The 230686-nt window shown below is 69.5% G+C and carries 190 protein-coding genes, 1 other RNA gene and 4 pseudogenes (1 of these 195 only partly in view); 108 read left to right on the forward strand and 87 right to left on the reverse strand.

The window, feature by feature from the left end:
• Positions 1 to 4 precede the first annotated feature (4 nt).
• Entirely contained in the window at positions 5 to 1921 is a 1917-nt protein-coding gene (locus AB0C30_RS07200) for a Xaa-Pro dipeptidyl-peptidase (protein WP_357940554.1), read from the forward strand.
• Between the two features lie 43 nt (positions 1922 to 1964).
• Here the strand turns inward: AB0C30_RS07200 and AB0C30_RS07205 are convergent, their stop codons facing one another.
• Genes AB0C30_RS07205 through AB0C30_RS07250 form a run of 10 tightly spaced genes read right to left on the reverse strand, consistent with a single transcriptional unit; the run spans position 1965 to position 11861 of the window.
• Complete coding sequence (locus tag AB0C30_RS07205; RefSeq protein ID WP_357940556.1) at positions 1965 to 4913, reverse strand: hypothetical protein; 2949 nt, start codon at positions 4911 to 4913, stop codon at positions 1965 to 1967.
• A gap of 56 nt (positions 4914 to 4969) precedes the next feature.
• Positions 4970 to 5947, reverse strand: coding sequence for a porphobilinogen synthase (gene hemB, locus AB0C30_RS07210; RefSeq protein WP_357940558.1), 978 nt, complete (start codon positions 5945 to 5947; stop codon positions 4970 to 4972).
• A 5-nt stretch (positions 5948 to 5952) separates the two neighbouring features.
• Complete coding sequence (locus tag AB0C30_RS07215; protein ID WP_357940561.1) at positions 5953 to 6753, reverse strand: aspartate/glutamate racemase family protein; 801 nt, start codon at positions 6751 to 6753, stop codon at positions 5953 to 5955.
• Position 6754: 1 nt separating this feature from the next.
• Positions 6755 to 7945, reverse strand: coding sequence for an FAD-dependent oxidoreductase (locus AB0C30_RS07220; protein WP_357940563.1), 1191 nt, complete (start codon positions 7943 to 7945; stop codon positions 6755 to 6757).
• Entirely contained in the window at positions 7942 to 8670 is a 729-nt protein-coding gene (locus AB0C30_RS07225; RefSeq protein WP_357940565.1) for a hypothetical protein, read from the reverse strand. The genes AB0C30_RS07220 and AB0C30_RS07225 overlap by 4 nt, the downstream gene beginning before the upstream one ends.
• Complete coding sequence (locus AB0C30_RS07230; RefSeq protein WP_357940568.1) at positions 8667 to 9056, reverse strand: hypothetical protein; 390 nt, start codon at positions 9054 to 9056, stop codon at positions 8667 to 8669. The genes AB0C30_RS07225 and AB0C30_RS07230 overlap by 4 nt, the downstream gene beginning before the upstream one ends.
• Positions 9056 to 9253 (reverse strand): hypothetical protein, encoded by a 198-nt coding sequence (locus AB0C30_RS07235; RefSeq protein WP_357940570.1) that lies wholly within the window; start codon positions 9251 to 9253, stop codon positions 9056 to 9058. Before AB0C30_RS07235 ends, AB0C30_RS07230 begins: the two co-directional genes overlap by 1 nt.
• A 30-nt stretch (positions 9254 to 9283) precedes the next feature.
• Positions 9284 to 9598, reverse strand: a complete 315-nt coding sequence (locus tag AB0C30_RS07240) for a hypothetical protein (protein WP_357940573.1) — start codon at positions 9596 to 9598, stop codon at positions 9284 to 9286.
• An 11-nt stretch (positions 9599 to 9609) separates the two neighbouring features.
• Positions 9610 to 11205 carry an MFS transporter gene (locus tag AB0C30_RS07245; RefSeq protein ID WP_357940575.1) on the reverse strand — a complete coding sequence of 532 codons (1596 nt, stop codon included), beginning with the start codon at positions 11203 to 11205 and terminating at the stop codon, positions 9610 to 9612.
• Complete coding sequence (locus AB0C30_RS07250) at positions 11202 to 11861, reverse strand: hypothetical protein (protein ID WP_357940577.1); 660 nt, start codon at positions 11859 to 11861, stop codon at positions 11202 to 11204. Before AB0C30_RS07250 ends, AB0C30_RS07245 begins: the two co-directional genes overlap by 4 nt.
• A 335-nt stretch (positions 11862 to 12196) precedes the next feature.
• Between AB0C30_RS07250 and AB0C30_RS07255 the strand changes: the two genes are divergently transcribed.
• A complete protein-coding gene (locus tag AB0C30_RS07255) occupies positions 12197 to 13444 on the forward strand; it encodes a Scr1 family TA system antitoxin-like transcriptional regulator (protein WP_357940579.1) in 1248 nt (415 codons plus the stop codon).
• Positions 13445 to 13618: 174 nt separating this feature from the next.
• Entirely contained in the window at positions 13619 to 14449 is an 831-nt protein-coding gene (locus AB0C30_RS07260; RefSeq protein WP_357940581.1) for an SAM-dependent methyltransferase, read from the forward strand.
• A gap of 237 nt (positions 14450 to 14686) precedes the next feature.
• On the opposite strand, the gene AB0C30_RS07265 is transcribed toward AB0C30_RS07260, so the two are convergent.
• On the reverse strand, positions 14687 to 15505 hold the full coding sequence (locus AB0C30_RS07265; RefSeq protein WP_357940583.1) for a DUF4253 domain-containing protein: 819 nt from the start codon (positions 15503 to 15505) through the stop codon (positions 14687 to 14689).
• 129 nt (positions 15506 to 15634) lie between these two features.
• Between AB0C30_RS07265 and AB0C30_RS07270 the strand changes: the two genes are divergently transcribed.
• The 3 genes from AB0C30_RS07270 to AB0C30_RS07280 are packed head-to-tail and all read left to right on the forward strand — an operon-like array spanning position 15635 to position 18405.
• A complete protein-coding gene (locus tag AB0C30_RS07270; RefSeq protein WP_357940585.1) occupies positions 15635 to 17158 on the forward strand; it encodes a carboxylesterase family protein in 1524 nt (507 codons plus the stop codon).
• Positions 17159 to 17212: 54 nt separating this feature from the next.
• Positions 17213 to 17818 (forward strand): response regulator transcription factor, encoded by a 606-nt coding sequence (locus tag AB0C30_RS07275; protein WP_357940587.1) that lies wholly within the window; start codon positions 17213 to 17215, stop codon positions 17816 to 17818.
• Entirely contained in the window at positions 17815 to 18405 is a 591-nt protein-coding gene (locus AB0C30_RS07280; RefSeq protein ID WP_357940589.1) for an HAD-IA family hydrolase, read from the forward strand. The genes AB0C30_RS07275 and AB0C30_RS07280 overlap by 4 nt, the downstream gene beginning before the upstream one ends.
• Before the next feature lie 359 nt (positions 18406 to 18764).
• Here AB0C30_RS07280 and AB0C30_RS07285 read toward each other — a convergent pair whose 3' ends face one another.
• Positions 18765 to 19793, reverse strand: a complete 1029-nt coding sequence (locus AB0C30_RS07285) for a TIGR03118 family protein (protein ID WP_357940590.1) — start codon at positions 19791 to 19793, stop codon at positions 18765 to 18767.
• Between the two features lie 220 nt (positions 19794 to 20013).
• Between AB0C30_RS07285 and ppgK the strand changes: the two genes are divergently transcribed.
• Positions 20014 to 20727 carry a polyphosphate--glucose phosphotransferase gene (ppgK, locus tag AB0C30_RS07290; RefSeq protein WP_357940592.1) on the forward strand — a complete coding sequence of 238 codons (714 nt, stop codon included), beginning with the start codon at positions 20014 to 20016 and terminating at the stop codon, positions 20725 to 20727.
• A gap of 359 nt (positions 20728 to 21086) precedes the next feature.
• Positions 21087 to 24956, forward strand: coding sequence for an ATP-dependent RNA helicase HrpA (gene hrpA / locus AB0C30_RS07295; protein WP_357940594.1), 3870 nt, complete (start codon positions 21087 to 21089; stop codon positions 24954 to 24956).
• Between the two features lie 32 nt (positions 24957 to 24988).
• Here hrpA and AB0C30_RS07300 read toward each other — a convergent pair whose 3' ends face one another.
• Both AB0C30_RS07300 and AB0C30_RS07305 read right to left on the reverse strand, forming a co-directional pair.
• Complete coding sequence (locus AB0C30_RS07300) at positions 24989 to 25537, reverse strand: Uma2 family endonuclease (RefSeq protein WP_357940596.1); 549 nt, start codon at positions 25535 to 25537, stop codon at positions 24989 to 24991.
• Positions 25538 to 25621: 84 nt separating this feature from the next.
• Positions 25622 to 26254 carry a Uma2 family endonuclease gene (locus AB0C30_RS07305; RefSeq protein WP_357940598.1) on the reverse strand — a complete coding sequence of 211 codons (633 nt, stop codon included), beginning with the start codon at positions 26252 to 26254 and terminating at the stop codon, positions 25622 to 25624.
• A 248-nt stretch (positions 26255 to 26502) separates the two neighbouring features.
• On the opposite strand from AB0C30_RS07305, the gene AB0C30_RS07310 reads away from it, so the two are divergent.
• Entirely contained in the window at positions 26503 to 27156 is a 654-nt protein-coding gene (locus AB0C30_RS07310) for an HAD family hydrolase (protein ID WP_357940600.1), read from the forward strand.
• A 37-nt stretch (positions 27157 to 27193) separates the two neighbouring features.
• On the opposite strand, the gene AB0C30_RS07315 is transcribed toward AB0C30_RS07310, so the two are convergent.
• The 4 genes from AB0C30_RS07315 to AB0C30_RS07330 all read right to left on the reverse strand — a co-directional run bounded on the left by AB0C30_RS07315 (position 27194) and on the right by AB0C30_RS07330 (position 32309).
• Positions 27194 to 27517, reverse strand: a complete 324-nt coding sequence (locus tag AB0C30_RS07315) for a DUF5709 domain-containing protein (protein WP_357940602.1) — start codon at positions 27515 to 27517, stop codon at positions 27194 to 27196.
• A 46-nt stretch (positions 27518 to 27563) separates the two neighbouring features.
• The gene (locus AB0C30_RS07320; protein ID WP_357940604.1) at positions 27564 to 29198 is read right to left on the reverse strand and encodes a gamma-glutamyltransferase; all 1635 of its coding nucleotides are present in this window, start codon (positions 29196 to 29198) and stop codon (positions 27564 to 27566) included.
• 23 nt (positions 29199 to 29221) lie between these two features.
• Complete coding sequence (locus AB0C30_RS07325) at positions 29222 to 30478, reverse strand: MFS transporter (RefSeq protein ID WP_357940606.1); 1257 nt, start codon at positions 30476 to 30478, stop codon at positions 29222 to 29224.
• 97 nt (positions 30479 to 30575) lie between these two features.
• Positions 30576 to 32309, reverse strand: a complete 1734-nt coding sequence (locus tag AB0C30_RS07330) for an ABC transporter ATP-binding protein (protein WP_357940608.1) — start codon at positions 32307 to 32309, stop codon at positions 30576 to 30578.
• Between the two features lie 70 nt (positions 32310 to 32379).
• On the opposite strand from AB0C30_RS07330, the gene AB0C30_RS07335 reads away from it, so the two are divergent.
• The gene (locus tag AB0C30_RS07335; protein WP_357940610.1) at positions 32380 to 32799 is read left to right on the forward strand and encodes a MarR family transcriptional regulator; all 420 of its coding nucleotides are present in this window, start codon (positions 32380 to 32382) and stop codon (positions 32797 to 32799) included.
• A 7-nt stretch (positions 32800 to 32806) separates the two neighbouring features.
• On the opposite strand, the gene AB0C30_RS07340 is transcribed toward AB0C30_RS07335, so the two are convergent.
• Together AB0C30_RS07340 and AB0C30_RS07345 are read right to left on the reverse strand one after the other, a co-directional pair.
• Complete coding sequence (locus tag AB0C30_RS07340; protein WP_357940611.1) at positions 32807 to 33868, reverse strand: amidohydrolase family protein; 1062 nt, start codon at positions 33866 to 33868, stop codon at positions 32807 to 32809.
• A 114-nt stretch (positions 33869 to 33982) separates the two neighbouring features.
• Positions 33983 to 35164, reverse strand: a complete 1182-nt coding sequence (locus tag AB0C30_RS07345; RefSeq protein ID WP_357940613.1) for a helix-turn-helix domain-containing protein — start codon at positions 35162 to 35164, stop codon at positions 33983 to 33985.
• Positions 35165 to 35240: 76 nt separating this feature from the next.
• Here AB0C30_RS07345 and AB0C30_RS07350 point away from each other — a divergent pair, with 76 nt between their 5' ends.
• Both AB0C30_RS07350 and AB0C30_RS07355 read left to right on the forward strand, forming a co-directional pair.
• A complete protein-coding gene (locus AB0C30_RS07350) occupies positions 35241 to 37349 on the forward strand; it encodes a M6 family metalloprotease domain-containing protein (RefSeq protein ID WP_357940615.1) in 2109 nt (702 codons plus the stop codon).
• Positions 37350 to 37416: 67 nt separating this feature from the next.
• Entirely contained in the window at positions 37417 to 39945 is a 2529-nt protein-coding gene (locus tag AB0C30_RS07355; RefSeq protein WP_357940617.1) for a tetratricopeptide repeat protein, read from the forward strand.
• Here AB0C30_RS07355 and AB0C30_RS07360 read toward each other — a convergent pair whose 3' ends face one another.
• A complete protein-coding gene (locus AB0C30_RS07360; protein WP_357940619.1) occupies positions 39946 to 40818 on the reverse strand; it encodes a hypothetical protein in 873 nt (290 codons plus the stop codon). It abuts the gene before it with no gap.
• A 65-nt stretch (positions 40819 to 40883) separates the two neighbouring features.
• On the opposite strand from AB0C30_RS07360, the gene AB0C30_RS07365 reads away from it, so the two are divergent.
• A complete protein-coding gene (locus AB0C30_RS07365) occupies positions 40884 to 41675 on the forward strand; it encodes a tyrosine-protein phosphatase (RefSeq protein ID WP_357940621.1) in 792 nt (263 codons plus the stop codon).
• A gap of 255 nt (positions 41676 to 41930) precedes the next feature.
• Here the strand turns inward: AB0C30_RS07365 and AB0C30_RS07370 are convergent, their stop codons facing one another.
• On the reverse strand, positions 41931 to 42992 hold the full coding sequence (locus tag AB0C30_RS07370; protein WP_357940623.1) for a Gfo/Idh/MocA family oxidoreductase: 1062 nt from the start codon (positions 42990 to 42992) through the stop codon (positions 41931 to 41933).
• 281 nt (positions 42993 to 43273) lie between these two features.
• The gene (locus tag AB0C30_RS07375) at positions 43274 to 44173 is read right to left on the reverse strand and encodes a PAC2 family protein (protein WP_357940625.1); all 900 of its coding nucleotides are present in this window, start codon (positions 44171 to 44173) and stop codon (positions 43274 to 43276) included.
• Between the two features lie 85 nt (positions 44174 to 44258).
• On the opposite strand from AB0C30_RS07375, the gene AB0C30_RS07380 reads away from it, so the two are divergent.
• A complete protein-coding gene (locus AB0C30_RS07380; RefSeq protein WP_357940627.1) occupies positions 44259 to 44660 on the forward strand; it encodes an ankyrin repeat domain-containing protein in 402 nt (133 codons plus the stop codon).
• Positions 44661 to 44814: 154 nt separating this feature from the next.
• Positions 44815 to 45735, forward strand: a complete 921-nt coding sequence (locus tag AB0C30_RS07385; protein WP_357940629.1) for a hypothetical protein — start codon at positions 44815 to 44817, stop codon at positions 45733 to 45735.
• On the opposite strand, the gene AB0C30_RS07390 is transcribed toward AB0C30_RS07385, so the two are convergent.
• Positions 45732 to 47768, reverse strand: a complete 2037-nt coding sequence (locus AB0C30_RS07390) for an ATPase (protein ID WP_357940631.1) — start codon at positions 47766 to 47768, stop codon at positions 45732 to 45734. The two genes, AB0C30_RS07385 and AB0C30_RS07390, sit on opposite strands and share 4 nt — an antisense overlap.
• A gap of 197 nt (positions 47769 to 47965) precedes the next feature.
• On the opposite strand from AB0C30_RS07390, the gene AB0C30_RS07395 reads away from it, so the two are divergent.
• Positions 47966 to 48091 carry a hypothetical protein gene (locus AB0C30_RS07395; RefSeq protein ID WP_284734980.1) on the forward strand — a complete coding sequence of 42 codons (126 nt, stop codon included), beginning with the start codon at positions 47966 to 47968 and terminating at the stop codon, positions 48089 to 48091.
• A 203-nt stretch (positions 48092 to 48294) separates the two neighbouring features.
• Here the strand turns inward: AB0C30_RS07395 and AB0C30_RS07400 are convergent, their stop codons facing one another.
• Genes AB0C30_RS07400 through AB0C30_RS07410 form a run of 3 tightly spaced genes read right to left on the reverse strand, consistent with a single transcriptional unit; the run spans position 48295 to position 52450 of the window.
• A complete protein-coding gene (locus AB0C30_RS07400) occupies positions 48295 to 49200 on the reverse strand; it encodes an ABC transporter permease subunit (RefSeq protein ID WP_357940633.1) in 906 nt (301 codons plus the stop codon).
• 41 nt (positions 49201 to 49241) lie between these two features.
• Positions 49242 to 51995 carry a CocE/NonD family hydrolase gene (locus tag AB0C30_RS07405; RefSeq protein ID WP_357940635.1) on the reverse strand — a complete coding sequence of 918 codons (2754 nt, stop codon included), beginning with the start codon at positions 51993 to 51995 and terminating at the stop codon, positions 49242 to 49244.
• A gap of 47 nt (positions 51996 to 52042) precedes the next feature.
• Positions 52043 to 52450 carry a PaaI family thioesterase gene (locus AB0C30_RS07410; RefSeq protein ID WP_225289115.1) on the reverse strand — a complete coding sequence of 136 codons (408 nt, stop codon included), beginning with the start codon at positions 52448 to 52450 and terminating at the stop codon, positions 52043 to 52045.
• 97 nt (positions 52451 to 52547) lie between these two features.
• Here AB0C30_RS07410 and AB0C30_RS07415 point away from each other — a divergent pair, with 97 nt between their 5' ends.
• Positions 52548 to 53816: a cytochrome P450 gene (locus tag AB0C30_RS07415; protein WP_357940638.1), complete on the forward strand. Its 1269-nt coding sequence runs from the start codon at positions 52548 to 52550 to the stop codon at positions 53814 to 53816.
• A 95-nt stretch (positions 53817 to 53911) separates the two neighbouring features.
• Positions 53912 to 55099, forward strand: coding sequence for a hypothetical protein (locus AB0C30_RS07420; RefSeq protein ID WP_357940640.1), 1188 nt, complete (start codon positions 53912 to 53914; stop codon positions 55097 to 55099).
• Here AB0C30_RS07420 and AB0C30_RS07425 read toward each other — a convergent pair.
• Complete coding sequence (locus AB0C30_RS07425; protein WP_357940642.1) at positions 55057 to 56082, reverse strand: CopD family protein; 1026 nt, start codon at positions 56080 to 56082, stop codon at positions 55057 to 55059. The genes AB0C30_RS07420 and AB0C30_RS07425 overlap by 43 nt on opposite strands.
• Positions 56079 to 56684, reverse strand: coding sequence for a copper resistance CopC family protein (locus AB0C30_RS07430; protein ID WP_357940644.1), 606 nt, complete (start codon positions 56682 to 56684; stop codon positions 56079 to 56081). The genes AB0C30_RS07425 and AB0C30_RS07430 overlap by 4 nt, the downstream gene beginning before the upstream one ends.
• Positions 56685 to 56803: 119 nt before the next feature.
• Here AB0C30_RS07430 and AB0C30_RS07435 point away from each other — a divergent pair, with 119 nt between their 5' ends.
• On the forward strand, positions 56804 to 57562 hold the full coding sequence (locus AB0C30_RS07435; protein ID WP_357940646.1) for a class I SAM-dependent methyltransferase: 759 nt from the start codon (positions 56804 to 56806) through the stop codon (positions 57560 to 57562).
• A gap of 6 nt (positions 57563 to 57568) precedes the next feature.
• On the opposite strand, the gene AB0C30_RS07440 is transcribed toward AB0C30_RS07435, so the two are convergent.
• The 4 genes from AB0C30_RS07440 to AB0C30_RS07455 form a co-directional block, all read right to left on the reverse strand.
• Complete coding sequence (locus tag AB0C30_RS07440) at positions 57569 to 58534, reverse strand: diiron oxygenase (RefSeq protein ID WP_357940648.1); 966 nt, start codon at positions 58532 to 58534, stop codon at positions 57569 to 57571.
• Positions 58535 to 58600: 66 nt separating this feature from the next.
• Positions 58601 to 59200: a TetR/AcrR family transcriptional regulator gene (locus AB0C30_RS07445; protein ID WP_357940650.1), complete on the reverse strand. Its 600-nt coding sequence runs from the start codon at positions 59198 to 59200 to the stop codon at positions 58601 to 58603.
• Positions 59201 to 59211: 11 nt separating this feature from the next.
• Positions 59212 to 60561, reverse strand: a complete 1350-nt coding sequence (locus AB0C30_RS07450) for a HAMP domain-containing sensor histidine kinase (RefSeq protein ID WP_357940652.1) — start codon at positions 60559 to 60561, stop codon at positions 59212 to 59214.
• A 3-nt stretch (positions 60562 to 60564) separates the two neighbouring features.
• A complete protein-coding gene (locus tag AB0C30_RS07455; protein WP_357940654.1) occupies positions 60565 to 61797 on the reverse strand; it encodes a HAMP domain-containing sensor histidine kinase in 1233 nt (410 codons plus the stop codon).
• A 159-nt stretch (positions 61798 to 61956) separates the two neighbouring features.
• Between AB0C30_RS07455 and AB0C30_RS07460 the strand changes: the two genes are divergently transcribed.
• Genes AB0C30_RS07460 through AB0C30_RS07470 form a run of 3 tightly spaced genes read left to right on the forward strand, consistent with a single transcriptional unit; the run spans position 61957 to position 65578 of the window.
• Positions 61957 to 63123 (forward strand): acyl-CoA dehydrogenase family protein, encoded by a 1167-nt coding sequence (locus tag AB0C30_RS07460; RefSeq protein WP_357940656.1) that lies wholly within the window; start codon positions 61957 to 61959, stop codon positions 63121 to 63123.
• Positions 63120 to 64094 carry an acyl-CoA dehydrogenase family protein gene (locus tag AB0C30_RS07465; protein WP_357940658.1) on the forward strand — a complete coding sequence of 325 codons (975 nt, stop codon included), beginning with the start codon at positions 63120 to 63122 and terminating at the stop codon, positions 64092 to 64094. Before AB0C30_RS07460 ends, AB0C30_RS07465 begins: the two co-directional genes overlap by 4 nt.
• On the forward strand, positions 64094 to 65578 hold the full coding sequence (locus tag AB0C30_RS07470) for an AMP-binding protein (protein ID WP_357940660.1): 1485 nt from the start codon (positions 64094 to 64096) through the stop codon (positions 65576 to 65578). The genes AB0C30_RS07465 and AB0C30_RS07470 overlap by 1 nt, the downstream gene beginning before the upstream one ends.
• Here AB0C30_RS07470 and AB0C30_RS07475 read toward each other — a convergent pair.
• The 5 genes from AB0C30_RS07475 to AB0C30_RS07495 form a co-directional block, all read right to left on the reverse strand.
• Positions 65550 to 66674: a C45 family peptidase gene (locus tag AB0C30_RS07475; RefSeq protein ID WP_357940662.1), complete on the reverse strand. Its 1125-nt coding sequence runs from the start codon at positions 66672 to 66674 to the stop codon at positions 65550 to 65552. The two genes, AB0C30_RS07470 and AB0C30_RS07475, sit on opposite strands and share 29 nt — an antisense overlap.
• Positions 66675 to 66732: 58 nt before the next feature.
• Positions 66733 to 67689, reverse strand: a complete 957-nt coding sequence (locus AB0C30_RS07480) for a WYL domain-containing protein (protein ID WP_357941473.1) — start codon at positions 67687 to 67689, stop codon at positions 66733 to 66735.
• A gap of 51 nt (positions 67690 to 67740) precedes the next feature.
• A complete protein-coding gene (locus tag AB0C30_RS07485; protein WP_357940664.1) occupies positions 67741 to 69171 on the reverse strand; it encodes an Nramp family divalent metal transporter in 1431 nt (476 codons plus the stop codon).
• Between the two features lie 69 nt (positions 69172 to 69240).
• The gene (locus AB0C30_RS07490) at positions 69241 to 70023 is read right to left on the reverse strand and encodes a GNAT family N-acetyltransferase (protein ID WP_357940666.1); all 783 of its coding nucleotides are present in this window, start codon (positions 70021 to 70023) and stop codon (positions 69241 to 69243) included.
• Positions 70024 to 70102: 79 nt separating this feature from the next.
• Positions 70103 to 71542: an NAD(P)/FAD-dependent oxidoreductase gene (locus AB0C30_RS07495; RefSeq protein ID WP_357940668.1), complete on the reverse strand. Its 1440-nt coding sequence runs from the start codon at positions 71540 to 71542 to the stop codon at positions 70103 to 70105.
• A 114-nt stretch (positions 71543 to 71656) separates the two neighbouring features.
• Here AB0C30_RS07495 and AB0C30_RS07500 point away from each other — a divergent pair, with 114 nt between their 5' ends.
• The 4 genes from AB0C30_RS07500 (at position 71657) to rnpB (ending at position 74978) form a co-directional block, all read left to right on the forward strand.
• Positions 71657 to 72457 (forward strand): Nif3-like dinuclear metal center hexameric protein, encoded by an 801-nt coding sequence (locus AB0C30_RS07500; protein WP_357941475.1) that lies wholly within the window; start codon positions 71657 to 71659, stop codon positions 72455 to 72457.
• 2 nt (positions 72458 to 72459) lie between these two features.
• Positions 72460 to 73200, forward strand: a complete 741-nt coding sequence (locus AB0C30_RS07505; RefSeq protein WP_357940670.1) for a C4-type zinc ribbon domain-containing protein — start codon at positions 72460 to 72462, stop codon at positions 73198 to 73200.
• A 34-nt stretch (positions 73201 to 73234) separates the two neighbouring features.
• Positions 73235 to 74515 carry a bifunctional RNase H/acid phosphatase gene (locus AB0C30_RS07510; protein ID WP_357940672.1) on the forward strand — a complete coding sequence of 427 codons (1281 nt, stop codon included), beginning with the start codon at positions 73235 to 73237 and terminating at the stop codon, positions 74513 to 74515.
• A gap of 67 nt (positions 74516 to 74582) precedes the next feature.
• Positions 74583 to 74978: RNase P RNA component class A (gene rnpB, locus AB0C30_RS07515), an RNA gene on the forward strand.
• 1727 nt (positions 74979 to 76705) lie between these two features.
• On the opposite strand, the gene AB0C30_RS07520 is transcribed toward rnpB, so the two are convergent.
• The 3 genes and pseudogenes from AB0C30_RS07520 to AB0C30_RS07530 form a co-directional block, all read right to left on the reverse strand.
• Complete coding sequence (locus tag AB0C30_RS07520) at positions 76706 to 76906, reverse strand: hypothetical protein (RefSeq protein WP_357940674.1); 201 nt, start codon at positions 76904 to 76906, stop codon at positions 76706 to 76708.
• A 296-nt stretch (positions 76907 to 77202) separates the two neighbouring features.
• Positions 77203 to 77682 (reverse strand): annotated as a pseudogene (locus AB0C30_RS07525) (VOC family protein).
• Positions 77679 to 78542, reverse strand: coding sequence for a sigma-70 family RNA polymerase sigma factor (locus AB0C30_RS07530; RefSeq protein ID WP_357940676.1), 864 nt, complete (start codon positions 78540 to 78542; stop codon positions 77679 to 77681). Before AB0C30_RS07530 ends, AB0C30_RS07525 begins: the two are co-directional and overlap by 4 nt.
• Before the next feature lie 126 nt (positions 78543 to 78668).
• Here AB0C30_RS07530 and AB0C30_RS07535 point away from each other — a divergent pair, with 126 nt between their 5' ends.
• The 9 genes and pseudogenes from AB0C30_RS07535 to AB0C30_RS07575 all read left to right on the forward strand — a co-directional run bounded on the left by AB0C30_RS07535 (position 78669) and on the right by AB0C30_RS07575 (position 84777).
• Positions 78669 to 79082 (forward strand): VOC family protein, encoded by a 414-nt coding sequence (locus AB0C30_RS07535; RefSeq protein ID WP_357940678.1) that lies wholly within the window; start codon positions 78669 to 78671, stop codon positions 79080 to 79082.
• Between the two features lie 228 nt (positions 79083 to 79310).
• Positions 79311 to 79586, forward strand: a complete 276-nt coding sequence (locus AB0C30_RS07540; RefSeq protein WP_357940680.1) for a hypothetical protein — start codon at positions 79311 to 79313, stop codon at positions 79584 to 79586.
• Positions 79587 to 79679: 93 nt separating this feature from the next.
• A pseudogene (locus tag AB0C30_RS07545) lies at positions 79680 to 79754 on the forward strand (hypothetical protein); the annotation flags it as partial.
• Between the two features lie 127 nt (positions 79755 to 79881).
• The gene (locus tag AB0C30_RS07550) at positions 79882 to 80190 is read left to right on the forward strand and encodes a hypothetical protein (protein ID WP_357941502.1); all 309 of its coding nucleotides are present in this window, start codon (positions 79882 to 79884) and stop codon (positions 80188 to 80190) included.
• Between the two features lie 777 nt (positions 80191 to 80967).
• A complete protein-coding gene (locus AB0C30_RS07555) occupies positions 80968 to 81192 on the forward strand; it encodes a hypothetical protein (protein WP_357940682.1) in 225 nt (74 codons plus the stop codon).
• A gap of 9 nt (positions 81193 to 81201) precedes the next feature.
• Positions 81202 to 81750, forward strand: a complete 549-nt coding sequence (locus AB0C30_RS07560) for a DUF6879 family protein (RefSeq protein WP_357940684.1) — start codon at positions 81202 to 81204, stop codon at positions 81748 to 81750.
• A gap of 20 nt (positions 81751 to 81770) precedes the next feature.
• Positions 81771 to 83882 carry a tetratricopeptide repeat protein gene (locus tag AB0C30_RS07565; protein WP_357941477.1) on the forward strand — a complete coding sequence of 704 codons (2112 nt, stop codon included), beginning with the start codon at positions 81771 to 81773 and terminating at the stop codon, positions 83880 to 83882.
• On the forward strand, positions 83869 to 84444 hold the full coding sequence (locus AB0C30_RS07570) for a GNAT family N-acetyltransferase (RefSeq protein ID WP_357940686.1): 576 nt from the start codon (positions 83869 to 83871) through the stop codon (positions 84442 to 84444). Before AB0C30_RS07565 ends, AB0C30_RS07570 begins: the two co-directional genes overlap by 14 nt.
• A 15-nt stretch (positions 84445 to 84459) precedes the next feature.
• Positions 84460 to 84777 carry a hypothetical protein gene (locus AB0C30_RS07575; protein WP_357940688.1) on the forward strand — a complete coding sequence of 106 codons (318 nt, stop codon included), beginning with the start codon at positions 84460 to 84462 and terminating at the stop codon, positions 84775 to 84777.
• A gap of 190 nt (positions 84778 to 84967) precedes the next feature.
• Here the strand turns inward: AB0C30_RS07575 and AB0C30_RS07580 are convergent, their stop codons facing one another.
• From AB0C30_RS07580 to AB0C30_RS07590, 3 genes are all read right to left on the reverse strand, one after another.
• The gene (locus AB0C30_RS07580) at positions 84968 to 85237 is read right to left on the reverse strand and encodes a hypothetical protein (RefSeq protein ID WP_357940690.1); all 270 of its coding nucleotides are present in this window, start codon (positions 85235 to 85237) and stop codon (positions 84968 to 84970) included.
• A gap of 85 nt (positions 85238 to 85322) precedes the next feature.
• Positions 85323 to 86057: a FadR/GntR family transcriptional regulator gene (locus AB0C30_RS07585; RefSeq protein WP_357940692.1), complete on the reverse strand. Its 735-nt coding sequence runs from the start codon at positions 86055 to 86057 to the stop codon at positions 85323 to 85325.
• Between the two features lie 221 nt (positions 86058 to 86278).
• Positions 86279 to 88189 carry a sialidase family protein gene (locus AB0C30_RS07590; RefSeq protein WP_357940694.1) on the reverse strand — a complete coding sequence of 637 codons (1911 nt, stop codon included), beginning with the start codon at positions 88187 to 88189 and terminating at the stop codon, positions 86279 to 86281.
• A gap of 515 nt (positions 88190 to 88704) precedes the next feature.
• Between AB0C30_RS07590 and AB0C30_RS07595 the strand changes: the two genes are divergently transcribed.
• Positions 88705 to 89106: an NUDIX domain-containing protein gene (locus tag AB0C30_RS07595; RefSeq protein ID WP_225289157.1), complete on the forward strand. Its 402-nt coding sequence runs from the start codon at positions 88705 to 88707 to the stop codon at positions 89104 to 89106.
• Between the two features lie 40 nt (positions 89107 to 89146).
• Here the strand turns inward: AB0C30_RS07595 and AB0C30_RS07600 are convergent, their stop codons facing one another.
• Together AB0C30_RS07600 and AB0C30_RS07605 are read right to left on the reverse strand one after the other, a co-directional pair.
• On the reverse strand, positions 89147 to 89611 hold the full coding sequence (locus AB0C30_RS07600) for a hypothetical protein (protein ID WP_357940696.1): 465 nt from the start codon (positions 89609 to 89611) through the stop codon (positions 89147 to 89149).
• A gap of 73 nt (positions 89612 to 89684) precedes the next feature.
• Complete coding sequence (locus AB0C30_RS07605) at positions 89685 to 90290, reverse strand: dihydrofolate reductase family protein (RefSeq protein ID WP_357940698.1); 606 nt, start codon at positions 90288 to 90290, stop codon at positions 89685 to 89687.
• A gap of 303 nt (positions 90291 to 90593) precedes the next feature.
• Between AB0C30_RS07605 and AB0C30_RS07610 the strand changes: the two genes are divergently transcribed.
• Positions 90594 to 93269: a LuxR C-terminal-related transcriptional regulator gene (locus tag AB0C30_RS07610; protein WP_357940700.1), complete on the forward strand. Its 2676-nt coding sequence runs from the start codon at positions 90594 to 90596 to the stop codon at positions 93267 to 93269.
• Positions 93270 to 93276: 7 nt separating this feature from the next.
• Here AB0C30_RS07610 and AB0C30_RS07615 read toward each other — a convergent pair whose 3' ends face one another.
• The 3 genes from AB0C30_RS07615 to AB0C30_RS07625 form a co-directional block, all read right to left on the reverse strand.
• Entirely contained in the window at positions 93277 to 93729 is a 453-nt protein-coding gene (locus tag AB0C30_RS07615) for a nitroreductase family deazaflavin-dependent oxidoreductase (RefSeq protein ID WP_357940702.1), read from the reverse strand.
• Between the two features lie 20 nt (positions 93730 to 93749).
• Positions 93750 to 94769: an alpha/beta fold hydrolase gene (locus tag AB0C30_RS07620; protein ID WP_357940704.1), complete on the reverse strand. Its 1020-nt coding sequence runs from the start codon at positions 94767 to 94769 to the stop codon at positions 93750 to 93752.
• Positions 94770 to 94865: 96 nt separating this feature from the next.
• A complete protein-coding gene (locus AB0C30_RS07625) occupies positions 94866 to 95396 on the reverse strand; it encodes a PadR family transcriptional regulator (RefSeq protein WP_357940706.1) in 531 nt (176 codons plus the stop codon).
• A gap of 469 nt (positions 95397 to 95865) precedes the next feature.
• Here AB0C30_RS07625 and AB0C30_RS07630 point away from each other — a divergent pair, with 469 nt between their 5' ends.
• The 6 genes and pseudogenes from AB0C30_RS07630 to AB0C30_RS07655 all read left to right on the forward strand — a co-directional run.
• Positions 95866 to 96543 (forward strand): hypothetical protein, encoded by a 678-nt coding sequence (locus AB0C30_RS07630; protein ID WP_357940708.1) that lies wholly within the window; start codon positions 95866 to 95868, stop codon positions 96541 to 96543.
• A gap of 103 nt (positions 96544 to 96646) precedes the next feature.
• Positions 96647 to 97921 carry a sensor histidine kinase gene (locus tag AB0C30_RS07635; protein WP_357940710.1) on the forward strand — a complete coding sequence of 425 codons (1275 nt, stop codon included), beginning with the start codon at positions 96647 to 96649 and terminating at the stop codon, positions 97919 to 97921.
• A gap of 101 nt (positions 97922 to 98022) precedes the next feature.
• A complete protein-coding gene (locus AB0C30_RS07640; protein ID WP_357941479.1) occupies positions 98023 to 98709 on the forward strand; it encodes a response regulator transcription factor in 687 nt (228 codons plus the stop codon).
• A 716-nt stretch (positions 98710 to 99425) separates the two neighbouring features.
• On the forward strand, positions 99426 to 99977 hold the full coding sequence (locus AB0C30_RS07645) for a helix-turn-helix domain-containing protein (protein WP_357940713.1): 552 nt from the start codon (positions 99426 to 99428) through the stop codon (positions 99975 to 99977).
• Between the two features lie 107 nt (positions 99978 to 100084).
• Positions 100085 to 100509: pseudogene (locus AB0C30_RS07650) on the forward strand (DUF4158 domain-containing protein); the annotation flags it as partial.
• A gap of 46 nt (positions 100510 to 100555) precedes the next feature.
• A pseudogene (locus AB0C30_RS07655) lies at positions 100556 to 101014 on the forward strand (Tn3 family transposase); the annotation flags it as partial.
• 188 nt (positions 101015 to 101202) lie between these two features.
• Here the strand turns inward: AB0C30_RS07655 and AB0C30_RS07660 are convergent.
• Entirely contained in the window at positions 101203 to 101322 is a 120-nt protein-coding gene (locus tag AB0C30_RS07660; RefSeq protein ID WP_357940715.1) for an NAD(P)-binding protein, read from the reverse strand.
• Between the two features lie 507 nt (positions 101323 to 101829).
• Between AB0C30_RS07660 and AB0C30_RS07665 the strand changes: the two genes are divergently transcribed.
• The 3 genes from AB0C30_RS07665 to AB0C30_RS07675 all read left to right on the forward strand — a co-directional run bounded on the left by AB0C30_RS07665 (position 101830) and on the right by AB0C30_RS07675 (position 106240).
• The gene (locus AB0C30_RS07665; protein WP_357940717.1) at positions 101830 to 102834 is read left to right on the forward strand and encodes an alpha/beta hydrolase; all 1005 of its coding nucleotides are present in this window, start codon (positions 101830 to 101832) and stop codon (positions 102832 to 102834) included.
• 41 nt (positions 102835 to 102875) lie between these two features.
• Positions 102876 to 105578, forward strand: coding sequence for a family 78 glycoside hydrolase catalytic domain (locus AB0C30_RS07670; protein ID WP_357940719.1), 2703 nt, complete (start codon positions 102876 to 102878; stop codon positions 105576 to 105578).
• Positions 105579 to 105667: 89 nt separating this feature from the next.
• A complete protein-coding gene (locus AB0C30_RS07675) occupies positions 105668 to 106240 on the forward strand; it encodes a MarR family transcriptional regulator (protein ID WP_357940721.1) in 573 nt (190 codons plus the stop codon).
• 153 nt (positions 106241 to 106393) lie between these two features.
• Here AB0C30_RS07675 and AB0C30_RS07680 read toward each other — a convergent pair whose 3' ends face one another.
• On the reverse strand, positions 106394 to 107347 hold the full coding sequence (locus tag AB0C30_RS07680; protein WP_357940723.1) for a LacI family DNA-binding transcriptional regulator: 954 nt from the start codon (positions 107345 to 107347) through the stop codon (positions 106394 to 106396).
• A gap of 135 nt (positions 107348 to 107482) precedes the next feature.
• Here AB0C30_RS07680 and AB0C30_RS07685 point away from each other — a divergent pair, with 135 nt between their 5' ends.
• The 5 genes from AB0C30_RS07685 to AB0C30_RS07705 all read left to right on the forward strand — a co-directional run bounded on the left by AB0C30_RS07685 (position 107483) and on the right by AB0C30_RS07705 (position 114591).
• Complete coding sequence (locus AB0C30_RS07685) at positions 107483 to 108793, forward strand: MFS transporter (protein WP_357940725.1); 1311 nt, start codon at positions 107483 to 107485, stop codon at positions 108791 to 108793.
• Positions 108794 to 108848: 55 nt separating this feature from the next.
• Entirely contained in the window at positions 108849 to 111317 is a 2469-nt protein-coding gene (locus tag AB0C30_RS07690) for a glycoside hydrolase family 2 TIM barrel-domain containing protein (RefSeq protein ID WP_357940727.1), read from the forward strand.
• Positions 111318 to 111446: 129 nt separating this feature from the next.
• Complete coding sequence (locus tag AB0C30_RS07695; RefSeq protein WP_357940729.1) at positions 111447 to 112271, forward strand: SDR family oxidoreductase; 825 nt, start codon at positions 111447 to 111449, stop codon at positions 112269 to 112271.
• Positions 112272 to 112406: 135 nt separating this feature from the next.
• Complete coding sequence (locus tag AB0C30_RS07700; RefSeq protein ID WP_357940731.1) at positions 112407 to 113303, forward strand: recombinase family protein; 897 nt, start codon at positions 112407 to 112409, stop codon at positions 113301 to 113303.
• Positions 113304 to 113382: 79 nt separating this feature from the next.
• Positions 113383 to 114591: a cytochrome P450 gene (locus tag AB0C30_RS07705; protein ID WP_357940733.1), complete on the forward strand. Its 1209-nt coding sequence runs from the start codon at positions 113383 to 113385 to the stop codon at positions 114589 to 114591.
• Positions 114592 to 114743: 152 nt separating this feature from the next.
• Here the strand turns inward: AB0C30_RS07705 and AB0C30_RS07710 are convergent, their stop codons facing one another.
• Positions 114744 to 115364 carry a TetR/AcrR family transcriptional regulator gene (locus tag AB0C30_RS07710; RefSeq protein ID WP_357940735.1) on the reverse strand — a complete coding sequence of 207 codons (621 nt, stop codon included), beginning with the start codon at positions 115362 to 115364 and terminating at the stop codon, positions 114744 to 114746.
• Positions 115365 to 115443: 79 nt separating this feature from the next.
• On the opposite strand from AB0C30_RS07710, the gene AB0C30_RS07715 reads away from it, so the two are divergent.
• Positions 115444 to 116862: a DHA2 family efflux MFS transporter permease subunit gene (locus AB0C30_RS07715; protein ID WP_357940737.1), complete on the forward strand. Its 1419-nt coding sequence runs from the start codon at positions 115444 to 115446 to the stop codon at positions 116860 to 116862.
• A gap of 138 nt (positions 116863 to 117000) precedes the next feature.
• On the opposite strand, the gene AB0C30_RS07720 is transcribed toward AB0C30_RS07715, so the two are convergent.
• On the reverse strand, positions 117001 to 118008 hold the full coding sequence (locus tag AB0C30_RS07720; protein ID WP_357940739.1) for a hypothetical protein: 1008 nt from the start codon (positions 118006 to 118008) through the stop codon (positions 117001 to 117003).
• Positions 118009 to 118177: 169 nt separating this feature from the next.
• Between AB0C30_RS07720 and AB0C30_RS07725 the strand changes: the two genes are divergently transcribed.
• The 3 genes from AB0C30_RS07725 to AB0C30_RS07735 all read left to right on the forward strand — a co-directional run bounded on the left by AB0C30_RS07725 (position 118178) and on the right by AB0C30_RS07735 (position 120747).
• A complete protein-coding gene (locus tag AB0C30_RS07725; RefSeq protein ID WP_357940741.1) occupies positions 118178 to 119470 on the forward strand; it encodes a helix-turn-helix transcriptional regulator in 1293 nt (430 codons plus the stop codon).
• A 40-nt stretch (positions 119471 to 119510) separates the two neighbouring features.
• Positions 119511 to 119960, forward strand: coding sequence for an NUDIX domain-containing protein (locus AB0C30_RS07730; RefSeq protein WP_357940743.1), 450 nt, complete (start codon positions 119511 to 119513; stop codon positions 119958 to 119960).
• Positions 119961 to 120153: 193 nt separating this feature from the next.
• Positions 120154 to 120747 carry a hypothetical protein gene (locus AB0C30_RS07735; RefSeq protein ID WP_357940745.1) on the forward strand — a complete coding sequence of 198 codons (594 nt, stop codon included), beginning with the start codon at positions 120154 to 120156 and terminating at the stop codon, positions 120745 to 120747.
• Here the strand turns inward: AB0C30_RS07735 and AB0C30_RS07740 are convergent.
• Positions 120740 to 121390 (reverse strand): response regulator transcription factor, encoded by a 651-nt coding sequence (locus AB0C30_RS07740; protein WP_357940747.1) that lies wholly within the window; start codon positions 121388 to 121390, stop codon positions 120740 to 120742. The two genes, AB0C30_RS07735 and AB0C30_RS07740, sit on opposite strands and share 8 nt — an antisense overlap.
• Entirely contained in the window at positions 121387 to 122457 is a 1071-nt protein-coding gene (locus AB0C30_RS07745; protein WP_357940748.1) for a histidine kinase, read from the reverse strand. The genes AB0C30_RS07740 and AB0C30_RS07745 overlap by 4 nt, the downstream gene beginning before the upstream one ends.
• 111 nt (positions 122458 to 122568) lie before the next feature.
• Between AB0C30_RS07745 and AB0C30_RS07750 the strand changes: the two genes are divergently transcribed.
• From AB0C30_RS07750 to AB0C30_RS07785, 8 genes are all read left to right on the forward strand, one after another.
• On the forward strand, positions 122569 to 123153 hold the full coding sequence (locus tag AB0C30_RS07750) for a hypothetical protein (RefSeq protein ID WP_357940750.1): 585 nt from the start codon (positions 122569 to 122571) through the stop codon (positions 123151 to 123153).
• Positions 123154 to 123198: 45 nt separating this feature from the next.
• Positions 123199 to 123957, forward strand: a complete 759-nt coding sequence (locus AB0C30_RS07755; protein ID WP_357940752.1) for a hypothetical protein — start codon at positions 123199 to 123201, stop codon at positions 123955 to 123957.
• A 4-nt stretch (positions 123958 to 123961) separates the two neighbouring features.
• Entirely contained in the window at positions 123962 to 124297 is a 336-nt protein-coding gene (locus AB0C30_RS07760; RefSeq protein WP_357940754.1) for an ATP-binding protein, read from the forward strand.
• 83 nt (positions 124298 to 124380) lie between these two features.
• The gene (locus tag AB0C30_RS07765) at positions 124381 to 124824 is read left to right on the forward strand and encodes a MarR family transcriptional regulator (RefSeq protein WP_357940756.1); all 444 of its coding nucleotides are present in this window, start codon (positions 124381 to 124383) and stop codon (positions 124822 to 124824) included.
• Positions 124821 to 126236, forward strand: a complete 1416-nt coding sequence (locus AB0C30_RS07770) for an MFS transporter (RefSeq protein WP_357940758.1) — start codon at positions 124821 to 124823, stop codon at positions 126234 to 126236. Before AB0C30_RS07765 ends, AB0C30_RS07770 begins: the two co-directional genes overlap by 4 nt.
• 110 nt (positions 126237 to 126346) lie before the next feature.
• Entirely contained in the window at positions 126347 to 127171 is an 825-nt protein-coding gene (locus AB0C30_RS07775) for an NAD(P)H-binding protein (protein ID WP_357940760.1), read from the forward strand.
• Between the two features lie 178 nt (positions 127172 to 127349).
• Positions 127350 to 135059, forward strand: coding sequence for an RHS repeat-associated core domain-containing protein (locus AB0C30_RS07780; RefSeq protein ID WP_357940762.1), 7710 nt, complete (start codon positions 127350 to 127352; stop codon positions 135057 to 135059).
• A gap of 3 nt (positions 135060 to 135062) precedes the next feature.
• Positions 135063 to 135707 (forward strand): hypothetical protein, encoded by a 645-nt coding sequence (locus AB0C30_RS07785; RefSeq protein WP_357940764.1) that lies wholly within the window; start codon positions 135063 to 135065, stop codon positions 135705 to 135707.
• 43 nt (positions 135708 to 135750) lie between these two features.
• Here the strand turns inward: AB0C30_RS07785 and efeB are convergent, their stop codons facing one another.
• The gene (efeB, locus tag AB0C30_RS07790) at positions 135751 to 136956 is read right to left on the reverse strand and encodes an iron uptake transporter deferrochelatase/peroxidase subunit (protein WP_357940766.1); all 1206 of its coding nucleotides are present in this window, start codon (positions 136954 to 136956) and stop codon (positions 135751 to 135753) included.
• A gap of 369 nt (positions 136957 to 137325) precedes the next feature.
• On the opposite strand from efeB, the gene AB0C30_RS07795 reads away from it, so the two are divergent.
• Together AB0C30_RS07795 and AB0C30_RS07800 are read left to right on the forward strand one after the other, a co-directional pair.
• A complete protein-coding gene (locus tag AB0C30_RS07795; protein ID WP_357940768.1) occupies positions 137326 to 138405 on the forward strand; it encodes a TOMM precursor leader peptide-binding protein in 1080 nt (359 codons plus the stop codon).
• Between the two features lie 69 nt (positions 138406 to 138474).
• On the forward strand, positions 138475 to 139773 hold the full coding sequence (locus AB0C30_RS07800) for a M14 family zinc carboxypeptidase (protein ID WP_357940770.1): 1299 nt from the start codon (positions 138475 to 138477) through the stop codon (positions 139771 to 139773).
• Between the two features lie 275 nt (positions 139774 to 140048).
• Here AB0C30_RS07800 and lanL read toward each other — a convergent pair whose 3' ends face one another.
• Both lanL and AB0C30_RS07810 read right to left on the reverse strand, forming a co-directional pair.
• Positions 140049 to 142646: a class IV lanthionine synthetase LanL gene (lanL, locus tag AB0C30_RS07805; RefSeq protein ID WP_357940772.1), complete on the reverse strand. Its 2598-nt coding sequence runs from the start codon at positions 142644 to 142646 to the stop codon at positions 140049 to 140051.
• A gap of 143 nt (positions 142647 to 142789) precedes the next feature.
• Positions 142790 to 142960 carry an SflA family class IV lanthipeptide gene (locus tag AB0C30_RS07810; RefSeq protein WP_225289182.1) on the reverse strand — a complete coding sequence of 57 codons (171 nt, stop codon included), beginning with the start codon at positions 142958 to 142960 and terminating at the stop codon, positions 142790 to 142792.
• Between the two features lie 274 nt (positions 142961 to 143234).
• Between AB0C30_RS07810 and AB0C30_RS07815 the strand changes: the two genes are divergently transcribed.
• Positions 143235 to 145124 carry an ABC transporter ATP-binding protein gene (locus AB0C30_RS07815; protein WP_357940774.1) on the forward strand — a complete coding sequence of 630 codons (1890 nt, stop codon included), beginning with the start codon at positions 143235 to 143237 and terminating at the stop codon, positions 145122 to 145124.
• Positions 145125 to 145257: 133 nt separating this feature from the next.
• On the forward strand, positions 145258 to 146211 hold the full coding sequence (locus tag AB0C30_RS07820) for a MauE/DoxX family redox-associated membrane protein (RefSeq protein ID WP_357940776.1): 954 nt from the start codon (positions 145258 to 145260) through the stop codon (positions 146209 to 146211).
• A 254-nt stretch (positions 146212 to 146465) separates the two neighbouring features.
• Here AB0C30_RS07820 and AB0C30_RS07825 read toward each other — a convergent pair whose 3' ends face one another.
• The 6 genes from AB0C30_RS07825 to AB0C30_RS07850 all read right to left on the reverse strand — a co-directional run bounded on the left by AB0C30_RS07825 (position 146466) and on the right by AB0C30_RS07850 (position 154835).
• Positions 146466 to 147479 (reverse strand): NAD-dependent epimerase/dehydratase family protein, encoded by a 1014-nt coding sequence (locus AB0C30_RS07825; RefSeq protein ID WP_357940778.1) that lies wholly within the window; start codon positions 147477 to 147479, stop codon positions 146466 to 146468.
• Positions 147480 to 147512: 33 nt separating this feature from the next.
• Entirely contained in the window at positions 147513 to 149729 is a 2217-nt protein-coding gene (locus tag AB0C30_RS07830; protein WP_357940780.1) for a bifunctional SulP family inorganic anion transporter/carbonic anhydrase, read from the reverse strand.
• 118 nt (positions 149730 to 149847) lie between these two features.
• A complete protein-coding gene (locus tag AB0C30_RS07835) occupies positions 149848 to 151578 on the reverse strand; it encodes a hypothetical protein (RefSeq protein ID WP_357940782.1) in 1731 nt (576 codons plus the stop codon).
• A gap of 183 nt (positions 151579 to 151761) precedes the next feature.
• Positions 151762 to 152274 carry a YbhB/YbcL family Raf kinase inhibitor-like protein gene (locus AB0C30_RS07840; protein ID WP_357940784.1) on the reverse strand — a complete coding sequence of 171 codons (513 nt, stop codon included), beginning with the start codon at positions 152272 to 152274 and terminating at the stop codon, positions 151762 to 151764.
• An 807-nt stretch (positions 152275 to 153081) separates the two neighbouring features.
• Positions 153082 to 153879, reverse strand: a complete 798-nt coding sequence (locus tag AB0C30_RS07845; protein ID WP_357940786.1) for an ABC transporter permease — start codon at positions 153877 to 153879, stop codon at positions 153082 to 153084.
• Positions 153876 to 154835 (reverse strand): ATP-binding cassette domain-containing protein, encoded by a 960-nt coding sequence (locus AB0C30_RS07850; protein WP_357940788.1) that lies wholly within the window; start codon positions 154833 to 154835, stop codon positions 153876 to 153878. The genes AB0C30_RS07845 and AB0C30_RS07850 overlap by 4 nt, the downstream gene beginning before the upstream one ends.
• A 138-nt stretch (positions 154836 to 154973) precedes the next feature.
• Between AB0C30_RS07850 and AB0C30_RS07855 the strand changes: the two genes are divergently transcribed.
• Both AB0C30_RS07855 and AB0C30_RS07860 read left to right on the forward strand, forming a co-directional pair.
• The gene (locus AB0C30_RS07855) at positions 154974 to 155495 is read left to right on the forward strand and encodes a PH domain-containing protein (protein WP_357940790.1); all 522 of its coding nucleotides are present in this window, start codon (positions 154974 to 154976) and stop codon (positions 155493 to 155495) included.
• A gap of 161 nt (positions 155496 to 155656) precedes the next feature.
• Positions 155657 to 157177, forward strand: coding sequence for a PH domain-containing protein (locus tag AB0C30_RS07860; RefSeq protein ID WP_357941482.1), 1521 nt, complete (start codon positions 155657 to 155659; stop codon positions 157175 to 157177).
• A 315-nt stretch (positions 157178 to 157492) separates the two neighbouring features.
• On the opposite strand, the gene sepH is transcribed toward AB0C30_RS07860, so the two are convergent.
• Complete coding sequence (gene sepH / locus AB0C30_RS07865; RefSeq protein ID WP_357940792.1) at positions 157493 to 160321, reverse strand: septation protein SepH; 2829 nt, start codon at positions 160319 to 160321, stop codon at positions 157493 to 157495.
• Between the two features lie 164 nt (positions 160322 to 160485).
• A complete protein-coding gene (locus AB0C30_RS07870) occupies positions 160486 to 161532 on the reverse strand; it encodes a S8 family serine peptidase (RefSeq protein ID WP_357940794.1) in 1047 nt (348 codons plus the stop codon).
• A 112-nt stretch (positions 161533 to 161644) separates the two neighbouring features.
• Between AB0C30_RS07870 and AB0C30_RS07875 the strand changes: the two genes are divergently transcribed.
• Positions 161645 to 162511 (forward strand): hypothetical protein, encoded by an 867-nt coding sequence (locus AB0C30_RS07875; protein WP_357940796.1) that lies wholly within the window; start codon positions 161645 to 161647, stop codon positions 162509 to 162511.
• 9 nt (positions 162512 to 162520) lie between these two features.
• Here the strand turns inward: AB0C30_RS07875 and AB0C30_RS07880 are convergent, their stop codons facing one another.
• The 3 genes from AB0C30_RS07880 to AB0C30_RS07890 all read right to left on the reverse strand — a co-directional run bounded on the left by AB0C30_RS07880 (position 162521) and on the right by AB0C30_RS07890 (position 165872).
• Positions 162521 to 163798: a D-arabinono-1,4-lactone oxidase gene (locus tag AB0C30_RS07880; protein WP_357940798.1), complete on the reverse strand. Its 1278-nt coding sequence runs from the start codon at positions 163796 to 163798 to the stop codon at positions 162521 to 162523.
• Between the two features lie 47 nt (positions 163799 to 163845).
• Entirely contained in the window at positions 163846 to 164592 is a 747-nt protein-coding gene (locus AB0C30_RS07885; protein WP_357940799.1) for a polysaccharide deacetylase family protein, read from the reverse strand.
• 77 nt (positions 164593 to 164669) lie between these two features.
• Complete coding sequence (locus tag AB0C30_RS07890) at positions 164670 to 165872, reverse strand: MFS transporter (protein WP_357940802.1); 1203 nt, start codon at positions 165870 to 165872, stop codon at positions 164670 to 164672.
• A gap of 93 nt (positions 165873 to 165965) precedes the next feature.
• Between AB0C30_RS07890 and AB0C30_RS07895 the strand changes: the two genes are divergently transcribed.
• The gene (locus tag AB0C30_RS07895) at positions 165966 to 167162 is read left to right on the forward strand and encodes a lytic transglycosylase domain-containing protein (RefSeq protein WP_357940804.1); all 1197 of its coding nucleotides are present in this window, start codon (positions 165966 to 165968) and stop codon (positions 167160 to 167162) included.
• Positions 167163 to 167175: 13 nt separating this feature from the next.
• Here the strand turns inward: AB0C30_RS07895 and AB0C30_RS07900 are convergent, their stop codons facing one another.
• The gene (locus AB0C30_RS07900; RefSeq protein WP_357940806.1) at positions 167176 to 168123 is read right to left on the reverse strand and encodes a ferrochelatase; all 948 of its coding nucleotides are present in this window, start codon (positions 168121 to 168123) and stop codon (positions 167176 to 167178) included.
• An 87-nt stretch (positions 168124 to 168210) separates the two neighbouring features.
• On the opposite strand from AB0C30_RS07900, the gene AB0C30_RS07905 reads away from it, so the two are divergent.
• Together AB0C30_RS07905 and AB0C30_RS07910 are read left to right on the forward strand one after the other, a co-directional pair.
• Positions 168211 to 170187, forward strand: a complete 1977-nt coding sequence (locus AB0C30_RS07905) for a S9 family peptidase (protein ID WP_357940808.1) — start codon at positions 168211 to 168213, stop codon at positions 170185 to 170187.
• Entirely contained in the window at positions 170187 to 170984 is a 798-nt protein-coding gene (locus AB0C30_RS07910; RefSeq protein WP_357940810.1) for an inositol monophosphatase family protein, read from the forward strand. Before AB0C30_RS07905 ends, AB0C30_RS07910 begins: the two co-directional genes overlap by 1 nt.
• A 98-nt stretch (positions 170985 to 171082) precedes the next feature.
• On the opposite strand, the gene AB0C30_RS07915 is transcribed toward AB0C30_RS07910, so the two are convergent.
• Positions 171083 to 171247, reverse strand: coding sequence for a hypothetical protein (locus tag AB0C30_RS07915; protein ID WP_214635883.1), 165 nt, complete (start codon positions 171245 to 171247; stop codon positions 171083 to 171085).
• A gap of 227 nt (positions 171248 to 171474) precedes the next feature.
• Between AB0C30_RS07915 and AB0C30_RS07920 the strand changes: the two genes are divergently transcribed.
• A complete protein-coding gene (locus AB0C30_RS07920) occupies positions 171475 to 172128 on the forward strand; it encodes a response regulator transcription factor (protein ID WP_357940812.1) in 654 nt (217 codons plus the stop codon).
• Position 172129: 1 nt separating this feature from the next.
• Here the strand turns inward: AB0C30_RS07920 and AB0C30_RS07925 are convergent, their stop codons facing one another.
• A complete protein-coding gene (locus AB0C30_RS07925) occupies positions 172130 to 172315 on the reverse strand; it encodes a hypothetical protein (RefSeq protein WP_357941504.1) in 186 nt (61 codons plus the stop codon).
• Between AB0C30_RS07925 and AB0C30_RS07930 the strand changes: the two genes are divergently transcribed.
• From AB0C30_RS07930 to AB0C30_RS07940, 3 genes are all read left to right on the forward strand, one after another.
• Positions 172302 to 173450 (forward strand): HAMP domain-containing sensor histidine kinase, encoded by a 1149-nt coding sequence (locus AB0C30_RS07930; RefSeq protein WP_357941483.1) that lies wholly within the window; start codon positions 172302 to 172304, stop codon positions 173448 to 173450. The two genes, AB0C30_RS07925 and AB0C30_RS07930, sit on opposite strands and share 14 nt — an antisense overlap.
• Positions 173451 to 173736: 286 nt before the next feature.
• Positions 173737 to 174036, forward strand: coding sequence for a DUF4193 domain-containing protein (locus AB0C30_RS07935; RefSeq protein ID WP_020542847.1), 300 nt, complete (start codon positions 173737 to 173739; stop codon positions 174034 to 174036).
• Positions 174037 to 174054: 18 nt separating this feature from the next.
• Positions 174055 to 174852, forward strand: coding sequence for a hypothetical protein (locus AB0C30_RS07940; RefSeq protein ID WP_357940814.1), 798 nt, complete (start codon positions 174055 to 174057; stop codon positions 174850 to 174852).
• Positions 174853 to 174896: 44 nt separating this feature from the next.
• Here the strand turns inward: AB0C30_RS07940 and paaK are convergent, their stop codons facing one another.
• Positions 174897 to 176204: a phenylacetate--CoA ligase PaaK gene (gene paaK, locus AB0C30_RS07945; protein WP_357940816.1), complete on the reverse strand. Its 1308-nt coding sequence runs from the start codon at positions 176202 to 176204 to the stop codon at positions 174897 to 174899.
• Positions 176201 to 176569, reverse strand: coding sequence for a hydroxyphenylacetyl-CoA thioesterase PaaI (paaI, locus tag AB0C30_RS07950; RefSeq protein WP_225289841.1), 369 nt, complete (start codon positions 176567 to 176569; stop codon positions 176201 to 176203). The genes paaK and paaI overlap by 4 nt, the downstream gene beginning before the upstream one ends.
• 730 nt (positions 176570 to 177299) lie before the next feature.
• Here paaI and AB0C30_RS07955 point away from each other — a divergent pair.
• Positions 177300 to 178733: a trehalose-6-phosphate synthase gene (locus AB0C30_RS07955; RefSeq protein WP_357940818.1), complete on the forward strand. Its 1434-nt coding sequence runs from the start codon at positions 177300 to 177302 to the stop codon at positions 178731 to 178733.
• Here the strand turns inward: AB0C30_RS07955 and AB0C30_RS07960 are convergent.
• Positions 178666 to 178950, reverse strand: coding sequence for a DUF4235 domain-containing protein (locus AB0C30_RS07960; protein WP_357940820.1), 285 nt, complete (start codon positions 178948 to 178950; stop codon positions 178666 to 178668). The two genes, AB0C30_RS07955 and AB0C30_RS07960, sit on opposite strands and share 68 nt — an antisense overlap.
• A 79-nt stretch (positions 178951 to 179029) precedes the next feature.
• Between AB0C30_RS07960 and valS the strand changes: the two genes are divergently transcribed.
• Positions 179030 to 181546: a valine--tRNA ligase gene (valS, locus tag AB0C30_RS07965; protein WP_357940822.1), complete on the forward strand. Its 2517-nt coding sequence runs from the start codon at positions 179030 to 179032 to the stop codon at positions 181544 to 181546.
• A 3-nt stretch (positions 181547 to 181549) separates the two neighbouring features.
• Here the strand turns inward: valS and AB0C30_RS07970 are convergent, their stop codons facing one another.
• A complete protein-coding gene (locus AB0C30_RS07970) occupies positions 181550 to 183727 on the reverse strand; it encodes a DUF6351 family protein (RefSeq protein WP_357940824.1) in 2178 nt (725 codons plus the stop codon).
• A gap of 91 nt (positions 183728 to 183818) precedes the next feature.
• On the opposite strand from AB0C30_RS07970, the gene AB0C30_RS07975 reads away from it, so the two are divergent.
• From AB0C30_RS07975 to AB0C30_RS07995, 5 genes are all read left to right on the forward strand, one after another.
• Positions 183819 to 184970, forward strand: a complete 1152-nt coding sequence (locus AB0C30_RS07975; RefSeq protein WP_357940826.1) for an AI-2E family transporter — start codon at positions 183819 to 183821, stop codon at positions 184968 to 184970.
• Between the two features lie 189 nt (positions 184971 to 185159).
• Positions 185160 to 185600, forward strand: coding sequence for a dUTP diphosphatase (dut, locus tag AB0C30_RS07980; protein ID WP_357940828.1), 441 nt, complete (start codon positions 185160 to 185162; stop codon positions 185598 to 185600).
• Positions 185601 to 185609: 9 nt separating this feature from the next.
• Positions 185610 to 186260 carry a DUF3710 domain-containing protein gene (locus AB0C30_RS07985; protein WP_357940830.1) on the forward strand — a complete coding sequence of 217 codons (651 nt, stop codon included), beginning with the start codon at positions 185610 to 185612 and terminating at the stop codon, positions 186258 to 186260.
• Between the two features lie 28 nt (positions 186261 to 186288).
• Entirely contained in the window at positions 186289 to 186675 is a 387-nt protein-coding gene (locus tag AB0C30_RS07990) for an OB-fold nucleic acid binding domain-containing protein (protein WP_214635894.1), read from the forward strand.
• A gap of 4 nt (positions 186676 to 186679) precedes the next feature.
• Positions 186680 to 187351, forward strand: a complete 672-nt coding sequence (locus AB0C30_RS07995) for a DUF3159 domain-containing protein (RefSeq protein WP_357940832.1) — start codon at positions 186680 to 186682, stop codon at positions 187349 to 187351.
• A 6-nt stretch (positions 187352 to 187357) separates the two neighbouring features.
• Here the strand turns inward: AB0C30_RS07995 and AB0C30_RS08000 are convergent, their stop codons facing one another.
• Both AB0C30_RS08000 and AB0C30_RS08005 read right to left on the reverse strand, forming a co-directional pair.
• Complete coding sequence (locus AB0C30_RS08000; RefSeq protein ID WP_357642476.1) at positions 187358 to 188017, reverse strand: TrkA family potassium uptake protein; 660 nt, start codon at positions 188015 to 188017, stop codon at positions 187358 to 187360.
• Positions 188017 to 188682 (reverse strand): TrkA family potassium uptake protein, encoded by a 666-nt coding sequence (locus tag AB0C30_RS08005; protein WP_357940834.1) that lies wholly within the window; start codon positions 188680 to 188682, stop codon positions 188017 to 188019. Before AB0C30_RS08005 ends, AB0C30_RS08000 begins: the two co-directional genes overlap by 1 nt.
• 103 nt (positions 188683 to 188785) lie before the next feature.
• Between AB0C30_RS08005 and AB0C30_RS08010 the strand changes: the two genes are divergently transcribed.
• Genes AB0C30_RS08010 through AB0C30_RS08020 form a run of 3 tightly spaced genes read left to right on the forward strand, consistent with a single transcriptional unit; the run spans position 188786 to position 193133 of the window.
• Positions 188786 to 190837, forward strand: coding sequence for an APC family permease (locus AB0C30_RS08010; protein WP_357940836.1), 2052 nt, complete (start codon positions 188786 to 188788; stop codon positions 190835 to 190837).
• A gap of 50 nt (positions 190838 to 190887) precedes the next feature.
• Positions 190888 to 192138 (forward strand): class I SAM-dependent RNA methyltransferase, encoded by a 1251-nt coding sequence (locus AB0C30_RS08015; protein ID WP_357940838.1) that lies wholly within the window; start codon positions 190888 to 190890, stop codon positions 192136 to 192138.
• Positions 192139 to 192179: 41 nt separating this feature from the next.
• Positions 192180 to 193133, forward strand: coding sequence for an aminoglycoside phosphotransferase family protein (locus AB0C30_RS08020; protein WP_357940840.1), 954 nt, complete (start codon positions 192180 to 192182; stop codon positions 193131 to 193133).
• 121 nt (positions 193134 to 193254) lie between these two features.
• On the opposite strand, the gene AB0C30_RS08025 is transcribed toward AB0C30_RS08020, so the two are convergent.
• Positions 193255 to 193776: a hypothetical protein gene (locus AB0C30_RS08025; RefSeq protein WP_357940842.1), complete on the reverse strand. Its 522-nt coding sequence runs from the start codon at positions 193774 to 193776 to the stop codon at positions 193255 to 193257.
• A 41-nt stretch (positions 193777 to 193817) separates the two neighbouring features.
• Between AB0C30_RS08025 and AB0C30_RS08030 the strand changes: the two genes are divergently transcribed.
• Positions 193818 to 194312: a hemerythrin domain-containing protein gene (locus AB0C30_RS08030; protein ID WP_357940844.1), complete on the forward strand. Its 495-nt coding sequence runs from the start codon at positions 193818 to 193820 to the stop codon at positions 194310 to 194312.
• Between the two features lie 38 nt (positions 194313 to 194350).
• Here the strand turns inward: AB0C30_RS08030 and AB0C30_RS08035 are convergent, their stop codons facing one another.
• The 3 genes from AB0C30_RS08035 to AB0C30_RS08045 form a co-directional block, all read right to left on the reverse strand.
• Positions 194351 to 195064, reverse strand: coding sequence for a hypothetical protein (locus AB0C30_RS08035; RefSeq protein WP_357940846.1), 714 nt, complete (start codon positions 195062 to 195064; stop codon positions 194351 to 194353).
• 187 nt (positions 195065 to 195251) lie between these two features.
• Complete coding sequence (locus AB0C30_RS08040; protein WP_357940848.1) at positions 195252 to 195437, reverse strand: DUF397 domain-containing protein; 186 nt, start codon at positions 195435 to 195437, stop codon at positions 195252 to 195254.
• Positions 195437 to 196315, reverse strand: a complete 879-nt coding sequence (locus AB0C30_RS08045; protein WP_357940850.1) for a helix-turn-helix transcriptional regulator — start codon at positions 196313 to 196315, stop codon at positions 195437 to 195439. The genes AB0C30_RS08040 and AB0C30_RS08045 overlap by 1 nt, the downstream gene beginning before the upstream one ends.
• Positions 196316 to 196660: 345 nt before the next feature.
• Here AB0C30_RS08045 and AB0C30_RS08050 point away from each other — a divergent pair, with 345 nt between their 5' ends.
• Positions 196661 to 196930, forward strand: a complete 270-nt coding sequence (locus AB0C30_RS08050; protein WP_357940852.1) for a hypothetical protein — start codon at positions 196661 to 196663, stop codon at positions 196928 to 196930.
• 20 nt (positions 196931 to 196950) lie between these two features.
• Here the strand turns inward: AB0C30_RS08050 and AB0C30_RS08055 are convergent, their stop codons facing one another.
• The 3 genes from AB0C30_RS08055 to AB0C30_RS08065 are packed head-to-tail and all read right to left on the reverse strand — an operon-like array spanning position 196951 to position 199771.
• Positions 196951 to 197550, reverse strand: a complete 600-nt coding sequence (locus AB0C30_RS08055; RefSeq protein ID WP_357940854.1) for a response regulator transcription factor — start codon at positions 197548 to 197550, stop codon at positions 196951 to 196953.
• Entirely contained in the window at positions 197547 to 198656 is a 1110-nt protein-coding gene (locus AB0C30_RS08060; protein WP_357940856.1) for a histidine kinase, read from the reverse strand. The genes AB0C30_RS08055 and AB0C30_RS08060 overlap by 4 nt, the downstream gene beginning before the upstream one ends.
• Positions 198653 to 199771, reverse strand: a complete 1119-nt coding sequence (locus AB0C30_RS08065) for a histidine kinase (RefSeq protein WP_357940858.1) — start codon at positions 199769 to 199771, stop codon at positions 198653 to 198655. The genes AB0C30_RS08060 and AB0C30_RS08065 overlap by 4 nt, the downstream gene beginning before the upstream one ends.
• A 133-nt stretch (positions 199772 to 199904) precedes the next feature.
• Between AB0C30_RS08065 and AB0C30_RS08070 the strand changes: the two genes are divergently transcribed.
• From AB0C30_RS08070 to AB0C30_RS08135, 14 genes are all read left to right on the forward strand, one after another.
• Complete coding sequence (locus tag AB0C30_RS08070; RefSeq protein ID WP_357940860.1) at positions 199905 to 200819, forward strand: LLM class F420-dependent oxidoreductase; 915 nt, start codon at positions 199905 to 199907, stop codon at positions 200817 to 200819.
• A gap of 45 nt (positions 200820 to 200864) precedes the next feature.
• Positions 200865 to 202316 (forward strand): 3' terminal RNA ribose 2'-O-methyltransferase Hen1, encoded by a 1452-nt coding sequence (locus AB0C30_RS08075; RefSeq protein ID WP_357940862.1) that lies wholly within the window; start codon positions 200865 to 200867, stop codon positions 202314 to 202316.
• Positions 202313 to 204808, forward strand: a complete 2496-nt coding sequence (locus AB0C30_RS08080; protein ID WP_357940864.1) for a polynucleotide kinase-phosphatase — start codon at positions 202313 to 202315, stop codon at positions 204806 to 204808. Before AB0C30_RS08075 ends, AB0C30_RS08080 begins: the two co-directional genes overlap by 4 nt.
• A 68-nt stretch (positions 204809 to 204876) precedes the next feature.
• A complete protein-coding gene (locus tag AB0C30_RS08085) occupies positions 204877 to 206265 on the forward strand; it encodes a sugar porter family MFS transporter (RefSeq protein WP_357940866.1) in 1389 nt (462 codons plus the stop codon).
• 10 nt (positions 206266 to 206275) lie between these two features.
• A complete protein-coding gene (mug, locus tag AB0C30_RS08090) occupies positions 206276 to 206791 on the forward strand; it encodes a G/U mismatch-specific DNA glycosylase (protein ID WP_357940868.1) in 516 nt (171 codons plus the stop codon).
• A gap of 126 nt (positions 206792 to 206917) precedes the next feature.
• Positions 206918 to 208168 (forward strand): NAD(P)/FAD-dependent oxidoreductase, encoded by a 1251-nt coding sequence (locus AB0C30_RS08095; RefSeq protein WP_357940870.1) that lies wholly within the window; start codon positions 206918 to 206920, stop codon positions 208166 to 208168.
• A gap of 8 nt (positions 208169 to 208176) precedes the next feature.
• Positions 208177 to 213990 (forward strand): type I polyketide synthase, encoded by a 5814-nt coding sequence (locus AB0C30_RS08100; RefSeq protein ID WP_357940872.1) that lies wholly within the window; start codon positions 208177 to 208179, stop codon positions 213988 to 213990.
• Positions 213987 to 214430, forward strand: a complete 444-nt coding sequence (locus AB0C30_RS08105) for an acyl-CoA thioesterase (RefSeq protein WP_357940874.1) — start codon at positions 213987 to 213989, stop codon at positions 214428 to 214430. The genes AB0C30_RS08100 and AB0C30_RS08105 overlap by 4 nt, the downstream gene beginning before the upstream one ends.
• A gap of 19 nt (positions 214431 to 214449) precedes the next feature.
• On the forward strand, positions 214450 to 215259 hold the full coding sequence (locus AB0C30_RS08110; protein ID WP_357940876.1) for an SAM-dependent methyltransferase: 810 nt from the start codon (positions 214450 to 214452) through the stop codon (positions 215257 to 215259).
• Between the two features lie 225 nt (positions 215260 to 215484).
• Positions 215485 to 216327, forward strand: a complete 843-nt coding sequence (locus tag AB0C30_RS08115) for a serine protease (protein WP_357940878.1) — start codon at positions 215485 to 215487, stop codon at positions 216325 to 216327.
• Positions 216328 to 216418: 91 nt separating this feature from the next.
• Positions 216419 to 216571 (forward strand): hypothetical protein, encoded by a 153-nt coding sequence (locus AB0C30_RS08120; RefSeq protein ID WP_357940880.1) that lies wholly within the window; start codon positions 216419 to 216421, stop codon positions 216569 to 216571.
• Between the two features lie 21 nt (positions 216572 to 216592).
• Positions 216593 to 216841 (forward strand): hypothetical protein, encoded by a 249-nt coding sequence (locus AB0C30_RS08125; RefSeq protein ID WP_357940882.1) that lies wholly within the window; start codon positions 216593 to 216595, stop codon positions 216839 to 216841.
• A gap of 368 nt (positions 216842 to 217209) precedes the next feature.
• Positions 217210 to 222855 (forward strand): LamG-like jellyroll fold domain-containing protein, encoded by a 5646-nt coding sequence (locus AB0C30_RS08130; RefSeq protein ID WP_357940884.1) that lies wholly within the window; start codon positions 217210 to 217212, stop codon positions 222853 to 222855.
• 72 nt (positions 222856 to 222927) lie between these two features.
• Complete coding sequence (locus tag AB0C30_RS08135) at positions 222928 to 223794, forward strand: hypothetical protein (protein WP_357940886.1); 867 nt, start codon at positions 222928 to 222930, stop codon at positions 223792 to 223794.
• Between the two features lie 732 nt (positions 223795 to 224526).
• On the opposite strand, the gene AB0C30_RS08140 is transcribed toward AB0C30_RS08135, so the two are convergent.
• Positions 224527 to 225870 carry a helix-turn-helix transcriptional regulator gene (locus AB0C30_RS08140; protein WP_357940888.1) on the reverse strand — a complete coding sequence of 448 codons (1344 nt, stop codon included), beginning with the start codon at positions 225868 to 225870 and terminating at the stop codon, positions 224527 to 224529.
• A gap of 222 nt (positions 225871 to 226092) precedes the next feature.
• Between AB0C30_RS08140 and AB0C30_RS08145 the strand changes: the two genes are divergently transcribed.
• From AB0C30_RS08145 to AB0C30_RS08165, 5 genes are all read left to right on the forward strand, one after another.
• On the forward strand, positions 226093 to 226527 hold the full coding sequence (locus tag AB0C30_RS08145) for an ATP-binding protein (protein ID WP_357940890.1): 435 nt from the start codon (positions 226093 to 226095) through the stop codon (positions 226525 to 226527).
• 144 nt (positions 226528 to 226671) lie between these two features.
• Positions 226672 to 226860: a hypothetical protein gene (locus tag AB0C30_RS08150; protein WP_357940892.1), complete on the forward strand. Its 189-nt coding sequence runs from the start codon at positions 226672 to 226674 to the stop codon at positions 226858 to 226860.
• A 401-nt stretch (positions 226861 to 227261) separates the two neighbouring features.
• A complete protein-coding gene (locus AB0C30_RS08155; RefSeq protein ID WP_357940894.1) occupies positions 227262 to 227729 on the forward strand; it encodes a hypothetical protein in 468 nt (155 codons plus the stop codon).
• A 308-nt stretch (positions 227730 to 228037) separates the two neighbouring features.
• Positions 228038 to 228202, forward strand: coding sequence for a hypothetical protein (locus tag AB0C30_RS08160; RefSeq protein WP_357940897.1), 165 nt, complete (start codon positions 228038 to 228040; stop codon positions 228200 to 228202).
• Between the two features lie 109 nt (positions 228203 to 228311).
• The gene (locus AB0C30_RS08165; RefSeq protein WP_357940899.1) at positions 228312 to 229379 is read left to right on the forward strand and encodes a LacI family DNA-binding transcriptional regulator; all 1068 of its coding nucleotides are present in this window, start codon (positions 228312 to 228314) and stop codon (positions 229377 to 229379) included.
• Positions 229380 to 229424: 45 nt separating this feature from the next.
• On the opposite strand, the gene AB0C30_RS08170 is transcribed toward AB0C30_RS08165, so the two are convergent.
• Positions 229425 to 230686 carry the 3' portion of an MFS transporter gene (locus tag AB0C30_RS08170; RefSeq protein WP_357940901.1) on the reverse strand. It continues 1 nt past the right edge of the window, so only the last 1262 of its 1263 coding nucleotides appear in the window; its start codon straddles the right edge of the window (only 2 of its three bases are visible, at positions 230685 to 230686); it ends in the stop codon at positions 229425 to 229427.

Below are 230686 nucleotides of genomic sequence, written 5' to 3' on the forward strand. Positions count from 1 at the left end.
ACGCGTGCCTCAATTACGCCCGGCCCTCATCGCCGTCGCCCTGACCATGGCGATCGCGAGTCCCGCGCAAGCGGCCGCCGGACCCAGGATCACCGTTGAGAACGGCCGTACGCAGCCGGTCTTCTCCTACGCGGACGCCGTCCGCGAATACGTCTACGTCGAGTCGAGCGTCGACAGCGATTCCGACGGCCGGCTGGACAGGGTACGTGTCGACATCATCAGGCCGAAGGAGTCCGGTCCCCGGCTCAAGGTGCCGGTGATCATCGACGAGAGTCCGTACTACGACAATTCCGGACGCGGCAACGAGGCCGAGCGGAAGGTGTACGACGCCGCCGGGAATGTCACGAAATTTCCGCTCTTCTATGACAACTACTTCGTGCCGCGCGGCTACGCCGTCCTGAACGTCGACATGCTCGGCACCACCAAGTCCGAAGGCTGCCCGGACATCGGCGGCAAGGCGGACGTCCTGGGCGGCAAGGCCGTCGTGGACTGGCTGAACGGCCGGGCCAAGGCCTACCGCGCGGACGGCACCCAGGCCGTGGCCGACTGGACCACCGGCAAGGCCGGGATGATCGGCAAGTCCTACGACGGCACGCTGGCCAACGCCGTCGCCGCCACCGGTGTGCGCGGCCTGGAGACGATCGTGCCGATCTCGGCGATCAGCTCCTGGTACAGGTACCAGCGCTCGAACGGCGTGGTCTACAACTACGACTACGCCTCCTGGCTGGCCAACTACGTCGACACCGACCCCGAGGCCAAGTGCCAGGCCGTACGGGATCGCATGGACGCCGAGGACGGCGACGCCACGGGCGACTACAACGCCTTCTGGGCCGAGCGCGACTACGTCAACGGCCTCCTCGGTGACGCCTCCAAGGTCAGGGCCAGCGTCTTCGTGGTCCACACCGCCAACGACCTGAACGTCAAGCCGGACAATTTCTCCACCTGGTGGCAGGCCCTGGCGAAGCGGAACGTACCGCGCAAGATCTGGGTGGGCCAGTACCAGCACGTGGACCCGTTCGACTTCGAGGGTCGCAGGGACGTGTGGGTGGACACGCTGCACGGCTGGTTCGACTACTGGCTGCAGGGCGTACGCAATGGGATCATGAACGCCCCGCGCGCCGACGTGCAGACCGGCCCGACGCAGTGGATCACCCAGCGCGACTGGCCGGCACCGTTCGCGACGAACGTCCCGCTCCGCCCGGCCGCCGACGGCTCGCTCGGCCTCGCCGCCGCCAGGCGCGACGCCAGCGCGTCCTTCACGGACGTGCCGCTGGACGAGGAGGAGATGATCGCCGACGTCGGTACGGCCAAGCCGGGCCGGGTGGCGTTCACCAGCGGCGCGCTCCCGCTCGACCTGCGCCTGTCCGGCACGCCCACGGCCGACCTGCGGGTCAAGCTCGACAAGCCGGCCGCCAACCTGACCGCCCTGCTCGTCGACTTCGGCGAGGCGAACCGCGTCGACTGGGGGCGCGGCCAGGGCATCACCACGCTCGCCGAGGAGGACTGCCACGGCGACAGCACCGCCGCCGACGACGCCTGCTACCGCAAGGTGACCACGAACACCGTGACGCGGCCCGCCGAGATCGTCGCCCGCGGCTGGATCGACGTGCAGAACCGCGACTCGCTCAGCGCGTCGTCGCCGCTGCCGGTCGGGACGTGGGGCAGGGTCAAGTGGCAGACGCTGCCGCACGACTACACCTTCCGGAAGGGACACCGGATCGCCCTGGTGGTCGCGGGCACCGACACGACGTACACCTCTGAGGCCGGCACGGGCGCGAACGTCACGCTCGACCTGGCCAGGAGCAGTGTGATCGTGCCGTTCACGCAGGGGGCGCCGCTGGTCGACGTGCCCAAGGACACGACACAGTTCCGCGGACCGGCGCGGATCGACCTGCCGGAGCCGGAGAACTCCTTCTTCTAAGTCCTCGCTGTGGTGGCGGGCCCTCCCGCCACCACATGGAGGTTCATCCGGAGCCGGGCAGCGGCTGGTGCTGGGCTCCCTCGCCGCCGGTGGCGGGCCAGCCACAGTTCGTCCAGTAGCCGCTGCCCTTGCCGTCGGACACGTACGATCCCTTGGCGTTGGCCACGGTCCAGGACAGGCGCAGGGTGAGTGTCCCGCTGCCGCGAACGAGGCCCGTGGTGCTCTGGCCGTTACCGCTGGACGTGCCGGTCCACCGTACGGTGACCTTGCCGAACTCGGTGGCGGGCGGCCCCGGGCAGCCGGGCCGCGACGCGGGCGCCTGGACGCGGAACGCGTGCGCGGAGACCGCGATCCCCTTCGTCCCGGACACCGTGGTGATCTTGCAGCTTCCCGGACAAATCAGCCCGAATAATCCGGTACGGCGGGTGCCCAGGTTGATCGACGACGGCGACAGCCTCGCGACCGGTGGCCTGGGGCCGGGCAGACTCACCTTCTGCGGCCGGATCTCGCCGGTGGCGGTGTCGCTGATCTTGGAGTCCGGGTTGGCCGTCGGGGGCGCCGGCACGTCCGTGGGCGGTGGGACCACTGTGGGGTTGAGCATGAGGTTGGGGGTGCTCCCGCTCCCCGGCGGTACGGCCGGGGCGCTGCCGGGGCCCGACAGCTTGGTCTGCGGCTCGGGCACCTCGGGCTGGTGGCGGCTCTGGATGCCGGACCAGGCGAGGCTCGCCACCAGCATCCCGGCGCCGACGAGCAGCCCCACTGTGGCTATGGACCGGATGGAGAGCCGGCCGTCGGACTCGTACTCGCCCGGGCGGTTGCGCCAGAACTCGGTCTGCTGGTCGTCCGGACGGTTACGCCAGAACTCCGACCCCGGGCCGTCCGGGCCGTCGTCCTCTGCGTCGCCGTCGGTGCTCTGGGTCGCGACCAGCAGGTCTCGGTGCTCGCCGGTGGCCATGATCAGGGCGTCTCGGAGCGTGGCCGCGGTCGTGAACAGGGCCTCCGCGCGGGCGTCGGCCTGGGTGCCCCCGTAGCTGCCCGCGTGGGTGTCCGTCGTGGGGAACGGCGCGTCCCAGCGGGTGCCGGGAGCGGTGATCAGGGCGTCCCGTTGGGCGCCCGCGATCAGGGCGTCCGTAGTCGGGGTCGCGCTCTGGGCGCCGGGTCGGGTGCCCGTCGTGGCGAACTGTCCGTTTCGGCTGGTGTCTGCGGTGGCGAGCTGTCCGTTTCGGTGGGCTTCACCGGTGGTGGTCTGGGCGTCCCGGTGGGTGTCGGGGGCACCCCGGCGGTTGCCGGGGGCGGTCGCGTCCCGGTGCGGGCTCGTGGTCGTGGCGTCCCGGCGGCTGCCCGGGGCTGACGGGGCCGGGCGGCTCCTGGTGGCGGGGGTGTCCCGGCGGGTGCCGCTGGCCGCGACGAAGACGCCCTGCCGGTCGCGGGCGGTGGCCACCAGGACGTCCCGCTGGCGGTCCCCGAAGGGGTGACGACCACGCGGACCGGCACCGGCCGGGCCACGATCGGCCGCGTCGGGCGGTGCCTGGCCGTTCGAGGTGTCGGGCGGCGCCTGCCCGTTCGACGTGCCGTGCGGCGCTTGGCCGTTCGACGCGTCGCGCACGGGCGGGTCGCTGACGGGGGCGCTCAGCACGGGCGGCCCGCCGATGACCAGCCCGGGCAGCCGCAGGACCGGCTCCGGCGGAGACGAGACCGGCCCAGCCGATGGCGAGACGCGGTCGGCCGATGGCGAGACGCGGTCGGCCGATGGCGAGACCCTGTCGGGCGGTGGTGAGACCCGCTCAGCCAGCGCGGACCCACCCAGACGCGCATCCCCGGCTGCCGGACGGCTGGCCGGGACGTCTCGCGGGGGAGCGGCAGGCGCCTCGTAGACGGGGGCGGCCAGGAGGCCGGGCGCGGACGGGCCGGTGGCCGGAGTGCGTCGCGGGAGGACCCCGGCAGCGGGCTTCCGGGCGAGCGGAATGGTGGTCTCGTGCTCGAGAGCCGCCGCGATCGCATCCGGATCGGACCGCTGGTGCGGGATGGCGGCCGGGGCGTCGCTTCGGGATGCGGCAGCGGCGGGGGAGCCGGAACGGGACGGGGCAGATGCCGTGGTGCCGAAGCCAGGTGGGGCAGGGGCGCGGTGGCTCCTGTGGGGTTTGCGTTCCTGGCCGGCGGCAGCCGCGCCCGCCGCCGGCCAGGCGCTACCCCTGATCGCCGCCGTGGGGTCGGCGATCGGGGAGATCAACATCGGGGCGGCCTCGACCAGCCCCCGAACCTGCACGGGGAACCCGTCCACCCGCCACAGCTCGCCCGCGTCCGGAAGCGGCTGAGCCCACGTCAGGCGGTCGCGCAGCGTGGGTGGAGCGGTGGCGATGGGCAGCTCGCGCAGCAGTGTGGCCGCCACCACGGCTCGGGGCGCCGCCCGGCACGTGGGGCAGGTGGGGATGTGGCGGCTGATGCGCGCCCGGTTGCGCCGCGTGGGCGTCGTCGCCCAGGCCGACACCTTGGCCGCGAGCTGGCTACATCCGTTGGCGGACCGGGCGGCGATGACGGCGGAGAACCAGCGCTCGACCCCGCGGGCCGCCTCGCTCACGATGACATCCACGTCCGGAGGCGTCACATCGAAGATCACGGCGATCTCCTGATGCGCGAGGCCGTGCCGTACGGACAGGTCCAGCAGCTCCCGCTGCGGGCCGTCCAGCGCGCGCAGGGCCTCGGGCAGCAGGTCCGGCATCCGGCCGGAACGCGACCACGAGCCGATGCTCGCCGGGCCGGCCACGGTCGCGCGATGCGCCCGGGCCAGCCCATAGAGCCACGGCCGGACCAGGGAGGAGTCGACGACCCGATGCGTGTGGCCGTACGCCGACAGCAGCGCCCCGGCGACCGCCAGCTCGGCCTCGCTCTGGGCGAGTTCCGTGCGGCAGTAGTCATAGAGGTGGGACCCGTACTCGTCGCACAGCTCGCGGATTTCCTCGCGTACGTCGTCGGTCAGCGTCCGCCACATCACCCGTGCCACCTCCTGCGTACCGTCACCGAAAAGCGTCCAGAAAGCCTCCAGAAGCCTCAGCCGGGTAACTGCTCCGCGATCTCCGTAGCCCAGTAGGTGATCACGCTCCCGGCGCCGGCCCGGCGGATCGCCATGAGGCTCTCCCGGATGGCCCGGTCGCGCATGAGCCAGCCCTGGGCGGCGGCGGCCTCGATCGCCGCGTACTCGCCGGAGGTCTGGTAGGCGGCGACCGGCACGCGGACCGTGTCGGCCACCATGCGTACGATGTCCAGGTAGTGGCCCGCCGGTTTGACCATCACCATGTCGGCCCCCTCCTCGATGTCCAGGAGCACCTCGCGCAGCGCCTCGCGGCTGTTGGCGGGGTCCTGCTGGGCGGTCGAGCGGGTGCCGGTCAGCCGCGATTCGACGGCGTCGCGGAACGGGCCGTAGAAGGCGGAGTCGTATTTGGCGGCGTAGGCCAGGATCGCCACCTGATGGTGACCGGCCTGGTCGAGCGCCTGGCGGACGGCGGCGACCTGGCCGTCCATCATGCCGCTCGGGGCCACCACCTGGGCGCCGGCGTTGGCCTGGGCGATGGCGACCTGGGCGTAGGCGCGCAGGGTGGCGTCGTTGTCGACGTCGCCGGTCGCGTCGAGGATGCCGACCTGGCCGTGTTCGGTGTATTCGTCCAGGTTGATGTCGCTGATCACCACGGTGGCGTCGCCGACCTCGGCGGCGACGTCGGCGAGGGCCAGCTGCGCGATGCCGTAGGGGTCCCAGGCGCCGTACCCCTCGGGGTCCTTGGCGGCCGGGATGCCGAAGATCAGCAGGCCGCCGACGCCGGCGGTGGCCGCGGCCGAGGCGGCCTTGCGCAGGCTGTCGCGGCTGTGCTGGACCTGGCCCGGCATGCTGGGGATCTCTCGGGGTTCCTCCAGTCCTTCGCGGACGAACAACGGCTGGATCAGGTCGGCCGGGTGCAGCCGCGTTTCGGCGACCAGGCCGCGCAGGGCTGACGTGCGCCGCAGGCGGCGGGGACGGTCCGCGGGGAAGCTCATGGGTTCTAGCCTCCGATTACCTTGCCGAGAAAAACACGTTCCGCGTGCCTGACGGCGTCCGCGGGCGGGAGCCGGAACCAGTAGCCGGAGGTGCTGCGCGCGGTGATGTTGAGCCGGCGCAGGTGGCACAGGTGTTCGGCCGTCTTGACCGCCAGCCCGTCCGGGTCGATCACCGGCAGGCCGTGCAGTTCGTGCACGCCGAGGTGGACGAGGATCTCGTTCGGGATGCCTTCGGCGGGGACCAGCCACTGCGCCCCCGCGTCCGCCGCCCGTTTGGCGGCCTTCGTGTAGGCCGCCAGCAGCGGCCCGAAGTCCTCGGCCAGGGCCCGCTGGACGAGGGTGGTGCCGTCCTCCACCACCTGATATGAGGCCAGGTCGGCGCCCGCCGCCCGGATGTTGTCGGTGATGGGCTCGGCCAGATGCGGGATGAAGCCGATCAGGCCCAGCCGGTGGCGTTCCATGCGCGCCGCCTGCCAGACCGCGTCGCCGTAGCCGACCACGGGGATCGACACGCGCGAGCGGGCGGCGGCCAGCCCGGGGTCCTGCCCCGCGCCGCTGATCCAGGCCGCGCACCCGTCGCGTTCGGCCGCCACGGCCGTCTGCGCGAAGTAGTTGCCGAACAGCAGTCCCAGCTGCCCGTATCCGACCAGGTGCTCGGGCAGGTCGGTGCCGTACGTGTCGGCCGGCAGCGTGTGGATCTCCACCTCGGTGCCGGGTTCGGTGATCTTGGATAAGTGCTCGGCGTAGAGCTTGTCCAGCAGCGCGGAACGACCCTCGACGGTGTGTTTCTGGAACCAGATGCGCATGTCAGCCGTGCCTCACGTGATGGGGGGTCGGGCCAGATGGAACGGTGTCGAGCATCGAGGCTTGCGCCAGGTAGGCGCGGGTGGACTCCGGATCGCCGGCGATGGCGCGCAGTCCCGCCATGGCCGCCGCCAGCTTGGTGTTGTCCCGGTCCTGTACGCCGGCCACCCGCGCCTCACTGCGCGGGATCACCCGGTTGACCAGTACGGTGCGCCGCCGCCAGGCCCACGCGTCCAGCGCGGCGGGTGCGGTGAATCCGCCGAGCACGGCCGCGAGCACCTGGCCGATCTCGACGGCGTCGTGGATGCCGGCGTTCATGTTCAGGCCGCCGGCGGTGGAGGTCAGGTGGGCGGCGTCCCCGGCGAACAGCACCCGCCCGCACCGGTAGTCGCCCAGCACGCCGCGGGCCAGGCTGTAGCGGTCGGCCCCGATCACCCGGATCGGCGCCTGCTCGGTGGGCAGGGCACGGAACAGCAGTTTGGCCACGTTCTGGGGATTGAGCGGGTCGCGGGTGTCGTGCGGGATCCTGATGATGATCCGCCAGTGATCGGGCAGCGCCAGCAGGCTGCACGACTGCCGGGAGTCGCGGATGTAGGTCAGCGGCGCCAGGCCGGGCAGCAGCGCGTCGAGCGGTGAGTCGGTGAAGATCCGCAGCGCCTGCGTCGGATACTCCGAGCGGGGGAACGGCAGGCCGAGCGAGCTGCGCACGGTGCTGTGCGCGCCGTCCGCCGCGACCACGTAGCGGGCCCGCGCCCACGTACGGCCGATGCGCAGCCGGACGCCCGTGCCGCCCTCGGCCACTCCGTCGACCGGGGTGCCGAAGCGCACGTCCGCCTCCGGGTAGGCCGACAGCGCCTCCAGCAGCAGCGCGGTGAGCGTGGACTGCTCGGCGTGCAGCCGGAACGGGTGCTCGGTCAGGCCGTCGAGGCTGCCCATCAGCATCTCGGCCAGCACCCGGCCCGCCCGGTCACGCCATTGCACCCGCTCCACCACCCGGCCGCGGGAGATCAACGCGGTGGCGATCCCGAGCTCCTGCAGCAGGTCGAGCGTGGCCGGGTGGAAGGTCGAGGCGCGCGACTGGCGGCTGAGGCCCGGCTCTCGCTCCAGCACCATCACCGGCACTCCGGCGCGGGCCAGGGTGAGCGCCGCGGTCAGCCCGACCGGGCCGGCGCCGACCACGGTGACGCCGTTCATGACGGCCGGCCCTGTGCCACCGGGCGGTGCGGCACCCGGCTGAGCGTGACCGGCTGCCCGGTCGCGTGCGCCAGCGCCCACCAGGCGCTGCACAGGTTCGAGGTGAGCAGGACCCGGTCGTTTCCGGCGCCCAGGGGGCCCAGCGCGGGCAGCGTGGACATCCCGGTGCCGCTGAACAGCACCACCGCGTCGGACGGCAGTCCTGCCTGCTCCACCTGCTCGACCAGCTCGTTCGGCGTGACGTCGTACGGTGAGAAGCCGCCCTGCGCCCTGACCGGTATCACGCGGGAGACGTGCAGACCGGCCGCGGCCCAGAAGCGTTCGGCGAGTTCGGTGAGCCAGGGCTGATACGGCGAGACGAGCACGAACTCCTGCGCCCCGATGTGCTCCAGCGCCTCCCGCGTCGCCAGGGTCGCCGAGGCGAACGGGATGCCCGCCTCACCGCTCAGCTTGTCGCACCTCGCGCGATCTTCCTCGGGTGCGAACAGATATCGCGAGCCGCTGCAGGCCATGACCAGCGCATCGAGCGGCAGGTCGCCGAACGAGCAGATCATCGCGGGCAGGACCTCGTTGTAGCTCTCCAGCCGCTCCGCCAGGGTGAGGCCGGGGCGTACCGGGAAGCGGCTGACGTACATGTCGGCCCGGGACCCGAACAGGCGCGCCAGTTCGGGCTCCACCGATGGGTTCGCCGGCGGTACGAACACGCCGACCCGGCCCCGGCTCATCCCGCGCTCCCGGCCGGACCGAAGGCGGGTAATTCCAGGGAGAACAGCTCACGTAAGGCGTCCGCGTAGCTCTCTCCCAGGGGGGAGTCGGCGTAGCTGGTCACCCGGTTGATCGGCTCGTACAGGAAGGCGTCGACCACTCGCTGGACGGCGTCCCTGATCTCGGCGCGGGCGGCGGCGTCCAGGCTGGGGGCACGGGAGGCCAGCCGGCCGAGTTCGGCGTCCGCTACGGCGTTCGCCTTGCGCTTCAGTGCTTGTACGACGGGGACGGTAGGCGGCACCGGCACCGTGGGGACCCTTCTGGAACCGTAAGGGCAGCGGAACGACACCCCCAGAACGTTTCCGCCCTCGCTGGCGGTCGTCCGGCGGGTCAGGGTGGCCGTCATCAGCAACCCGACCAAGCCGCGGCCCAGAAAGCCGCCTCTCGACGCGCCCGTGCCTCGTCCCAGTCGGTGAGGACGAGCTGTATCTCGCCGCGCTCCACGCCTAGGAGATCCACCGCTGCCCCGATCACGGTATCGGCGAACTCCCGTTGTCTGTCGACTGCCAGTCCTGCTGGGGATTCGACCTGGATGGTGAGCATGAGTTCCTCCTGCGAAGGAGCCTGGGGGGTTCAGGGCACGTGGTGAAGAACCTGGTCGATCACGCTGATCGCCTGGTCCGACACCTGCCGTATGTGGCGGAGACGGTGGACGGTGCGGGCCGTCAACTCGGGCGGGGTCTGCGGCGGCACGGAGGCCGCCTGGGTGGGTATGGCCTGGGTAGGAATGGTCTGTCGAGGGATCGCCTGTGCTGGGATGCTCTGGCGTGGAATCCTCGCGGGCTGTGTGTCGTCCGTATCGGGCGTCGCACTGGACGGCAGTACCTGCCTGGGCGAACGCACTTCATAGGGGTGCGGGTACGGCCTGCGGGTCTCGTTCGCGAGCATGATCACTCCTGTCAGCGCTGGTCAAGGGCCCGGAACTCGGACGGGTCGCGGACACCGAAGCGGGCCAGCTCGTGCTCGGCCTCGCTGCGGACCTGGACGAAGCTGTCGCGGAGCTCGGCGAGCAGGCCGCGCAGCACGACCAGCTCCGCCTCCGCTTCGCGCAGCGAGGGACGGCGTGGCCGGCTGCTGGTGGCCGCGAGGGCTACGCGGATCAGCGCCGCGACGCCGAGCAGCACCGCCACCGCCAGGCAGGCCACCAGCACCGTGGAGAAGCCCGGCATCGGTCCGGCCAGCATGGGATGGTCGACCAGCACCGAGGCGCCGGCCACGCCGATGGCTCCGCCGAGCATGCGCGCGGTGTTGATCGCGCCGACCGCCGAGGCGTACTGGCTGGGGTCGGCGGCCATCGAGCCGACCATGAACGTTCCGGTGGACAGGAAGCCGAACCCGGTGCCCAGCATGACGGCGCCCAGCAGGCACCACAGGTTCGGGGACGGCTGGGCCAGCATCAGCGCGCAGCCGGTGCCGAGGACGAGGGCACCGCTGTAGATGACGGCATTGACGCCGATGCGCCGGCTGATGGGCGCGGCCATCGGGCTCGACACGATCATGGCGATGGAGATCGGGGTGAGCCAGAGGCCGATGGTGCTGGCGTCGAACTCGGCGTTGCGCAGGTAGAGCGGCCCCATGGCCAGTACGACGAAGGACGCGGCTCCGTACATGCAGGAGGTGGCACCGGCCCACAGGAAGCCGGGACGCCGCCACAGGCTCATGTCGATCGCTCCGGCGCGATGCCGCCAGGAGATCGCGATGGCCAGGGCCAGCAGCAGCCCGCCGCCTCCCGCGCACGCCAGCGTGCGTACGGAGGTCCAGCCCCACAGGCTGCCCTGGGAGATGGCCAGCACCGCTCCCGCGACCGCGCCGATCAGCAGGACCGCGCCGAACAGGTCGGGTACGCCCTGTCTGGTGCCGCGGTTGCGGGGCAGCGCCGGGGTGAGCATCAGCAGTGCCGCCGCGAGTCCCGCGCCGGGCAGGTACAGGCCCCGCCAGCCGTACTCGGTCAGCAGCCAGCCACCGCCCGCCTGCAGGGCCAGGGCCCCGATGCCGGACGACGCGCTCCACAGCGCGATGGCGCCGGCACGGCGGTTGGCGGGCAGCTCGCCGAGCAGCAGCGCCAGCGAGGCGGGGAACATCAGCGCCGCGCCCACTCCCTGCGCCACCCGTCCGGCCAGGAGCAGGGTCCAGGAGGGGGCGGCGATGACCGTCGTCGCGCCCAGCCCGTACAGGGCCAGGCCGAGCGCGAGCACGCTGCGCCTGCCCAGCAGGTCGGCGAAGCGTCCGGCGGTGGCGAGCAGTGCGGCGACGGCGGCGAAGTTGACCGTGCTCACCCAGGTGATCTCGGACAGCGGCAGGGCGGCCGCCAGCGGGTCGCGGCTGAGCACGGGGATCGCCAGCGTCGTCGCGGTGCTGTCCGCCATGATCGCGACCACCACCCCGGAGGCGACCAGCCGCAGTACGGCGAATCGCCCCCGGAACCGGCGAGCCGTCGGCATCGCGGGCACCATCGTGGGACCGGCGACGCCCTCGCGGATGGGCGTCAGGGTCATCGCGTCGACTCCGCGTAGCTGAGTTCGGGCTCGACGGGGGCCGGGGCGGGTTCGGCGGGAACAGGCGCCGGGCTGTTGTTCGGCACGCTCGCGGCGACGACCCGCTCGGACAGGCCGATGTCCCGGCTGTTCTCGCGGATCCTGGTCGGTACCTCGCCGCCGGCCAGCGTGAGGGCGACCTGCGTGGCCAGGCTCAGGTGCTCGGCACAGCGGCGGGCCACCTTGGCCTCCAGGCCGGCGATCTGCGCCAGCCGGAGCCGCAGCGACTCCACGGTCGCGGTGCGTTCCAGGCCGTCGAGATCGGCGAGCCGGTCGGGCCAGCGCAGCGACCTGCTGAGCTGCTCCTCCACCTCGAGAACGATCTCGTCGATGGACAGGTCCCGGTCCTTCAGCGGGTTGGCGATCATGACCGCCATGACCGCGGTCTGGTCGAAGTCGGCCAACCGGCCCCGCAGCGCCGAGGCCAGCATGCGGGCGCGGTGATGCAGGCAGTCGGCGCTCCAACCGAGCACCAGCAGGCGATCGGCACTCGCCTCCGTGTGCCATCCGGCGAGCCTCAGCTCGCGGGCCATCCGGTGTTGCACGCTCCAGCGGTCAGGGGTGTCCTCCACCCAGACCTGTACGCCGCCGAGTGGCAGCTCTGCTACATGGATCACGTTCCTTTCAGGGGCCGCCCGAGCGCAGACGCGTCTGATCACGCTGGCCTGCGCGGGGGGAGCCGGATTCTTCGAGAACCAGGAACGGACCTTGGAATCGACGGAATCGACGGTCACGTCCGGCCACCTCCTCGCCGGAGACTCTCCAGAACCCTCCGGCTGTCAAGTCTCACTTACCACGATCAGTACGATAGTGGGTGTACCCGGCTCGTTGTGTCAACTGACAGTTTTCGTATATGTTGACCTCCCCCTGCGGAGTTTCGCGCCCCGCAGGGCAGGGGACGGCGAGCCAGGCTTCCTTTACGCTGGAGGCTTCTGGCGGCTGGGAGGTACGAGTGGCGAACTTCGCCGAGCGACTCGGTCTCGCTATGAGCAAGCGCGGGTTCACGGGGGCGCAACTCGCCGCGGCCCTCACCGAAGCCGGCATCCCGATCACCCGCGCCTACGTCAGCCAGTTGCGCACGGGCAAGCAGACCAACCCGACCCTCCAGGTGCTGCGCGCCCTGGCCGCCTGCCTACAGGTGAGCGTGGGCTGGCTGCTGGGCGAGGACGCCACGGACTCGGGCGCGGCCGAGGAGCTCCAGTTGCGGGCCGCCGCCATCGGCGCGTCGGTCTCCGGGCTGTCCGACGGGTCGCTGACCGTACTGCGCGGCGTGATCGAGCTCGCGCGCGCGGCCGAGGGGCTGCCCGACCAGCCCCCCGCCACCACCGAGATCCCCGAGGCGGCGGCGCCGCTGACCGCGCCGCAACGTGAGGCGCTCGGCGACCGCCTGCGCAACCTGCGGCTGATCGCGCGCATGTCGCCGGAGGAGGTCGAGACCTCGCTGGGCAGAGGGGCCGCCGCCATCGGCGCGATAGAGGAGGGCCGCGTCGCGCCCGCGCCCGTCACGGTCGAGCGCCTGCTCACCCTCTACGGCGTGACCGCCCTGCCCACCCGCGAATACGTCCTGTCGCTGGCCCGCGGCGAACGCCCGCCCTCCTGGTACGACGCCGGCTCCGTGCCCGTCTGGATGGCCGCCACCTACGCCCTGGAGCAGCGGGCGTCGCTGATCCGCACGTACCAGACCCAGATCGTCCCCCCGCTGCTGCAGACCGAGGCCTACGCGCGGGCCGCCATCGAGGTGTCGGGCAGCGCCGGGCTCGGCCAGACGTCGGCCGACGCGGCGGTGCGCCTGATGCGATCCCGCCAAGCCCTGCTGAACCACGGCGACGGACCCGTGCTGTGGGCGGTGATCGACGAGAGCGTCCTGCTGCGCTCGATCGCCGACCCCGAGACGCAGGCCGCTCAGCTCGACCGGCTGATCGAGTACGCGAAGCGGCCCAACATCTCCTTGCACGTGGTGCCGATCGACGATCCGATCTTCCTGCCCCGTTGCGGTCCGTTCACGATGTGGCGCTTCCCGGAGGCCTTCGAGCCCGATGTGGCCTGCGCCCACGCCATCGAATCGGACGAAGTGATCACCGACGCGGCCGCGGTAGAGGCCTACCACCAGGCGTTTACCAAGTTGTCGGTCTCCACCACCATGGGCGACGAGACGCACGAGCTGCTGTATGCGCACCGTGACCGTCTGAGCCACCGGTGATCTGACACTCCCTAGCACGAAAAACGGGAAATGGATATTTCCCAACAAATATTGTTCTTCGTATTGTCAGATCCTGAGGTTGATGGATCATTGGTATTGTTGGGCCAAATTGAGTGGGGTCAGTGGGACCGACTTTCCCGTGAGATACGGCGAGGGGAAAGGGGCAACACTCAAATGCGTCAGCGTGCCATCCGAAATCTGACCAACCTTGACACCACCCGCGCGAGTGTCACCCGAATACTCGACGCCGCCGCGGGAGGGAAGAACCACTTCGAGGTTGACAGTGATGCGGTGCGCCGTTACGACGAGGCGGTTCCGGTCACTGGCTCCGCCGCGCGAGCAGTTCTGCTTTACCTGGCGCGGGTGGTCGCCCACCTGGCGGGTTCCGGCATCGACCAGTTCCTGATCATCGGCAGTGGCGTGCCCAGCGCGCTGCCGCCCGGACGTCAGTTACACGACGTCGCCCGTGGCGCCTCCGCCGCGTCCGATGTGCGCGTCGTCTATGTCGAGAACGACCCTTTGATACTGGCCAGTGCCCGCGTCACCATCGAGCCCCTCAACGACCTCGTACGGGTGGTGGAGGGCGACATACGGCAGATCGACGAGATGCTCGCCGACGAGGTCGTGGCCCGGTTCATCGACTGGGAGCGGCCCGTGGGGGTGCTGCTTCTGTCGACCCACAGCCTCACCGACGACGAGCTTGCCTCCTTCGTGATCAAACGCCTGTGCCACGCCGTCGTGGACGGCAGCTACCTCGCGATCCTGCAGACCACCTTCGACGGAATCCCCGCCGAACTGCTGCCCGCCATCAACGACCTGCTCGCGATGACGCTGCCGGGACACGTGATCCGCTCACGTGCGGAGGTGGCGACCTTCCTGGACGGGCTCGAGCTGCTGGAACCGGGCCTGGTGTGGGTCCCGCAATGGCGGCCCGACGGCGACTCCGTGTGCGCGGACCAGCCGAGCTCGTCGGGCAATTACGGCGCCGTGGCCCGCCTTCCCTGACCCACCGGCCACGGCGCCCGCGCGGCCGTCACACAGACGCCCGCACCCAAGGGTCCGGCCCACCAAACCGGCCGGACCCTCGGACCGCCTTCTTCCTCGCCCCTCGCTAGTGACGCCGGCCACGACGGACCGTTTCCTTTCGCTCCCCCGGAGGGGGTGTCCCTCCCAAGACCCCAGCCACCACGGACCGTCACAGAAATCGAGACGGTCGTGTCACGAACCCCCAGAGCGGTCCCCTTAATCCCACCAGAACGACCAGTAATGCCGCCCGATGATCTGCTCCGCGTAACTCTGGAGATCCCCCGGCCCCTGGACGACGTTGTCCGGGCAGAACGTCCAATGCTCAGCCGCCACATGCAGCGCGTGCTCAGGCTCGACCGGCGGCGCGGCGACGCTCAGCTCCAGCGTGTTGAAGCCGACCCCCACCACCCGGATCCCGAACCGGTCCTCCCAGCTGCGTACCACCGCCGCCATCGGCACCATCCACTCGTTGTGGTGCAAAGCCCCCTGCCAGCCCATCACGGCCAGCGCGTCGGCACCCCGATGCGCGGCGACCAGGCCGAGCGGCAGGCCCCTGGATGACAGCTCACGGGCATACCAGTCGGCGACGGCCCCCGGATCGGCTCTCAGCACCCCCGGCGGGGCAGGACCCGGACAGAGCGCGCCGAACGGCTCCAGCTCCGCCAGGGCGTCCGGCGGCATCTGGGAGACCCACTCCTGCCACACCTCGGCCATGAACCCCTCGGCCGTGAAGTGATCTATCATCAGCGCCTCGTCCGGCACGATCTGCCCGATCGACCAGGGCTGCGCGGACTCGTCCAGCAGAACAGGCCACAGACCGCTGCGCGCGTGGGCGGCCCGGAACCGAGCCCAGTCGTCGCCCGCCACGGCCTCGTCGCTCATCCAGAACGCGGGCCTGGACGCCTGGCCCTGGTGCGTGTAGCCGGGATCGGGCCACACGACGTCGCCCTCGGGCAGATCGACCGGCAGGAGCCGCCCTCTGCCGCCGTCGGCGAACAGCTGGCACACCTCACGTGGCAGCTGGTGATCGTTCATGCCCACCGTTTCAGTACCGAATCCTGTCTCGGAGATGGTAATGCCGACCGTTGCGTCAGGACTTTTGTCCTGGGCGATCCCGTACAGGCGAATCTTCTGCCGACGCCCCGCCTCCGAGACCGTGGAGGCATGAAGATTCTGCTAGCGCTGGCCGTACTCCTCACGGGGTGCGCCCAACCGTCCGCCGGCAAACCGGGGCCTGTCGCGGATCCGGCGGTCGTCGAGACCGCGTCGGGAGCCGTGCGCGGCACGGTGACCGCGACGAACCGCCTGTTCCAGGGCATCAAATACGCCACGGCGGCGCGCTGGGAGGCGCCGAAGCCCGCGCCCGCGTGGCAGGGAGTACGGGAGGCCACCAAGCCGGGCGCCATGTGCCCGCAGGTCGGCACCGTCTACGCGCCGACCAGCAGCGACAACGAGGACTGCCTGTTCCTGAACGTCACCACACCCGCCGTCCCCGGGAAGGGCCGGCCGGTCATGGTGTGGATCCACGGCGACGGCGCGGTGGGCGCGGGCCACTTCTCCGACGCGCGGAAGCTGGCCGCCAAGGGCGTGGTGGTCGTGACGATCAACTACCGGCTCGGCGTGTTCAGCGGGTTCGGCTATCCGGGGCTGCGCGACTCGGGCACGTACGGCCTGCAGGACCAGCAGGAGGCGCTGCGCTGGGTCAAGCGGAACGCGGCGGCCTTCGGCGGCGACCCGGGCAACGTGACCGCCTTCGGCGTCTCCTACGGCGCGCTGTCGATCGGCGGCCAGCTCGCCTCGCCGGGCGCCAAAGGCCTGTTCCAGCGGGCGATCATGCAGAGCGGCGAGACCCTGATGGACATGCCCGCCAACAGCATGGTGCCGGGCGTGCCCGCCCTGCCGTCCTTCGCGTGGCGGCCCGCCGCACAGGTGAGCGCCATAGGAGAGGTGTACGCCAAGCAGCTGGGCTGCTCGGACCTGGCGTGCCTGCGCGCGCTGCCGGTCAAGAAGATCCTCGAGGTCCCGCAGATCATGAACGCCTTCCAGGCGTACGCGTACGGCAACGAGGTCCTGCCCGAGTCGCCGGCCGACGCGATGCGGAAGGGGCACACCAGCCCGATGCCGGTCCTTGCCGGGACGACGAAGGACGAACACCGGATCTTTGTCGGGATGAATTACGACGTCCAGGGCACATCTCCGGATTACCGGAAATTGCTAAAAGATGCGTTCGGAGCGAAGGCTGAGAGAATTGCCCGGAAATATCCGGTAAATCGCTATAAGTCGCCGAGTATCGCTTGGGCTACCGTCTTGACCGATCGTATGTGGGCCCGGTCCACCCATGAGCAGAACGCCCTGCTGGCCAAGAAGGCGCCGGTCTACGGCTACGAGTTCGCCGACCGGAAGGCGCCGATGTTCCTGCCGCTGGAGGCGGACTTCGACTGGGGCGCCTACCACGCCGGCGACCTGCCGTACATCTTCCCGGAGACCAAGGCCAAGCTGTCGCCCGCCCAGGAGAAGCTGTCCGGGCAGATGATGAGCTACTGGACGAACTTCGCCCGCACCGGCGACCCGAACGGCCGCGGGCTGCCCGCCTGGCCGCGAGTCTCGTCCGGCACCCTGTCCCTGGCTCCGGGGGCCGTCCGGCCGGTCGACTACGCTGCCGAGCACCAGCTGGCCTTCTGGAAGTAGAGCCTTCTGCAAGTAGAGCCTTCTGTAAGTAGACGTAGCGCGAGGGGAGGCGTCGTGATCAGGGTCATGATCGCCGAGGACCAGGGGATGATGCGCGACGCCCTGGCGCTGCTGCTCGGGCTGGAGGACGACCTGGAGATCGTCGCCCAGGTGTCCTCCGGCGACGCGATCGTGCCGGCCGCCACGGAGCACCGTCCCGACGTGGCGCTGCTCGACATCGAGCTGCCCGGCCGCAGCGGGCTCGACGTGCTGCCCGTACTGCGTGCCGCGCTGCCGGAGTGCGTGGTGCTGATTCTGACGACGTTCGCCAGGCCGGGCTACCTGCGGCGGGCGATGGAGGCGGGTGCGGCGGGCTTCCTGGTCAAGGACGGGCCGGTGGAGGAGCTGGCCGGGGCGATCCGGCGGGCGGTGGCGGGGGAGCGGATCCTCGATCCGGCCCTGGCCGCCGCCGCGCTGAACGCCGGGCCCAGCCCGCTCACGGACCGCGAGCGCGACGTGCTGGCCGCGGCGCTCGACGGCTCCACGATCGCGGACGTGGCGGCGCGGCTGCACCTCTCGGAGAGCACGGTACGCAACCACCTGTCGTCCGCCATCGGCAAGACGAACACCCGCAACAGGATCGAGGCCGCCCAGCTGGCACGGCACAATGGGTGGCTGTGACCCCCTTTGACGCGGTTCTCTGTGATCTCGATGGAGTGCTCCGCCATTTCGACCACGCGGTTCAGGCCGACATCGAGGCCCGCTACGGCCTGCCCCTGAGCAAGACCGCCTTCGACCCGGACCTGATCGGCCCCGCCACGCTCGGTCACATCACCGAGGCCCAGTGGGTCGAGTCCATAGCCGTGGCGCTGGGCGGCGACGAGCGCGCCCGCCAGGCCGCCGCCGAGTTCGCGGAGGTGCCGTTCTGGGTGGACGAGGAGGTCAGGGTGCTGCTGGCGCGGGCGCAGGGGCGGGTGCCCGTGGTGCTGGTCACCAATGCCATGGACACGCTGGAGGAGCACCTGGAGCGGCTCGGGCTGGCCTACTTCGCCGACGCGGTGGTCAGCAGTGCCCGGGTGGGCGTGGCCAAGCCCGATCGGCGGATCTACGAACTCGCGGCCGAGCTGGCGGGCGTCGCGCCGGAGCGCTGCCTGTTCGTCGACGACCGGCTGGAGAACGTGGCGGGCGCCACGGCCGTGGGGATGACCGGCGTGCACTACCGGAGCATCGCCGACCTGACTCCCGCGCTCACCGGGCTCTTCGACTAGCGACCGAGGTTCCCCGCGGGTTCGTTCATGCGGCCCTCTCGACCCCTGTGCCGGTCCTTCCTTTGGGGAGAGGAACAAGAAGGCCCGTTGTGGCTGATGTCCTCAGGGAGGGACACCCTCTCCGGGGGGAGGGAGAAACGGCCCGTCGTGGCTGAGGTCCCTTGGAGAGATACTCCCTTCGGGCGAGTGGAAGGGGACGGTCCGTTGGGAAGAACGATCACAAATGCATACGGACTTGCACGGGATGCGTGTTATCCCGTCCAAGCCTCATAAAAGACGTACATAACGCGTACCAGAAACAAGAGCTTGTTTCCGGCACGGCTCGCGCCTGCCGTGCCGGAAACGTTCAGCGGGTCCGGTCAGTAACTCCCGTACGGAGACTGACTGGACGTCGTCGACGGCTTGTGCGACGAGTGGTTAGTCGGCGTGGGGCTCGACGAAGGCGTGCTCACCTGCGATCCCGTGCCGGCGGGCCGGAGCACGCCCACCAGGCCGTGCTGGGCCTTGTCGATGCCCGCGGAGAACCACAGGGCGTTCTCGCCGCCGGTGGCGGCGGTGCCCGGCTCGAGGTCCCACAGGCCCGGCAGCCAGATCGTCTTGCCGTTGCCATCGCGCAGCGCGCCCAGGTGGCGGTTGCCGCGGTAGGCGTGGATCGTCCCGTCGCCGAAGTTGCCGACCAGGACCGATCCGGCGAACGCGCCGAACTGCTTCGGCGCGGCGGTCACGGCCCAAGGGGCGTTGAGCCCGGTGCGCGCGATGCGTCCGACCAGGCGTCCGTTCACGTTGAAGCGGCTGACGAAACCCTTGCCGGCGCCCGCGATGGACTTGCCGGTCTGCGAGTCACGCAGGGCATAGGCGACCCATACGCTGCCGCCGCTGAACGTCACGTTGTACGGGTGGTAATTGGAGGGGACCGAGGGGTCCCTGAACGCCCTGCGGGACAGGTTGATCTTCTCGAACTCCGAGTTCCACGCGGCGAGGCGCCCGTTGGCGAAGTCGGCGGCCAGCAGGAAGTCGCCATCGTCGGTGTTCACCAGCGCGAGGCCCTTGTAGTCGGCGCCCCGGGTGAAGGCCGCGATGATCGCGTTCTTCGGGTCCACCTCGGCGTTCCAGCCGGTGATCGCGCCACTCGGGCTGGCGAAGATGAACGTGGCGGGCTTGCCCTTGACGGTGAAGCCCTCGCCCGAGTTGAACACCTGGCCGGTCGGAGCGCCACCGGGAATGGCCACCTCGGTCGCCTCCTTCCTGCCCGCTCCTGAGTAGACGGTCGCGGTGCCGGTGCCCGTGTCGGAGACCCACAGGGTCTTGCCCATGGCCAGTCCCCACGGGTTGACCAGTTTAGGATCGTGGACGGCTGCCTTCCCCTGGATGTCGGAAATGAGATTCACGACGTCAAACTTGGTATTCGTCGCTGCCTGTGCGGGGGCGGTGAGGGTCGTGCTCAAGACGACCGCACCAGCGCAGAGTGTGATGATGCGGAGCCGCATCCGTGCCTCCTTGTTAGCGCTTGTGGCCGGAGATACGTGGGGGACGCAAGTGCGGTTCAGTAACGGTCAGAAATATTGGCCTCGGACGTCAATCGGGCGTTTTCCTGGGGAGTTGAGGTACATGGAAGTTTTGGGCATTGACATCGGCGGATCCGGGATCAAGGGCGCCCCCGTGGACACCGCGTCGGGGCGGCTGACAGAGGAGCGCCTGCGCATCCCCACGCCGCAGCCGGCCAAGCCGCGCGAGGTGGCCGAGGTCGTGGTGGAGATCGTCAAGCACTTCGACTGGACGGGACAGGTCGGCGTCACGTTCCCCGGCGTGGTCGTGGACGGCGTGATCATGACGGCCGCGAACGTCGACCACTCCTGGATCGGCGTCGACGCGAGGAAGCTCTTCGACGGCGCGACCGTCCTCAACGACGCCGACGCGGCCGGCGTCGCGGAGATGAGGTTCGGCGAGGGCCGGGACCGGATGGGGACCGTCATCATGCTGACGTTCGGGACGGGCATCGGCAGCGCGGTGTTCGTCGACGGCGTCCTGGTACCCAACACCGAGCTGGGGCACCTGGAGCTCCACGGCAAGGACGCCGAGCGCCGCGCCTCCGATCACGCCCGCGAGGAGCACGACCTCGGGTGGGAGAAGTGGGCCGGGCGGGTGGAGGAGTACCTGCGGCACGTGGAGATGCTCTTCTCGCCGTCGCTGTTCGTCATCGGCGGCGGGGTGAGCAAGAAGGCGGACAAGTTCCTTCCGTACGTCCACGTGGACACCGCAGTCGTCCCCGCGCGCCTGCGCAACGAAGCGGGCATCATCGGCGCCGCCCTAGCCGTCAAATGATCACGTTTGCGGCTCGCTGAGTCCCACCGGCGGCGTCCGTCCGGGGGAGGCTCTCGCGATTGAGGGGGGCAAGGCGGCGGGGTCGCCTGTTTCGCGAGCCTCCGACCTGGGTGATCAAGAAAGGTTGGCCCGGAACGCAACCTGATGGGCTTCTCGGGAGTCTCATTAGTGACCGTGGTCGTCCAAGGCGACAACTCTGGGGAGAGTGGGCCCGTCTTGGGCGATCACGGTCAACCGGAGAGCGCGGGCCCTACCTGGGCGATCCCCGTCGACGGATATTCGGATGCGGACCCCGGCGCCGTGGGGCAGCATGGTGGGTTGGCTCCGGGGACGCGGAGCTCAAATATCCTGATAGCAGTATGGGAACCTCTGCGTTGTCCTCTCCACTCACCGAGCTCCAGTCCCGCCTGCCCGAGTTGATGCCGCGCGACCAGCGGCGATTGCGGCGCAGGCTCGACGGCGTGCGCCGGGTACGCTCCCGCGAGGCCCGGGACAAGATCACCGCGGAGATCCTCGCCGACGTGGAACGCGCCGAGCGCCGCCTCGCCCGGCGCCGCGAAGCCGTACCAGAAGTCAGCTATCCGGAAAATCTCCCCGTATCCCAGCGCAAGGACGACATCCTCGCGGCCATCCGCGACCACCAGGTCGTGATCATCGCCGGGGAGACCGGATCCGGCAAGACCACCCAGATCCCGAAGATCTGCCTGGAGCTGGGCCGCGGTGTCAGGGGCCTGGTCGGCCACACCCAGCCGCGCCGCATCGCCGCCCGTACGGTGGCCGAGCGCATCGCCGAAGAGCTGGGCACCGAGCTGGGCCAGGCGGTCGGCTACAAGGTGCGCTTCACCGACCAGGCCAGCGACCGCACCCTGGTCAAGCTGATGACCGACGGCATCCTGCTGGCCGAGCTGCAGAACGACCGGCTGCTGGAGCAGTACGACACGCTGATCATCGACGAGGCGCACGAGCGCAGCCTCAACATCGACTTCATCCTCGGCTACCTCAAGCAGCTGCTGCCCAAGCGTCCCGACCTCAAGCTGATCATCACCAGCGCCACGATCGACCCGGAGCGGTTCTCCCGCCACTTCGACGACGCCCCGATCGTCGAGGTCTCGGGCCGCACCTACCCCGTCGAGGTGCGCTACCGGCCGCTCGACGAGGACGACGACCAGACGCAGGGCATCGTCGACGCCTGCCGCGAGCTGGTCACCGAGGGCCCCGGCGACATCCTGGTGTTCCTGTCGGGCGAGCGGGAGATCCGCGACGCCGCCGACGCGCTGGACAAGGCCGACTTCCGCAACACCGAGGTGCTGCCGCTGTACGCCCGGCTCAGCGCCGCCGAGCAGCACCGCGTGTTCCAGCGCCACACCGGCCGCCGCATCGTCCTGGCCACCAACGTGGCCGAGACGTCGCTGACCGTCCCGGGCATCAAATACGTCGTCGACCCCGGCTATGCGCGCATCTCCCGCTACAGCCATCGCACCAAGGTGCAGCGCCTGCCGATCGAGGCCATCTCGCAGGCGAGCGCCAACCAGCGCAAGGGCCGCTCGGGCCGTACCTCCGACGGCGTCTGCATCCGGCTCTACGAGGAGGAGGACTTCCTCAAGCGGCCGGAGTTCACCGACCCCGAGATCCTGCGCACCAACCTGGCCTCGGTCATCCTGCAGATGACCTCGATCGGGCTGGGCGACATCGAGGCGTTCCCGTTCGTCGAGCCGCCGGACCGCCGCCAGGTACGCGACGGCGTGAGCCTGCTGCACGAGCTGGGCGCCTTCGACAGTCAGGGCGGCATCACGAGCATCGGGCGCAAGCTGGCCGGGCTGCCCGTCGACCCGCGCCTGGGCCGGATGGTCCTGGAGGCCGAGAAGAACGGCTGCCTGCGCGAGGTCATGGTCATCGCCGCCGCGCTGTCCATCCAGGACCCGCGCGAGCGGCCCGTCGACAAGCAGCAGCAGGCCGACGAGAAGCACCGCCGCTTCGCCGACCCGGAGTCCGACTTCCTGTCCTACCTCAACCTGTGGAACCACCTGCGGGACAAACAGCGGGAGCTGTCCTCCAGCGCCTTCCGCCGCCTGTGCAAGTCGGAGTTCCTCAACTACCTGCGCGTACGCGAGTGGCAGGACATCTACAGCCAGATCCGCCAATCCCTCGGCGCCCAGCCGGGGAGCCAGCAGGCCGACCCGCAGCAGGTGCACGCCGCGCTGCTGGTGGGCCTCCTGTCGCACATCGGCGTCAAGGACGTCATGGAGAAGCGGGCCCCCGACGGGCGCCGCCCGATCCAGGAGTACATCGGCGCCCGCAACGCCCGCTTCGCCATCTTCCCCGGCTCCGCGCTGGCCAAGAAGCAGCCCCAGTGGGTGATGTCGGCCGAGCTCGTCGAGACCTCCCGGCTGTGGGCCAGGGTCAACGCCAAGATCGAGCCCGACTGGGTCGAGCCGCTGGCCCAGCACCTGGTCAAACGCACCTACTCCGAGCCGCACTGGGAGAAGAACCAGGGCGCGGTGATCGCGCTGGAGAAGGTCACGCTGTACGGCGTACCGCTGGTGGCCGGGCGGAAGGTCAACTACGGCCGCATCGACCCCGACCTGTCACGCGAGCTGTTCATCAGGCACGCGCTCGTCGAAGGCGACTGGGACAGCCACCACCGCTTCCTCCAGGACAACCGGAAGCTGCTCGAAGAGGTCGAGGAGCTGGAGAACCGGGCCCGCCGGCGCGACATCATGGTCGACGACGAGGCGCTGTTCGACTTCTACGACCAGCGCGTCCCCGCCGACGTCGTGTCCGCGCGCCACTTCGACTCCTGGTGGAAGAAGGTCAGGACCACCGAGCCCGACCTGCTGACGTACTCGCCCGAGATGCTGGTCAACGAGGGCGCCGACGTCAGCGCCCACGACTACCCCGACGCCTGGCGGCAGCTCGGCCAGCGGATGAAGCTGACCTATCAGTTCGAGCCCGGCGCCGACGCCGACGGCGTCACGGTGCACGTGCCGCTGCAGGTGCTCAACCAGGTCAGCTCCGACGGGTTCGACTGGCAGATCCCCGGCCTGCGCGACGAGCTGATCACCGCCCTGATCAGGTCGCTGCCCAAGCACCTGCGCCGCAACTTCGTCCCCGCCCCCAACTACGCCAAGCAGGTGCTCCAAGGCGTACGCCAGGGCGGCGAACCCCTGCTGGAGGCCGTGGAGCGAGAGCTGCTGCGGCTGACCGGCGTACGCGTGCCGCACGACGCCTGGCAGCTCGACCAGGTCCCCGACCACCTGCGCATCACTTACCGGGTGATCGACGAGCGCAAGCGCACGATCGCCGAGGACAAGGACCTCGACGCCCTCAAGCGGCGCCTGGCGCCGCGCCTGCGCAAGACGCTCTCGGCCGCCGCCGACGACCTTGAGCAGTCGGGCCTGCACACCTGGAGTTTCGGCACCCTGCCCAAGGTCTTCGAGCAGGGCCGCATGAAGGGCTATCCGGCACTGGTGGACGACGGCGACTCCGTGTCGATCAAGATCTTCGAGACGGAGGCCGAACAGCGCCGCTCCCATTGGCCCGGCACCCGCCGCCTGCTCCTGCTCAACGTCACCAACCCGGCCAAGTCACTGCTGGGCGGCCTGTCCAACCAGGCCAAGCTGGCCCTGTCGCGCAGCCCGCACGGGGGCGCGGTGGCGCTCTTCGACGACGTGGTCAACGCGGCGATCGACAAGCTCATGCTCGACCTGGGCGGCCCCGCCTGGGACCCGGTCTCGTTCGACCGGCTCTATCAGCACGTACGCGCGCACGTGTACGAGACCTCGGCCGAGGTACTGGGGCGCACGGAGCAGATCTTGACCGTGTGGCACGCGATCGGCACCCGCCTCGACGCCCTGCGGCAGAGCGCCTCCACCTCGGACGTCCGCGACCAACTGGGCAAGCTCGTCTTCGCGGGCTTCATCACCGCGACGGGCTACCGCCGCCTACCCGACATACTCCGCTATATCCGAGCCATCGAACGCCGCCTGACCAAGCTCCCCGAGGAGCCGTGGCGGGACGAGGAGTGGATGGACCGGGTGCACAAGGTGGAGGACGCCTACGAGGACTTGCTGGCCCGGCTCCACCCGGCGCGACGCTCGGATCCGGACGTGCTGGAGATCCGCTGGATGATCGAGGAGCTCAGGGTCAGCTTCTTCGCCCAGACGCTGGGCACGCCCACGCCGGTGTCGGAGAAGCGCATCGCCAAGGCGATGGAGAAGCTCGCGCCTTGAGGAAGCTCACGCCTTGAGATGGATGGAGCGGCTCACGCCTTGAAAATGGAGGTGTCGAGCTCGAAGTCGATCGGGGCGGGCAGCCGGAGCGGGGTCCCGACGGGCACGGTGGCCGTGGTCCGGTAGACGCCGTCGTCGATGCCGCTGTAGACGGTGACGGACGGTGGTTTGGCGATGGTGTCGATCAGGAGGTAGATCGGTACGCCGCCGGTTGCGTAGAGCGGGGGCTTGTCTTCGCGGTCTCTTCGGGCGCTGCTGGTGGAGACGACCTCAGCGACCATGATCAGGCCTGAGGACAGCAGTTCGCGTTCGCCCCAGCGGGGGCAATCGGCTGGGGCCAGGACGAAGTCAGGCTCGACCGGGTCTCGTGAACCCTCGATGCATACATCGACGTTACCGGTCCATGCTTTCCAACGATGCTCGTCCAGGACAGGTATGAGCGCGCGGAAGAGCGCCATTGCGCAGGAGCCGTGCTCGGGATTCCCAACGGGGGTCAAGATCAGATTCCCTTCGATGACCTCGGCCCGGAAGCCGGAGAGGGGCGGCAGAGCATCGAACATCTCCCGTGCGGTTGCGGGCATGCGCTGATCACTGGTCCACTGACACTTCGCGTGTGGCTTGCGAGAGGTGGTCACCATTGAGTTGGTCCCTTCGTGTGGAGCGGCTCACGCTTTGAGGATGGAGGTGTCGAGCTCGAAGTCGATCGGCTTGGGCAGGTAGAGGGGGGTGCCCATGGCGACTTTGGTCGTCGTGCTGTAGGCGCCGTCCTTGATGGCGCTGAACACTGTGGCGGTCGGCTGCTCGGCGATCGAATCGATCAACAGGTAGACCGGCACCCCGCCCTGCGCGTAGATCTCCCGCTTCTCGTGGTGATCGCGATGGACGCTGCTCCGTGAGACCACTTCGGCCACCAGGAAGAGATGGGAGGACAGCAGCTCGTATTCGCCCCAGCGGCGGCAATCCGGTGGCGACAGTACATAGTCAGGTGTCGCTGAGTCATGTGAGCCCTCGATGCAGATGCTCACGGTGCTTACGGCGGCCCGCCAGCCGCGCTCCTTCCTGAGGGGCAGAAGGGCCTCACACAGGTCCATGGCAATCCAGCCCTGCTCAGGGCTGCCCATAGGGCTCACGATCAAGTTCCCTTCGATGACCTCTTGCCGGAGACCGGGCAGAGGGGGGAGTGCATCGAACAACTCCCGAGCGGTCCTGGGCAGACGGCTCGCGCTGGGGGTGGCGGCGTCGCACGCGCTCGCCTGCTCCAGCGCGGCGCTCTCGGGGCGAATCGTCAAGGCGACCATGTGAATCTGTCCCTTCGTATTCGAACGGGCACGCTAAGTATTCCACGTGTCCGAGTCGAACACACTCCAAAACCCAGGAAGCTCAAGCCGCCCGTCCCGAGATGTCCCTCATTGGCAGGTTGTCATTCGGCGCGCGGTGCTCCTAGGGCACGCCGGTCCTAGGCGCCGCCCGTTTAACGGATGACATGTCCCCTTGCTGGAGATCGATGAGGAATCCGTACAGTTGGGGGGACTATCCAGGAGGCTTGATGATCAAGGCAGTGGTGTTCGATGTCGGTGAGACGCTCATCGACGAGACCCGCATCTGGTCCCGCTGGGCCGACCGGCTCGGTGTGAGCAGTTTTGTGCTGATGGGCGCGCTCGGCGGAATGGCCGCGCTCGACCGCTCCCACAGCGAGGCGTTCCAGCTCGTACGGCCCGGCCTCGACATCGAGGCCGAGATCGCGGCCTGGGAGCGGGACGAGCCCCACAGCCTGCGCAACCACTTCGACGCCGACGACCTCTACCCCGACGTCCGCGAGGCCTTCAAGGCCCTGCGTGGGGCGGGATACCAGGTGATCGTCGCGGGCAACCAGCCGGCCAGGGCCTATGACGCGCTGGTCGCCATGGACCTACCCGTGGACTCGGTGCACACCTCTGAGGGCTGGGGGGTGTCCAAGCCCGCTCCCGAGTTCTTCGCCAAGGTGGCGGCCATCGCCGGGCGGGAGCCCGCCGAGATCCTCTATGTGGGCGACCGGCTGGACAACGACGTGCTCCCCGCTTCTCGGGCGGGCATGCGCACGGCGCTGTTGCGCCGCGGCCCCTGGGGATATCTGCACGCCGAGCGGCCGCAGGCGCGGGCCGCCGACATGATCGTCGACGATCTGCCCGCCCTACTGCCCGCGCTGGAACGGCTCGCCTGAGTTCGTCACGACGGTCTGCCGCCCGCGATGGAGCGGCTCACCTCAGTTCGTCATCGGGGTCGATGCGGACCGCGCGTTCCTCGGCGGAGAGGTCGCCGTCGTCCTGCCCCCAATCCTCGCCCCACTCCTCGCTCTCCGTGTCGGGCGCCAGCCCCTCGTCGGGCTGGGTGAGCCGGTGCGAGGGGCGGGGGGCGCGTTCCCGGTCGGGCGCCTCGCGCCGCAGTCGCTCGTCGAGCGTGTCCTCGTGCGCGGGGTCGTCCTCTTCTATGTCGTGGCTGAGGCCGAGGTCGTCGGTCCATTCGTCGACCTCGATCCGCTGCTCGTCGCTCAAGCCGTACCTGTCCGGAGGTTGTTCGGTCATACGCGTTCTCCTACCCAGCGCCACGCCCCGAACCCTGCCCCCACCGTTACCGGCCGAGCGCGGCGCCGATGAGTGAGCGTGGATCGGCCGCCCCGGCCAGCATCCCGTCCGGGCGTACGTCGATGACGTGCGCGTGCCCGAACAGGCTCCCGTACGGCCGGGCGGACACCTCATGTCCGAGCGCCGACAGGCCGTCCGCCCAGGTGGCGCCCTCCTCCAGGTCGATGACCGGGTCGGCCGGGGCGGCCCAGGTGTCGAAGCCGGTGTCGCCGGGGCTCAGCCGCCATCTGGGCGCGGCGACGGCCTGACCGGGCGTCTCCCCGTACCTGAGCAGCCGGGTGATCACCTGGAGCAGGATCTGCGGCTGCGCGTCGCCGCCCATCGTCCCGACGACCGAGCGGAGCGAGCCGTCCGGGCGGGTGATCAGCGCGGGCGCGAGGGTGTGGGGCGGTCGGCGGCCGGGCGCGTACTCGGCGGGGTGACCGGGCGTGAGCGAGAAGCCGATGCCCCGGTTGTGGAGGTTGATCCCGGTACGCGGCTCGAACAGCAGGCTGCCGAACCCGGCCGCGTTCGACTGGATCAAGGACACGCCCATGCCGTCGGCGTCGACCGCGCACAGATAGGTCGTGTCGCCGTCAGCGCTCGGGGCCCGCACGCTCAGCGGCGCCGCCGGGTCGATCAGTGAGCGCCGGCGGGCGATCTCGCCGGAGGTGAGCAGGTCCTTCGCGCTCTCATGGAGTACGTCGAGACGGTCGTGCCCGGCGATGCGCGCGGCCTCGGCCAGCAGATGGGCCCAGGCGGCATGGCCCGGTGAGACCGGCAGGCTCAGCCCTTCGACGATGCCGAGCGACATCAGGAGGAGGTAGCCCTGGGAGTTCGGCGGCACCGACCAGACGTCGTGGCCGAAGGCGCGCATCTTCAGCGGCTCGACCCAGTCGGCGAGCGGGCTGGACAGATCGGACTCCGCGTACTCGCCGCCGCCGACTTCGAGCAGGCCCGCGCCGAACTCGCCGCCGTAGAAGCCCTCGCGTCCCGACGCGGCGATGGCCTCGAGCGTACGGGCGACGCCGGGTCGCGACACGCGGTCGCCCGCCCTGCGTACGGTCGCGAAGTCGCCACTGCCGGGGCTCTGGGACGCCACGCGCGCGCCCGCGAGCATCAGCGGGGAGGCGGGGAAGCCGTCGCGGGCCAGGCGGATCGCCGGTTCGAGCAGGTCGGCGAGCGGCAGACGGCCGTGCCTGGCGTGCAGCGCGAGCCAGCCGTCCACGCAGCCGGGCACCGGTACGGAGCGGATGTCGTGCTGGTGCGGCATGCGCCGGTGTCCCTCGGCGCGCAGCCGGTCCGGGTCGGCGCCCGAGCCGGCCCTCCCGGACGCGTTGAGCGCACTCACCGCGCCCGCCTTCCCGGGGTCGACGGCGCCCGTCTGACCGGGGTTGACCGAGAGCGCGTTCACCGCGCCTGCCTGCCCAGGGCCGACCGATCCCGAGCCATCGTGGATCAGGGCGAACAGGTCGCCGCCGAGCCCGCACATGTGCGGCGCCGTGACGGCCAGGACGGCGTTGGCGGCGATGGCCGCGTCGGCGGCCGACCCGCCGCGCTCCAGCGCCGTTACCCCGGCGGAGGAGGCGAGATGGTCGACGCTGGACACCATGCCGTTGGGGGCGTATCTGGTGGTGTGCACCTGTCCGAGATTACGGCGTGCCGTCAGGCGTTCTCCAGGGACGGACGCCGGAGGGCCGCCTGCCTGACCGTCCGGCCCGAGAGCCGGGCCAGTCCGACGGCCGTGAGCAGCGTGACCGCCACGCACGACACGCCGCCGATCTCCAGGGCCGCCCGGGGCCCGAGCGAGTCGCTCAGCCAGCCCAGCACCGGACCGCCCAGCGCGCCCGCGCCGGCCCCGACCATGCCGAGCGCCGCGATGACCCGGCCGCGCATCTCGTCGGGGCTGTCGATCTGTACCCGGGCCGCGACCGTGGTGTCGATGATCACGGCCCCGGCCGCGATGGGCAGCATGGCCGCGGCGAACGTCGCCAGCCCCGGCATCAGCCCGCTCAGCGCCTGGAGAACGCCCGTGAGGAACGCGGTGACCAGCAGCAGCCGCAGCGTCAGCCGGGGCCGGGCGGCGGCGAGCACGCCGCCGATCACGGTGCCGATCGCGAAGACCGTGGACAGCAGGCCGTAGCCGCCGCCACCGGCGGCCAGCGGTCCAGCGCTCATGGCGGCCATCGTGACCTGGTAGTTGCGCCCGACACTGCCCAGCACGAACGAGAGCGCGAGGACGACCAGCAGCCAGGGGGTGCGCAGGACGTACCGCAGGCCCTCGGCGACGGCGCCGGGCTGCCGCTCGGCGGCGGCCAACGGGTGGAACTCCTCGCGGCGCATGGCCAGGACGGCGCCTATCACCACGAAGAAGGTGGCGGTGTTGACCAGGAACAGGCCGCCGTTCCCGGTGAACGGCAGCAGCACCCCGGCCAGGCTCATGCCCAGGATGCGGCCCGCGGAGTTGACGATCGAGCCGAGCGCCATCGCGTTCGGCAGGTCCTGCGGCGGGACCACCTCGGCGCCGAAGCGGCCGAGGGCGGGCCCGTGCAGCGCGGAGACCACCCCGCCGGCCAGCGCCACCACGTACAGCGGCCAGACGGAGGCGTTGCCGCTCAGCGCCAGCGCCGCGAGCACGGCGGCCAGCCCGGCCTGGGCGATCTGGGCGGCGATCACGACGGGACGGGTGGGCAACCGGTCGGCCAGCGCGCCGCCCCACATGCCGAGCAGCAGCGTTGGCAGCGCCTGCACGACCAGGCTGAGCCCGACGCTGGTGGCCGAGCCGGTGAGGGAGAGGATGAGCCAGTTGACGCCGAGCACCTGCATCCAGGTGCCGGTGATGGAGACCAGGTCCGCACCGGCCCACAGCCGGTAGTTGTGGTGGCGGAGGGCACGGAACATCGTGGGGGAACGCGTGGGCAAAACTTGTCTTTCTCTTTGAAGGGCGACAGGTTTCTAACACGCTGCTCCGAGAAGCGGATTCCGGCCTGACCGAAATGTGAGGCGGCTCACGGGCAGGTCAGACCGGTTCGAGTGGGCGGTCCCGGTCCACCAGGGCCGCGTAGTGGCCCTCCAGCGACATCAGCGTGTCGTGCGTGCCGCGCTCGACCACCCGGCCGCCGTCCAGGACCACGATCTGGTCCGCGTCGCGGACCGTGGAGAGGCGATGCGCGATCATGATCGTGGTACGGCCTTCGGCCAGCGTGTCCAGCGCCTCCTGTACGGCCCGCTCCGTCTGCGTGTCGAGGGCGCTGGTCGCCTCGTCGAGCACGAGCACCGGCGGATTGCGCAGCAGGGTGCGGGCGATGGCCAGCCGCTGCTTCTCACCCCCGGAGAACCGGTAGCCGCGCTCGCCCACCAGCGTCTCGTAGCCGTCGGGCAGAGAGGCGATGTGGTCGTGGATGCGCGCCGCCCTGGCCGCCTCCGCCAGCTCCTCGTCCGTGGCCGAGGGCCGGGCGAAGCGCAGGTTCTCGGCGATCGTGGCGTGGAACAGGTACGTCTCCTGGGAGACCACGCCGACCGTCTCGGCCAGCGTCTCGAAGGTGAGGTCGCGGACGTCCACCCCGTCGATGGTCACCCGGCCGCCGGTCACGTCGTAGAGCCGGGGCAGCAGATAGCTGAGCGTCGTCTTCCCGGAGCCGGTCTCGCCGACGACGGCCAGGCTGGAGCCCGGCGGCACGGTGATGTCCACGTCGCTGAGTGTGGGCTCCTCGTCGTAGGAGAAGTCGACCCGCTCGTAGCGGACCTCGCCGCGGACGTCGCTCAGCGTACGCGTGCCCGGGTGGATGTCGATGGACAGGTCCAGATACTCGAAGATGCGGCCGAACAGCGCGAGCGAGCTCTGCACCTCGACCCCGAGCCGCAGCAGCGACACCGCCGGCCTGAACAGGCTGACCTGCAACGTCGTGAACGCCACCAGCGTGCCGACGGAGACCACGCCGGTGTAGCCGACCGCCCAGTAGACCAGCGCGGGCATCGCGGCCATGACGATCTGGATCGACGACTGCCGCCAGCGCCCCGCCATGCTGGACCGCACGCCCAGCTCGGCCAATTCGTCGGAGGCGTCGGCGAAGCGCTCGGTCAGCGCGGGCGAGCGGCCCATCGTACGGCCGAGCAGGATGCCGCTGATCGACAGTGACTCCTGCACCATCGACGAGATCACGGCCAGCTTCCGCTGCCGCTCGGTGGTGATGCGGCGGCGTTCCTCGCCGACCTTGCGGCTGATCCCCACGAACACCGGCAGCAGCAGGAGCGAGATCACGGTCAGCCGCCAGTCGAGCGCCAGCATGGCCACGACCGTGGCGATCACGGTGGTCAGGTTCGAGATGAGCGAGGTGGCGGTGGAGGTGACCACCGACTGCATGCCGCCGATGTCGTTGGCGATGCGCGACTGGACCTCACCGGTCTTGGTGCGGGTGAAGAAGGCCAGCGACATGCGCTGCAGGTGGCCGTAGACGGCGGTGCGCAGGTCGTGCATGACCCGCTGGCCGACCGTGGTGGACACCAGCGTCTGCAGGACGTCGAACACGCTGGTTATCACCGCGACCAGGATCATGCCCAGGGCCAGCAGCGCGAGCAGCATGGCGTCGCGGGTGGGGATCGCCACGTCCAGCACCTCGCGCAGCAGGAACGGCGAGGCCAGCGAGACCAGTGACGACAGCAGGATGAGGGCGCCGACCACGGCCAGCCGCCCCCGGTAGGCGCGGAAGAGTTTGATGATGCGCCGCAAGGGCGCGCGTGGTTCCTCGGCCAAGTAGGCCTCCTAATCAGATGCTCCCTCAAACAGAGGTTAACTCATACTTATTCCGGCTAAGCTATCCGGCATGGAGGACGTGGAGCTGTCGGAGCTCCTGCACCGGGTCAGCCGCCGCCTGCGGCACGGTTACGCGCATCGCCTCGCGCCGCTCGGCGTGAACCCCGGGCAGGCGCGGGCGCTGCGCGCGCTCGCCGACGCCGATCGGCCGCTCAGGATGGTGCAGCTCGCCGACGAGCTGAGGATCGTGCCGCGCTCGGTCACGCCGGTCATTGACACCCTGGAGCAGGCGGGCCTGGTGCGCAGGGAGGTCGACCCGGCCAACCGGCGCTCCACGCTGGTTGTGATCACGCCGGCGGGCCGCGAGACGCACGAGCGGTCGCGAGAGGCGCGCAGGCAGGCGGGTCAGGACCTGTTCGCGGTCCTGTCCGAGGACCAGCGCGACCAGCTCAAGGAGCTGCTCGGGGTGGTCGACGGCCAGCCACGCTAGGCACCACTCAGCTCTCGACGACCGCGCCGCCTTCGACCGTGCCACCGACGACTGCGCCGCCGACGACCGTGGCGAGGCAGGGCGCCCCGCTCAGCAGGGCGGCGTACGGGTAACGGCCGCGGGCGTCGAACACCGCGAAGTCGGCCCGGCTGCCCGGCCCCAGCGCCCCGATCCGGCCCGCCCCGCTCGACATGCCGAGCGCCCGCGCCCCACCCAGCGTGGCGGCCTCGACCAGCCTGCGGTCGAGTCCCGGAGACCGCTGCCCGCGCCCCTTGGCGTACTGCCTGATGGACCTGGCCAGCGCGAGCAGATCGGCCACCGGGCCGGCCGAGGCGGGGGCGCGGGTGCCGAAGGCGACGCGGTTGCCCTCGTCCAGGAGCGCCGGCAGGTCGTCGGGCGGCGACGGGCAGAGGGCGACCACGCTCTTGCGCAGCCGCAGCAGCTTGCGCTCGCCGGGATCCAGCGGCCGGTCGCAGGCCACATGGCAGTGCGGCCCCAGGATGCCCGCCTCGTCGAGTGCCGCGGGCGAGTGGCGGTCCAGGTCTGCCAGCAGTCGCAGGCCGAAGGTCCTGGCCAGCACCGCCACGTCCTCCAGCACCTGCGGGTCGGGCGTGTACGCGGCGATGCCCACCGTACGCGGCCGATCGACCTCGCGGATCGCGGTGATGACCGCGTCGCGTCCGGTCTCCTCCCATACCTGCTCGGACTCGTACGACACCTCGACATAGGAGACGCCGGGCAGCCGGGCCGGCTCGGCCGGGTCGGCGGCGACGCCGGCCCGCGCGGTCACCCCGGGCGGCGGCACGGCCGCCGTGGCGCAGGCGTCCACCAGCCCCGCCACGATCATCCCCGGCCAGCGTTGCTCCCGGGTGACGGGGAAGTAGGCGAGCAGTTCCTCCCGGAGCCCCACCTGAAGGACGCGTTCGCCTCGGACCGCGACCGCGGCGCCGCGCAGCGGGTCGGCGCCGATCGGCAGCACCAGCGGGGCGGAGTGGAGGACGATGGGCGCGGGCGTGCGCCTGCCGAGTTTCGGCGCTCGGCCAGATGCGGCACGCTTCGCGGACGGCAAGAGGACCTCCCGTCGGATGACCTGCTGGATTTACCCGCTGGGCTTAGACCTTCTGGTCTTTACCTGCTGGACTTTCCTTCTGGGCATTAAACGTGAGCTGGGCCAGGCATGCAATCACGTGCCGGGCCGAGCTTCCCTGGGCCGGTAGCTGCCGGAGAGCCGGGCGAGCTTGAGGCTGAGATGCAGGGCCAGCCGCTCGCCGCCGTCCTTCAGGTCGGTGCGGGCCAGCTCCTCCAGCCGCTGCAGCCGGTAGTACAGGGACGTGCGGTGCAGGCGCAGCGCCCGCGACGTGGCCACCGCGCTGCCCGCCAGATCCAGGTACGTCTCCAGCGTCTCCAGCAGCGGCAGGTACTGATCGTCGGCGAGCAGCTCCGCCAGCCCCGGATGCAGCTCGTGGTGCGGAAGATGGGTGAGCATCCGGTAGACGCCGAGCCGGGCCCACTCCACCGACCGGCCGAGATCGGGCACCCGGGCGGCCACCTCGGCCGCGTGCCGCGCCTCCGTGTACGACTCGGCGGCCTCGGCGAGTGCCGGCCTGGCCCGCCCGATCCCGACCACCACCGGGATCGACATCGCCGCGTGCAGTTCGTCGGCCGCCATCGCGCCGCCCGCGGTCAGCAGCACGGCGTGGTCGTAGCGGACCAGGTGCAGCGGGTGGTGCCCGCTCAGCCGCCGCCGCAGCGCGAGCAGGCCCTGCTCCAGCGCGAGCCGCAGCGCCTCGTCCGGCTCGTCCGACAGCGGCCTGGCCACCAGTACGGTCACCGGCTGGGCCTGCGGGAAGGCGCCGGCCTCGATCAGCTGCCGGGCCGAGTCCCGCTCGCCGAGCAGCAGGCCGGTGACCGCCTCCAACTCCCGGTGCGAGGCCAGCCCCGTGGCCAGGCTCTCGTGGTAGAGCGTCAGGGCCAGGGCGGGCGCCGCCGCGGCGGCCTCGGCGATCCGCGCGCCGGACATGGCCGGGCCAGAGTCGATGAACCAGAGGAAGCCCAGCAGCCCGGCCTCGTGCCGTACCGGAACGCAGACCCGGGGGAGCAGGCCCAGGTGCGGCGCGCCCGGGATGCGTAACGGCCCGGTGGCTTCGTGGATCCCGGCGGAGCGTACCCACCGGCGTACCTCGGGCGTGGAGTGCCTGCGCAGGATCGAGTCGCGGCGGACGTCGTCCATCGCGCCGTTCTGCTCGCTGTAGGCGACGACGCGTTGCACGCGGTCCTCCAGCAACAGCGGTCTGTCAAGGCGAGCGGCCAGCTCGTCCACGGTCCGCTGGAGATCCGCCACCACGTCACCTGGATATTTCGTCATTTGTCGGAGGACACGCCACAAGTCTTCCCTACAACTGATCGGTGATCTCCGTCAACTTCGTCTATAACGTCGATCCGTGATTGCCCCCAAGAAGCTGCTGAAAGGTCTGCTGGCGGCCCTCGTGCTGATTCCGATGAGCCTTGTGGCGACCCCGGCTTCCGCAGCACCCCCCACAGACGATCCCGAGTACCCCTGGCGGCAGAACCACTGGCCGCAGACCCAGCCCTGGCAACAGGACGCGCCTTCGGACGCCCAGTCGCTGCGCAGCCGCTCGGTGGGCGGCATCGAGCCGATCGACCCGCAGAACTGGGAGAACCCCGACCACATGACGTGGGCGGACTACAAGAAGGTGCCGGGCACCCGCTGGAACGACCCGGCCGTCAAAGGCTCCAAGCGCACCTTCAAGGGCGCGCTGGTGCTCCTGGACTACCCGAACCAGCCGTTCGTGGTCACCCAGCCCAAGAACTCGACGATCTACCGCAACCCGAGCGCCGAGGCCCACGACATCCCGCGTGACCAGGTGGCGAAGTTCTACCAGGACTTCCTCAACACCCCGAACGACCTCAACAAGGGTCACACCATCCACGAGTACTGGATGGAGGACTCCGGTGGGCGTTACGGGGTCGAGCTGACCGGCTTCGGGCCGTACACCATGCCGGGCAAGGATCACGAGTACGCCATGGAGTTCCAGGGCGGCACCGCCTGCCCGGCGGGCGACTCGTGCGACAAGAACCTGCGTACCGACGGTCACGCCGCGTTCGTCGGCGCGATCGGCGAAGAGGCGGCCAAGCAGTTCGACTTCATCTTCTACGTGAGCGCCGGCCAGGACGAGTCGTCCACCTGGCAGGAGTTCGGGATGATGAAATTTCCCACCAAGGAGGACGTGACCGACGAGTGGGGTCCGCCCGACCCCGCCCTGCCGAACTGGGCCCAGACCCGCTACGTCGACTGGACCTCCTGGCAGGCCGGCTCCAACTTCTGGCCCAACGCCAACATCGGCGTCGACTCCGTCCAGGCCGAGAGCTCCGGCATGGCCGTCTACGCCCACGAGTTCAGCCACATCCTCGGCGTACTGGACAACTACAACAACCCGTACGGCGTCCCGCCCCGCCGCGCCTACACAGGCATCTGGGAGATGCTCAGCCGGGGCAGCTTCAACGGCCCCGGCGGCCCGCACTCCCGCTGGCTGATCCCGCCGACCTCCGGCGCGTCCATGGGCGCCCAGCACATGCTGCGCAACAAGATCAAGCTGGCGATGGTCGACGAGCAGAACGTGCTGCGCCTGTCCCGTGAGGCACTCGACGAGTCGGGCCTGGTCAAGGCCAGGGTCATCGCCCGCGAGGTGCAGCCGGGCCAGAACGAGCTGTCGGGCGTCAACATCTCCTTCGACACCGGTGACAAGAGCCCGGCCTGCAGCACGCAGACCAACCCGCTCTGCGACGGCGGCGGCTACGAGAACTACACGGTCGAGGTCGTCGACCGGGTCGGCACCGACTCCTTCACCCCCGACTCCGGCGTGCTCGTGGCCAAGACCAAGAACCAGGACCGCTCGCCGTTCGAGTGGGTGATCGACGCCAACCCGCAGGACATCGGGATGACCGACTACGTCATGCCCGACGGGACCAAGGTGCCGATCACGATCGGCGACTACCGCCAGCTGTCGGACGCCCTCTTCCACGCGGGCACCGGCTCCGGCAGCCAGTACGAGTACGTCGACCAGGCCAACCGCCTGCACTTCTACGTGACCGACCTGAAGCGCGACCGCAAGGGCACGCTGTCGTACACGGTCGCGATCCGCTCCCTCGACGGCGCGGGCCCGCAGAAGCGCGGCGTCAAGCTGCTGCCCGCGGCCGGGATCCCGGCCGGCAAGGGCGTGACGACCTGCAAGTTCCCGCTGTTCAACACCGGTAAGGCGGCCCCGGCGCAGGGGCAGCACCCCGAGGACGTCAGCGCCTTCCTCAACTCCGACGTCTACCGGCTCAAGGCCGAGGTGCAGGGCAAGGGCTGGACCGCCCAGCTGCCCAACGCCCTGGCCGCCGTCGACTTCGGCAAGCAGGAGGCGGTCACGGTCAACGCCGTGCGCGCCTCGGGTGGTGACCGGCTCGCCAAGGTCAAGCTCACCGCGACGTCGGAGAGCGACCCGGCCAAGACGGTGACGGCCACCTGTCCGGTGATCGGCCTCTAGCTTAAGGACGGGGTACGGCTGGCGCGGGCCGTACCCCATCCGCTTGAATCACCCCCGGAGGTGGTCCTTGACAGGGCAGCTGCCGGAGAAGCGGCGTTCGGGGCGTAGGAAGATGCCACTGGCCGCGCCGATCTCGGCGGGCCTCGCGGCCGCGGCGGCCAGCATCCTGGCCGCCTCCGTCGAGTGGGACATCCCGCCCATGGCCAAGGTGGGCGTGACGATGACAGCGGCGCTCCTCGTCGGCCTGACCACTTGGGCCACGACCGAGGCGCGGCCCAAGCGCGAGGCAGTGGCCGAGCCGTCCTCGCGTCCCCCGGACCAGTGGCCGCCCGTGCCCGAGCACTTCACCGGGCGCGTCGAGTCGCTCGCCGAGCTGCGGACGGTCTTCGGCGAGCGGCGCAAGTCCAAGGCCGGCGATGTCTCGCCGCCGCTGGTCGTCTCCGTGTACGGCCGGGGCGGCGTCGGCAAGTCGGCGCTGACGGCCAGGTTCGGGCAGGAGGTCGCCGGCGCGTTCCCCGACGGGCGCCTCTACGCCGACCTGCGGGGCGGCGTCGACGCCCCGGTACGCCCGGAGGAGGTGCTGATCGGGTTCCTGCGCGCGCTGGGCGTCCGGCTGACCACCGATCCCGGCGGCCTCGACGAGCTGCGCAAGCTCTGGCTGACCTGGACCAAGGACCGCAGGATCCTCATCGGCCTCGACAACGCGCACGGCGCCGACCAGGTCAAGCCGCTGATCCCGGCCGAGCCGGGCTGCGCCGTGCTGGTCAGCTCGCGCCAGCCGCTGTTCCTCAACGGCACCTACGACACCCAGCTGGGCGTCTTCAGCGAGGCCCACGGCGTGGAGCTGCTGGCCAGGCTGGCCGGCGGCGACCGGGTGGTCGACGACCTCGCCTCGGCCAAGGAGATCGTCCGGATCTGCGACTACCTGCCGCTGGCGATCAACATCTGCGGCGGCCGGCTGGCCACCCGCGAGCACTGGACGCTGCGCGAGATGGCCGACCGGCTGGCCGACGAGCGCCGCCGCCTCGATCAGCTCGAACTCGCGCAGACCGTCGACAAGAGCGTGCGCGCCTCCGTGCAGCTCAGCTACGACGACTGCACCGGCATGCAGCGCCGCCTGCTGCGTCTGCTGTCCGCGCTCACCTCGCCCGACGTGCCCGGCTGGGTGGCGGGCGAGCTGCTCGACATCTCCGGGCTCGACGGCGCCGACCAGCTGGAGGCGCTGATCGACGCGCAGCTCGCCGAGAGCTCGGGCGTCGACCAGACCGGCGCCATGCGCTACCGCCTGCACGACCTGGTCCGGCTGTTCGCCACCGAGCTGGCCGAGGATGACGATCAGGGCCGGCGCCGGGCCGCGATCGAGCGGGTGCTGTACGGCTACCGCCGCCGCGCGGAGGAGGCGGCCCAGGAACGCTGGCCGCAGGACTGGAGCCGCGGCGGGCGCCGCTCCGGCATCGAGGGGCAGACGCACGCGGGCGACTGGCTCAACGCCGAGCGGCTCTCGTTGCTCGCCATGATCAACCTGGCCAGGAGCTTGGAGCTGTGGGAGCTGACCTCGGGGCTGGCCAGGGCGTTCTGCTCGCTGTGCCACTCGCTGCGCGCCTACTGGACCGACTGGCACGCCGTGGCCGAGGCGGGCTGCGAGGCCGCGCGGCGCACCGGCGACCGGCGCGCCCTGGGCATCGCGCTGCTCGACCGCGCGGCCGTGCAGGGCGGTCTCGGCGGGCACGAGCAGGGCCGGGCGGGCGCCGAGCAGGCGCTGGAGATCTTCACCGACCTGGGCGAGACGTGGTGGGCGGCCCGGGCGATGCGGGCGATCGGCATGGCCCTGTTCAACGACGGCCATCTCGACCGCGCGCAGTCCTACCTGATCGGGGCCATCACCTCCTTCAAGGGCGAAGAGGACGTCTGGTGGATGGCCCGCACCCAGCGCAACCTCGCCGAGATGCGGCTGGCCGAACGACGGCCCGAGGAGGCCAGGGAACTGCTCGAAGACGCCCTTGAGGTGTTCAAGCACGCGGGCAACCGCTACTCCGAGGCCCAGACGCTCCGTGCCTACGGCGAGGTGCTCGCCGCGCAGGCCCGCGGCCGGCACCGCGAAGGCGAGCACCGGGCGGCTCTGGAGGGCTTCACCAAGGCCGGCTTCAGCCTCGACCGCGCCGCCGAGATGTTCCGCCAGCGGGGCGAGCTGTGGGAGGAGGCCCGTTGCCTGCGCGCCGCCGGCGAGGTCGGCGACCCGTCCAACGGGCTTCGCGAGCTCGACTTCGTCCGGCGGGCGGAGGAGATCCTGGTGGCCCTCGGCGACTCCTGGGGAGTGGCGCGCACGGCGCTTTCGGCCGGGCGGGCGCTGGCCAGGCTGGGCCGGATCGAGGAGTCGGAGCGTGAGCTACGCCGGGCCGTACATGCCTTCGAGGAGCTCGACGACCGGTGGTGGATGGCGCTCAGCCTGCGCTACCTCGGCGAGGCGCACCTCGACTCGGGCGGGCCGCGCGCGGCCGTCGAGCCCCTGACCCAGGCCAGGGACATCTACCGCAGCCTCGGCAACGAGGCCGGCATGCGCAGGACGCTGGAGCTGCTGAGGAAGGTGGAGTCCTGATCAGGGGAGCGGAGCTCTGATCAGCTCACCGGCGGCCTGCCGGGCCTGGAAGATGCTCTCCTCGAACAGCTTGCGCACATGCGCGGCCTGGTCGGACAGCTCCCTGATGTGCGTACGGGCCTGCTCGTCGTGGACGGTCTCGGCGATCAGCTGCTGGTAGTCCGGCGTCCGCGCGGCCAGCGCCTCCAGCCGCCGGTGCGCGTGGAAGACCTTGTCCGCCTTGACCACCTGCTTGGCGTACTTCTCCAGGTGGCGCACCCGCCGCGACAGCGACGTCCAGGCCGCGTCCAGCGCGGTGGTGTACGGCTTGAAGGCGTCCTCCATGCCGGTGGGCAGGTCGCGAGGGATGAGCCGGCCGTGCTCGGCGTGCATGGACGACAGCTTGGCCAGCCGCTGGGCGATCTGCCACACCTCCTCCGGCAACGTCACCCGATTGTCGATGGTGTCGATCAGCCCTGCCCTGTTCACCTGGGAGTTCAGGATCGCGTCCACGGCGTCCTGGGCGCGGCGAAGCAGCATCTGGCAGGGATAGTCGAGATCTTCGGGTAGGACGTAGTGGGCGGCGTACTCGGAGGCGAGCCGGAGACGTTTCTTGGCCGCCCGGTTCGTCGAGTCCACAGCCATCCACCGCAGCAGCGCGATCAGGCTCATCCCGAGCGCGGCCACGATCGCGCCGCTCGTGTCGGTCACGGCCCAGATCATCATCAGGAGCGCCGGAAGGACGAGGAGCAGGACGGGATTGAAAGAGGAGCCCATCTGCCGGCCGGTTCTGGCCATGCGGAGAAGGTGCGGGCTGGATCGCAGCTGGATGGAGATGTCCGGAGGCAGGGATGGGTCGATCACCAGCCTCGGGGGCAGAGCACGCGGATCCATACCGTTCATGCTGCGTTATGAACCTCGAATCCGCTCATTTTTAAGCGACATATAGGGTCTAATCAATGAACGAGATGACGCGATGGATCGATCTGGAAGGCGCCGTCAACGTGCGCGACCTGGGTGGACTCACCACCCATGACGGCGGCGTCACCCGCTACGGACGGATTTTTCGGGCGGACAATCTCCAAGGGCTCACCGACAAGGACGTGTCCCGGCTGGTCGGCGAGCTCAAACTGCGCCACGTCGTGGACCTCCGCTCCAACGCCGAGGTCGCGCTGGAGGGCCCGGGACCGCTGACCCGGATGCCCGAGGTGACGCATCACCATCTGACCCTGTTCGCCGAGGGAGGCAGGCACACCGACGTCGAGGCCGACACCATCGACGGCGACCGGGTGCTGCCCTGGCAGGAGCGTCAGCTGGACGAGGACCTGCGGATGACCGGTTTCTACTACGGCTACCTGCGGGACCGGCCCGACGCGGTGGTGGCCGCGCTGCGGGCGATGGCGCTGAACGACGGCGCGGCCGTGGTGCACTGCGCGGCCGGCAAGGACCGCACCGGGGTGCTGTCGGCGTTGGCCCTGGAGGTGACGGGCGTCACCCGGGAGGGGATCATCGCCGACTACGTGGCCACCGGGGAGCGGCTGGAGCAGGTGCTGCGGCGGCTGCGGGGCAGCGCCACGTACCGCGACGACCTCGACTCACGGCCCGCAGACGACCACATGCCGCGGGCGCGGTACATGGAGCAGTTCCTGTCGGTGCTGGACGAACGGTTCGGCGGGCCGGCGGCGTGGCTGGAGTCACACGGGTGGACGGAGGCCGACACGGAGATGATGCGGGCCCGCCTACGCGAGTAGGCCCTCCGGCCGTCCTTCCTTGGGACGCCTGCCGCGATGAGCCGTCTGCTCCCGCTCCCCCCGGAGGGGGTGTCCCTCCAAGGACCCCAGCCACCACGGACCGTTGTCGTCCGCCCCTCCGGAGGGGGTTCCCTTCCTGGGACCTCAGCCACTACAGGCTGGTTTCTTTCGCTCCCCCGGAGGGGGTATCCCTCCAAAAGGACCTCAGCCACCACAGACCGTCACCGGGGACCGAGACGGTCGTGTGACGACGCATCAGGTTCTTTCAGCCGCACCCTGCTGCAGCCGCACGACAACGCGCTCGGCCGCCGACCGGCGGGCCGCCTCGATGACGGTCAGCGCGTCGATCACGCTGCCGGGGCTCACCGGCGGCGGCGTGCCCGCGCGCAGGCAGGACTCGACGCCGCGGTAGAAGTCGAGATACGCCCCAGCCTCAGTGCGGACCGCAGTTTTGTCGTCTTCCGTCCCGACAAGCCCCCACATCGTCTCGCTCTCCTCGCCGAACCCCGGCGAGTCGGGCGAGATCCCGGCGCGCAGCCGTTCCTCCTGCACGTCCATCCCGTACTTGACGTACGCCCCCCGCGACCCGAGCACCCGGAACCGCGGCCCGCCCTGAGCGGCCAGCGCACCCGCCCACAGGTGTGACCGGGCGCCACTGACGTGGGACAGCGCGATGAACGTGTCGTCGTCGGCCGCCACCCCCTCGCGCCGGATGTCACTCTCCGCGTAGACGTCGCGGACCGGGCCGAGCAGTTGCAGCGCCTGGTCCACCAGGTGGCTGCCCAGGTCGTAGAGCAGGCCGCCGACCTCCTCGGGGCCGCCGGCCTCACGCCAGCCGCCCTTAGGTACCGGCCGCCAGCGCTCGAACCGGGACTCCAGGCGCAGGACCTCACCGAAGCGGCCCTCTGCGGTGAGCCGACTCAGGGTGCGGAAGTCGCCGTCCCAGCGCCGGTTCTGGAAGACGGTCAGCATCAGGTCGCGCTCGGCCGCCAGCCGTACGAGCTCGCGGGCCTCCTCGGCGGTACGGGCGAGAGGTTTGTCGACCACGACCGGCTTGCCGCGGGTGAGCGCTTCGGTGGCCACCGACACGTGGGTCTTGTTCGGTGAGGCGACGACCACGAGGTCGCAGCGGTCCCACAGCCCGGCCAATTCGGGCACGGGGACCGCGCCGTAACGGGCGGCCACCTCGTCGGCTCGCGCCGGGTTTCCGGTGACGACGGCGGACAGCCGCAGGCCGGGCGTGGCATGGATCAGGGGCGCGTGGAAGTACGCGCCCGCCGTGCCGTACCCGACCAGACCGACCTCGATCTCGCTCATCGGCCCAGCGTAACGCGAGCCCCACCGCCCTCTCCCGGCGCGGGGGGATCTCCCGCCATGCGCGGTCAGGCGTGCGGCGGGGGTCTCTCGCCATGCGCGGTCAGGCGTGCGGTGGACTCTCTCGCGTGGTGGGTCCGGCGTGCGGTGGGGACTCACACGTGGTGGGTCCGGCGTGTGGCGGAGGTTGGTCGCCGTCGTCGGTCCAGCGTGCGGTTGGGGGGTCGCTCCCGTCTTCAGCCTGGCGTGCGGCGGGAGCGCCCCGTGGGCTGCCGCCGCCGCTACTACTCGTCGTCGCGTTCGGCCAGGAAGCGTTCGAACTGGGCGGCGAGTTCGTCGCCCGTGGGCATCGGGGTGGCCTCGGCGATCAGGTTCTCGCGGTCGGTGCCGCCCGCGAACGCGTCGTACTGCTGCTCAAGACCGCTGATGGCCGTCGACAGCTCGGTCGAGGCCTGGATCTGCTCCTCGATCTCGGTCGTGGTGCGCTGGGCCGCCTCGCGCAGCGCGTCCAGCGGGAAGAGCAGGCCGGTGCCCCGGGTGACCGCCTCCAGGGCGGCGACCGCGGCGTGCGGGTATTCGGCCTGCGACAAGTAGTGCGGCACGTGGACCGCGTACCCCAGCGCGTCGTGCCCCTGGGAGCCGAGCCGGAACTCGATCAGGGCGGCCACGCTGGCCGGCACCTGTACCCGGCCGAAGGAGCTGGTCTGGGCGTTGATCAGCTCGGGACGGCTGGCGTGCATGGTGATGCCGAGTGGCCGGGTGTGCGGGACCGCCATCGGGATGCCGTGCAGCGTGACAATCTTGCTGATCTTCAGCTGGTCGATCAGGGCGCCGACCGCCCGGGTGAACAGCTCCCACTCACGGTCCGGCTCGGGTCCGCTCATCACCAGGAAGGGGGTGCCGGTGGCGTCCTTCGCGGCGTAGACGGCCAGCTCGGGGCTCTCGCACTCGACCCATCTGTCGGTGTCGAAGGTCATGATGGGCCGCCGCGAGCGATAGTCGAGGAGGCGATCCACATCGAACGTCGCCACGGTCCGGTGCTCCAGCTCAGCCAGCAGGTGGCCCAGCGCGAGGCGCCCGGCACCACCGGCGTCGACGAAGCCGTCGAAGTGGTACAAGAGCACGGGATCGGCCAGCTCGGGCGCATCTTCTGCGAGCTTGTAGAGATCCGTCGGGTCGAACACGGTTGGACAGCCTTTCCCTAGGTACTCTCTCCAGAACCTACGACGAGCCGCAACGATTCCGTGCAAGGCACCCTATCGAGGGAGAATGGTGGACATGGACGAGGATCCGGAGCTCGAAGAGTTCGCGACACGGATGTTCGACCTGGCCAGGGCGGGCGACACGGAGACGTTGCGCGCCTACGTGGACGCCGGGGTTCCGGCAAATCTCACCAATAGCAAAGGTGACACTTTGCTGATGCTTGCGGCTTATCACGGTCACGCCGCGACCGTCCGGATGCTCGCCGAGCTGGGCGCCGACCCGGGAAGAGCGAACGACCGTGGCCAGACACCTCTGGCGGGTGCCGTGTTCAAGAAGGAGTCTGCCGTGGTCAGAGCGTTGCTCGACGCGGGCGCGGATCCGGCGGCCGGAGCCCCCTCGGCGGTGGACACGGCGCGGATGTTCGCGAACGACCAGTTCCTTGAATGGTTCCGGCAAATCAGCACATAGCGTGAAATATGGCGAAATGTCCGGGAAGTTATCGAGTGTGGCCTTTCGAACAGTCCATCGTCATGCTGGGAAGGTGGTTACTTCTGCGCACTCCTTCAGTAGGCGACCGCTTCGCATCCCTCCATTGCCATGCCCGTTCCCGAACGAGATCAACGTGCACGCCACAGAGATCGACTCGGAAAGCCACGCATGGCTGGCCGCCTCGCACATGCTCGCCGGAGCCGACACGATCGAGCACTTCCGGCGCTCAAAGATCGGCCTGCTCGCCGCACGTACCAACCCCACCGTGCCGCGGGACAGTCTCAGGCTGATCAACGACTGGTACAACTGGCTCTTCGCGTTCGACGACGCGTTCTGCGAGGGCGAGCTGATGGGACACCGGGCCTCTGCGCTGGCCCGCGCCCTTCCGCCGCTCCTCGAGATCCTCGACGGCCGCAAGGAGCCGGATGCCACCGACCCGTTCGGGCTCGCCCTGAGCGAGCTGCTCCACCGAATCTCGGACACCGCCACGCCCGCTCAAGTGGACAGATGGCGCATCACGGTAAAGGAGTACCTCTTCGCCCAGATCTGGGAGGCGGCCAACCGCGAGGTCGACCTGATCCCCACACCCGAGGACTACGTGCTCATGCGCCGCATCACCGGGGCCACGTACACCTGCCTCGCGCTCATCGACGCGTGCGGCGGTTACCGGCTGGAAGCGGAGGAATGGCACCATCCGGACGTGCGCGCGCTCTCCGACCTCGCCTGCGACCTCATCGGCTGGGACAATGACCTGCTGTCGTACGCCAAGGAGCGCGGCAACGACAAGGCCCGGCACAACCTCGTCACGGTGCTGGCCACGCACAAGACCCTCACGCTGCAAGAGGCGCTGCAAGAAGTGGCGAACATGCACAACGAAGCCATCGCCGCCTTCCTCGACCGGCGCGCGGCGCTCGACCACTGGGCCTCGTTACCGGTGCACAAGTATGTACGCGGCCTCGAACACTGGGTGCGCGGGCACATCGCGTTCTCGCTCGGCAGCGCCCGCTACGTCCACGCCTGGCCGATCGGCACGTGCTGGCCGCAGGCCGTCTAGTCGAGATCTCCTGGGGCGTCCAGCTCGCCGAGCGCGAGCGCGGACGCCTCATCGAGGTCGAGCCGCGTGCCCTCATCGAAGGCGTTCTTGTAGGAGTCGTCGCCCATCACCTTCTGGCACTCCTTGACGCACTGCTCGTGGTCGCTGGTGAGGAACGGCGCACCGAGCATGGGCAGGCCGGCCGTCTTCCAGTTCTGATGGAGCGCGCCGAGCAGTCGCGCGGCGAGCGGCGCCTGGTCCATGACGGCGAAGATCCGGGCCGTGGTCTCCAGCACCAGCAGCGTGCCGAGCGTGTCGTGGAAGTGGCGCTTGATCCGCAGTCCCTCACGCGCACTCTGCAGCGCGTCCTCGGCCCGGCCCGTCGCCAGCCGGGTGATGGACAGCGACCACTGCGCGTACGAGCTCAGCCACAGCTCGCCGCGTTCGCGGCACACCTGCAGGCAGTCCTGCAGCAGGGACTCGGCCTCATACAGCTCACCTTGCGCGGACAGCACCAGCGACAGCTCCACGATGGCCGGTAGCAGGCCCGGGTTGAGCTCCTTGTTGTCGGTGTTGAACTCGATCGCCACACCCAGCAGCGCGCTGGCCTTCTGCAGGTCGCCCTGCAGCAGGGCCGCCGTCCCCTGCATCTTGGAGGCGAGGATGACCGCCTTGGAGTCGCCGACCCTGACCGCCTCGGTGCTGCACTGCTCGGCCGCCGCCAGCGCGCCGGCGCTGTCGCCCTGGCCGCTGCGTACGTAGGACAGCACCCAGAGAGCCTTGCACCGCTGCTTGCTCACTCCCGGGTTGGCCTGCAGAGCGCGTTCCAGGTAGAGCCGGCCTTCGCGTACGAATCCGCAGCAGACCCACATGAACCACAGCGACGACAGCAGGGTCAGCGCCAGAATGGATTCCCCGGGCGACCGCAGCGCGTGCTCAAGGGCCACCCGCACGTTGTCGTGCTCCTGGCGCATGCGGACGAACCAGTAGATCTGCCTCGGCCCCGACCAGGCGTCCTCGCTGCGCTGCGCCAGGCTCAGGTAGTACTCCAGATGCCGGTGCCGCATCTGCTCGGTCTGGCCGAGCTTGTCCAGCCACTCCTCGCCGTACTCCGCCAGCGTGTCGATGAGCTTGTAGCGGACCCCGGCGTGATTGCTCCTGATCAGCAGGATCGACTTCTCCACCAGCCCGGTGACCAGGTCGGTGATGTCCTCGGACGGCAGCCGGTCGTCGGAGCACACGAACCTGGCCGCGTCGAGCTCGAAATCGCCCGCGAACACCGACAGCCGCGCCCACAGCAGTCTCTCCGCCGGTTCGCACAACTCGTGGCTCCATCCGATCGCCGCGCGCAGCGTCTGATGGCGCGGTAGTGCCGTACGACTGGCTCCCGCCAGCAGGCTGAACCGGTCGGCCAGCAACCCCAGGATCTGATCGACCGACAGCGCCCGCAGGCGTACGGCCGCCAGCTCGATCGCCAGCGGAATGCCGTCGAGCCGGCGGCACAGCTCGGCCACCGCCCCGATGCTCTGCTCGTCGAGCACGAAGTCAGGCATGACCGCGCCGGCCCGAGCCCCGAACAGCTGCACCGACTCATTGGTGAACAGGCTCTCGGTCGGGTCGTCGCCCGGAACCTGCAGCGGCGGCACGGGCACCACGTGCTCGTAGGGCAGGTGCAGCGACTGGCGGCTGGTGGCCAGCACCTTCAGGTTAGGAGCGCGCTCCAGCAGCTCCTCGACCAGCTCGGCGCAGCCCTGCACCAAATGTTCACAGGTGTCGATGATGAGCAGCATGTCGCGCTCGCCGACCCACTCCGACAGCGACTCGGACTCGGTCCGCGACGACTGGTCGGCGATGCCCAGCGCCGACGCGATGGTGTGCTTGACCATCCCGGCGTCCTGCAACCGGGCCAGGTCGGCGAACCAGACGCCGTCCTCGTACTGGGAGCGGATCTGGTGCGCCAGCCGGAGCACCGTGCGGGACTTACCGACACCGCCGATGCCCGTGACCGTCACCAGCCGCGACTCGGCGAGATGTCGCTTGAGGTTGGCGAGCAAGCGCGTCCGCCCCCACGAAGCTGGTCAGCTCCGACGGCAGATTGCCTTCTCGCCGCCAGCCGGTCGGGGTGGCCATGGGCGACCTCACGGGGGATAGGCGACACCTGCTTTGGCATCGTACCCTTGGGGCCCTTCGCCGCACGGGATAAGCCGCGCGGGCCGGGAATGGGTTTGTCCCTCTGAGTAGCATGTATACCGTGAGTGAATTCCTCCCGGAGCAGACGGGCGACGATACGGACCTCGGCTGGGGCGACTGGCGCGACTCCCAGGACACCGACCCGGACTCCTTCTACCTGGACGACAAGCCACCTCACTGGGGGTGACCGTCCGTGAGGCGCGCCTTGGGCGCTGGTAAGGCAGGCAGGCCAGGTACGGAGACCGTCCCGCGGCAGGCCGCCTTGCTACTCCGCCAGAAGTACGTCACCGGCCGGCGCAGACGTCCGCCACCGTGCCGCTGAGGGGCCTGCGCCACCGAAGGCGGGCGGCCCCGGCGGCGGTGGCGGATCTTCCTGCAGCGGCGGGCGTCTTAGCTGACCACGTCCTTGCGGCGAAAGCGGCGGAAGGCCACCGCGATCAGGATGGCCGCGTACGTCACCGACACCGACGCGCCCTTGGCCATGCCGCTCCAGTCGAGCTCCGGTGCGATGGCGTCCAGCCAGGCCGTGTTCCAGAAGGTCGGTAGAAACTCCCGCAGCGACCCCAGCGCCTCCACGGCCTGCAGGATGGTGCTGATGATCCACAGGCCCACCGCCCCGCCCACCGCGCCGAGCGGTGAGTCGGTCATCGTGGAGATGAGGAACGCCAGCGCCGCCACCACCAGCTGGCTCACCAGGGCGTAGCCGATCACGATGCCGAAGCGCGGCAGCACGTCGAGCGCCGGGATCGTCTCACCCGTGCCGGGCACCTGAATGTCGTGCCAGCCGAACGCGAGTGTGCCGGCGAGCAGTGCCATCAGGGGCAGGCAGATCACCGCCGCCGCCGAGTAGCCGAGCGCCACGATGATCTTCTGCCGCAGCAGCCGGTCACGCGGCACCGGCGCGGCCAGCAGGTATCGCAGCGACGACCAGCTGGCCTCGCTCGCCACGGTGTCGCCACAGAACAGGGCGACGGCCACGACCAGCAGGAAGTTGGCCGACACCGACAGGGCGAACGCCGCGAAGTTGAGACCGCCGGCCGTCGCCAGGTCCGAGATGCGCAGCGCCGACTGCTGCTGTCCGCTGGACTGCGGGCCGAACTGGAAGGCGATCACCAGGATCCACGGCAGCGCGAGCAGCAGCCCGAACATGACGAGCGTGCGCCGCCGCTTGAACTGCCTGACGATCTCGACCCGCAACGGCAACGTCCGGCGGGGCGCGTAGCCGGTCGCCGACCGGGCGGTGGACCCGGTCGCGGAACCTGGCGCGGAGCCTGTCGCGGTCCCTGACCCGGTCAAGGTCGCGGTCCCGTTGGTTGAGCCGTTTGTGGAGCCGTGGGTCACGACTTCTCTCCGATGAGGTCGAGGAACACGTCTTCGAGGCGCGGCCCATGTCCGTTGGTGGAGGTGGCGGCACTGAGCAGCACTGACACCGGACCCGCCGACACCAGACGGCCTCTGTGCATGACCACCACATGGCTGCACGTCTGTTCGACCTCCGCCAGGAGGTGGCTGGAGACGATCACCGTACGGCCGTCGCGGGCATAGCGCTTGAGCACCTCGCGCATCTCCCTGATCTGGGGCGGGTCGAGGCCGTTGGTGGGTTCGTCGAGGACGAGCAGGTCGGGCAGCCCGAGCATGGCCTGGGCGATCGCCAGCCGTTGCCGCATGCCCTGCGAGTAGGTGCGTACGGCCCGCTCCAGCGCCTTGCCCAGATCCGCGATCTCCAGAGCTTCGTCGAACCGGGCGTCGGCGGCGGGGCGGCCGGTGGCGGCCCAGTAGAGCTCGATGTTGTCGCGGCCGGACAGGTGCGGCAGGAACCCGGGCCCCTCGACGAACGACCCGAGCCTGGACAGTACGGGCGCGCCGGGTGTCACCCGGTCGCCGAAGATGCGGACCTCACCGGCGTCGGGCTGGATGAGGCCCATCATCATGCGCATCGTGGTCGTTTTGCCCGCGCCGTTGGGGCCGAGCAGGCCCAGCACCTGACCGCGCTCGACCCGGAACGACAGGTCGTCCACGGCCAGCTCACCATTGCGGTACGCCTTGGTGAGCCCCCTGATCTCCAACGGCACCTCTTCGCCAGGCACGGGTCCCGTTCCATCGGGCACGGGTTCCGCTCCACCGGGTACACGTCCCGCGCCGGACGGATCGGCGTCCTTCACGAAGACACCGGATCGACCGTTGCCCCGGACGGCGATGGCATGGCCGTCGTCCTCGCCGTGCACGTCGGACGGGCTGCCGTCCTTCTGGACGGTGGCGGTCCGGCGGCGGTCGCGTGCAGCGAGGATCCGGCGGCGGGACGGGGTCCGGCCGGTGGCCATGATGAGCGCGGCCAGCGCGATGGCGGCGAGCGGCATCGCCCACACCCACCACGCCACCCCGGTCGTGGGTGCGGCCAGCGCGGACACCGTCGGTACGGCGAGGGCGGGCGCCGCCAGGCCGACCCGGTAGGAGGCCGGTTCGGCGGGTGTCGCGTAACCCATGTCGGTCGTCGTCACCGCCAGCCGCAGCCGGTGTCCCACCGCGAAGCGGTAGTCGACGGCGGGCAGCGTGACCGTGGCCTCCACGCTGTCGGCGCCTTCCGGAACCGTCACGCGCAGCGGCGAGACCAGCCCGGCGGGCAGGTTGGGCGGCTGTACGGTGTCGGCCACGTCATAGACCTTGGCGAACAGCGTCACCTGGCCCTTGCCGTAGACCTTCAGCTTGACCGAAGGGCTGCCGGTGAGCTGGAGCGGGGCGGTGAGCGGCGCCGACTCGAAGACGGCCACCTGGCCGGGCATGTCGAGCCCGACGCTGAGGTTGGTCGCGCCGCCGCTCCCGCCGAGCAGGCCGCCGGTGCCGGGCACTGTGGAGATGGAGGCGGGTGACCCGCCGGGCGGGTTGGCGATGTTCTGCTCGGGGCCCTTGAGCGTGACCGCGGTGGTGGCGGTGCCGCCGAGGCCGGGGTAGGCGGCGGACTCGGGGTGGAGCCTGATGCGCTGGCGGGTGCCGGGGTCGCGGCCGCCGTCACGGGTCACGGTGAACCGCTCCGGGACCGGTGAGCCGTCACCCTTGAGGTAGTGGCCGAACCAGCCGGCCGTCTGGTCGTAGAGCCAGTCGGCCTCGCCGTTGCCGCCGTCGTGGCCGCCGTCGAACCAGGCCAGGCTCACCGGCGTGCCCGCGGCGGCGATCGCCTTGGCGTTGGCGTCGGCCTGGCCGAGCGGGAACAGCGAGTCGCGCTGCCCCTGGATGAGCAGCGTCGGCGCCTTGATGCGGCCGGCCACCGTCACCGGACTGGACTTGCGCAGCAGCTCGATGGCCTCCGGCGTGGCCCGCCCGGTCTTGGCGACCTGCTGGTACATCTCGCAGACCGCGGGCAGGAACCTGCCGCACCTGGCCTGCTCGGCCGTCAGCGGCACGCTCTGCTGACTGAGCGCGCCCAGTCCCTGAGCCGCGCCGAGCCCCTGAGTCGCGCCGCCGCCCTGGACCGGGGCGCCGCGGCCGAAGAAGTAGCCCGCCCACATGCGCTTGAACACGCCGTTGGCCGGACCCTGGCCGCCGCCGTCGGGGAACAGCGAGTCGGCCAGGTCGGCCCAGGTGATCTGCGGCACGATCGCGTCCACGCGGCTGTCATAGGCGGCCGTCATCAGCGCGATGGCTCCGCCGTACGAGCCGCCCGCGATGCCCACACGCGGGTCGCCGGGTGCGTCGAGCCGGACCTCGGGCCGCTTGGCCAGCCAGTCGATGAGCTGCTTGACGTCCTTGACCTCGTAGTCGGCGGAGTTGAGCGCGATCTCGCCGGTCGAACGGCCGAAGCCGCGAGCCGACCAGCTCAGCACCGCGTAGCCGTCCTGCGCCAGTCGCTGAGCCTGCTGGCGCACGCTCTGCTTGCTGCCGCCGAACCCGTGCGCGAGCAGCACGACCGGAGCCTTCCCGCCACCCGCGGCCGGGAAGAACGTCGCGTCGAGCTCGACCCGCTGGTCATCGGCCGGCCCGTCGACGACGGAGATGCGCTGGTCGAGGCCCTTCGCCTCGGGGGCGGACGGCCACACCAGCCACGTCACCACCCCCACGAGGGCGAGTACCGCGACCAGCGCGGCCACACGTTTCATGTGGTTGAGCCTACTTTCCGCACCTGAGAAACCCCTGAGACAGCGGATCAGCCCAAGATCGCGTAGACCGTGGACGCCCGCGCGGCCGGCTCGGCCGCCCCGTCGGCCGTCAGCGTCACGTCGGAGAAGGCCAGCGTCCGGCCGAGTTTGGAGATGCGTACGTCGATGAGTACGTCCTTGCCCGTCACCGGCCGCTGGAACGTCGTCGACTGCTGCACCGTCGTCATCGGCACGAACCCGCCCCTGGCCGAGGAGATCGCGATGACCGTGGCCGTGTCGGCGGCGGCCATCATGGCCTGGCCACACAGCCCGCCGCCCTCTCTGGCCAGCGCGTCGGACCAGGGCAGGCACACCACCGCGTGGCGCTCACCCAGCTCCCGCACGCGCAGCCCGAGCTGCTGGATCCAAGGCGCGAAGTAGTCGCGCAGAATGGCCTCACCGTCTTCTGGAGTCACCCGCCCATCATGCAGGCTGGCAGGCATGAGCGAGGAGACGCGGCGAGAGCCTGTGGATAACTTCCTGCCACGGACGCCGCCTGTGGAAAAGCCGCCAGTGAGTGAGGTCTTCCTGCCCGCCACGTACGCGCACGCCGTCCCGTACGACCTCTACGACCGGTTGCGGCGGGAAGCCCCCGTCTGCCGGATTCCCGAACCGGCGGTCGGCCCGTGGCGCGAGGGGCCCGGATACTGGGGCGTGTTCCGGCACGCCGACGTCAAGCACGTGCTGCGCGCGGCCGACGACTTCTCCTCGCACCTGGGCGCCACGCAGATCCGTGACCCCGACACCCCCGCCGACCTGGCCTTCGTGCAGGCGATGATGCTGAACACGGACCCGCCGGACCACTCCCGGCTGCGCAGGATCGTGGCGGCCGCGTTCACGCCGCGCGCGGTGCGGGCGCTGGAGCGGACGATCGCCGAGCGGGCCGCGTCGCTCTTCGCCGCGGGCGGCTGCGACTTCGTGGAGGTCGCCGCCGACCTGCCCGTCTGGACGCTCGCGCACGTCATGGGCGTGCCGGACGAGGACAGGCGGCTGCTGTACGACTGGGCGTCCCGGGTGATCGGCTACCAGGACGCCGACTACGCGGGGCTGTCCACGGCCGACGCCGAGTCGCTCAGCCCGATCGGCCGCCTCGCCACCGCCTCCCGTCCGCGGCTCGGGCCAGGGGTGAACCCCCGCTCCCGGGCGGCATTGGCGGACATGTTCGCGTACGCCCACGCGCTGGCCAAGACCACCCACGGCGAGTCGGTCATGTCGGCCATGAGGGACGGCGGCCTGACCGAGGCGGAGTTCGAGAACATGTTCTTCCTGTTCGCCGTCGCCGGCAACGAGACGCTGCGCAACGGCATCCCCGGCGGCCTGCTCACCCTCCTCGACCACCCCGCCCAGCTGGCCCGGCTGCGCGCCGACCCCGCCCTGCTCGGCTCGGCGGTGGAGGAGATGCTGCGGTTCTGGCCGCCGGTCATGGACTTCCGCCGTACGGCCACCCGCGACCTCACACTCGGCGGCCGGAGCATCCGCGCGGGCGAGAAGGTCGTCGTCTACCACGCCTCCGCCAACCGCGACCCGTCCGTCTTCACCGACCCCGACCGGTTCGACATCGCCCGCACCCCGAACGACCACGTCAGCTTCGGCTTCGGCCCGCACTTCTGCCTCGGCGCCCACCTGGCGCGCGTGCAGTTCCGGGCGGTCTTCGCCGAGCTGCTCGCCTGGGACGTCGAGCTCGCGGGGGCGCCCGTCCGCCTCACGTCCAACTTCCAGAACGGACTCAAACACCTGCCCGTACGGCTGAGTCACCGAGGAAAGCCGTCGACCTCCGCCTGACCATGAGCGCCGGTCTCGATGCCTTCGACGGCAGAACAACAGCACGAGGGACATGCACGTATTGCTCCGGAAGAAGGCATCGTAAGATTTCCGCCGTGAAGCCTCCCGCAATCATCAAGACCGCCGCCGAGTGGGCCCTGCCGCACTGGACCCGCGGGCAGGCGGGGCGCGAGACGCCGCCCGACCTGTTCAGGGTTCTCTACTACGGCTGGCTGGTGGCGTTCACGTTCAAGGTGCTCGGCGCGACCTGGGACGTCTCCTGGCACTTCAAGTGGCTGCGCGACGACCTGGCGCCGCCTCACCTGCTCAACTCCGTCGGCACGGCCCTGGCCCTCGCGCTGACCGTGATCCACGGCTACACCGGCTTCGGCGTGGACAAGGCGGCGCTCCGGCTGATCCAGTGGGGCACCGGCATATTTCTCGTCGCGGTGCCGCTCGACCTGATCAACCACCGGGTCAACGGCCTGGACATCACCTCGTGGAGCCCGTCCCATCTTATGCTGTACGGGGGCTCGTTCTTCATGATCGCCGGGGTGATCCGCGGCTGGTTCATGGGTGCGCCGCCCGGCAGGGAGCGCACGGTCATGCTGGGCGCGTTCTTCGCGTTCTTCCTGGAGAACGTGCACTTCCCTGAGCAGCACCAGGAATACGGCATCCTGTCGATCGGCGCCTGGGACAACCACGCCATCTACGCCGAGCCCATCCTGCTGCGGTTCGCCGCCGACCAGATGGGCCGTCCGGTCGACCGGGTGATGATGACCAACTTCACCCTTCCCGTGCCGGACTTCCTCTATCCGGTGTACGCGGTGGTCGTCGGCGTGACCGTGCTGGTCGTGGCCCGGATGATGATCGGCAGGTTCGGGGCGGCGACGCTGGTGGCCGGCTCCTACCTGGCCTTCAGGACGGTGGCCTGGCCGTTGCTGACGTTGACCAATTTCCCGCCGTCCGCGCTGCCGTACTTCCTGGTGATCGCCGGTATCTGCGTGGATCTCGCGTTCGCCGTACGTCTGCCCATGCGGGGTCTGGCGCCGGTGCGCGCGGTGATCGGGGCGGCCGTGGCGACGGCCGCCGTCTACGGCGCGCTCACCGCGCAGAGCTCGATCATGGGAGCGGTGTACGGCGCGCTGAAGGAGCAGACCGGCCTGCTCGGCGCGCCGCCCCTGGTCCCGTCGTCGGCCGTCTGGGCCGGGGCGGGGCTGATGATCGCCTGGCTGGTCTGCGAGTGGCTCGCGACGCGGCGTCAGCCGATCGAGGCCCGGGTGATCGCGACCGCCACGCCGTAGGCCATCCCCATCAGGGCGACCTCGGCGGCCACCCAGCCGACCACGGCCGTGGGCTCGGCCCGGCGGATCAACGGCAGCAGCCGGAACCTGATGTGCCCGGCCAGCGGCACCAGCAACGCGGTGAGCGTCAGCTTCACCACCACGAGCACCCCGTAGTGGCTGGTCACGATGGCGCCCGGCAGCTCCACGCCGGGCGTCAGCGCCATCGTGCCCAGCCCGGTGATCAGCCCGGACAGGCCGACCAGCAGCAGGCAGACGGTCGCCATCCTGGAGAAGCGCGGCAGCGCGGCGGCCAGCAGCGACGGCCGCGGCGCGACGAACACCGCCACCGCCACCAGGCCGCCCGCCCACGCCGCCGCGCCCATCACGTGCGTCTCCATCGCGATCATGATGGGGTCGTGCCAGACGGAGTTGACCGCGTGACCGGTCACCGGAATCGGCAGCAGGCCGAACAGCGCCACGATGATCCGCAGCTCGGCGGGCACCTTCTCGCCGAACCGCACGGCCATTAGCCCGATGCCCGCCGCCACCAGCGCGCACGCGGCGCTGAACAGCAGGCCCTGCCCGGTGCCGACGCCGTCGACGTAGGCGGCGATCATGCCGACCGTGGGCAGGCCGCCCGGGTTCAGCTCGGCCGTCTGGAACACGATCGTCAGCAGCGCGCAGACCGCCCACGCCCACGCGGCGGTGACGGTGAGCGGCCGCGTCCTGCGCAGGACCGGCTCGGTCAGCTCCGGCGCGTCGAAGCCGAGCAGCTTGGGCACCAGGCTCAGCCCCACCACGGCCACGGCCGCCAGATCGAGCAGCACCCGTACGATCGGCAGCCCGTACGCCACGACCGGCCCCGGCATCGGGATGCCCGGCACCGCCTCCTGGGCGGTGAACGTGCTGGCCGCCACGGCGGCGACGATCGCGCACACCGCGAACGCCCCGACCACCCACCGCCCGCCGATGCGCTGCCCAGGGGGCGCGGTGATCGTCACGCGCCCGCCCCTTCGTTGTCGCGCCTCTCGCTGTCGGCTGGGGCCGGGGTGCGGGCGCGGCGCAGCGACACGGCCGTGCCGGCGGCCAGCACCAGCAGCGCCCCCACGATCCAGACCACGGCCATCCCCGCCCCGCCGTTCGCCGCCGCCTCGGCGGCCTCGGCCCCGGCGTCCCCGGTGCCGCCCTTGACGGCGTCCTGCGTCCCGGCGCCCTCCTGTACGGCCGTGGCGCCCGCCGCGAGAGTAAAACTGATCTTGCCGGTGACCGGATGCCCGTCGGCCGACAGGATCCGGTAGCCCACCACGTAGGCCCCGGCCGTCCGCAGCGGCTTGACCTTGATCGACACCTTCTCGGCGGCGACCTCGGCCGTCCCGTCGGCCCACGCCGTGCCGTCGGCCCCGGTCACGCCCACCTGCGCGTATCCCTGGCGTACCGCCTGGTCGAACACGAGCGTGATCCGCCCGGGCGCGGCGCTCAGCGTCGCGCCGTCCTTGGGGTCGCTGCCGACCAGCACGTTGTGCGCTCGCGCCGGGAGAGCGACGCCCACCCCGGCGAAGGCGAGCAGCAGGATCACGACCAGCCGCCGCACCGAACTCGTCAAGTCTCTACTCGCAAAGTCTTGTCGCCGGGTGAGCCGGTGAACCGTGCCGCTCAACGCGACCTCCTCATCACCCTCGTCATAAGAGTGGACGCCAACAGAAACCCGAATATCGTCTCACCATGACGAACCTGTTCGGCGGCGCCGCCCCCTTCTACGCCAAGTACCGGCCCGGATACGGGGAGGAGGCGATCGGCTGCCTGGCACGGGCGTTCGGCCCCGGCAGCCGGGTGCTGGACCTCGGTTGCGGCCCCGGTACGGTGGCGATCCCGCTGGCGGGGGCCGTGCGCCAGGTGATCGCCGTGGACCCGGACGCGGGCATGCTGGCCGAGGGCAGACGCGTCGCCGCCGGTACGCCGAACATCCGCTGGCTGTCCGGCGACTCCACGACATTGACCGCCTTGCCGCCCTTCGACGACGTCGTCATGGGCAGGTCGTTCCACTGGATGGACCGCAGGGCCGTACTGGCCGAGTTGGACCTGCTGCTGCCGCCGGACGGGGCGGTGGCCCTGATCGGACCCTCCCGCGACCCCGGCGAGCACGCGTGGGAGCCGGTCGTGCGGGAGGTGCGCGCCGAGTTCGCGATGAACGAGTTCACGGCGGCCAACTCCTTCCAGGCCAGCGGGGAGCACCATGACGACGTGCTCGCGGACTCGCCGTTCGACCGGCTGGAGTCGAGCCTGTTCGAAAAGCGGCTGACCTGGGACGTCGACGCCGTGATCGGGCTGCAGCTGTCGTACTCGTACACCACTCCCGACAGGCTCGGCGACAGGGTGACGGAGTTCACCGACGCGGTCCGGCGGGTGCTCCTGGCCGCCAACCCGTCGGGCGTGTGGGAAGAGCGGGCGATCACCGAAGTGCTGGTCGCCCGCCGTTCCTAAAAACCTTCAGGCCCAGATGCCCATGACCTGCCAGATCGGCCGGGTGAGAGCGTTCACCAGGCCGATCTCGGTGCACAGCTCGCGGGTCTTGCCCACCGAGTCGCGGATCTCCCGCTTGGCCGCCGGATTGCGCAGGTACACCTCGGTCACCACGTCACGCGGGATGGCGAACCGCCTGATCATCGGCCCCGGTGGCGCCAGCATGATCCTGGCCATGATCCCCAGGATGATCGGCGAGGCGATACCCAGCATGAGGCGCCGGTAGCGCGGCATCCTCGGCACCCGGTTGCGCAGGTAGTGCCGGGCGAAGGAGATGTGCCTGGCCTCCTCCGCGATATGGATGCGCATGATCGTCTCTTCGAGCGGGTGGTGGACCCGGTCGTCCTTGAGCACCTTGCGCTGGACGTGGTCGATCGGGTCCTCGCCGCCGAGCACGAACACGAAGAACAGCTCGGTCGAGATCAGCGGGATCCAGGGAGCGACCTGGGCGAGGAGGCTGAGCGGCCCCGGCATGCCGCGCACCGGGAGCTTCGTGCGGTTGACGAACTCCTGGAACATCATCCCGTGATGTCCCTCTTCGATGGTCTCGTGGTAGACGTAGCGGAATTCGGGTGACCCGTTCGGCAGCCGGTAGGCGTAGTTGAGCAGGCCGCGCTTGAGCAGGTTCTCGAACTGCAGTCCGATCTTCATCGCCGTGGCCAGCCGCCACAGCCCGATCCTGGCCCGCGTCTCGGGGGAGCGGCTTTGGTACCACGGGTGGGCGCCGAGCTTGTCCACCTGCGGTAGTTCCCAGCGAGGGTCGGTCTGGTCGACGAGGAACTCCGGATCCTCCCAGGGGATGTCCTTGTACGGTTCCCAGTGCTTGTCGACCGACGCCTTCGACAGGCGCTGGATGACCGCCTCGTAGGCGCTCCGGTCGGCGACCCGCTCGTCGGTCTCCCTGGCGGTGGTAGAGCTCGGTGCGCGTGTCATCGCCTGCTCCTCTCCTCGCCCGGTAATTGTACGAAGCATCCAATAAGAGGGGAAGAGTGACGCCAGTCACAGGTCGTCCGGGTTCAGGCCGACCTCGGCGGCGGCCGTCGCACGGAGCAGCCGGGTGGCCCAGCGGCGCGACACGACCTTGGGGTGCACGTGGATCTGGATGGCCAGCCCGTCGAGCAACGCGAAGATCCGCCAGGTGGACTCCTCGGGATCGGGGCAGACGAAGTCGCCCGACGCCACGCCGGCCTCGATGATCCCGCGCAGCAGCGTCCTGCCTCGCAGGTCGAGCCGTCGCGAGGTCTGCTCGAGCTCCTTGTTGCGCATGGACTCCGACCAGGCGTCGATCCACAGGCGCCAGCCATCGGAGGAGCCCGCGGGGGAGGAGCGGCGCAACAGCGCCCGCAGCCGCTCGGGCGGCGTGCCCGGCGAGCGCTCGATGGCGTCCAGAGTGTCGAGATGCATCCGGGCGGCATAGGCGAACGCCTGCGCGAACAGCTCGTCCTTGGTCTCGAAGTGGTAGAACAGCAGCGCCTGGCTCACGCCGGCGGCTCTGGCTATGTCGATCGTCCTGGTGTGCCCGAACCCCTGCTCGGCGATCACTTCGCAGGCTGTCTTCAGTAAATCTTCGCGCCGTAATCGGCTGAAACCCCGTGTCACAGCGGGCCACTTTAACTACTAGCCCGGGGGATTTGTAGGACAAACCGGGCACCGATGTCGGAATCTTCGACCGTGAGAGTACCACCGTGCGCCGTGGCGATCTCGCGGGCGATGGGCAGCCCGAGCCCCGTGCCCCCCGCGTCGCGGTTACGTGAGGCGTCCAGCCGGGTGAACCGGCGGAAGACGTTCTCGCGCTGGTCCGGCGCGATCCCCGCGCCGTCGTCCAGGACCTCCAGTACGCCCCAGTCGTCCCGCTCGTCGACGGTCACGGTGATCGTGGACTCGGCGTGCCGCTCGGCGTTGTCGAGCAGGTTCGCCAGCAGGCGGGTCAGGCGCAGCGGGTCACCGGTCACCACCACCTCCGGCCGCAGCTCCAGCTCCACGCGCTTGCCGGGCGGCCGGCGGGCCAGCTCCTCCTCGACCAGCTCGGCCAGGTTCACGTCGGCGCCCAGGCCGGGCGCGCCCGCGTCGAGCTTGGCCAGCGTCAGCAGGTCGGTGACGATGGCCTGCAGCCGGTCGAGGCTCGACAGCAGGGCCACGGCGGTGCGCGGCCAGTCGGCCTCGTCCGGATGGAGCATGGCCTCCTCTATCTGGGCGCGCATCGCGGTGAGCGGGGTACGCAGGTCGTGCGAGGCGTCGGCGGCGAACCTGCGCTCCTGCTGGACCGCGTGCTCCAGCCGGTCCAGGGTCTGGTTCACGGTCCGGGCGAGGTCGTCGAGCTCGTCGCGGTGCGGCAAGGGCGGCACCCGGCGGCCCAGGTCCGTGGCGGTGATCTCGGCCAGCTCGGTCTTGATGTCCGTGACGGGCTGCAGCGCCTTGACCACCGTCGTCCTGGCCACGTACGCGGAGATCGCGGAGAGCAGCAGCACGGCGAGCAGCACGCCCGCCACATAGAGCGGGCTGATGTACCAGGGGACTGCCGGGACGTAGGCGCAGACCGTCCAGAACGCCGACCCGACCGGCACCCGGTACCCCACGACGATCAGGCATTTCACGCCCGGCACCCGGTTGGTGCAGACCGTGGCGTCCAGGCGGTTGTCATCGCCCGTGGAGGCGTCCCTGATGAGCGGCGGATAACCCAGCAGTCTCGGGCTGGCCTGCCGTACCGTGCCGTGGTCGTCGATCACCTGGAGGAGATCGACGTCCTCGGTGCTCGCCACGGGCCTCATTCGCTCCGGCGCGGACCGCTGGACGCCGACCGCGACCCGGCGAGCCGCGCCGGCCGCGTGCTCGATCTGGTACCCGGTCAGCACGCTGTGCGCGAGCGGTGTGATGAGCACCGCGGTGACGAAGTAGCCGACCAGCGTCGACAGCAGGGCGGCCACCGTCATCCGGCGCCGCACCGACCACCTGGCGAACACCGCTCAGCCTTCCACACTGGGGAGCCGAGGGAGCCGCACCACGAAACGTGCGCCGCGGTCGGAGTCCTCCAGGGTCAGGGTGCCGCCGTGAGCCAGCGCGATCTCGCGGGCGATGGCCAGCCCCAGCCCGGTGCCGCAGGCGTCGCGCTCGCGCGCGGCGCTCAGCCGGGTGAAGCGCTGGAACACCACCTCCCGCTGGTCCGGCGCGATGCCCGCGCCGTCGTCCACGACCTCGATCACGGCCACTCCATCGTGCTCCCGTACGGTCACCGTGACCTGGGACTCGGCATGGCGCTCCGCGTTGTCCAGCAGGTTGGTGAGCAGGCGGGCCAGCCGGACCGGGTCGCCCATGACGGTCACGCCCGGCTCCAGCGTGGTGATCACCGGCTTGGACCGCCGCCCGGCCGTCTCGGCGCCCACCAGCTCGGCCAGGTCGACGGGCTCGCGGACGGCGGGGGCGCCCGCGTCGAGCTGGGCCAGCGTCAGCAGGTCGCCGACGATGGCCTGGAGGCGGTCCAGGCTGCCCAGCAGCGCCACCCCGGTCCGCTGCCAGTCGGCGTCGCCGGGGTACAGCATGGCCTCTTCGACCTCCGCGCGCATGGCGGTGATCGGGCTGCGCAGGTCGTGCGAGACGTCGGCGACGAACCTGCGCTGCCGCTCGGCCGCGTGCTCCAGCCGGTCGACCCGCCGGAGCGTCCTGGCCACCACCCGGGACACGCCGAACCAGGTCAGCGCCACCAGCGCGAGCGAGTCGCCGCCCAGGAACCCCAGCACGGCCGGGTGGACGTAGCGCGGCACCATGGCCGCGGCCGCGTAGACCAGCCAGTCGCCGCCCCGCTCATAGACGCGCAGGACCGTCAGGATCTCGCACCGGCCGGGGAAGCCGGGCAGGTCGCACACGACCCGGGTGCGGTTGGCGTTGTCGGCGTCGGGTGTCCACTCGCTCATGCGCGGGCGGCCGGTCAGGTTCGCCGTCGCGGACACCACCCGTCCGGCAGAGTCGACGACCTGGATCCCGTCCACCTCGCCGCTGATGACCGGAGGCAGCTCATGCCGCTTGACCAGGTGCACGACGCGCAGGGCGGCGGTGAGCACCTCGTTGGTGCGGCGCCCGACCGCCGTGGTGTGCACCGCGTGCAGCGCGAACGCGCTGACCACGACGCACAGCAGCGCCATGGCGACGCTCGCGAACAGCGTCAACCGCGCACGCACGGACCGCCCGAACCGTGTGACCACGCCTTTCCCCCCGGCGATCAGCCGATCACACCTAGTAGCCCCCATCCTAATTAACGGAGATTCGGCGACAAATCCGGATAAAACGCCAACCGAACGGCGCTCTATGCGTGCCGCATTCGGCTGGTTAGAGTAAGTGAGCACTGATGTCAGGGAGGCGATGTGAACCTTGATGAGTATCGGCATGCCGCCAGGGCCTGGCTCCTCGAAAACGCTCCGGCCGGTGACTCCCCGGAGACCGACCCGGTCGCCAGGGCCAAGGACTTCATGGCCCGGCTCTATGACGCCGGATACTCCGGCATCACCTGGCCGGCCCGCTGGGGCGGTCAGGGGCTGACGCAGGCGGAGGAGCGCGCGTTCGCCGCCGCGGCCCGGGACTTCACCTTGCCCACCTACGTCTTCTCGATCGGCCTGGGCATGACGGGCCCGACGCTGGTCGACCGGGGCACCGACGAGCAGCGCGAACGCTTCGTCCGGCCGCTGCTGCGCGGCGAGGAGATCTGGTGCCAGCTCTTCTCGGAGCCGGGCGCGGGCAGCGACGTGGCCAGCCTGCAGACCAGGGCCGTACGCGACGGCGACGACTGGATCGTCAACGGCCAGAAGGTCTGGACCTCGGTCGCCCACCACGCCGACTGGGGACTGCTGCTGGCCCGCACCGACGTCGAGGTGCCCAAGCACAAGGGCTTGACCATGTTCGTGGTCGACATGCACCATCCGGGCGTCACGATCCGGCCGCTCAAGGACATGACCGGCCGGGCCAACTTCAACGAGATCTTCTTCGACGACGTCCCCATCCCCGACGCGCACCGCGTCGGCGAGGTCAACGACGGCTGGAGCGTGGCCGTCACGACGCTCCTGCACGAGCGGCTGTCGATCTCGGCGGGCGTCGGCATGGGCCAGGGCAAGGACGACCCCACCTCGCTGGCGGCGCTGCGCCAGGTGGTCGACACCGCCGACCCGCTGGTCAGGGACGAGCTGGTCGAGCTGCACATCCGCTCGCGGGCGCTCGCCCTGTTCAACCAGCGCCTCTCCCAGGAGACCAAGGCGGGGATCTTCCCCGGTGCCCGCGGCAGCGCCGCCAAGCTGCTGCTGGCCGAGCTGTACCTGTACCAGGCCGACCTCGCGACCCGGCTCGTCGGGCCCGAGGCGGTCGTCGGCGGCCACCCGCTGGCGCAGGCGATCTCCATGGCGCCCGGCATGTCGCTGGGCGGCGGCACCAACGAGATCATGCGCAACATCATCGGCGACCGCGTGCTGAACCTGCCGCCGGAGCCCCGGGTGGACAAGACCGTGCCGTTCAAGGACCTGAAGGTGGGGACGCAGGGGTGAAGCTCGTACTCAGCCAGGAGCAGCAGGAGCTCCGCGCCGCCGTCCGCTCGTTCCTGGCCGCGGCCTCACCGCTGACCAAGGTCCGCGAGGGCTACGACCGGGAGGTGTACACGCGGCTCAACGGCGAGCTCGGCCTGTCCGGGCTGATCATCCCGGAGGAGTACGGCGGGGCGGGCGCGGGCTTCGCGGAGCTGGCCGTGGCACTGGAGGAGACGGGTGCCGCGCTGCTGCCCGGACCCTTCCTGGCCACGGCGTTCGCCACGATCGCGCTGACCCGGGTGCCGGACAAGGAGCTGCTGACCGCCATCGCCGAGGGCCGGATCACCGCCACGCTCGCCATCGGCCAGCTCGACCGGGTGCTCAACGGGATGGAGGCCGACGTCCTCCTGCTGCGCGACGGCGGGGTCCTGACGGCCGTCGACCTCACCGCGCCCGGCGTCACCAGGACCGCCCTGGAGACGCTCGACCTGACCCGCGGCCAGGCCCGCGTGGAGCTGGACGGCGTGCCCCGCCGTGAGCTCGGCCCGCTGCCGGACGGCGTCGACGACCTGCTCGCCGTGGCGCTGGCGGCCGAGCAGCTCGGCGTGCTGCGCGCCGCGCTGGCCGCCATCGTCGCCTACGCCAAGATCAGGGTCGCCTTCGGCCGCTACATCGGCTCCTACCAGGGGGTCAAGCACAAGCTCGCCGACATGCACTGCAAGCTGGAGCAGGCCGAGTCGATCGTCCGCTTCGCCGCCTGGGCCGCCGACGAGTCGCCGGAGGAGCTGCCCGCCGCCGCCGCGCTCGCCCAGGCGTACGTGGGGCGGGCCTGCTTCGAGGTGGCCCGTGACCACCTGCTGCTGTACGGCGGCATCGGCTACACCTGGGAGCACGACGCGCACCTGTTCTACAAACGGGCCAAGGCCGACGAAGTGCTGCTCGGCCCGCCACGAATCCACCGGGCCCGCCTCGCCGAGCTGCTGGAGCTGTGATGGACATCAGCGGACTGCCCGGCTTCTACGCGATCGCCGCCGCCGACCCGGACCGGCTCGCGGTCGTCGACGTGGACGGGTCCCGGACCACGTACGGCGAGCTGCTCACCCGGGTCAACCAGGTGTCGCACGGCCTGCGCGCCCGTGGGCTGACCGACCGGGACGTGGTGGCCGGCGTGCTGCCGAACGGCCTCGACGCGGTGATCATGATCATGGCGACCGGGCAGATCGGCCTCTACTACGTGCCGATCAACTGGCATCTCACCGAGGCGGAGGTGGCCTACATCCTGGAGGACTGCGACGCGAAGATCGTGGTCACCGCCGACGGCCACGTACCCGGGAGCGAGATCGGCACGGCCGGACTGGCCGAGGGGCAGCCGGGAGAGGCGCCCGGCGGGCGGGCCGGCGGGGCCGTCATGTGGTACACCTCCGGCACCACCGGCTTCCCCAAGGGCGTGCAGCGGCCGCTGTCCGGAGCCGAGCCCGAGGCGGTCGTCCCGCTCTATGTCTGGTTCCTCGGCGAGATCGTGGACCTGGTGCCCGGCGAGGCCGTGCACCTGGTCACCTCGCCGATGTACCACTCGGCGCCGTGCGCCCACACACAGTTCGCGCTGCACCTCGGCCACACCGTGGTGATCACGCCGCGCTTCGAGCCGGAGAACATCCTGGAGCTGGTCGAGCGCCACCAGGTGACGAACGCGATGATGGTCCCGACCATGTTCCACCGGATGCTGCGGCTGCCGGAGGAGGTCAAAGCGCGTTACGACGTGTCGAGCCTGCGGCAGGTCATCCACACCGGCGCGGCCTGCCCGGTCGCGGTCAAGCAGGGGATCATGGACTGGTGGGGGCCGGTGCTCTACGAGTACTACGGCTCGACCGAGTCGACGATCGCCTTCTCGGTCAAGCCGCACGACTGGCTGGCCCGGCCCGGCACCGTGGGCAAGCCGGCGCCCACGTTCGAGGTCAGGATCCTCGACGAGGCCGGCCAGGAGCTGCCGCCCGGCGAGCCCGGCATGATCTACGTCAAGTCCAGCCTGGGCACCTTCGAATACCGCAAGGACCCGGCGAAGACGGCCGCCAGCATGCGCGGTGAGTGGTACACCCCCGGCGACATCGGCTACCTCGACAAGGACGGCTTCCTGTTCCTGTGCGACCGGCGCACCGACCTGATCGTCTCCGGCGGGGTCAACATCTACCCGGCCGAGATCGAGGCCGCGCTGCTGGAGCACCCCCTCGTGGCGGACGTGGCCGTCATCGGGGTGCCCGACGAGGAGTGGGGGCACAGCGTGGTCGCCCTCGTCCAGCCGGTGGCGGGCGTCACGGGCGATCCTGAGCTCAGCGCCGAGCTGCTGCGGCACTGCGAGCCGCGCATCGCCCGGTTCAAGCACCCGAAGGTGATCCAATACCGGGACGCGCTGCCCCGCACGCCTACGGGGAAGCTGTCGCGGTCCAAGGTCAGGCAGGAGTACCTCGACTCGCGGTGAAGACCAGCTCGTCGGTGTACCCCTTCTCGTCGCCCAGGTAGAACCGGGTCGACAGGGTGCGGTCGGCCGGATCGAAGACCGTGCTCCAGACCGTGCGGAACGGCAGCGCCGGGTCCGGCCGCACCGCCAGCAGGCTCGCGCGCAGGTCCTCGGGCGACATCAGCGCGCCCTTGCTCCGCTCGTACAGCGAACGCAGCCGCCCGTACGTCTGGAAGCTGGACGCGGTGTCCTCGGGCAGGTTCATCGGGTCGGGATTGCGGTGCAGGAGGTGGTTGGTGACGCAGAGCGGCGCGTCGCCGAACTCGATGATGTGCTCCGCGCCGTCCGCGCCGCGCTCCCACACGAACGCCCGGCCCTGCGCGTCGGCGACGAGGTAGTGCAGCGGCACGCCGTGGTCGTACTGCTTGGCGCCGAGGAGCGCCTGCTTGGCCTGCTCCACGTTCTCGCAGGTGTCGGTGAGGAACCGGGGCAACTGCGTGCTGCCCACCCCGACCTGCGGCGAGACGTTCTCGGGCGGCTCGGCGGTGGAGAAGTCGGCGATGAGCAGCATGACGACCAGACCGGCCTCGTTGACGCCGTCCATGCAGCCGTCGAGCTCGGACATCGTGATGACGGTGGAGGCCAGGCCGGTGTCGGGCACCGTGGTGATGACGTACGGCCTGGACGACATCGGCAGCTCGCCGGGCCGGGCGGCCTGGCCCATGATCTCGCTGGTGGTCGTGGTGAAGAAGTCGTAGTTGCGGCCCACCCTGCCGTGGCCGTCGGTGGCGGCGGACGGCGGGCACCACAGCGCCGAGCAGCCCGAGCCCGCGGGCACGTAGCCCAGCCCGTCGAGGGCCAGCTCGTCCTGGTCGGGGTCGAGGCCGAGCGCCGCGGCGGCGCCGTCCATGCGGGCGTGGTGCTGGGGCCAGTGCCGTTCGAACCAGGTCCGGCGGGCCCGGTTGACGGCGGGGTCGGCGGGCGTCGGGGCCCAGCCGAGCCTGAGGGCCTCCTCGGTGAGCGCCCGGCCGATCTCGACCTGGCTGCCGTGGAGGGTCAGGTGGCGGACGAGCTGGAAGTCGTTCCTGCCGCCCGCGATCTGCGTCATGTTCTTCATGACCGCCAGGCTGCCGCCGGGCGCTGACCGTTCTCCTACCGCCGACTGACGGTCTCCATCAGCGACGTACGGCGCGTCGGTAGCGATCCGCCAGGAGCAGTACGTGCTCGGCCAGCTCCGGCGGGTCGAGCACCTCGAAGTCCACCCCGATGAACCCGATCCACACGGCCATCCCCGGCAGGTCGTCGCCGCTCAGCCTGACCAGGCAGGTCGCCTCGTCGACCGGCTCGATGTCCAGCTTCAGCGGCGAGCGGCGCATCTCCTCGGCCGGGCGGTGCAGCAGCACCGTCGCGTGGTAGCGCCACATCGCGGTGGTCACGCCCTTCTCCACCCACGCGGCCACGTCGCCGTCGCCGGGCAGCTCGCGGGGCGTGAACCGGGGTCCCGTGGCCGGTGTCCGCAGCAGGAGGCGGTCCACCCGGAACGTCCGCCAGTCCCGCCGCTCGACGTCGTAGCCGACCAGGTACCACCGGCCACGCCGGTGCACGAGCCGGTGCGGCTCGGCGTCGCGCATGGCCGAGGAGCCGTCGTGGCCGGTGTAGTCGAAGCGGAGCCGCTCGTGGTCGCGGGCGGCGTTGGCGATCGTGGTCAGCACCTCGGGCGCCACCGACGGGGCGTCGCCGGGAACCTGCACCGTGTAGGTGTTCAGGGCGTTGACCCGGCGCCGCAGCCGCGACGGCAGCACCTGCTCCAGCTTGGCCAGGGCGCGTACCGAGGTCTCCTCGATGCCCTGGACGCCGCCGCCCGCCGCGCGGCCGAGACCGACGGCCACCGCGACGGCCTCCTCGTCGTCGAGCAGCAGCGGCGGCAGCGCGGCCCCGGCGCCGAGCCGGTAGCCGCCGGCGACGCCCGGCGTGGCGTGCACGGGGTAGCCGAGGCTGCGCAGCCGCTCGACGTCGTTGCGGATCGTCCTGGTGGAGACCCCGAGCCGCGTGGACAGCTCGGGGCCCGACCAGTCCTTGTGCGCCTGGAGCAGGGACAGCAGCTTGAGCAGGCGGGCCGAGGTGTCGAGCATGCCTGCCAGTCTGCCCGCCATCGCGGAAAGCCTGGTTCCGCGATGGGGGATTCAGCCGAACAGTTTGTTCGCCTGCTGGATCACCGTCAGCACGGTGAGCGTGCCGAAGAAGGCGATCGACCAGACGAGCGCGCCCAGCCGGTACGACCTGACCTTGAGGGCTTCCGGCAGCGACCGGCGGTTCAGCACGATCAGCAGGATCGAGTAGACGAACATCATCACCGCCGCGAAACTGGCCGAGAACACCAGCAGGATCAGCGGCTGGTCGAACCCGAGCAGCAGGACCACGATGCCGATCAGCGCCATCGCCCACACGATGATGAAGTACACGCGGTTCTCGGAAATGGCCTTGTCCCGCAGGTAAATGGTCTTCAGCGCGTCGGAGGCCAGCCGGGAGGTGTAGTCGACGATGCCCATGGCCGAGGCGAACAGCGACAGCGCCCCGATCACCCAGAACAGCACGCCGAACCACGGCCCGACCGACGCCTTCAGCGCCTCGCCCTCGACCTTCAGGAAGCCGATGCTGTTGGCCAGCCCCGGCTCACCGAACACCGTGGAGTAGGCGAGCATCGACATCAGCGCGATCGTCAGGAACGACACCAGCGCGAACGTGGCCGCCTGCTCGATGTTGGCGAAGCGCCACCACTGCTGCCATCGGGCCAGGTTCTCCTTGGTCGGCGCGAACTGGAAGCCCGTCGAGGCGGCCGCCTCCTCCTCGCCGGTGACCGGGCTGACCAGGCGCGGCACGTACAAGCCCATACCGAAGCCCTTGTCGCGGATCCAGTTGCTCTGGCACAGGTTCTGGCCGCCGCCCGCGCCCGCGTAGGCGATCGCGCCCATCAGCACCGCGAACTCCAGCGGCGGCACCGGGAACCGCGCCCCGACGCTCAGGCCCTTGCCCAGCTCGATCCAGCTTTCGGCGTTGATGGCGAACAGGATCGCGACCACCGCGAGTATCAGCACCAGGGCGATCTTCACGAAGATCACCCGTTCCAGCAGAATGTAGATGACGGGCGCCATCGTCAGCCCGATCGCGATCACCAGCAGCATGCCGATCGCGATCCAGCGCACGCTGCCGGCGCCCGTGCCGGTCAGGTAGGTCATCATCGTGGCCGACGTGGTCACCCAGCCGGGCCACAGGTTCGAGCAGAGCGTCATCACGACGAAGACGAGGCTCCAGTGCTTCCACATCCTGCTGAAACCGGTCAGCGCGGTCTCGCCGGTGGCCAGCGTGTAGCGCTCGATCTCCATGTTGAGGAACCACTGGGTGATGATGCCGATCGCGGCGCCCCAGATGAAGACCAGGCCGACCTGGGAGGCGATGTACGGCCAGAGGATGAACTCGCCGGACGCCAGCCCGACCCCCGCGCCGACCAGGCCGGGACCGATGATGCGCCAGCTCGATCGGGGAGGGTCCGGCAGGTCTCGGACGGCGACGGGCGGCAGGACTCGCGCAGGAACAGTCGGGGTGAATTCCGCCATGCGGATCTCCTTGTTCGACGTGCGTAAGCGTCACATTACAGAGATCCGAAAGCCGAGTGGAATAGGCAGTCAGCCCATTTCCACCACATATTCCCCGTCGTCGGTGAACCCGGTGACGCGCTCACCCGACCCCATGAGCCCGCCGAGCACTTCCCGCAGCGCCAGCCGCCACGCGCGGGCCGCCTCCGGGTCCTCGCGGCGCAGCGTCTCGATGTCGTACGGTGTCGCCACCAGCACCACCGGCCCGTCGGCCAGGCCGATCACCGGCCGATTCCCGGCCACTTCCACCCCCCGCGTGTACGGCCCGGCGGACGGCTGCGGCGGAGACTCCGTCAGCCGCCAGACGGCCAGCAGCCGGTCGGAGGCGTCCCCCTCGTTGATCGCGTCGGCCATGACGCCGTAGAAGTCCTCCAAGTACCGCTCCGGCCGGGCGCCCAGCTTGGTCAGGTTGAACCGGGCGTTCCTGCGTACGAGCGGGTCGAAGGTCCAGGTGACCTTCTCCAGCCCGCGCTCCAGGCACCAGGCCCGCTGGTGCAGCTTGAGCGCGTAGCCGATGCCGCGCCCGATCACCGCCCCGGTCACGTGCGAGTGCAGCGTCCGGTCCGCCGCGAGGAAGCCCACCGAGGCCCCGACCAGCCGGTCGCCCTCGTACGCTCCGGCCACGTAGCCGCCCGTGTGGGCGAAGCCGATCATCAGCTCCACCGGCACGGGCGCGTTGCGCGGGTCGGGGTGCCAGATGTCGTCGTACAGCCGGTAGACCTCCTGGAAGTCGTGGATCTCGCGCAGCTCGCGGATCGTCACACCGGTCTTCTCGGCCGCCTCACGGGCGGCGGCCGCTTCCGCACTCGTCATTGCCGTTACCTACCCGCCGCCGGTCAGACCAGCCATTCCGGGGTGGTCGGCCGGTAGGCGGTGCGCGGCGGCCGGGCCGTCAAGCGGCAGTAGCCGGGCGATAGGCGGTGCGCGGCGATCGGGCCGTCAAGCGGCGGTAGAGCGTCGTGGGGCCGGGCCAGTTGTTGGTGACGCGGCCTTCGGCCGTCTTGTACCAGCTCTGGCAGCCGTTGCCCCACACCATCCGCGCCATCGCCGCGTCGAGCTGCCTGCTCCACGCCGCCATCGCCTCGGGCCGCACTTCGATCGGCCCTCGCTCCGAGAGGTACGGCAGGCAGGACATGATGTGGTTGACCTGGCATTCGATCATGAAGATGATCGAGTTGTGGCCCAGGTTCGTGTTCGGCCCGTACAGCAGGAACAGGTTCGGGAAGTCCGGCACCGAGATGCCCAGGTACGCCTCCGCCCCGCGCTTCCACCGCTCCCGCAGCGACCGGCCGCCCCGCCCCGAGACCTCCATCGGCGCGAGGAACTCGGTGCTCCTGAATCCGGTGGCGTACACGATCGTGTCCACCTCGTACGGCCGATCGGCGGTCTCGATGCCCTTCGGCGTGATCCGTACGATCCGCTCCGTCGCCACCTCCACGTTCGGCCTGGTCAGGGCGGGATAGAAGGAGCTGTCGATGACGACCCGCTTGCAGCCCGGCGGGTAGTCAGGGGTGAGCTTGGCGCGCAGCGCCGGGTCGGGGACCTGGTCGCGGAGGTGGTCCAGAGCCCGCTTCTTGAGCAGGCCGACGCTCCAGCCCTGCGCCAGGGCGGGGTAGAGGGTGTTCTCGGCGTACCGGTAGAGCCACTCGCGGTAGGCGCGCTGGAGGCCGGGGACGAAGCGGAACGCCAGCCTGGTCAGGGGGCCGAAGGTGGCGTCGGGCTTGGGGATCACCCAGTTCGGGGTGCGCTGGAAGACGGTCAGGTGCTCGGCCTCGGCGGCGACGCGGGGGATGAGCTGGGCGGCCGACGAGCCGTTGCCGATCACCGCGACCCGCCTGCCGGTGAGATCGTGGTCATGGTTCCAGCGGGCGGAGTGGAAGGACGTGCCCTCGAAGTCTGACATTCCGGTTATGTCGGGGAGTTGGGGGCGGTTGAGCTGGCCGACGCTCATGACGACGACGTCGAAGGTCTCGGTGGTGCCGGCCGTACTGACCTGCCAGTGGGAGCCGTCGAAGACGGCGGCTTCGACCTCGCTGCCGAAGCGGATTTTTCGCCTGACGTCGTATTTATCGGCGCAGTGCTCTAGATAGGCGAGAACTTCGGGCTGTTCTGGGTAGCGGCGGGTCCAACTCACATATTTCTCGAAAGAGTACGAGTAAAGGTGCGACGGGATGTCGCAGCCCGCACCCGGATAGCTGTTGTCGCGCCAGGTGCCGCCCAGGTCGTCCGCCTTCTCGAAGACCGTGTAGGAGCCGATCCCGGCCCGTTCGAGCTGGATCGCCATGCACAATCCACCGAACCCCGCTCCGATGATCGCGATCCTGGGCGCCATGGCATCCTCCAGATGTCAGTGTCCACTTACGTTACGCCGGGCGTCGCGCGGACGACACCCCTCGCCGATCACGTACCGGGGCCGGGCGGCCGGTAGTCTGCGCTGGTGGCTGGAGTGACGCTGGCGGATGTGATCAAGGAGCTCGAGGCGGCCTACCCGCCCGCCCGAGCCGAGTCCTGGGACGCGGTGGGCCTGGTCTGCGGAGACCCGGCGCAGGAGGTGCGGCGGGTGCTGTTCGCGGTCGACCCGGTCGCGGCCGTCGCCGCCGAGGCCGTCGAGTGGGGCGCCGACCTGATCGTCACCCACCATCCCCTCTACTTGCGCGGCACCACGAGCGTCGCCGCGACCACGCCCAAGGGCCGTCTGCTTCACAACCTGATAAAGAACGACATCGCCCTCTACACCGCCCACACCAACGCCGACGTGGCGAACCCCGGCGTCTCCGACGCGCTGGCCCGCGCCGTCGGCCTGACCGGCGATCTGGTCCCGCTGCGGCCGTTCCCCGACGATCCCTGGCGCGGGCTGGGGCGCATCGGCGAACTGCGGTCGGAGATGACGCTGGGGGAGTTCGCCGAGCGGGCGGTCGCTGGGCTGCCGGAGACCGCGCAGGGCATCCGCGTCGCCGGCGAGCTGTCCCGCCGCGTCACGCGCGTGGCCGTCAGCGGGGGAGCGGGCGATTCGCTCCTCAGTACGGTGCGCGCCGCGGGAGTGGACGTGTTCCTCACCGCGGACCTGAGACACCATCCCACCAGCGAATTCATCGAGGAGGGCGGCCCCGCGCTGATCGACGCCGGGCACTGGGCCACCGAGTGGCCATGGCTCGACAGCGCCGCGTCCATCCTGGGTTCGAGTGGCGTTACCGTTGAGACGCGTGTCTCCGCCACGGTCACCGATGCTTGGACAAGAGGATATTGATCATGAAAGCAGCCCCCGAGGCCCAGAAACGACTGCTCGACCTGGCTGACGTTGACTCCGTGGTCGACCGGCTGGCGCACCGCCGCCGTACGATGCCGGAGCTGGCGGAGATCGACGAGCAGTCGAAGCGCTACGCCAAGCTCGCCACCGACGTGATCGGCGCCGAGACCGAGGCCGGCGACCTGGCCCGCGAGCAGGCCAAGGCCGAGAACGACGTCGACGCCGTCCGCAGCCGCGCCGACCGCGACCAGAAGCGGCTCGACTCCGGCGCCGTCAGCTCGCCGAAGGACCTGGCGAGTCTCCAGTCCGAGATCGCCTCCCTGCACAAGCGCCAGGGCGACCTCGAAGAGGTCGTGCTGGAGATCATGGAACGCCGCGAGGCCGCCGACAGCAAGGTCCTCGACCTGATCGCGCAGCGCGACGAGATCGCCGCCGCGCGCGCCGCCGCCGAGGACCGCCGCGACGCCCTGCTCGTCGACCTCGACAAGGAGGCGGGCGAGGCCCAGACCAGCCGCGCCGCCGTCGCCGCCGAGATCCCCGCCGACCTGCTCACGCTCTACACCAAGCTCAAGGACCAGTACGGCGTGGGCGCCGCCATGCTCAGGGGCGGCCGGTGCCAGGGCTGCAAGGTGGCCCTGTCGATCGCCGAGATGAACCGCATCAAGGCCGCGCCGCACGACGAGGTGCTGCGTTGCGAGGAGTGCCGCCGCATCCTCGTACGCACTCCAGAGTCAGGGCTATGACCTCCTACACCGTACGTACATCAGAGTCAGGGCTATGAGCTCCTACATCATCGAAGCGGACGGCGGCTCGCGCGGTAACCCCGGGCCCGCCGGCTACGGCGCCGTGGTCATGGACGCCACCGACCGCCAGGTGCTGGCGGAGGCGGCGGAGGCGATCGGCGTCACGACCAACAACGTGGCCGAATACCGGGGGCTGATCGCCGGACTGACGTCGGTGCTGGCTGTTGGGGGCGAGGGCGCCCAGGTCGCGGTACGCATGGACTCCAAACTGGTCATCGAGCAGATGGCCGGCCGCTGGAAGATCAAGAACGAGGGCCTGCGCCCACTCGCCATGGAAGCCGGCAAACTGGCCAGACGGCTGCGGGTGACGGCGTGGACCTGGATCCCGCGCGACCAGAACCGGCACGCGGACCGCCTGGCCAACGAGGCGATGGACGCCGCGGCGAAGGGCCTGACCTGGAAGGCGGGCGGCGCGGCTCTTACGGACTCGCCGCCGCCCACATCTACTCCGGCCGCCTCCGAAACCCAGGGCGACTCCGGAACCTCGGACCGACCCCGGCCCTCATCCTCATCCACCCAACAGACGGACCTCCTGGACATAGCTGACAACCTGTCGGCGCCTACCGCCTCCCTGGCTACCACCCAGTTGGCCACCAGCCAGCAGCGCGATCGTGGCACCGGCTGGGCCCCACCGACCCGAGTGGCGACCTCCCTGCTCCTGCTCCGCCACGGCGAGACCCCGCTCTCCGTCGACCGCCGCTTCTCCGGCCTGGGCGACGCCGAACTCACCGCCAAGGGCCTGGCCCAGGCATCGGCCGCCGCGGAGCGACTGTCCCGCGAGCCGTACCACCTGGACGTGATCGTCAGCTCCCCCCTCAAGCGCGCCCGGCAGACCGCGGAGGCGGTCGCCCAGCGCACAGGGCTCGCCGTGGAAGCGGACGACGACCTCAGGGAGGTCGATTTCGGCGCTTGGGAGGGCCACACGTTCACGGAGGTCCAGCGCGGCTGGCCCGCCGAACTGGCCGCCTGGCTCGCCGACCCGACCATCGCACCCCCGGACGGCGAGAGCTTCGAGGCCGTGGCGGAGCGCGTCAGGCGAGCGGAGGAGCGCCTGGTCGAGCGGTACGAGGGTCGGACGGTCCTGATTGTGTCGCACGTGACGCCCATCAAGACGCTACTGCGGTTCGCCCTGATGGCACCCCCGGAAGCGCTGTACCGCATGCACCTGGACCTGGCCTGCCTGTCGCTGATAGAGCACTACACGGACGGCCAGTCCGTGGTGAAGTCCTTCAACGACACCTTTCACCTACGCTGACATCCCAGCGGAGCAGGCGGGACGACCGACTGAAGATCTACTGAGGTTTGATAAACTTCCAGCTAGACGAGTCGGCCGGGCGGCCGCGTCGGGCCCTTCGCGGGCCCGCCGAGGAAGGTCCGGGCTCCACAGGGCAGGGTGGTCGGTAACGCCGACCCGGGGCGATCCGCGGGACAGTGCCACAGAAAGCAAACCGCCTCCAGATTTTTCTGGAGGTAAGGGTGAAACGGTGGTGTAAGAGACCACCAGCGCCCACGGTGACGTGGGCGGCTAGGTAAACCCCACCCGGAGCAAGGTCAAGAAGGGACGCTCTCCGGAGCGTCCCGCGCGCGACGTTCGAGGGCTGCCCGCCCGAGCCGCGCGGGTAGACCGCTTGAGGCCGCCGGCAACGACGGCCCTAGATGGATGGTCGCCCCTTCGTTCCGACGAAGGACAGAACCCGGCCTACAGGCCGACTCGTCACCCAATGCCTCTCTGACCTGGGAAGGAACAGGCGTGCGCCAAGATCAGGGCACGTCACGCATCGATGCGGGGCTCTTGGGCGTACCGAGCATGGGGCGGCTCTTGACCACGATGACCTGTTGGTCCACCGTGATCATGCCCGTCTCGAAGTCGAGTCGATCTTTAGTCAGCCCGAACGCTTCCCCCTGACGGAAACCTGTGGCGCGACAGGTAGACCCGACCAGACGAAGTCCCTGGGGTCGAGGGGCATTCTTCCAGTGGGGCGGAGCTTCAGCCCTTGACCGCAGGGCCTTGGCCCGCTTGCTCTCCAGATAGACGAGGCAGATGGGAGGATCGGACGGGGAGGTCAGGACGGACCTTTGGCGGTTAACGCCACCCAACTTGCCCGCGCATATCGGACTCGAACCTCCCTGCAGTCTTCGGCGGAGAGCGCAGGTCGACAGCTTTCGTACGCAGCAGTCGCGGGAATGCAGAAGTCGTCACCAGCGCCGATGCTCCACGTGTGGCGACATGCAGTATACTCATTATTTCCTTCCACGCAGACGGCGCGTGGAAGGCGTGCGCCGTCAATCATTCGAAGGCGACAGGACTCATATGCGAGCGCACTTGTCTCACAAATATTTCCGCCGCCAAGGAGGATGCAGGCCTCATGTATCGCTGCACGTTCGCATCCCAGAATGGATTTGCGGTCTAATCGGCAATCCAGGTATATCTCTCCGCCGTCAGTGCACGCAAGGTCCTCGTCGCTGCTGTCAAAACCCAAAGTGCAGTCCTCTGTGAGGGCTATTTGCTCGTCACGTAGAGTCTTGTAGCTGGAGCAACTCTGGGCGGAGAAGTCATCTTTCTCGCAAGACTCGTATGCTCGTCGACATTCCTTGGCGCTTTTATCGTTGCATCGAACTTGATCCCTCAGGTCGACGTATGTGACGGCACCCGAATACAGATCCCTCAGGGCAGGTTTGGGAGGATGGGTTGGTTGGCTATGGCTGCCGCTCGTCGAAGGGGGCCAAATGAAAATGGAAAGTATTGCGGCAGCCATCCCAAACCCGAGAAGGGTGAGTAGAATTCCCGCTGGTCCGGGTTTGCGTTTCTTGGACGATGGGGACGAAGGATTGCCACCTTTGCGGCTCTCTTCTATGAAACCCATTATGTACAACGCCTCCCTGCAGGACGGGCCTCGGAAACTCTAAGGCAGAGGCGTTACGGAGACATAACGAGCAAGACTCGCGTGAGAGCAGGATCAGCACGCAGTCGGCAACAAGGTCGGTATCAGACGGTTGCGCCGCTACATGGACCGTACGACGGTTGCACGTCCCGACGGCCGATGGCATAGAAGCGGGTTCTCGGCGAGCCTTCATGCCGAAGTGGTCAGCGATTAAATCCTCAGGGCGGTTCGGCGGACGACTTGCGCGATCGAGCTGTCAGGATGGGTGCCATGCCTAACGGAAAGCCGGGCGATGGCGTTTCGGTGGCCGACCCGACCTCGCGGCGTTGGAAGCCGATCTACGCGCTATTCGCGATGGCCTGTCGGCGCCGTGACGGCACCCCATCGTGCCCGTCTCCGCAGGGCACATTCAGGGCACATGGCGCCGCGAGGTGATTTCAGGCGATGATCAACGACCATCATGTTTCGGCAGGTCAAGCAACACTGTGCATGCTCAACGGCAGGTCACGATCATGCTGAAATAGAACCCGGCCTACAGGCCGACTCGTCTCACATCCCTGGCGTCACTTGGCATCGGCCTTCGGGACGATGACACGCGCCCATGCGGTAAGTCTGTCCACCGGCTTGAGGACGAACTCACGGCCGCATGCGAAGAACGGCAGCACCAAGAAGGCCGGGGTCATGAGGACAATGATCACGGCCAGCGGCAGGACCAGCAGCCCACACAACGCCACGCGCTGCCAGGCGGCTTGTATCGATGTCATGGCCTGCTCCCTGCTCACCCGTTCAGCTGCTACCAGTATCCGACCGGTAGACCACTTGGGAATAACAGGGCTCTGACGTGCTAAAACACGCTCATATTGAGTAGACCACTCGCCATTTAGGAGGGGCGTGAACGCGGCTGGTCGTGGTCCAGTTCCAAAGGACAGCCGCATTCGTCGTAACGCCGATCCGGTCGCTTCCATCGCTCTCACCTCTGACGCTGTGAAGTGCCCCGAACCTTCCGGACACGAGTGGACCAGAGTGAAGGTGAGCAGGACCGCCCTTTCCGCGGCCGCGTTCAGGGCGCCTGGCGGCCTCTCGCGGCGTGTGCCTGCCGCGAGGTGAGTGCATGGACTACCTGCCGCGCCTGGGTGAATCGCAGCATGTTGCCAGACGGGTCGAGGAAGACACAGTCGCGGACGCCGTCGGGCTGGTTGATCGGTTCTTGCATCACTTCGGCGCCCGCGGCCTCGATGCGCTCGAAGATGGCGTCGCAGTTGTCGGTTTAGAAGACGAGACGGCCCAGCAGGCCCTTGGCCATCAGGTCGGCGATCGCCTGCCGGTCGGCCGGCGAGACGCCTGGGTCCGTGCCGGGGGATTCGAGGATGATCCGCGTGTCCGGCTGCGACGGCGGGCCGACGCTCACCCATCGCATCACCTCGGATCCGTCGTCGTCGCGTACCTCGAAGCCGAGCACGTCACGGTAGAAGCCGAGTGCCTCGCTGAGGTCGTGGACGGCGAGGGTGCAAGAGGAGAGCTGGAGATCCGTACGGCTCAACGCCGCTCCTTGTCGCCGGCGGTAAGAATGACGATGTCGAGGTCGCGGAGCCGGTCCAGGTCGGTGTCGATATCGATGCGGGTGATCTTCTCATCGTCGATGGTGAACGTGAAGACGGCCTTCGGCCGGCCGAGGTGCGACCAGACGGCCGCCGGTACTCCGTCGACCAGAGCGAGCCGGGCGGCCTGAGCTCGTCCGGCGAAGAAGGCCGCCACCGCGTGGTCGCCGCGGACCTCGCCGACCACGGCGTCCGGATCGAGCAACTCGAGCAGGGCGGCGAAATCCCCGCTCCGGGAGGCGGCAAGGAAGGCCTCGACGATGTCCCGCTTCGCCGAGCGCGCGGCATCGGATGCCCCGGCCGCTCCTTGTACCCGGCGCCGGGCCCGGCTGGCGAGTTGCCGGGCCGCCACCGGGGAGCGGTCGATGATGGGGCCGATCTCGCCGAACGACACGGCGAAGACGTCGTGCAGGACGAACGCGAGCCGCTCGGCGGGAGTCAGCGTGTCCAGCACCACCATCAGCGCGACCCCGACCGAATCGGCCAGCAGCGCCTCGTCCTCAGGGCCGGCGTGGTCTGAAGGGTGGATAGCCGCGTCCGGCTCGGGTGGCAGCGCCCCGGCCGAGTCTTCACGCCGGGAGCGGCGTGCCTCGAGCATGTTCAGGCAGACCCGGGCGACGACCGTGGTCAGCCACCCGGCCGGATTCTCCACCTGGCCGGTGTCGGCGCGGCTGGCCCGCAGCCACGCCTCCTGCACCGCGTCCTCGGCCTCGCTGGGCGAGCCGAGCATCCGGTACGCCATCGCTTGCAAGCGGTCCTGGTGCTCGGCGAACCGCTGGCTCACCCAGTCCTGCTCAGTCATCCGTCACGTTCCTCCGTCCGGGCCTGTCATACCAATTGACCGGCGAACCCACGCCGATGTGACATCCGGGCCCCGGCTCGGATGTTCGGGAAGCACGTACACCTGAGGCACATAAGGAGACAAGGTATGAAAGCGCACGTCAGCTCGATCCTTCTTGGCGTCCGGGACCTGGACCGGGCCAAGCAGTTCTACACCGAGGGGCTCGGCTGGAAGATCCAGAACGACTACGGCATCTCGGTGTTCTTCGAATCGGACGGCGCCTCGCCCGTCGGCTTCTACGGTCGCGACGGCTTGGCCGACCAGGTGGGCACCAGCCCGGAAGGCAGCGGCTTCAGCGGGCTGGTTCTCACCTACGTCGTCCGTAGTGAGGCGCGAGTCGATGAGATCATCGCGGAGGCCGAGAAGGCCGGCGCCACGATCCTCAAGCCCGCCGGCGCCCTGCCCTGGGGCGGGTACGGCGGCTCCTTCGCGGACCCGGACGGCTACATCTGGAGTCTCGGCTACAGCGCCCAGGGAAAGGACCAGCCGTACGCGGAGTAACTGCCGAGCGGCGATGTCTCTGGCGAGTGCGGGCGGCGCGGCCAACGGATGGTCTCGCAGCATGACCGGCGTGACCGGTACCGATGGGTAGGTTCGGCGTCGCCGCGGGATCGTGTCGACGCCGAACATGTCGTGACCGGTGACGAGGTAGCCGACTGGGATTGACCTTGACTTTAGGTCAGGGTTCACGCTGACCAGCTGACCAACTTAACCTCCACCTGGACCGGCATGGTGCCGGTCGACGACACCGCGCTGGCCGTGACCGACACCGGTGGGCCCGGCCGTACTCTGCTGTATCTCAATGGCCAGTTCGCCACTCAGCGGTACTGGCGGCGCGTCATCGCCGAACTCGGCGGCGACTACCGGCACATCACGTACGACATGCGGGCCCGCGGCCGATCGAGATGTTCGGCCGCGGCTGCCTCGTTCGAGGCGCACGTCCGTGACGTCGACGCCGTCCTTGCGGCGAGAGGCGCTCAAGATCAGCCCGAAGGTCGCCAGTAATCACGGCAACATGCTGCGCAAGGACTTCCGAGCCATCGCCGACGCCGTTCGCGAACTCGCCGGCACCCCACGATCACGAGGTCGGATGAGCAGATGACGGAAGGCGTCACGATTGGCCAGGCGGCGACCTTCGCCGGCGTCACGGTGAAGACCATTCAGCACTACCACAAGCACGACTTGATCGACGAACCCTGCCGCGACAGCTCCGGCTACCGACGTTGCGGATCGGCCGACCTGCCGCAGTTGGCCCAAGCTGGACAAGGTCGCCGCCGATCTCGGCTTCACTCCGGACGACGTGACGATGGCCCGGGAGGGCCTGGTGCTGATCAGGGCCCTGGTGCCGGAAGGCTTCGACGAATATGTGGCCAAGGTCGAGCGCGGCCTCGACGATCCTCGATACTTCTCCCTGATCAAGCGTATGTGGCGCGCCGCTGAGTGGGAGCCGGACGACCCACGGGTCGACGAACTCGCCACAGCCCTGGCCGACCACTATCTCGCCCATCCCGCGCTGCTGCCCATCCCGGCCGGACTCCGGTCCCGCACTGACGGCGCGATCCGGCACGGGCTGCTCGCCCGCCACGGAGAAGAGCAGAAGCCGGCCTGAATCCGGCTGAGGGCGTTGGTCGAGGCGAGAACGCATTCGGCCGGCATCGACGTGGTGTAGCGGACTCACCGCCTGAACCGACGCGCCAGCTGACCGCGTGGAATGCGGTTGCTGGTACGCCGGGTCCGCCCCTCGGACCGTCACCGCAAGAACCTCACCGCCTTCGAGACCCGCACCGGCTGGAAGTACTCGGTCACCGCGACCAACATCGGCTGAGGCATCGCCGGCTCCCACCACCCGCAGTGGCTCGGCGCGCTGGCCCGCGAGCGCGCGGTGGTCGAGGCGGCCAGGACCTGGACTGCCGACTGCGCCTGCTCGCCCTGCATGATCAGCCCGGCCAGGAGCCCGCCGAGCTGGACAGCATGCGCTACCGGCTCTCGCCACAACGATCAGGAAGGAGCCCAGTTCCGGACCCGTGGAACCCGGCGTCCCCGCAGCGACATGCGACGGCCCAATCCCAACCGCATCGGGGATATTACGGGCAAATCGAGCTACTCACACAACACAGCCCGCTGACGAATCGAGGCTGCTTGAGAGAATGGTGTGGAAATTGTTCAATGATTTGGCATGCGCCAGCTGCTTTGTAAATAGGATCATGTCCGGTGGGCGCAGCGCCTCTTGCGTGCGGGCTTGGCACCGGTCTCTGGCTGAGTCTGAAGGGGAGGGAGTTTGTGCACATGTATTAGGGTATTACGGCCTTCCGGACGCGCCGAGCTTGACCTGGTAGTTCTATCGCGATAAATTAAAGCAAATTTCATGATCCAACGGGAGGGTTTCATGCGGCTCGAAATGCTCTATAAGGATCAAGGCTCAGGCGGCAACGGCTGTCCGGCTATCTATTTGGCCGAGAATGGCCAGGTCGTGGTCCAGGGGCCAGCAGTCGATCAGGAAACCTTCTCCAACCTGGCCAACGTTCTGCCGGGCGAGATCGCTCTGCAGATCGCGCCCGAGGTGCTGCAGGGTGCCGTCGACAAGCTTCGTGCCAAGAACGAGGTCCGCTAAGTGGGGCGGATGTTTCGCTCTCTCGATGACGCCGAGTTCAACCGCTTCTTCACCGAATTCCGCTTCACGGCTTACCGTCTGGAGTCGCTGCAGCGTTACGAAGTCTCCTACGAGAAGACGGAGTTCGATCTCTTCCTGAACGGCCAGGAGCGCGGTGAGTTCCCTGGAATCGCGCAGTGGATCGATGAAACGGTCAAGCCGGCACGGAACTCCGGCAAGCTCCTGCACCGGGTTCACGTAGTGCAGGAGCCTCTGTCCGATTACGTGCGGTTTGAGTGCGCCTGGGCGTATGCTCACACGGTACCGGCCGGTGAAGATGTTCGACTCATCCCCGTTCCGCCCGGCGAATGGCCTGCGGGGCTCCCTCGCTATGACTACTGGCTCTTCGACTCGTCCAGCCTCGTCACCATGCATTACAAAGAGGATGGTTCCTTTGAGGCTGCGGAGATTGTGGACGACCCGGAGAAGATCGTCCAAGCCAATTTTTGGAGAGATATGGCAGTTGGTCAATCCATTCCGTTTGCTGACTTTGCGGCGAAGCGCGATGGCAAATTCTAAACTATGGCGATCCGGTGGAAATGCAAAGCGCTGGCAGCGAATTTACGGGTGACGCCAATTCCGTCGTGCAGATAGGTACCATGCACGGCGCGATCAACCTGACTTCTCTGGCGCGGGCACTTCCATTGCCGCGACAGCTTCCCCTTCCGTCGGGCGGCTTCGTTAACAGGGCCGAGAGTCTGGCCGCGCTTGACCGCCTTCTGGAGGTGGGAAGCGGCACGGGCGCAGTCTCCGCCGTGGCTGGAGCTCCGGGGGTCGGCAAGACCGCGCTCGTCGTGCACTGGGCCCATCGGGTGCGTGACCATTTTCCAGACGGAGAACTCTTTATCGACCTCGGCGGTTACGGGCCGAGCGCACCGCTTAGCGCTGACCAGGCTCTCGACAGCTTTCTGAGAGCGCTCAATGTCCCGAAAGAGGGCATTCCTGAAACCCTGGCGGAACGCTCTTCGCTGTTCCGCTCGCTCGTCAGCGGCAGGCGAATGCTCGTGGTCTTGGACAACGCCGCTGACACCGCCACGGTACGGCCGCTCCTTCCCGCCTCAAACGGGTGCTTTGCCTTGATCACAAGCAGAAGTAGCCTGTCAGGGTTGGTAACAAGAGAAGGGGCTGCTCGTGTGACCCTGGAGGTGCTCAGTTCTCCCGACGCCGTCGCGCTGCTCGGACAAGTGATCGGCGTGGCCCGTGTTGCCGCAGAACCTCAGGCCGCAGTCCGTGTGGCCGAACTATGCGGCTATCTTCCGCTAGCGCTGCGAGTCGTGGCTGAACGCGCGTTGGACAGACCGGAACTGGGGCTTACGGAATTGGTAGCCGAGCTCGAGGAGGAGCAGCACAGGCTCGACTCTCTCGCCTCGAGCGAAGACGAACTCAGCGACGTACGTGCCGCCTTCTCCTGGTCATACCGCGCGCTCTCAGTCGAAATGCAGCGGGCCTTCCGGTTGCTTGGTCTTCATCCCGGCCGAGAGTTGTGTACGCAGGCAGCCATGGCACTGCTCAATTCCACCGATCAGCGTGCCACGAAGCGGCTTCTGGACACACTATCTGCGACGCATCTTCTGGAAAAGGTGGCGGCGAGTCGCTATCGATTGCACGACCTACTGAGGGCATATGCGAAGGAACGTCTCCGGGAAGAGACCAGTGCGAAGGACCAGCTGCTGGCGGTTCGCCGGGTCCTGAGTTGGTATCTCCTGGCCGTCGACGCTGGTCGCAGAGCGATCCTCTTCTACTCGCACGAAGTGCCCCTTGTTCCACAGGAGCAACTCGTGAATCCACTATTTGCCGACGCTGAGGCGGCCATGGAATGGCTTGAGGTGGAGCGCCTGAATATTCTGGGCGCGGTGAACCAGGCCATGGACACCGGCCAGTACGACATCGCATGGAAGCTGCCCGTTGTTGCCGACGGCTTCTTTGAGCTTCACTCCTACTGGAAGGAGTGGGAGAATATCCACCGTACCGGTGCCGAAGCTGCTCGAGTTCTCGGTGACCGCCTGGGGGAGGCCTCGAACGTCTTCGCACTAGGAGATGCGGACTGGCGCGGAGGCAGACGAGAAAGTGCGATAGCCAATTACGAGAGCGCTCTCTCATATGCCAGGGACGCCGACGACGCATGGCTCACCGGTTTTTCCCTCAGAGGACTCGGACTGATTCACGCGGAGATGAGGAACCGTGAGAAGGCGCGTAACTACTTCCAAGCCGCCCTTGAGGTCTTCCGTGCAGGAGGGTTGCGGCGTGGGGAGGGCATGGCGCTGCTCAGCCTTGGGGAACATGCTGCCCATCTGGGTCACTTCGACGAGGCGGTATCGCTGGGGGCCGAAGCTGTTCGGATCTTTGTCGAGATCAATGACGAATGGAGCGAAGCCTGGGGCGTGCTTCCGCTCTCCAGAGCGCTCGTGAAACTCAGCCGAGACACTGAGGCCATCGAAGCGCTGATGCGAGCGGCCAGAACGTTCGACCGCTTCAAAGACCGGCGGAGTCTCGCGATGGCACTGGCCGCGCTCGGTGACGTACATCACCGACTGGGTGACGTCTCGAGCGCGCACAACAACTGGCTGACTGCCGCCGAGTTGTATAGCACTTTCGGAGAGAGCGCAATGGCTGAAGAACTAAGAGCAAAAGCTAACAATGGTGAGGAATGACATCGTTCTGAAGTCGAAGAATGGCGAGCTTCCCTCAGGCTGGTTCAGCGCCATTTGTGCCATTCACGATGCTGTCTTCCTGAAGTCGCCCTTCGCATGGACACCGGACACTTCGCGAGAGAATGCTGAAGACCTGCGCCACCTGGCCGAAGACCCGACCTTCGGCGTGGTTGTAGCCTGTCAGGGCAGCAGGTTCGTCGGCTACGCGTACGGGCACCGCCTGCCCGCCGACCACGGTTGGTGGCGTTTCATTCCGGGATCACTTCCGTCTGAATTAACCAGTGAATGGGACGGAAGGACGTACACGCTCACTAGCTTAGCCGTCCTCCCGCGCCAGCGAGGCCGCGGCATCGGCCGTCGAATGATCAATCGTCTGCTTGGCACGCGAACAGAGGAACGGGCCATCTTGTCCGTACAACCGACAGCAGTGCAGGCGCAAAGCATCTATCGTCACCTTGGATGGCACCATGTAGGCAGAAACGGACCCTTGCCCGGTGTCACTCCACCGCACTGGGACGTCTACGTCTTGGAGTGCCTATCCCAGCTGAGTCCCAATTCCTGAGAGGGGGAGCTCCGTATGGACCCAGTTACCCTTGCTATCGCCGGTGCCGTCGCCACTGGTATCGCGACCCGTGCAGGAGAGTCCGCCGGCACGGCACTGAGCAACCTGACCCGCCGTGTCCGCGATCGATTTCGCGACAGGCAGACTGTGCTCGAATCCGAGGAGAAGGTCGCCGCCGCCCTTGAGGCGGAGTTCAGTCGGGATCCCGCGTTTCGTCAGGACTGTCTTGGCTTGTGGAACCAAGCACAGGCCAGCTCCGTCGCTAATTCCTTCACGGGGCACGCCAACAAGGTGATTCAGGCCCGCGACATCCACGGTGACATTACCCTCTGAGCCCTGTTCAAGGACAGGTCAGAGATCCGAGTTGATCTACTTGGCTCTCGCGATAGGCCTGGTGAATACGGCGCGGCCGCGAAGCGGTCCTGGTCCCGTCACGGCAGAACCTGGAGCAGGTAATCGGCCAGCTCGCCCGGCCGGGACAGCATCGCCATGTGGCTGCCGCGCATGATGCCGAGGTGCTCCATCACGTGGCGGCGTACGAAGTCGGGAGGAAAGAGGCGGTCACTGCGGCAGTGCAGGTACTTCGTCGGAACGTCGGGCCAGCGGCCAGCGACCAGGGCTCGCGGCCCGCCCGCCCCATGCTCGTCTTCTCGGCGAGCGCGCCGTCGTGGGCCAGTACTCGTTCGGCCAGCTCGTGTGGGACGTCATGCAGGTAGAGCTCGTAGTCGTCGATGCCGGACGAGGGTCGGCCGCTGCGTGTCCACCAGTCGCCCAGCGCCTCGCCCGGAGTCATCGGCGGGCACAGCTACTGCGCGACGGCGAGCGCTTACGTTCAATCGCTGAAGGCGGCTGTCAGGCCCTCGGCCTAGGCATGGACATCAGCCGTCGGCCTGGCGTAACCGGGTATGGCCGGGCGGCCGGGTCAGGTCGGCCGCGGGTACCGGCCGGGCCTCCGCCCGCGCGATGCGCGCCTTGACGTCGCGGAAGTGCAGCCGCATGGCTTCCTGGGCGGCCTCGGCGTCCCGAGCTCGAAGCGCCGCCACGATCCGGCGGTGGTTGACGACGATCTCCGCGCTCCGCTCCTCCGGTGGGCCGAGTGTCGGCTCGACCTCGTGGTAGACGTCCCAGAACAGACCGATCAGCTGCAGCACCAACTCGTTGCCGCACAACTCGTACAGCAGCGCGTGGAACGCCCGATCGGCTTCCGGGTCCCGATCCATGCCATTGACCAGGGCGTCCAACGCGGCGAGCCGGGGGGCGCTGGTGCTCTGGGCCACCTGGGCGACCAGCCCGGTCTCGAGCAGTTCGCGGACCTCGACCAGATCCTGGAGCGCGCGGATCCCGCCGCCCGGCCCCGACCGCACCCGGAAGGCAAGCGACGGGGTCAGTACGTCGAGCGACGCGTGCCCGACGAACGTCCCATGTCCGTGCCGGATCTCGACGATGCCCAACGCCCGCAGGGCCCGTACGGCCTCGCGGACGCTGTTGCGGCTCGCCCCCAGCAGATCCATCAATTGCACTTCGGTGGGCATCGGTGAGCCGGGGGCCAGTCCGCGCTCGTGGATCATGGCGATGATGCGCTCCTGAAGCGACATGCCGTCACGCATACGCATGCTGCCCCCAGGCTCGTCGAAGACCGTATGTCCAAACATCCCACCTCTCGATCTCGGAAGGCCAGGCGGGGCAGGAGATTTTACGCCGACGACACAATCGGGCCACCGGACAGACGTTGCTCGTTCTCGCTCCTCGCCGCCTTCAGCCCAGCCGGCGCCAAGGCGCGGCGATGGCGCCCACGTGACCCCGGGAGCGCCATCGCCAAGCGGCTCGTGTCCTCTCAGCCGACGTGATCGAACGGCAGCCGCAGGCCAAGCTGACCGCCGATCGGGAGGTTGAACCGTCGGATCAGGTCCAGTTCGGTGCTCGCGAGGGCGCGCCGGTAGACGCGTACCTCGTCCAGCGTCCCGCGGAAGCGGTCCACACCGTCCAGCCGCTGTCCGACGTGGATCCCCTCGAGCCCGAACTCCTTGCCGAGGGTCACCGAACCGGCCGGCGCCGCCGCCGACGAGACCTGTACGCCGTCCACCAGGAGCCGGAGCTCGCCACGTACCCGCTGGAGCACCACGAAGTGCCACTGCCCGTCGTTGTACGCGCTCGTCGACTGCACGGTCACGTTGAACCGGTCGACGGAGAGGACCGCCCGGATGCGGTTGCCGGCCGGTTCGGCCCGCAGCCACAGCGCCGGCGGGTTGGTGCCCCTGTTCACCCGGTGGAACCAGAGGATCGTGTGCGCGCCGGTCTGCTCCGAATACCGGATCCAGGAGCTCAGCGTGAAGTCCTTCGCACCGAGGTCGATGCTGTCGTTGAACGGCACCTCCACCCGGTCGTCCACCCGGTCCAGGGCCAGCCCGCCGCCGAACCGCCCAGCGGTGGTCTGCGCACCACCGCGGACATACGCCTGGTTGCGGTACGGCGAGTTGTCCGGCGTCGTCGGGCCGGGCGCCGGGGGGCCGGGGATGCCGGGCGGGGTGCCGTTCGGCGTCTCCAGGTACGCCTCGTTGAACCGCGTGAACCGGATCTGCTCGTACGGCGTGATGTTGCCGGCCTCGTACATCAGGGCCGCCTCGTCGCCGTCCAGGCGCACCATGTCCGAGTACGCCGACGGGCCCCAGTAGAAGACCTTGCCCTCGTCCCACGTCTCGAAGCGGCGCCCCTCGTCGTAGGACGACCGGATCCCCATCGCCTCCCGGGCGCCCGGGTGCATCGGCGCGGAGAAGAGGATGCGCTTTTCGCCGAACCGCAGCAGCGACGCCTGGATGTCGGTCGTCGCCAGCGCCGGCATGGTGCGGAACGGCGCGTCCCATGTCTCGCCGCTGTCGCTGCTGGTCGCGTACGCCCGGCTGCCCTCGTCGGTGCCGCGCTCGCGGGCCGAGGCGTAGATCCGCCCGTCGGTGAGCTCGACGACGGTGACTTCCTGGGCGATGACCGTGCCGTCGTCGCGAGACGTCTCGGCGCCGATGTTCCAGGTCACCCCGCTGTCGTCGCTGTAGAGCAGGTGCGTGCCGTAGACGTGCTTGCCGACCCGGTCCCAGCTTTCGAAACTCGCTCCGACGACCAGCCGGCCGGCGTGCGGGCCGAGCTTGAGCTGGATGCCGTGCATCGGGCCGGTGGCGTACCAGAAGTTCCACTCCGGACGCTTGCCCTCGGTCATCTCCCTGGCCGCCGACCAGGTCGCCCCGTGGTCGTCACTGAACTGCACCCAGGGGTCGCGGTCACAGCCGTTCGGGCACGGCTCCCCACCGTTGTGGGTGCTCACCAGCACGACCCGCCCGGTACGCTCGTCAACGATCGGCACCGGGTTGCCGTGGGTGGTGCCGTTGCCCTCCGAGATCACCTGCAGCGGTCCCCAGGTCCGCCCGCCGTCGGCGGAACGGCGCAACACGAGGTCGATGTCCTCGTCGTCGCCGCAGTCCTTCACCCGCCCCTCGGCGAACGCCAAGACCATGCCGTTCGTGGCCCGCACCACGGCGGGGATCCGGAAGCAGCCGTACCCGAAGTCGCCCTGCTTGTAGAGCACCTGCTCGTCCACGAACGGTGCGGTGTCGCTCGCTGTGCCGGCCTGGAAGGTCTCCGCGGTCGCCGGCGCGCCTAACCCGCTGACGAGTAAGCCGGCGAGCACCACTACGGCGCCCGCCCGGCGGCGCCAGGGGCGCCCGGTACGGACCTTTGGGGGGTGACCATCGTGCATGTCCTTGCCCTTCCTGACAGGAGACAGTCATGGAGGGGACATCCTACGTCCAACGTTGGATGTTTAACAGATGATGAATGTAGGATGTTCGCGAGTGAGCGAATGTGTCCGCGAGCTGATCGTCCGGCTGGCCCGAGAGAGTCCACGGCGGGGACATCGGCGCACTCGCGGTGCTCGCTCAGAAACTCGGTTTCGGTTCTGTGAGCTGGGGTTTTGCTGCGCGATCAGGCCTGTGGGGCTCAAGAACTCGAAGCACTCCAGCGCGGAGCCCCTCGTCCGGCAGCCGCCATGCCCGCCTCGGCGGCCGACTCGCCGATTGGGCGTCGCACCTGGCCGTGGGTGGGCTCGGGACCTGGGCGGTCGGTTATGGGCTCGCGTAGTCCAGCGGCGACCTGGTACGTGCGCGGTCGCCCTGCGTACGCGCCGGAACCCCCTCCCGCCGTGGCAGACTCATCGAACGACCGGACGGACCGGCCGCTCGATCGGCCGTTCTCAACCAGCGAGGGGGACGCACGATGGCCATCATCATCGACAAGATCGCCTGGATCCACCTGCGGGACGGCAGAATCCTCAGCACTCGCTCACGCGGCAAGGACGTCTACTACCTGCCTGGCGGCAAGCGCGAACCCGGCGAAACCGATCTCGACACCCTCGTTCGCGAGATCGATGAGGAACTGTCCGTCGCCATCAACCCCGCCACAGCCACCCACGTGGGCACTTACCAGGCGCAGGCACACGGCCACGCCGACGGTGTTGCCGTGCAGATGACCTGCTACACCGCCGATCACCACGGAACACCCACTCCCAGCAGCGAGATCGAAGAAGTCATCTGGCTGACGTACGCCGCCCGCGATCGTGTGGCCCCCGTGGACCAGATCATCTTCGATCACCTGCACGAGACCGGCCAGCTTCACTGACTCAAGAACCGCTTTGAAGCGGGCGAGCAGCGCGTACGCCCTACGGGGTAGCGGCCGAGACGATCTGGGAGATGCGCTGGTGAGACAGTCGCATGGCGCTGCCCGCGTCGCGGGTGGTCCATCCCTGGGCGATGAGGAGGCGGGCGGCGTGGCGTACCGCGTCACGTTCGGCCTGCTCGGCGAGCATGCGCGCCTGGCGGGCTTCGATGACGGCCGCCAGGGCGGCGGCGGCCTCCGGGTCTCCGGGGATGACGCGGAGGCCGATCGTGCCGGGTTCGTCCTTGAGCAGGTCGACGATGAGACCGCCGATGTTTCTCCTTACTTCGACCCAGTTTGCGCCTTGGGCCTGGATGGTGTGCCCGCCGGGCAGGTCGGTGGCGGTGGCGGTCCATTGCTTTCCGGTGCGGGTAACGGTGACGCGGTAGGTGGTGGCGACCTCGAGGTCGGCGTCGGGCACGGAAAGGAGGTCGGGCTGGTCGAAGATCGCATCGTTTGCCGGGTCCATAGTCATCAACTCTGGATCTCCGGTCAGCCTGTTGTCTAGATGGCTTGCCAAAAATTGGCTAATCGAATTGCCATCAGCGGATGTCGTAACTGATATGGGTGACTCTGTCGCCGGCCACGATGCGCGGGTTCTCCATCATGGTGGTGGGGACCTTGTGTTCTCCGAAGAACCGGATCCCGTCGCCGAGCAGGACCGGAGCGACGTACATGTCGACCTGATCCACCAGCCCGGCGCAGACCGCCTGGCCGGCGAGATCGCCTGCGGAGAGGGAAATGGTGCGGTCGCCGGCCGCCTGCCTGGCGCGAGCCACGGCCTCTTCCAGGCCGCCGGTGACGAAATGGAATGGAGCCTCGGGGTAGCGTCTCGGCCAGTCACCGGGGGAACGGTGGGTGAGGACGAAGACGTGATCACCCACGGCGGGCCGACCGCCCCAGCCGTCGGTGAGGTCGAACAGACGGCGTCCGATGATGGCCGCGCCGATGGCCGGCCAGGTGTCGCGGAGCAGATCGGCGCTGGCGGGAGCCGGTCGGTATCCGCCCTTCGGCCGGTACTGGTGGGGTGCGACGGTCAACTCCTGCGGGCCGTTGAAGTACCAATCGAACAGCGGCCCAACGCTGTCGTTCCGATCGGCGATGAAGCCGTCCGCGGATACGGTCGCGCCGACGATCACTCTGCTCATGTACTTCTCCTGTCTGGTCGTGCCTGCTCAGTCGTCAACCGCCAGGACACGTCACCAGCGGCCTGGTCCGGTTACGCTGCCATCGCCGGCCCGTTCCTTCGGTCAGCGAGGGGATCTGGTTCGGTGGTCTGCGAGGGGAGGCTGGATGCTGCCTGGTGAGCGGCCGATCGGGTCAGTCGTGGATTCGGGTCATGGCTTCGTAACCGCCGTCGATCACTCTCACCTCCCGACTCGACTCCAGCATGCGCGCACGGCGGCCGGCGGACATCCGTACCGGCCACGTGGTCACCACCTGGAGGCCACGTGCCCGGCCACGTGAGCGGGCCCGAGATCTCGGCGCGGGAGGCCGAGGTGCTGACGGCGCTCGGCGCCGGACTGTCCAACGCCCAGATCGCCCGTGGCATGCACATCTCCGTCCGTACGGTCGAGGGCCACGTCTCCTCGCTGCTGCGCAAGTACGGGGTGACCGACCGGCAGGCGCTCGCCGCGCGCGCCGCGACCACCGATGAGACGATCACGCCGCCCGGGACCATCGCCGGCCTGCCGCGCCCGCGGACCAGTTTCGTCGGGCGGCGGGACGAGGTCGGCGCCGTGCTGACGGCCGTGGCGGACGGCCGGCTGGTGACGCTGGCCGGGCCGGGCGGGGTGGGCAAGACTCGCCTCGCCGGAGTGGTCGCGGAGGAGGCGGCGTCGCGATATCGCTACGGCGCGGCGTTCGTCGATCTGGTGCCCGTACGAGACGGTCTGGTCGGGCAGGCGATCGCCGCCGTGCTGGGCGTGTCCGAGCATGCCGAACAGCCGGTGGAGCAGGCCGTCGTGGCCCGGTTGCGGCGCGGCCCGTCGCTGCTGGTGCTCGACAACTGCGAGCATGTGCCCGACGCGGTGGCCGAGTTCGCCGAGCGGATCCTGGCCACCTGTCCCACCACGATCCTGGCGACCAGCCGGGAGCGGCTCGGGCTCCCCGGCGAGCGGGTACACCCCCTCGCGCCGCTCCCGCTCGGTTCGGACGCCGAAGAGCTGTTCCGGGACCGCGCCGAGCTGGCACACCCCGGCCACCAACTAGACCCGGCGACGGTGACGGATCTGTGCGCCCGGTTGGACGGTCTGCCGCTGGCGATCGAACTGGCCGCGGCGCGCAGCGCCTCGCTCGGCGCCACCGGGATGCTGAGCGGACTGGGCGACTACCTGCGGTTGCTGGCGGGAGGTCGCGGGGCGGTGGTACGGCATCGGTCGCTTCGAGCGGTGATCGGCTGGAGTTACGACCTGCTCGCCGAGGACGAGCGCGCCGTGTTCCGGCGGCTGAGCGTGTTCGTCGGCGACTTCGACCTGCCGGCCGCCATCGTCGTCGCCGGCCTGCCCGCCCCTGACGCCGCCGACCTGCTGGGCAGGCTTGTCGACAAGAGTCTGATCCGGCACCGGCAGGGCAACTGGCAGCTGCTGGAGACCATCCGCGCGTTCGCCGCCGAACAGCTCGACGGCGACCCGGAGCGCGACCTGGTGCGGCGGCGGTACCTGAGCTGGGCCATCGACACCGCGACCGGCCTCGCGGCGCGGCTCGGCGAGAACTGGCATCCCACCTTCGACAGGGTGGCGGGTGACCTGCGCGCCGCACTGGCGACGGCACCGGACACCCATGAGCTCATCCGGCTGCTGGCCCGGCTCACCTTCGCGCGTGGGTACCTGCGCGCGTCCACCGACTGGTACGAGCGCGCCGCCGGTTGCGCGCCGACGCCGGCGGAGGCGATCGACGATCTCGGCCACGCGGCCGACTGCGCGCAGGTGATCAACGACTCAAGCCGGGCGTACGACCTGTGGCTGGCCGCCGCCGACCGGGCCCGCGCCGCAGGCGACGGCAACGCTCGTGCCGTCGCGCTGGCCCGCGCCGTCGAGCTGGCCGGCCGGTTCCCGGTCACCTTCCGCAGTCCGATCCCGTACGGGCGGCGCCGCGAACTCCTGGACGAGGCGACCGCGGCAGGTGATCACGACGATCCGGTCGTCGCCGCCCGGCTGGCCTGCGCGGCCGCCTGGACCGCCGACCCCGAAGTGCTTCAGCCCGATTTCGACCTGGCCGCGGCCGCCGTCAAGGCGGCACGGGTCACCGGCGATCCGATCCTGATCAGCGCCGCCCTGGACGCGGCGCGTACCGTCGCGACCAACGACGGCCGTGGCCGCGAGGCGCATCAGATCACCAGCGAGCGCCTGGAGTTGCTGGCCGGCCCGGATCCGCACAGGCCCGCGTACGTCGCCGAGATCGACGACGCCCAGGCGCTCGCCTGCCTGGACGCCGTGGCCGCCGGCGACCTGCCGGCCGCGCGTACCATCGCCCGGCTGATCGGTACCGGCGACCTGTCCGGCGACAGCGCGTATTTGACCGCCAGCAAGACCATTCCGATGGTCGTCCTCAGCGGCGACCTCGACGAGGCCATCCGGCTCGCCGACGCCATGTGGGAGGGCTGGCAGCGCGCCGGACGGCCGCGGATGTTCTGGATGCAGGTCACCATGCCGTACGTCATCCTCGCCCACGGCCTGCGCGAAGACCGGGACAACGTAGAAAGGTGGCGGAACCGCGCCGCGCAGAGCGCCGCTCCCCACCAGAACGGCTCCTTCCAGTCTCGGCTGGCCCCGCTGACCACCTTCGTCGACGCCAGGATCGCGCTGCATCTCGGTGATCTGGACCGGGCGGCGGAACTGGCCGAGCACGCCTGGCAGTACCGGACGCGGGCCCGCTACCTGCCGTTCGCCCGCGCCGCGGCTGTCGAGCTCGCGGTGGCCGCCGAGCTTCCGCGTGCGGAAGCCGACCTGGCCGCGGCCGCTGCGGACACCGGGGACAACGACTGGGTCGCGGCCACCGTGTTACGGGCGACCGGCCGGCAGTACGCCGACCTCGACGCGCTGTCCCGTGCGGCCGAGTTGTGGGCCCGGATGGGCGCCCGCTTCGAGCACACCTGCACACTGAAGCTCTCGGCGCGCGACCCGTAGGGGCCATCTAAAGACCGCGCCCGCCTGGCATGGCCGTCTGCTCGATGACGACCACCGGGATCTCCCTGGGCGCCTTTCGCTGATAGCCCGTGTAGTGCGGCCATATCGCGGTCATCGTCTCCCACAGGTGGGGCCGCTCGTCCGCGGTCGCCGGGCGGGCCACCGCGTCGAACACCTCGGCGCCCACCTGCACCCTGACCCGCGGCTGGGCGAGCAGGTTGTGGAACCAGAGCGGATGGTCGGCCGCGCCTCCGTTGGAGGCGACCACGAGGTAGCGGTCGCCGTCGCGGCCGTAGATGAGCGCGGTGCGGCGCGGTAGTCCTGAACGGCGGCCGGTGGTGGTGATCAGTAGGGTGGGCGCGCCGTGGAAGAGGTGGCCCCGGGTGCCACCGGACTCGACGTAGCTGTTGACGTGCCTGGCAACCCACTTGGTCGGGCTGTCAGTCGGCTCCTGGCTCATTGGGCCACCCTCTTCGTGGCTCATCGGGCCGCCCCGCCCACGCGGCGATCGGCCCACTCGCGTGCCTGCGCGAACCAGCGGGGCGCGGTGCGGTGCGCGTTCAGCACGTGCCCGGTGCCGGGGACCACGATGGCCTCCAGCCTCGCGCGCGGGCCGTAGAAGGGGGCCTCCTGACTTCTGAGAGCGGCGGAGGAGGAGCGGGCTCCGGCCAGCAGCTTGTCGTGCTCGCCGTTGACGATCAGTACGGGCGCCTGGATGCTCTTGTTGATCGAGGGCGGGGTGTAGGAGTCGCCGGGCGGGAAGACGTCGGTGGTCTTGGCGGCCTCGTCGGCGGCGATGACTTCGGGGTCGGCGTTGGGCCGGTGGTAGAACCAGGTGGCCCGAAGGCCCGGCCGGGTGGTGAGATAGCCGTCGTCGAGCCCGCGGTCGGCGAAGCGCGGATCGTCGGCGGCCCGGTAGATCCCCGCGCCCATCTGCTCGAACGCGGCCTCGTTGGGCACACTCGACTCGCCGGTCAGGATGACGCCGTCCACCTCCGCCGGATGCGCGGCGGCCAGGGTACGGGCAAGGGTCGAGCCGAGCGAGTGGCCGACCAGAACGACCTTGGCGAAGCGAGGGCCGCCGAGGCGCCCCTCGCGCAGTTGCCGGATGAGCTGGCGGATGACGATCTGGTGGGTGTCCTGCTGGAAGCGGGCGCTGGGCGGGTACGAGCTCGCGCCGGTGCCGAGGCGGTCGATGGCCAGCGTGGCGTACCCGGCGGCGGTCATGGTCTCGACGAACGAGGGCCGCCGCCGGTCCCCGCGCATCTGCCAGTAGGCCTGACCATAGAAGCCGCCGGGGATGAGCAGCTGAACGCTGGCGGCACGGCCGCGTGGCAGGCAGAGGGTGCCGGCCACGCGCTGGTCGGCGGCGCCACCGGCGGTCATCGCCACCTTGGCGCTGACGGTCCTGCAGGTGGTGGCGGCGTTCGCCGCCGCCGGGATCGTGGTCGTGGGAATCGAGATCAACGCCAGTAATGCTGCTGCTGCCGCGATGCGCATGGAACTCCTTCATCGGTAACCAAATTTGGGTAACCAAATTTGGGTATCGAACTATGACTCATCGGCCTCCCCACCGTCAACTCGAATCCCGGTCGCTCAGGCCGGTTCGTCGCCCCGTTCCAACCTGCCGATCAGGCCACGGGTCCACGCCGCGTCGTTCGCCGCCTGCGCCGCGCGCAGGCCGAACAGCTCCCTCAGGTGCCTTGGCCGCTCTTGCTCGTCCATCGCGGCCACGATCCGCGCCTGCTCGACCTCCAGCGCTCGCAACCGCTCCTTGAGCAGCTCCAGCGCCTCCTTCTCAGGCAGGGCGGGCAGCAGCGCGAGGGCTGCGCCGAGCAGTTCCGGACGTCGGTCCGGCACGCTCAGGGCACTTCTCAGCAGCCCGAAGAACTCGGCCTCGCCCTTGTCATTGATGGCGTAGTCGATGCGGCCCGGCCACTCGTGCACTTCGGTGGCGTCCAGCAGGCCGTCCTTGGCCAGCTGGCGGAGAGCGTGGTAGATCGACCCCGACCTGAGCCCTGCCCACTGTGCGACCTCCCACGAATCCAGCTCGGATCCGACCAGGTAGCCGTGTGCCTGACCGTGTAGCCGTACCACGCCGAGGACCAGCAGTCGCGTCGCCGACATCGTCTCCCTCACTCGCCGTGGGCACGTCGTACCCACCGATCACGCGCCCGCCCCAGGCTAGCCCTCCGTGGAGCGGAGCCGGGACGGTGCTCCTTCAGGCCACTGATCCAGCGCCAGCGGTTCGGCGGGCGCCGGTGCGGGCCCTGCCATCCCTGCGAGGGTTGCGCCCGTTCGCCAAGCCGGGTGACGACCCTGGCCAGGGGAGGGAGGACGACGCGCTGAAGTACGGCGACCGACACCGACGGCGCGGCTCGGGGCAAGGGCGCCGCCCCGAGGTACGCGGCGGCATGGTGCCTGGTCTCAGACCGGACTGGAAGCCGACACAAGGCAGACCCGTACGACCACAGTCTGACCTGAAAGTATGGCCCGTGCTCCGACGACGCGGCGCACGCGGCTGCAGCATCGTTGGCCCATGACTTTCCCGACTCCGTCAATCGCCGTTTCGAGTCCTGTCCTACCCGGACGCTGGGTGGGCGGCGCCTCCCTCATCGTTGGCCCCCTGCTACTGCTCGCTGGGATCCTGCTTCGCCTGCGCTACGACTTCTTCTTCCCCGCGCAACTGAGCGCTTACGAGCACGATCCGGACCTCATGACGACCTCCTACAGCCTTGTCGCCGCCGGGTGGGTGCTGCTCTGGCCGGGAGTCGTGCTTCTCGCTGTCAGGATCGGCGAAGGTTTCCGGGAGCTGGCTGTATGGGGCGGCACCTTAACGGTCCTCGGCCTGTTCGCCCGGGCGTTTCATGCCGGTGTCGATCATCTGGACTTCCAGCTGGTGACCGTTCAGGGGGCCGCATCGGCGACGCGAACGGTGAGCGAGACCTACGGCGCGTTCCACGTCTTCAGCGCACTCAACGCCGCCATCATGGGCGGCTGGATTCTGCTGGCCATCGGCGCGTACCGCTCGGGGGTTTTCGGACCGCTACGGGCTTTGGCCCTCGGCTTGGCATCGGCGATGCCGCTGGGGGTGCTGAAGGGGACGACTCCTTGGTCGGTCGCCGCCGCCGCGGGACTGTGCGTCGCGCTCGTCCCTCTGGGCGTGGCCACATTGCGCACCGGTCCGGTCCCGCGAACGACCACGGTGGCCGGCAGGCTCCTCCTGGTAGGCGTCGTGGGCATCGCCATGTTCCTCTTCGGACAGGCCGGATGATGGGGCGGCTTCGGGCAGGCCCGATGAATGGGCATCTGGGGCAGGCCGTATGAGCGGGGACCTTCGGGGAGGGCGGATGAGTGGGCATCGATATCGTCGTGCGATGCACATAGCCCAGTGGCGCCTGCGGGCACGCGAGCACCTGCGGACACGCGTTCACCTGGGGACACGTGCGCACCTGCTGGCACTCGACGCCTGCGTGGCGGCCGTCGTGGTGGCCGTGCACGTGTCACTGGCCAGCCAAGACGACTCGGACGGCTTGCCGCAGTTCTCCGGTCCGTGGTGGCTGGGCTGGCTGGTGGCCGTCTGTGTGGGAGCGCCGGTGGCTGTGCGGCGCCTGTGGCCTCTGCCTGCCCTGGCCGTGGTTCTGGGCGCTTCGGCAGCGGCGACATTCCTCGATATCACCCGCGATCCCTACGTTTCCACGGCCCTGGCCGCCTACGTGGTGGCGCTCGCCGAGCCGGTACGCCGGGCTTCGGCGGCGCTGGTCCTGACCCTGGTGGTCTCGGCAGCCGCGGTCATCACAGGTGAGGCGGTCATGACACCATCCGGTCCGTGGTCGGAAGCCGCCGGCACCGCGGCGCTCGTCTGGCTGGTCATCGGCGCGGCGTGGGCCGCCGGCCGTGTCGTGCGCCAACGGAGAGCCCGAGCCGCCCGACAGGAGCGGCGCCTGGCCGAAGAGGCGCTGAGCGAGGAGCGCTTACGCATCGCCAGGGAGCTGCACGACATCGTCTCGCACAGCCTCAGCGTGATCGTGGTCAAGGCGGCGGTCGCCAACCATGTGGCCGAGGAACGTCCCCAAGAGACGCGCGACGCCGTTCAGACGATCGAGCAGACCGGCCGGGAGGCACTCGCTGAGATGCGGCGTGCCCTGGGGGTGCTGCGCGGCGAAACCGCCGGTCAACACGCGGGCGAGCCCAGCTCGGCGAAGATGGCTCCCCTTCCCGGACTGGATGACCTGCCGGCCCTCATCCAACGCGCCGAACAGGCGGGAGTCCGTACCAAACTCCGCACCCAGTTGGCCGTCCACCTCCCCGCAGGGCCGGCGCTGGCCATCTACCGGATCGTGCAGGAGGCCCTGACGAACGTGGTCAAGCACGCCGGCACCGGAACCCACTGCCTGGTGACGATCACTGTCGACTCGCGAGGAGACGCGCATATCGAGGTGGTCGACGACGGAGCCGGCAACGCGGTGGTGTCCGATGGGGCGGAGCTCAAGGGCGGGCACGGACTCGTGGGGATGCGCGAACGCGTGATGATGTACGGGGGGACGTTGGCCGTCGGCCCGCGACCCGGCGGCGGCTTCGCCGTGTCAGCTCGTCTCCCGCCCGAACCCGAGCACAACACGGCCACGAGCCGGAAAGAGGGAGCCGCGTGACCGAACCGATCCGGGTAGAACCGGTCCGGGGGGAGGGGAGTGTGTCCGAGCCGGTCCGGGTGGAGGGGGGCGTGTCCGAGCCGGTCCGGGTGGAGGGGGCCGTGTCCGAACCGGTCCGGGTACTCGTCGCTGATGACCAGTCGCTGCTCCGAGGCAGCTTCCGGGTTCTTATCGACACCGCCCCTGGGTTGACCGCAGTGGGCGAGGCGAGCAACGGTGCCGAAGCCGTAGAGAGCGCACGACGACTCTGCCCGGATGTGGTGCTGATGGATATCAGGATGCCCGGAATGGATGGCATCGAGGCGACCCGGAACATTGCCAGATCTCCCGAGACAGCCGGGACACGCGTTCTCATCCTCACCACCTTCGACCTCGACGAGTACGTATACGGTGCGCTGCGGGCCGGGGCGGCCGGGTTCCTCCTCAAAGACACCTCTCCCGATGTCCTGCTGGCAGGCATCCGCACGGTCGCCGCCGGTGAGGCCCTTCTCGCACCGTCGGTGACCCGACGCCTGATCGCCGAGTTCGCTCGTCTTCCCCATGGACACCAGGCGCCGGGCACCTCGCTGGACGATCTCACGGAGCGCGAGCGTGAGATTCTGGTGCTCGTGGCACGTGGGCTCTCCAACGCCGACATCTCCGAATACCTGCACCGCAGCACCGGCACCGTCAAGACGTACATCGGCCGGCTGCTGAGCAAGCTGGGGGCGCGGGACCGCGCGCAGTTGGTGATCAGCGCTTACGAGTCAGGGCTGGTGAGCGCCGCTCATCCATCGACCGATTCCTGAACCCGATCGCACCCGTGAAGTTCGCATCCTCGCCTGTTCGGTGTTTGGATGTTCGCCCGTACGCGCGTGATGTCCGCATCCTCGCCTGTTCGCCCGTACGCGCGTGATGTTCGCATCCTCGCCTGTTCGCGCGTTTGCCCGCGTGAGGTTCGACGTTCGCACGCGCGATGTTCTGTTGAACGTACGCCTGTTCGCACCCGTGAAGTTGGCCCGTTGCTCCGTTGCTGCGTTGGCCCATTCGCCTCTTCGCGCGTTTGTCCGTTGGCCGGTTCGCCTCTTCGCGCGCGACGTTTGCCGATCGCGACGGGTTAGCTGCGCAGCCGCCGCAGACCCGGTCTCTCGGCCTCCTCCGGAAGCTGACGTAGGCAGCCGGCGCGCCGAAGACACCCGTATGGGCAGCGCCTCTTAGGTGTAGGTCGTTGCGATGCCTCCGCCTCTGGTGTCGCCACGATCTCTGCCGCAGCACGTCAGCGGGTAGCCGCGCTCAGTAGCCCATCCAGCACCCGGGCCCCGCAGCCCGCAGCCCGCAGCCCGCAGCACCAGCCGCGGCAGCGGCAGCCGGTCCGGTGCTGCGGTTGGCCACCGTCGACCATTGGTCGGCACGCATCGTTTCGGCTTAAATCAAGCAGTTGACTTAATCTGACGACGAGAGTTTACTGACAATGCAGGGGAGCCGGTTCGGGAGGAGTCCTGGTGAGGCGCGATGACATACCGATGTGCCGGTGAGCATGGCCGGGCGGGCTGAGCGGGCCAACGCGATCCGTGCGCACATTCTGGTGGCGGCCGAGCGGCTCTTCGCCGAGCACGGTGTGTACGTGGTGGCCAACCGTCAGATCAGCGAAGCCGCCGGTCAGAGCAACAACGCCACCGTCACGTACCACTTCGGCACGAAGGCCGATCTGGTGCGCGCCATCGCGCGCAAGCACGGCAAGCAGATCGAACGTGTCCGCGAGCGGATGCTTGAGCGGCCCCCCGGCTCCGACGACGTGCGTGACTGGGTGGCCTGCCTGGTGCGTCCGGTCACCGAGCATCTGGCCGCCAAGGGCAACCCCACCTGGTTCGCCCGCTTCGGCGCCCAAGTGATGACCGACCCGGCCCTGCACGAGGTCATGATCGACGGGGCGCTCACCTCTTCCTCGCTCGTACGGATCCCGGACGGCCTCAACCGTTGCCTTCCCGACCTGCCGCTGCCGGTACGAGCCGAGCGCAAGCACATGACCAGCACCTTGAGGGGTGCCGGTATTTCCGGGGAAATTTCCAACGGATAAGGCTGACCAGCGCTTATGAGATGAGTCTCGACGGGGGTTGATCACTGCGGCTAGGGTGCGGTTCGCCTGCCGGTCTTGATCCCCTGGGGTGTGAGGTGTCGACACGGATGTTCTCGGCAGAGCAGCTAGAGCGGTTACGGTCGTTTCCCGATATCGGCCGGGACGACTTGATCAGGTTCTTCACGCTCACGTCGGCTGATCTGGCGTTGCTGGCGCCGGTGCGTGGGCGTGGGCCGACCGACCGTCTGGGGCTTGCCGTACAGCTTGCGACGTTGCCCTGGCTTGGGTTCGTGCCCGATGAGGTGGCCACGGCGCCGCCGGTGGCGGTGGCCCGACTGGCTGAGCAGCTCGCGTTGGACCCCGGCGTCCTGGAGGGGTACGGCAGGCGGGAGCAGACCCGCACCGATCATCTGCGGTGGTGGCCGAATATCTGGGCTGGAAGAGCGCGCCACCGGACAGCCCTGAGACGAAGGAGCTGGCGCAGTTTCTGCAGGATCGGGCGATGGAGCACGACTCTCCGACCCTGCTGTTCAGCCTGGCGTGTGAGTACCTGATCGCTGCCAAGACGATCCGGCCGGGTGTGCTCCGCCTGCTGGCCGGACCTGCTGCGGATGTCCGGGTCGCTGAAGTACGGGCAGGCCACCGCTTCCCTGGTGGTGGGCAAATGGTCGGCCGCCTCACGGCAGAACCTCCTGGCGACCGCGCTGAAGGAGTGGGGCACGCTGCGGCGTACCATCCACGCGGCCACTTACCTGTCCGACCCCGTCTACCGCCGGAAGATCGCCCGGCAGCTGAACAAGGGCGAGTCCCTGCACGCGCTCCGCCGTGACCTGCACTACGCCCATCAGGGCACCGTGGTCAAGCCGCACCTGGCCGACCAGACCGATCAGGCCTGGTGTCTGACCGTGCTGACCAACGCCGTGATCACTTGGACCACGGAGTACTACGCGCTCGCCGTGGACCAGCTCCGCGCGCAGGGCCGGGACGTGCCCGACGACCTGCTCGCCCACATCTCCCCGGCCCACAGCGAGAACGTCAACTTCTTCGGTGTTATCTCCGTCGATATCGAAGCCGAACTCGCCGAACTCGACCAGCATGGCTGGCGTCCCTTGCGCTCGACCACAGACGGGCTCTGGCCGACTGCCCCCGGTTGCGCTTTCGGCCGCCCCGTAGGCGGCAGACCAAGTACGAGAGAAAGGGGCGGTCAAAGCCTCTACCAGGGCGATCACATGGCTGCCCGCTCCAGCACGATCACCTGCCAGCCGATCCGATGCGGGGCCGCCGCGGCGGCCAGCCCGCCGATGCCCGCCCCCACCACGATGGCCCGTCCGGCCCGTCCGGTCATGTCGTCTCCTCCTCGGCGTTGCGCAACGGCGGCGCGTCATCAAACACCTTGGCCATCTACGCGAAGGTGGCGTGCGCCTGCCGAACCCGCTCATCTTCTGGCCCGGGCCAGGCTCAGGCCGTCACGCGTGGTGTCCAGGAACGAGGCGATCGAGGCGATCTGGCGACGCACCACGACCTCCCACGCGTCCTCGGTCATCCGGTAATAGACGGTCCGCTCACCGGGCCCAACACGCGAGCCGAACCCGCGGCCACACCATGTGCGGCAGACATGTCGTTGATGTGTGAACGAGAGCTAGTATTTCGCTTAGGAAAATACATAGGGTGTGCGAGCAGAACCCCGCTCCGGCTCGGTCGGTCTGAGCGTTCGAAGGAGAAGCGCACGTGACCAGCACATCCCCCGCCAGCCCCCGGAGCAAGCCGACCGTAGCGAAACTGGCCGAGCGCCACGAATTCGCCTAGGCCGTCCAACCGATCTGAACTTCAACACCGCAGACGAAGGAGCATTATGTCCGTCGACAACCGACCACTCCAGCGACCCCCGCTCGGGCCACCGCCCCCGTTCGACCGGGAGGTCCTGCCCGCGCTGGACGGCCTCCCGCAGATCCAGGGGTGGTTGTCGGAGCTGAACCTCGACACCATTCCCGCGATGCGGGAGGGAACTCGCGCGGCCATGCCCGCACCGACCGACGAGGAACTCTCCCTCGGCGGCGCCTACACCGTCGAAGAGCGGACCGTTCCCGGCCCCGACATCACCCTCATCATCTGCCGTCCCAGAGCGTCGGCGCAGCCCGCGCCGGTCCTGTACTGGATCCACGGCGGCGGTATGATCATGGGCTCGGCCAGGGACAACCTGACCGACATCGTCACCATCGCGCAGCAGGTGGGAGCCGCAGTGGTGGCGGTGGAATATCGGCTGGCCCCCGAGACCCCCCACCCCGGCCCGGTGGAGGACTGCTACGCCGGACTGACCTGGACCGCCCAGCACGCCGACGATCTCGGCCTCGACGCCGACCGGATCATGGTCTTCGGCCAAAGCGCCGGCGGCGGGCTCGCCGCAGCGGTGACACTGCTGGCCCGTGACCGAGGCGGCCCCGCCCTCGCCGGCCAGCTACTGCTGTGCCCCATGCTCGACGACCGCGACGCCACCCCCTCCACCCACCAGCTCGCCGACGCACCGCTGTGGAACCGGACGCTCAACAACCTCGGCTGGCGGGCGCTGCTCGGGGAGAACTACGGCCGCCCAGACGTCTCCCCGTACGCCGCTCCCGCCCGCGCCCACGATCTGTCGGGACTGCCGCCTACCTTCATCGACGTGGGCTCGGCCGACCTGTTCCGCGATGAGGACGTCGACTACGCCAACCGCATCTGGCAAGCAGGCGGCGACGCCGAACTGCATGTCTGGGCCGGCGCCTTCCACGGCTCCGACGGCCTCGCCCCACACGCCGCCATCAGCCGCTCGGCCGCGACCGAGCGGCTGAACTGGCTACACCGCCAACTGGACCGCCCGTGATCGTCGCAGCGGTGTGACACCCAATACGAGGAAAGCAGCTCATGCGTTCAGCAACACCCACTCATCTCACCGTCGAACGGCTCGTGCGGCCGCACGCCGTATGGACCCGATCGCCACAGTTCGGCTGGCATCTGGGCGAGCCCGTACCCGGTGCGGGCTGCCAGTCGGCCTACGAACTGGAAGTGCGCACGGCGGAGGGCGAAGTGATCGCCGCGACTGGAAAGGTCGGCTCCGCCGAATCGCACTCGGTGGTGGTTCCGGGTCTCGCTGTCCCGTCGCGGACACGGTTCCTCTGGCGGGTCCGCATCTGGGCGGGAGAGCACGAGGCCAGCGAATGGGCCGAGTCATGGTTCGAGACCACGATCCTCGACGCGTCGGAGTGGACCACGTCCTGGATCGAGCCGGACCAGCGACCCGTAACGCCGGAAGAAGAACTCGCCTTTGACGCCCCGTACACCGTCGGCGGCAGGCAGCTGGACCTCGAAGGCCGGCTGCACCCCAGCCCGCTGGTGCGGCAGCGCTTCGAGCTCGATCACCTCCCGGAAAGGGCGCGCCTGTACATCTCGGCCCATGGCATGTACGAGGTGACCATCAACGGGCGCGGCATCACCGATGAGGTACTGGCTCCCGGATACGACGAGCACCCCGTGCGCCTGTCCTTCCAGACCTATGACGCCACGCCGTACCTGCGCCTGGGCGAGAACGTGGTGGGGGTAAGGCTCGCCGACGGCTGGTGGGCGGGACGCATCAGCTTCAGCGGCGAGAGCGCGAACTACGGCGACAAGCTCGGCGTCATCTGGCAGCTCGAAGGTGACGGACAGCACCTGGCCGCGTCCGGCGCGTCGGCTCGGTCCTCTTTCGGTGAGATCCGCTACTCCGACCTGCACATCGGCGAGATGGTCGACGCGCGGCTCGCGATCCACGGGTGGGACGAGCCCGGCTTCGACGACGCGGCCTGGTCGCCGGTCGACGTCGTCGGCTCCAGTACGGCCGGCCTGGTCCCGCACCTCGGCGAGCCCGTCCGCCGGGTTGCTGAGATTGATCGCCCGGCGATCCTCACCACGCCGTCCGGGGAGCTCATCGTGGACCTCGGGCAGAACATCGCCGGCCGGTTGAGGTTGACGGCACGGGGCGAGGCCGGCACCACCATCGTGCTGGAACACACCGAGTCCCTCGACCGCGATGGCAACTTCCACAGGAACGTCATCGGCCGCAACAAGGACCAGACCGACGTCTGGATCTTGGCGGGCACCGGCGTGGAGACCTTCGAGCCGCGATTCACCTTCCACGGCTTCCGGTTCGTCCGCATCACCGGATACCCCGGGCAGCTCACCGCCGACGACGTCGTCGGGGTGGTCACTGCCTCCGATCTCCAGCAGAGCGGTCGTTTCGTCACCGACGATGCCCGCATCAATCGCCTCCACCAGAACGTGACATGGAGCCAGCGCGGCAACTTCCTGTCCATCCCCACCGACTGCCCTTCGCGAGAGCGCGCGGGATGGACCGCGGACATCCAGATATTCGCGCGAGCCGCGACGAACAACGCTCGCGTCGACCTCTTCCTCGAACGATGGCTCGCCAACGTCCGCGCCGCACAGTCCGAGGCCGGAATCGTGCCGACGATCGTGCCCAACACTCCATCGTTCGCGAAGGCCATCGGCATGCTGACCCCCACCTCCGCGGGATGGGGGGACGCGATCACCATGCTGCCGCTCGCCCTCTACGAGCGATACGGCGATCCCCGCGTCCTGGCAGACAACTACGAGGCGATGCTGAAGTGGGTCGGCTGGGTGCGAGAGCGCGCGGAGAACGACGTCGCGGAGCGATACCAGAGCTTGCCGGAGGACGATCCGGTGAGAATGCGCCAGGCATCGCTCTGGAACACGGGATTCCACTTCGGCGACTGGCTGGTGCCCAGCACGGTCACCGACGACCCGGACTCGCTCGTCGTCGCCGCTTCCCTCACCGGTGAGTTGTTCGCCTCGGCGTTCTACTACCACTCCGTCAGCAACCTTGCCCGGGTCGCCGAGATCCTCGAAGATCGATCGACCGTGGAGCAGATGCGCGCCCTGGCGGCGCGGATCCGGGAGGCGTTCGGTGAGGAGTTCCTGCTCGGTGACGGCCGGCTCACCGTCCACATGCAGGGCGCCTATGTCATCGCCCTCGCCTTCGGACTCATTCCCGCTGAACAGCGGGACGCCGCGGCACGGAACCTCGCCGACCTGATCCACGAGGCGCACGACCACCTGGACACCGGGTTCCTCTCCACCCCGTACCTGCTCGACGTCCTGGCCGAGACGGGCCATCGAGACCTCGCCTACCGGCTGCTGTTGCAGGACACCGTCCCATCATGGCTGTACGAGGTCGCGATGGGGGCCACCACCATCTGGGAATCCTGGGGCGGCGTCGAACCGGACGGCCAGCCGCGCCAACTCTCCCTCAACCACTACGCGTTGGGCGCCGTCGACGACTGGATGTTCCGGAACATCGCTGGCCTCCGTCCTGCCGCCCCGGGATACTCCGCAATCGAGATGGCTCCCGATCTGGCAGCGCCCTTCACCGCCGTCGCCGCGACGATCGGCACCCCGTTCGGAGACGCGTCCATCGAGTGGAAGAAGGAAGGCGGCCAGGCCGACATCACGATGTCGATCCCGGCCAACACCACTGCCGTGCTGCGCATCCCCGGCCTCGAACCCAGGCCGTTGCCGCCCGGACAGCACACCGTCTCCACGCCACTGGCATGAGCCGGTATGACCCCGCCCCGCTCGGTACCGCGGGCAGGACCACTGGATATGCTGGAGCGGCCCATTGGGTTCGCGACAGGAGCCGACACATGCCCCGACCGCCGGCGACCGAGCTCGCTCACGCCGAGGCGGTCGACATCAGCCCTGTGCGCACCCCCGAGCAACTGGGGATCCTGGCCTCCCTGTCAGCCATCATCCACTGGGCCGACAGTCCTGCGGTGCGTCACAGCACCATGACGGCGGTCGGCTTCCCCGCCGACGATGTCTCGCTCTTCCTGACCGTCAACCAGCTCACCTACCGCGGCGCGATGCGTCCCACGCAACTCGCGGACGCACTGGGGACAGGCCGGCCGAACATCACCAAGATCACCCGCCGTCTGGTGGACATGGGCCTCGTCGTGCAGGCGGCCGACCCCGAAGACCGGCGAGGGGTCATCATCGCGCTGTCCCAAGCCGGCCGCGACCTCGGAGAGCACATCATCGCCCTGGCACTCGACCGCGTCGAAAAGGAGTTCCGGAGCTGGGACAGCGCCGATGTCGAGGCTCTGACGAGACTCCTCGAAAAGGCCGCGCAAGGGGCGATCGCGCAGGGATATCGCCCCAGGGCACTCGACTCCGGCGCCGGTCAGCACACGACTCCGAGCACCGGAACCACCCTCTAGAGGCGCCGTCAGAAGAGCTGCCACTCCTGAACTGGAACCGCAGCTCACTCCCGGCCGCCTCCGCCTTCTACACACTGGATTCGTTGTCAGCGCTTGAGAGCTCGGCGCTTCTTGAGCAGCGCGGTGATCTTCGCGTGGTCCGCGTCGCCCGGCTTAGGTCGATTCGCCCTGGATGAGCTGGCACTCGCCTGCGTCGGCGAAGTCGGCGTCGGTGGTCTCGTGGCGCTGGAGGAGGAGTTGGGCCAGGCGATTCCAGGATGTGGGCAGGCCGAAGCCGATGGTGGTGAGGCGGGGGCTGGTCTGGGTGGCCAGCGGGGTGTCGTCCATGCCCACCACGCCCAGTTCCTGTGGCACGGTCCGGCCGATGACCCGTGCGGCTGCCAGTGCCGCGGCGGCGGTGTCGTCGTTGTAGCAGGCCAGGCCCGTACCGATGGGTAGCGAGGCGATTGCGTCCAGGTCGGCGTCCGCGCGCAGCGTCACGGTGATCACTTGGGGCCCGTCCAGGCCGGCGGCCTGGCACGCCTCGCGCACGCCCTGCTCGCGGGCGCGCAGCAGCACGTCGTCGCGAGCTTCGGTGAGGCGGGCGTAGGCGATGCGCCGGTATCCGCGCTGCATGAGGTGCTCGGCCTGCATGCGCCCCGCGGTCCAGCTGGATCCGCCGGGCTGGGAGATCGCGTGGGCGATGTCGAGGGCGTGCACGTCGGCCGAGCGCAGGACGGCGCGCTTGGCCTCGCTCAGCTCCGACAGGGCGATGACCAGGCGGGGCCGGGCGGTGGTGAGGACCGCCGCGAAGGATCGCGGGGAGGCGGTGGCCGAGCACATGAGCAGGGACAGGCCGTGCTCGGCGAGCGTCTCGGTCATCTGGTCGGCCATCTGGCTGAACTGGCTGTTCGGTGAGATCGGCAGCACGAGCAGGACCAGGTCGCTCTGCCCGCGCGCGAGCGCTCGCCCGGCCGAATGCGGGCGGTAGCCGAGTTCGGCCACGGCGCGTTCGACGGCCTCACGGGTCGCCTGGTTGAAGCGGTCGCCGTGCCCGTTGAGGATGTAGCTCACCGTCGAGCGGGACACGCCCGCACGCTGGGCGACGTCTTTGCTGCTGACCCGCATCGGCACTCCTGTCCATCTTCGAGTGATTCGCCCCGGATAGATGCTAGACGGAACTGCTGGCCAGCCCCTACGCTTTCCGCTCACGCGCTTGTTCACACGTGTGAATCACGCGCGTGAACAGGATAGGAGAAACTCATGCCTGATGCCCTGCCTGCGCACGATCCGGCGGCGGACACCCCCCACGCAAGCGACGCCCCCACATCACCCCCCGCCGGCGACCCCCCGGCGCCCGGACGCTGGCTGTGGGTGATCTATCCGCTGGCCATGGTCGCGATGAACGCGGTGTGGGGCGGGGTGATGCAGGTCCTGCTCGGCAAGCAGATCGCCGCGATCGTGCCGGAGCAGGCGGCCTCCGCCGCGGCGCTCGGGATGGCCCTGAGCGTCTCGGCCGTCTCCAGCGTGATCTCCCAGCCCATCGCCGGGATGTTGTCGGACCGTACCCGCACCCGTTTCCTCGGCCGCCGCAACGTGTGGATCTTCGGCGCGGGCATCGTCGGCGCGCTAGGGCTGGTAGCCATGTCCCAGCTGACCTCCACCACCGCGATCGCCATCACGTGGGCGGTGATGATGTGGCCGCTGAACGCCACGCAGGCCAGCCTGACCGCGGTGCTGCCCGAGCGGGTGCCGCAGCGGCTGCGCGGCAGCATGTCCGGCGTACTGGGAGCGGCCGGCCTGGTCGGGGGATACGCCGGGGTCGCCCTGGCTGGGCTGTCGCAGGGCCTGTTCATGGGCTACCTGCTGGTCGCCGGGCTCTTCCTGCTGCTCACCCAGATCTTCGCCTTGACCACCAAAGACCGCCCGGCACCGGAGCCGCAGGCCCGCACCACACCCAAGCACAAGGACAAGGCCGGCCATGCGATGCTCAGCCTGCGCGGCGCGCCGGACTACTGGTGGGCCTTCACCGGCCGCTTCCTGATGATCTTCGGCTACTTCTCCGTCAGCAGCTTCCAGCTGTACATCCTGCGCGACCACATCGGTCTGGGCGACATCGACCGGGCGGCCACCACACTCGTGGCCATTTCGGGCCTGAGCACGCTGCTGAGCCTGGTCTTCGCCCTGGTCGGCGGCTGGATCTCGGACAAGGCCGGCCGGCTGCGGCTGTTCGTGGGCCTGTCGAGCCTCATGTTCGTGCCGGCCGGGCTGGTCTACCTGCTCGTGCCCACGCTCACCGGGGCTTGGGTGGCCACGGCCGTTTCCGGAGCGGCGTTCGGCGTGTACATGGCGGTCGACCAGGCGCTGATCACGCGGGTCCTGCCGGGCGTCGGCAACGCCGGCCGGGACCTGGGAATCATGAACATCGCCAACGCCGGCCCGCAGATCATCGCCCCCAGCATCGCCGGCGCCGTGGTCGGAGCCACGGGCGACTACCAACTGGTGTTCGTGATGCTCATCGTCTGCACCGCACTTGCCGCCCTGTCGGTGCGCTTCATCAAAGGTGTCCGCTGACGGGCACATCCCCCGCCCGCCGCTCATCGCGATGCGGGCGCGTTCTAGGAGGATCATGATTCGCGAAACGTTCAACGACGGATGGCGCGTCGCCCCGCGTACGTCCATCTTCGAGCAACTGGGCGGTGCAGGTGCCGAGGCGGTCCCGGTGACACTGCCACACGATGCGATGCTCGTCGGGGGCAGGTCGGCCGAGGGCTCGGACGGCTCACACACCGGCTACCACCGGCCCGGAGCCTGGCAGTACGACAAGGACTTCGAGGTGCCCGCGGCGTGGGCGGGCAAGCGGGTGACCTTCGAGTTCGAGGGCGTCTACCGCGACGCCATGGTGTTCATCAACGGCGCGTTCGCCGGGCAGTGGGCAGGCGGCTACTCCACCTTCCACATCGCCGCCGACCCGTTCCTGCGCTACGGACAGACCAACACCATCCGGGTAGAGGCCCAGGCGCACCAGGATTCGCGCTGGTACAGCGGCGGCGGCATGCACCGTCCGGTGCACCTGCTCATCGGCGGCCTGCTGCACATCACCCCCACCGGAGTGCGGGTGGCCACCCCGCACATCGACGACGACCTGGCCACCGCCGCGGTCGCCACCGAAGTGATCAACGAGGGCACCGGCACGCGGACCGTCGAGGTGCTGCTGGAGGTACATGACGGCACGGGAACTCTCGTGGCCACTGACCGCGCCCTCCTCACGGTGTTGGCTGGGGAGCGGGCGGTCGTCCGCCAGCGCGCCCACATCCGCGGGCCCGCGCTGTGGAGCGTCGAGGAGCCGAACCTGTACACCGCCACCGTCCGCCTGGTCGACGCCGACGGGCAGGCCGACGAGGCCCGCACCACGTTCGGGATCCGCGGCCTGTCGGTGGACCCGATCCGGGGCCTGCGCATCAACGGCACCACCGTCAAACTGCGCGGCGCGTGCGTGCACCACGACAATGGCCCGCTCGGCTCGGCCGCCATCGCCCGGGCCGAGGAGCGGCGCGTGCAACTGCTCAAGGAGGCCGGGTACAACGCGATCCGCTCCGCACACAACCCGATCAGCACCGCGATGCTGGACGCTTGCGACAGGGTCGGCATGCTCGTCATGGATGAGACGTTCGACATGTGGGCGCAAGCGAAGACCCACGACGACTACTCGCGGCGGTTCCCGCAGTGGTGGGAGCGGGACATTGACGCCATGGTGGCCAAGGACTTCAACCATCCCAGCGTGATCTTCTATTCGATCGGCAACGAAATCCTCGAAGTCGGTACCCCGCACGGCGCCCGCTGGGGACGCCTGCTCGCCGAGCGCGTCCGGGCCCAGGACCCCACGCGCCTGATCACCAACGCCCTCAACGGCATGCTGACCGTGCTGGACAAACTCCCCGAACTCATGGCGCAGGCCGGCGGCGCCGGTTTCAACGACGCGCTGGGATCTTTGCCCGACGTCACGGCGGGGCTCACCGCTCTGCCCGAAGTCGGCGAACGGCTTGCCGAGTCCGCCGCGGTGCTGGACGTCGTCGGACTCAACTACGGCGAGTCCCGTTACCTCAGCGACCGGGACGACTTCCCCAACCGGGTCGTGGTCGGTTCGGAGACCTTCCCGACGTTGATCGACCGGTACTGGAAGCTGGTCAGCGAGCACGGGCACATCATCGGCGACTTCACCTGGACCGGCTGGGACTACCTGGGCGAAAGCGGCATCGGCCGTCCCGTCTACCCCGGTGAGGGCCCGGCCTTCGGCGCGCCGTACCCGTGGCTGACCGCCTCCACCGGCGATCTGGACATCACCGGCCGGCGACGCCCGGTCTCGTACTACCGCGAGATCGTCTTCGGCCTGCGCCACACCCCGTACCTGGCCGTGCAACGCCCCGAGCACCGCGAGCACCCCTTCAAAGCCAACGCCTGGTCCTGGAGCGATTCGGTGGCCAGCTGGACCTGGGACATCCCGGCCGGCACACCTGTTTGTGTGGAAGCCTACGCCGACGCCGACGAAATCGAGTTCCGCCTCAACGGCGCCACCGCCGCCCGTGTCCCGGTCGGAAGCGACAAGGCGTTCCTCGCCACGACCGAGCTGTCCTACCAGGCCGGCACGCTGGAGGCCGTCGCCTACCGGGACGGCACCGAGACCGGCCGTTGCCGGCTCATCACCGCGGCGGCACCCTCCCACCTGCGGCTCACCCCCGACCGGGAGCAGCTGAGCACTGACCCGCAGGATCTCGCCTACCTCGACATCGCCCTGACCGACGAACACGGCACCGTCAACCCGATCAGCGACCGCGTCGTCACCGTCACCCTTGACGGTCCGGCCACTCTGCAAGCTCTGGGCACGGCACGACCGTCGACCGAAGAGTCCTTCCTGGCCACCGCCTGCACCACCTACGAAGGCCGGGCACTGGCCGTGATCCGCCCCACCGGCACCCAAGCAACAGCGACAGTCACCGTCCACGCCGATGGACTCCAGCCTGCCACCGTAACCGTCGACCTGCACCACCCCCTCAGTACGGCTCCTTCCACCGGTGAAAGCAGCAAGAGCCGAAGCTAGCGCGCGGCCGACAATTCCCTCATCGACTCCGTGATGAGCCAGCCCATTCCCCAGCCGCACCCCTTCCGCACCGGCCGGGGCTTCTCCCGGCATCACCCCATGTCCTTGAAGAACCGAAGGAGAGCATGCGTGTCCATCGCCGATGTATCGAACAAGTCCCTGACCGACCTCGTTTCCTTGCGAGAGCGATGCGCGGTCGTGACCGGAGGCGGGCGAGGGCTGGGCAAGGCCATCGCGTCCCGGCTCGCCGAGGCCGGCGCCGATCTGCTGATCGGCGACATCGACGGAGAACTCGCCGTGGCCACCGCCAAGCAACTCGCCGGACACCACGGGGTGCGCGTGATCGGCACCACCATGGACGTCACCGACGCGGCATCCGTCGTCGCGGCTGCCGACCGCGCGATCGCCGAGCTAGGCAGCCTGGACATCTGGGTTAACAACGCCGGAGTCTTCCCCAACATCCCCCTGCTGCAAATGAGCGAGGAGACCTGGGACGAGGTGTTCGCGGTGAACACGCGCGGGGTCTTCATCGGCGCGCGCGAGGCGGCCCGCCGCATGGCCACGAGCTCGGACGAAGGCAGGGGCGGTGTCATCGTGAACATCGTCTCGACCGCCGGATTCCGTGGCAGCGCCCCAGGTTTGGCCGCCTACGTCGGATCCAAGCACGCCGTCCGTGGCCTCACCCGTGAGCTGGCCCTCGAACTCGCCCCATTGGGTATCCGCGTGCTCGGAGTCGCACCCAGCTACGTTCCCACGGAAGGAAACATGATGGCGGCCGCAGACGCAGGCGTGAACCCTGACGACATCCCACCCACCGACCTCATGGTGAACTCCCCCATCGGCCGCGTCGGCGTGCCCGACGACATCGCGCGCGTGGTGCTGTTCTGCGCCTCGGACCTGTCAGCGTTCATGACCGGCAGCACGCTGCTCGCGGACGGCGGCGCCACCGCCTGACGCGCCGCGAGCGACACGCCCGCCACGGAATCGCGCCGTGAGCAACGCCGGGGTGCTGGACAAGGGCGATGTCGGCATCGCCCGGCCGCTGCAGATGACGGCTGATCTTGGCGGTCATTTCCACGAGCGCACTCCGTGCAACGCGAGATCGAGGTATTGCTCGACCCACACCTCGAGATCGTCCTCGGCCGGTCGAGCCCTTCGGACAGGCCGAGGACCTTTCGTGAAGTGGCTTTGCGGCGATCCTGCTCTGCCGCCGAAACGGCCGAGCCGGGCGTCCGCGAGCTCATGGCGTCAGATCACTTCATAGAAGGAGTGTTCCGTAAGGGGATCCTTCAGCGGCAGGACGTGGCCATCCAGACCGAGCAGCTCCTTGCCGTCGGCGTCGCCGAAGAGCGGATCTACATCGACCGCGGGTTCTCCGGCACCACCCGCCGCAACCGCGCAGGCCTGGACCAGGCTCTCGCAGCCACCTGGGATGGGACCGTCTTCACCGTCACCAAATTCGACCGCTTCGCCCGCAACATGGCCGAGGCCAACGAGATCCTCACCGACCTGTCCGGCCGCGGCGTCCTGTTCGGCCTGGGCGGATCCGTCTACGACTGGAACGACCCGTTCGGGCGGCTGTTTCTACAGACCCTGGCCATGGTCGCCGAGTTCGAAGCCAACATCGGGCACCAACGCACCCGCGAAGGCATGGCCCTGGCGAAGAAGAACGGCAAGCTCAAAGGCAAACAGTCCAAACTGCCCGAGCCAGCGCGGCGTTCGATCCGCCGCCGCTACGCCGAGGGCGAGGTATCCCTGGCCGATCTAGCCCTTGAGTACAGCCTCGGACGCTCCACCATTCATCGCATCATCCATGGCGCAGAACCCCCAAGTAGGACACGGGAGCAACGCCTCACCGCTGCTCGCGGCGGCGAGGACCTCCGGCCTTCTCAAGCACTCGCTACCTGTCATCGCCGGCTGGCACGGCGCGGCGACCGGCCTGATCGCCGGGATCGTCGCAATATGGACGGCGCCCGTGACACGTGAGTCGAACAACGTGGACCCCGATACCGGAACCGAAGCCGAGCGTGGCCTCGCTCCAGCCCTGTGCGGAAGGACGTAAGTCATGACCGAGATCTTGAGTCAGCCCGAAGTCCCGGAGTTCCCCGGCACGAGGGCGGCGGGCTGCCCGTTCGACCCGCCGCCGAACCTGCACGCTCTGCAGAAGGAGGGCCCGCTGGCCAAGGTCCGGCTGTGGGACGGCAGCACGCCGTGGATGGTGACCACGTACGCCGAGCAGCGGGCGCTGCTGGCCGATCCCAGGGTCAGCGCCGAGTTCTCCCGCCCCGGTTACCCGAGGCAGGGTCCCTTCACCGGCTCGTTCGCCAGTTTCATCATGATGGACGACCCCGAGCACCACCGGCTGCGCCGCATGGTGCAGGCTCCGTTCACCGTCAGGCGGGTGGAGGGCATGCGCCCGGCCGTACAGAAGATCGTGGACGATCTGATCGACGATCTGCTGGCCGGGCCGAAGCCGGTGGATCTGGTGGAGGCGTTCGCGCTGCCGGTCCCGTCGCTGGTGATCTGCGAGCTGCTCGGCGTCCCGTACGCCGATCATGACTTCTTCCAGGACAACAGCAAGGTCATGATCAACCGTGGCACCGCCCCCGAGGTCCGCGCCGCCGCCAGCGCCCGGCTGGCCGAATACCTGAACGCCCTGGTGGGCGAGAAACTCGCCAACCCCGCCGGCGACCTGCTGTCCCGGCTGGCCGAGCGGGTCAAGACCGGTGAGCTGTCGCAGCTGGAAGCCGCGCAGATGGGGGTTCTCCTGCTCATCGCCGGGCACGAGACCACCGCGAACATGATCGCCCTCGGCACGTGCGCCCTGCTGCAGAACCCCGACCAGCTCGCGCTGCTGCGCGCCGGCGACGACCCGGACCTGGTCGCCGGGGCCGTGGAAGAGCTGCTGCGCTACCTCAACATCACCCACAGCGGACGCCGCCGGGTCGCCCTGGAGGACATCGAGATCTCCGGCCAGACCATCCGGGCGGGCGAGGGCCTGATCATGCCGAACGACATCGGCAACCGCGACCCCGAGATCTTCCCCAACCCCGACGAACTGGACATCCGCCGCGACGCCCGCCGCCACGTGGCCTTCGGCTTCGGCGTCCACCAGTGCCTGGGCCAGCCGCTGGCCCGGATGGAGCTGCAGGTCGCCTACAGCACCCTCTACAAGCGCATCCCCACGCTGCGCCTGGCGGCCGACCTGGAGCAGATCCCGTTCAAGCACGATGGGGCGGTGTACGGCGTCTACGAACTGCCGGTCACCTGGTAACCCACCCCCACCGGCGGGCAGTGGCGGTGTGCCCAGGCCGGCATCCAGGCCCGCGCCCTGCGCATGCGGCCCTGGCGGCTCGACCACCATACGCATAACAGGTCAGGCGTGGCTTGGCATGCTCCTCGGCCGTCGTTAAGGGGCGTCACGGCTCAGGGTGTTCCCCAGGCCCGGACGAACGTCTCCACGGCGGCGCGGGCCATGGTCCGCAGTTCCGAGTCGGTGATCTGCTGCGTCCCCATCCGGGTGCGGGCCTCCAGAGGGCCGGTCAGCAGGGCCATGAACTGCTCGGCCGCCAGGTCGGGGTCGGGGGTGCGCAGGCGTCCGGAGAGCGCGAGCCTGGCCAGCCGGTCGGCCAGAGCCTGGTTGAGCCGGTGCGGGCCGCTGTCCAGGACGAGGTCGAGGGCGTCGGGGAACGTGGTGATCTCCGAGTAGAGCAGCCGTTTCAGCGAGCATGATCGCTGGTCGGTGTGCAGCCGGAGCAGCTCGTACGCGACGCCCTCCAGCGTGGCGGGCAGGTCGTCGCCGGGCGCGGCGAGCGGTTCGAGGGCGGCCAGCCGCTCGCTCAGCACGGTCCGCGCGGCGGCCTCCAGGGCGTGCCTGAACAGGGTGGCCTTGTCGGTCATGTGGTTGTACACCGTCGGCTTGGCCACGCCCGCCTCGGCGGCGATGTCCTGTACGCCCGCCTGCGCGTAGCCCAGCCGGGCGAATACCGTGAACGCGCCCTCCAGGATCGCCTGCCGCTTGTCGATCCGCCCGCGCATGGTGCTCATGCCGTTGATTGTACTCGCTGGTTCAACTTCATTGACTTGAGAGTTGCATGCGAACGCATGGGATCACTACTTTGAACCCATGAGTTCAAATCCTTCGGATGATGACCGGCTGGACCCACGACTGCTGGGCACGATTGCCGTGATCCTGCTCGGCGGGCTGCTGGGGATCCTCAACAGCACCATGGCGGCCGTCGCCACGGACACCCTGGCCGCGGCCTTCGACACCTCGCTCAGCACGATCGGCTGGGCGTCCACCGGCTTCCTGCTGGCCGTGACGGCCACCATCCCGTTCACCACCTGGGCCGTGGACCGGTTCGGTGGCAAGCGCCTGTGGGTGGCCGGTCTGCTGATCTTCCTGGTCGGCTCGCTCGCAGCCGGGCTGTCCTGGAACGTCGGCAGTCTGATCGCGTTCCGGGTGCTGCAGGGGTTCGGGGCGGGGCTGCTCGATCCGCTCGTACTGATCCTGCTGGCCCGCGCCGCCGGACCGCGCCGAGCCGGGCGGGTGATGGGGCTGATGGGGGTGGTGCTGTCCCTCGGGCCCGTGCTCGGGCCGATCGCGGGTGGCGCGATTCTCGGCGCCTTCGAGTGGCGGTGGATGTTCCTGATCGGCGTGCTCGTCGGCGTGGTCGCCCTCGTGCTCGCGCTGCGGGTCATCCCCGCCGACGGGCCCGGCGAGAGCGGCGAGGCGCGACTGGACGTCCTGGGGCTGGCGCTGCTCGGACCCGGCTTCGCGGTGGTGGTGCTGGCTCTGTCGCAGGTGGCCGAGCAGGGCGCGTTCACCGCCTGGCAGGTGCTGCTCCCGCTGGGCGCGGGTGCGGCCGTCCTGATCGGGTACGCCGTGCGCGCGCTTCGCACCACAGCCCCGTTGATCGACCTGAGGTTGTTCGCCAACCGGGGCTTCACGGCGAGTGTCACGATCATGGGCCTCGGCGGGATGGCGGTCTTCGCCTCCCTGTTCGCGCTGCCCCTGTACTACCAGCAGGCACACGGGCACGGCGTACTGGCCGCCGGGCTGCTGATGGCCCCGGTCGGGCTCGGCGGCTCGATCGCCATGCCGGTGGCCGGACGGCTGTCGGACCGGCTCGGCCCACGCGGGCTGGCCACCGGCGGCGCCCTCTTGGCGGCCCTGAGCGGGCTGGCGCTCACCCGGATCGGCGCGGACACCCCGGAGATCTTGCCGGTGCTGGCCTCACTCGGGATCGGGCTGGGCATGGGCTGCTTCAGCGCGCCGGCGATGGGCTCGCTCTACCGGGCGCTGCCGCCGGAGATGGTGGCGCAGGGCAGCTCCGTGCTCTACATGCTCAACCAGCTCGGCGCGGCACTCGGCGTCGCGCTGGTCACACTCATCTTCCAGACCTCTGGCGACCCGATCGGCGGTGTCCACGGGGTCTACTGGTTCGCCGTGGGCATGATCGTGATCGTCATGGTCCTGATCCCGCTCCTGTCGGGCCCGCCGCGGACGCCGGTCGTACAGGATGAGCTCACGACGACCTCGTGAGCATTGGTGGCATGGACGGGATGGGCCGGGTTCCTAACGACCTGGTCGCCGTTGTGGGTGCGGGCCCACCCCGCCGGGCATGATCGTGACCGAGTCGGCGATCCTGGCCGCCGACACTACGGCGCGTTCTGATCGAGATCAGGCAGTTGGCCGCATATCGAGGTCGGAGAAGATGGGTGCACGGAATCGTCTGGCGAACGAGCCGGGCCCGTGCCGGGCGTCGAGCCAGGCGTTGAGATCGCCCAGGTCCCCGCTGATCATGGCGGTGATGAGGAGGTGGTGGAGTTCGTGGGGCGTCTCGGTGAGGTCGTCGAGCAGGGCGCGGTATCGGCTGGTGACACTGCGCGCGAACCCGCTGAGGGATCGTAGGTAGGGGTTGGCCGTGCGCCGTGCTGTGCTGATGTCGTCGGTGGAGAGTCGCCCGGTGACGTCGGCGAAGGCGTATTTCGTCAAGTGCGTCGAGCCGGGTGGTTCGGTGAGGCCATGCAGGTCGGCCGTATGGCGGGCGATGGTCGTGGCCTCGATGTCGGTGGCGCCTTCCATGACGATGCCCAGGTTGCGGGTCCGGCGGGCGTCCGGTGGGTCTGGCAGCGAGTATGTGGTGCCGTCCAGCCGGCGGAAGTTGATGCCGTATTGGACGCGGGCGGGCTCGCCGCGTGGGCCGAGCCGGTAGCGGCGGTACGTGCCGAAGTGTAGGCAGTCGTGAGCATAGGCGCGTAGGAGATCCAGCGCGACGGCCTGGGGCGTCGGTGGGGTGGTGTGGCCGGACAGGTTGCCGAACAGGGTGATGGCGGCGTTCATTTGCAGGTGTCGATAGCCCTGGCCGGGGTGGTGGAAACCGCCGAAGGATTGGGCTGAGCCTGCGGCGGCTGTGGAGCGGACGCCGACCCACACGCGCTGCGGTGGGAGCAGGGCGCGGATGCCGATCTCGGCGTAGCGAGTGGACAGCAGTTCGTACCCGGTGCGGAACAGGTCGAGATCGACAGTGGCGGGTCGGGCTGCCAGGAGGTGCGTGAGCGTCTGGAAGGTGATGCCGGGCAGTGGCGCGGGCGCAGCCCCGGTGCGTAGGCCGCGCAGCAGAGCGTGAAGTCGGTGTCGCTCGGCCGGCGTCCCGTCGAGGTGTTCGTTGGCGAGCAGGACGGTCATCGAAAGCCTCTTCTGGATGGGGGATGAGACTTCGAGATCACCACGTTTTCGCAGGTCAGCAGGCCGTTCCGCGTGTCATGCAAACCTGTTTGCATGGCGTGCAACCGCCGCGACAATATGTCATCGCAACGCTACGATGTGTGAGGATCCTCATCGCCAGGAGCCGCTGATGCACGCCGGACAGATCGTGCGTACCGCGCGCCAGGCCAGGAAGATGACACTGGCCGAACTCGGACAATGCTGCGGCTACTCACCCGCTCAGTTGTCGCGCTACGAGCGCGGCAAGACGCCGTTGACCGACATCACCCTGCTGCGGACGTTCGTCGACATCCTGGGGATCTCGCCCGACGCCCTTGGTCTCGCCTCACCCTATGAGGGGTGCGACGGTCCGATCTGCCTGCCGATCTCCGGCGCACCTCGGCTCTCGCCGTTCGACGGTCATGGTGTGGGTGCAGGTGCGGGCGGGGAGGATGATCCGGTGCGACGACGCAGTTTGCTGATCGGAGCCGGCCTCGCGGTGCCTGCCGCTCTGCTGACCAGGGTCGAGGAGGCACTGGCGGTGCTGCCCGCGCCCCAGGCCGCGGCCACCGCCGGCGACGTGACGAGCTTGCTGGGCCGGGCCCGGCTGCGGTTCGACACCGGTGACCTGGCGGCCCTTCTGCGCGGTCTGCCCGGTCTGCTTTCCGCCGGGCATGACGTGCTGGATCGCGCGCCGAGCGACGAACGCCACCTCGCTCTACTGGCGGGCTGCTATGACCTGGCGTCCGAGGCGTTGCAGAAGGTCGGCCGTCTGCAGGCCGGCCGCATCACGGCCGATCGAGCCGTCACCTACGCCGCCCTGTCCGGCGACCTGGTCGCCCAGGCGATGGCCGCCCGGTCCTGTGGCATCGTGCTGCGCCACCAGGGCCATAGGGAACTCGCCGAACAGGTCACCTATGCGGCGGCCACCCGGCTCGACAACAGCGGTCTGCGTACGACCGCCGCGGCGAACACACTGGCACAGATCTTGTGCACCTCGGCTTACAACGCCGCTCAGGCCGGCGACCGCGACCGGGCCATCGACCTGATCGACGAAGCCTCCCGCGCCGCGCGGGCCGTCCCGGCGGAACTGCCCGCCGCCAACCGGTTCGCCGTCAGCCCGGCGCAAGTCGCCCTGTACCGGGTGGGTGTGCATTGGGCGCTGGGCGAGCCCGGAGCCGCGATGCGCGCCGGCCAGGGTTTGCACCCTGCCCAGTTTCCGACCCCTGAACGGCGGGCGCGGCTGCTCACCGACCTGGCCCGCGTCTGGGCCCAGGCCGACGATCCCGGCCGGGCCATCGGCGCCCTGCTAGCCGCGCACGGGCACGCGCGCACCGAGGTTCGCGACCGCTCCAGCATCCGGGGACTGGCCATCGAGCTGGTACGCCGACATCCGGCCAGCACGGGCGCGGACCGGCTCGCTCTGATCCTGGCCGGAACCTGAGCTCTCCCATCCCACCCACACCGACCCGGGAGATAACGACGTGAACGAGCTGCTGGCCAAGCTGTGGCGCCTGGGCAAGCCCTTGCAGTGGCGCTTGCTGTGGCTCGTGAACGCCAAGTTCATGTGCGGGATCACCGGGGTCACCCGCACCGAGGACGGCCAGGTTCTCCTGCTGCGCCACCGGCTGTGGCCTGCCGACCGGCAATGGGGCTTTCCCACCGGCTACGCCAACAAAGGCGAGAAGCACGAGGACACCATTGTTCGAGAGGTACGCGAAGAGACCGGCCTGACCGTGAAGGTCGGTCGCCTTCTCCAGGTGAACAGCGGCTTCAAGCTCCGCATCGAGATCTTCTACGAGGCCACCCTGATTGGCGGACTCGACAACCTTGCCGTCGACGGCAGGGAGGTCATTGACGCCAGACTGTTCGCCGCGAACTCACTGCCCGATGGGATGCCCGAGGCCCACAAGAGGCTCATCCGGGGAACCTGACCGCAAGGCCCGCCGTGCCCAGGCGCTGCTGCTGCATCGCAAAGCCAGCGCCGCGCTCCACAGCTCCAGGGCAGAGCGTGTTTCCTCGGTGTTATCCCGCCTTCGGAACTCCCTCGGCGGAGGGAGGTGTGAAGCTACGGTCATCCACGACAGTCGTGGAGTCAGTTCACGTTGCGAGCGTTGGAGAAACGTCGTGATCAAAGTTCTGTGCCGCACTGTTGGGGTCCTCTTTCTGGCCGCCGCCGCCACGCCGCAGGCCGGCGTCGCGGCCGCGGCCATCACGTCGGGCGAAGTCGCGCCGACCGCCAGTGCGACCACCGCGTCCATCAAGGGATGGGCGCGGATGTACTTCCCGGCCCCAGGCAACGACGTCCAGGTCACGGTCGATGCCCATGGTGAATTCACCGCGGAGAGCCCCGTCTTCCCCACCCGTGCGTGGGGTACGTTTCGCATCTATCACGCCGTCAAAGAGCCGGGTAAGCCACGCCAGGAGAACTGGGGAGAGGTCGAGGTCGACTGCCTGACGAGCGGCGGCCCTACCGCGACCGTCACAGGCATACTCGTCCGAGCCACCCCAGGCGGCCCATGGGAAGAGCTGGTGAAACGGAAGGTCCGCATGGGCGTGAGCTTCTACGTCGCCGGCAAGGGTGCGGGCCCCAGCCGCATCGGTCTGAGCGGGGCGACATTGCCGGAACAACCGCCGTTGACCAAATGCATGGCCCCTGCCCCTAACGCGCCGGTGATACGGGGCGGCTACGTCCTCAAGGACAAGGGCCCGCTCACATGAGGCGCCCCTCGGCGCCGGCGAAGATGAGGCCGAATTCGTAGGCCAGAACCGCCGCCTGGGTGCGGTCGCGAGCCCCGAGCTTCTCCAGGACGTGGCGGACGTGCGTCTTGACCGTCTCTACGGACACGTACAGGGTCGCCGCGATCTCCGCGTTGTTCTGCCCGTACGCGATGTGCCGCAGTACGTCCAGCTCGCGCGGGGTCAACTCGACCGGCACGCGCGGCTTCGACCTACCGGCATGTGGTGAGGCGATGCGGCGCAGCGCGTCGGGGAAGAGCACCGCGTCGCGGGAATGCACGAGCCGGATGGCATCCACCAGCTCCTCCGCGGGCGCGCGCTTGAGAACGTAACCGGCCGCGCCGGCGCGCAGCGCACCCCAGACCAGCTGGTCGTTCTCGAACGTCGTGACCACGATGACCCGCGTCGCCGGGGATTGGCGGGCGAGCTCCTGGGTGGCGGCCAGGCCGTCGAGGCGGGGCATGCGGATGTCCATCAGCACGACGTCCGCGCCACTGCCGGCCTCGACGGCCGCACGACCGTCGGCTGCCTCGCCGACGACCTCGATGTCGTTGTGGAAGGAGAGCATCGTCGACCAACCCGAACGGATCAGCGTCTCGTCGTCGGCCAGGACGACGCGGATCACAGCGGCAGCGTCGCCTGGATGCGCCACGTGCCCTCCATCTTCTTGTGTACGAACGTGCCGCCGGCCAACCGGGCCCGCATGCGCATGCCGGTGAGGCCGCGCCCTTCCCGGCCGGGCCGCGGGGAGGTGTCGGCCGTTCTGTTGTCCACGGTGAGGATCAGATCGTCGCCGGTGGCGACGTCGATCACGATCGGGCCCCGCCCGTGACGCAGGGCGTTGGTGAGCGCCTCCCTGGCGATGGCGAAGGCCACGCGCGAGGTGGCGGCCGGAACCCGGTCGAGGCGGCCGACGTTCGCGCGCACGTCGAGGCCGCGGATCAGCTCGCGGAGTGAGTCGAGTGTGGGTGTCTCGGCCGGGTCGCCGTCGTCGAGTACGCGGAGCAGCACGTCGAGGTCCTGCTGGGCGTTTCGGGCGGTGTTCGTCAGATGGCTGAGCGAGTCGCCGACCTCCGGCACGCGCGCCTTCCGCAGCGCCGCTTGAGCGGCCATCGCCTGTACGAGGACGACGCTGAGGGCATGACCGACCGAGTCGTGCAGTTCCATGGCCAGGCTCTGGCGGCGGCCGAGTTCCTCGATGACGCGGGACGGCTCGGCGCCCAGCAGCCGGCGCGCCGCCCACCGCTGGCCGAGGCCGGCCGCGACCATCGCGGCCAGTGTGCCCGCCGCGAGGACGCACACCCCGGCCAGCTCACCTGGAGCCGCGCGCCACCGCGATACGTCACCCAGCCGGACCAACCCAGGAGACAGCAGCAACACCCCCGCACCAAGGGTGGCGCCGCCGTACAGGTGCAGGCTGGTCAGGGCTGCCAGATAGAGCCGATCGGTCCCCTGGGGCACATCGACGCCGAGCAGTTCCGACAGCGCGGCCCTCTCAAGGCGCCGCATCAACGGCACCGCGGCCAGCAGCATCGCGGCAGGCAGGCACGCGGCCCACAACGCGAACACCCGCACCGGAGTCTGCTCCGCCAGGATGACCAGGCCGAGCGCCACCGCCACCGGGGTCAGCAGCGCGGCCCCCAGCAGCTGGTAAATCCCGGCCCGCACAGCTCGGGCGAAGCGACCTTTCACGGGGACCGACGTTAGCCGACGGCCCGCCGCCCGGCCTCCCTCGTGTGGGGGATGAGCCTGGCTCAGGACAGCTGTGATCCTCGAAGGCACCACTCTTTGAGGAGAATCTTCATGACCGCTGACACCCTGGGGAGCAGACTGCATGGCCGGATCGCGGCGGGCGTCCCCCGCTGGGCCGTGCTGGCCGCCTACGCCATCCCGCTGGCCGTGCTGCCCTCCAGCCTGTGGCGCATCGCCGCCTTCATCGTGAATGTGCCGCTGCTGGAGCCCGGCCCCACGCCTGCTGGGCAGGAACAGCTGAACGGGTGGTGGTACATCCTTCTGCTCAGCGTGGTGAGTGAAGGGGCGGCCCTTCTCGCCGTCGGGCTGGTCAGCGAGTGGGGTGAGGTGTGGCCGCGTTGGGTGCCGGTCCTGCGTGGCCGCCGGGTGCCGGTCATGGCCGCGGTCATCCCCGCTGGTCTTGGCGCGCTCGCGCTGCTGGTCTTCCCCTCTGCGATGATCAGCATCAGTCTCGGGGTGAAGTTCAACGGTGACCCGACCGGATTGGTCACCCACGGCTGGCAGACAGTGGTCTTCCATGTCATGTACTGGCCGCTGGCCGTCTGGAGTCCGCTGCTCGCCCTGCTGACGGTGCACTACTATCGCCGCCGCAGCACTGTCGCACCCCGCGGCCGCGCCCTGGTGCCCTCCCAATAAACCTGCCCTTGGATGCGCCGATGTGTTCGCCGGACAAGACTGTGGTTGGATCCGCGCGTGAATATGATTCGAGCGTTTTCGCCGGAGCAGTACGAGCGCGCCCTGGAAGCATGGCAGTGGGCCGATATCGGAGACAAGGTCCCGCTCTTCGCGTCCCCGTTCGGGGACGTCTTCCTCCGCTCCGACGACGGCTGCTGGTTCCTCAGCATTGTGCACGGCACGCTGACCCGGTGCTGGGACGGCGTCGAGGCGCTGCGAGCGGAGCTGGACACGCCGGACGGTCAGGAACGGTATCTGATGGCCGGGCTGGCCCAGGAAGCCGAACGTGCCGGGATCGTCCCCGATGCCAAACAGGTCTACGACTTCAAGCATCCGCCGGTCGCCGGTGGTCGGGTCGCGGTCGACAACATTGACGCCATCGACTTCGTGGTCAGCGTCAACGTCGCCGGCCAGATCCACGGGCAGGTCAAGGACCTACCGGAAGGGACCGAGATCTCCATCTCCACGGACCTGGAGGCGGTCGGCTGGGCGGCGATCGAGACGGCGTTGCACGATCTCTACGGCGACACCGAACCGGTGGGCACCTTCGCACCCGACGTGCCGTACTCGGCCGGCGGTCCCGATCCGTTGGACGCGATCCGGATCTACGCTCGAGACGAGCCGCGACCGCACTGGCACCTCGTGAGCTTCGGGATGTCCGAGCCCCTGACCGGCTGGCCGGTCAGGGGGACAGACGCCATTCACGCACGCCACCTGGCGCAGGGAATTCCCGGCGACGGCGATATCCGTTCCCGAGGCCCGTGAATGGGTGGGTTCCCTGCTATCCGTCGGTGTCCCGTCCCCGTTCCTCGACGACGTGCTCCTGTTGCTGAGCGAGGTCGTCACCAACGCCATCACGCACTCCAACGCCGCCCACACAGTCGGTGGCCAGGTGGCTGTCCGGATCACCCGCACCGGCGCGACCGTGCGGGTGGAGGTGATCGACGCCGGCTCCACCATCACCGCGCCCGCCGTACGCGCCCCGACCCTCGACGACGACGGAGGCCGGGGCCTGTGGCTGGTGGATCTGCTGGCCGAGGAGTGGGGATTCCACCGCGACGAGACCGGCGGATCGGTCTGGTTCCGGCTGGCCGAGCGTGATTGACCATGTCCGGACGGACACTCACCTCGTGATGCGAAAGACAGTCCAAACTGTACAGTTTTGGCTGAACGATTTAGGGTGGAGGCATGGGCGACAAGACCGAGAACGCCTCCGCCGTCCGCACCGCGCGGGTCATCCAGGTGACCATCGGCCGCCTGCGCCGCCGCATCCTGAGTGTGAACGACGCCGCGGACATCACCCTCTCCCAGGCGTCCGTCCTCGCCCGGCTCTCCAAGAACGGGCCCGCCTCGGCGAGTGATCTCGCGGCCGTGGAAGGCGTACGCCCGCAGTCCATGGCCACCACGGTCGCGGCGCTCTCCCGCCTCGGGCTCGTGGAGCGCAACCCCCATCCCGAGGACGGCCGCAAGCGGCTCGTCACTCTCACCGGCCCCGGCCGCGAACGCGCCGAGGGCGACCGCGCCGCCCGCCAGGCCTGGCTGGCTCGCGCCCTGGAGGAGCGCTGCACCGAGAGCGAGCGGCGGACGGTGGTGAACGCGATGGCCGTCCTGGAGAAGCTGATCGAGCCATGAGTGATGACAAGCCCCACGCAGCCGCCGACGCGACGCCGCGCACAGGCGGCAGCGCAAGAGGCGACCAGGGGCGGTTCGATCGCCGGCTGATACCGCCGATGATCCTCGGGTCGGTTCTCAATCCGATCAACTCGACGATCATCGCCGTCGCGCTCGTCCCCATCGGTGTCGCCTTCGGGGCCCCGCCCTCGGAGACCGCCTGGCTCGTCTCGGCGCTCTATTTCGCCACCGCGCTCGGGCAGCCGGTCGTCGGGCGCCTCATCGACCTCTTCGGGTCGCGCCGGCTCTTCCTGATCGGCGCCGCCCTGGTCGGCGTCGCGGGCGTCGTCGGGATGTATGCCCCCAACCTGGGCGTTCTCATCGCGGCCCGGGTGGTGCTCGGTTTTGGCACGTGCGCTGGATACCCGGCCGCGATGTCGCTACTGCGTCGCGAGGCGGACCGTACCGGGAACGACAACCCCCGTGGGGTGCTCACCACGCTCGCCGTCGCCACCCAGACCGTTGCCGTCATCGGCCCCGCGCTCGGTGGTCTGCTGATCGGCGTTGGCGGCTGGCGAGCCACCTTCGCCCTGAACATCCCGCTCGCCGCGGGCGCGCTGATCCTCGGGGCGCTGCGGCTGCCGAAAACGCCGCCCACCAGTCGTGGCGGCATCGCCGCGCGCCTGGATCTGCCCGGCGCCGGGCTGTTCACGGTCATGCTCATGGCGTTGCTGCTCTTCCTGATGAACCTGAGCGTCAGGTCGCTGTACCTGCTCGCCATCGCCGCCGCGGCGGCCGCCGCGTTCGTGTGGCGTGAGTTGCGCGCCCCCGAGCCGTTCATCGACCTGCGGGTGCTCGGCGGCAACCGCCCTCTGCTCGCCACCTACGCGCGCGCCCTGGTCGCGTACGTCGTCGCCTACGCCTTCCTCTTCGGCTTCACCCAGTGGGTGGAGGAGGGCCGCGGCCTGTCAGCCTCCCAGGCCGGGCTCGTACAGCTGCCGATGTTCCTGCTGGCCATCGTCGTCTCCACGCTCACCGGCCGCCGTAAGGGGGTGTGGGGCAAGCTCGTCGTCGGCGCGGTCGGACAGATCGTCGCGTGCGTGCTGATGCTGTTCCTGTACGCGAACAGCCCGGTCTGGATGCTGCTCGTCGTCGCCTTGGTGTTCGGCGTGCCGCAGGGGCTCAACAACCTCGGGCTGCAGAACTCGGTGTACCGGCAGGCCGATCCGGAGCGCATGGGCGCCTCGTCCGGGCTGCTCCGCACCTTCTCGTACATGGGCTCGATGGTCGCGTCCGCCGCGTCCGCGTTCGCCTTCGGCCGGCACGCCGACACCGGCGGCATGCACGTGCTGGCCTGGGTGATGATCGGCGCCGCGACGCTGTTCCTGCTGATCACGGTCGTCGACCGCAGCCTGGGTCGACTCGCCGTCTGAGTCCTTAAACCTGAAGACGATCGCGTATGAATGCCAGACTTTTAAGCATTGGTCATCTCATCTGCGCCTCCTACGGTTGACCTCAGTAGAACCATTGATGGAGGCGCAGGATGCCGCAACGGATTTTGGTCACCGGGGCGACCGGCACGGTCGGTCGTCAGGTGATGGCGCAACTGCTGGAAACCGGGGTTGAGGTGCGCGCGCTGACCCGGGAACCGGTCGATCTGCCACCGACTGTCGAGGGCGTGCGCGGGGACCTCTCGGTCCCTGATTCTCTGCATGCCGCTTTCGACGGGGTTGAGGCGGTGTTCCTGGTCTGGCCGTTCGCGTCGGCCGAGGGGCTGGAGATGGTGCTCAAGGTGATACCGGAGAGGGTGGTGTACCTGTCGTCGGCGGCTGTGCGTGACCATGAGCGGCAGGCCGAGCAGCTGATCGGACAGTCTGTGCCGCAATGGACGATCCTGCGCCCGCATGCCTTCGCGGCCAACGCCCTGCGCTGGGCCGAGCAGATCCGCGGCGGGGGAGTGGTGCGTGAGCCGTACGGCCAGGCCGCGATGTCCCTCGTGCACGAGCGGGACATCGCCGCGGTCGCGGTGCGGGCACTGACCCAGGATCGGCATGCCGGCTCCGTGTACGAGCTGACCGGGCCGCACTCCCTGACCCAGGCCGAGCAGGTACGCGTCATCGGCGAGGTGATCGGCCATCCGGTGCGCTGGGAGGAGACCTCGCCGGAGGACGCCCGGCGGCAGATGCTGGCCCGCGGCTGGCCGGCCGAGGCCGTGGACGGCATCCTGAGCGCCCAGGCCGAGATGACGCGCGGCCCGGCGCCGGTCACCGCCACTGTGGAGGAGGTGACCGCGACCGCGGCACGCACGTTCCGCTCGTGGGCGGCCGAACACGCGCACGCCTTCGAGCCGCTCGTCCGTGACGAGTAGGCGCCGAACCGACGACCGCCGCTGGAACGTCCGGGCTCTGGCACGGCCGGGGGCCTGAGCGCCGGATCAGCCTGCTGGGCTGGGGCTTCGTACAACTTGGGCCGAGATCATTGACGGGGGTTTGTAATGATCCTTATGGTTTGCCCGGGTTGATCATTATTTGAGCCGGGGTGTACGCATGCGGGTGATCGCGGGTTTAGTCGTTGCTGCCTTAATCGCCGGTCTGGCACCCCCGCCACCCGCCGCACCACCTCGCATCTCCACCGTCCCGGTCGCCGCCACGACACGGGTGCAGCCCGCCGGTGAACCGGCCGTCAAGCAGCAGCAGGCGCCCGCGCAGGCCGCCGACGTCTCGTACGCCCACGACGCCAACGGCCGCGTCACCGGTGTGTTCGCCCAGCCGGGCGACGGTTCGAAGATCAGCCATGACCCCGCGGGCAACATCACCGAGGTCAGCGACCTGCCCGCCGGTACGCTGGCCGTCGCCCAGGTCTCCCCGCCCAGCGCCGGCTCGGGCACCGGCGTGACGATCTACGGCACCGCGTTCGGCACGGACAAGTCGGCGGTGACGGTCTCCTTCGGTGGCACCACCGCGACCCCCAGCGCCGTCACTGACCACACCATCACCGTGACGGTCCCCGGCGGCGCCGCCTCGGGCGACGTCACCGTGACCGTCGGCGGCAAGTCCGCCGTCTGGAAGGGCTTCAAGGTCCCCGGAACGCGGCCCAAGCCCGCGGTCTCCCTGACGGGCATCACCGTCGGCGACGCGGGAGCCGAGGTCACCGTTCCCGGCAGCGGCTTCGACACCGACAAGATCCGCAACATCGCCTCGCTCAACGGTCCGAAGATCCAGGTGACGCAGGCCACCACGGGCGATCTGAAGGTCAAGCTGCCGCCGGGTCCCGCGTTCGGGCACGTGAAGGTTGTCAACCCCGGCGGCAGCGCGGTCTCCACCGGTGACGTGATCGTCCCGCCCGCCCCCTACCTGGCCGCCAACATCAGCACGGGCGGCGCGGTGCGGCTGGCGCAGAGCACCCTCACCTCGATCCCGGTGGGCGCGGCGCAGCAGATCGCGCTGGCGCTGTTCGACGTGGCGGCCGGTCAGCGCGCGACGATCTACATGTCCGGCGAGACCTTCTCCGGCTGCCTGCCCATCACCGTGTTCGGCCCCGACGGGACCACGCTGTTCAGCCAGAGCATGTGCTCGAGCACGTGGGAATGGGAGCTGCCGGAAGGTTCGAAGGCCGGGACCTACGCCGTCCTGCTCGACCCGCAGGACGACCAGACCGGCAAGGTGGACGTCCTGGCCTCCGCCGTCGCCGACGCCACGACCGAGCTCACCCTGGACGGGGCGCAGGGGACCCTCACCACGACCGTCCCCGGCCAGCAGGCCGCCTTCACCTTCACCGGAACGGCCGGCCAGCGGGTCTTCACCAAGCTCGGCATGCCGACCGGCACGAAGGCCTGCGACGTGGCCGCCAGCGTGCGGGCCCCCGACGGCACCGAGTTGGTGAAGGACAACTGTGTGTACCAGGTCGACTCCTTCCTCGACACGGTCACGCTGCCGGTGGCCGGTACCTACCGGGTGGCCGTCGATCCCAAGGGCCTGGTCACCGGTGGTCCGTACAAGGCGGCAGTGATCAACGTGCCCGCCGACGTGGCCGTGCAGACCTCGCCGGACGCGGCACCCTCCGATGTGGCGATCGTCAAGCCGGGCCAGAACGGGTCGGTCACGTTCACCGGTACGACGGGGCAGCGGATCTTCGCCAAGCTCGCCATTCCGGCGGGCGCGCCCTCATGCGCCCTCGATGTGCGGCTGCTCAAGCCGGACGGCACCGAGATGTTCAGGAGCACCTGCCTCTACCAGGCGGCCGAGTACTTGGACACGGTCACCCTGCCCGCCGATGGGGTGTACAGGTTCACGATCAACCCGAAGGACGCCTGGACGGGCACCCCGACGTTGCAGGTGCTGAACGTGCCCGCCGACGTGGTGGTGGCGACCTCGCCGGACGCGGCGGCGGCTTCGGTGGCGATCACCAAGCCCGGTCAGGGTGGCGCGGTGACGTTCACCGGCACGGCGGGGCAGCGGATCTTCGCCAAGATGGCCGTCCCGGCGGGCACGCCCACGTGCGGCCTGGACGTGCGGCTGCTCAAGCCGGACGGCACCGAGCTGTTCAAGGACACGTGCATCTACCAGGCGGCCGAGTACATCGACACGGTCACCCTGCCCGCCGACGGCGCCTACCGGTTCACGATCAACCCGAAGGACGCCTGGACGGGCACCCCGACGCTGCAGGTGCTGAACGTGCCCGCCGACGCGGTCGTGGCTACCTCGCCCGACGCGGCCCCGGCTTCGGTGGCGATCACCAAGCCCGGCCAGGACGCCGCGGTGACGTTCACCGGCACGACAGGGCAGCGGATCTTCGCCAAGCTCACCATTCCGGCGGGCACTCCCGCCTGCGGGCTGGAGGTGCGGCTGGTCAAGCCGGACGGCACCGAGCTGGCCAAGGACACCTGTATCTACCAGGCGGCGGAGTACATCGACACGATCATCCTGCCCGCCGACGGCGCCTACCGGTTCACGATCAACCCGAAGGACGCCTGGACGGGCACGGTGACGTTCGCCTTGACGGGCGTCCCGGCCGACGCGGTCGTGGCGAGCGCGCCGGACGCCGCTCCGGCCGCGGTGGCGATCACCAAGCCGGGCCAGGGCGGAGCGGTGACGTTCACCGGTACGGCCGCCCACCGTCTCTTCGTCAAGCTCGCCGTTCCGGCCGGGGCGCCCGCCTGCGCCCTGGACGTGCGGCTGCTCAAGCCCGACGGCACCGAGCTGGCGAAGGACACCTGCATCTACCAGGCGGCCGAGTACATCGACACGCTGGAGTTGCCCGTCGCCGGGGCGTACAAGCTGACCTTCGACCCGAAGGACGCCTGGACCGGCACGATCACCGTCACCCTGGTCGACGTGCCCGCCGACGTGACGAAGGCGGCGACGGTCGGCGGCGCGGACGTCGTGGTCACCACGACCAAGGCCGGACAGAACTCGGCGGTCACCTTCACCGCCACCGCCGGGCAGACCGTCAAGATCACCATGATCGACGAGACGTACGCGACCTGCACCACCACGGAGTTGTGGCCGCCCACCGGCGCGCGCTTGTGGACCACGTGCCTGTCCAAGAACGGCAGCCACACCACCACCCTGACCGCCGCCGGCACCTACACCTTCAAGATCAACCCCTGGGACGCCGAGACGGGCGCGGCCACCGTCCGGGTCGCGACCGCCGCCGCCGCTGCCAAGCAGGCCACGGAATCCCAGAAGAAGGAGGCGCTGCCCGACGGGGTGAAGCGCGGCGAGCCCGTGGCGTCGTACACCGCGAAGAAGCACAAGGACGCGAGCCTCACCGGTGTCGTGAAGACCACCGCGGGGCTGCCGCTGGCCGGCGTCACCCTGCGCGCCGACGGCCGCGAGGCCCGCACGGACGCCAAGGGCGCCTTCCAGCTCACCGACCTGCGCCAGGGCATGCGCCGCCTGCGCATCGACGGCCGCAGCGCCTCGACGAGCAAGCTCAAGTACGGCGTGTTCGACGTGCAGGTGCCGCTCAAGGCGGGCGGCAACGAGTTGTTCTACACGCCGTACCTGCCCGCCCTGGATACCGACTACGAGATCGACATCCCCTCGCCGACCACCAAGGAGGTCGTGCTGTCCAACCCGGGCGTGCCCGGCCTGGAGGTGCGCATCCCGGCGGGCGTGACGATCGAGGACGCCGACGGCAAGCCCGTACGGCGCGTCGGCATCACGCCGATCCCGGTGGACCGTACGCCGATCCCCATGCCGGACGGCGTGCGCGTGCCCGTCTACTACACGGTCCAGCCCGCCGGCGGCCGTCTCGTGGGCGGGACCGCCCAGATCACCTACCCGAACTACCTGAAACTGCAGGCGGGGCAGCGGGTCAACTTCTGGCACTACGACAAGAGCGGCGAGGGCTGGGAGATCTTCGGCGCGGGCAAGGTCGATCCGGCCGCCCGGCAGGTCGTCCCCGACGCGGGCACGGCGATCTCCGACTTCGACGGCGCCATGATCAACGTGCCGGGCAACGAGGAGCCGGCGTGGAAGTGGCTGCTGAAGTTCCTGAACTCGTCGGGTGACCCGGTCGACCTCGGCAGCGGACTGTTCACCCTGAGCCAGACCGACCTCATGGTGGACGACGTCCTGCCGCTGGCCGTCAACCGCGGCTACAACCCGGGCGACACCCGCAAGCGCGCGATGGGCATCGGCGGCAACGACCTGTACAACATGTACCTGTCGTCGCGTAAGCAGTACCAGGAAGCCGACCTCAACTTCCCCGACGGGTCCCAGGTGCACTACGTGCGGACCTCGCCGGGCACCGGTTTCTGCGACGCGGTCTTCGAGGCGCGCGACACCTCGCCGGAGTTCACCGGGTCCGGGTTCCGCTATGTGGGCGGGTGCAACGCGGGCGGCTGGCACCTCAAGCTGCGCAACGGCATGACCTACGTCTTCGGCGACGAGGCGCCGCTGCAGGAGATCCGGGACGCGCAGGGCAACACCGTCAAGATTCTGCGCAAGTACAAGAACAGCTTCGGCAGCTACCTCGGGCCGATCACCGAAGTCCGCTCGCCGAACGGGTTCTGGCTCAGCTACACGCACGACGCCGCCGACAAGGTCACCAAGGTAGAAGATAATGCGGGCCGCTCGGTGACGTACGGCTACGAGGGCGATCGGCTCAAGACCGTGACCGGCCCCACCGGCCAGACCACCACCTACGGCTACGACACCGCGGGCCGGATGAACGCCATCACCGACGCCCGTGACCACACGTACCTGACCAACGTCTACGACGCCAACGGCAGGGTCGCCACCCAGACGATCCTCGGCCAGGGCACCTACGCCTTCACCTACACCCTCAACGGCACACGCGTCGTCGCCGCCCAGGTCACCGAGCCCGACGGCGCCGTACGCAAGACCACCTACGACGACCTCGGTTACCTGGCCACCGACACCCAGGCGGCGGGCACCGACCGCGAGCACACCATCCGGATCACCCGCGACCCGGACAGCGACCTGCCCAGGACGATCGACGACGGCCTCGGCCGCACCACCACGATCACCTACGACGCCGCGGGCAACCCCCTGGAGCTCAAGGGCGCGGCGGGCTCGGCCACCGTGACCGGCCACGCCACCTACCAGGGCACGCCGTACGGCAGGCCGGACACGCTGACCGACCCCACGGGAGCCGTCACCCGCTTCAAGTACGACACGCGCGGCAACCCCGAGCAGATCACCGACGCCATGGGCCGTACCTGGAAGACCAGCTACGACGCCCAGGGCCACCCGCGCACCCAGACCACCCCGCAGGGACGCGTCACCACCTACGACTACGTCGACGGCGCCCTGAGCACGGTGACCGACCCCGAGGGACGCAAGACGCGCTTCGTGCGGGACGCCGCCAACCGGGTGATCGAGACGATCGCCCCCGACGGGACCTCCACCGGGCGGGTCTACGACGCGGCCGACGTGCTCAGGTCCGTCACCGACGCGGGCGGCGACGAGACGATCTTCGGCTACGACGAGAACGGCAACATCACCTCGGTCAAGGACGCCCGCGGCAAGATCACCTCTTACCGCTACGACGACGCCGACCGGCTGCTCGAACGCACCGACCCGCTCGGCGCGAAGGACACCTTCACCTACGACGGCATGAACCGCCTGTCCACGGTCACCGACCGGCGCGGCAAGGTCACCGAGTACCGCTACGACGAGCTCGGCCGCGCCACCTTCACCGGCTTCGGCAAGAACGGCCAGAACTACGAGTCGACCCAGAGCGCCCTGTACGACGACAGAGGCCGCATCCGCGAGCTGAGCGACTCCACCACCGGCGCCGGGAAGATCACCTACGGCTACGACGACCTCGACCACCTGACCTCCGAGACCAGCTCGGCGGGGACCGTCGGCTACACCTACGACGCGGCCGGGCGGTTGAAGACCATGACCGCCTCCGGCCAGCCGGCGGTCGGCTACGACTACTTCCCCAACGGCCTGCTCAAGTCGGTCACCCGGGGCGCCGTCAGCACCGTGTACGGCTACGACGACGACGCGCGGATGACCTCCAAGTCCCTGCCCGGCGGCATCACGGCCGCCTACGGTTACGACGACTCGGGCCTGCTGACCTCGATCGGCTACAAGCGCGGCACCACCGGCGTCGGCGACGTGGCCTACAGCTACGACCAGCTCGGGCGCCGGACCCGGATGCGCGGCACGCTCGTACGCGCCCAGCTCCCCACCCCCGCGACCGGCCTCACCTACGACGACGCCAACCGGCTGACCGGCAACGGCGGCCGGACCCTGGGCTACGACCCGGCCGGCAACCTGACCTCCGACGGCGTCTTCACCTACACCTGGAACGCCCGCGGTGAGCTCGTGACGGTGTCGGACGGCAGCGTCACCACGACCCTCGGCTACGACCCGGCCGGACGCAGGGTCGGCAGCACCACGGGCACCGACACCACCCGCTTCCGCTTCGACGGCGACGCCCTCATCGGCCAGAGCGGGCCCGGCGGGGCGGACGTCTCCTTCCTCAACGGCTTCGGCCAGGACGAGGCCCTGGCCAGGATCAGCGGCGACGGCCAGGTGCAGGGGCTGCTGCCCGACGCGCTCGGCTCCACACTGGCCCTGACCGACGGCTCGGGCCAGATCACCACCACCTACGGCTACGACCTGTTCGGCGCCACCACCTCCTCCGCGGCCGACGACCCCAACACCGTGCGCTGGACCGGCCGCGTCTCCGGCGCGCCGATCCCCGGCGGGCTGCAGGACAACAGGTCCCGGCTGTACTCCCCGTCGCTGCGGCGCTTCATCTCCGAGGACACCATCGGCTTCGGCGGCGGCTACAACCTCTACGAGTACGCGCTCGGCGACCCGGCCGACTACACCGACCCCGACGGCACCATTCCGCCGCAGGTGGCCGCGGCCGTGGGCGCGTGCCTCGGCAACGGCGTGATCAACACCGTCGCCGGGGCACTGCTCGGCCGCAAGCACTCCTTCGGCGACTACGCCCGGGGCTTCGGCAAGGGCTGCCTGGAGGGCGCGCTCGGCTCGATCACCTTCGGCGGCACCAAGTTCGCCCGCTTCGGCAAGTACGGCGACGAAGTGGTGGAGAGCGTCGGCAAGACCTGCCGACTGACCAGCAGCTTCGTGCCGGGCACCAAGGTACGGATGGCCGACGGCAGCGCCAAGCCCATCGAGGACGTCGCGGTCGGTGACAAGGTCCTGGCGACCGACCCCGCCACCGGCAAGACGTCCGCACAGCCGGTCGTCGCCACTATGACCAGCCAGGGCGCGAAGGACCTGGTCAAGGTGGGCATCGCGGGCGGAGTGCTGGTCGCCACCGACAACCACCCGTTCTGGGTGCCCGCGCTGAAGACCTGGCTGCCCGCCGCCGACCTGCGGCCGGGCATGTGGCTGCGTACCTCGGCGGGCACCCTCGTCCAGGTGTCGGCGGTGGAGACCGAGCACCGCGACAGCCAGCGCGTCCACAACCTCAGCGTGGACGGTCCGCACACCTATCACGTGGTCCAGGGCGGCACCGACGTCCTCGTCCACAACAGCCCGCGGCCCAAGTACCCCTGTGGCTGGCTGTCACCGACGGAGTGGGCCAACTCCGTCAAGCGCGAGATCCGCGACCGGTACCGGGGCGACACCAGCTTCGAGAGCGGGCGGCACGGCGAGGGCTTCAAGGCCGCCGCCAGGGATCTCGAACGCTTCATCAGGGAGCACCCGGGTATGCTGCCGGAGATCGAGAGGGAGCTGCGCGCCACCGCCAAGCGCTGGATGGCCAACGGCAGATCCACCGGCCACTCCGGAGGATGGTGAGCGGTGCCCGCTGACACCCCGCCCGCCGGGCCGATCTCGACCCCGACCCCGTCTCCCGAGCCGACCTCGATGGCCGAGCTGATCGAGGCGGCGGAGGACGGGCCGGAGGTCCCCGAGACGTTCGGGCGGCTGCTGCGGGCGAGCGAGCGGCTGCTGAAGGAGACCCCCGGCTCGGCCGACGCCCACTACGTGCGGGGCTACACCCTGTACCTGCTGGGCGCCCACGCCGAGGCGCGGGCCGCCTTCGAGCGGGCGGAGCTGCTGCGGCGCGGGCACCAGTGGGCGCTGTTCCACCTCATCGTGCTCGCCTACCGCGACGGTGACCACGGCGCGGTGCTCGGCGCCTTCTCCCGGCTGGAGCGCGCCTATTTCGAGGGCGAGGACAAGCTCTGGCGCTACCTGGTGGCCTGGGAGTACGCGCTGTGCTCGGCGGTCCGGCTCGGCCTGGACGAGCACGTCGCCGCCCGCCTGCCGGAGCTGATCGCCGAGTACACCGGCCGCCAGGACGACCCCGAGGAGATCCTGGAACGGCCGGGCAGGCTGCTCCAGGTCTACGGCGAGCAGCCCGACGGGCCGCTGCGCGACCTGCTGCGCGAACAGCTCGCCCTGCTGGTTTCGGGCGGCTGGATCCGCCCAGACGAGCTCTAGCCGCTCTGCGTCAGGCGGGCTCTAGCTTTGTCCGAGGCGAGCCCTAGCTTTGTCCGAGGAGCGTGTCGCCCCAGTGCCCGCCGGGGGACACGCCGGGCGGGCACGCCCACAGGCCCGACCCCACGTGCCGGATGTAGGTCGAGAGCCGGTCGTCGGTGGCCAGCCTGCGCTGCACGGGCACGTACTGGCGGCGCGGGTCGCGCTGGTAGGCGAGGAAGAACAGGCCCGCGTCGATGCGGCCCTGAGTGTCGCTGCCGTCCACGAAGGAGTAGCCGCGCCGCAGCAGCCGTACGCCGCCGTTGGACAACGGATGGGCCAGCCGCACATGGGAGTCGGCGGGCAGCCTGGCCGGGTCGAACTTGTCCCGCTCGCCCTTGCCGCCGAGCGGGGCGCCCTCGGTCTTCGTACGGCCGATCGTGGCCTCCTGGTCCTGCCGGGAGGCCTGGTCCCACGACTCCAGATGCATGCGGATCCGCCGCGCGACCAGGTAGCTGCCGCCCGTCATCCACGCGGGCCCGTCGGCGGCGCCCGCCCAGACGTGCTGGTCGAGCGCGGCGTGGTCGTCGTGCGGGATGTTGTCGGTGCCGTCCTTGAAGCCCATGAGGTTGCGCGGGGTGAGCTGGCTGGGCGTGGTCGAGGAGGTCTTGCCGTAGCCGAGCTGCGACCACCGTACGCTCACCCGGCCCAGCCCGATGCGGGCCAGCGTACGGATGGCGTGCACCGCGACCTGCGGGTCGTCGGCGCACGCCTGGACGGCGATGTCACCGCCGCCGCGCGCCGGGTCGAGCTTCTCACCGGGGAAGGGAGGTAAGTCGGCCAGCGCGGGCGGCCGCGAGGCGGCCAGGCCGAAGCGATCCTCCCCGGCCCGCTCGAACAGCGTGGGACCGAACCCGACCGTCAGCGTCAGGCGGGAGGCGGGCAGGTCGAGGGCTTCACCGGAGTCGTCGTCGGCGGTGAGCCGACCCGCGGTCATCGCCTCGGCGGCCCTGGTCCAGGAGACCAGGAGCGCGACCAGCTCCTCGCGCGTGCTCACGGCCACGTCGAAGGCCGCGAAGTGAAGGCGGTCCTGGACGGGTGTGGCGATGCCCGCCTGGTGCGGACCATGGAAGCCCACCACCTGCGCCGGGGCCGCGCTGCTCGCCGGCGGCTCCGGCTCGCCCAGCAGGAAGGCGCCCGCCGTCGCCGCCGCGCCGGCCACCACGCCCGCACCGGAGGCGGTCAGCAGCCCGCGCCTGCTCAGTCTCCCCACCGCACCTCCCGTCGAAGATCTTGACCTTATCCTGCCTCCCGGCGGCCTCTCGACCGGCCTGATAGGGCTTCCCCGTAAAGCCCGTTTCGGAGACGGGCTACTGAACAAACTGGCTCAAGTGGGTCATTTATCACCAAAGCGGTGGACACTGGCGGTTGGGGAAACTACCTTCCTCGCTCGAGGACATTTCTTCGCTATAGCCCCAAATGTCCCAGCATCATCAGGAGGGGGGACTGCATGGAGATCACGATTGCCGAGATAGAGGCAGTGGAGCTCACGTGCGGAAACAGCAACAGCTGATACTCATCGCGGGATTGGTGGCCACCCGGGTCGCCGATCCCGCGCCTTTTTCTGACGTGGAGCGGATAATTGTCGCGCGTTCTGGTCAACCCGGCGTTTCCCCTGTTCATTGAGGATCGCCGCGAACTAGTCCGGCTGGGGGACCTGCCGGGCACCGGAAAGGCGCTCAAGTCCGCCTCTCCGGCCCTACGCGAGCTGGTACGGCGGTGCGCCTCCACCGCCCTGCCCCGCGAGGAACTGGTCAGCCTCACGGCGGGGATCGGCGGCGTCACGGCGGCCGAGGTGGACCAGGCCATCACCGCTCTGCTGGCGGCCCGGATCCTGGTCGAGGAGCAGGACGTCGAGCTGCTGACGCGCCACGGTCCCACGTCGCGGCAGGCCCTGTTCTTCTCCATGTTCCAGCCCGCGTCACGGGCCGCCGAGATGGTCGCGGACCTCGCCGGGCGTACGGTGGCCGTCCTCGGCGTCGGCGGGATCGGCGGCTTCGTCGCCCTGCAACTGGCGACCGCCGGGGTGGGGCGGCTGCGGCTCGTCGACCAGGACGACGTCGACGAGTCCAACCTCCACCGCCAATACCTCTATTCGGCGGAGGACGTCGGGAGCCCGAAGGTGTACACGGCCGCCCGCAGGCTCGCCGAGCACAGCCCGGAGGTCAAGGTGGAGACGCACCACCGCACCATGACCGGCGCCGGGGACGTGGCGGACCTGGTCGCGGGCGCGGACCTGGTCATCGCCACGGCCGACAGCCCGCAGCCGCAGATCCGCCAATGGATGAACGCCGGCTGCGTGGCCGCCGGGGTGCCGCTCCTGCCGGGCGGGTTCAGCCAGCATCTGGGCATCGCGGGGCCGCTGGTCGTGCCGGGGAGCTCGGCCTGCCTGGCCTGCCTGGAGGAGGAGTTGTGGGTCCGTAACGGCGGGTGGGAGCTGCCCGCCATTCTGAACCAGGGGCGGAGCATTCCGGCGTTCGGCCCGCTCTGCGCGATCGTGGCCGGGTTCGTCGCCGCCGAGGCGGTCCGCTACCTCACCGGCGTGGTGCCGCCGGCCCTGGTCGGCCGGGTGATCCACTTCGACCTCCTGACGATGGCGACGACGGAGCAGCCCGTCACCCGGCTCGACACCTGCCAGGTCTGCGGGGATCCCCGCCCCTGATGGGCGAGGTTGCGAAACGTCCTGTATCGGCCACGTGACGTGGCGGCGCGCGCTTGAGAGGCTTCCCCCATGCGCGTGATCCCGACCATCGACGACATGGCCGCGTTACTGCGGGAGCTGTGCGACCGGTTCCCCGCGACCTGCCGCAGACGCCTCGTCGGCGCCTCCCGGCGGGGCGAACCGCTGGAACTGGTCTCGATCGGGGACGGGCCCCAGAACGCCCTGGTGTTCGGCGGCCCCCACGCCAACGAGCCGGCCGGCTTCCTGACCGTGCTCCGCCTGGCCTCCGTGCTGTGCGAGAACGCGGCCGAGCGGCGGGGGTTCACCTGGCACTTCATCGCGTGCGTGGATCCCGACGGCGCCCGGCTGAACGAGGGCTGGTACGCCGGCCCGTACACGATCAGCCACTACCACCGCCACTTCTACCGGCCGTCCATGAGCGACCAGCCCGAATGGACCTTCCCCATCCATTCCGGGCGCAAGCAGTTCGACCGGCCGCTGCCGGAGACCCTGGCCATGATGCGGGTCATCGACGAGCTGCGGCCCGCGTTCATGCTGTCGCTGCACAACGCCGACTTCGGCGGCGCCTACTTCCAGATCACCCGCGACGTGCCCGGCCTGGCCGCCGAGCTGGCCTCGATCGCCGCGGGTCAGGGCGTACCGCTGGATCTGGGGCCCATCGACACCGTCGGCTACCAGGTGGCGGGGCCCGGCGTCACGCTGCTGCCGCCGGCCGAGCACATCGACTTCGTGGAGACGGGCGGCGACGCGCGCACGCCTCGTACGTACGGGGCGTCTAGCTGGCACTACGCCGACCGCTACGGCACGTTCACGCTGATCGCCGAGGTGCCCCTGTGGACCACTCCGGGGTGCGACGACCCCTCGGACGCCGGGCTCTCCTTCGGCCACCTGGTCAAGGCGGCCGCGGTACGGCTGCGTGAGGAGATCGAGCCGCTGGCCCGCGCGCGTACGGACGTCCGGCCGCAGTGCGTCGCGCACACCCCGTTCCACGCGGCGGTGGACGACACGCTCGCCGTCTCCGACCTGCTGGTCTCCTCGCTCGAAGGCGCGGTGGACGGGGAGGACGCCGCCAGGACCGTCACGCGGGCCGAGGCGAGCGGCATCCACGACACGGTGCGCCGCCTGCCGCTGCGGGCCTGCGCCATGTTCCTGCGGCTGCTGGCGGCCGAGGCGGCGGCGGGCAACCGCCCGGCCGACCTGACGGCCGTCCGCGCCGCGCTGGAGGAACGCATGGGGCGCCTCTGCGCGGAGGCCGAGGGCCAGCTGGTCCAGCTGGACGATCCGCTCGGCCGGATCGTCACGATCCAGACGGAGGCCGCCCTGGCCGCCGCCCGCCGCCTGCGCTGAGCCGGCGCGGTGACCACACCCGTCCACCGGGTCTCCCTCGATGGGGACCTCCGCCATGACGGACCGTCTCCCCCTTAGGGGTGTCCCTCGACGGGGGGCCTCCGCCACAACGGACTGTCTTCTTCCTCGCCCGCCGAGGGGGTGTCCCTCCATGGGGACCTCGCCCACGTCGGACCGTCTTCTTCGTCTCCCCCGAAGGGGGTATTACTCCCCAAGGACCCCAGCCACCACGGACCCGCACACGGACCAAGACGGTCGCGTGCCGAACCACCCCGCTAGGGCAGCCGCCAGTTCGCCGTCCACAGGCGGGAGCCGGTGCGGCGGTCGAGGCGGCGGAGGAACGACAGGACGCCGGACGCGCCGGTCGCCCAGGTGTAGCCGGGCTTGTCGAGGTCGTTGCCGGTGAAGACCGGTGCCGAGAGCTCGCCGCCGGCGCGCATCAGCATCAGCTCGACGACCTCTTCGGCTCCGCGCCAGTAGGAGTCGTCGCCGGTGGCCATCGCCAGGTCGATCAGCGCCTCGCCGATGCCCGCCAGGCCGCAGCACTGGGACACGACCCATGCCTGCGGCGCGATGGCCAGGCTCGCGCGGGCGCCCCGCTCCGCCAGATCGAGGTAGCGGTCCTCGCCGTAGGCGGTGGCCGCGTGCGCCAGCGGGCCGAGGATGCCGGAAATGCCCTGGCACCAGGACGCGCCCATGGCCTTGGCGTCCGGTCCGGTGAGCTCGCCGAGCATGGCCTCGGTGGCGGTGGCCAGCGACTCGAAGCGTTCCCGGGCCGCCTGCCCGGCGTCGTGGTCGCCGGTGGCCTCGTGGTAGGAGAGCAGGAACTCCGCGCACCCGGCGGCGCCGTGGGCGAAGGCCATCTCCACGTTGACGCCCGAACCGGCCTGTGCCGGTGCGACCGCGTCCTTGGAGTCCGTCACCTCGCCGGAGACGAGCAGTCTGGCGCACTTGGCGGCCGCTTCCAGATGGCGCGGATCCTGTTCCAGCGCGGCCAGTGAGAGGTGACCCGCGCCGATACCGGCGACGCCGTGGGCCTGGTCTGCGCGTTGCTCGCCCTCCAGAACGATCGGGCCGGGGTCCGGCAGCTCGGGGACGGCGGTCAGTCGCGCGGCGGCCAGGAACAGCGCCGTTCCCGTGCGGCCGAAGTACAGCGCCGGGGGGAGCGCGGTCGGCGGCATGACGCGCGCCGTCCAGCGGGCCAGGTCGGCGGCGACGGTCTTGGCCTCGGGGTGGTGCAGCAGCTCCATGCCGACCCCGGCCGACCCGCCGTAGACGTTCGTCACCGGCGGGCTCGACGTCCGGGCGTCCGCCGGGCCGTCCATCAGGCCCTCCGCGAACCGTACGCACACGCGGGTGGTGTGATCCAGGACCTGCGACAGCAGCGCACCGCTGAACCGCACCCCGTCAGACCGCGACACCGTACGACCCGCCCGCCCGGCCCTGACGTCGGACCCGGCGGCGGCGCCGACGTCGGCGCTGACACAAGCCCTCAGGTCGGCCGCGGCCGCCACCCGCTCCTCGGCGTCGAGGCTGAGCAGGCGCGGCAGCAGCCCGACGACGCCCGTCGTGACGCCGGGGAACATCCGGGCCAGGCACATCAGCGTCCGTTCGACGTTCCTGGCCGGGTCGGGGTCGATCATGATGGGGTTCATCCCGGTCGCCGAGAAGAACAGCGTCGCCCCGAGCGAGAAGTAGTCGTCGGCGGGCTCGGAGGGGCGGTCCGCCTGCTGGCCGGGCACGCTGTAGCCACGGCTCCACCCGGGCAGTTGCAGCCCCTCGTACCTGCTGTTGCCGAAGTCGATCAGCGTGCAGCGGCCGTCCTCGCCGAGCACCACGTTCTTGGGGGAGAAGTCCCTGACGACGACGCCACGCGCGTGCACGGCGTCCAGCACCTCCAGCAGCCGGCCCGCCAGCGCGGTGAGGTCCCGGTCGCCGCCGTTCTCGGTGAAGCGGCCCCGCTCGCCGACGAACCGGTTGAGGTCCAGGCTGCCGGCGTCGGTCATGACGAGGAACTCGTCCTCGCCGTGCCGGAAGTGGTCGATCGGCGTGGGGATGCCCGCGACGCCGTCCAGGGCCTTGAGGATGCGAAGGTCGTTGCGCAGGTACATGCGCAGGTCCCAGCCCTCGGCGTTCTCGCCCACGTAGGCGCGGGCCTCCTTGACCACGACCGGCCGGCCGTCGGCGTCCTCGGCCCGGTAGACGTTGCCGCGCGGGCCACGCGCGACGCCGGACGTGACACGGTACCGGTTGCCGATGAGCCTGGCGGGTGCCTCCACGGCGTCCAACCCGATAGCCCGAGGCGGGTCGGCGACGCCGCTCTGCGGGCGGAACGGGTCGGTCGCCCACGGCGGGCAGGAGAACTCGGGTCCCGCCGCGCCCGGCAGGTGCTCGCCGTCGGGGCTGACGATGATCAGCTCGAAGTCGCCGTTCTCGTCCACGCGGTACTGGGGGGCGAAGGGGGCGTACCGGTAATAGACCGGCGCGTCGCGGCGCACCTGGCGATCGCTGACGATGCGCGGCGCGGCCAGCCCCGCCAGCGCCTCGGCCAGCCGGTGACCGAGGGGGACGACCTCGTCCGGCCGCGGGTAGACGGTGATGGCCTTGCCGACCGCGCCCGGGTCGAGGTCTCCGGAGTTGAGCTCCGCGAGCTTCTCGGGCGAGCAGGCGACCTTGAAGTCGCAGGACACGTCGGCCAGGACGGGCAGGACCCGTTCGAGCGTGTCGCCCAGGGTGCCGGGACGGGCGGAGACATGCAGCTTCCAGCCCTGGTTGGGGGTGGTGGCACGCGGGTCGTGGACGCTGACCCAGGTGTCGCCCTCGTAGATTTCCCTAGTGTTCGACTCGGCAAAATGGGTAAGAGAAACAATCACATTTACCGTCAACGAGAAAGCCCTTCTGCACCGACCGGCCGGATGCCTGAAGAAAGGCCACCGGAAGTGCACCGATGGCCTTTCCACAGCGGTACGGCGCAAGGAGCGCGCCGCCGCGGAACGCCGAACGCGTTACCGCCCGATCACACGATCGAAGGGCAGCAGGGGAACGTCGAGCAAACGGTACGCTTGCAGGTGTTCACGCAGGCCTGAGGCCCGTGGAGCAGCGCGGTGAGCTCGCCTTCGAAGTCGACGGCGAGGTCCTCGTACTCCAGAACGCCTGCGTCGCGGGGCTCCAGTGTAAGAACGGACATAAGGGCTCCTTCCTTGGCCACCGGTAGGCGGCCGATGTGGGGCTTGAGCCTCGGGACGGCACCGGATAAGTGCCGTTACCCGTGCCTTGACCGCGATGGGAATCGCCTGTCGCGGCCAAACGGACGCATTATGTTCACAACTCATCAAATATGTCCAGGCATCACGGAACAGGATTCCGTGCCCCGACCGCGCCGAGAAGGAATCGTTTACAAAGGGGGTTTACGACGACACAACGGTCACTTAGATTGGCTGGGTGATCCCCTGGCTTCCCGCATGAAAGCGTTCTGGAAGAAGCGCCCCCCGGACGTCGCGGCGGACAGGTCGGGGCTGGCGCTCGCCTACTGGGAGAGCCATGGCGACGAGCTCCTGACGGCGAGCATGACGAAGATCGCGCGTCGCCTGCCGTACCTGGTGATGTCCGCGCTGCGCATGGCATGGGAGGCGCACCGCCGCGACACGATCATCGCGCTGGCCGGGAACCTGGCGGCCGGCATCTTCACCGTCTACGGGCTGGTCGCGACGTCCGACGTGCTCGCCTCGCTGTTCGCCGGCGGTCCGACGCCCGAGCGCGTCCGGGCGGCGCTGCCCTCGCTGGCGCTGGTCGCGGCCGCCGCCGCGCTGCGCGGGGCGCTGCTGACCGCCGCCACCTGGGCCCAGGCGCGGCTCAAGGTGGAGGTCGAACGGCTGGCCGAGACGCGGCTCTTCGAGCTGACCACCCAGGTGGAGCTGACCGCGTTCGACGACGACGAGTTCCACAACGCGATGCGCAGAGCCCGCGACAGCGGCGTGCCCGACGCCGCGGGCGTGGTCGAGGCGACGATCGCCGTGATCGGCGGCGCCGTCGGCGTGCTGGCCTCGGCCGTGGCGCTCGGCCTCATGCACCCGCTCCTGACGCCGCTGCTGCTGGTCACGGTCGTGCCCGCGGGCTGGGCCGCGGTGCGGGCGGCGCGCCTGCAGTACGAGGGGTACTACCGGCTGTCGGCCGCGCGGCGGCGCAAGTTCATGCTGTCGGACCTCATGGCCGAACGGCTGCCCGCCGCCGAGGTGCGCGCGTTCGCGCTGCGCGACTTCCTGCTCGGCGAGTACGCGAACGTCGCCGACCTCGAACAGGACGTGCAACTCGACGTCGCGCGCCGCCGTGCCGTCACCAAAGCCGCCGGCGACGTGCTGACCGGCGCCGCGACCGTCGCCGTCTACGCCGCGCTCGCCGGGCTGCTGGCCGTCGGCGTCATCCCGCTCTCGGTGGCGGGCGCGGCCGTGCTGGCCATCCGCGCCGGCCAGATGTCGCTGGCCGCGCTGGTGCAGATGATGAACCGGTTGTACGAGGCGGGCCTCTACTTCGGCGACTACCTGTCCTTCCGCGAACTGGCCGCCTCCCGCGTGCGACAGCCATCCGGTACGGCGGCGCCGGAACCGTCCGGGCGGCTGGCCGCCGACCAGGTGACGTTCAGCTACCCGGGGGCGACTAGCCCCACGCTCAACGGGATCAGTGTCGAGGTGGGGTTCGGCGAGGTCATCGCGCTGGTCGGGGAGAACGGCTCCGGCAAGACCACGCTGGCCAAGCTGCTGGCCGGACTGTACCGGCCGGACTCGGGGACGATCCGCTGGGACGGCGCCGACCTGGCCGACCTCGACACCCGCGGGCTCATCTCGGTGATCGCCCAGGACCACACCCGCTGGCCGCTGACCCTCCGCGAGAACATCCTCATGGGCCGCCCGCTGGACGAAGACCGCTTAGCCGCCGCCGCGGCCGCCGCCGGGGCCGACGAAGTGGTGGCCGGACTGTCGCAGGGGTACGACTCGCTGCTCGACCAGCGCTTCCGAGGCGGCCACGACCTGTCGGGCGGGCAGTGGCAGCGGATCGCCGTGGCCCGCGGCTTCTACCGCGACGCCGCCCTGGTGATCTTCGACGAGCCGACCTCCGCGCTGGACGCCCGCGCCGAACACGCCCTGTTCGAGCGCATCCGCAAGTACGCCGACGGCCGCTCCATCGTCCTCATCACGCACCGGCTGGCCAGTGTCCGCTACGCCGACCGCATCTACGTCCTCGACCATGGGCGGGTGGCCCAGCAGGGCACGCATGCCGAGCTGATGGAGGAAGGCGGCCTCTACGCCGACATGTACACCCTCCAGGCCCAGGCCTACCGGGACGCGGCCACATGACCTCCTGGCGCCATGCTCCCGTGAGGCTCCACGCGGCGACCCGGCTCTACGCGGCGACCCGGCTCTACGCGGCGACCCGGCTCTACGCGGCGACCCGGCTCTACGCGGCGACCCGGTTCTCCGAGGCGAGCCAGTGATCGTGCTGTCGTCGGCCTATACGGCGCTGATCGCGGTCCTGCTGTACGCGGCCGTGAGCAAGGCTCGTGACCTGTCAGGATTCGCCGCCGACATCGGGGGTTACCGGCTGATCCCGCAGCGGCTCACGGTCGTCGCCGCCGTCGCGGTGGTGGTGGCGGAGCTGGCGGCGGCCGGGCTGCTCACCGCGCCACCCACCCGGCGCTGGGGCGCGCTGCTCGCGGCGGCGCTGTTCGCCGTCTTCCTCGCCGCGATGGCGTCCGTGCTGTGGCGCGGGCTGAGCGTCGGCTGCGGCTGCTTCGGCGACCACGGCCTCGTCGGCGCCGCCACCATGACGCGTACCGGGCTGCTCGCGGTGCTGGCGGTCATGGCCGCCGTCGCGGGACCTGCCCCGTTCACCCCCGTCCACCTGCTGGTGGGGGCGGCGTACCTCGCGCTCACCTTCCTGCCGGCCCGGCTGATCGGAGCCGTGGAGCGCGGCCGCGTCGGCCCCCGCCCCGGCACCCACTGGGACGTGACCCCACCTGCGGAGGCCCTCACCTCCGAAGGGCCCGGCGCCACTGAAGGGCCCGGCACCTCCGAAGGGCCCGGCACCTCTGAACGGCCCGGCACCTCTGAACGGCCTGGCGTCCTTTATGCGCTGATCGCGCCGACATGCGGTCTCTGCAGCGCCATGCTGCCCGCCTTCGTCGCGGCGGAGGGAGTGGACGTCGTCCTGGTGAGCGCCGCGGAGGAGGGACAGGTCCGCGACTATCTGGCGGCCCAGGAGGTCGAGTTGCCGCTGGTCATTGATCCCGGGGTGTTCGACCGTCACGGCATCCCCTGGCCGCCGTACGCCGTGCTGACCGACCGGCAGGGCGTCGTCCTGGCGGCAGGCGGCGCGGCCGAGCCCGCCGCTCTCGACGCCCTGCTGGCCCACATCCCCTCGGCTCCTGGCCGAACCAGGACTTGAGTACGAGCCGCCGGGCGTGGTGAGGGGCGGAGGTGACCACCCGGCTGTCCCGCTAGCACTGACAGCGGATACCTCCGCCCCTCCGGCCCCTGAGATTGAGGACCGGCCGCCGCGCCGGGCCAGGGTGGGGGACCAAGGACTGCCAAGCGCGACACCCTAGACGCTAACCCGCCGCCGCCCAGCGGTCTGTGGACGATTACGCAGAACGGGCGGCCTGAGGTCTGCGCACGATTACGTGGAACGCCTGAACTCCATCAAGAGCGGGCGGCCCAAGCGGCCAGCACCGCCGCCTCCTTCTCGGGCGCGATGCCGTGCTGCGCCTTGGCCCCGTACGACCGCTCCGCCTCGGGTACGTCACGCAGCCACGCCCACGTGTCCCGCACCGTCTCCGCCACCGGCCGTACGCGCAGCCCGGCAGCCTCGGCCTTGGCCGTGGGCACGCTCCAGAAGTTGGCGACCTCGTCCGACGGCGGCCCGCCCCACAGCGGCAGCTCGACCCACGTCCCCACCTCCTGATCGACGAGGAACCGATCGTCCACCCAGACGAACTCCGCGTCCGACCCGGTCGCCTCCTTGCCCAGCTCCAGCCACTCGCCGTACGTGGTGTTGCCCGCGGGCCCGGTCACCGCGAACCGGTCGGCCGTACCGAGCTCCGCCTGGTCCAGGGTGAAGACGGCGATGTCCCGCGCGTCCACGAGCTGCATCGGCGTGCCCGGATCACCCGGCGCGAGCACCTGGCCGCCCTGGGAGATCCGGTTCAGCCACCATGGCAGCCTGCCGACGTTCTCGTACGGCCCGAGGATCAGGCCCGGCTGCACGATCAGCGCGTTGCCGTCGAACCCCTGCTCCACGGCCCGCTCGCAGCCGCCCTTCAGCACCCCGTAGTCACCGTCGTCAGGACCGGCGTCCGGCGCGCAGTCCCACACCCCCGAGCCCTCGGTGGCGGCTTTGCCGGGGAAGCCGTCGATGGCGGAGACCGAGGAGATGAACGCGTATGTCCCCACATGTCCCGACAGCGCCCGCGCCGACTCACCGACGACCCGCGGCACATAGCCGGACGTGTCGACCACGAAGTCCCACGTGTGCCCGTCGGCCAGCCGGTGGAGGTCCGCGGTCACCTCGCGGTCACCCCGGATGGCCTCCACACCCGGCAGATCCGCCCCGCTCTGCCCCCTGTTGAACGTCGTGACCTGATGCCCCCGTGCCAGCGCCTCCTCGACGATGGTTCGTCCCAGAAATCTCGTCCCGCCGATGACCAGTACTCTCATGCCGACATTCTTCGCGTACGGCCAGCAAACCGGTCATATCTTCACGGAGAGCGTAGACGGGAGAGGCGGCAGCATGTGCACCCTGGCGGAGCTGATGTCGAAGTACAGGCCCACCAGCTCCAGCTGCCCGGCCCGCACCTGCTCGTCGACCTTGCGGTAGGTCCGCAGGTTCTCCAGCTGCTGCTGCACGTTGACCTTGCACAGGCGGTCCAGCGCCCCGCCGTCGAGCGGCTCGTCCGCGGTCTCGATGAACGTGGCCAGGCTGTGGTAGCCGTGCCGCAGCCAGCGCCGCATCCCCGGCAGGCTGCCCGCCTTCACCCCGCCGCTGAGCAGCCCGCACATCGCCCCGCAGCCCGAATGCCCGCAGACCGTGATCGTGTGCACGCCCAGGACCTGCGTCGCGTACTCGATCGCCGCCACCACCGAGTCGTCGTGCGGCTCGGCGCCCCTGCGCGGCACCAGGTTGCCGATGTTGCGCACGGTGAACAGGTCACCGGGGCCGCTCGCGGTGATCAGGCTGGGGATGACCCGTGAGTCGGCGCAGGTGATGAACAGGTGCGTGGGCTGCTGCTTGCGGGCCAGCTCGGTGAAGATGGGCCGCACCAGCGGAGCCGTACGCCGGTGATACTCCCGCGCGCCCGCCGTCAGCTGGCACTCCACGCTGGCCGGACGGGGACTTCCCGGGGCCGACCCGCCGTGCCGGGCGGGGCGGTGGTGGCGGTGCGACCACGGCAGCCACCACCGCTCCGGCGTCCGCAGCGGTGTCTTGGTCCGGGACAGGCGGGTCCCGCTGGCCGCCATCGCGTACCACTCGTCGTGCAGCTCGTCGATGTCGACGTTGCCGCCCAGCCGCTCGTGGTTCAGCCGCCAGGAGTGGATCGCCTCGAAGGCGGCGTTGTCCATGAAGTCGATGTTCAGGTCGAGGTCCACGGCCGTGCCGGGCGGGATGGCGCGCAGCTCGCGGGTGAGCCTGGGCACGCCCAGGAAGGTGAGCGAGCCGGAGATCGTCGCGTGGACGCGCCCGTCCTGCTCCGGCCGTGTCTTGACGGTGACCCAGGTCAGCCGCCGCAGCGCGAGCAGCGCGGCCAGCGCGAGACCGGCCAGCACCCCCTCGGCCAGCCCGAGGATCAGCACGGCCCCCATCGTCACCAGGTAGACCGGCACCTCGCCGTGGCCGTGCACCTTCCTGACATGACCCAGGTTGACCATCTGCACGCCGATGAAGACGAGCAGCGCCGCCAGCGCCTCCATCGGGATCAGCTTGATCGTCCAGCCGAACCCGAGGGCGAACACCACCACCCACACCCCGTGCAGGACCGCCGAGAACCGGCTGCGCCCGCCCGCCTGCACGTTCGCGGTACTGCGGACGATCACGCCCGCCACCGGCAGCCCGCCCAGCGCGCCCGAGACCATGTTGGCCACGCCCTGCCCGCTCAGCTCCTGGTCGAGGTCGGTACGGGGGCCGTCATGCATGCCGTCGACCGCGACCGAGCAGAGCAGCGACTCGACCCCGGCCAGCAGCGCGACGAGCAGCACGGCCGCCACGATCCGATGCCAGTCACCGGACGGCAGCACGGGGAAGGCCCAGGAGGTGACGGCGTTGGACAGGTCGACGCGGGTGACGTCCCAGTCGAACGCCCACGCGGTCACGCCGGCCACCAGCAGCGCGGCCAGCGGCGCCGGCACGACCTTGACCCGTTTGGGCAGGCGCGTCCACAGCGCCAGCACGGCGATCGTGAGCAGGCCCACCGCCACCGTGTGGCCGTGCATATCGGCCAGCTGCGCGGGCAGCTCCACGATGTTGGCCAGCGCCGAGCGCTGCGGTCTGCCGCCCAGCACGACGTGCAGCTGGGAGAGCGCGATGACCACGCCGACGCCCGCGAGCATGCCGTGGATGACCGCCGGCGAGACCGCCAGCGCCGCTCTGGCCGCCCGGAAGACCCCGAGCACCAGCTGCACCGCCCCCGCGATCAGCGTGATCATGCAGGTGGCCCGCCAGCCGTACGTCTGCACGAGATCCGCGACGACCAGGGACAGCCCCGCCGCGGGCCCGCTCACCTGTACGGCGGAGCCGCCGAGCGCGCCCGCCACGATGCCGCCCACCATGGCGGCGATCAACCCGGCGGCCAGGGGGGCACCCGAGGCCATCGAGATGCCCAGCGAGAGGGGCACCGCGATGAGGAAGACCACGAGCGAGGCAGGTACGTCGTACCTGAGCGTGCTCAGCACGCGACTCAGAGTGCCGATCATACGTCGAACCCTATTGCCCCGCGTGCCGGGGGCTTAAGGGGTCATCGGCGGCTTTACAGATTAATGAGTGGCCGCCGTCACTCGTCCGCCGTCCGGCGGTCGGCGTGGGAGTCGCCGATCAGCGGTAGTAGTCGGGGAATTCCTGCTCGGGGGTGGAGCGACGGTGCCCGCCGCTGTTGCCCTGGGCGCCGCCGTTGCGGCCGCCCTGCCGGGCGCCCGCCTCGGGCGTGCCGCCGTAGTTGGGCCAGGCGGCGTTGTTCGCCGGCGGCTCGCCCCAGCCCGCCGGCATCTGGCCGGGCGGAATGCTGGTGATGTCGCCGGTCTCGTACGCGAAAGTCTGCGCGATCTGGCCGGGCGGGAGGCTGGTGATGTCACCCGTCTCGTACGCGAAGTGCTGCGGCGCCGGCTGCATGGGCGGGGCCGACAGCACGTCGTCGTAGGCCGAAACAGCCCGCGCGGGCGCCGTGGGAGTGCCGGTGGCGGGGGAGGGGCCGGTCAGCGGGTCGGAGTCGTCGGCCACGGCCCAGCCGGCCCGTACCTCATAGGAGGCCGGATAGGAGGAGCGTGGGGCGGCGGCGGGCTGCTGCGGCTCGAAGGCCGGCCAGGAGTCGCTCGACGGGGCGGCGGGAGCGGGGTCGTCGAGGATGTCGTGGTGCTGCAGCGCGGGCCACGAGCCCGACGCCGTCGGCACGATCGGCGGGTTGGTCCAGGTGGTTTCCAGCGGGTCGGTGTTGGCACCGTAGACCGTGAACGGGACGCCGGCCTGCGCGCCGCCGATCGGGGAGACCGGCGCGGCGGGGGCCGGTGTGGCGGGGAACGAGCCGCTGCCGCCGACGGCGGGGAAGGAACCGCTGGTGGCCGGCGTGGCCGGGAACGAGCCGCTGGTGGTGGCCGGGCTGTTCGTGCTCAGCGAGGTGCCGCTGCCGACCGCCGGGAAGGAGCCGCTGCCCGTCCCGGGCTGGGGCGGCGTCACCTGCTGCGCGCCCACGCCGAGGATGCTCATCACGTCGGGCGGCGTCGGCGCGGAGAAGGTCACCGTGCGCTGGTCGGCCAGCTCGGCGGCCGTCGGGGCCGGACGCTGCGCCGACTCCACGAGGTCGGCCAGACCGGACGAGCCGGACGAGGCGGTCGCGGCGGCGGGCCGCTGGGAACGCGAACGCTGGGATCGTCCGGGAAGCGGCGCCTGGACGGTGGCCGCGTTGGGGTCGATGGCGGTGACGGGCTCGCGCTTGGCGGGCTCTCGCTTGCCGGACCGCTCCCGCTTGGCGGCGGGGCGCTGCTGCTCGCGCTGGGCGCTGGGCTGCTTCTCGCGCTCCCGCTCGCGCTCGGCGGCGGCTCGTGCGGAGGGGGTACGCGCGGCGGGCCGTTGGGCGGGCTTTTCCGTGGGCCGGTCGGAGGGGCGCTCCGAAGGGCGCTCTGGAGGACGACGCTCTGAAGGACGCTCGACGGGGCGCGAGGCGCCCTTGCGCGCCGCGACCGTGCCGCCGGCGCCGAAGCCGCCCTCTTCCGCGTCGCTGCGGATGTTGGCCCAGAACTCCTCGTCCTCGACGTCGGAGTGCGGGTTGCCCCACTCGTCCACGCCACGCTTGCCACGCTGGCCGGTACGTACCGGTTTGGCCTTGACCTCGTCGATAGGACTGAAGTCAGGGCTGAAGTTGTTCATGCGCGGTTCGCTCTTGGAGAACTCATCCGTGGAACGCGTCTGAGTCCTCTCATCCTTCTCGGCCATCTGCTTCAGCCGCTCGGGAGGCAGAGAGCTTTCCCGACGGTTCATGGAACGCATGCCCAGTGCCACGACGACGAGCACGAGGAGCACGACAGCGACCAAGCTGACTACGACCGCGATCATTGCACCACCCTCAAAGCCATGGCCTCCCTGCGGCACCGGTGAGATCGCGCGGCCATCGACGCGACCTTCCCCCTTTGATCACCAGCACCTAGCGATTGGATCTGATTGTGTCGGACCACTATGAGCGTTGTCACACCCTACGTGAAGAATTGGTAACTATTACTACGTTTAGTGAGCGGTGTCTCACTGGATGTTCACCACCGTGAGCCGGCCGCGGGCAATGGTCTGGTCCGCGATCTTTCTCAAGATCTCGGAGAGGGGGGCGCCCTCCTGGACATCGACCTTGCCGTTCAGCGAGTAGACGCTGAAGCGGTAGCTGCCCTTCTCCACGCAGGGGGGCTGGTAGCCCACCTTGCCGCTGGTCACCTTGGCCTGGCTCGCGCCTTCCGGCGGGCTCGCGGCGGCGTTCGGCCCCAGCTCGGTCGTCGTCGCGGGGATGTTGTAGAGCACCCACTGGACGGCGGATTCTGATGGTGAGAGAGAGTCGACCACGATCGCGATCGACTTGGCGTCGGGCAGAGGCTCGCTGGACCAACGCAAAGGCGGACTGCCCTGAGCACCCTTGCAGGAGAATTCGCGCGGCAGCGGTTCGCCCGCGCGCAACTCCGGGCTCGAGACGTTGATCTCGGCGATCTCCTTGGCCTGGGACCTTCCGACGAGGAAGTCGCAACCGGACGACGCGAGCACGACAGCCACCGCTGTCACAGAGACAGCGATGTGTCTCACGCGTCCTGCCGTGTTACACAGCCCCATGCCGCATGATGCTACGCGGCTATCCGCCGTGCGCCGACCGTTTCGCGAGGGTCGGTGGTCGGTAAAGGACCGTAAAGCGGGTGCAATGCGGGCAAGATACGAGTGAACTTCGCCACATCCATGACCTTCGCCGCTCTGGGCCCGCAGGTGACTCGGCAGGGCCGGGAACCGTGGGGATCGCCGGGGAACCGGGTCCCGGCCTGCTGGTTCTCGTCGCCGTGACGATGACCGCCCCCGACCGGCCGATCGAATGGGCGAGGGGGACGGCCTGCCCGGCGGGTACGGGGGACGCAATACGCGTCAAGTCCGTTCGGCCGGGCACCGCGCTCATTAAAACCAGGTGCCCAGGTACGCGGCCCCGGCCTCGGTACGCGGCCCCGGCCTCGGTACGCGGACCCAGTACGCGGCCCAGGCCAGGTACGCGGCCCTGGCCTCGGCCAGGTAGGCAAACCCGGCCTCGGCCAGATACGCGGCCCCGGCCTCGGCCAGCCGCCGGTGGGTGGTGTCCCACTGGGCGGCGGATCCACGATCCCGCCGTATGGCCCCTACCAGGGACGGACAGGACCGAGTGGTCGAGAAACCACACCGCTCTGCGGGACGCCGTCCGCAGACGGCAGGGACGGACAGACCCGCACCTTGCGGGACCCGGACCCGGGCCCGGACGGACCTGGACTCGGACCTTGCCGGACACCGACCCGGATGGACCTGGACTCGGACCAGGACCGACCCGGACCCGGATGGGAACCGGTCTCACGCGTGGCTGCGGAAGACCCTGATCGCCAGTGGTGCGAACACCACCACGAACCCCGCCGACCACAGCAGCGAGACCATCGTCGGCCAGGCGATCTCGCCGCCGATCAGCAGGCCGCGGATCGCGTCGGCCAGGTAAGTCACCGGGTTGACGTCGGACCAGGCCTTCAGCCAGCCGGGGAACGTGTCGGCCGGCACCAGCGCACTGCTCGTGAACGTCAGCGGCATCATGGTCGAGAAGGAGATCATCTGCACCTTCTCCGGGCTCGACGCCTTGAGCCCGATCAAGACCGACATCCACGACATCGCCAGCGCCACGACCACCAGCAGCGCCAGCGCCCCGAGCAGCCCCGCCACGCTGGTCGTCACCCGGAACCCGAGCACCATCCCGAACCCGACTAACAGCGCGAACGCCCACACCTGCTTGAACGTGTCGGCGATGATCCGGCCCGACAGGGGCGCTGTGCGCGCGATCGGCAGGCTGCGCAGCCGGTCGAACACGCCCTTGGTGATGTCGGTGTTGAGCCCGATCGCCGTGGACAGCGTGTAGAACAGGGCGTTCTGGACCAGCAGGCCCGGCAGGGCGAACTGCAGGTAGTCGCCGGTCGACCCGGAGATGGCACCGCCGAACACGTACGTGAACAGCAGCAGGAACATGATCGGCTGGATGCTGAGGTCGAGCAGCTCCCACGGGTTGTGCTTGATCTGCACCAGGCTCCGCCAGGCCAGCGTCATGGTCTGCCTGAGGGTGGCGCCGGGACCGACCCGGCCGGGCAGGGCCGTCGTGATGGCGGTCATGCGAGGGCTTCCTCCGTCTGCTCGTCCTCCGCGCGGTGCCCGGTCAGGGCCAGGAACACCTCGTCGAGGCTGGACTTGCGCAGCGCCAGCTCGGAGGCGACGATGCCGAGGTCGTCGAGGCGGCGGACGATGGCGGGCACCACGGCCGGGTCGCGCACGGCGGCCGTGACCATGGCGCCGGACAGGTCGGGTGCCACGTCGAGGACGTCGGTGACCACCTTGGCGACCAGGTCGAGCTGGTCCTCCCTGAGCGGCCGCACCTCCAGCACCTGGGCGCCGGTGGTGGCCTTGAGCTCGTCGGACGTGCCCGACGCGATGACCTTGCCGTGGTCGAACACCACGATGTCGTCGGCCAGCTGGTCGGCTTCCTCCAGGTATTGGGTGGTCAGCAGCACGGTCACGCCGTCGGCCATCAGGCCGCGCACGACGCCCCACAGCTCGGTGCGGCTGCGCGGGTCGAGACCGGTCGTCGGCTCGTCCAGGAACAGCACCTGCGGCCTGCCCACCAGGCTCGCCGCCAGGTCGAGCCGCCTGCGCATCCCACCCGAATAGGTCTTCGTGGCCCGGCCCCCGGCGTCGGCCAGGTCGAACCGGCCGAGCAACGCCTTCGCCCGCTCCCTCGCCTCACCTCGCGACAAGCCCAGCAGACGACCGATCATCATCAGGTTTTCGACACCGGTCAGCATCTCGTCGACCGCGGCGTACTGTCCGGTCAGCCCGATCAGCGACCGCACCTGATGCGCCTGCCGGCGCACGTCGAACCCCAGCACCGTGGCCGTGCCCGCGTCAGGCGTGAGCAGCGTGGCCAGAATGCGCACGGCGGTCGTCTTGCCCGCGCCGTTGGGTCCCAGCACGCCGAGCAGCCTGCCGGCCGGCACGGCGAGGTCCACACCGTCGAGTGCCTTGGTCTCGCCATAGTGCTTCACCAGGCCGTCTGCCTGAATCGCGTACTGCATGACCCGCCCCTCCTCCTCGGTGCCTCCACTTTGGACTACGGCACCGACAGTTTCCGGCTGGCGTTCCGGCCGGCGTCCGGCCGGCATCCGGTGCCTCTGGCCGATCACCGACGCGGGCGGGAGCCATAAGCTGGCCTCGTGACGTCTTCTGGCCCGTTGCGTGACCCCCAACACCGTGTCTCGCCCAAGGCCATCCGGCTCTGGCTCGCTGAGGCGTTGTTCGGGTTCGTGCTGCTCGTGGGGTGCTCGATCCTGGTCGCGCGGTGGGTCGGGGGGAGCGGGTGGTCGTGGGTGCCCGGCTGGTTCGCCGACGACCCGTGGCTGCTGCCCGTGGGGGTGGGCGTGCTGACCACCCCGTTCCTGGTGGCCGAGCCGTTCGTACGCTATGCCGTACATCGTTGGGAGCTGTCGGGTGATGTGGTCTACACCCGGTCGGGGTTCCTGACGCGGGAGTGGGTCTTCGTGCCGGTCAGCCGGATCCAGACGGTCGACAAGGCGCAAGGGTGGGTCGAACGGCTGCTCGGACTGGCGACCCTGGAGATCCGTACGGCCTCCCACGCGGGCTCGTCGACGATCAAGGGCCTGGACTACACGGTGGCGGCCGGGCTGGCGGAGGAACTGGCGCACCGCGCGGAGCAGCTCAGGGACGATGCCACGTGACCGATCCCCGCCCTGGCCCTCCCGCGCACCCATCGGCGCCCGAACCTCATCCCGGGCCTCCCGCGCACCCGTCGGCGCCCGAACCAGCTGATGCTGCTCGTGAGGGCTCGTTCCCGCCGGTGACCGTTCCCGCTGGGCCTGTGGAGCCCGCTCGGGTGCCGATGCGGCTGAGCCCCAAGGTGCTGCTCATCCACCCGGTACGGATGATCCCGTCGCTGATCGTCCCCCTTGTCGGGCTGCTGTTCGTGGGTGGGTTCTCCGGCATGTCGTACACCTGGGCGGCGGTCGGGGTCGGCGTCACGCTGGTCTTCGCCGTCGTCCGGTGGGCGATATTCAGCTACGAGATCGTGGGCGACCGTCTGGAGATCAAGCGTTCACTGATCAGCCGGTCGGTCCGTACCATCCCCTTGGAGCGGATCCGCGGCGTGGACGTCTCCACCCCGCCCATGCACCGGCTGCTCGGTCTGGCCGTACTCAAGATCGACACTGGGGCGAGCGGAGGCGAGGAGGAGGGCAAGCTCGACGGCGTCACCCTCAAGGAGGCCGAACGCCTGAAGTCGGTCCTGCTCCGACGCACCCGCATCACCCGCCCCGCCCGAGCCGGGACGCCCGATGAGATCTCCGCTGCCGTCTCCGCCACGGATTCCACCGCAGTCACGGTGTCCGCTGCGGTTCGTGGGGAGACGGCGGAGGCCGAGCGGGAGATCATCCGGGTGCCGTGGACCTGGTTGCCGTACGGCCCACTGTCCGGCGCGTACCTGCTGACGCCGTTCGCCCTGGCGGGCGGCGCCGTGGGGCTGGCGTTCCAGTGGGGCGACGACCTCGGCTACGGCCGGGACGCCGCGCTCACCGTCGGGGAGTGGCTCTGGGAGCACCCCTATCTGCTGCTCGCCGTGGTGCTGCTGCTCGTGCTGGCGATGCCGTTCGTGGGCGGTGTGATGTACGCGGTGTTCAACTGGAACTTCCGCCTCATCAGCCGCGACGGCTACCTGGTGGCCGAACGCGGGCTGATCAACCGGCGCAGTGTGTCCCTCGAGGCGGGGCGCGTACGCGGCTACGAGATCATCGAGGGACTCCCCGAGCGCTGGGCGGGCGTCGCCCGGGTCTGGGCCATCGTGACGGGCCTCGGCGACTCCCAGACCCGCGGGCAACTCCTGCCGGACGTCCCGCGCGCGGTCGCCTTCCGGGTCACCGGGGAGGCCATCGGCACCTACCAGGCCGAACTCCGTCCCCACCCGCCCATCGCCCGCAACCGCCGCCTCTTCCGCGCCGTCGCCCCGTGGCTCGCGCCGGCACTCGCCACCGCCCTGACGGCCCTGCTGACCGCCCAGCCGATCTGGTGGATCGGGACCGTGGTCGCTCTCCTCCTGGCAGGCTTGGGGATCCCCCTCGGCCTCGACCGGTACAGGTCTCTGGGACACGGGTACGACGGCGTACGCCTGGCGGTCCGCTCAGGCTCCCTCCGCCGCTCGCAAGCGGTGGTGGAACGCCGCGCGGTGGTGGGCTGGCACCTCAGGCAGACGTGGTTCCAGCGGCGAGCCGGGGTGTACACGCTCACCGCCGGGGTGGGAGCGGGCAAGGGCGGCTACTCGGCGATCGACGTCTCACAGTCCCAGGCGATCGGCTTCCCGGCCGAAGTGACACCGGAGTGGCTGGCTCCGTTCTTGTCCAAGGAGCAGTAGGCGGGCACCTTCCGCTGCTCGCCGAGGGGGACGCCCCTGGACGTGCTGTTCTACGGTTTCGGTGCGGTCAGCCGGCGTCCTTCCGTCTGAGCCCTCGTCCTCCGCCCCCGCTCCCGTCCTCGCGCCTTCAACCTAGGCCCCGGGGCGCTCAGAGTCCCAGAGGCCCGGGAGGGCCTGCGGGGAGAGACTCCCGACAGGTCCCGCGGGGGAGATCACCGACGAACCGCCGGGCAGTGCGCGGGCGGTGTGCGCGGGTGGCGCTCAGACGGCGGTCTGTGGACGGCGCTTGGGCGGTGTGTGCGGGCGGTGTTCGGCTCAGTCCTGGCGGCGGGCGCCGAACATGATCTCGTCCCAGGTCGGCACCGAGGCGCGACGCCCCCTGGAGCCCTTGCGCGGCTGACGGGCCGCAGGGGCGGGCGGGGGAGAGGGCACCGGGACCGGGGGCTCCTCCTTGGCCGCCGGCTGCTCGGGCTTCGCGGTGTCGTCCTTGCTCGTCCTCGCGGCTGGTACGGCAGGCTCAGGCGCTGTCGGCTCAGCCTTGGCCGCCGCCGGCTCAGCCTTGGGCTCAGCGGCAGGCTCAGTGGCGGGCTCGGTTTTGGGCTCGGCCACTGCGGGCTCAGCCTTGGGCGCGGGTGCCGAGGACTCGGCCTTGGGCTGGGGCTTCGAGGGCTGCGGCTTGGGCTTGGGTACGGGCGCGGTCGGTACCGGCTCGGCGGTAGTCGCCTCTGTGCCGGCCTTCGCGGTCGCATCGGCCTTCGGCGCTGTGTCAGCCGTCGGGGTGGTGCCGGCCTCAGGTACGCCTGCGGCGGCCTGGGGCTCGGGAGCTGTGGGGCTGGGCTTGGGGGCCGCTGTCGTGGGCTCGGGGTCGGCGGTCAGATCGGCAGTTGGCTCGGCTGCCGACCGCGCGGCCGTCTCGGGCGCGGTCTTGGAGGCGTCCTGGTCGGTTGCCGTTGCGGGAGCAGTGGCGTCCTTTGCCGCAGGCGCGGCCTCGGTGACGGGCGGTGTGGCGGTGGTGTCCGTAGTGGCGGGGGACGTCTGCGGCGCGGCGGCGCTCTCCACGGTGGCGTCCCCCACGGTGGCGGTGCTCTCCGCAGCGGTGTTCTCCACAGCGGTGGGTCCCACAGCGGCGCTTGCCGCTGCGGCGCCAGCGGACTGCTCGACGACCGTGTCAGCGGGCTGTGGGCCGGTGACAGTCCCACCGGGCTGCGGCTCGGTGAGAGTGCTGTTGGGCTCCGGGTCGGAGGCGGCGCTGGGTGCCTCCGGTTCGGTCGCCACCTCAGTGGTGGGCGTCGACTCCACAGAGGTCTGCGCGGTGGGCGTGGGGGTCGCGGCTACGACGTCTGCCGCTTCGGCGTCTGCAGCGACGGGCTTCGCCGTGGCGGTGTCCGTGACGGCCTCTGCGACGGCGCTGCCAGTGACGGCGGTGTTCGCCAGGATGGGGTCGGCGGCGGCCGCTGCGGCATCAGCCTCGGGCGCGACGACAGACGTCACGGCGGCATCAACGTCGGGCGCGGAGGCCGGGGTCACAGGAGCAGGCGGCGCGTTGCTCTCCACCGGCTCTGTGGTGCGGTCGCCCACCGCCGGGACGCTTGCAGCCGGGCCGTCGATGGCGGGCGCATCGGTAGCTGGGCCCTGTGCGGCGGTCGCGTCGACGGCGACCGGGCTCTGCGCAGTGGGCACGTCGGCGGCCTGGCCCTCCGTTGCGGGCGCGTTGGCGGCCGGTACCTCTGTTGCGGGCGTGCCAGTAGCCGGTCCGTCTGCGGCGCGTGTGCCGGGGATCGCGTCAGGTGCCGGGGGCAGCGTGACAGCGTCTTCGGGCGCGGACGCAGTGGTACGGGTGCCCGGAGGCGTGCTCTCGCGGCTCGCCGAGGCGTAGATGGCCTCGCCGTCCCGGCCGGTCGGGCGGTCGGTCTGGCGGTCAGGCGGGCGGGGAGTGCCGTAGTCGGGCAGCCAGGACGAAGGGTCGCTGGGGCGGGTGTAGTCGGTGTCCTGCGCCGCCGACGCCGACGCCGACGCCGACGACGAGGACGATGCCGTAGGTGCTGACGACGCCGACGGATGGGTACGGTGGCCGGGCTCCTGGGCGCGGTAGCCCGTCTCCGGTGCTGACGGCTCGGTCAGGTAGCCGGTCTCCTGAGCGGGAGCACGGTAGCCGGGCACGGAGGCGGGCGGCTCCGAGCGGTAGTCCCTCCCCGGCGGGTCCGAGCGGTAGCCGGCCTCCGCCGTGCGGCTGGAGGGGTCGGCTGCGGGGGCGCGGTCGAAAGGTGCCTCTCGCGCCGGAGTGAAGGGGGTCTCACGGGACGGGGTCTCGCGGGACGGCGCGGCGTGAGACGGGGTCTCACGGGAGGGAGTCTCGCGGGACGGGACATCACGGGACGGCGGGCGGCCGTAGGGCGATTCCGTGCCTCTCGGCTGGTAGCCGACCGCCGGCTCCTGCGGCTCCGGCTCGTGGCGGATCACCGACGGGAACGGCAGCGGGTCCGACGCCAGCGGCGGCACCGGCTGCAGCTTGGCCACTCGCGGCGTGAACGGCGTGACCGTGGTGTCCTCCACCACAGGGCTGGGGTCGAAGTCGGCGGCCGAGAGCCGCATCGACTCGTCGTCGTGCGGCGTGACGTGCCGCCTGCGTGGGTCGAAGAGCCACTCGGCGTGCCTGGTGTGACCGTTCCAAACGTAGCCGAGCTTGACACGCCAGAGGCCGTCGTCACGCTTGGCGGAGTCCCAGTCGATCTCGTCGGTGGGCACGCCGCGCCTGGTGAGCCGCTCGGCGACGAGATCGCCGAGCGTCGGGCCGGCTGAGGACTCTCCGGGCATGCGTACGGACACGCGCTGCGCCTGCTGGGCCACGTACTCGCGCTCCTGGAGCACGGGGCCCTCGAACCAGCGGACGCGTTCGACCGGGATGCCCGCTGTGGCGGCGATCTCCTCGGCTGTCTCTCCGGCACGAATGCGGGCCTGGATCTCCTTGGGGCGCAACGGACTCTCCACTTCGATCTCGTACTGGCCGAGACGGGAGAAGTTGCCGCGGACGGCAGCACGGAGCCGGTCGTCCACGGGAAGCGTGAACCGTGTACCCCGCCCTGCTGTCGCCAGCACGAGATAGGTACCGTCCTCACTTACCGCGACGAGTCGGAGCTCCTGCATGCGAGTCCCTTCGTCAGCGTGCTGCTCATTCTTCCCCCGGACCCTTGAGTCTCTCGCGTGTGCCGGTTGCCTGCCAGCACCGTACCCGGCATGTCCGAACATCGCCTTCCTGGGATAGCCCAGGGGCGATGTGACGCCGGTCACATTTGGTGATTCCATCATCTTCAAGGCCTGCCCGTGCGCAAAGCCCTCGACGGATTCTGGCGAATAGTGTCACGCGTCGCCGCGCACTTCAGCCAAGAGGCCAGAACGGATGGGTTGGCGCCTGGATGGAGCTCCAGGTAGCGGGCGGCGGCGCCGGCCAGGCGGGGGGCTCTGGCGGAGTACGTCTCGCCGGTGGGGGAGACCCGGCATCGGCCGGTGTCGGTGGCGGCGACGACGAAGACGCCGGACCGGGCCAGGCGGGCCATGGCGGTCCGCAGGGCCGGGGAGTCGGCGCCGTCGAGGGAGATATTGGCCACGGCGGGACCCCGGGCGTGCCTGCGTACCCAGTCGAGGCCGGCCAGGGCGTCCGACAGGCTGCCGGAGCCGCCGCAGCCCAGCACCCGTACCGACGCGACGCTCGCCTGGGGCGCAACGCCGTGCGACCGGCCGGCTACGGCGCGCGCCACCCGGGTGCCATGGCCGCCGCAGTCTTCGCCGGTACGCCCGGTGGCGTCGAAGGCCCACCAGAGCCGATCCCCCAAACCATCCGACACACGGAGAGTCTCCGTGCGACCCGACATATGGGGATTTTCCGAGTGGACTGCGCCGGTTCGGCCGTGAGTGACGCCGCTGTCCACGATGTAGACCGTGACGCCCTTCCCGGTCGCACGAGTGGCACGACGGGTGCGAGGGGCACGGGGGGCGCGGCGGGAGGGCAGGCGGGCGGACGTGGTGAGCGGCATGGCGTGGATCTCGCGGTCGGGCTCGATCGCCACCACCCTGGGGTCCGCGCTGAGCTCCGCCAGCTCGCTCGCGTTCAGCAGCGTGGCGAAGCCGGGCAGCGCGGCGGTGTAGAAGCGGCGTACCCGCCATCGCATCTCGCCGACCAGGTCGCGAGCCCCGGCCCGGTCACGCACGGTAACGATGTACGGGCGCGTAGGCTCGGTTACCGGCGGCCGGGAGGCGAGGCCGGAGGCGGGCGCCATGGCGAGGGGGATCGCGGTGGTCACGGCCGTCGCCGCGGCCGCGGCGAGGTAGAGAGAGGGCAGGCCGAATCGTCGGGGCACGAGCGACGAGGGTGTCTGTCACACACGTCACAGGAACAACAGGACACGCCCTCGCGTCTATTCACGAGAAAGCTCTTTACCGAACGCGGGCGAGAAAGGACTGATCCGGGGGATGAGCGGCGAGCAGCGGAAGTTCGAGCTGAGCATGCCGCAGATCGCGGGAAGCGCCCTGGCGGCGGTCACGGCGGCGGTCGGAGCCTCCTACCTCGGCGTGGGGGGAACGGTGATCGGCGCGGCGCTGATGAGCGTGGCGAGCACGGTGGCCACCGCGGTCTACACGCACTACCTCAAACGTACGGGCGAGAAGGTCAAGCAGCACACGGTGATCGCCTGGCGTGACTCCGGCGCGGCGGATCCTCCGCCCGAGCGCGAGGAGGGCCAGGGCGAGCTGGCGACGGCCGCGCACGCTACGGTGCGTAACCTCAGTGAGGCCGAGGGGCCGGGTGAGCCCTCGCGGCCCGGCGAGACCACGCTGGTCATGGCGCCGATCGAGGTTCCGGCGCGAAGGCGTGTGCCGTGGGCGAAGACGGGGATGGCCGCGGCGCTGGTGTTCGGGGTGAGCATGGGCGGCATCCTGACGTACCAGACCATCGCTCAGACGACCGTGCACGACCAGCTCACCGGTGGCAAGCCGGTGACCGAGCGCGGCAAGGCGCCCGCCAGGGAGAAGGAAGAGCCCGCGGTCGAGCCCCGGACGACGTTCTACAGCGACCCGGCGACGCCCAGCGGCGCGCCGAGCACGAGCGCGAGCCCGACCGCCTCGCCGACCCGCTCGTCCCAGAGCCCCACGCCGACACCCACCGGCACGGACAAGGACGCGAGCAAGGACCCCGGCAAGAACACCGTGGAGCCGTCGACCCCGTCCGCGACCACTTCGGCCCAGGACCCCGGCCGCATGACCGAAGCGCCGTCCGCCCCGACCGAGCCGCCGCAGCAGTCACAACCGGCGCAGCAGGACGAACCCGCCGAGGCGCAGTAAAAGCAGGCCCTACCCCAGCACCGTCTCCAGGTAGGCGTTGCCGAACAGCCGTCCCGGATCCAGCCGATCCCGTAGCGCCACGAAGTCCGCGAACCGCGGGTAGACCGCCCCCAGGTACGCCGCGTCCCGGGTGTGCAGCTTGCCCCAGTGCGGCCGCCCGCCCAGCCGCGTCATGATCTCTTCCACCCCGGCGAAGTAGGCGGGGTTGGGCGTGGGCCGATAGACGTGGCAGGCGATGTACGCCGACTGACGGCCGTACGCCGTGGACAGCCACGCCGTGCTGGCCGGCGTCACCCGCACCTCCACCGGGAACGTGATCCGCCACCCCATCCGCTCCACCAGCGCCCGCGTCTCCCGCAGCGCCTGACCGAGGTGCTCGCGCGGCACCGCGTACTCCATCTCCAGGAAGCGCACGTCCCGGCGTGAGGTGAAGATCTTGTACGACGCGTCCACGGCCTCGGAGTCGCCGAGCGCGGCGGCGCTGACACCGTTGATCCGCGGGATCAGTCCGGGGGATCGGGCCCCCAGCGCGCAGGCGGCGCCGAACAGCGTGTTCTCCAGGAAGACGTTGTCCAGCCAGTACTTGACCGCACCGGGCGGCCGGGCCGGGCCGGGGTCGCGGTTGTTGGTCTTGACCAGGCACGCGTCGGTGTGCGGCAGCCAGAAGAAGTCGAGATGCTCGTTGTCCGCGGTCAGGGAGTCGAGCGAGTCGAGGATGCCGCTGAGCGTCATCCGGCGCCGCCGGTTGCGCAGCAGGAAGGCGGCTTCCACCCGGAACGTCACCGAGGTCAGCACCCCGAGCGCGCCCAGCCCCACCCGCGCGGCGTCGAACAGGTCCTCCCCGGGGGCGGCCGTCACGACCGAGCCGTCCGCGAGCACCAGCTCCAGCGCCTCGACCTGGTCGGCCAGGCCGCCGCTGTCGCGCCCGGTGCCGTGCGTACCGGTCTGGATGGCTCCCGCGACCGTCTGGTCGGTGATGTCGCCCATGTTGGCCAGCGCCAGCCCGCGCGCGGCGAGCAGGGAGTTCAGCTCCCGCACCGGCGTGCCGGCGCGCACGGTGACGCGGTCGTCGGCGACGGAGGTGACGCCGGTCAGCGCGGTGGGGCGGAGCATGACGCCGTCGGTGAGGGCCACTCCGGTGAAGGAGTGGCCCGTACCGATCATGCGCAGACGGCGGCCGGCGGCGGCGGCGTCCTTGACGGCGCGTACGACGTCCTCGGTCGACGCCGGGGTACGCACCTCGGCGGGCGCGGCCGTCTGGTTGCGGGCCCAGTTCGTGAAGACCATGGCCGCCCTTGCGCTAGAGCATCTTTCGGATTAAACGTGAACGATACTCAGTTCTCCCAGCCTTCGGGAAGCGGGAAGGCGTCGCCGGGCTGCAGGTTCTGCGACTTGATGATGTCGGAGACCTTCACCAGCGTGTAGCCCCGGCTCTGCAGCAGTTGCACGAGCGACGGCATCACGTCGACGGTCTGCTTCACCCAGTCGTGCATGAGGATGATGCCGTCGCGCTTGGCCACGGCCAGCGTCTGCTTCTTGATCTCCGCGGAGTTCTTGGTCGCCCAGTCGCGCGAACCGGCGGTCCACAGGATCATCGGCATGCCGAACTCGGCCGCGACCTCCGAGGTCTGGATGTCCAGCATGCCGTACGGGGGCCGCAGCAGCTTGGGCTCGACGCCCGCGGCCTTCTTGACGGCGTCCTGCGTCTTCTGGATCTCGCTCTTGATGGCGCCCGGCTCGATGGTGGTGAAGTTCTTGTGCGTGTAGCTGTGGTTGCCGAGCTCGTGGCCCTCCTTGGCCATGCGCTTGACGAAGGCGGGGCGGCTCTTCACGTACTGGCCTTCGAGGAAGAACGTCGCCTTGGCGTTGTACTTCTTCAGCGTGTCGAGGAGCGTTCCCGCGTACTTGCCCGGCCCGTCGTCGAAGGTCAGGGCGAGGCACTTGACCTGCTCGTCAGCGCAGTCCACTGCCTTCGCCTTGGCCTGGGCGACGGCGGCCGACTTGGCCGGGGCGGCGGGCTGACGGGGGGTGGCGGACGCGGTCGCCGGTGTCAGAGTGACAGCAACAGCCGCGATAGCCAAAAGTGAAGTGATTTGTCGGGACATGCGAAAGCTTTCGTTTGTGAAGGGTGTTGCGAGGGTTGTTCGACCGTAGCGGATCAGTTCCCGGCCGGTGAAGGTGCCTCGGGAAGTCTCAGCAAACCCGAACCTCCGACGCCCACGACAACAGCGACCGCCGCCGCGCCGAGCGTGAAGCCGTACGCGTTGGACGCCCCGAACGCCTCCGTCAGCCGTCCCCCGGCCCACGCCCCGATCGCCACCCCGAACCCGATCGACGTGGAGATCCACGCCAGCCCCTCGGTGAGCACAGAGGGCGGCACGAGCCGCTCGGTGAGGGAGAAGCCGGTGATGAGCGTCGGCGAGATCGCGAGCCCGGCCAGGAAGAGGCCGAAAGCCATGATCCGCGCGTCGCCGATGAACATGATCGGCAGCAGTCCCACCACGAGCACCCCGAGCGCCCGTACGAACCGGTGGCGCAGCGAGACCCGCCAGTGCCGCGACCCGAACCAGAGCCCCGACACCATCGACCCGCTCGCGATGGCGGCCAGCAGGAACCCGGAGGCGCCCTTGACCCCGTGCTCCTCGGCGAAGGCCACCGTGATCAGGTCGATCGACCCGAACACCGCCCCCAGCGCCAGGTAGACGCAGGACAGCAGGGCGATCCCCGGAATCAGGATGGCCATCCCGGCGCCGGACTCGCCCGGCCGTATCGGCGGCTGGGTGCGCCGCTGCGCCGCGAGCGCGAGGGATCCGCCGAGCATGCAGACCAGCGCCACCAGCAGTCCCATGTACGGATTGACCGCCGTGGCCAGCACGGTGACCAGCGCCGGTCCGGCGACGAAGATCATTTCGTCGGCGACGGACTCGAACGCGAAGGCCGTGTGCAGCTTGGCCGAGCCGCCGTGCAGGTGCGACCAGCGCGCGCGGACCATCCCGCCCAGGGACAGGGAGGTCGCGCCGACCGACAGCCCGGCGGCGTACAACGTCCACTCGGGCAGCCCGAAGCCCGCCGACAGCATCAGCGCGGCCAGCGAGAGCGCGTTCACGATCGAGAAGGGCACGATCACCCGGGCCTGCCCGAACCGGTCGACCAGCCGCGCGGTCAGGGGGGCGGCCACCGCGAAGGAGACGTTGGTGGTGGCGGCGACGGCGCCCGCGGTCGCGTACGACTCGGTGAGGCCGGAGATCAGCAGCACGATGCCGATGCCGAGCATGGACATCGGCATCCGGCCGACGAAGCCGGCCAGCACGAATCCCTTGATGCCGGGCCCGTTGAACAACCCCCGATAAGGCCCGACCACGCCCGTTCCTCTCCCTTGATGCGTCCCAACATTTACGCGCGCGCTGACCGGACAGCAAGTGATTTTTCCGGCAACTCGGCTAACGTGTGCCGGGTGTCCGGTCTTCCCTCGTTCCGCGCCGTCCTGATCGTGATCGCTTCGGTCATCGCCGTCTCGGTCGTGGCCGTGGGAGTGGCGCTGTCCACGCGGGACGACCTGTTCGCGAGTACGGCCGACCAGCAGCCGGTACGGAAATCGCAGAGACCGGTCCAGAAGACGCAGCCGCAGACCGCCGGTCTCGACAAGATCGTGCCCACGACCGAGCCGGTGAAGGACTTCGGCAAGGGCGGCCCCAGCGTCACCCCGACCCCGCCCCGCGTGCTGGCGATCGCCCGCGCCGAGGTGCCCAAGACCACCCGGTTCGAGCTGGCGAAGCTCAAGCACGTGCAGAAGGTCGCCATCGTCGACGCCGGCTCGGTCCGGGTGTCGGGCACCGGGCTGAACCTGCTCGCCGTCGACCCGGCCGACTTCCGCTCCTGGACGCCCAAGGCCGTCGCCGACCAGCCGGCCGTGTGGAGTGCGCTGTCCAGGGGCGAACTGGTCGCCGAGACCTCGGCCGTACGCAGGCTCGGCATGATCCTGGGCGCCGAGTACCAGGTGGACGGCGGCCCCCGCCTGCGCGTCGCGGCCTCGGCCACCCTCGGCCTGTCGGGGATCGACGGCCTGGTGGGCGCCGACATGGGCAAGGCACTCGGCCTGGCGCCGGGCGTCGCGGTCCTGCTGCACGGCAAGCCCGGCATCAGCGAGCCGGGCGTACGCAAGCTGCTCGGCAAGGGCGCCCAGGTCGTGACACTGGGCGCCCGCCCCAAGGCCCAGCCGACGCAGCCGGCCCAGCAGACGGCCAAGCCGCAGCAGCAGGTCAACGTCGGGCGGCCCAGCAGCTACCTCGACCTCTACAAAGCCTCGGCCACCCACTGCCCCGGCCTGTCATGGACCGTGCTGGCGGCGATCGGCCAGGTGGAGAGCGGGCACGGCCGCAACAACGGCCCGTCGAGCGCGGGCGCGCTCGGGCCGATGCAGTTCATGCCCGCCACCTGGAAGCACTACGGCGTGGACGGCGACGGCGACGGCAAGTCCGACATCTGGAGCCCGTACGACGCGGTGCCCGCGGCGGCCAAGTACCTCTGCGCGAACGGCGCCGGCCAGGGCGGCCAGAAGCTGCGCAAGTCGATCTGGTTCTACAACCACTCGTGGGACTACGTGAACAAGGTGATGGGCATCGCCGAGGCGTACGCCCGCGCCTACACCTGACGCCCGCGCGCGTTCATGCCTGACGTCTCCGGGGCGGTGGGCAGCAGGTGAGCGCGCAGGGCTGCGGCTCGGGCTCCTCCATCAGCTCGCGGATCATGCGGACGAAGGCCGGATGGGTGCCCGCCGTCGCGGCCCGCTCCATGGGCAGGCCCAGCTCGGTGGCCACCTGCCTGGCCTCGGTGTCGAGGTCGTAGACGACCTCCATGTGGTCGGAGACGAACCCGATCGGCACGAGCACGACCGACCGGGCGTCGGTCTTGCGCAGATGGTCGCAGACGTCGGGCTCCAGCCACGGCACCTCGGGCGGCCCGCTGCGCGACTGCCACACCAGGTCCCACGGCTGGGTGCGGCCCAGCGCCTCGTTGACCAGCTCGGCGCTCCTGCGCAGCTGCGCCTCGTAGAGACCGCCGTAGGGCCCGGCGGTGCGCGCCATCGAGACCGGCACGCTGTGCGCGGTGAACACCAGCCGGGCGTCGTCGCGGCCGAGCCGGTCGAGCGCCTGCCCGACGTGGTCGGCCATGGCGGCGACGAACCCCGGATGATCCCCGAAGTGCCGCATCTTGACCAGCTCGGGACCGCCCTTGACGGAGATCCTGGCGATGTCCTCGTAGTACTGGCGGCAGCTGGAGTAGCCGGCGAACGCCGAGGTGGCGAACACCGCCGCCTTGCGGATCCCGTCCGCCTTCATCCGCTGGACGGTCTCCTCGCCGAACGGCTCCCAGTTGCGGTTGCCCCAGTAGACGGGCACATCGACCACCGGACGCAGCGCCTCGATGAGCGCGCGGTTCTGGCCGTTGATCGGGCTGACCCCGCCGAAACCCTGGTAGTGCTCGGCCACCTCCAGCAGCCGCTCCTGCGGCACACCTCGGCCCCGCACCACGTTCTCCAGAAACGGCAACACGTCCTCAGGCCCCTCGGGCCCACCGAACGACAGCACCAGCAGAGCGTCGTAGTTCCCCACGGACCCACCTTATTCCGGCGAGGGAGCGCCGCCGCCCTGAGCGGGTCTCTACGGAGCTAGGCAACTGAACAGGGTACGTTTTGTGGAGTGAGCGCATTCAACGACATTCGTGACTATGTTGCCATCCCCCGGGTTCTCTCGCTGAAGCTCTCGCCCGACGGCTCCCGGCTGATCTCCGCGGTCCAGTCCCTCAACCCCGACGGCAAGTCGTACGGCACCGCGCTCTGGGCCATTCCGATCGACGGTGAGCCGTACCGGCTGACCCGCTCGGCCAAGGGTGAGAGCGCGGCGGAGTTCACCGACGCGGGCGACGTGCTGTTCACCTCGGCCCGGCCCGACCCGACCGTCAAGGACGCCACCGACGAGGTGCCCTCGCTGTGGCTGCTGCCCCGCTCGGGCGGTGAGGCCCGGCAGGTGGCCGCCCGTCCCGGCGGCGTCGGCGCCTTCCGTACGGCCGGTGACGTGGTGGTGTTCGCCGCCGACGTGCTCACCGGCGAGGAGGCGGCCGAGGAGGAGCGCCGCAAGGCGCGCAAGGACGCCGGTATCAGCGCGATCCTGCACGAGAGCTACCCGGTCCGCTACTGGGACCACGACCTCGGCCCCGGCCACACCCGGCTGTTCGCCGCGAGGCTCGGCGCGGACCGGCTGGAGGACGTACGCGACCTGACCCCCGACCCGGGCGAGGCGCTGCGCGACGTCACCTTCGCGCTCACGCCCGACGGCGCCACCGTGATCGCGACCTGGCGTACCATCCTCCCGGACGCCGAGCTGCGGGTGGACCTGGTCGCCATCGACGTGGCCACCGGTGAGCGGCGCACGCTGTTCACCGAGGAGGGCCACGACTTCTACGGCCCGATCGCGGTCTCGCCCGACGGCACCCGCGTCGCCTGCGCGCGCGAGCGTCTGGCCGGGCTCGACGTCTCCGTCCGCATCGATCTGTGGATCGGCGACCTGGCCACCGGCGCGGGGCGTGCCTACGCACCTGACCTGTTCCCGGCGGACGTCGAGTGGGCGCCCGACTCGTCGGCTGTCTACCTCGCGGCCGACCAGCGGGGCCGCCGCCCGATCTTCCGCGTGCCGCTGGACGGGGAGGTCGCCCGGCTGACCCAGGACGACGCCGCCTACCTCGGGCTCAACGCATCGGCCGACGGCCGGTTCGTCTACGCGCTGCACAGCGGCGTCGACCGCACCCACGGCCCGGCCAGGATCGACACCGCCACCGGCGAGATCACCGACCTGCCCTCGCCCGCCTCGCGCCCCGAGCTGCCCGGCACGCTGACCGAGGTCTCCGCGACGGCCGACGACGGCACCACGATCCGCGGCTGGCTCACGCTGCCCGAGGGCGCCTCGGCCGACGACCCGGCGCCGATCCTGCTCTGGATCCACGGCGGTCCCGTCGCCTCGTGGAACGACTGGCAGTGGCGCTGGAACCCCTGGATCATGGTCCAGCACGGCTACGCCGTCCTGCTGCCGGACCCGTGCCTGTCCACCGGCTACGGTCAGGAGATGATCGACCGCGGGTGGGGCAACTGGGGTCCGCGTACCCTGGCCGATCTCGACGCGATCGTGGACGTGGTCGTGGCCAGGGACGACATCGACGGCGAGCGGATCGGCGCGATGGGCGGCTCGTACGGCGGCTACATGGCCAACTGGATCGCCGGCCACAGCGACCGCTACAAGGCCATCGTCACCCACGCCGCCCTGTGGAACCTCGACCAGTTCGCCGGCACCACCGACGCGGCCCAGTACTGGCAGCGCGAGATGGGCGAGCCCGGCTCCGAGCGGTACGCCAAGCTCTCCCCGCACCACGGGCTCGACAGCATCACCACCCCGATGCTCGTCATCCACGGCGACAAGGACTACCGGGTGCCGATCGGGGAGGCGCTGCGCCTGTGGTGGGACCTGCAGCGCCGCAACGTCGAGTCGAAGTTCCTGTACTTCCCCGACGAGAACCACTGGATACTCAAGCCCGGCAACGCCGTCGCCTGGTACGAGACCGTGCTGGCCTTCCTTGGCCAGCACGTCCTCGGTCAGGAGTGGAAGCGCCCGGACTCGGTGGCGTGATGACCGATCCGCAGGCACTGCTCGACCTGGCCGAGGACATCGCGCGCGAGGCGGGCGACATGCTGCTCGCCAAGCGGCCCACGATGTCGGAGGTCGTCGAGACCAAGTCCAGCCCCACCGACGTGGTCACCGCCCTGGACACGGCGTCGGAGCGGCTCATCCGCGCCCGCGTCCTGGAGGCCAGGCCCGGCGACAGCGTGCTGGGGGAGGAGGGCGGCGAGGCCGCCGGTGACTCCGGTGTGCGCTGGATCGTCGACCCCATCGACGGCACGGTCAACTTCCTGTACGGCCTGCCCGAGTGGGCGGTGTCGATCGCCGTCGAGGTGGGCGGCGAGATCGTCGCGGGCGTGGTGAACGTGGTGCCGCGCGGCGAGGTGTTCACCGCGGCGCGCGGCCGGGGCGCCTGGCTCGGCGGCGAGCGGCTGCGCTGCAACACCGGCGTGCCGCTGCCGCAGGCGCTGGTCGCGACCGGCTTCGGCTACCTGCGCGAACGCCGGGCCGTGCAGGCCCAGGTGCTGGCGTCGGTGCTGCCGCGGGTACGCGACATCAGGCGCGGCGGCTCGTGCGCCGTCGACCTCTGCTCGGTGGCCTCGGGCCGGGTGGACGCCTACTACGAGCGGGGCACCAACTACTGGGACTTCGCCGCGGCCGGGCTGGTCGCGACCGAGGCGGGGGCCAGGATCGGCGGGCTGAACGGCAGGCCGTACAGCAACGACTTCGTGCTCTGCGCGGCGCCGGGGCTGTTCGACGAGCTGCACGACCTGCTCGTACCGCTGGATCCCCAGCGCGACGCCTGACGGCGCGTGGGTCCCCAACACGGCGATCCCCAACACGGCGCGAAAACGGCCGGAGCCCTTGCCCGGGGCTCCGGCCGTTTCGTCACACGATGTGCCGATCAATGAGGCAACGGGACGCCGTTGTCATCCGCCAGGCGGCGCAGGTCCTCGATCTCGGCGGTGAGGGTGTCGGCGAGGTAGTCGTCGCCGGCGCACCGGGCCTCCCGAAGGCCCTTGTAAGCCTGGTCGAGGCGGCTTTCGATCGTGGTCGTGAACTCGCCCATCTCACCTACTCTCTTCAGGGGTTGCGGAGCGAAGAGCGCCCACCGCTCGTGGGGAAGCCAAAAGAGGCACACGGCGATGGGTGTCCAGCAGGCATACCCCGGCCCATCGCTTACCGAAACATGAATTTGGCTGTGCCTTGCGGCACACATGCTCTGACATGCCTTACCGTGCGCTTATCGCAGGTGTGGGCAGAATGAAGCAGCGGATCCGGAGAGAGGTGCCAGTCGTGCGAGTGCTGGTTGTAGAGGACGAGCTGGTGCTCGCCGACGCGATCGCGACCGGTCTGCGGCGCGAGGCCATGGCGGTGGACGTGGCCTATGACGGGGGCGGCGCGCTGGAGCGCACCTCCTACATCGACTACGACGTGATCGTCCTGGACCGCGACCTGCCGGTCGTGCACGGGGACGAGGTCTGCCGCCGGCTGGTGGAGCAGCGTACGTCCTCGCGCATCCTGATGCTGACCGCGTCCGGCGACGTCGACGACAAGGTGGAGGGGCTCGGCCTGGGGGCCGACGACTACCTGGCCAAGCCGTTCGTCTTCGTCGAACTGGTCGCCCGGGTGCGGGCGCTCGGCCGCCGGTCGGCGCCGGCCCTGCCGCCCGTCCTGGAGCGGGGCGGGATCCGGCTGGACCCGGGCAAGCGGCTGGTCGAGCGTGAGGGCAAGGAGGTCATCCTCACCAAGAAGGAGTTCGCGGTCCTGGAAGAGCTGATGCGGGCGGAGGGCGCCGTCGTCAGCCAGGAGGATCTGCTGGACAAGGCGTGGGACGAGAACATCGATCCGTTCACCAACGTGGTGCGGGTGACGATGATGACCCTGCGCAAGAAGCTGGGGGATCCGCAGGTGATCGAGACGGTGCCCGGAGTGGGATACAAGTTGTGACTCAACGGCCGGAGCGCGAGGCGATGCCGACGCATCCGATGATCAGCCCGCACTCGGAGCGGGCCGTGGCGCGGGCGGAGCAGGCGCGGGCGGAGTCGGCGCCGCCGCCGAGCGGCCAGCCCGTCTGGGACGGCCCGCCGCCACCGTCATACGCCCGGCCGCAGCGGACCACGATGGACGTGGTCAAGGCGCTGCCGGGCAAGCTGAGCATCCGATGGAGGCTCACCATCGCTTACGGCTCGCTGTTCTTCGTGGCCGCGGCGGTGCTCCTCATCTCCATGTACGTCATCGTCGGCACAGCGATCAACGTTGTGTGGCCGGAAATCAACACCGACAACATCGACGCCATCGACGCGGCCATCGTCCACGCGCGCTGGTACGCCGCAAAGGACCAGACCGTCGCCAGCGCCCGCGACGCGATGCTGCAGAGCTCCTTGATGGCGCTGGCGGGCGTCGGCATCCTCGCGGTGATCCTCGGTTACTTCGTCGCCGACCGGGCGATGCGGCCCGTGAGCCAGATGACGGCCACGGCCAAGAAGCTCTCCGAGAGCACCCTGGCCCATCAGCGCATCGACCTGGAGGGCCCGGACGACGAGCTGAAGGAGCTGGCCGACACCTTCGACGCCATGCTCACCCGGCTCAACGTCGCCTTCGACACCCAGCGAAGGTTCGTCGCCAACGCCTCGCACGAGTTGCGAACTCCGCTCACGATCAACCGGACGGTCCTGGAGATCGCCCTGTCCGATCCCGAGGCGTCACAGGACCTCAAGGCGCTCGGCCGTACCCTGCTCGAAGTCAACGCGCGCAACGAGAAGCTCATCGAGGGACTGCTGCTGCTCGCCAGGAGCGAACGCGAGCTGGCGGTACGCAAGCCGCTGGACGTCAAGGACGTCGCCCAGACGGCCGTTGAGCAGGTGACCCCATTCGCCGAAGATAACGGCGTAACCATCACCACCGAACTGGTCAGCGCGCCTACCATAGGCGATCCGGTGCTCTTGGAGCGGTCCGTCAGCAACCTGCTCGAGAACGCCGTCAAGTACAACATTCCCGAAAACGGAAAAGTATGGATCCGAACGGGAATGGTAGACGGTGCACTGGTTGTTCAGGTGGCCAACACGGGGCAGCATGTCCCTGCGTACGAGGTGAACAGCCTGTTCGAGCCCTTCCGGAGGCTCCACGCGGATCGTGTGGATTCGGCGAAGGGATCTGGTCTTGGGCTGTCCATCGTTCGCGCTGTTGTGCAGGCGCACGGTGGAAATGTGACCGCCGTGCCGCGGGAGGGCGGAGGACTTGTGGTGACCATTCGGCTGCCGAGCCGCTGATCCGGCGTGTTGCACCACGGCGGGCGTCTCGTTCTCGCCGCACATGTGGTTGGATGTGCCGTCGAACACGGTGGGGCATGCCGCCAAGGCTGTGGGTTTCGCCATATTTGGCTAACCATTGCCGACGGCAGCGGGTCCTGACGTGTTGGGAGGTTCATGGTTCCTTCCTGCTGGGTACCGATGCAAAAATTCCCCCGGCAGAACGGGCACAAGATGAGGCTCCCGGGCGTTAGAAGACGCGCGATGAGCGCGAAGACGTATAGATGAGGGGGATGGAGCAAGCACGATGGCTACCGATTACGACAGCCCGCGCAAGACGGACGACGACCTGGGGGAAGACAGCCTCCAGGAGCTCCAGGCGCGGCGCACCGACAAGTCGTCGGGCAGTATCGACATCGATGAGACCGATCTGGCCGAGTCGCTCGAACTACCCGGTGCCGACCTGTCGAACGAAGAGCTCAGCCTGCGCGTGATTCCGCGCCAGGCGGACGAGTTCACCTGCTCGCGTTGCTTCCTCGTGCACCACCGCAGCCAGCTGGCGTCCGAGAAGAACGGCCAGCAGGTGTGCCGGGAGTGCGCCGCCTGACGAAGGAGGAGGCTCCGCGTGGCCGCACCTGAGAAGGACAGGCAACCAGGCGACGAGATCGCCGACCCCGATAAAGAGGTCGGCGAGCTCGTAGGCCGGCTCGCCGACTCCGGTGAGCTGGAGCCGGCCGAGCGGCGACGGCTGCTCGGCCGTCTAGCCCGCGCTCTGGCCTCCGGCGCGCGCAAGACGCGTGAGACCGGAGTGGGGCGTGGACGCTGGCTGGCGGATGTGTTCATGAACATCGCGCCCCGCATCCCCATCAGAGACCTTCACACCCTCTCCGAGCACCACCACGGCCTGACCGGCGAGCAGCTCGCCGACGACCTGGTGCGCACCGCCCAGAAGGCGACCATGACGGTCGGCGCCATCGGCGGAGCGCTCGCCGCGGCCGAGTTCGCGGCCCCACCCCTCCTCCTCTCCGCTCCGGCCCAGCTCGTCGCCGAGACCATCGTGGTGGCCGCCATCGAGGTCAAGCTGCTGGCCGAGCTCCACGAGGTCTATGGCGTACGCGTCTCGGGCACCGGCACGCAGCGCGCGGCCGTCTTCGCCGCGGCCTGGGCCAAGCAGCGCGGCGTCGACCCCCTCGCGCCCGCCTCCGTCACCCTCGCGCTCGGCGCGGCCACGAAGACGGCCCTGCGCAACCGCCTCATGCGTACCCTCGGACGCCATCTGACCACGCTGGGCCCGTTCCTCACCGGCGCGGTCGCCGGCGGCGCGCTCAACCGGATGGCGACCAAGAAGCTGGGCGAGGCCATCCGCGACGACCTGCGCGGCAAGCTGCCGCCCGGCCGCCGCTCGCCGGAGGTCCGGCCTTAGAACGTTTGCGTTGGGACGCCCGCTCTGGGACGACCTCCGCTGGCCTAGCGGTCCCGCTCGTCGATGACTCGCCGGAGTTTGCCCACTGAGCGCTCCAGCGTCTCCGGGTCCACCACCTCGACCTCGACCTGTACGCCGATCGTGTCCTTGACGACCCTGCGCAGCGTCTGCCCTGCCTCTGCGCGGGCCTCTGTGCCCTCCTCCAGGCCCGGTCGCGCCTCGACCCTGACCGTCATCACGTCGAGCCGCTCCGGGCGGGTGAGCCGTACCTGGAAGTGCGGCGACAGCCCCGGCACGCGCAGCACGATCTCCTCGATCTGGGTGGGGAAGACGTTCACCCCGCGCAGGATGATCATGTCGTCGGTACGGCCCGTCACCTTCTCCATCCGCCGGAACGCCGGCCGCGCGGTGCCGGGCAGCAGCCTGGTCAGGTCGCGGGTCCGGTAGCGGATGATCGGCAGCGCCTCCTTGGTGAGGCTGGTGAAGACCAGCTCGCCCGACTCGGCGGGGGCCCCGGTGAACGGGTCGACGGTCTCGGGGTAGAAGTGGTCCTCCCAGACGTGCAGGCCGTCCTTCGACTCCACGCACTCGTTGGCCACGCCCGGCCCCATCACCTCGGACAGTCCGTAGATGTCGACGGCGTCCAGGTCGAAGCGGTCCTCGATCTCGGCGCGCATCTCCTCGGTCCACGGCTCGGCGCCGAAGACGCCGATACGCAGCGAGCACGCGCGGGCGTCCAGGCCCTGCCGGTCGAACTCGTCGAGCAACGCCAGCATGTACGACGGCGTGACCATGATGACGTCCGGCCGGAAGTCGGTGATCAGTTGTACCTGGCGGGGCGTCATGCCGCCGGAGACCGGTATCACCGTGCAGCCCAGCCGCTCGGCGCCGTAGTGGGCGCCCAGGCCGCCGGTGAACAGGCCGTAGCCGTACGAGATGTGCACGATGTCGCCCGGCCGCCCGCCCGAGGCGCGGATCGAGCGGGCCATGACCTCGGCCCAGACGTCGAGGTCGTTCTTGGTGTAGCCGACCACCGTGGGCTGCCCGGTGGTGCCGCTGGAGGCGTGCACCCGCGCCACCCGCTCCCGTGGCACGGCGAACATGCCGAAGGGGTAGCAGTCGCGCAGGTCCTGCTTCGTGGTGAAGGGGAACTTCACCAGGTCGCCGAGCTCCTTGCAGTCGGCTGGGTGAACGCCATGCTCATCAAACTTTTGCCGATATTTCGGGACATTTTGGTATGCGTGGTGGAGTGTCCGTTGGAGGCGCTCGAGTTGGAGGGCCATGAGCTCGTCGCGCGAAGCCCGCTCGATCGGGTCGAGGTCGCCGGGCTGAGGGGCGGCGCCGAGTCTCATCTCATCTCCTTGCTGCGGCCGCGGAACTCCGCGACCACCTCACCGTCGGCCTTCTTCACCGTGATGTCGTAGATGCCACTGCGGCCGTAGCGGGTACGTTCGGCGGCCTCGGCCGTCAGCACGTCACCCATGCGGGCCGGCGCCACGAAGGTGATCTCCGCCCCCGCCGCGACCGTCACGGGGCCGTGGCTGTTGCACGCGCAGGCGAAGGCGGTGTCGGCCAGCAGGAAGACGTAGCCGCCGTGGCACAGCGCGTGCCCGTTGATCATCCGCTCGGTGACCTCCATCCGGCACACCGCCCGCCCGGCCCCCAGCTCCGTCAGCTCGATCCCCAGGGCCGCGGAGGCGGTGTCGGCGTCCATCATGCGCCGCGCGCTCTCCAACGCAGGTCTCCCTCGCTCAACTGACCGACTGTTCGGTAAATACTCCACCGCCCACCCTGATCTCTGTCAAGAGACGACCGAACCCCCGCCACCCGCCCTCCGATACCCACGACCTCCCCGCCACCCGACCCGGCTGCCCGACGCCGCCGCCCGCTCCCCCCAACGCCACCCGTCCCGGCTGCCCGACGCCGTCACCTGCCCCCGCCGTCCGCCCCGGCCGCCCGCCGCCCGGCGCCGCCGGCGGGGCCCGATGGCCGTAGCGCCGTCCGACTCCCGCCGGGCCGTCGTTTTCCTCGCCCCCGGCAGGGGCGTCCCTCCCAAGGGCTCAGCCACCACGGACCGTCCTTTTCCCTCCCCCGAAGGGGGTTTCTCTCCAAGGACCTCAGCTACCACCGACCGTCACACGGACCGAGACGGTCGTGTGACGAAGCTCACCGGGGCCACCGCACTAGGAGATATGTGCGATTCGCGTTTGTTTGTGCAGGTCCTGGGCAAGGTCACTACGGCGCCGCTCGCCGTGCGTGAGTTCGCGGCATTGGACCGCTCCCGAGTCCTGGTAAAGACCCTGGGCGCGGAAGCGGGGCGAGGTCTGGATGGTCAGGCCGGCCGCCCATGTCGTCGCGATCATCTCCCAGGCGGAGCCCCGAGCGGGTGGCCGCCACCATGTACCGCGTCCCGCGGCATGTGGAGGATGGACTCTAGGAGGACCTGGGTGAGTGGCCGTAACTCGTTTATGATCGTCGCGAACCGGTTGCCGGTGGATCGAACGGTCGAGCCGGACGGGACGGCCTCATGGCGCAGGAGCCCGGGCGGGCTCGTCACCGCCATCGCTCCCGTCATGCAGCGCCGGCACGGCGCGTGGCTGGGCTGGCACGGCGCCGCCGACGAGCGCCTGGAGCCCTTCGACCAGGACGGCATGAGCCTGGTCCCGGTGCCGCTGTCGGCTCGCGAGGTGGAGCTCTACTACGAGGGCTTCTCCAACGCCACGCTCTGGCCGCTCTATCACGACGTGGTGGCGCCGCCGATCTTCGAGCGTGACATGTGGGACGCCTACACCACCGTCAACCAGCGCTTCGCCGAGGCCGCGGCCGAGGTGGCCGAGGAGGGGGCGGTCGTCTGGGTGCAGGACTACCAGCTCCAGCTGGTCCCGGCCATGCTGCGCAGGCTCCGGCCGGACCTGCGCATCGGCTTCTTCCTGCACATCCCGTTCCCGCCGGTCGAGCTGTTCTGGCGGCTGCCGTGGCGCAAGGAGCTGGTCGAAGGGCTGCTCGGGGCCGATCTGGTGGGCTTCCAGCTGCCCGGCGGCGCCGCCAACTTCCGGCGGCTGTGCCGCAGGCTGCTCGGCCTGCCGTACAAGGGGAACGAGATCTTCCTCGACGACCGGATCGTGACCACGCAGGCGTTCCCCATCTCGGTGGACTTCGCCGAGCTCGACACGATGGTGCGCCAGGAGCACATCATGACCCGCGCCAAGGAGATCAGGGCGGAGCTCGGCGATCCTGAGCACGTGCTGCTCGGGGTGGACCGGCTGGACTACACCAAGGGCATCGGGCTGCGGCTGGAGGCGTTCGGCGAGCTGCTGAAGGAGGGGCGGCTGCAGCCCAACGAGGCGGTGTTCGTGCAGATCGCCACGCCCAGCCGGGAGCGGGTCGACGAATACCGGCGGCTGCGCGACGACATCGAGCTGCAGGTCGGCCGGATCAACGGCGAGCACGCGATGCTCGGCTTGCAGCCGATCCAGTATTTCCACCAGTCGTACGGCCGCGAGGAGCTGGCCGCGCTCTATCTGGCCAGCGACGTCATGGTGGTCACGCCGCTGCGTGACGGGATGAACCTGGTCGCCAAGGAGTACGTCGCCTGTCACCACGACCTGCGGGGCGCGCTCGTGCTCAGTGAGTTCGCGGGGGCGGCCGACGAGCTGCGGCAGTCGTACCTGGTCAATCCGTACGACGTCGAGGACGTCAAGCGCCAGATGATGACGGCGATGCGGGCCACGCCGCACGAGCTGGCCCGGCGGATGCGTACGATGCGCCGCCGGGTAGCCACCTACGACGTGGACCGCTGGGCAGGAGAGTTCCTCAATGCCCTTGAGACACCTGCTTTACCGTCTTCCACGCCTCATACCGCTTCTTGGCGGTCCGGTTGACCACGATCTGCGCCACGGACATCCCGACGCCCATCACCACGGCGTAGCCGATGGCCTCGCCCATGCTGACCTCGGGTGAGTCGGTGTCGATCGGCGGCTCTTTGCCGGTGGTCTTCACCCAGACGAACCCGAGGATCTTGCGTGCCGCCCAAGCGGTGGCCAATCCGACCAGTCCCCCGATGACCCGCCAGGCGAGGTCAGGCTTGTCGTCTGCCATCCGAACGTCTCCTTCCGCTATGTAACGAACCCTAGTCTGTAACGCTTCCTGGGCCGGTGAAGCCGTACCATAAGGAGGCATGAATCAGCAGCGACTACGCCATGCAGCCATGCCGGAGAAACCGACTCTCGACGGCTTGGAGAAGGTATGGGTAGAGCGCTGGGAAGATGACGCCATCTACCGGTTCGACAGGTCCAAGCCGTGGGAGCAGATCTACTCGATCGACACCCCGCCGCCGACCGTCTCCGGTTCCCTTCACGTGGGTCACGTCTTCTCCTACACGCACACCGACACCATCGCCCGTTTCCAGCGGATGCGCGGCCGCGAGGTCTTCTACCCCATGGGTTGGGACGACAACGGCCTGCCCACCGAGCGGCGGGTGCAGAACCACTTCGGCGTCCGCTGTGACCCTTCGGTGCCCTATGACCCGGACTTCACACCTCCGGCCAAGCCCGATCCCAAGCGGCAGGTCTCCGTCTCGCGCGGCAACTTCATCGAGCTGTGCGAGCGGCTGACCCTCGAGGACGAGAAGGCGTTCGAGGAGCTGTGGCGGCGGCTGGGGCTGTCCGTCGACTGGTCGCTGACGTACGCGACCATCGACGGCGGCGCGCGGGCCGCCTCGCAGCGGGCCTTCCTGCGCACCCTGGCGCGCGGCGAGGCCTATCTGGCCGAGGCGCCGACGCTGTGGGACGTCTCCTTCCGCACCGCCGTCGCCCAGGCGGAGCTCGAGGACCGCGAGTGGCCGGGGGCCTTCCACCGGGTCTCCTTCTACGGCGAGAAGGGGCCGGTCTGGATCGAGACGACCCGGCCCGAGCTGCTGCCCGCCTGCGTCGCCCTGGTGGCGCACCCCGACGACGAGCGGTACAAGCCGCTGTTCGGCACCTCGGTGCTGACGCCGCTGTTCGGGGCCGAGGTGCCGGTGCTGGCCCACCACCTGGCCGAGCCCGACAAGGGTTCCGGCATCGCGATGGTCTGTACGTTCGGCGACCTCACCGACGTCACCTGGTGGCGCGAGCTGGCGTTGGAGACCAGGCCGATCATCGGCAAGGACGGCCGCCTGCTGCCCGAGCCGCCCGAGGGCGTCGAGCAGGAGCCGTACAAAGAGCTGGCCGGCAAGACCGTCCACAGCGCGCGTGAGCGCGTCGTGGAGCTGCTGCGCGAGTCCGGCGACCTGGACGGCGACCCGCGCGCCACGAAGCGGATGGTGAAGTTCTACGAGAAGGGCGAGCGCCCGCTGGAGATCGTCACCACCCGCCAGTGGTACATCCGCAACGGCGGGCGCGACCCCCAGCTGCGCGAGCAGCTCCTGGCCAGGGGCGCCGAGCTGCGCTGGCACCCGCCGCACATGAAGGTCCGCTACGACAACTGGGTGCGGGGGCTGGCCGGCGACTGGCTGATCTCCCGGCAGCGCTTCTTCGGCGTGCCGATCCCCGTCTGGTACCCGCTGGACGCCTCGGGCGAGCCCGACTACTCCCGCCCGCTGGTGCCGTCGGAGGACCTGCTGCCGATCGACCCCTCCTCGCAGGTGCCCGACGGCTACACCGCGGACCAGCGGGGCGTGCCGGGCGGCTTCATGGGCGATCCGGACATCATGGACACCTGGGCGACCTCGTCCCTCACGCCGGAGATCGCCGGCGGCTGGGAGCGGGATCCCGACCTGTTCGCCCGGGTCTTCCCGATGGACCTGCGGCCGCAGGCGCACGAGATCATCCGCACCTGGCTGTTCTCCACCGTGGTCAGGGCGCACCAGGAGTTCGGCACGCTGCCGTGGCGTGACGTGGTCATCGCGGGCTGGATCCTCGACCCCGACCGCAAGAAGATGTCCAAGTCCAAGGGCAACGTCACGACGCCGCTCGGGCTGCTGGAGGAGTACGGCTCCGACGCGGTCCGCTACTGGGCGGCCAGCGGGCGGCCGGGCACCGACACGGCGTTCGACACCGGGCAGATCAAGGTCGGCCGGCGGCTGGCCATCAAGATCCTCAACGCGTCGAAGTTCGTGCTCGGCTTCCCGGAGTCCGAGGCGGCGGTCACCGAGCCGCTCGACCTGTCGATGCTCGCCCAGCTCTCAGGGGTGGTCGAGGAGGCCACCCAGGCGTTCGAGGGCTACGACTACACCCGGGCGATGGAGGCCGCCGAGCGCTTCTTCTGGGCGTTCTGCGACGACTATCTGGAGCTGGTCAAGGCCAGGGCCTACGAGAGCGGTCCGGCGGCCGCCTCGGCGCACGCGGCGCTGCGCCAGGCGCTCGACGTGCTGCTGCGGCTCTTCGCGCCGTTCCTGCCGTTCGTCACGGAAGAGGTCTGGTCCTGGTGGCGGCCGGGCTCCGTCCACCGCGCGGCCTGGCCGTCGGTCCCGGCGGGCGCGGGCGACCCGGCGGTGCTCGCCGTGGCCTCCGACGTGCTCGGGCGCATCCGCAAGGCCAAGTCGGCCGCCAAGCTGTCGATGCGCGCCGAGGTCTCCCGCCTCACCGTGTCGGGCCCCGAGATCGCCCTGGTACGGCTGGCGCAGGACGACCTGTGCGGCGCGGGCAACGTCGAGGAGTTCGTCCTCGACGAGGGTCCCGAATTCGCCGTCGAGGTGACGCTGGAGGAGCAGTAGCCGCTAGTAGTCGCACACCCCCGAGGGGAAGATCGCCTCAAGGCGGGCCTGCTCCTCGGGGGACGGGCGCCACGAGCCGTACAGACCGCGCGCGATGGCCCTGGACACCGGCTGCAGGCGGCACTTGTAGACGCCGCCCTCCAGCGGACCGCCCGCCACCACGCGAGAGGTGGAGTAGAGCGGGAAGCGCGCGGTGCAGGCACCGGCGGCGCGCTGGTCCAGGATGCCGTCCCACACGTGCGGACCCGCGGCGATCTGCGCCCCGGAGCTGGTGAAGCAGCGGTCCACGGCCGCCGCGGGCTTGTTGCCCGCCACCCCGCGCCACGGGCGCGAGCGGATGTTGGCCATCCACTGGTCCATCACCTGCAGCGCCTCGGGCGTCTGGTCGAAGGCCGGCCCGTCGGGGCGGGCGTCGGTGAACCAGATGACCTGGTTGCCGGCGTTGCCGTCGTAGTTCAGCATCCGCTGCCGCGAGACGAACGACTGGTGCGAGTCGTGCATGTCGAGCTGGTCCTCGAGATAGTGGCGCCAGTCGATGATCGGGATGGCGATGTCGCCCCTGAACACCAGCCCGCTGCGCTCCACGTTCTTGATCGCGATCGGGTCGCCGGTACGTCGGGGGGCCGGGTCGCCGGTCCGTATGTTGCGCGAGCTCCACGGGTCGAACTGGGCGGTGTCCTGGCAGAGGGAGGGGGTGAACGGGCAGCCCTCGCGCACCATGTCCTTCGACTCCTTCCAGGAGCCGGCGCGCGCGTTGACGTCGAGGAACTCCGCGGGCGTGATCACGCCCTTCACCAGCGCGCCCAGGCCGTACTGGACGCCGACGTTGTCCCAGGTGGAGCGGGCGTAGCCGTCGGGGGCGACGCCGTAGATCTCGCGCAGGTCGTCCCAGTGCGTCCACTGGATCGTGTCCTTGACGCCGGGCGGGTCCATTTTGGCCCACTCCGGATCGTTGTTGGAGGTCCAGAGGGGGTTCATGGTCAGCGGGGTCAGCCCGCGCCAGCCCTTGACGCACTCGTCGGAGCCCGGCTTGCCGGTGTAGGGGTTGTCGACGGTGTCGCTGGCGTTCATCCCGATCAGCGCGGTCCGCGCGTCCCAGGAGGCCCAGCGCGGGTTGTGGTCCATGTAGCGTTCGAGCAGCTCGCAGTCGCCGACGTGGATGGTCTGGGTGACCATGTCGGGATAGGAATACTGCGGAATCGCCGCGTCGATCACCGCGGTGCCGTAGTTCTGGCCGTAGATGTACTGCTGGAGGGCGCCGCCCGAGGCGCCCACGCCGACGGTGTAGAGCGGCACCCCGTACTTCTCGATGAACCGCTCCTTCACCATCAGCGCGGTCTCGCCGCCGAGGATCAGGTTGTAGTGCGTGGAGGTACGGGTGCCCGAGGAGAACAGGATCGCGTAGCCCTTGCCCAGCCCGTACGCGTCGAGCGCGCTGCCGCCGATCGTGCCCTGGTCGTGGCCGATCCCCACGCCGCCGTCGAAGCGGTAGATCGCCCGGCCGTTGTAGCCGTCCTCCAGCATCGCGATGGAGTAGAGGAAACGGTTGATCACGCCGCGCTCGCGGCGCACCACGAAGTCCACCGTCCGGCCGTCGAGCGTGGTGGTGGTCGACATGTCCGCGGGGCGCTCGGCGGGCATCGTCTTGAACGCGCCGTCCGTCGCGCGGTAGAGCCGCTCCGTCAGCACCGGCGCGAAGCAGTCCCTGCTCCAGCCGCCCGTGGTGCGCATGCCCTGGCCGTCCTGGTTGTCCGCGACGGGCGGGCCGAGCCCGCTCCGCTCCGTCTTGCACAGGAAGGGGTACTGGTGCGGCCCCGAGAAGATCGGTCCCGAGATCGGGTGGTTGCGTAATTTCAGGGTTTCTTTGAACGGCCCCGCCAGTGCCTTGATCGTGTTGTCGCCGTCGATCAGCCCGGTCACCAGGCCGCTGAACGACTGGCCGCCGGGATCCGGCTTGAAGGACGCGGTGACGTCATCGCCGTTGCGCAGCACCTTGAGCCGCACGCCCTGGCTCACCCGTACCCTGACCAACGCGTCCCCGCCACTCACCTGGTCGGCGCGGCTCGACAGCACGTCGAGCGCGGGTTCGCCGCGCGAGGCCAGGGCGGGCACCGGGGCCGCCACGAGACACGCGATCACCGCGGTGATCGCGCTCACCTTAACCAGCGCGACGGTCCTCATGTGCATGACGGTGACATGTGATCATGCCGTTGCCCAGACCCGATCTTTTATCCACGCGCACATATGTCCTTGACGTGCCAGTCTTGAACACGTGCTGACCGACCGCCCAACCAAGCTCGTGCCACCCGTGCTGGCCAAGATGGCGGCATGGTGCCTGTGCCTGATCCTCGTCGGCGTGGTCGTCTACTTCTTCGTCCAGGGCATCGCGCGGCTCAGCTTCGTGGCCCTGCCGGTCGCCATCGCCCTGCTGCTGACCGCGCTGCTGTTCCCGCTCACCAGGAACCTGCGCGAGGCGGGCATGCGCCCCATCTACGCCACCTGGATCACCATGCTGGTGGCCCTCGCGGTGCTCGTCGGCACCGGCTGGCTGGTCGGCGCGCGGGCCACCGAGGAGTTCCCCAACCTGGTCCAGCAGGTCCAGTCCACCGCCCGCGACGTACAGAACTGGCTGATCACCGGCCCACTGCACCTCAAAGAGGCGCAGATCACCAGCTACGTCGACGAGATCGCGACGATGGTCAACGCCCAGCGCACGGCCATCACCAGTACGGTCCTGACCGCCGGCGCCGTCGCCTTCGAGGTGCTCGCGTCCCTCGTGCTGCTGCTGTTCGTCTCGTTCTTCCTGCTCAAGGACGGCGACCGGATCTGGTCGTGGTTCCTGCGGGGGTTCGGCTCGATGGCGCCGCGCGTCGACCGGGCGGGGCGGGCCGCCTGGACCACGCTCTCCCACTACGTGCAGGGCACCGTCGCGGTCGCCGCCGTACACGGCGTGATCATGGGCATCGTGCTGGCCGGCATGGGAGTGCCCCTATGGGCGCCGCTGGCGGTGCTGATCTTCTTCGCCAGCTTCATCCCGATCGTCGGCATCTTCTTCGCCGGTACGATCGCCACCCTGGTCACGCTGGGCGCCAAGGGACCGCTCTACGCGTTGATCTTCGTCGGCATCCTGATCGTCGAGCAGCAGCTGGAGAACCACGTGCTCCAGCCGCTCATCGTCGGCCGGGCGCTCAACTTCCACCCGCTGGCCATCATCCTCGTGCTGTCCGTCGGCGGCATCCTGGCCGGCATCGCGGGCGCGGCGGTGGCCGTGCCCGTGGCGGCGGTGATCTACCGGGCGCTTCCCGAACTTTTCCACAAACCGCCCGCCCTGCCACCCGGGCCCACCCCGGCACCCGCCCCGCCTCCGAGCCCCCCACCTCCGGGCTCGCCGGTCGAGGACGCCAGTCCGCCTGGTAGCGAGTAACCTCGTCACCCGTGACCACCTCGCCACGGGATCTCGGAGATCGGCGGCCCTCTCCCCGCTCTCACGAGGGCTCCCGGCGGCACGACACTCCACCCGCCTGCCCGGTGCGACGGGATCGCGGGCGGAAGGGCGTACCTTGAGGCTGAGGGGGCGCATCGCCGCCGAGCACCATGACCATGAGGTGAACCCTTGACCGACGTGCAGGTCCTCATCCAGCGACTCGACGACGGGCTGCCGGTGCCGTCCTACGCCCATCCGGGCGACGCGGGCGCCGATCTCTACGCGGCCGCGGACGTCGAGCTGCTGCCCGGAGAGCGGGCCATGGTCGGGACGGGCGTCGCGATCGCGCTGCCCGACGGCTACGCCGCGTTCGTGCACCCTCGCTCGGGCCTGGCCGCCAGGCACGGCGTCACGCTGGTCAACGCGCCAGGCACGGTCGACGCCGGCTATCGCGGCGAGATCCGGGTGACGGTGATCAACACCGACGCCAAGGAGCCCTTCCGCCTGAGCCGCGGTGACCGGGTGGCCCAGCTGGTCGTCCAGCGCGTCGAGCGGGCGGCGTTCACAGAGGTGGAGCAGCTGCCCGGCTCGGCCCGCGGCACCGGCGGTTTCGGATCAACAGGACGTTAACCAGGGAGAGTGAGCACAGTGTTCCGACGACGCCGTCGTGAGCAGCCGGATCAGGCGGCAGAGCAGCAGGCATCCGCCGCCCCAACGCGCGAGTCCGGCCCGTGGGACGCCGACGAGCCCCACCCCGAGACCGACAGGATCGACCTCGGCGGACTGCTCCTGCCGCACAACCCGGACTTCGACCTGCGGCTGGCCTCGGTGGGAGACCAGAACGTCGGGGTCGTCGCGCTTTATGAGGAGAGTTCGCTCCAGCTCCAGGCGCTGGCCGCGTCCAAGAGCATGGGGCTCTGGGACGAGGTCAGGGCCAAGATCCGGGCCGGCGCCGACAATCTCGCCGAGCAGGAGGGCCCCTTCGGACCCGAGCTGATCGGCGAGATCAGTGGCGAGGGCAACACCACCCGCAAGGCCCGCTACATCGGCATCGACGGGCCGCGCTGGTTCGTGCTGGCGATGATCAGCGGCCGCGCCGCGCTCGACGAGAACGTGGCGAACGTCTTCCTCGACTTCATCAAGGACGTCGTGGTCGTGCGGGGCACCGAGCCGATGGCCCGGGAAGAACCGATCACCCTGCGCCGACCCAACGAGCAGAGCGCCGAAACGGTCGACAGCCAGGGGCTCAACCCGTTCAAACGAGGTCCCGAGATCAGCGAGATTCGCTGACCGCCCACATCACGTAGGCTGAGTCATCATGAGTACGGCAGAGCCCCCCAAACGCGGGGGATTGCGCGGGTTCTTCAGCCGGCTGGCCTCCACCCAGTCCGAAATCGAAGCCCAGGAACTACGGGAAGACGTCGACGAGGTCGGCGCGACCCCGATCGTCTCGTGTGGCGGCCGCCGCCGCTTCTGCGTGGCCGGTACGCTACGTACCGTGACACTGCGACCCAGGGGCGGCGCGCCCGCCCTTGAGGCCGAGCTCTACGACGGGTCCGACGTCATCGACCTGGTGTGGCTCGGCCGCCGCAAGATCGCGGGCATCGAGCCCGGGCGCACTGTCAAGGCCGAAGGCCTGGTCAGCATGCAGGACGGGCGCAAGGTGATGTTCAATCCTCGATACGAGCTGCGCCCAGGGAGTTGATCAGGTGAGTGCTGAGGCGGAAGAGGTCGCCCACGACACCGTGGAAGCGGCGGTGCGAGCCCAGCTCGCCAAGGCGTTCGGGGGAGTGCGCGGGATCATCGAGGCGGCGGTGCCGACCATCGCGTTCACGCTGTCATGGATCATCACCGAGGACCTGAAGACCTCGCTCATCGTCAGCATCTCGCTGGCGGTCCTGCTCCTGCTGGCCAGGCTCGCGCAGCGGTCGACGCCGCAGTTCGTGATCAACAGCCTGATCGGCATCGCCATCGGCGCGTTCTTCGCCAGCCGCAGCGGCGACGCGAAGGACTATTTCCTGCCCGGCATCCTGTGGAACGCCGGCTACTCGGTGGCGATGCTGCTGTCGATCGTCACCCGGTGGCCCGTGGTCGGGTTCCTGATCGGCTCGGTCACCGGTGACCCCACGGCCTGGCACAAGGATCCGGGCATCGTGAAGCTCTGCGTCAAGCTCACCTGGCTGCTGATGCTCCCGTGCGTGGTCAGGGTGGCCGTGCAGCTGCCCGTGTGGCTGCTGGGCGGCGGCGACGAGGCCGTGGCCGCCCTCGGTCTGGCGAAGATCGCGATGGGCTGGCCGCTCCAGGTGGCCGCGCTCGGCGCGATGCTGTGGCTGCTCGGCAAGGGGCGAACGCCGATCAAGCCGCCGGTCGCCCCCGCCTGACATTTCTCAGTGTTGTGAGAGCAGGTGCGCCAGCTCCTGCTCCACCTCCTGGTTGGCGACGAACAGGAGTTCGTCGCCCGCCTCGAGCGGGTCGTCGTTGGTCGGCACCAGCACCCGGCCCTCGCGCAGGATCGCGACCAGCGCCGAGTCGTTGGGCCACGGCACCGAGCCGGCGCGCTGGCCCACCACGGGCGCGTCCTCGGCCAGGGTGAGCTCGACCAGGTTGGCCTGCCCCTGACGGAAGGTCATCAGGCGCACCAGGTCGCCGACGCTCACCGCCTCCTCGACCAGCGCGCTCAGCAGGCGCGGCGTCGAGACCGCGACGTCCACGCCCCACGACTCGTTGAACAGCCACTCGTTGTTGGGGTGGTTGATCCTGGCCACCACGCGCGGCACGCCGTACTCGGTCTTGGCCAGCAGCGACACCACGAGGTTGACCTTGTCGTCCCCGGAGGAGGCGACGACGACGTGGCAGTTGTTGAGCCCCGCCTCGTCGAGCGAGGCGATCTCGCAGGCGTCGGCCAGCAGCCACTCGGCCCGCGGCACGCTGTCGATCTTGATGGCCCTGGGGTCGATGTCGATCAGCAGGACCTCGTGGCCGTTCTCCAGCAGCTCGGCCGCGATGGATCGGCCCACGGCCCCCGCTCCGGCGATGGCGACGCGCATCAGTGGTCCTCTTCCGGTGCCGCCGCGAGCACCTTGTTGATCCGGTCCATGTCGCTCTCTGTGGCGATGACGTGCAGCACGTCGCCGTCCTGGATCACGGTGTCGTCGGCGATGACCAGGGCCTCGCCCATGCGGTTGAGGTAGGCGACGCGGACCCTGCCCCGCTCCTCCAGCTCGACGGCGCGAGTGCCGATCCAGCCGGTGTGCGTGGCGACCTCGGCCAGGACCACGGTGCCGGTGGGGTCGCGCCAGAGCGGCTCGGCGCCCTCGGGCAGGATGCGGCGCAGGATCTGGTCGGCGGTCCACCGCACGGTCGCCACCGTCGGGATGCCGAGGCGCTGGTAGACCTCGGCCCGCCGCGGGTCGTAGATGCGGGCCACCACATTGTCGACGCCGAACGTCTCGCGCGCCGCCCGCGCCGAGATGATGTTGGAGTTGTCGCCGCTGGAGACCGCCACGTACGCGGAAGCGGACTCGATGCCCGCCTCGGTGAGCACGTCGCGGTCGAATCCGACACCGGTCACCCGGCGCCCCCGGAAACCGGCCCGCAGCCGGCGAAACGCCTGCGGATCCCGGTCGATGATCGCGACCGTATGGCCGTTGTCCTCGAGGATGTGAGCCAAGGTCGAACCGACCCGGCCACATCCCATGATCACTATATGCATACTCCCCCGCACTTCGCGGTCGGCCGGTTGCTCGACACCAGTATGGCGCGATAGGGGAGCGCAACGTCGGCGCCCCTACAGCGGGGGGCTAGCATCTCGTAACGTGGCGAAGGTAACGGATCTTGTCAAACGCGTGCTGGTGGGCCGGGCGCTGCGCAGCGGCCAGCTCCACGAGCAGCTGCTGCCCAAACGCATTGCCCTGCCGGTCTTCGCCAGCGACGCCCTGTCCTCCGTGGCGTACGCGCCGCAGGAGATCCTGGTCATCCTGTCGCTGGCCGGAGTGTCGTTCTACGCCTACAGCCCATGGGTCGCGATCGCCGTCGTGGTCGTGATGCTCACGGTCGTGGCGTCGTACCGGCAGAACGTGCACGCCTACCCCAGCGGTGGCGGCGACTACGAGGTGGCCACCACCAACCTGGGCAAGAACGCCGGCCTGACCGTGGCCAGCGCGCTCATGGTCGACTACGTGCTGACCGTGGCGGTGTCGGTCGCCAACGGCGTCGACTACGTGGGCGCCACGATCCCCTTCGTCGCCGAGCACAAGCCGGCCGTCGCCATCGTCATCGTCGTCCTGCTCACTGTGGTAAATCTGCGCGGTCTGCGCGAGTCGGGGGCCGCCTTCGCCGTCCCGACGTACGCGTTCATGATCGCGGTGCTCGGCCTGATCGCCTGGGGCGGCTTCCGGCTGCTGGTGCTCGGCGACGAGCTGCGGGCGCCCAGCGCCGGGTTCACCATCGACGCCGAGCAGACCAACCTGACCACCTTCGCCGCCGCCTTCCTCATCCTGCGCGCCTTCTCCTCCGGCTGCGCGGCGCTGACGGGCGTCGAGGCCATCAGCAACGGCGTGCCCGCATTCCGCAAGCCCAAGAGCAAGAACGCCGCCACCACGCTGCTCATGATGGGCCTGGTCGCCATCACCATGTTCGGCGGCATCATCGCGCTGGGCCTGGCCTCGGGCGTGAAGGTGGCCGAGCCGTCCGTGGTGGCCACAGACCTGCACGGGCCCGACGGGCAGCCGGTCGGCCCCGGCTACTACCAGCAGCCGATCATCTCGCAGGTGGCCGACGCGGTCTTCGGCGGCGGCTCGCTGCCGTTCGTCATCATCTCGGCGGTCACCGCGCTCATCCTGTTCCTGGCCGCCAACACCGCCTTCAACGGCTTCCCGGTGCTCGGCTCGATCCTGGCCCAGGACCGCTACCTGCCCCGCCAGCTGCACACCCGCGGCGACCGGCTGGCCTTCTCCAACGGCATCGTCATCCTGGCGCTGGGCGCCTGCCTGCTGCTGTGGGGCTTCGACGCCGACGTCAGCCGCCTGCTGAACCTGTACATCGTCGGCGTCTTCGTCTCCTTCACGCTCAGCCAGATCGGCATGGTCATCCACTGGACCCGCCATCTCAAGACCGAGACCGACCCCAAGATCCGGCACCAGATGCACCGCTCGCGGGTGATCAACTTCTTCGGCGGCATCATGACCGGGCTGGTGCTGGTCGTCGTACTGCTGACCAAGTTCCTGGTCGGCGCCTGGATCGTGTGCTTCGCGATGCCGATCCTGTTCCTCATGATGAAGGCCATCAGGCGCCACTACGACAACGTGGCGGCCGAGTTGGAGATCACCGAGGAGTACGACGAGTCGACGCTGCCGGCGCGCAACCACGCGATCGTGCTCGTCTCCAAGATCCACAAGCCGACGCTGCGCGCGCTCGCCTACGCCCGCGCCACCCGGCCGTCCACGCTGGAGGCGATCACCGTCGGCGTCGAGGGCGCCGAGGCGCGGCAGCTCCAGGACGAGTGGGAGCGCCGGGGCATCCCGGTGCCGCTCAAGATGCTCGACTCGCCGTACCGGGAGATCACCCAGCCGATCCTCGACTACGTCAAGACGCTGCGCCGCCGCTCGCCGCGCGACGTGGTCACCGTGTTCATCCCCGAGTACGTGGTCGGGCACTGGTGGGAGCACCTGCTGCACAACCAGAGCGCGCTGCGGCTGAAGGCGCGGCTGCTGTTCAAGCCGGGCGTCATGGTGACGAGCGTGCCGTGGCAGCTCCATTCCTCCGACCGGCTCAAGGGCCGCCCCGAACCGGCCGCCCCGGGTGCCTCGCGCCGGGCGGGACATCAGGTGGTCCAGAAGCAGGTCAAGGCCGGAGACCACTCCGCGTAACGGGCTAAGTCCGGAAAGTGGCAGTGCCGGTCAGGGCATAGGGTGTCCGTGTGGAACAGGCATCTCTCGAGCTGACGGTAGGTCCGGTCGCCCATGGCGGTTGGTGCGTGGCGCGCCATGACGGGCGCGTGGTGTTCGTACGCCACGCGCTGCCCGGCGAGCGGGTCATCGCCGAGGTCACCGAGGAGACGACCCGCTTCCTCCGGGCCGACGCCGTGCAGGTGCTGGAGCCGTCGCCCGACCGCGTGGTCCCGCCCTGCCCCTACGCGGGCCCCGGCCGCTGTGGCGGCTGCGACTGGCAGCACGCCACCCAGGAGGCCCAGCGTGGCCTCAAGGCCGCCGTGGTGGCCGAGCAGCTGAGCAGGCTGGCCGGCATCGAGCGCGAGATCGTGGTCGAGGAGGTGCCCGGCGCCAAGGACGGGCTCGGCTGGCGCACCCGCGTACAGTTCGCCGCCCGGCCCAGCGGCGAGCTCGGCTTCCGCAGGCACCGCTCGCACGACATCGAGGTCGTCGACGCCTGCCTGATCGCGCACCCGGAAGTGGAGGCCGTCGGCGCTGAGCAGCGCGAGTGGCAGGGCGCCTCCGCCGTCGAGGTGATCGCCTCCTCGACCGGCGACCGGGCCGTGGTGGTCAGGCCGCGCCCCAGGCGCAGCGTGACCGTGCCCGACCTCGACGCGCCCGCCTCGATCCTGCTCGACCAGGGCAAGGGCCACACCGTCCCGCGCAAGGGCTCGGGCGTGCTGCGCGAGCAGGTGGGCGACCGCGAGTTCAGGGTGGCGGGCAGCGGCTTCTGGCAGGTGCACCCGGGCGCCGCCGAGACCCTGCTGGACGCCGTCCTGTCCTACGCCGCGCCGGAGCCGGGGGAGTGGGCGCTGGACCTCTACTGCGGGGTCGGCCTGTTCGCCGCCGGCCTGGCGGAGGGCGTGGGGGAGCAGGGCGCGGTGTTCGGCCTGGAGTCGGAGGCGTCGGCCGTCCGCGACGCCCGCGCCAACCTGCGCGACCTGCCGCAGGCCCGGGTGGAGCGGGGACGGGTGGAGGAGGCGCTGGACCGGTTCCAGATCGAGCGGGCCGACATCGTCGTCGTCGATCCGCCCCGGTCGGGGCTGGGGCGCGACGTGGTCCACCGGATCACCGCGCTGGAGTCCTCGCGGATCGTCTACGTCTCGTGCGACCCGGCGACGCTGGCCCGCGACCTGGCCTGGTTCGGCGACGACGGCTACGGGCTGGTCGACCTGCGGGCCTTCGACGCCTTCCCGATGACCCACCATGTGGAGTGCGTGGCACTGCTGGCCAGGGGCTGACGCGGTTCTGGGAAGCTGACCGTCCTTACCTGGAGCTGTTCTTGGCAAGCACTCCGGACACCCGCCCGCCCATCGACGCCGCGCTCGTCAGGCGCCTGGTCGACGCCCAGTTCCCGCAGTGGGCCGAGCTGCCTCTGAAGCTGCTCGACCCGGCCGGCTCGGACCATGTGATCTACCGGCTGGGCGAGGAGCTGTCCGTCCGGCTGCCCCGCCACACCGGGGCCATCGGGCAGGCCAAGAAGGAGTACGAGTGGCTGCCCCGGCTCGCCCCGCACCTGCCGCTGGCCATCCCGGTGCCGGTGGGGGTGGGTGAGCCCGGCTACGGCTATCCCTGGCCGTGGGCGGTGTCGCGCTGGCTGGACGGCGAGGTGGCGACCGTCGAGACCCTGGCCTCCTCTTGTGAGGCCGCTGTCGAACTGGCGGACTTCCTTACTGCCCTTCAGCGGTTCGCGCCCGGGGACATCCCGGCCGCGCGTACCCGAGAGGACCTCACCGGGCGACCACTGGCAGACCGGGACCGCGCCACGCGTGCCGCCATCGCGCAGGTGGGCACCACGTCGGGCGCCGCGCCTGGAGCGGCGTCGGGCGCCGCGGTCGACGCTGCTTTGGGTGCCGTTTTCGACGCCGCGGCCATGACCGAGCTGTGGGAGGCCGCGCTGAGCGTGCCCGGATGGGATCGCCCTCCGGTCTGGTTCCACGGCGACTTCCACACCGGCAACCTGCTGACCGCCGACGGCCGCCTCAGCGCGGTCATCGACTTCGGCGAGCTCGGCATCGGCGACCCGGCCCGCGACCTGACCATCGCCTTCACCCTGATGTCGGCCGAGAGCCGGGCCGCTTTCCGTGCGGCGCTCGGCGTGGACGACGACACCTGGACCCGCGGCCGCGGCTGGGCGCTGGCCACCGGCCTGAACGCCTACACCTCCTACGCCGCCACCAACCCCCGGGTCGCCGCGCAGACCACCCGCCAGATCACCGAGGCACTCATCGGCTAGCGTCTCTCCGGCCCTCTCAGGAGGTGAGCGGGCGAAAGTGAGATTCCGCGAGCCGGGCGGGCGCCGCACGGCTGGCCAAGATCGAGCCCTGGCCGGCCTTCGACCTGATCGGGTAGGCGGCTCACGCCTTCGGGGGCAGGCCGCCGAGCCAGCGTTTCGCCGCGCGTGCCGTACGCAAGCGGATCACCGTCACCTCCGGATGGCGGGTGACGAGGTCGGCGGTCTGCGTTCTGCGGCGCTGGTGGTGCGTCCACGCCCACCGGATCGGGTGGTCGGGTTCGAGCCAGGAGCTCCAGTCCTCCCGGTTGCCGTTCCACAGCTCGCGCCGGGTGATCGCGCGGCCGAGTGAGCGGCGTACGACCCGCCACATCACGGTGCGGCGCGGCAGGTCCAGCCAGACGGCCGTGTCGGCGCGCTGCCAGAGGAGGTCGCCCAGGAAGCGGTGGTACTGGTCCTCGGTCACCCACTGCTCGCCCCGGCTGAACTCGTCCACATCGGCCTCGAACTCCGGCCGCTTGACCCAGCCGGGACCGTGATGCAGGGCGTCGAGCTCGTGGCGGGGCAGGCCGAGCCGGGCGGCCAGCCTCCTGGCGAGCGTCGTCTTGCCCGACCCGGAGATGCCGCAGACGATGATCCTGTTCACCGTCCTAGTTTGACGGCACGCGGAATTGGGTGCTGGATGGGATGACCATGAACCCGCCCACCGAACCGGACGGCCGCCTGACGGCGTTCGGCAACCAGTTGATCGAGGTGCACCTCTGGCTCCGTGAGGAGCTGGCCCGGCTGCGCGAGGACATGTACGCCCATCCCGAGCGGCCGCGGGAGCTGCGGGCCCACTGCCTGACGTTCTGCTCGGCCGTGACCAAGCACCACAGCGGTGAAGACGAAGGGGCCTTCCCCGCTCTGGCGGAGCAGTTCCCCGAGCTGCGGCCCGTACTCGATGAGCTGGCCCGTGACCACCGGCAGGTGGCCGACATCATGCGGGAGCTGCAGGAGCTGCTCGGCGACCTGGAGGCGGATCCCGAACGGGTGCGGGCCGACCTGGACGGTCTGGCCGCCCTGCTGGAGTCCCACTTCGTCTACGAGGAGAGGCGGCTCATCTCGGCGCTCAACGCGCTGGACGCCCCCGGGTGGCGTGCGGCCGCGCCCGCCTTCCTCAGCCGGGGACAGATGGGGTAGCGGGAGTGTGATCGCGCCGCCTCGCGTGGTTCGGAGGCTCAGGCGAAGCGTTCGATCGTGACGGGGATCAGGCCCTCCTCGCGGATCGCCTGCCGGTGGTGGTGGAGCAGGGCCCCGATGGCGGACTCCGGGCCGGCCCCCAGGCGTACGGTCACGTCCAGACACCAAGCGATCCCCGGCCCGATCCGGCGCAACTCCCAGGTGAAGGTGTGACCCGCGGCGGTCGCCGTCGCCGTGCCGACCACGCGAGCCAGGGGGTCGTCGATCGGCTCCAATCCCAGGGCCGAGCGAATGTTCCCCAAGTTGTGCGGTTCCCCGGCGAACAGGATGCGGTAGTGGCGTGACCCGGTCGTGCCCAGGTCGAGCGGGGCGGCGGCCGGTAACGGCTGGCGTTCGCGGAACAGGGCGCGGATCTCGGCCTCCTGCGGCAGCTCGCCCCCGCCGCCCGCCTGGTAGGCCCGGCCCGCGTCGTGACGGCTCACCGCGGTCACCCGCGCCCGCAGGTGGGCGTCGGTACGGATGTCGCGGCTCGATGCGGGCGAACTCCGCCAGGCACCGGCCGCCGCCGACCACTCGGCACTGTCGATGGCAGCCGCGGTGTAGTCGTCGCAGAGCACGAACTCCTCGACCAGGATCCCCAGGGGCGGTGCTCCAGAATCTCCGCCGTCCGTCTCAGCCAAGATCAGGTAGTAGTCCAGCAGGGCATCGTCCGCGACCTCGTCGCTGCCGAGCTCTTGGACGCACCGCCGCATAGCCTGCCTCCTGCGCTCTGTTCCACTACGGACCCGAAGATATGCCATCGCTCGGCTGAAGGCCGAGTTTGGAGCACTTGCAGGTGAGAGGCCGAGAGAACGAAATCCTCCCGGCTTCTCGGCCGCAGCGCCTCTCGGGCCCGGTCTCCCGGTCGCGGCGCGTAGCGGGTGGGTCGGGCCGGCCTGGTTACTTGATCGACCTGATGAACTCTTCATAAACGGCATCCGGCACGATGACAGGGTGCACGTGCGGATTCTTGCTGTCGCGTATCGCGACACGGCCGCCCCGCAGCCGGGCGACTTCGACGCAAGAGCCATTGTTGCTGCACCGGCTTGATCGCTGCCAGGCGGCCGTCAGCAGGTCTTTTTCCATTATGTGGACTCCCGTGGTGAATGGTGATTTTCCTGCGCCATTGCAGGTCTCCATCGCTGTCGATCGTGGCGCGCGATCAGGTCGCGAGTGAGCTCGGGCGGCAGGGCGTGATCTGCCAGATTCTCGAAGGCACGTTGAAATTGATAGATATGTGTCTCATCTGTGCTGATCGTCCCGGAGCCTACGTTGTCCATGTAGAGCAGCCGCTGCTCGACCTCTTCGCCCGGAGAAAGCTTGATAAGAAGGAAGGAGCCGTCCATGATCTCGCGGTCGGCGTCCAGCGGCAAAACGCGGAGAGTTACGTTGGGAAGTTCAGATATTTCGAGCAATCTAACCAGCTGGGCGTGCATCACAGTGGCGTCACCGATGCGCCGCAGCAAGACGGACTCATCGATAATGGTATTGAGCTGAAGCGGGTGATCGGAGGTCACGCGATCCTGGCGGCGCATGCGGAGGGTTACGCGCTCCTCGAGCTCGCGCGGCGTCAGGGTGCTCTCGATTCTTTTCCAAGCGTTCAAGAGGCATCGCGCGTAGTCCGCAACCTGGAATAATCCCGGTACAACCCGTATTTCCCATTCCTCGATCAGGTCGGCGACGGCTTCGAAATCCAGGTACTGATGAAAATCATTGGGCGGCGTCGAGGAGGCGCGCCACCATGGATGCGCGGGGGAATGATCAAGCAAGGTCACCAGTCGCTGACGATCAGCGGCGGTGGCCTGGTACAGGTTGAGCAGGATGTCGAGATCCTCCGCTGAAATTCCGATACGCGCGTTCTCGATCCGGCTCACCTTGGAGGTGGACCATCCCAAACGCGCCTTGAGGTCTTCGCCGGTCAGAAAAGCACTTTCGCGCATCCTGCGGAGTTCGGCGGCCAGCATCCGGCGCTGGATCGACGGCGATCTAGGCAAGTTGCCGCTCCGCGGACTCGCGGAAGCCCAGCGTGTGCCCGGTCATCGTTGACCTTCTCCCAGACGTAAGGAAAGCATCTCTGCATGCAACCTTGCATGCAGAGTTAGCGTAGCTCACTCTGGGCTTAGGAGGCAGGATGACTCGCGCGGAATCCCGATAGGCCGACCGTCCCGCCTCCCACCTCAGGGCGGACTGAGATCAGGCAGGGTCGAATGGCAGCTAATGGTGGCGAAACACCTGCCGTGAATAACTGCCCGGCCCCTCGCAGACCTCGTGGAAGGACGCTTTACAGCACGGTCGGCGGCGGAGTTGCGGTGACCGCTGTCTTCTTCGGCGGTGCCTTGCCGATCGCGCTGCTGGTCGTAGGCGTGGCGCTGATGGTCGTTCTGGGAATAGTGGCATGCGCACTACTCGGCAGGGGAGATGATCGGACCCCGTTCGAGCGTCTGATGTTCCTGCTCGGTCTGTTACTTGGTGATCCCGAGGGAATGCTGCTTGATATGCATAGAACCGGCTATAACAACAGGATTCGGGCGTCCCTTTCGGCGGTTGACAGCCCAGCCAAAGATGAGGCGTCGGGTTGACGGGGGAAACGCCCTCGCTGTCAGAGCCACCCCATCCGCTGAGCCGTACGGATGGCTTCGAGCCGGTTCTGGGCGTTCAGCTTGGTCATCGCGCTGGACAGGTAGTTGCGCACAGTGCCCTCAGTCAGGTGCAGCTCAGCCGCGATCCGCGCGATCGTGGCCCCGTCGTCGGCCAGGCGCAGGGCGTCCCGTTCCCGTTCGGTGAGGGGGCTGTCGCCCGCGGCCATGGCCGCCGCCGCGAGTTCGGCGTCCAGGTAGCGGCCGCCCGACTGCACCTTGCGGATCGCCATGGCCAGTTCCTCTGCCGAGGCGTCCTTGCCGAGGAAGCCGCTCACCCCCGCCGCCATCGCCCTGCGCAGGTAGCCGGGCCGACCCAGGCTGGTCAGGATGACGATCTTGCACATGGAGCTGATCTGCTCCGCCGCGCTCAGCCCGTCCATGCCGGGCATCTCGATGTCGAGTACGGCCACGTCGGGGCGGTGTTCGACGACGGCGGCCAGCACCTCGTCGCCCCGGCCGACCTGGGCGATCACCTCGATGCCCGCCTCCAGGTCGAGCAGGGCCGCCAGGGCGCCGCGGATCAGGTGCTCGTCGTCGGCCAGCAGTACGCGCGTCGTCATGCCGGAACCGCCGCCCTGAGCAGGTAGGCGCCGTCGTCCGTAGGCGCCGCCGACAGCGTGCCGCCCGCGGCGCTGAGCCGCTGCGACAGGCCGCCGAGCCCGTCCGGCGCGTGGTCGCTCACCGGCCCGTCGACCCCGTCGTTGGACATCTCCAGCACCCCGTCCTCGATCGTTATCGTGCAATGTCCGGCTTTGCTGTGCTTGAGGATGTTGGTGGCGCCTTCGCGGACCACGGTGGCCAGCAGCGTGCGGGTCTCGGCGGTCAGCGAGCCCGTGTCCGTCCGGACGACGCAGCGTACGTCCGCCGCCTCCAGCACCGCCCGCACGCTGGCCAGGACCTCGTCGAGGTCCACGGCACGATAGTTCTGCACGGTGGACCGCACCTCGCGCAGCGTCTGCCTGGCCAGGTCGCGTACCTCGAACATCTCGCCCGCCGCCGCCGAGGGATCCTCGCGCAGCGTCTGGGAGGCGGCCCCGGCCCTGGCCGAGATGTCGGCGAGGCTCTGGCCGAGCAGGTCGTTCAGGTCGCGGGCGAAGCGCAGGCGTTCCTCCGACACCGCGAGCCTGGCCCTGGCCTCCTGGCCCTCGTGGGCGTCCCTGGCCACGCGCCACAGCCACAGGTTCACCCGGACGCCGCCGGTGATGAGGGCGGTGAGGATGGTCTGGACGAGGAGGACCTCGATCTGGAACCCGGCGGCGAGCGTGACGTACGCGTTGAGGACCACGATCGACCCGGCGGCCAGCACGATGATGGTGCGCCTGCGGACGAACGGGGCGAGCATTCCCAGAAACACTGGGATCGCCCAGACCAGTGCTAAGACGGCCAGGGGCAGCGTGACGACCCCGGCGACCACCAGGATCACGGTCGGCCGCGGGCCGCCCCTGACGGCGATCCTGAACGCGCGAGTGGCCAGCCCGAGCAGGACGAGGAGCAGGACGGCCGCCGTTATCACCAGGGCCGCGGGAATGCCCGCACTCCACTGGACGTACAGCTGGTAGAGCCCGAGCAGGGCGAGCAGGTTGGCGATATCGGCGGTGTAGACGATCAGCCAGCGCACCTTGTCGAGCCGGCTCGCCCGCCGAAGCCGGCCGCTCACCGCCCTCATGCGGACACCGCCGCCCGCAAAAGGAACTCGCCCGAGGGTGTGGCGGCCGTCGTGAACGAGCCGCCCGCGGCCGACATGCGCTCGGCCAGGCCACGGAGCCCGCTCCCGTCCGGGCCGCTGGTGGCGGGCCCGCGCACGCCGTCGTTGCGCATCTCCAGCACGCCACCGTCGATGACGATCGCGCAGCGCGTGGCCGTACTGTGCTTGAGCACGTTGGTGCCTCCCTCGCGCACCGCCCAGGCGAGCAGCGTACGGGCGGCGGGGGACAGGTCGTCGGTCCTGGCCTCGATGACGCACCGCGCGCCCGCCGCCTCCAGCGCGGCGCGTACCCCGGCGAGCTCCTCGTCCAGGTCGAGCACCCGGTAGCCGTCCACGGCCACCTGCACCTCGGCGAGCGATTCGGCGGCCAGGCGGCGTACGTCGGCCATCTCGGCCGCCGCCTTGCCCGCGTCGATGGTGGCCAGTTTGGCGGCCAGTTCGCTCTTCAGCGTGAGGACGGACAGGCTGTGGCCGAGCAGGTCGTGCAGGTCGCGGGCGAAGCGCAGCCGCTCGTTCGACACGGCCAGGGTGGCCTTGGCCTCCCGGCTGTCGTACGCCTCCCTGAGCGTCCACCACAGCCAGCGCCAGAGCTTCATGGTGCCGGGCAGCAGCACGGCGGACACCGTGAGGGAGAGCAGAAGGGTCAGCCACGGCTGGTCGCCGACCGCCGACACATAGAAGGTGGTCAGCGCGACCAGCGCGGCGCCCACGCAGACCGTCGCCCACAGCGGGACGTAGAGGGCGAGGGCCGAGAGAAAGAAGCACCCGGCCATCTCCCACGACCCGGTGGCGCCGGAGGACGGCGCGAGCGCCACCGCGCTCGCGGAGAACAGCCCGCACGCGACCAGCTTCGCGGTGGGACGTGGCCGGTCGTCGTAGGCGTCGCGCAGGATCAGGGGGAGGAACGCCAGCGCGGCCAGGGCGCACACCTCGATGGCCACCGCGTGCGCTACGGAGATCCGCCCCTCGCCGGCCGAGGTGAGGACCAGCATCGAGAGCATGAAGCCCATCACGGCGAACGTGGCGTCCATCCAGTAGAGGAGGATCTTCTTCGCCGTCTCCGGACGGGTCGCCATCTCACCCCTCTCGCCGACAAAAGCCACGTTGCTCAGAAAATCCTATGGCCGTCGCGGGGGCGGTGGGGTGGGGCAGGGGCATTCTCCGGGTGTCGTCCATTGTGTGGTGGTACGTAAGCGGATAATGAGGCTTATGAAGTTGCGGATCTTCACTGAGCCCCAGCAGGGTGCCACCTACGACGACCTGCTCACCGTCGCCCAGGCCACGGAACGGCTGGGTTTCGACGCGTTCTTCCGGTCTGACCATTACATGCGCATCGGGGAAGGGGAGCCGGGGCCCGGGTCGACCGACGCCTGGCTCACGCTGGCCGCGCTGGCCAGGGAGACCTCCACGATCAGGCTCGGCACACTGGTGAGCCCGGCCACGTTCCGGCTGCCGGGGCCGCTGGCCATCAGCGTCGCGCAGGTGGACCAGATGAGCGGCGGCCGGGTCGAGCTGGGCTTCGGCACCGGCTGGTTCGAGGAGGAACACCGCTCGTACGGCATCCCGTTCCCGCCGGTGGGGGAGCGGTTCGGCCGGTTCGAGGAGCAGCTGGAGATCATCCTGGGGCTGTGGACGGCGGAGAAGGGCTACTCCTTCGAGGGCAGCTACTACCGGCTCGTCGACTCCCCGGCGCTGCCCAAGCCGATCCAGCGCCCGCACCCGCCGGTCATCATCGGCGGGGTCGGCGCCAAGCGCACGCCCCGGCTGGCGGCCGCCTTCGCCGACGAGTACAACGTGCCGTTCAGGACGCTGTCCGAGACGAGCGAGGCATATGCCCGGGTGCGGGAGGCGAGCGCGGAGACCGGCCGTACCGTGCTCCTGTCGGCGGCGCAGACCGTCTGCGTCGGCCGCGACCAGGCCGAGATCGAACGGCGCGCGGCCGCCATCGGGCAGGATCTGGCCGGGCTGCGCACGGGCGGACTCGCGGGAACCCCGGCCGAGGTGATCGACAAGATCGGCCAGCTGGGCGAGCTCGGTGCCGAGCGGGTCTACCTCCAGGTCATGGACCTGTCCGACCTAGAGCACCTGGAGCTGATCGCGGCCGAGGTACTGCCACACGTCTGACATAACCGTTAGCGCCCCTTTGTTGGACTGCGGCACACTTGCCCCGTGCTGCTGACCATTACGACCACCGCCACACCCGCCACCGACCTGGGCTTTCTCCTGCACAAGCATCCTGATCGGGTGCAGGAGTTCGACCGGTCGTTCGGCACGGCCACGGTCTTCTATCCGGAGTCGGGCGAGGGGCGCTGCACGGCCGCGCTGCTGCTCGAGGTCGACCCGATCGCGCTGGTCCGGTCACGCGGCAAGAACTCGCCCGACTTCAGCCTGTCCCAGTACGTCAACGACCGGCCCTACGCCGCCTCCTCCCTGCTGGCCGTGGCCCTGGGCGACGTCTTCCGCACCGCGCGGGCCGGGCGCTGCAAGGCCAGGCCGGACCTGCCGGGCCGGCCGATGCCGCTGGAGATCCGGCTGCCCGCGCTGCCCTGCCGCGGCGGGCCCGAGCTGGCGGTCCGGCTGTTCGAGCCGCTCGGCTGGGCCGTCGAGGCGAAGGCCGTACCCCTGGACGAGGGTTTTCCCGAGTGGGGCGACTCACGCTACGTCCGGCTGACGCTCAGCGGGACCGTCCGGCTGGCCGACGCGCTCAACCACCTGTACGTGCTGCTGCCCGTGCTCGACGACGGCAAGCACTACTGGATCGCGCCCGACGAGGTCGACAAGCTGGTCAGGGCCGGTGAGGGCTGGCTGTACGGGCACCCGGAGCGCGGCCTGATCATGCGCCGCTACCTGGGCCGCCGCTGGGCGCTGGCCCGGACGGCGCTGGCCAGGCTGGCCGAGCTGGGCGATGAGACCGAGGAGCAGCTGGAGCCCGCGGTCGACGAGGACGCGGCGGCGGGGGAGACCGCGGCCGACGAGGCGGCGGCCGTCGAGGCCGCGGCCCAGGGCGACGTGCCGGAGGTCAAGCCGAAGGCGCTGAACGTCAGGCGGCGCGAGGCCGTACTGGAGACCCTGGAGGAGCTCGGCGCGACCAGCGTGCTCGACCTCGGCTGCGGGCAGGGCGAGCTGGTCGGCGCGCTGCTGGCCAGGCCCAGGTTCGCCAGGGTCGCCGGGATGGACGTCTCGGCCATGGCGCTCACCATCGCCGCGCGCAAGCTCAAGCTGGACCGGATGCCCGACGGCAAGCGGGCCAGGCTGACGCTGTTCCAGGGCGCGCTTACCTACACCGACAAGCGGCTGAGCGGCTATGACGCCGCTGTGCTCATGGAAGTGGTCGAGCACGTCGACCCGCCGCGCCTGGCGGCGCTCGAACGCGTCGTGTTCGGCCACGCCCGGCCCCAGCACGTGCTCGTCACCACCCCGAACATCGAGTACAACCCCCGCTACGAGTTCCTGACCGGACTGCGCCACCGCGACCACCGTTTCGAGTGGACCCGCGCCGAGTTCGCCGCGTGGGCCGAGCGGGTGGCCGAGCAGTACGGATACCAGGTCACCTACAAGCCCGTTGGCGACGACGACCCCGAGGTCGGGCCGCCCACCCAGATGGGAGTGTTCACCCGATGAGCCCGATCAGCGTTCCCGAGCTGTCCCTCGTGGTGCTCGTCGGTGTGTCGGGCAGCGGGAAGTCGACATTCGCCGCCAAGCACTTCAAGCCGACGCAGGTCATCTCGTCCGACTTCTGCCGCGGCCTGGTCGCCGACGACGAGAACGACCAGTCGGCCACCCCCGCCGCCTTCGACCTGCTGCACCACATTGTCGGCGTACGCCTGGCCAGGGGGCTGTTCACCGTCGTCGACGCCACGAACGTCCAGTACCCGGCCCGTCGCAGCCTCATCGAGCTGGCCAAGAAGCACGACGTGCTGGCCGAGGCGATCGTGCTGGACACCCCCGAGGAGGTGGCGATCGAGCGCAACGCCGGCCGCCCGAACCGCGACTTCGGGCCCGGCGTGGTGATCCGCCAGCGCAAGGACCTGCGCCGCTCGCTGGGCAAGATCTCCCGCGACGGCTTCAGGAAGGTGCACGTGCTGCGCGGCCTGGAGGCCATCGAGAACGCGGAGCTGTCGTACGAGAAGGCGTGGAGCGACAAGCGCGAGCTGACCGGCCCGTTCGACGTCATCGGCGACATCCACGGCTGCCGTTCGGAGCTGGAGACGCTGCTGGAAAGCCTGGGCTGGCAGATCGAGCGCGTCGAGGGCAAGGCGGTGACCGCTCAGCACCCGGCCGGTCGTACGGCGGTGTTCGTCGGCGACCTGGTCGACCGTGGCCCCGACACGCCGGGTGTGCTCCGCCTGGTCATGGGCATGGTCGCGGCCGGCACCGCGATCTGCGTCGCGGGCAACCACGAGGCGAAGCTGGTGCGCGCGCTGAACGGCCGCAAGGTCAAGGTCGCGCACGGCCTCCAGGAGTCGCTCGACCAGCTCGCCGCCGAGCCGCCGGAGTTCGTCGAGCGGGCCCGTACCTTCATGGAGGGCCTGATCAGCCACTACCGGCTCGACGGCGGCCGGCTCGTCGTCGCGCACGCCGGGCTCAAGGAGGCCTACCACGGCCGCGCGTCGGGCCGCGTCCGCTCCTTCGCCCTATATGGCGACACGACGGGCGAGACCGACGAGTACGGCCTGCCGGTCCGCTACCCCTGGGCCGAGGAGTACCGCGGCCGGGCCATGGTCGTCTACGGCCACACGCCCACGATCAAGGCCGAGTGGGTCAACAACACGATCTGCCTCGACACCGGCTGCGTCTTCGGCGGCACGATGACCGCGCTGCGCTACCCGGAACGCGAGCTGGTCTCCGTCCCCGCCGAGAAGGTCTGGTACGAATCGGTCAAGCCGCTCGGCGGCGGGCCCGCCCGCGACCCGGGCATGCTCGACATCGGCGACGTCCAGGGCACCAGGCACATCGAGACCCGGTTCGGCACCCGCGTGAAGGTGATGGAGGAGAACGCGGCCGCCGCCCTGGAGATCATGAGCAGGTTCGCCGTGGACCCGCGCTGGCTGGTCTACCTCCCGCCGACCATGGCCCCGCCCGAGACCTCCGCGCTCGACGGCTACCTGGAGCACCCGCACGAGGCGTTCGAGGAGTTCGCCGCCGCCGGGGTGAGCGAGGTCGTGTGCGAGGAGAAGCACATGGGCTCGCGGGCCGTCGCCGTGCTCGCCAGGACCCCCGAGGTGGCCGCGGCCCGTTTCGGCGTGACCGACGGTTCGGCGGGCGCCGTCTACACGCGTACCGGTCGTCCGTTCTTCGACGACATGGCGCCGCTGGTGGACCGGCTGCGCGAGGCGTGCGAGCCGCTCTGGGCCGAGCTCGGCTCCGACTGGGTGGCGCTCGACTGCGAGCTGCTGCCTTGGTCGGCCAAGGCGGGCGAGCTGATCAGGAGCCAGTACGCCTCCGTCGGCGCGGCGGCGCGGGCGGCGCTGCCCGAGGCCATGTCGGCTCTGGAGGCGGCCGCCGGGCGCGGGCTGGATGTGGGCGGGCTGCTCGCCCGCACTCGACGCCGCACCGACAACGCTGCCCTGTTCCGCGACGCCTATGCGCGTTATTGCTGGCCGGTCGACGGCCTGGAGGGGGTACGGGTGGCGCCGTTCCAGATCCTGGCCTGCGAAGGCCGGGCCACGGCGCTGGAGCCGCACGCCTGGCACCTGGCGAAACTCGCCCTGCTGGACTCGCCGCTGATCACCCACACCAGGCACCTGTTCGTCTCCCTCGACTCGCCGCGGGCGCGGGCCGAGGCGGTCGAGTGGTGGTCGTCGCTCACGGCGGCGGGCGGCGAGGGCATGGTGGTCAAACCCGCTCAGTACGTGGCAGGGCGGGTCCAGCCCGGAGTGAAGGTACGCGGCCGCGAATACCTGCGGATCATCTACGGCCCCGACTACACCGAGTCGCTCGACGTCCTGCGCAGGCGGTTCCTCGGCAAGAAGCGGTCCATGGCGCTGCGCGAGTACGCGCTCGGCCTGGAGGCTCTGTCGCGCTTGGCCGACGGCGACGCGGGCTGGCGGGTCCACGAGCCGGTTTTCGGGGTACTCGCCCTGGAATCCGAGCCGGTGGACCCTCGGCTCTAGTTTTTGAGTAATCATGGCCGTACGTGGAGTGACTACGGGTAAATCCCCATTTCGGGGAGGAGGCCCGCATGGCTACTCAGTCCGGCCACCAGGAGAACCTCGGCCACGTCGTCTTCATCACGGCGGCGGCGGCCATCGGCGGGTTCCTGTTCGGCTACGACAGCGCCGTGATCAACGGCGCTGTCGTCGGCATCCAGAAGTACTTCCACGTCGGCCCGGTGGAGATCGGGATCGTGGTGGCCATCGCGCTGCTCGGCTCCGCCATCGGCGCCTGGATCGCGGGCCGGCTGGCCGACTGGTGGGGACGTACCAGGACCATGCAGGTGGCGGCCATCCTCTTCTCCGCCAGCTCGATCGGGCAGATGCTGCCCTTCGCCCTGTGGGACCTGGCCTTCTGGCGGATCCTGGCGGGTATCGCGATCGGGATGGCCTCGGTGCTCGGCCCGGCCTACATCGCCGAGGTGTCGCCGCCTGCCTACCGGGGCCGGCTCGGTTCGTTCCAGCAGCTCGCGATCGTGCTGGGCATCGCGTGCTCGCAGCTGGTCAACTACGCCTTCGTCCGGCTGGCGAAGGGTGACGTCAACAACCCGCTGTGGGGCCTGCAGGCCTGGCAGTGGATGCTGGGCGCGTGCGTCGTGCCCGCCCTGCTTTACCTGCTGTTCGCCTCGACCATCCCTGAGTCGCCCCGGTACCTGATCGCGGTCGGCCGGATCAGGCAGGCCCGCATGGTGCTGGCCGAGGTCGAGGGCGAGCACGTAGATCTGGACGCCCGGGTGGCGGAGATCCACCAGGTCCTCAGGACCGAGGAAAGGACCACGATCAAGGAGCTGCGCGGGCCCGCCCTCGGGCTGCTGCCGATCGTCTGGATCGGCATCGCCCTGTCGGTCTTCCAGCAGTTCGTCGGCATCAACGTGATCTTCTACTACTCGTCGGTGCTCTGGCAGTCGGTGGGCATCACCCAGGCCAACTCGCTGCTGATCAGCTTCTCCAGCTCGGTCATCAACATCATCGGTACGTTCATCGCGATCTCGCTGGTCGACAAGATCGGGCGCAAGCCGCTGCTGCTCATCGGCTCGGCCGGCATGGCCATCGCGCTGGGCACGGCCGCGTGGGCGTTCTCCTACGCCCGCGGGCTCAGCCTGCCCGCCCCGCAGGGACCCATCGCGCTGGTCGCGGCCAATGTGTTCGTCCTGTTCTTCGCGCTGTCGTGGGGTGTCGTGGTGTGGGTGCTCCTGGGGGAGATGTTCCCCAACCGCATCCGGGCCGCCGCCCTGGGCGTGGCCGCCTCGGCGCAGTGGATCGCGAACTGGGCGATCACGGTGACGTTCCCGGCCCTGGGGAAGTGGAACCTGCCTCTCACGTACGCCATGTACTCCTTCTTCGCCGTGCTGTCGTTCCTGTTCGTCGCCAAGTTCGTCAAGGAGACCAAGGGGCGCAAGCTGGAGGAGATGGGTTAGCGTCCGGTGCGTGATTGACGACGTGCTCGGTCCCTCGGTCGAGGTGTTGTTCTGCGGGATCAATCCCGGGCTGATGTCGGAGGCCACCGGTCATCACTTCGCCCGCCCCGGCAACCGGTTCTGGCCCGCGCTGCATCTGTCCGGGTTCACGCCCCGGCTGCTCGCCCCGGCCGAGCAGCACCTCCTGCCGTCGTACGGGCTGGGCATCACGAACGTGGTCGCCCGGCCCAGCGCCAAGGCGTCGGAGCTGACTCGTGAGGAGCTGATCGAGGGCGGAGCCCGGCTGGCCGGGCTGGTGGCGTCGGTGCGGCCCCGGGCGCTGGCCGTGCTGGGGATCTCGGCGTACCGGACGGCTTTCGCCCGGCCGAAGGCGCGGATCGGTCTCCAGCCCGAGCCGGTGGGCGGCGTGCCGGTGTGGGCGCTGCCGAACCCGAGCGGCCTCAACGCCCACTGGAACCTGGCCGGCATCGCCGCCGAATTGCGGCTGCTGCGCGAGCACATCGGGTGGCCTTCACGCAACTCTTGACGATCTCAGAGCTCGCTCCCTACTATCGGGTAACTCTTTAATGATCAACGCAATCCCCGTTTACGGTTCAACCACTTCCAGGTAGGCGGGAGTGGGCTTCGCCGTAGCCTCGTAGGGAAATCTCGCATGGCAGATGACTATGACGTCGTCATAGTCGGCGCAAGCATTTCCGGGTGCGCCGGCGCGATACTGTTCGCGAATCTGGGAGCTCGCGTCGCGCTCTTGGAAAAGCATTCCGGCATGGACGCGTACAAGGTGTTGTGCACCCATACGCTGCAACCGAGTTGCCTGCCGGTCATCAAGACGCTGGGCCTGCTGCCACTGCTCGAAGAGGCCGGGGCGCACCGGCACGTCACCCACCTGTGGACCCCCTGGGGCTGGATCGAGCCGCGCCCCGCGCCCGGCGCGGAGCCGCTTCCGCACGGACTCAACATCCGGCGCCAGACCCTGGACCCCTTGCTCAGACGGCTCGCCGCCGAGACACCGGGAGTCGACCTCCGGCTCGGCCAGAACGTCAACGGGCTCCTGGAGGAGGACGGCCGCTTCACCGGAGTCCGCGTCACCGCCAACGGCGTCGAGACCCGGCTGACGGCGCGGCTGGTCGTGGGCGCGGACGGGCGCAACTCGACCGTGGGCGCACTCAGCGGGCTGCCCGTCAGGCTCAGCGCCAACAACCGGCTGGGCTTCTTCGCCCAGTACCGTGGCCTGCCGGACGACGCGCCGAGCCGGGTGTGGTTCCTCGACCCGGACACCGCCTTCGCCTTCCCCAACGACAACGGCGTCACCGTGATCTCCTGCTCGCCCAGCAAGGAACAGCACAGCTCCGCCTTCCGCGCCGACCTCGAAGGCAGCTTCGAACGCTTCGTCCGCGCCCTGCCCGACGCGCCGCGCATCGACGAGGCCGAACGCGTCTCCAAGATCGTCGGCACGCTCGACCTGCCCAACGTCTACCGCAAGCCGTACGGACCGGGGCTCGCCCTGGTCGGCGACGCCGCCCTGGCCACCGACCCGCTGTGGGGAGTCGGGTGCGGGTGGGCGTTCCAGTCCGCGCAGTGGCTGGTGGACGCGGTCGGGGGCGCTGTGGCGAGCCAGGGCGACGTGTTGCCGGGCCTGGCGGAATACGGCAAAGCGCACCGCGCGGCCCTGGACAGCCATCACAAGCTGATGGAGGACTATTCGGCCGTACGGCCGTTCAACGTCTTCGAGCGGCTGCTGCTTTCCGCGGCGGCCCGCGACGCCGGAGCGGCCAGGCATTATTACGACTTCGCCTCCCGGCTCATCGACGTCAAACAGTTCGCGTCACCGGGCTCGCTGCTGCGCGCGGCGCGGGTCAACGCATTCCACCGCCTCCGCAACGGCAAAACGAATTCGATTTGAGGACGCCCGTGACTTCTCGTATCGCCGTAGTAGGAATGGCATGCCGTTTTCCCGACGCCGCCACCGCCGGTGAGCTGTGGGACAACGCGCTGGCGGGCCGCAGGTCGTTCCGGCGGCTGCCCCCGGAACGCATCCGGCTGTCCGACTACTGGTCCGCGGACCGTTCGGCGCCCGACCACTTCTACACGACCGAGGCGGCGCTGTTACGCGACTGGGAGTTCGACCGGCTGCGCTTCAAGGTGGCCGGTACGACCTTCCGCAATACCGACATGGTGCACTGGCTCGCCCTGGAGGTGGCCGCCGAGGCGCTCGCGGACGCCGGGTTCCCCGACGGCAAGGGCGCGCCGCACGAGACCACCGGCGTGGTCATCGGCAACTCGCTCACCGGCGAGGGCCAGCGCGCGGCGGGGATCAGGCTGCGCTGGCCGTACGTACGCCGCATCGTTGCCAACGCCCTGGAGGGCAAGCTGGACACCGAGCAGCTCACCGAGCTGCTCGGCCGGATGGAGCACGACTACAAGGCGCCGTTCCCGGTGCCCGACGGCGACTACCTGGCCGGCGGCCTGTCCAACACGATCGCCGGACGCATCTGCAACCACTTCGACCTCAACGGCGGCGGCTACGCCGTCGACGGAGCCTGCGCCTCGTCGCTGCTGGCGCTCACCACCTCCTGCAACGCGCTGGTCTCCGGCGACCTCGACGTCGCGGTGGCCGGCGGGGTGGACATCAGCATCGACCCGAACGAACTGATCGGCTTCTCCAGGGCCGGCGCGCTCGCCGTCGACGAGATGCGCGTGTACGACCAGCGGTCCGCCGGTTTCTGGCCTGGTGAAGGCTCCGGCATGGTCGTGCTGATGCGCGAGGAGGACGCCGTCGCCAGGGGCCACCGCATCCACGCCCTCATCGCCGGCTGGGGCGTCTCCTCCGACGGAGCGGGCGGGATCACCCGGCCGGAGTCCGATGGCCAGCGGCTCTGCCTCGACCGCGCCTACGAGCGCGCCGGGTTCGGCATCGAAGAGGTGTCGTACTTCGAAGGGCACGGCACCGGCACCGCCGTCGGCGACGCCGCGGAGCTGGAGACGATCTCCGAGGCGCGAAAGGCGGCCGCTCCGGCCGCGCGGCCCGCAGTCATCGGCTCGATCAAGGCGAACATCGGCCACACGAAGGCGGCCGCCGGGATGGCCGGCCTGATCAAGGCGGTCATGGCGGTCAACAGCGCGGTGCTGCCGCCGACCACCGGCTGCGAACGGCCCCACAAGATCCTCTCCGGCGACTCCCCGGCCCTGCGCACCCTCCGCAAGGCCGAAGCATGGCCGCAGGACGCGCCGCTGCGCGCGGGCGTCAGCGCCATGGGCTTCGGCGGCATCAACACGCACGTGGTGATCGAGTCTCCGCGCCGGCGCCGCCCCCGCCTGGACGGGCGGACCCGGACGCTCATGAACTCCCCCCAGGACGTGGAGCTGTTCTGCCTGGACGCCGACTCACCGGCCGACCTGCGGCAGGAGGCGGAGCGCCTAGCCGAGATCGCGGTCGGCCTGTCCCGGTCCGAGCTGCCCGACCTCGCCGCGTACCTGGCCAGGAAGATCGGCCGCAGGCCGAGCCGCGCCGCGGTGGTCGCCGGCACGCCCGCCGCGCTCGCCGAGCGGCTGCGGCAGGTCGCCGAGCTGGCCGGGCAGGGCACGGAACGGCACCTCGACAGCGCGGCCGGGGTCTTCCTCGGCACGCTCGGCGAGCTGCCGCGCATCGTGCTGATGTTCCCCGGCCAGGGCTCCGGCACCCGCGCCGACGGGGGCGCGCTGCGCCGCCGCTTCGACTCGGTCGACGAACTGTACGAGATGGCGGCCCTGCCCACCGGCGGCGACCAGGTCGAGACGGCCGTCGCCCAGCCGCGCATCGTGACCGCCTCGGTGGCCGGGCTGCGGGTGCTGTCCGAGCTGGGCGTCGAAGCCGGGACCGCGATCGGGCACAGCCTCGGCGAACTCGTCGCGCTGCACTGGGCCGGCTCGTTCGACGAGGCCGCGGCGCTGCGGATCGCCGCCGCCCGGGGACGGGCCATGAGCGAGCTGTCGGAGAGCGGCGGCGCGATGGCCAGCATCACCGCGGACCACGACACCGTGGCCGCGCTGCTCGGCGACGATCCCGTGGTCGTCGCCGGTCTGAACTCCCCGCGCCAGACCGTGGTGTCAGGACCCGCCGAGGCCGTGACCCGGGTCGTCGAGCGGGCCACCCGCCAGGGCCTGTCGGCGGTCAGGCTCCCCGTCTCGCACGCCTTCCACTCGCGGCTGGTCGCCCCGGCCGCCGACGTCTTCGCGGGCCGGCTGGCCGAAGAGCGGCCCGAGCCCGTCGGCCGGCACGTCATCTCGACCGTGACCGGAGCGCCGGTCGTCGGCGAGCCGCTCGAACTGCTGCGCGAGCAGATCACCGCGCCGGTCCGCTTCATCGAGGCGCTCACGGCGGCGGCCAAGGACGCGGACCTGCTCATCGAGGTGGGACCCGGCCTCGTACTGACCCAGCTGGCCCGCGACATCGTCGACGTTCCCGCCGTCGCCACGCGTACGGACGACGACTCCCTGGCCGGCATCCTGCAGACGCTGGGCGCGGCGTTCGCCGTCGGCGCCGGGGTGAAGGTCGGGGAGCTGTTCGAGGACCGCTTCACCCGCGCCTTCGACCCGGCCGCCACCCCGACCTTCATCACCAACCTGTGCGAGGTCGTCCCGGAGATCGACTCCGCCCTGCTGGTCAGCGCCGCCGCTCCCGCGTCGGCCTCCTCTTCCTTGGACGAGCCCACCGGAGACCCGCTCCTCCTGCTGCGCCGGCTGGTCGCCGAGCACGCCGAGTTCCCGCTGGAGTCGGTGCAGGCGGACAGCAAGTTCCTGGACGACCTGCACCTCAGCTCGATCGTGGTGGGCGAGCTCGTCGGCGAGGCCATGCGCCGGCTCGGGCTGTCCGAGCCCGCCGCGCCCACCGGGTACGCCACCGCGACCCTGGGCCAGGTCGCCGAGACGCTGGAGCAGCTGGTCGCGACGGGCGCGGCCCCGGCCGAGGACGCCGAGACGGCGGCGGCCCGCATCGTGCCGCCCGGCATCGCGCCCTGGGTGCACAGCTTCGCCGTCGGGAGACGCGACAGCACCCCGTCGGGGCGTACGGCGCCGCGCACCCAGGGCACCTGGCAGGTCATCGGTGAGCATCTCGCCGCCGACGCCGTCCGGACCGCGCTCGAAGCGGCGGCCACCGGCACCGGCGTCCTGGTCATCCTCCCCTCGGGCCCGCGTGCCGAACGGCTGGCGGTGCTGCGCGCCGCCGCCGAGGCGGTGCTCGCGGGCAAGGAGGTGACCCGCTGCGCGATCGTCCAGGAGGAGCCCGGCGGGGCCGGCTTCGCCAAGAGCCTGCACCTGGAGGCGCCCTGGGTCGCCACCACCGTCGTGACCCTCCCGCTCGACGCGGCCGAGGCGCCCGCGTGGATCACCGCGGAGGTTAGCGCGACCGACCGCTTCAAGGAGGTCTTCTACGACGCCGACGGCATCGGTACAGAGCCCGTCCTGACGCCGGTGGAGCTCGTCGGCACCGAGCTGCCGCTCGGCCCCGACGACGTGCTGCTCGTCACCGGCGGCGGCAAGGGCATCACCGCCGAATGCGCGCTGAGCCTGGCCAAGGAGACCGGCACCCGGCTGGCCCTGCTCGGCCGATCCGATCCGGAAGAAGACAGCGAACTCGCCGCCAACCTGGAGCGGATGGCGGCGACCGGAGTGACCGCCCGCTACGTGCGCGCCGACGTCACCGACGCGGCGCAGGTGGCCGAAGCGGTCGCCGCGATCGAACGACACCTCGGCAAGGTCACCGGCGTCCTGCACGGAGCCGGTGGCAATGTGCCCAAGCTGCTCGGGGAGCTCACCGACACCGACTACGCGGCCACGATCGACCCCAAGGTCGGCGGGCTCGAAGCGGTACTCACGGCCGTCGGCACGGACGCGCTGAAGCTGCTGGTCACGTTCGGCAGCATCACCGGGCGGGCCGGGCTGCGGGGTGAGGCCCACTACGCCATAGCCAACGAGTGGCAGAGCGACCTCGTCGAACGGCTGGCGCGCGAGCTGCCGCACTGCCGGTGCCGGGCCGTGGAGTGGTCCTTGTGGTCGGGTGTCGGGATGGGGGAGCGGCTCGGCTCGGTGGAGAACCTCGCCCGGGTGGGCGTCACCACCATCACGCCCGACCAGGGGGTGGCCATGCTCCGGGAGCTGATCGCCGACCCCGGCGCGCCCGTCGTCACCGTGGTTACGGGCCGGTTCGGCGAAATGCCGACGGTGACCTTCAGCGCCGGCTCTGAGAGGGGTGACGATCTGCCACTGCTGCGCTTCCTGGAGCAGCCGCGCGTCTACTACCCCGGCATCGAGCTGGTGGCCGACTCCGAGGTCGGCTGGGCCAGCGATCCCTACCTCGCCGAGCACGTCTTCGGCGGCGGAGAAGGGGCGGTCGTGCCGGGCACGGTGGGCATGGAGATCATGGCTCAGGCCGCGGCCGGCCTGCTCGGCACGGACACCGTGCCGGTCCTGGAGGACGTCGAATTCCTCCGGGCCATCGTCGTGACCGAGGACGCCCCGGTGACGGTACGGGTGGCGGCGCTGCGTACCGGGCCGGGCCGGGTCGTCACGGCGGTTCGTACGAGTACGACCAAATTCCAGATCGACCACTTCCGGGCGGTCTGCGACTACTCCGGCGCCAAGGCGGAAACGCTCGGGCACACTGGCGTCAAGCCTGGGACCCTCGGGCTTGCACGGCCCGGCGACGTGGCGCTGCCGCCGCTGGCCTTCGACCCCGCGACGGACCTCTACGGGCCGATGCTCTTCCACGGCCCGCGCTTCAAGCTCGTCGAGAGCGTCCATCGCACCGGCGCCCAGCATGTCACGGGACGGCTCCTCGCGGGCACCGGCTCCTCCTGGTTCGGACGGTATCTCCCCGACCGGCTGCTGCTCGGCGACCCGGCCGCTCGGGACGCCTACATGCAGCCGATGCAGACCTGCGGGCCGACCGTACTGGCCATCCCCGCGGGAGTGGAGCGCATCGTGCCGGGCCCGTCGACCGGCGCGCAGCCGACCGACGTCTACATCCGGCACCGCTTCGACGACAAGTGCTGGGACATCGAGGTCACCGACCGCGACGGCGACGTCATCGAGACCTGGCAGGGCTTCCGGACGCAGCTGGTCAGCAAGTACGAGGTGCCGCGCGAGTGGGTCCCCATGCTGCTGGGCTCGTACCTGGAACACGTGCTCATCGAGCAGAACCTGGCCGGCCGCGTCCTGCTCGACACCGACGGCGACGGACTGGAACGGCGGCAGGCCAGCCGGTTGGCCATCCAGCGGCTGTTCGGTGCCGAGGCCGAGGTCGTCTGGCGCCCGGACGGCAAGCCGGAGGTACTGGGCGGAGAGATCGTGTCGATCGCGCACTCGGCGGGCGTCACCATGGCGACGACCACTCCGGGGTGCGATCTGGAGACGGTCACGCCCCGGAGCAGGCAGACCTGGTCGACGCTGCTCGGCGCGGACCGGCTCGCGCTGGCCGAGGCCGTCGCGGACGAGACCGGGGAGGACTTCGACACCGCGGCCACGCGGATCTGGACGGCCGCCGAGTGCCTGGTGAAGGCGGGCCGGCCGGTGGACGCCGCGGTGACGTTCGACTCGGCGCGGGAAGGCGGCTGGGTGGGGCTGGTCGCCGGCGATGACCGGATCCTGACGATGTCCACCAGGCTGCGCGGTGTGTCGGCCCCCGTCGTACTCGCGATCCTGGCCGCGACCGACCCGAACGCCGGCAAGGCGGGAGAGCTGCGATGACCGGGGACGCGTACGAATACCGGCACGTCGTGGGCATCGAGGACACCGACCTGCTCGGCAACGTCAACTACGTCAACTACATCCGCTGGCAGGGCCGCGCCCGGGAGATGTTCCTGCGGGACTTCGTCCCCGACGTGGTGGCCGGGTTCGCCGACGGGGTGCGCCTTCTGACCGTGAGCTGCCACTGCGACTACCTGCGGGAACTGGCGGTCTTCGACGAGGTGGTCATCAGAATGCGTCAGGGAGAGCTGGGCCAGACCCAGTCGGTGATGACCTACGAGTACTGGCGTCAGCTCCCGGACGGAGGCGAGGAACTGGTCGCCACCGGGGAGCAGCGGATCGCCTGCGTACGTCCCGACGAGAACGGCCACCTGGTTCCGGCCCGGATTCCGGAGCAGATGCGGCGCCTGCTCGAACAGGTACGCAGCCCGCGCCGCTGATCCTTCGAAGGGAATGACCATGCACGCTGTTTCCGCCACCGCCCGCTGGACCGCGGCCGCCAGGGCGAAGGAGTCGGGACGCGAAGACGCGCTCTTCACCGACCACCTGGCCGAGGAACTCGCCGGAGAGGAGGGCGCGACCCTCTTCGCCCGCTACGACAACCCGGGCGTCGGCGAGTTCATCGCCATCCGGACCCGCTATCTGGACGACGTGATCTCCGAGCGCTCCGGCCTCGGACAGGTCGTACTGCTGGCGGCCGGCCTGGACACGCGCTCTGTACGGCTGCCGTGGCCTCCCGAGACCATGCTGTACGAGATCGACCAGGCCGACCTGCTGGAGGAGAAGGACAAACGGCTCGCCGAACTCGGCGCCCAGCACCGCTGCGCTCGCCGGGCCGTCGGCGCCGACCTGACCGGCGCCTGGCCGCAGGCGCTTCGGGAGGCCGGCTGGGATCCGGCTGCGCCGACTCTGTGGGTGGTGGAGGGGCTGCTGTTCTACATGCCGGAGCCTGACGCTCGCCGGCTGGTGGAGCTTGTCGCGGAGATCACGGCTCCGGGGAGCGTGCTCGCCGGGGATCTGCTCAGCCACCAGTCGATGATCAGTGAGTTCTCGGCGGAAGGGTTGCGCAGGCTGACGGAGGACGGCTGCCCGTGGCTGTTCGGCACGGACGAGCCGGAGGAGTTCCTGTCGGGGTGCGGCTGGCGGGTCACGGAGCTGAAGACCCCCGGGGAGGAGGGCGCCTCGTACGGCCGGTGGCCGTGGGATCCGCCGCTGCCCCGGGACGTCATGGGCTTCCCCCGGAACTTCCTGTTCATCGCGGACCGCTGACCAGCATGGTCGCGCGATGGTCGCTGAGTGATCGTTTCGTGATCGCGTGATCACGTTCGGTGCCGACCATTTGCGCCCGTAGGTACCCTTGGCCTGTGGCGGGTGCCTCTGACCAGCCACGAAGCACCATTCCCCCCCTCAGATCACGGGCCGGTGCGGCTGCCATCACGTTGAGTTCGCAGCGTTCAAAGTGTCTCCTCAGCCGCCCCAACTGATAGGAGACTTGTGTTCAAGGCAATCAGCAGGCGATCAATGGCGCTGGCCACCCTCATGGCTCTAGGGCTCGCACTGATCACCACCGCCACGGCCGCTGCGGGCGTGAACCACGCCGCCATCATCGGAGGTAGGGACGCGACGGAGCCCTACTCGTTCATGGCGTCCTTCCGGCTGAGCGAAGTGCCCAACCACCACTGCGGCGGTGCCCTCATCGCCGCCGACTGGGTCGTCACCGCCGCCCACTGCAAGGGACTCATGAAACCCGGCGAGACCCGGGTACGCATCGGCTCCCTCGACCGGGACAAGGGTGGAGTCGTCGCCCGCGTGAAGCGGATCGTCACCCATCCCGACTGGAGCGGCCGCGACTCGAGCGGGGAGCGCAAGGGCGACCTGGAGCTGATCCAGCTGGACCGGCGAGTGAACCTCGCGCCCATCCGCATCGCCGACAGCCCCGGCCGAGTGGGCGACCCGAGCCGGGTCATCGGCTGGGGCATGACCTGCGAGAGCATGGCGAGATGCGAGAACGGTTCCGAGAAGCTGCAGGAACTCGACACCGTACGCGTATCCGACAACCGTTGCGTCGACCTCAACAGCGGCACCGAGCTGTGCACCAGCGACAGCGCCGGGCGCGCGGCCAGCGCCTGCCACGGTGACTCCGGCGGCCCGCAGATCCGCAAGATCGCCGGCCGATGGGAGCTGATCGGAGCCACCTCGCGCGACGGTGACGACGTGGACGAGCGGATGGGCGGCGGCGCCGGCTGCTCCACCAACCCTGACGGCGGACCGGGGGTCGGCGTCTGGACGGACGTGACCCACTACCGCTCGTGGATCACTCGCACCATAGAGGCGTGACCCACTAGGACGGTGATCCCCCTCTATGGGGGGCGGGCTCCCCCGAGCGGGGGAGCCCGGACGGCTCTCGTCGCTGGCACAGTCATCGCCTATGAGGACGATGGGTTACGCGGCCATGGGCTGGACCGGTCTTTACGTGGTGTCGAAGGTCTTCTTCGCCTTGGAGGGGCGGCTGGGGGTCACGGGCGGCCCGCACGTCTCGCCCGAGAGCTATCAGGGCTACGGGCCGGGCGAGGTGGCGTAGTGGGCCAACGCCGGGAGCGGGGTGCTGATCATCGTGTTCCTGCTGGCCGCCCAGGTGCGTTTCGACAGGTGCTGGCCGCGTGTGGTCCTGCTCGTACTGCTGTGGCTGTGCACCGCCATGGCGGCGGTGGGGACGGTCGGCATGCTGGGCGGTGCGCTGTTCACCGATCGCGGCGGCGCGGTGTTCGGCGGCTATTGCGCGGTCTGGGCCGTGCTCCTCTTCCTGGCCACGCGTGACCTTCAGCGTCGCCCTCTCCGGGTCGTGACATGAGGCGCGGGACCCCGGTTGGCCTCTAGCGTTGTAAAGCGGTTATAAAGATCCGGCCCTGGAGATGTCGCTCGATGTGTGTGCCCGAAACCACCCTGTCGGCGTTCCGGGGGCATTGAGGCGGGCCGTGTTGCCGCTCGTCAGACTGGATCTTGCTCTTATCGGACGCACTCCATCGTCCTGGGACTCCAGATGTTACAGATAATGTGTTCGAGTTTTGAGTGATCCATCTCACACTTGTCAGGTTGTTCAGACAAAGATATTGATCTTGTGTCATGTCGACTCACGCCTGATTGATGGTGTTAGTGAACGAATTGCGACGTACAACGAGATTGGGCGGGAAACCGCCCCAGAAAATCACCCTGGCAACGGTGCTCACGGTGGCAGCATCGCTGCTGGTAGCAGGAACAGTGACGTCGGCCATGGCCGACCCGGTGCCCGCTGGGAGCGCTCCCGGCTCGACGAAGACCTTCTTCCCGCGTCCCGAGGACCCGGACGCGGCTTTACGCGCGGCCGTGGAGGAGGCCGTGAGGCGCAACGAGGCGGTTCCCGTAGAGGCGGCCTTCACGGAGACGTCACGTACCTGGGCTTACCCGGACCGCCATCTGGTTACTGAGTCGTATTCCGGCCCGGCCCAGCTCAAGCAGGGCGACGGCTCGTGGCAGTGGATCGACACCTCCCTGGTCGAGCAGAACGGGGTGCTACGGCCCAAGCGCGCCAAGGGCGGCGTGCGCCTGTCGACCGGCGGCACGCAACCTTTCGCGACCATGAAGCTGGGCAGGGACCGTTCGTTAGGGCTGTCCTGGCCGACGACGCTGCCACGCCCTCAGATCAAGGGCAACGTAGCCACGTACGTAGGAGCCGCCGGCCCATCGGCGGACTTGGTGGTGACGGCTTTAGCTACCGGATTCCGGCACGACATCGTGTTACGCGAACGGCCGACCGGAGCGGTCGAGTTCCGCATCCCGGTCCAGGCACGCGGGCTGGACCTCAAGACGACCAAGTCGGGTGGCCTCTCGCTGACGGCCGCCAAGGGCAAGCAGGTGGCGTCCGCTCCGACGCCGCTGATGTGGGACGCGGCGACCGACAAGCCGAGCGCTGAGCACCCTGGCCGCCAGGCGAAGATCAAGACGACGGTCGAGGGCAAGGACGCATCGACCGTACTTGTGCTCAAGCCGGACGCGGAGTGGCTGGCCAACCCGGCCACACAGTATCCCGTCACCGTGGACCCCACGACCACGCTCGGGGTGAGCCAGGAGGTCGGGATCAGTTCTCCTAGCCTCCAGTCGTCACCGGGGTTCGTCCGCCGAACGCAAGTGAACGCAAGCGATCGGATCACCCGCGCGCTGATGGCCTTCGACACCGCCCCGATCTCAGGGCGCCACGTGGTCAAATCCACCATGCAGTTGATGCTGCGTGAGGACGCCGTCAACTGCAGTGCTTTTCAAGGGATCGTCGCACAGCGCATCACCGCGCCGTGGGTGGCCGACAATACCTTCTGGGGTAACCAGCCCTCCACCACACCGGAGGGCCGCTCCACCATCGACCCCTGTGCGCTGCCGCGCACGGCCGGCGCCGTGTGGAGCTGGGACCTCACCAACATGACCCAGCAGTGGGCCTCGGGCGCCGCCAACAACGGCCTGATGCTGAGCCTGACCTCGGAAAGCCCTGTCCCCAAGAACTTCATCGAGGACTTCCTGTTCTGGCCGTTGATGTTCAACCAGAACGTGCCCAAGCTAAGCGTGGACTGGGTGCTCCCGCCGGAGATCCCCACCGTCTCCGCCGAATCAATCGACTCCATCAGCGGCAACGACGCCATCGCACGCAGCACCAACGTCAAAGTCACCTACAAGTCCAGCGTCCCGGAAACGGCGAACCTGGACTACACCGTGACGGTCAACGACTCCACCATGCCTCCTCCGGCCGCCCAACTCCCCACCGGGGAAGCAGCCTTGTGGAAGCTTGATGAGACCTCCGGCACCACCGCAGCCGACTCGACCGGCAAGGGCTTCAACGCCAGCCTCAGCGGAACCTACAGCCGCACCCCCGGTCAGCTCGGACAGGCGGTCAAACTGTCTCCCGGTGGCCTGATCAGCACCGGCAAACCGGTCCTCAACACCAACCAGAGCTACACGGTGACAGCCTGGGCTCGACTCGACGCCACCGCCACCGACCAGGCCGTCCTCGCACAGCAGGGCACCCAGCTGCCGGCCTTCACCATCGGCTACAGCGCCTCCGGTGCCGCCGACATGGACCAGCGGTGGATGTTCACGCTGATGGAGGACGACAGTCAGACCAGCATCAAGCCGGTGCCCGTCTTATCCAAGAACCTGGCCAAGACCGGCCAGTGGCAGCATCTCGCTGCGCAATACGACGCATCCGCGCACAAGATGCGCCTGTACATCGACGGCGAACTGGCTGCCGAACGCGACCACACCGTCGACTGGAATGCCCGCGGTGCCTTCGAGATCGGCCGCGGTGTCGTTTTGGTAGATGGCGCGACCTTCGACGGCGCCATCGACGACGTACACACCTACCAGCGCGTGCTGACCGCCGACGAGATCCGCTCCCTGGTCGGCGTGCCCAGCACCACCACCCACAACAACATCCCTTCCGGGCAGGCGCTGGACAAGGTGTTCACGCTGGACAACCCGGCCAGCTTCAAGTTCGTGGTCAAGGCGTGCCGAAGCGGCGTCGTCCCGCCGTCGTGCAACGAGAGCCCGGCCTACCGGATCACCTCGGACGCGCCGACGCTGCCGAGCGACACCGAAACCGGCATGGCCGACCCGACCCAGCCGATCTTGTCCGGCATGGTCAACCGGCCGTCCGGCGGCGCGGTTTTGGCCAAGTACTACCTGTATGACAACACGGGCGCACCGGTCGGTTCGGCGCCGCTTGGCACCCGTACGGTCAACGGGGGCGAGCGAGCCTCGTTCCAGGTGCCCGCGAATACCGTGCAGCCTGGGCGTACGTACAAGTGGCAGATGGTCGCCTGTGCTACAGGGCCTGGCTCGTCTGACCCCGGCCCTGATCCAACACCCAACCCGACGCCGACGCCGACACCGACGCCCACCCCAACGCCGACTCCGAATCCGACGCCAAGCGGCTTGGTTGCCGCCTATGGCATGGACGCGGGCACCGGAACCGCCGTCGCCGACAAGACCGGCACCAACAATGGCACCTCCAGCAGCACCTCCTGGGTGGCCGGCAAGTACGGCAAAGCCCTGTCCTTCAACGGCACTTCCAGCTGGGTCACCGTCAACCACTCACCCTCGCTGAAGATGAACAACGCCCTGACGCTGTCGGCCTGGGTCAAGCCCAGCGCCGCCGATGGCTATCGCACCGTCATGGGCAAGGACAACGCGACGCTGGACGATCTCGGCTACGGCCTGTACGCGTCCAACGGCTCCAAACCCATGGGTCTGCTGGCCACCGACGGCGATCTCGAAACGGTCCCAGGAAGTGGATCGCTGCCGGTCAACACCTGGAGCCACCTCGCCGTCACCTACGACGGCACCACCGCCCGGCTGTACGTCAACGGCAGCCAGGTAGGCCAGAACCCCGTCACGGGCAATCTGCTCGACGACGGCGGCGCCTTCCACATCGGCGGCAACTCGATATACGGAGAGTATTTCAAGGGCGCGATCGACGAAGTACGCGTCTACAACCGCGCCCAAGCCGCCACCGAAATCACCACCGACATGAACACCCCACTGGGCGGCACGACTACCTTGGCCGACAGGGCTCAGCCGCCATCGACAGCGGCGGCCACGACGTCGGACGGATCAGGCAGTGAGGTCTGTACGTCCAAGACCAATGCCGTCAACTTCACCACTCCTGGAACCCCTACGCCAGAGCCGGACGAGGATGTCCGACACTTGACGCTGGGCAAGGACGGCTTCGTCATCAAGACGGGCAGGACGGACCCCACCGCGTGTGAGGGTAACCCATGCTCACTTGCCGATGGCGACAAAATTCAGGTCGGCGGCAGTGGTACCGACAAACTGGCGTCCGTCGTCGGTCTCAAGTTGGATGAGGTCCCGAACGGATCAACATTCACCACGGCCATGCTTAAGCTGGGCAGCGCGTCCTGTTCCTCGGGAACGTGTCCCCCGGACACGGTCATAACGGCGGCACCGCTTAAGAAAGAGGTCACCGGGAGTACCAAGGGGTCTGAACTCATCGGAAACGTCGACACGGCAGCAAAGAACTACACGCTTCCGGTGACCGCCCCTGAGGCTGACATAGCCGACGGCGATTACACCTGGTACATGCTGACCTCCAATCGCGAGGAAGCCGTCACTTTCGGTGGGCCATCCGCTGCCGAGCAGATCTCGCTCGCGATCACTTATTCCCTTGCTCGCCCGCCCAGCAAGATCATAAATCTGGCCGTTCAATCAGGCGACAGCGGCATCATCGCCAGTTGGGGCCTACCTGAGGAGAACGGAGGTCCTCTACTGCTGGACGGGTACGACGTCGAAGTAATCGATGCTGGCGGCGCAACAGTTCAGGCCATCAGTGTAGCGATCCCCACCGTAGCGATCGGCGGCCTGACCAACAAAACAGCCTATACGCTCCGAGTTCGATCACGAACGGCCGTCGGCGTTAGCGGTTGGGAGGCCGCCACCGCCACTCCCAAGGCCGCCCCACCGCCGCCAGCGAACACGCATGACTGTGTGTTGGAGAACAATCAGCAGAAGGCCACTGCTGCGGACGATTCTGCGGTACCAGCGTACAAGGACCGGATAGAAGACTACTTCGCGACGCAGGATGCTGTTTTAGAGGGGCGAGCGGACACGGTCTGGAATGCGCCTGGAGTAGTGGCATCATCGCCTTCCACCGCGCAACTCTCATTGCTCAATGAAATGCTTGTGGGTCAGCGCCAGTTGTTGGAACAGGGGCGGATCACACGAGCTGATTCCACGACCACCGTCGACAATGTAGTCGTGCAACCGACGGTGGACGGCGGTGCCCGGGTGACCGCCAGAGTACACCGCAAATGGAAGGAGACTTCTGCGGATGCGACTACTGCGCAGAAGACGTCCTCGACGGAATCAGGGCCATCAGGCCAAGTAGAACCAGACGAAGCGACGATCTCGATCTTCGTGTACGACAGGTGCGGGGGCCTGATCATCATAGAAGCGCCGATTCCCGCTGGCCAGGATTCGACGGATTTCAATGACAGTGCCTGCTCCTCTATGGTCGATGGATCTACGGCCACACTGGCCGCCGCCTGCCCGATCGACCAGAACGTCTCTGGCGGCTCTTGCATCGTGAAAGACGGCCTTCCGTACTTCAGTTATCCTGACAATAATCTCACGTGCGAAATCAACCAATCCCTGGGAAAGAAAGGTTGGTACTTCAAGACGACCCTCTACTCTGAATGGCCTGACGCGGAGGATGAAGGGTCCTGGAAGAAGGATCAGATCTGGAAGATCAAAAAGTTCCAGAATAGAGTGCAACTGTATCCTCAGAGCAGCAACAAGACGTGGGGATGGGGATCGGAATTCGCTAAGGCTCTGGATGAAGGGGCTGAGTTGTACGCCCTCAGCAGCGCCTGCTTCGGCTGGCAGCGCAAAGATTACTCGCAGAGCGCTAACCTCGAGGTCAGCCCCGGGAATATCGGAGACGTCGCCCTTTCTGGTGGCATAACCCTGGCCACCGCGGCTGGCGAAGACTGTCAGAACTACAGCCCTATGGCGAAAGGAAAAATCGGGAACCATAAACTACAGGACGACTACCCGCTCATTGTCGGACGTTGCCCTCAAGGCAAATTGAACGACTGCAAGATCGTCGCATACCGGCACACGCTTACCAGCCGTGTGGCGTGGGATTTCAGGGCGTGGGACCGGCTTGACAACGGAAAGCTCAAAAAGAAGCGCTTCCAGTCGTTCCCCATCACGCACACCCTGTACGTGGAGGCGAGCAGATCCTTCGATTATGGCAACATCAATCCTGAGGTGACGAAGTGCAACGCGAGAGCGCGCCGCTCCTCGCTCGAAGTACAGCCTCTGTAGGCACCGTAGTTTGAGCTCTCGGGAAGCGAAACCTGCTTCCCGGGAGCTTGTGCATCTGTTAAAATTTCCGGCATGAACTCGGTGCCCAAAAAAGCTTACTTATTGACGGCGGTCATTGCCCTTTTGGTCATTGCGATCTGGGTGAACTCGGCGATCCCACGATCGCCTTGGGCGGAATATATTGAGAGGAATAGGTTGCGATTGGTCGTTCTGAACGCCTTCGCCGTCACCTCTTTTGATTACCACGTTAACTTTTCCGCGATGCAGACCGCGAACATGCTGAACCGTGAAGCGGATATGTCGGACAAGACGATCATGCCGATCATAATCGGGCCTCGAAGGCCAGTCGGACTAGAACGCGGTGATTGGCTGCGGACGGAGATCCGGTTGAACGCCTCAGGAAAGATCTCGATGCCCAGCGTGGATGAGCATAGATTGTCTTCACTGCTGGCGGCAGCTGACGGCATGGGCACTCAGACCACCGAGGCCGCGCATGCACTCATAAATGCTCTGAGCAAGTCAGCGCCAAGCGTCAATGTAGACGTCCTTGTGAAGTTCAGGTCGCCTATCACGGACCGTGGCCTGGCCGGCGTTGCCCCGGAAGAATTCCCTCCTCAGACAATATTGATAGCACCTGCGAACATGGGCGATCAACCTATTGTTTGGGACCGGCAGAGCTGCGTCCAGCGAGGGATGGGCAAAGAGTGCATGAATCCTCATGCGACGGTCAGTCAGTTCTCTGAATGGGTTGCAATGCTCGAACCGGAGGACGATGCACTCCTTGAGCAGTATGATCTGAGCCTTGCGAAACTGCGGTCCGTTGCCGCTGGAGGCAAAATCTATGGCGCCATTGTCACGGCGCCGGCCAACCTGCTGCCACCGCTGTTCGCGAACACGGATGTGGCATGGGCGAAGTTCTTGGACATCGTTCCACGCTGAACAAAACAACTCGGTGGGCTCTCAAAAACTCGAAACACTTCAGCGCGGAGCCATATCCGGAGGGCGCCGGGCTGAGGGGCGCCAAGCGACTGGTCGAGGTCTGTCGCCGCCGGAGGCGGGTCCATCGCTCCGATCTTCATCGAGCACGCCACCCGGGCCGTCCGTGTTCATGGGGGTAACAGCGCCTCCGAGCGGAGCCTAGGTGGCGCGGGCCCGCAACCTGCTTCATTGAACTGGGAGACCAGGCCGAGGTCCTACGGTTCGTCATCGCAACCGCGACACGAAGTTCACCGTAGCGTTCGGCGAGGGTTCACCTCGCTCGGTGCCGCGTCATCGAGACGCGGCTGTGCGCACGTTGCAATATGCAAAGAAAATGCTTGCCGATATGCAACAGTCGCTCACGGTAACCGCAGCTGAAGTTGAACAGCCGCAACCTGAGTAGGTCAATAGTTTGCCAGACCGAATTGTCGCGAGCCGAGCCGGATCTCGCCTCTAGGCATCTGTCTCGCCGGCGTCCTGGGTGAAGAGAACGCAACTCTGCTCGTGTACGCAAGCGAAAGGATGGTGAGCCGAATCCCTGTGATTGTCTAGCCTAAATAATTCGCGCGCCCAGAAGACCATGGGGTGAAGCAACTAATCGCCGTGCTCCCCTGGGTGCGCATCCCTCCTACGGGTCCGGCTGCGCAGCCGGACAGTTGCTTGCTTTAGCAACTGTTCAATCGCAGAGAATGGTCAAACGCTGAGCAAGGTGCGGGCGCGGTCCAGGAAGCTGCGAGCTGTCGGCTCAGTCCGGTAAGGGGCCAGCAGTTCAACGAAGTCGCGGATGTGGTCGGTACTGCGCGTGGAGCTGATGTGCTCCGTCAAGCTCAGGGCCTGACCAGCGGAGTCGCAGGCCCGGTCGAGGTCTTTCTGCTGCAGTTGGGCTGTGGCCATCCGGGTGAGGTAGAGAGCGTGGGTGCGTACGTAGCCGGGGCCGTATCCGGTGTCAGCTTCGGTGAATTTCTGCTGTGCTCTGGCAGGGTCGCCTAGGTCGAGCATGCACGACCCCGTCAGCATGTCCACTTCAGCCCGATTGACCCAGTATGCCCAAGGTGGGTCGTCGTCGCTGGTGCCTTCGTTCAGGCAGTCAGCGGCCTGGTTCAGAGCGTGGTAACAGCGGCGGGCATCGCCCGTCTTGGCTAGCGCTCTGGCTTGGCGGGCGTGCAGCATAGCATCGACGGTCGGGGTGCTGCGTCCACGTGCTGCGGCTTGAGCCGTGCGGACCATGCGGTCGGCGTCGTGAGGGTTGCCCACGGAGTACTGCTGGATGGCGGCGAAGGCGAGGATGTTCGCGCCCAGCAGACGGTCACCGCTGGTGTGAGCGGAGCGCAGGGCGGCGTGGAAGTAGCGTTGCGCGGCGGCGTGCTGGCCGGCGTCGAAGCGCATCCAGCCGGCCATTCGTGCCAAGTCGGCTGCTTGGGTGTTGAGGCGGATGCCTTGGGCCTCGGTGTAGGAGCTCTCGCTCAGCAAGCGGGTGACCAGCGACAGGTGGGCCTCGGCTTCACCGATCAGGTCGCCGCCGCCCAGAGTGTCATCGGCGCGTTGCAGGTCGGCGATGCGTTCATCAATGCGGCCGATCATCGCGGTGCTGACGCGGCGGCCGGACCCGGTAACGGCGTGGACGATCTCGGGTTCGGTGATCAGCCAGTCGTGGAGAAGCGTGGTCAAGGTGACGCCGGACAAGATGACGAAGCCGCGACGGTCCATACGTCCGCTCCTCAGCGAATCAGCTAGGACCTCCACCGTACCTCTGGGGGTCCAGGGATAGTACAGCTCGGGAATGTCGGGAGCGGGTAGCCACAGCGGCCACGGAGCCAGCAGGTGTTCGCCTTCGGGGAGATTGAATACCTTGACGAGGAGTTCCTGCGTGACGACGTCGGGGACTTGGCCGTGCTCCCAGCGCGAGACAGTTTTCTTGCTGGTCGCCACATTCACGTGCTCGCGACCGCCTGCATCGAGTACCTGTTCGGCGAGGTCCTTTTGCGACCAGCCGCGTAGCTGCCGAGCCTGCGTCAGGCGGTGATGTGCGACGTCCACAGCGCCTCCTGGAAGACCTGGCCGGGCCCTGGCGCCATGATAACGCTCGGTTAGGCAGTGGTCAGCAGATCGTCACCATGGCGGCGACCTTCAGGGAGCAGCAGGGGACCGGAGGGGACTTGACACGGCCGGGTGTCCACGCTGAGCGGTCTTCCACAGCAGGCTGGTCGGCAGTTTCCTATGGGACGTGAACGCGCCCGATCGAATCGTGGAGGTTGCCCAATGAGTGGGCTGTTCCTGGCCGAGATCGTATTGCCAGGGGTGACGCGTTCGGTGTCGGTGGCTCGCCGGTGTGTGGGGGAGGTGCTGATGGTCGCCGGGCATGAGGACGTGGACGATGTCCAACTGGTGGTGAGTGAGCTGCTCACGAACGCCGTGTCGCACACCGCATCCGGCGAGCCTGGCGGGTTCGTCACGGTGGAGGTCACCTCCCTGGATGCTGCGACGGCCTACATCGAGGTCATCGACGAAGGGGCGGCGGTGACCGTTCCCGAGGTACGTAACGCCGACGCCGGCGAGTGTGGCGGGCGGGGGTTGTGGCTGGTAGAGGCGGTTGCGGTCGGTTGGGGCGTGCGCGATGGGGGCTGCCGACGGCAGGTGGTGTGGGTGGAGATGTCCACGAAGAGCGGCACGTCCGCCGGTGCGGCGAGAACGTGAGGGCGTGAAATGAGGTGCACCGGAGTGTCCTGGACTATTGATCAAGCGTGGTTTCCTCCTCACTGCATCAGCCCGCACCCGTCCCCCGCCCAATCGCATGCCGAGCGACTGACGTGGAACGCGCCGCGTGACCACGGCCGAGACGTGCGCGTCGTCGCGTGGACCTGCGGGTGCGGCAGCCCCTTCTACGAACTGTGCCAGGCGGGCGGCCAGCGATTCATCAGACGCACCCGAAACGAGCCGAACATGCGGATCGTCGACGAAAGCGACCGATGGAATGCCCGGCAGGCGAACGCGCAGTGGAACGCCTTACTCCTCGACCTTCTCCTCTGAGGAGACGAGGCGGCTGGATTGGTCGCATCTCGAGGGACTGCGGGTTCGTGGTGGCCCCGCATCACCACTATCGCTGACACCGATCATCACTCTGATCGACAGCGTTAAGAAAGACAGGTGGGTCCGGCCGCACCGGCCGGTTCGCTTGCGACGCGCGATCCGTTTAGCACGTGCAAGACTGGTACGCATGACGACCGGCGTGGATGATGCGCGGACGCCTTGGAAACACAGTCGCACAACGCATCACCACGCCGTGGGCGGCGGACAATACCTTCTGGAGTAACCAGCCCGCCACCACACCGGAGGGCCGGTCCACCATCGACCCCTGGGCTCTGCCGCGCACGACCGGCTCGGTGTGGAGCACTCACTCCCCGCTAAATAGTCGTACAATGGGAAGGCTAATGAAGGTCAATCAAGCGGTATTAGTATTGGGTCTACTGTTTTCCATCAATGTTATAAGTGGTTGCTCGGCGTGTGACGTTTCGCACGGGCCGGCAGTTGTCCTGCCAAAAGCCAATGCGGCCGCCGACGTGGTAGTGCGTGCATATCTTGCCGCAATTTCTGCCCGTGACGACAAGGCGGTCATAGCTTTGTCGGCGCCGGAATTTTACGAGAGTATCCATAGGTGGCCGAACGATCCGGTTGACACGTGGGCCAACGTGCAGGTCGCCGATGTGGGCAAACCAAAGCCGGATACATCTGAACGTGACGACTACCGTCAAGTGCAGGTGGTTGACGTTGATATCGAGGTTCGCCGCTGCGACGAAGAGCCGCCGGATGACGACCCCCATTATCCCTACACTTTTATGGTGGGAAGGCAGTCGGGCGCTGACCCCTGGAAAATCATTAGTTTCGGAGGGCTCGGATAGTACGCCAGCAGGTCGATTACCATTTAACGAACCTATTTCGGCCTCGCGCGGCTTGTGCGGCGCGGCGGTTTGGCGGAGGTGATTGGCCTTGGACGGGCTGCAGCGTAGATTTCAGAGGATTTTCCAGCTCTTCAACTGGGCATTCGCGTGTTCGCCAGGTCCGCGAAGCTTGGCGTAGGAACGGCTGGCCTGCTTCTGGGACTCGGGCTTGTCGTGCGGAGTGGGAACCGGGCCTTCGGCCTCTTGATACGCCTTGTTCCGCCAGGAATACGATGCCTGGCTGTTCCAGGGCGCGCAGGATGCCCCAGATGTCGGGGGCTCCAGACGTCCAGAGGACGGTGCCATCCGGCGAGCTTCTCGGCGCCCCCTGCCACATCGATCTCCAGAAGTGCGCACCGGCGAGCGCGCGGCTGCGGACCGTCGCCCAACTCGCCGAGCTGGCCGCCTGGTGTGTGGAGACGCGGGCGTGGTAGGTCGCTGACCCCCGTCATCACTGAGGACGAAAGATAGGTGGGTTCGGCTGCGCGCCGGCCGGTTCGCTTGCGACCCGCGACCCGATTAGCACGTGCGAGACTGGTACGCATGACGACCGGCGTGGATGGTGCGCGGACGCCGCGGAAATACAAGGGTTCCGGCCGGCTGCCGACGATGCAGGACATCGCTGACCATGTGGGTGTGTCGCGTCAGCTGGTCTCGCTGGTGATGCGGGATGTTCCCGGCCCGAGTGCGGAGTCGAAGGAGCGGATCCTCGCCGCGGCGAGTGAGCTCGGGTATCGGCCGAATGCCTCGGCGCGGCTGCTTCGTCAGAATCGCACGCGCCTGATCGGAGCGGTGTTCGAGATTCGCCATCCGTTTCAGGTGCGCTTCGTGGAGCGGTTGTTCGTCCGGGCGGCCGAAGAGGGGTTCGGGTTGGCGCTGGGGCCGAGGACAGTTGAGCGGTCGACGGATGTCGTCGTCGCTGAGCTGATGGAGCAACGGGTGGAGGCGCTGGTCGCGTTCAATCCGGATCCGGCGTCGAGCGCTCTGGCGGAGGCTTGCGAACTCCTGCCCGTGGTGTGGCTCGGGGAATGGGCGCATAAGTCCGACGTCGACAACGTTCATGTGGACGAGGTCGAGGGACTTCGTCTCGCGATCGAGCACCTCGTCGGGCTCGGGCATCGTGACATCGTCTACGTCGGCGGGCTCGGGGGGAACGTAGGCCGGGATCGTGCCGATGCCTACCGCGGGGCGATGGCCGCGTTCGGGCTGGAGGACCGGATCGAGGTGCTCTCCAGCGGCTTCTCCGAGGAGAACGGGGCGAGCGCGGCGCGCGAGATCCTGGGGCGCGACCGGCGTCCGACCGCTGTGGTGTGCTGTGGCGATCAGTGCGCGGTGGGTGTGCTGGCGGTGTTCGCGCAGGCGAACGTGCGGGTGCCCGACGAGATCTCCGTGGTCGGGTTCGACGACAGCTACCTGGCGTCGCTGTCGTACCACCGGCTGACGTCGGTTCGGCAGGATGTCGAGGCCACCGTCGAGGCGACCTTGACGTCGGTGCTGGAGCGGCTCGAGTGCGGTGACAAGCCGCGCCGAGTGAGTGCGACGCGGACGGAGCTTGTGGTTCGTGAGTCGACAGGCCCCGCCCGGACAGGGCCCGCCCAAACCGGGTCGTGATGTGCGGGTGGCACGCCACGACTCGACTGCGGCGATGGGCTGGGGTCAGCGGACGCCGCGTATGGGGATGATGAGCGCGGCGCCGATGGCGGTGATGATGCCCGCGCCCCAGAGCAGCGCCGGGTAGTTGTCACCACCGCCCATGCCCAGCAGCAGGAGCCCGAGCGCGGGGGCGAGGGACTGTGGCAGGGAGTTGGCGATGTTCATGACGCCGAGGTCCTTGCCCGGCTTGTCGGGGTCCGGCAGGACGTCGATGACCAGGGCCGTGTCGACGGCCGCGTAGATGCCGAACGCGAGTCCCATGATGATCTCGGCGAGGTAGAACACGGCCACGCTGTCGGCGAAGGCGAGGATGACCAGCCCGATGCCGAACACGAGTGAAGAGCCGGCGACGAAGATCTTTCGGCGACGGAGCTTGTCGGACAGCCAGCCGGCGACGCTGGTGCCGATGAACAGGGTGATCGTGTAGAGGAGCACGCCGTTGGCGACCGCCACGACCGCGTCGGCCGCGCTGAGGCCCAGGTGCCTCTGCATGTAAAGCAGCCGATAGGTGGTGAAGACGAAGGCCCCGAGGACCATGCAGAACCGCGACCACCAGGCCAGGCCGAAGTCGGGGTACTTGATGGGGTTCGTCCAGAAGGTGCCGAGGATCCGGGCGACGGAGAACGGCTGGACCGGCGTGTCCGGGAGGCGATCGGGGGTGACGAGGACGTACACGATGATGGAGGCGACGCCGATGACGCCGGGCGCGACGAACAGGATGGGCAGGTTCTTCACGAGCAGGACGGCGCCGTAGCTGCCGGCGAGGATCGACACGTTCTGCGCGAGAGCGAGGACGCTGGACGCGCGGCCGCGCTGTGCTTCGGGGACGTTGTCGGCGAAGCTCGCGACCAGCGCCGCGGATGCCGCGTTCGACGCGAGCTGGCAGACCAGCCAGGCGATGGTCAGCGTGAGTACGTTCGTGCTCAGGGAGACCCAGGCGAGGCCGGCCAGCAGTGCCACGATGCCGCCGAGGAGCCAGGGCCGGCGACGCCCCCACCTCGTCTTCGTCGCATCGCTCAGTGCTCCGAAGAGTGGGTTCCCGACCAGGGCTCCGAGCGCGCCGATGGGCAGCACAGTGCCGATGATGGATGCGGGATTGTCCGGATTCAGCTCCTGCGCCTTGAGCTGCATGCTGACGATCACTGGCGAGAGGATCGCCACGAAGATTCCGAACTGCGCTACCCCGAGGGCGGCGAGGTACCAGTTGCGGACTGGCTGGGTGGGGAGGGGGGGTGTGTGCGAGCGCGCCGGCAGTTCTGTCGACA

It is taken from the genome of Nonomuraea sp. NPDC048901, from assembly GCF_040649695.1.
Taxonomy (GTDB): domain Bacteria; phylum Actinomycetota; class Actinomycetes; order Streptosporangiales; family Streptosporangiaceae; genus Nonomuraea.

Coding starts and splice junctions, on each gene's coding strand:
- AB0C30_RS08080 (WP_357940864.1), top strand. CDS start 202,313: ATGAGCCCGATCAGCGTTCCCGAGCTGTCCCTCGTGGTGCTCGTCGGT.
- AB0C30_RS07600 (WP_357940696.1), bottom strand. CDS start 89,611: ATGGACCCGGCAAACGATGCGATCTTCGACCAGCCCGACCTCCTTTCC.
- AB0C30_RS08070 (WP_357940860.1), top strand. CDS start 199,905: ATGAAGTTGCGGATCTTCACTGAGCCCCAGCAGGGTGCCACCTACGAC.
- AB0C30_RS07710 (WP_357940735.1), bottom strand. CDS start 115,364: ATGAGCACCATGCGCGGGCGGATCGACAAGCGGCAGGCGATCCTGGAG.
- AB0C30_RS07935 (WP_020542847.1), top strand. CDS start 173,737: ATGGCTACCGATTACGACAGCCCGCGCAAGACGGACGACGACCTGGGG.
- AB0C30_RS07230 (WP_357940568.1), bottom strand. CDS start 9,056: ATGACGGCCACCCTGACCCGCCGGACGACCGCCAGCGAGGGCGGAAAC.
- AB0C30_RS08055 (WP_357940854.1), bottom strand. CDS start 197,550: ATGACGACGCGCGTACTGCTGGCCGACGACGAGCACCTGATCCGCGGC.
- AB0C30_RS07850 (WP_357940788.1), bottom strand. CDS start 154,835: ATGCAGTACGCGATTCAGGCAGACGGCCTGGTGAAGCACTATGGCGAG.
- AB0C30_RS07260 (WP_357940581.1), top strand. CDS start 13,619: ATGCGTCAGCGTGCCATCCGAAATCTGACCAACCTTGACACCACCCGC.
- AB0C30_RS07490 (WP_357940666.1), bottom strand. CDS start 70,023: ATGACGAGTGCGGAAGCGGCCGCCGCCCGTGAGGCGGCCGAGAAGACC.
- AB0C30_RS07705 (WP_357940733.1), top strand. CDS start 113,383: ATGACCGAGATCTTGAGTCAGCCCGAAGTCCCGGAGTTCCCCGGCACG.
- AB0C30_RS07570 (WP_357940686.1), top strand. CDS start 83,869: ATGGTGAGGAATGACATCGTTCTGAAGTCGAAGAATGGCGAGCTTCCC.
- AB0C30_RS07670 (WP_357940719.1), top strand. CDS start 102,876: ATGCGTTCAGCAACACCCACTCATCTCACCGTCGAACGGCTCGTGCGG.
- AB0C30_RS07595 (WP_225289157.1), top strand. CDS start 88,705: ATGGCCATCATCATCGACAAGATCGCCTGGATCCACCTGCGGGACGGC.
- AB0C30_RS07480 (WP_357941473.1), bottom strand. CDS start 67,689: ATGCTCGACACCTCGGCCCGCCTGCTCAAGCTGCTGTCCCTGCTCCAG.
- AB0C30_RS07990 (WP_214635894.1), top strand. CDS start 186,289: ATGAGTACGGCAGAGCCCCCCAAACGCGGGGGATTGCGCGGGTTCTTC.
- AB0C30_RS07405 (WP_357940635.1), bottom strand. CDS start 51,995: ATGAAACGTGTGGCCGCGCTGGTCGCGGTACTCGCCCTCGTGGGGGTG.
- AB0C30_RS07765 (WP_357940756.1), top strand. CDS start 124,381: ATGGGCGACAAGACCGAGAACGCCTCCGCCGTCCGCACCGCGCGGGTC.
- AB0C30_RS08120 (WP_357940880.1), top strand. CDS start 216,419: ATGAGGACGATGGGTTACGCGGCCATGGGCTGGACCGGTCTTTACGTG.
- AB0C30_RS07270 (WP_357940585.1), top strand. CDS start 15,635: ATGAAGATTCTGCTAGCGCTGGCCGTACTCCTCACGGGGTGCGCCCAA.
- AB0C30_RS07750 (WP_357940750.1), top strand. CDS start 122,569: ATGACCGCTGACACCCTGGGGAGCAGACTGCATGGCCGGATCGCGGCG.
- AB0C30_RS07535 (WP_357940678.1), top strand. CDS start 78,669: ATGAAAGCGCACGTCAGCTCGATCCTTCTTGGCGTCCGGGACCTGGAC.
- AB0C30_RS08110 (WP_357940876.1), top strand. CDS start 214,450: ATGCACGCTGTTTCCGCCACCGCCCGCTGGACCGCGGCCGCCAGGGCG.
- AB0C30_RS08160 (WP_357940897.1), top strand. CDS start 228,038: ATGTCGGGGGCTCCAGACGTCCAGAGGACGGTGCCATCCGGCGAGCTT.
- AB0C30_RS07505 (WP_357940670.1), top strand. CDS start 72,460: ATGAAAGCAGCCCCCGAGGCCCAGAAACGACTGCTCGACCTGGCTGAC.
- AB0C30_RS07300 (WP_357940596.1), bottom strand. CDS start 25,537: ATGCCCGCAACCGCACGGGAGATGTTCGATGCTCTGCCGCCCCTCTCC.
- AB0C30_RS07875 (WP_357940796.1), top strand. CDS start 161,645: ATGAGCGGCGAGCAGCGGAAGTTCGAGCTGAGCATGCCGCAGATCGCG.
- AB0C30_RS07880 (WP_357940798.1), bottom strand. CDS start 163,798: ATGGTCTTCACGAACTGGGCCCGCAACCAGACGGCCGCGCCCGCCGAG.
- AB0C30_RS07235 (WP_357940570.1), bottom strand. CDS start 9,253: ATGCTCACCATCCAGGTCGAATCCCCAGCAGGACTGGCAGTCGACAGA.
- AB0C30_RS07970 (WP_357940824.1), bottom strand. CDS start 183,727: ATGAGGACCGTCGCGCTGGTTAAGGTGAGCGCGATCACCGCGGTGATC.
- AB0C30_RS07540 (WP_357940680.1), top strand. CDS start 79,311: ATGGTGCCGGTCGACGACACCGCGCTGGCCGTGACCGACACCGGTGGG.
- AB0C30_RS07660 (WP_357940715.1), bottom strand. CDS start 101,322: ATGACCGGACGGGCCGGACGGGCCATCGTGGTGGGGGCGGGCATCGGC.
- AB0C30_RS07240 (WP_357940573.1), bottom strand. CDS start 9,598: ATGCTCGCGAACGAGACCCGCAGGCCGTACCCGCACCCCTATGAAGTG.
- AB0C30_RS07780 (WP_357940762.1), top strand. CDS start 127,350: ATGCGGGTGATCGCGGGTTTAGTCGTTGCTGCCTTAATCGCCGGTCTG.
- AB0C30_RS07675 (WP_357940721.1), top strand. CDS start 105,668: ATGCCCCGACCGCCGGCGACCGAGCTCGCTCACGCCGAGGCGGTCGAC.
- paaK (WP_357940816.1), bottom strand. CDS start 176,204: ATGAGACTCGGCGCCGCCCCTCAGCCCGGCGACCTCGACCCGATCGAG.
- AB0C30_RS07530 (WP_357940676.1), bottom strand. CDS start 78,542: ATGACTGAGCAGGACTGGGTGAGCCAGCGGTTCGCCGAGCACCAGGAC.
- AB0C30_RS07315 (WP_357940602.1), bottom strand. CDS start 27,517: ATGACCGAACAACCTCCGGACAGGTACGGCTTGAGCGACGAGCAGCGG.
- AB0C30_RS07625 (WP_357940706.1), bottom strand. CDS start 95,396: ATGTCGGCGACGCGACTGCTGGTCCTCGGCGTGGTACGGCTACACGGT.
- AB0C30_RS08005 (WP_357940834.1), bottom strand. CDS start 188,682: ATGCATATAGTGATCATGGGATGTGGCCGGGTCGGTTCGACCTTGGCT.
- AB0C30_RS08105 (WP_357940874.1), top strand. CDS start 213,987: ATGACCGGGGACGCGTACGAATACCGGCACGTCGTGGGCATCGAGGAC.
- AB0C30_RS07575 (WP_357940688.1), top strand. CDS start 84,460: ATGGACCCAGTTACCCTTGCTATCGCCGGTGCCGTCGCCACTGGTATC.
- AB0C30_RS07915 (WP_214635883.1), bottom strand. CDS start 171,247: ATGGGCGAGTTCACGACCACGATCGAAAGCCGCCTCGACCAGGCTTAC.
- AB0C30_RS07830 (WP_357940780.1), bottom strand. CDS start 149,729: ATGATCGGCACTCTGAGTCGCGTGCTGAGCACGCTCAGGTACGACGTA.
- valS (WP_357940822.1), top strand. CDS start 179,030: ATGAATCAGCAGCGACTACGCCATGCAGCCATGCCGGAGAAACCGACT.
- AB0C30_RS07565 (WP_357941477.1), top strand. CDS start 81,771: ATGCAAAGCGCTGGCAGCGAATTTACGGGTGACGCCAATTCCGTCGTG.
- AB0C30_RS08085 (WP_357940866.1), top strand. CDS start 204,877: ATGGCTACTCAGTCCGGCCACCAGGAGAACCTCGGCCACGTCGTCTTC.
- AB0C30_RS07245 (WP_357940575.1), bottom strand. CDS start 11,205: ATGACCCTGACGCCCATCCGCGAGGGCGTCGCCGGTCCCACGATGGTG.
- AB0C30_RS07910 (WP_357940810.1), top strand. CDS start 170,187: ATGACCGATCCGCAGGCACTGCTCGACCTGGCCGAGGACATCGCGCGC.
- AB0C30_RS08155 (WP_357940894.1), top strand. CDS start 227,262: ATGAAGGTCAATCAAGCGGTATTAGTATTGGGTCTACTGTTTTCCATC.
- AB0C30_RS07305 (WP_357940598.1), bottom strand. CDS start 26,254: ATGGTCGCCTTGACGATTCGCCCCGAGAGCGCCGCGCTGGAGCAGGCG.
- AB0C30_RS07225 (WP_357940565.1), bottom strand. CDS start 8,670: ATGAGCCGGGGCCGGGTCGGCGTGTTCGTACCGCCGGCGAACCCATCG.
- AB0C30_RS07620 (WP_357940704.1), bottom strand. CDS start 94,769: ATGCGCATCGCGGCAGCAGCAGCATTACTGGCGTTGATCTCGATTCCC.
- AB0C30_RS07345 (WP_357940613.1), bottom strand. CDS start 35,164: ATGACGAAATATCCAGGTGACGTGGTGGCGGATCTCCAGCGGACCGTG.
- AB0C30_RS07770 (WP_357940758.1), top strand. CDS start 124,821: ATGAGTGATGACAAGCCCCACGCAGCCGCCGACGCGACGCCGCGCACA.
- ppgK (WP_357940592.1), top strand. CDS start 20,014: ATGGAAGTTTTGGGCATTGACATCGGCGGATCCGGGATCAAGGGCGCC.
- AB0C30_RS07720 (WP_357940739.1), bottom strand. CDS start 118,008: ATGACCGTCCTGCTCGCCAACGAACACCTCGACGGGACGCCGGCCGAG.
- AB0C30_RS07335 (WP_357940610.1), top strand. CDS start 32,380: ATGGAGGACGTGGAGCTGTCGGAGCTCCTGCACCGGGTCAGCCGCCGC.
- AB0C30_RS07615 (WP_357940702.1), bottom strand. CDS start 93,729: ATGAGCCAGGAGCCGACTGACAGCCCGACCAAGTGGGTTGCCAGGCAC.
- AB0C30_RS08000 (WP_357642476.1), bottom strand. CDS start 188,017: ATGCGCGTCGCCATCGCCGGAGCGGGGGCCGTGGGCCGATCCATCGCG.
- AB0C30_RS07685 (WP_357940725.1), top strand. CDS start 107,483: ATGCCTGATGCCCTGCCTGCGCACGATCCGGCGGCGGACACCCCCCAC.
- AB0C30_RS07555 (WP_357940682.1), top strand. CDS start 80,968: ATGCGGCTCGAAATGCTCTATAAGGATCAAGGCTCAGGCGGCAACGGC.
- AB0C30_RS07470 (WP_357940660.1), top strand. CDS start 64,094: ATGGACATCAGCGGACTGCCCGGCTTCTACGCGATCGCCGCCGCCGAC.
- AB0C30_RS08065 (WP_357940858.1), bottom strand. CDS start 199,771: ATGGCGACCCGTCCGGAGACGGCGAAGAAGATCCTCCTCTACTGGATG.
- AB0C30_RS07835 (WP_357940782.1), bottom strand. CDS start 151,578: ATGATCGCGGTCGTAGTCAGCTTGGTCGCTGTCGTGCTCCTCGTGCTC.
- AB0C30_RS07960 (WP_357940820.1), bottom strand. CDS start 178,950: ATGGCAGACGACAAGCCTGACCTCGCCTGGCGGGTCATCGGGGGACTG.
- AB0C30_RS07220 (WP_357940563.1), bottom strand. CDS start 7,945: ATGAACGGCGTCACCGTGGTCGGCGCCGGCCCGGTCGGGCTGACCGCG.
- AB0C30_RS07775 (WP_357940760.1), top strand. CDS start 126,347: ATGCCGCAACGGATTTTGGTCACCGGGGCGACCGGCACGGTCGGTCGT.
- AB0C30_RS07435 (WP_357940646.1), top strand. CDS start 56,804: ATGACGAACCTGTTCGGCGGCGCCGCCCCCTTCTACGCCAAGTACCGG.
- AB0C30_RS07495 (WP_357940668.1), bottom strand. CDS start 71,542: ATGGCGCCCAGGATCGCGATCATCGGAGCGGGGTTCGGTGGATTGTGC.
- AB0C30_RS07680 (WP_357940723.1), bottom strand. CDS start 107,347: ATGCGGGTCAGCAGCAAAGACGTCGCCCAGCGTGCGGGCGTGTCCCGC.
- AB0C30_RS07520 (WP_357940674.1), bottom strand. CDS start 76,906: ATGACATCGATACAAGCCGCCTGGCAGCGCGTGGCGTTGTGTGGGCTG.
- AB0C30_RS07590 (WP_357940694.1), bottom strand. CDS start 88,189: ATGCACGATGGTCACCCCCCAAAGGTCCGTACCGGGCGCCCCTGGCGC.
- AB0C30_RS07310 (WP_357940600.1), top strand. CDS start 26,503: ATGATCAAGGCAGTGGTGTTCGATGTCGGTGAGACGCTCATCGACGAG.
- AB0C30_RS07440 (WP_357940648.1), bottom strand. CDS start 58,534: ATGACACGCGCACCGAGCTCTACCACCGCCAGGGAGACCGACGAGCGG.
- AB0C30_RS07360 (WP_357940619.1), bottom strand. CDS start 40,818: ATGGATCCGCGTGCTCTGCCCCCGAGGCTGGTGATCGACCCATCCCTG.
- AB0C30_RS07635 (WP_357940710.1), top strand. CDS start 96,647: ATGCACATAGCCCAGTGGCGCCTGCGGGCACGCGAGCACCTGCGGACA.
- AB0C30_RS07510 (WP_357940672.1), top strand. CDS start 73,235: ATGAGCTCCTACATCATCGAAGCGGACGGCGGCTCGCGCGGTAACCCC.
- AB0C30_RS07370 (WP_357940623.1), bottom strand. CDS start 42,992: ATGAGCGAGATCGAGGTCGGTCTGGTCGGGTACGGCACGGCGGGCGCG.
- AB0C30_RS07825 (WP_357940778.1), bottom strand. CDS start 147,479: ATGAGAGTACTGGTCATCGGCGGGACGAGATTTCTGGGACGAACCATC.
- AB0C30_RS07810 (WP_225289182.1), bottom strand. CDS start 142,960: ATGTCCGTTCTTACACTGGAGCCCCGCGACGCAGGCGTTCTGGAGTAC.
- AB0C30_RS07715 (WP_357940737.1), top strand. CDS start 115,444: ATGAGTTCAAATCCTTCGGATGATGACCGGCTGGACCCACGACTGCTG.
- AB0C30_RS07380 (WP_357940627.1), top strand. CDS start 44,259: ATGGTGGACATGGACGAGGATCCGGAGCTCGAAGAGTTCGCGACACGG.
- AB0C30_RS07725 (WP_357940741.1), top strand. CDS start 118,178: ATGCACGCCGGACAGATCGTGCGTACCGCGCGCCAGGCCAGGAAGATG.
- AB0C30_RS08145 (WP_357940890.1), top strand. CDS start 226,093: ATGAGTGGGCTGTTCCTGGCCGAGATCGTATTGCCAGGGGTGACGCGT.
- sepH (WP_357940792.1), bottom strand. CDS start 160,321: ATGCAGGAGCTCCGACTCGTCGCGGTAAGTGAGGACGGTACCTATCTC.
- AB0C30_RS07815 (WP_357940774.1), top strand. CDS start 143,235: ATGAAAGCGTTCTGGAAGAAGCGCCCCCCGGACGTCGCGGCGGACAGG.
- AB0C30_RS07475 (WP_357940662.1), bottom strand. CDS start 66,674: ATGAAGAACATGACGCAGATCGCGGGCGGCAGGAACGACTTCCAGCTC.
- AB0C30_RS07930 (WP_357941483.1), top strand. CDS start 172,302: ATGGACGTGGTCAAGGCGCTGCCGGGCAAGCTGAGCATCCGATGGAGG.
- AB0C30_RS07365 (WP_357940621.1), top strand. CDS start 40,884: ATGAACGAGATGACGCGATGGATCGATCTGGAAGGCGCCGTCAACGTG.
- AB0C30_RS07560 (WP_357940684.1), top strand. CDS start 81,202: ATGTTTCGCTCTCTCGATGACGCCGAGTTCAACCGCTTCTTCACCGAA.
- hrpA (WP_357940594.1), top strand. CDS start 21,087: ATGGGAACCTCTGCGTTGTCCTCTCCACTCACCGAGCTCCAGTCCCGC.
- AB0C30_RS07485 (WP_357940664.1), bottom strand. CDS start 69,171: ATGGCGGAATTCACCCCGACTGTTCCTGCGCGAGTCCTGCCGCCCGTC.
- AB0C30_RS07215 (WP_357940561.1), bottom strand. CDS start 6,753: ATGCGCATCTGGTTCCAGAAACACACCGTCGAGGGTCGTTCCGCGCTG.
- AB0C30_RS08135 (WP_357940886.1), top strand. CDS start 222,928: ATGAACTCGGTGCCCAAAAAAGCTTACTTATTGACGGCGGTCATTGCC.
- AB0C30_RS08060 (WP_357940856.1), bottom strand. CDS start 198,656: ATGAGGGCGGTGAGCGGCCGGCTTCGGCGGGCGAGCCGGCTCGACAAG.
- AB0C30_RS08040 (WP_357940848.1), bottom strand. CDS start 195,437: ATGGAAAAAGACCTGCTGACGGCCGCCTGGCAGCGATCAAGCCGGTGC.
- AB0C30_RS07580 (WP_357940690.1), bottom strand. CDS start 85,237: ATGACTCCGGGCGAGGCGCTGGGCGACTGGTGGACACGCAGCGGCCGA.
- AB0C30_RS07845 (WP_357940786.1), bottom strand. CDS start 153,879: ATGACCGCCATCACGACGGCCCTGCCCGGCCGGGTCGGTCCCGGCGCC.
- AB0C30_RS07605 (WP_357940698.1), bottom strand. CDS start 90,290: ATGAGCAGAGTGATCGTCGGCGCGACCGTATCCGCGGACGGCTTCATC.
- AB0C30_RS08030 (WP_357940844.1), top strand. CDS start 193,818: ATGACCATGAACCCGCCCACCGAACCGGACGGCCGCCTGACGGCGTTC.
- AB0C30_RS07665 (WP_357940717.1), top strand. CDS start 101,830: ATGTCCGTCGACAACCGACCACTCCAGCGACCCCCGCTCGGGCCACCG.
- AB0C30_RS07690 (WP_357940727.1), top strand. CDS start 108,849: ATGATTCGCGAAACGTTCAACGACGGATGGCGCGTCGCCCCGCGTACG.
- paaI (WP_225289841.1), bottom strand. CDS start 176,569: ATGATGGACGCCGACACCGCCTCCGCGGCCCTGGGGATCGAGCTGACG.
- AB0C30_RS07265 (WP_357940583.1), bottom strand. CDS start 15,505: ATGAACGATCACCAGCTGCCACGTGAGGTGTGCCAGCTGTTCGCCGAC.
- hemB (WP_357940558.1), bottom strand. CDS start 5,947: ATGAGCTTCCCCGCGGACCGTCCCCGCCGCCTGCGGCGCACGTCAGCC.
- AB0C30_RS07860 (WP_357941482.1), top strand. CDS start 155,657: ATGCGGCTGAGCCCCAAGGTGCTGCTCATCCACCCGGTACGGATGATC.
- AB0C30_RS07800 (WP_357940770.1), top strand. CDS start 138,475: ATGCGCGTGATCCCGACCATCGACGACATGGCCGCGTTACTGCGGGAG.
- AB0C30_RS08035 (WP_357940846.1), bottom strand. CDS start 195,064: ATGCGGCGGTGCGTCCAAGAGCTCGGCAGCGACGAGGTCGCGGACGAT.
- AB0C30_RS08165 (WP_357940899.1), top strand. CDS start 228,312: ATGACGACCGGCGTGGATGGTGCGCGGACGCCGCGGAAATACAAGGGT.
- AB0C30_RS08045 (WP_357940850.1), bottom strand. CDS start 196,315: ATGCTGGCCGCCGAACTCCGCAGGATGCGCGAAAGTGCTTTTCTGACC.
- AB0C30_RS07585 (WP_357940692.1), bottom strand. CDS start 86,057: ATGCGTATGCGTGACGGCATGTCGCTTCAGGAGCGCATCATCGCCATG.
- AB0C30_RS08095 (WP_357940870.1), top strand. CDS start 206,918: ATGGCAGATGACTATGACGTCGTCATAGTCGGCGCAAGCATTTCCGGG.